Here is a 230,686-nt window from a genome sequence, read left to right as displayed (position 1 = left end):
TTCAGACCAAGTTCACGGTAACGCATTCCACTTGTATTAAAGAATTTTTTTAATGGTAATTCACTTTTTTCATGTAAATTACGTAAATCTTCTTTTGATGGTGGATTTTCAACAATATGAATCATCTCATATGCTACATCGTTTGCCTCAAACCATTTCTTTGCCTTTTGACATGTGCCACACTTTGGATATGAATAAAATGTTACTGTCATAAATTCACCTACTTTTTTACTAACCTTTACCTTTATCATATAGAAAACGTTTTATTATTTCAAACCATTATTCGCTAAACTTTTACTTATTTCGTGATAATTTTTAATAATCCTGCGAATTTTTCTTATTTTTCCGCCATTTGTTAAGAAAAAAATAAATATATAAATTTTTTTAGATTCTGCACCAAACATATATCTTAAACAAGCGTTTGATTAATTTCTTATTTTCCTTTGTTAGCCTTTGAACTACATGAGTTTCTTTCTACCGAACATACAGCTTAAACAAACGTTTGATTAATTCTCTATTTTTCTTTCTTAACCTTTGAGCTGCATCGGTTTCTTCCTACCGAACATACAGCTTAAACAAACGTTTGATTAACTCCCTATTTTTCTTTACTAACCCCTGGGCTGCATCGGTTTCTTCCTATAGTCACAAAACTTGGAAACAATTCACATGACAAAGGCGCACAGATAAAAGGAACTAACGATTTTGGCCGTAATAGTGAGAGAATTCCATGATGATTAAGAAATTACTACAAAGAAAAAGCCATGCATACACATGACTTTCATAGCATACTCACTTCTATATTCAATAGAAATTAAAGTGAATTATATTTCTTTACTTTTAAAGGAATATAATTCACATATAAATCTATAGCATAAGTAATAATCAAAATTACTTTTCCTTCATCAGTAAATTTCACTTACAGAAACTGTTCTGAAATTTTCCTTTTTCCCCATCTCTTTGGAAGCCATTCAACTCCTAAGAACATAATAATAATCCCTCTACTTATTAACTAGCTACTTTTCTTTTTTCCATGATATTTCAAATTCCCCACCATGTTCTTCTGTTATAATTTTAACTTTATATGTATCATCTTTAGACACTTTAATATTATTTTCGCCTTTTCCACTATTAACTTCCAGTATTGTATTATCATCTGAATCTAAAACATAAGCCTTTATGGTTCCTTGCTTAGTTTTATCATCAAAAGTAAATATCCAACTTTCACCTTTTTTTACATCCATATCTTGAGTTGCAAAACCTGTGAAACTTTTATACTTTCCATCTATACTATTTGAACCTCCATGAACCTTACCACCAACAATCGTTCCCTCTCTTGTAAAACAACCACTAAGAACCACCAAACATAGAACAAATAATAATGTATTTTTAATAGTTTTCAACATCATTCCCCCTTATTCTCACAATAAATACCCCCTATTTCCATTCAAAAAAACTATAGCATCTATAATATTATTTTAACTCTTCACGCAACTCCATTTACATATCCAGTAAAAATCACCTCTGATATATGTTCATGATTAAAAAACATATTATATTCGGTTGAAATATTTCCGATAGGATAATAACAAGCTACATAATCCCAAGTTTTCTTAGTTTTTGAATCTTCTTGTTTTCTATCATATATCATCAATGGTTGTTCCCATGTTTTAAATTTCACAGCTGAACCAATCGGAAGTAATGTATCTTTCTCTACTTTCTCCATTTTAATTCACCTCTTTATTTAATGAAAAATTTACCTATTTTATATAAAATTAAAAAACTAATAGGAACTGTAATTAAATATATCAATGAAAAGATTATTTTTCTTTTAAATTATATGTAACATCAAACATTGTAAAAATAATAGTACCAAAAAAACAAATAACAAAAAGAATTATTAAAATTTTTTTCAAACTTTCTAAAGTCATAAAAAATAATCCTTTTTATTTTATCTTTACTTCAACACCTGTACCCACAGGACTAGCTCCAGGCCCCCAAGGGAAATTTACTTTAAATCCACTTGAACTTACCTTAAAAGAACCACCCGTTTGTCCAAGTGAGGGTGAACCCCGATATGTAAATCATGATTTGTAAATGGTATAGGTATATCTATACCCACTTCATATTTTGCTAAAGAGGCCTCCTCCCCAAGTTCAAAACCATTTTTATCTATTTTATCAGCAACTTCTGTATTCCCCATACTTAAACTAGCTTCTACATAAAAAAATAAGAAGCCTCGTTTACAGGCTCCTTCATCATCGACTTAAGTAATCCGAAATGGTTTGAAATACTACTATATACATATTATGAATATTTCGATCGGAAACAGTATCATTATATAATCCCATACCCCAATATTGACCTTCAGGGTTCCCCATATTTACAAACCCTTGCGTATACGTCATCGTTTTATCCTTTGGGGTATTATCATAATCTAAATCCTTGTTAGTAAAAATTAAATACGGTCTATCTTGCAAACCAATAAAAAATACCGGCTTCTTTAACGATAAAAATAAGTCCGTATACTGCTCCTTTGATGCCTCTTTAAAGTATTCTTTCATAACGAAAAAACCATCAACTTTTGCTGATTTCTCCTGCATTTCTTCTAACTTTATACTTTCAAACTTTACATTCCTAAACGTATCTTTCGGCTTTTCTCCAACAACTCCAATTACGAGTGCTCTTCCGTTATATTCTAATTTTTCTCCTTCGTTATTCTTTGCACACCCAGCACCTACTAGGCATAACAATATAAAAACTAAAAAATATGATAAACGCTTCATTTAGCACCCTCCCCCTTCTTTTTAGTCAAGTGACAAAAACGTAAGGTTAATTCAAGAAAATGTAAGTAAAATCGATAGCCCAATTCACGTTTCTATATTATAATCAATTGAATTTACTTACATTACTAAACATAGGAGATCAACATGAAGAAATTTAAACTTTCATCTTTTCTTCCGTTAAGTTATATACTTCTACTCGTACTCGTAAGTCCCCTTTACGACGTATTAAATAAATCGACTGTTCACGCAGTAGACGTTACAACTGTAGTAGATGATTGGATTCCATTTGTAAAAGCATTTATTATTCCTTATTTACTTTGGTTTCCATACTTATACGGCGCACTTATTTATTACTGCTTCGCTGACCGAAAGCAATATTATGTCACTTTAAGTAGTGTTATTTTTGGAAAGCTTGCTTGTTTTTCTATTTATTATTTTTGGCAAACAACTGTACCGCGTCCGACTGTCGTTGGAACAGATGTATTTTCTGAACTAGTTCGCTATATTTATAGTATCGATCAACCGGTAAACTGTTTCCCTAGCATTCACGTTCTTACTACATTTGTAATTATGTTAGCTTCCTTTAAGCGTAGAGAACAACATGCTTTTGAATATTACATCCTTACTTTCTTCGGTACACTTATTATTTTATCAACGCTATTTACGAAGCAACATGCCTTTGTAGATGCCGTTTCTGGAATGACACTTGCAAGCATACTATACTTCGGCGTTCAGCTCTTATTAGCAAAAGAACCGATAAGAGTTCCAGTAAAACAAAATCATAAAATGTAACATAAAAAAGCAGACTGTGGCTTCTCAGTCTGCTTTTATCTATTATTAAGGAGATTTTCAATTTAAGATTGCGGTACAGTCATATCACCAGAATGAATACGACCTGCTTTTTTAAGAGCAATGTAAAGTATATAAGAAACAGCTACTGGAATGACGATATAAGTAATTACCATCGCCGGGAGAACTTCCCATCCTTCGCTGGAAATTAAATTAATTGGTGCGATAAGAGAACTTAATCCAAGACCTGCAATTTCTTTTCCTGCTTCCAGTTGGAAAATTAATGCGGATACCGGACCGACTATAGCACTGGCGACGACAGTTGGGACGAGAATCATTGGATTTTTAGTGATATTTGGCAACTGTACTTTCGGAGTACAAAGAGCTTGAGCTAATATGCCACCTAAATTGTTTTCTTTTGCTGAGATGACAGAGAATCCAATAAACTGAGCGACGCATCCGGCAAGAGCTGCACCACCTGCAACACCGTCTAAGCTGCGATCGCTAACGCAGCTGATGAAGCTGGAGAGATAAGTAATAGTCCCCAAACTACTGCAATGACGATAGAAGCGATAAACGGGCTACCAGCTGAGCTATCTTTAATGAACGCTCCAACTGCATTTAAAACAGGAGTAATATTATGAGATAACCAAATACCAACTAAACCAGAACCTAATATGGCCGCAAATGGAACGAGCATCATATCTAAAGCAGTTTTTCCGCTTAAACGTTTACCAATATATACAGCTAAAGTTGCTGTTAATAAAGCACCGATTGGCTCACCTGTTTTAATAATTAGACCAGCTTCAGTAATTGAAATGGATCCGGCACCAATCGCTCCGGCTACCATCGCCGAGAAGATTACAAGACCATTTGCACCGAGCATAAAAGCAATTCCAGCACCAATGGCTGGTGCCATAAGTGATTTTGCAACAACTCCGATTGTAATAAGCAACGGAATATCAACAATTCTTCCTATATTTTCGATTAGTAAACCAATTCCGAGGGATACGAAAATACCTTGTGCGATTCCAGCAGATGCTTTAAATACACGAGACATTATATATTCCTTCATTTGTTTCACCTTCTTCTATAAGTTAGTAACCAATTGTTTTCATATAATCACGTAAAATATCGTTTGATTTTGCGAATCGAGATTCTTCATCCTCTGTTAAATTGAGTTCTACAACTTCTCTTATACCGTCTCTAGTAATAATAGCTGGTACTCCTGTACAAATATCGTATTCACCGTACTCACCATCTAAAATGGCTGATACAGCAATGACACGATGATCATCATTAAAGATTGAGCTTGCAATATATGCTAGAGAATTTCCGATTCCGTAATAAGTAGTTCCTTTACGTTTATAAATTTCCCATCCGGCTTTTGCAGTCTTCTCAACGATTTCATCTAAATCTATTTCACCAAATCGTTCTTTTTGTTCTTCTAAAATTTGCAGAATTGGCTTTCCACCAACAGTTACATGAGACCAAGCAACCATTTGAGAATCACCATGTTCTCCTAATGAATACCCATGAATACTACGAGGGTCTACATGTAGCATTTCAGATAAAATTGTTCTTAAGCGAGAAGAATCTAGTGATGTACCAGTACCGATTACGCGATTTCTAGGTAATCCAGATAATTTCCAAACTTGATATGTAATAATATCAACTGGGTTCGATGCAAGTAAGAAAATACCATCAAATCCACTTTCCATTACGCCACCAACAACACTTTCCATAATCTTCGCACTCGCTCCTAAAGTATCTAAGCGACTTTGCCCTGGTTTTGGTGCTGGACCTGCTGTAATAATAACGATGTCCATATCTTTGCAGTCTTCATAGCTTCCTGCATATACTTTTGTTCTTGTATTTGTAAAGTTAATGCAATGTGATAAATCCATTGCTTCCCCAACTGCACGTTCATGATTTATATCAATTAATAATAGCTCTTCGCAAATCCCTTGATTTACAATGGAATACGCACAACTTGATCCAACTAATCCAGTACCGATAATTGCAATTTTTCTTGTATGTCTTTTCATAGCAATCTCTCCTAAGTGATCATATAATCTATTTCTTTTGTTCTTTACACTCTTAATTATAGAGGTTCTCACGATAGAAACCATGGATACTTTGTGAAATATTGAACAAAGTGTTTGTCCTTTTTGTGAATTGTTATATTCCATTTTCGTCATATTTGTTACAACTGGAAAAATATTTATTATGTATTTATTGACATACAAAAAAATAAAACGAGCGAATCTATTTTCGCCCGTTTTTTCATCCAATTATTCTGCACTTAACTGACTTTTTAATTGCTGCACGATCATCGGATTAGCAGGTGCTGCCGGTTTGTAATAACTCTTTTGCTTTGCGTACTCATACATATTACGTTGGCGCGCCTCATCTTGATTACGAATTTGGATTAACGTTTGATGTAACTGTTCATTATCAGACTGAGCAATATAATTTGCATAGCTTGTTAAACTTGCATTTAATCCTGCTAAATAATCATTTACCATATCTTTTTCATTCATCTTTCTCTTCCTCCTATCCTAGGAAAGTCATTAATTGCTGTTTCGTATTTCGTGCATCTTGCGCATCTTTTTGTAGCATTTGTTTCAGTTGTGGATCTGTACACGTCTGTGCATACTGCTCCAACTTGTTAATAATGGTAGCGTGTCCACCAATCAAATGACGTAAATTTTCTACTTCAAGCTCTGTTAAGTTTTGCATATAACATACCCGCCTTTCTTTGTTCATTCATCATTAGTATTTGGTTCTTTTTGGATTGTATTCATCAATTTTCCCCACATATAAACAAAATAAAAGATGAATAGCTAGGCCATTCATCTTTTATGCTAAATATTCATTCAATTTTATAAAGAAACAATCATACTTATACTCACAAGTAGGTTCCATACAATATGTAAAATGATGCTAGGTAAAATAGATTGTGTTTTCTTATATAACATAGCAAATACAATCCCCATAATCATTGCCGTAACCGGAAAACCACCATGAAGAATCCCAAAGATGAAGGAAGAAATAATGATACCAACTAGAAAACTATATTTCTTTTCAAAAAATCGATACAAAATACCTCTATATAAAATTTCTTCTTTAATTGGTGTAATTATAGCAACACTTAACACATATATAATACTTTGTAGACTATTTTGAAGTCCTAAGCTCCCTAATTGATCTCGTTGCTGCTCTGCACTTTCAAAGCTAAACAACTCTAACATTACATACTGAGTTAATGCAATGATGATAAAACCTATTAATAAATACAAGTAGGTTTTCCCATTTTTTAAAATAGATACATCCCATATGTTCTTAATAAAATGAAGCACTGGTTTATACGCAAATAAAACAATAGTAACAACAGCTGCATCAAATAGAAGTAAATAATATCCCTCTAAATTAGCACGTAATACCTCTTCTCCAAAAATTCCAAGGGCTAAAGCAAGGAATAATCCCCCTAAGAGTGAGAACCCTAGAATGCTTGCAATCGTTACAACTAGATTTTTATATGTTATGTTATCTACTTCTCTTTCTGCATTATACGCGTCTAATACTGTTTTTCTCATACTATTCCTCCATTTGTTTTCATTACCTTAACAAAAACCCTTTAATACAAATATATAGATAATATAACAAATTTTTCAAAAAGAATAATATGCAATTTTACATATCATGAAAGCTTTGTATTATATAGTTTTTGGAATTAGATTACTATAGAATAATTATTAGATGAAATTCCAAAAATTTCTTATCTATCCACCATAACCCTCGCATCATATAAATTTTATTAGTTAAAGGAGCAATGAACATGAAAACACATGACTTCCTTACAGAAATCCAGAAGGGCTCTGAGCCTAGTCCATATCAAGATCCTATTGCTTTTATTTTCGTTTGCCTTTCCGTAGCTATATACACATTTTTCAAACCTGCTAAATAATATCATGTAATGAGAAAAAGCCTACCGTTCTTTTCGAATCATATGCACTAAAAAACCTTAGAATCACTTCTAAGGTTTTTGTTTGCCTCGCTTCTTATTCACGTAATCCTTTAATAAACGTTTCCAATAATACATGTAAACTTATATCCAGATCTAACGGCAAACCAAATCCGCCTTGCTGTTCAATCGAAGCAAATCCATGACAAATACTTCTGAATCCGCGTGTCGCATGAAGTGCATTCTCTCCTTCTAAGCCATACTGTTGTAAAACTTGAAGACAAAGCTTTACAATTTCGTCACCTGCTTTTCTTACTTCTTCATCTCGTAAAAAAGTTGCTTCATATAGTCCAGGATGTTTTCGGACAAATGCTACATACGCTTCTCCTAATGCATGAATTGCTTCATCCATACGTTTATCCTCGGCCGCTTCTTCCAGTTTGTTATGCAGCTGTTTTATTCCGTAAATACCAAGATTTTTCCGTACATCTTGTAATCCTTTTACATGATTATATAGTGAGGGCGAACGTATCCCTAACCTTTGCGCTAATGAAGCTAACGTTACTTCTTGTATTCCATTTGTATCTGCAATTTCTGCAGCTGTTTCTACAATTTTCTGTAATGTAAGTCCGATTCTCGGTGACATAAATTACCCCTCTTTCTTACTTTCTATATTCCGCTTCGCTTCCTTAATAGAAAGCTCTATGACGGCCCCTGGATTCTTTATCATTTTTCCGTGCCCTGCCGCAAGCAAGGAAGGTTCATATTCGCTTAGCTTCTGTGCACTTTGTAATGATATTTCTTTGCTCCACGTTGCCATCGCTGGAAACGGAAACCAAAATTTCATTTGTCCCGAAACAGCCATACCTCCTCTTGTTTGAAATGCATCCCCAACAATAAGAGCTTTATTTCGTACATCAAGAAACGACATGGATCCTGGTGTATGTCCCGGTGTCATAATTGCAAGAAGCGATCCAACTCGGTCGCCATCTTCTAATAAAACATCAGGTACCGTTTTTACTTTTTTAGGTACACCGCCTTTTATCGGTATATTCGGTTCATCCTTTTGTAACGTCGTATCTCCTTCTAACAGCTTTGCGTCCCGCTTAGAAATATGGACTGGAACATGAGGAAGTACTTCCTTTAATGCATCTAATGCACCGATGTGATCATCATGCGCATGTGTTAATACAATCTTAGTAATTGGTTTCCCTATTTTCTCAGCCGCCTGTAAAATACCTTTTGCGCTATATGGCAAAGCCGCGTCAATTAAAGTTAAACTATCTTCTTCCTCTACAAAGTAACAATTTACAGGAAACGCTCTTGGCAAAAATGACAATTGATATAACGTTTTTTCATGTATCATCCTCATAGTCCCATCTCCCTTTTCACAAAAACTAATACCATTAGTTTTATGTCACTAAAAATTTCTTTTTTTCAAAAAAAAGAACAGTAGCCGTATAAACGACTACTGTTCTTTAAAGATATTAAACTGTGTAACGCTCATCTTCTAAAATTTTCGCAGCGATTTCACGTTTCTTCGGAATTACGTTAAGTGGTGTGTGGCGAGTTAATTTACGTAATGATGATAACATCATGCGCAGCATGTCGCCGTTTTCAACTGCGATAAGTGTTTCTTTCGCATCTGCTTCGATTTCGTTGAATGCTTCTTGGCAGAATACTTCAGTGTATAACACTTTTTGTTTATTCTTTTCAAGACCAGTTGTTTTAATTGCTTTTTCTGTACGAAGAACAGCTGACTCCATTGCGTATAGGTTGCTTACGATGTCAGCGATATTTACAAGAATTTCTTGCTCTTTATCTAATGCTTTACCGTATTTTTGAGCAGCTAATCCAGCTACCATTAAGCCGATTTTCTTCGCATTAGTTACTAAATACTTTTGAAGTGCTAATGGCTCATCGCCTACTTCTTCTGGCATCATCATCATTAACTCTTCTTGTAATTTTTGTGCTTTTTGAAGAAGTGGTAATTCACCTTTCATCGCTTTACGTAAGAACGTACCTGGTACGATTAGGCGGTTAATTTCGTTCGTTCCTTCGAAAATACGGTTAATACGAGAATCGCGGTACATTCTTTCAATCTCGTATTCTGCCATGAATCCGTAACCACCGTGAATTTGAACACCTTCATCTACTGTATAGTCTAATACTTCAGAACCGAATACTTTGTTTAAAGAGCACTCGATTGCATATTCAGCGATAGAAGCTGCTACTGCTTTACCGTCTTTTACTTCTTCTTCAGATAATGTGCTCATGCGGCTTTCGAATAAACCTACTGTACGATATACAGAACTTTCAGCTGCATATGTTTTTGCTGCCATATTCGCAAGTTTCTCTTGAATTAATGGGAAGCGAGCGATTGGTTGCTTGAACTGTTGACGTTGGTTTGCATATTGTGCTGAAATTTCTACTGCACGTTTTGCAGATCCAACTGTACCAACACCTAATTTATAACGACCGATATTTAAAATGTTGAATGCGATAATATGACCTTTACCGATTTCACCAAGTAGGTTTTCTTTCGGTACTAACGCATCTTCTAAAATTAACGTACGAGTTGAAGAACATTTAATACCCATTTTCTTCTCTTCAGGGCTTGTAGATACACCAGCGTATTCTTTCTCTACGATAAATGCTGAGAAATGCTCTCCATCAATTTTTGCATATACAACGAATACGTCAGCGAATGCAGAGTTTGTAATCCACTGTTTTTCACCGTTTAATACATAATGTGTACCTTCTGCATTTAAACGTGCAGTTGTTTTTGCGCCTAATGCGTCAGATCCTGAACCTGGCTCAGTTAATGCGTATGCAGCTAATTTTTCACCAGTTGCAAGTAATGGTAAATACTTTTTCTTTTGCTCTTCGTTACCGAATAATACGATTGGTAAAGATCCGATACCTACGTGAGCACCGTGAGTGATTGCAAAGCCGCCAGCGCGAGAGAATTTCTCTGCGATTAACGCTGAGCTTACTTTATCAAGACCAATCCCACCGTACTCTTCTGGTACGTCAGCGCCTAATAAACCAAGCTCCCCAGCTTCTTTTAAAAGACGAACTGAACGATCAAATTCATGTTGCTCTAAATATTCAAGCTCTGGAAGAACTTCATTTACGATAAAGTCCTCTGTCGTTTTTGCAATCATTTTATGCTCAGATGAAAAATCTTCTGGCGTAAACACTTGATCAATCGTAATCTCATCAACTAAAAAGCTACCGCCTTTAACCGCATTTCCTACTGTTTTTTCCATGAAAATTTCCTCCTTCATATTTTCATGAGCAGCTTCTCTCTTTTTGAAAGAAGCTGGCTCTCCCGTTTATTTTTTATAAACCTTTGTTGCTTCCATTCTTTGCTTTAGCGTCGTCTCGTTCTGAACAAGCCGCTTCCACTTTTTTATAGTAATTCAAATACTCCCGCTGCTCCCATTCCGCCGCCAATACACATTGTTACGATACCGAATTGTTCGTTGCGGCGTTTCATTTCGTGAATAAGAGATAGTGTTAGTTTTGCTCCTGTACAGCCAAGTGGATGTCCAAGTGCGATTGCACCACCGTTTACGTTTACTTTTTCTTCATCTAAACCAAGTTCACGAATAACTTGGATCGATTGAGAAGCAAATGCTTCGTTTAGTTCGAATAAGCCAATATCAGATAGCTCTAAGCCAGCTAGTTTTAACGCTTTTGGAATTGCAGCGATTGGGCCGATTCCCATTACTTCTGGTGGTACGCCAGCTACTGCAAATGAACGGAATTTCGCAAGTGGCTTCATGCCATCGCTCACTGCTTTTTCACGATCCATTAATAGTACAGATGCTGCACCGTCACTCATTTGTGAAGAGTTACCAGCTGTTACAGAACCGCGAACGTTAAATGCTGGACGTAATTTACCTAAAATGTCTAGCGTCGTCTCTGCTCTTACACCTTCATCTTGTGCGAAAATGATTGTTTCTTCTTGCAGTTTATTGTTTGAGCCAACCGAGCGTAACGTCACATCTACAGATACTGTTTCATCAGCAAAGTTTCCTGCCGCTAATGCTTTGGCAGCACGTTGATGACTTCTTACTGCAAATGCATCTTGCTCTTCACGAGAAATTCCATATTTCACAGCAACTTGCTCTGCTGTATGTCCCATACCCATATAATATTCCGGAGCCGCTTCTACAAGGCGACTATTCGGACGAACAACGTGTCCCATCATTGGAACTAAACTCATTGATTCCGCTCCGCCTGATAATACAGCTTCAGAGTGACCAAGCATAATGCGCTCTGCTCCGTAAGCGATACTTTGTAAACCAGAAGAACAGTAGCGGTTAATTGTAATAGCTGGAACATCGTAAGAAAGTCCTGCTAGTCCGCCGATATTACGAGCCATATTTAAACCTTGTTCTGCTTCTGGCATCGCACAACCGAAAATTAAATCATCGATTGGTCCTTCATAATTTGCACGCTTTAACGTTTCCTTTACTACTAACGCCCCTAGATCGTCAGGACGAACTGTTTTTAATGAACCCCTCTTTGCTTTTCCAATTGGTGTTCTTGCTCCCGCAACAATGACAGCTTCTCTCATGAACGATATCTCCCCTCGTTATTAGTTACGTAATGGCTTTCCTTTTACAAGCATGTGCTGCATTCTTGCTTGTGATTTCATCTCACTTACTAAGCTAATAAATGCTTCACGTTCTACATCTAATAAATACTGCTCATCAACTTCTGTTCCGTACGGCACTTTTCCGCCCGCAATGACGTATGCAAGTTTCTTCGCAATGTGAAGATCATGTTCAGAAATGTAACCTGATAAATGCATTGCTTCTGCACCAAGTACAAGAGTTGCATATCCTGTTTCACCAACAACTGGTATCTTTTTACGAATCGGTGCTTTATAGCCAGCTTCATATAAAGCAAGTGCTTTCTGTTTCGCATCATATAGTAAGTGATCACCATTCACACTAATACCGTCTTTATCGCCTAAGAAGTTGTTCGATACAGCTTCTTGTGCTGATGTAGAAACTTTCGCCATCGCTACAGATTCGAACACTTTATTCGCAACTTTTTGCAGATCAAACTCTACACCGTTTGGCATTTTATTTAAGTGTTTAATGTATAGCTCTTTATTACCGCCTCCGCCAGGGATTAAGCCAACACCAACTTCTACTAAGCCCATATACGTTTCACTAGAAGCTTGAATGCTAGCTGCTGGTAAGCAAACTTCTGTACCTCCGCCAAGCGTCATACCGTATGGTGCTGCTACAACTGGCTTAGAAGAGTACTTAATTTTCGTCATTGCATCTTGGAAGTTTTTCACAACCAACTCAATTTCAAAGTAATTGTCGTCTTGTGCTTCCATTAAGATCATTGCTAGGTTCGCACCAACACAGAAGTTCTTCGATTGGTTACCGATAACAAGACCTTTATAATTCTTTTCTACTTCATCAACAGCGTAGTTAATCATTTGCGTAATATCCATACCGATTGCATTGCTCTTCGAATGGAACTCTAAGCAAAGGATGCCGTCGCCTAAATCAATTAAGCTCGCTCCGCTATTTTTCTTTAATACACCATTTTTCGCTTTTAATTGCTTAAGAGAAATTGCTTTTTTATTACGCTCGATTAGCTTATATTCGCCATTATCGTAATAGTAGCTATCGCCGTTATCATGTTTATAGAAAGTAGTGAAACCTTTCTCTAACATTTCTTTCACCCAAGTAGGAACGACTACGCCGTTTTCTTCCATCTTTTGAACAGATTTTTCAACGCCGATTGCATCCCATACTTCAAACGGTCCTTGCTCCCAGCCGAAGCCCCACTTCATCGCTTGGTCAATTGCAACGATATCGTCAGCAATTTCTTTATGAAGTTTTGCAGAGTATAAAAGAGTTGGTGTAATGATGTTCCATAATAACTCTCCTGCGCGGTCTTTTGCGTATACAAGCGCTTTCAATTTATTCGCTAATCCTTTTTCTTGTTTACTTAACTCTACGGATGCAGCTTTTAATTTTTTACGCGCTTCATATTCCATCGTTTCAGGATTTAGTTCTAAAATTTCTTTTCCTTGTTTTAAGAAGAAGCCTTGACCTGTTTTGCTTCCAAGCCATTTTTTATCAAGCATGTCATGCATGAAAGCTGGTACTTTAAATACATCACGCTCTTCTTCTTGTACGTTTTCATATACGTTATTTGCAACGTGTACGAATGTATCTAAACCGACAACATCTAATGTACGGAACGTTGCACTCTTCGGACGACCAATTAATGGACCTGTTACAGAATCAACTTCCCCAATGCTGTAGCCGCGTTTTATCATCTCTTGAAGAGTTACTAATAAACCGTACGTACCGATGCGGTTTCCAATAAAGTTTGGTGTGTCTTTTGCGATAACAACGCCTTTTCCAAGAACGTCTTCGCCAAATAGTTTCATGAAGCTTAATACTTGTGGATCTGTTTCTTTCGTCGGTATTACCTCTAGAAGTTTTAAATATCGTGGTGGGTTAAAAAAGTGTGTGCCTAAGAAGTGTTTCTGGAAGTCGTCTGAACGACCTTCTGCCATTTTTTCAACTGAAATACCTGACGTATTCGAGCTTACAATAGAACCTGGTTTACGAACAGCGTCTACTTTTTCAAATAATTTCTTTTTAATATCTAAGTTTTCAACTACTACTTCAATAATCCAATCTACATCAGCTAGAAGCTCAAGATCATCTTCTAAGTTACCTGCTTCGATCAGTGCTAGATTTCCTTTCACTGTCAGAGGAGCTGGCTTTTGCTTCAATAGTTTCTGTACAGCCGTATTACTAAAACGATTTCTCACACTTTTATGTTCTAATGTAAGTCCCTTCGCTTCCTCTTCTTTCGTAAGCGCAGGTGGTACAATATCAAGCAATAATGTCGGAATACCAATATTAGCTAAGTGTGCCGCAATTCCCGAACCCATTACGCCTGAACCTAGAACAGCAGCCTTTTTAATTTGGAACATCCAATTCTCCCCCTATTCTTGAATGAATGCTCATTCAATTTTTCGACATAAGTCGCAATCAATGAGTGAGCCTCTACTAATAAATATATGATACTGTTTAAATTTTCGCAATATATTTATTGATAAAATTTTCTGAAATAAATATTTTTCTTTCATTTGGCTATGCTATACATGTGTATTTTCTTTGTTTAAATGCACTTTTCCTTTTTATAATCTGACGAAACTGGAGGAATATATATGGCAAAACTTAAGAAAAACCCTTCAAAGGCTGGAATTAGTGCAGCTAGTGTAACTGGAAACGCAGGTCCACATAATCAAGGTGTTGAAAAAGGACGCCAAGGTAATAACCAACAATATAAGAAGCATAATATGGGCGAAAAATAACGCTATATTTTTGGGCAGAGAACGTGGCATAATGATTAATGGCTGCTTTTTCTGCCCAATTTATTTGTACATATGGAAAACAAAAGAGGGAACGATGATGAAACGAACAATAGTTATGATTGTAATGATTGCTACACTATTTACAGGAATGATTTTCTTCTCTTATGCACAAAGGCAACAAGCTGTAAGAGCTGATCAACCTAATATTACTGGGCAATATGGAGTTACAATCGATGCAAAAACAGGTGAAATTTTGTATGGGAAACGCGAAGACGAACGTTCTTATCCGGCTAGTATAGCCAAAATGATGACAACCCTTCTTTTACTAGAGAATGTAAAAGAAGATGAAGAAATTACGGTTACAGAAAATGCAATTAAAACAGAAAGTCAAAGCAAGAAAATTAAACTTCGTGCTGGAGAAAAATTAAAGCGTGATGAGGCATTAAAACTTATGCTTATCATTAGTGCAGATCCAATAGCTGAATCAATTGCAGAACATATCGCAGGATCAAAAAATGAATTTGTGAAAATGATGAATGCTAGAGCAAAGGAACTTGGTACAAAGCATGCAACTTTCAAGAACGCAAGTGGTGCTGATGCAATTGGGAATAAAGTATCACCATATGACATTGCTATTATTACGAAAGAAGCATTAAAGTATCCAGTTGTTTTAGAATATATGAATTCAACACGTACAACTCTACATACTTCAGAACGCTCTCCAAACATCGCAAACTATGGACGAGAAGAACTATATGACGATCCATATGCGATTGGAAGTAAAAGCGGTCTATCAGCACTCGGCAAATATACAGTCGTAACAGTGGATGAAAAAGACGGTAAACGCGTCATTAACGTCGTATTATCTTCTACTCGCGCGCAACTATATCCTGATACGAAAAAAATGGCGCATTACGCATTTCAGCAATTAAAATAACCAAGGAGTATTTTCTCCTTGGTTATTTTTTAACCATACCTTTTAATACGAACGCAACGTTTGCTGGACGCTCTGCTAGACGACGCATGAAGTAGCCATACCAGTCGTTTCCATAAGGTACGTAAACACGCATTTTGTAACCTTCTTTTACTAGCTCAAGTTGACGCTCATTACGAATACCATATAACATTTGGAATTCAAATTGATCCCTTGGAATGTTGTGTTCTTCGGCAAGTTTTTTTGTATATTCAATAATCGCTTCGTCATGTGAAGCAATTGCAGTATAATTCCCATTTAATAAGTGCATTTTAATAATTTTTTTATAATTGTCATCTACATCTTTCTTGTCCGGGAACGCCACTTCTTCAGGTTCTTTATAAGCCCCTTTTACAAGACGTAAATTAGGATTATAAGCGTTTAAGTCTTCAATATCTTTTTCTGTACGATATAGGTAAGCTTGAATAACAGTACCAATATTATCGTATTCAGATTTTAATTGTTTAAAGATATCAATTGTTTTCCCGCAGCGTGTATAGTCTTCCATATCAATTGTAACGAACACACCATTTTCTTTTGCAGCTTCTAAAATACGGCGCATATTGTTCATTACGATTTCATCAGAGATATCTAATCCCATAGAAGTCATCTTTAAAGAAAGCTGCGAATCAAGACCTTCTCTTCCAATTGCACGGATCGCTTCAATCGATTGGTTAGCCATTTCATTTGCTTCCGCTTCATTATCAACGAATTCACCTAAATAATCGATTGTTACACAAAGTCCTTGCTTATTTAATGCCTGAATGGCAGCTGTCGCTAATTCAATCGTCTCCCCTGCGACGAAGCGACCTGCACCAAAGCGTAAACCGTACTTTTTAGCCAGTTTTGTTAGCGCTTTATTTTTAGATAAGAAAAGAAACGAATTTCGCATTAATTGTTCCATGTAATTCACCCCTATGACTGTAATTTATCTGTTTTTTACCCCTCTTCAAAATTATATCATTGTTTAAAATTATTGGATACAAATAATTATTTAGATAATTTATAAAATACTATAAAAACATTTAAAAACCTATATTCTCGCATGTAAATATGAAGGGAATATTTTTCGACATTTAGAAAAAACGGGTTTACTAGGGCAAAAATAGGCATACCGAAAATATTCGACATGCCTATAAAACCCTTAATATTCCATGTAAATTATATAAGGATATTAATAAAGAAAACTTGAGGTAACATTCACCTCAAGTTTTCTCACTGCTCATTTCGCTTCTCTTCATTCAGCCTTTTAATATCCGTAATTAACTGCACCATCTCTTCTTTCGCATCTGGATATGTCTCATTCCAATGCTTCACTAAAGCTGGCATCGTCTTCGCTATGTAAGAATAAAGTGCCCACTTCTGCACCTGCTCTTTTCTCTCTTCATCGCTCTCTCCAAGTAATAATTCCGTGTATTTCTCTAACAACCCGTCAAATTGTTCATTAAACTTTTCACTCATTTTATTTACCTCCTATATGAAAAAAGCAGCGAAAATCGCTGCTTTTTCTTATAATTTTGATCGAACAGAGTTTAATTTTTTCTCCATTGTGCTTACTTTATCACGACGATCATCAATACGAATTGTTGTTGCAACACGCTGTGCACCTTTCGTATAAGGCACTTCATGCATTTGTTGAATTACTTCTAGAATGACAGGAAGATCTCCTTCAATAATTGTATTCATCGGTGTTAATTGATACTTCACGCGATCCGCATTTTTCTCTAGCACCTTTTGTACTTCTGCTACATATTCACTAACACTTGGATTACCTGTTCCTACTGGAATAATCGATACATCAACAATTGCCATAGTAGTCTTCCTCCTATAATCGTTTCTTATATATCCATTGTCTATTTTACCGAAATCCTCATCATTTTACTAATATGTTACTCTTCCACTTTAAACTGCTCGACTAATCTTTCTAAATCTCTCATATGTTCTGTCAAACTTTCCATCGTGTGAGCTACCTTTTCTAAATGATTCACCTGTGATTCCGTTGCAGCATGTACCTCTTCGGAAACAGCTGCACTTTCTTGACTCGTACCAGCAATTGTGTGCATTACCGCTGTAATTTCTCCTTGCTCGTAACCTATGTTATGTACCTCTTCTACAATTTTTTCAACTGAAGTACTAATCGTATTTACAACTGACATAATTGTGCGGAACTCCATTTCTGCCTCTGTCGTCACTTTATTTTGCACATCTGCAATGTCTTTCAATTTACTTACAACTTCTACAACTCTTTTTACTTCTACTTGCACATCACCAATCATCGTTGTGATTTCTCCGGTAGCCTCTTTTGATTGTTCCGCTAATTTCCGAACCTCTTCAGCAACAACCGCAAATCCCTTACCTTGTTCACCTGCACGGGCAGCTTCAATCGAAGCATTTAAAGCAAGTAAATTTGTTTGATCCGAAATGCCTTTTATAAGCTCAACAACATTTTGAATCGATCCAACTCTTTGTTCTAACTTATCCGATGCTTCTTCTGTATGAACAACAATCGAAGATGATTGTCCCCTCGTACGGATTAAATTCCTCATTGTATTTAATCCTTGCTTAGATGCCTCTTCCGCTTTGCCAGCCACTCCTTTTATTTCACCAACGGAGCTATTCATTTGTTCCACTGACTCCGCCATATTCTCGAGCTGAGCTGAAACTTCATCCACACTATTCGCAAGAGTAGAAGCTCCTCCGCTCACATCATCCATCGCTCCTGAAACTTCTCTACTAGCCGCTACTGTTTCGTTCGTTAAATAATGTAAACTATTCGTTGATTGTTGCACCGTTGATACGCTGTTTTTAATTTTACTTACCATTTCATTCATTTGTTCAACCATATCATTAAAGTGCTTAGCCAACTCTCCAACTTCATCTTTACTTGTCACTTTCATTCGCAGCGTTAAATCGCCTTCTGCTACTTTTTGAACGTGATTCTTTAATAGTTGCAGTGGTCTTGCTAATCTTCTTGAGAACAAGTAGGAAGCTACGATTCCAACTAATAAACTAATACATGCCATTATAATAACTGTATTTCTCGTACTATTTAATAGCCCATCGATCGTTTCTTTCGGATAAAAGATTCCTATCGTCCATTTCATCGTATCAAATGATTGACTATAAACAACTACATCTTCACCTTTTATTGTAGTGACCGCATATTTTGTTACCTCTTTATTTAAACTCTTTATAAGTGGCTCTTTAGAAACATCTTTCCCTATCTTTTCTGGATAAACAAGAGCCATATTTTTATCATTTATAATAAACATTTCTCCGTCATTATTGTATTGAATATTGTGAAGCAACTTCTGAATCGTCCCAAGCGATACATCCATCGCAACAACGCCTAATACAGACCCATCTTGAGCTGTAATTGCTTTAGAAACACCTACACTTAACTTGCCTGTTGCAATTTCATAAGAAGGTTGTCCCCAATGGACCTTTTTTACATCAGCCTCTGAATCTTTATACCATGGTCTTGTCGTTGGATCGTATCCTTCTGGCACTTGCCCACCTTCAGCAAGATTGGCACTTAATGTTTTTTTATCTTTCGTACCAATATATAAATCTAAAATACCAGGATGATTCTTTTTATACTCCGCAAACTCTTTCGTTAAAAACGCTTCCTCTTCCGGAGTAACCCCACCTTGAAGCATATTACGAATCATCTCACTGTTCGCGTAATACCCCATATCTTCATCCGTTCTTTGAACAAATGTCGTAAGTTGCTCTGTCACAAGATCCATCGCATTTTGAGAATACTCGTCTAAGGAACGCACTTCCTTTTCTTTCTGTAATTGATACACAGCTGTACCCAATATTACGAACATCATAGAAATAAGTACCGAAAACACTACCGCAATTTTTAAACGTAAACTTCTTAACATTTTCCCCCAAGCATCCCCTTCGTATTAAATTAAAATCTTATTAATCATTATATTAAGTATAATAGATAAAATTAAAAAATTGAAATTAATTCTCACCTTAATACAATTAGAAAACGGACTACCACTTGTGCAAAAACAAATAGTTCATTATCCTTAAAATATAATCTCATTCGTTCGGAGGGAACTATGTTACAAAAATTCGGTTTCTCACAATATGAAAGCCAAGCTTATGAAGTTGTCGTATCAAGCAATGAACCATTAGATGCTACAACAATTGTGAAGCATTCAGGTGTTCCAAAAGCAAAAATATATGAAGTACTAGCACGCCTAATCGATAAAGGAATGGTAATGGATTCTGTTTCAGAAAAGAAAAAATTGTATACAGCATTACCACTAAAGCTAGCAATTGAAAAATTAACGACAGAATTCCAATCAAATATTAAAGAACTGGAAACAAATATATCAAAAAAATCATTTACAGATGACCGTGTGTGGAGCTTAAAAATGCAATCTTCTATTCGAGTTCAAAGTAAAGAACTCATTGAAAGTGCACAAGAATCAATCCGTATTTCAGCTTGGAATGATACTCTTTTAGAATATCTCCCTTTACTAGAACAAAAAGCAAAACAAGGTGTTCAAATTGAATCCCTTATTGTTGGAGAAGTAGAAACAGACTTAGAAAACATGCATTTTCTAATCCCAGCTGAAGAACCTAATGCATTAGAGCGCTACTTGCTACTCATCGTTGACGATCGTGAAATTTTATTTGCTGGCGTAGAACAAGAGTCATGGCAAGCGATGAAAACAATGTCACAACCTTTCGTAAAGTTCTTTACAGAATTTTTCTATCACGACGTTGCACTTGCAAAGATCACCCAGAAGCACCACGATCTCTTTATGGAAGATGAGGAAATTAAGAGTTTGTTAATGAAATTAAGATACTAATTAAATAATAAAAAGGAGTCTAGTTTTTCACTTAGACTCCTTTTTATTTTGTTCCTTTATCTCCATCAACAGCTCAATGATTTTCTCATTTTGCTCTACCTGTTTCTCAGAATTTTTATAGATGAAACGGACCCATCTAAGTGCAAGAATAATAAGAAACAAAGGGAGCATTGAAATTAGAAGACCAATAATTGAAAAATTCGTATACATATACCTCACCTCGCTATATACCCTTTTCTCCATTTACCTACTAAAACCTGCAATTTTTTACAAATAAAAAAGAACCTATCAAACGATAGATTCTTCTTTCACGAACTGAGTAGAGCGTCCTCTCGTAATCGAGAAAATCGCGCAAAGCAGTGCTAATATAATAAAGCCACCGCCTACCCAAGCATTATATATAACAGATGATTTTTCAATAACAACTCCGCCTACTGTTGAACCGAGTGCAATTCCTAAATGAAGCGCAGAGTTATTTAAACCTTGCTGAATACCAGCTGATTCCGGTGCAATTTCAATTAAATAATTTTGCTGTGCTGGTGAAATCGCCCAGCTCAGCATACTCCAAAGTCCCATCATAATGATGAAGAGCGGGAATGAGAATGTCATTAATGGCAACATGAAGATTGCACATGCAAATACGATAATAATCGAGATAATACTTTTCTTCGATCCCCATTTATCAGCAAGCCATCCACCGAATCCGCCGCCGATTACTGCTGCGATTCCGAAAATAAAGTAAAACACACTAATCCAGTTTGCTTCAACATGCATGACATCTTTTAAAAACGGTGTTAAATATGCATACAATGTTAAATGCCCCGTTAAAAACAAAAATGATGTTAACTGTGCACTTACAATTTTTTTATCTTTTAAAGTAGCAAGTTGTTCTTTTATTGATAATACCGATGTCGGTGGTACTTTCGTTAAGAACAATGAAATACAAGCTATTGCCATAACTGTTAATACAGAAATCAATACAAATGGTGCACGCCATCCGTATGCATTTCCGAGTACAAGACCAAGCGGTACTCCAAGTACAAGTGATCCACTAATTCCCATAAAAATGATTCCAATTGCACGCGCACGAAAATGCGGTTCTACTACACTAGACGCAAGTGTTACCGATAGTGCAATAATTAATGAACCACTCGCCGCACAAATAACCCTTGAGAACATTAGCATTCCATAATTCACACTAAATGCGGAAATAATATTTCCGATTAAGAAAATCGATAGTGCTCCAACATACAATGTTTTTCTTTCAAACTTCCCTGTCACAGCTAATAAAACTGGACCTGACAAAGCAAATACTACCGAAAATATTGTTATAAGCTGACCAGCTGCGCTAATAGATACTCCTAAATCATTGGCAACTAAATCGAGCGTTCCTCCTATAATTAACTCAACCGTTCCGACTACGAAAGCCGCGATAGCTAAAATATAAACACGAAAATTCAAGTCTTTCCCCACGCTTTCTATTTTGGTTACTACGACTATAGTAACCAAAATAGAAAGTGGACGCAAGTATAATTTTTTTACAGTAAAAAAGGTAGGCGTATTATACGCCTACCCTTCCATCATTCTGTTTCTTTCTTCTTATTTAAATACCAATACACCGGAAGTCCCGTAAAGACAATTCCAATTGATAAGAAACAACTTACCGGATCATTGATAATTGCACTACCAATTACAAAGAGCGAACCTAAAATCGCTATGATTGGTACGATTGGGAATAACGGCACACTATATGCACGCTCTTTATTCTTATTACGTTTTCTTAAAATGAAGACACCAATAAACGTCATTACATAGAAAATATAAATAATGAATACGGAAATCTCAGATAGCTTATTTGGATCACTAATAATCATTAAAATAATCCCTAAAATGATTTCAACAGTAATCGCATTTGCTGGTGTTTTAAATCTCGGACTTTCCTTTGCAATAAACTTAGAAAATGGAAGTTGTCCACGTTCCGCCATAGACATTGGAATACGTGGGAATGTTAAAATCTTTCCATTTAAACAGCCGAAAATAGAAACGATAATACCGATACTAATAATTTTCCCGCCATATTCTCCAAGTAACATACCCGCAGCTGTCGCTGTCGCATTTTCTCCAAGGTCTACAATTTTCGCTGCTGGTAATACATTTAATAACGCCAAGTTAATTAATACGTATGCAGCTGTTACAATTAAAATCCCAACTGTCATTGCTTTCGGTAATAACTTTGTTGGATTCTTCATTTCTCCGCCAATCGAAGCAAGTAAAATCCATCCGTCATAAGCAAATAACGTTGCTAAAATTGCCATACCGATACTTTGATTTTCTGATATCGGCACAACTACGTTAAAGATATCGCTATTCCCTTTCCAGAAACCTAACACGACAATTAATACAATCGGAATCATTTTCCCAATTGTCGTGATTGTTTGAACGATACCTCCGTATTTTGTTCCCATACTATTTACAAAGCCAAGGAACACAACTGTTCCGATTGCGATTGGTAAGTTCCATACTTTATCTAAATAGAAAAAATTAATCATTAAAGAACTAAAGTATAAACCTAATGTTCCGATAATAGCTGGTCCATAAACAATTGTTTGCATCCAGCCTGATAAATATCCCCAAAAACTTCCGTAAATCTCCTCTAAATACGTATACAACCCACCATTTTTCGGGATTTGCGCTCCAATTTCAGCTACTGTTAAACCACTCGCTAACGTCAACAGACCACCAATTACCCAAGCAAGAATGGCCATATTAGAACTCCCCGAGTAATCTAATACGCTCCCTGGTTTCATAAACACACCAGATCCAATAATCGTTCCTACTACGATAGAAAGTGCTACTGTTAAACCAATTTTGTTCTTCTCATCATGATGCATGCTGCGTATCCTCCTTCCAATCCTAGTGTGATGCAAAAATGAAATAAAAAAACACTCCTCCCTAAAAAAGGGACGAGTGTTGTATTCGTGGTTCCACCCTTGTTTCAATTCGTAAAGTAACATACTTCACCAATTTCTCAAGTCTAAATAACGGTTTTTGCCGGCAAGCAATTACTAGATGTTCGTTCACTGCTGCAGTTCAGAGGTGGTAATCCATTTTTCCGTATTAGGAAGCTCACAGCCAAAGGCTTCCCTCTCTGAGAATCGTAAAAAATTGATCGTGTCCTCATCATCACTTCTTGATGTCGAATTTTGTAGTTATTGTTCATTATATTGAATTGTTAGAAAAAATCAATATTTTTTTATATAACATAGGAAATATTTCTCTTCTTATATTATAACAGAAGATACAAAACTTCTCTAATTCCCTAAAAATGGTATAATTCATTTAGGAGGTGTACCAATAATGATCGCTGTCTTTTTTATCATCGCTACGTTTCTCTCTGTTCTATTCGCTATCATGTATCGAAACAAGTATCCTGGTTATAGCATTTTAGCGGTAGCTATTATACCAGCTGTTTCCTTCTACGTATTGGGTAAATATCAATATACGGAAGTGTTTATCGGTTTTGCAATCTTCTACTGCGTCTTCGGATACATACTAACAATAAAAAGAATTTCAATGCCTCATTAAAAGGGACCGATTTCTACTTATAGAAATCGGCCCTTGCACGTACCTTCCGGTTGCCCACACGAAAGATACGACTTCATTCAATTATTTATCTTCTTTTTTCATAAAAAACTTATGGTGCGGTAAATCAACATTCAATGCCTCTAATTGTTTCTTTTCATTGTCTAAAATCGCTTTTGCTTTTATTTTTGTTGCTTCATCTAATCCCGCAAAGATATCTTCACGCTTCTCTTTCTCTGGAAGTTTCACACCTAATTTTGTTAATTCTTCTTTTGCTTGCTCATGCGTTAATTTTCCAGATTTCTTTTGCTCTAAAATTGACTTTGCTTTCTCTTTTGCCTGTTCATCTAAGTTAGCAAACATGTCTCCATGTTTATCTTTCTCCGGCATTTTCACGCCTAGCTTTGTTAATTCCTCTTTTGCTTGCTCATGCGTTAATTTTCCAGATTTCTTTTGCTCTAAAATCGACTTCGCTTTCTCCTTCGCCTGTTCATCTAAGTTAGCAAACATGTCTCCACGCTTACCTTTCTCAGGCATTTTCACGCCTAACTTTGTTAATTCCTCTTTTGCTTGTTCATGTGTTAGTTTTCCAGATTTTTCTTGTTCTAAAATTGACTTCGCTTTTTCTTTCGCCTGTTCATCTAATCCTGCAAACATGTCTTTACGCTTCTCTTTCTCTGGAAGCTTTACACCTAGTTTCTCTAACTGTTTCTTTGTATCGTCCATAATTGTTTTTACTTTTTGTTTTGTAGCGTCATCCAAATCCTTTTTCGCCGTTTTTGCAGGCTGATCCACTGCTGGAGTATTCGTTGCCGCGAATGCCGGAATGCCGACTCCTCCAATGATTCCGAATGATAACGCACCTGCAATCGCTAAATACCCAACTGTTTTCTTCTTCATAGGAAATTTCCTCCTTCATATTTCTAATGCATGTACACTTTCGTATACAATGCCTATAGTAATGTCGGTTTCTTAACATTTCCTTAACGACTTAACAAAAAAACACCGCTCGTAATGAGCGGTGTTTCTCTATGCTTTTTGTAATTGTAACTCTTCACGTTCCATTATTTTTCTTAATACAATTGTTTGTGTCATTGTAAATAAGTTACCTGTTATCCAGTACAACACAAGTCCTGATGGCGCCGCAAACCCCATAAATAGAATCATTGCCGGCATCATAATTTGCTGCATCTTTAGCATCTGTACTTGTTCTCCAGGTGTAATATTCGATTGGAAAACTTTCATCTGAATAAATGTCGTTAACGCTGCAATAATCGGTAATATATGATATGGATCTGCATGTCCTAGGTTCACCCATAAAAACGAAGATGTGCGAATCTCTTCCGTTCTGCTAATCGCATAATACAAAGCAGAGAAAATCGGCATTTGTATTAATAATGGCCAGCAACCAGCAAGTGGATTCCAACCGCCTGATTTCATTAGTTCTGACATTTCTTTTTGATACTGCTTTTGTTTTTCAAGGTCTTTGCTTACATCACCGTACTTTTTCTTTAACTTCTGCAATTCAGGTTGCATTTTCTTCATTTTCGCTTGGCTGCGATATTGCGAAACAGCTAATGGAATCATTGCTGAACGAATAACGAGCGTCATAATAATGATAGCAATCCCAAAGCTAGCTCCAGGTATATGATGAGCGACAAATTGAATCATAAACGAGATTGGATATACAAAATAATGATCCCAAATCCCAGTACTATGTGCATCAATTGGGGCTGCATTACTGCAACCAGATAAAACAAAAACAAATAATAATGATAAACTAACGAGCACAGCTCGGTATGATTTTAACATGTTCATTCCTCCAATGTTTCGTAATTATTTAGCGAAACATTGGTGTATACGGACCGACCTCGTCATTCTCTTCACTTGATTCTTGTCTGCGTACAGAACGAATCATTCCATATTTATAAAAAATAGAAAATAGCGGTACATTTCCCGCACTATCTTCACATGTATCAACTAGCGCAAAAGCTCTTTGTCTACCGCTTGATGCTTGTTGACGCACAAAGCGAGAAACATTAGCAAGGAAGAAAACTTCTAATAAACAAAGTGCCGTCGTTACAAACGATATATATAGAATTGCATCCTGCAATAAAAATTCCATCGCTTCACATCCTTAATAAGGTCATTTTAGCACATTAGGCAAACATTCTCTATTTCCTTTTATTTTCAAAAAAAGTATTTTGCATATTTTCTCAAGAAAATAATAATTAAGAAACGTTGTATTCGCTTTCTTTAGTATATTCACACACATCAATGAATAGGCTTGATTTATTAGAAATTTATAAAATTTTTGCATTATAATAAAACTATTGCCAGTTTTTGAAAAAACCTTTATTCTCTTCTTGTAATCAAAAATGAATATGGAGATGAAACATACTATGGGTCAACTAGGAGACGCCGATTACGTTCCCGACACCGCCTTTTTATCCTTCCCAGCAGCTAAAACATTTCACTTAGAATTTATGATACAGTTGGTTGTTATTTTTATAGCTTCTATTTTGTATGCAATTTCTATGAATATGTTTTTTATCCCGCATAACATGATTAGCGGTGGATTCGCTGGTGTAGGGATGATTATCGGTTATTTAATGCACTACAATATCGGTGCACTTATCTTTTTACTAAACATTCCTCTTCTTATTTTAAGTCACTTTTACTTAGGCAAGAAGACAACCTTTTTAACAGCTTACTTTGTAGCTGTATCGTCGTTAGCGATGAACATTATCCCTGTACACCAGGTTTCAGACGATATTTTACTATCTTCTGTATTCGGTGGTGTAATCTGCGGAGCAGCTTCCGGAATCATATTCCGATTTGCTTCTTCAACAGGTGGCTTTGATGTTGTTGGATTGATTGTAGCGAAACATCGAGATATTTCAATTGGAGCAATCATCTTTGTATTCAACTTAGTCTTACTTGTTGCAGCAGGTTTTATTTTCGGATGGGATATTACACTTTATACGTTAATTAGCCGGTTTGTAGTCAGCAAAGTTATCGATGCTGTGCATACGAAACATATTAAATTAACGATAATGACAGTTACAGAAAAAGGTGAGGAAATAAAAAGCGCACTACTACATCACGGCATACGCGGGGTGACAATGGTAGACGCTGTCGGCGGCTATACAAACCATAAGAAAAAAATGATTTACACTGTCGTGACTCGCTATGAGTTAGGCGAAATGAAACGTATTATCCGTCAAGTGGATAACAAAGCATTTATGAACATTACTGAAACAGTTGAAATTGTCGGCCGTTTCAAACGCATATAAAAAAGGTTAATAAATTAAAGGGCATAACATATTAGTCATATATAATATGTTATGCCCTTTGTTATTCAACTCACGTACCTTTTAGCATAATAAAATCACTAAGTTTATTACTACAAATCGGAGGATAGCATCCCATATACAATACTATCTGTCCATTCATCTTTATTCCAAAAATCTTGTATGAAATGGGCTTCCTTTCTCATGCCTATTCGTTCACACAATTTTTGTGAAGCTGTATTACGTGCATCAAGATTAGCCTGTATACGATGTACATTAAATTCATTAAATAATTTCAATACCAAACTACTTACTGCTTCTGTCGCCAAACCTCTCCCAGCTACTTCATTTGAAAAACTATAACCAATCTCAACAGTGTCTTTCATATTTGTGTACCATACGGATAAATCACCAACTACTTTAGTTTTGTATATAACTGCCAAACTTAATATTGATTCTTTAGTAAGTACATTATTTGCTAACTTCTTATTAAATCTTTTCTGCATGTCTTCATGAGTCCACTTATTATGTAATAGGAACTTACATGTATCATCACTATTATAAATAACAAATACATCCTGTAAATCAGTACTCTTAAAAGGTCTAATTATTAATCTTTCTGTTGTGAACTCCAAGTTAGCTCTCCTCCCTTACATTCATACTATAAAACATTTTTTATAGTATTTAAGCCTCCTTCTTAGATCTCACCTTGATTACATATTTCATCATAATAAATTAAAATCCTTCTTCCACTAAACTGCACCGTTAATGGTATTTCCTTGCGCTTTTTATTTTTTACACTTATTACAAAATCAGATAATTCTATTATTATGTCTCTAAATGTGTTATAATGAAAGCAGACTCACAAAAAAAGAGTATATAGACTTGGAAGTTTCTCTTATTTTACAAGCAAAAAGAAACGAGCAGTCGGGTATATTTCAGACACCATACACGTAACGGTTTAAACAACCGATCATCTTAGTTACTCTTCAATGATCTTTTTATAAAAAGATACGTACAATTAAAACTCACTTCAATATACTATACCTACCTTTTTGACTTCCAAATCATCTTATTACATAAGGAGATGAACATATGAATCAATATATACGATATACAATAGCTGTCCTGTTTGCTATTATCGGCGGAACAATCTGCTTCTGGACAAACACACAGCTTGGAGAGAATATCATTTTTAATGGAATCGAAACACTTGTAAGCGCTTCAATTTTAGGCGGATACATTTACTTCCTCTTTAATCCAGAAGAAAATGCTCAAAAAACAATGTTATTAACAATGATCGGAATCGTTGGTGGATGTATTTCCTACTCAATGACAAACTATACATTACCACTTCAATTAAGCTCAGCTTTCTTCCACGGTCTATGGACTTGGTTCATTGCATTCTGCCTAGCAGACGTATTCAACCTATTACAAGACAATGAAGAAGATAGCGGTCGCCAAATTGAAAGTAACTCTTAAGCTGGAAGATACTCTTCCAGCTTTTTTATGTTGGTTTGCATATCCCCGCATCACGATAAAAAGAAGTTACCCTCACGGCAACTTCTTTTCCACATACCCCACTTCGTATTCACTAAAATATATCAACGATTTTTCAAATATATCGATCGTTTCTCCACTTATATCAACGATTTTTTCATTATATCAACGATTCGACGTAGGATATCGATTTACCGACATCCTTCGACACTCAAAACGCACAACATACCCTATCCCCCAAGCAACTTACTGCCGAACTCTACGATTAAAAAGATAATTAATAGGATCGCGAGTATCTTTAATGCTACATATGCCACTTTAAAAACAACATAAATGAGCAAGACTATCAAAATAATTGATAAAATTTCCATATTTACTTCCTCCAAGCTTTGCTCTTCTTATCTCATTTTACTCGCCCTAGGCTGTTTATGGAACGGCATAAGATGACATATAAAAAAGAGGATACCTCACCCATCGTAAGATACCCTCTCTTTCAGCTGCTTAAACCATTCTCTTTCTAATTGTAAATATCCCATTTCACTCTTCTCGGCGCTCTTTAATTCTTGATCAGCTTTCTTCATATAAGTACGGGACGCTTCCATATTGCCCTCTACATATTTAATAATTCCTTGTGTACGGTAATATCCACTTAGGTCCATTTTTGTAATAGCCTTTGCATGTTCCTTTGCTTCTTGCAACGAAAGACTATCCATCTGATAAAGAGCTTTATATAAAAGGTACCAACTATGAAAACTACTAACGAAAAACTTATTTTCTTTCGTTACAGGTAGTTGAACAATTCGTTCTATATACGGTATCGCTCTTTCCATTCCCTCTTGATCTGCACGAGCAAAAAAGACGAGCATAAGTCTACTCATTATCTCTCTTATCCCTTTATTCTCTTTTATTTTCTCCTCACTCAATTCTACTAATCTTTCATCCCAATCTTTCGGTCTTTTATAACTAAATAACTCACTCGATATTTGAATCTCATATAAGTGATTTCTAGCTCTTTCATCATCTTTAATTAAAATAAGAAATTGCATCCCATCACTCATAAGCATTCCTTTTATTGGCACAATTGTAACCGCAAAGATTGCAAAATGGAAAAAGGAAAAATATAAAAGATATTGATAATAACTCACCATGTATATGTAACCGGAAGTAATACCAAATAGTAAACTCGTAATCGGTCCACCTAAAGTGAGCCACGCCCACTTTTTCGAAAGATTCGGTGTCTCTATAGAAGGTGGTACTAGTGTTGCAACGCCTCCAAAGTACGCCCATAATTTATTTTCTCGAATACGTAATTTTCCCTTTTCTTTTTGAATAGTAATGGGTCCTACTGTCATAAATTTAAATGTTAAACCACCTATTACACCAAATACTACATGTCCTAGCTCATGAATGGCTAACACTAACAATGAAATTCCAACTATTGCCCATAGGTTCAAAATTACTTCTAATTTCCCAGTTCGGATTACTCCGTATAAAATGGACAGAATTAGCGCCACTGTCATTGAGCCAGCTGGCCTTCTTAAAATATCCACCTTTTTCTCCCCTTAATAAATCATTTTTCTCTGCATTTCGTACATGAACTTCCCGAGATGCAATATCCAAATAAATGAGATTAAACCAATTAACACAAAATCGATATCACTAGCAGCTGTATATATAACGGCAGCCCACCATACATATGCCAATATTGTATTCGTAAATTCATACGCTTTATATCCAGCCTCATGCACAATGTGCTTTAATCCTTCATCTGCATTTTTCGTCCACATTTTCATAGATTCCATATACGTTACACCTTGTTCAGGATATAGCTTGTTATAACGATTTTTTGTTATGAGTCCGATAATTACTACAGTAGTTAAACAAAGAATAGAAACTACTAAATTCCACACCGCAAATGAAACATTTGTATCCTGCAACAATGCACGTCTACATGTAATAACTGCATATACAAACCATGCCTGCGTAACTATATCACCTACACGTAAATATATACTTATAATGCCTAATTTCCTACCTTGTACGCTCTCTTCTTCATCGCGTGCCTCTGCTAACATACGTGTATTCTTCCAAGTATAGTACATCATTAAGATTCCAAAAATAGTACATATACCTATAAATGTATTAGATGATAATTTTCTCGGTTCATCCGAGAGTAAATTTAAAGCTATATAAGACGTTAAAAAGCCACCCATCATACTTACTGCTATTTTCCCCACAGAATCAAATTGTTTTTTTCGCTTACTCTTCATCGTCCTCTTCCTCCTCTACTAACGTAAATATTTCCTCCACTGGTACATTGAAAATTTGTGCGATTTTTAACGACAATACAATAGATGGTGCATAATCCCCACGTTCAATTAAACTAATCGTTTGCCGTGATGATCCAATCACTTTTCCTAAATCCCCTTGTGATAAACGATGCTTTGCTCGCAATTCCCTCACTCGATTTTGAAGCTTCATGTCTTCCCTCTTTTTCATTTATTTAATTAAAATTGTAAATAATATCCTTATTTTTGTCAATTATAATTGTCATTACGACTATAATAATTGACAAGATACTTATTTCTTATCCTGTATCAAATTCCTATAAAGAATGTAAAATGTACATTAAACATAGTCTTAACAATAAAATAAAAAAGGCAGTGCTTTTGCACTGCCTTCCTAAATTCTGACATAGAATGGATTTCATATTAGCTTGCGTTTTGTAGTAATACTCGTTTTAACTGCTTACGGAAACGAATACCTAACGTAACCGCTACAATCACAATAACTCCAAAAATGATTTTACCGATATGACCTTCTAGCACTCCAAAGATATCATGTAAGTTTCCACCTAACCAGTAACCACCGATTAAGAAGAATGATACCCAAAATAGAGCGCCTGAATAAATTGTAATGGCAAAACGACGGAATGGTAAATTAATAATTCCTGCAAAGTATCCTGTGAAATGACGTACACCAGGAATAAAGAAACCAATAAAAATTAAGAAGTACCCATACTTATCAAACCACATTCTCGTTAAGTCAATTTTTCTTTGTGTTAAAAATACGTATTTCCCATACTTTTGAATGAAAGGCATACCTAATTTATTTCCTAAAAAGTATTGAATCGTCATTCCTACACTTGTCCCAATAAAGGATAGAATGATTAAAATCGGTAAACTTAAATCACCCTTATGTGCTAAAAATCCCGCATATGCTAACGTTGGCTCTCCCGGAAACGGAAGTGCAATATATTCTAATAGCAAACCTACAAGTACAACATAGTACCCGTATTGCTGAAATAATTCATGAATCCATTCCATGTCATCTCTCCTTTCAATCACGTACAACTTCTTACTATTATTGTATAAAAAAATTGTCGAAATAACTATCACAATAGCTTACATTTTTATTACATTTTTGTAAGGGTCACACTAATGATTTCCGTTCTTTATTAAGTAGCTAAAAGCATTTTTTAAGTCGAAATAACAAAAAGACGCATTAATAATATGCAAATTTTATCCATTTTTTAACACTGAAAAACCTTTCTTATTTTGTTCTCAATAAAAAACCACCACAAACTCATGCTAACTTCATATTAGCTTCATATACGTATTGTAAGATTATATCGGAATTTGTTGAAAAATTTAACCAATATATGACTAAGCATTAATTTGAATAAATATAAGTCGTTTTTCGAAATTGAAAAAAGGGTGAATACGAAATGGAAGCATATAAAATGCACGATTTTATTAATACAAATGTTGAATCTCATCAAAATGAAACCGTTTTTAATTTACAAATATGTGAAACAAGTGAATTTGACGTAAGTTTAACAAAATCTACAACACTATCTTTTATCGTTTCAAAAAAGAATATTAAAATTGTCACGAAAAAATGGACTAACTCAAACCAAGAAAGCATGATTGGCAAAAGCTACATCATTCCAACGAAAGCTTTTCACTATTTCTTACCAATTATTTCTGAAAATGAAGATGAGCTAAATATTCAAGTTCAAAGTTTTGGACTACGTGGCGAGCTTTTATTAAACGAAAGATTACTTATTGATAAAAACAACAAACACAACAGCAAAATCACTACATTCTTTGAAACATTAGATGAAAATGTAAATAAAGCATTACGAGGATTACAACTTCATTGTATGTAAGACTATTACGATCGTAAAAGGAGAATAACAATGAAAAAATTATTATTAAGCGCACTATTATCATTAGGATTTTTAACTCTTCCATTCGCTAGCGCAGAGGCCGCTACAACGAAAGATCAATTAATCGTAGACACTCAGTTAAATAAAATGGATTATTATCAGGATGGAAAATTTATAAAAAGTTTTACTGTCGCTACTGGAAAAGCTGCAACGCCTACACCTAAAGGCACCTTTCAAATCGTAAATAAAATTAAAAACCGCCCTTATTATACAGGCAAAATTAAAGGCGGCGATCCACGTAATCCACTTGGTGACCGTTGGCTTGGATTAAATATGGCAGGAACTTACGGAACAACTTATGCGATTCACGGAACTAACAATAATCAAGCAATCGGCAAATGGACAACACTTGGTTGTATTCGTATGTATAATAATGATATACACTGGTTATTTGAGCGCGTTCAGCAGCAAGCTACTGTCACTGTAAAATAGCCTAAAAACAAGATTTATGTGTAGCCAAGAATTTTATGTCTTGGCTTATTTTATTTATTCATTTACAGTAGCAAAACAACTGTATTTACATATATAATAGGAATAGATTTGATTAGCTAATATCCAAACATTGATAAACGTAGATATTAAAATTATACAGTTATAATGTTTTATAAATTTTATAATACATACTATAATAGAACTACTGTAATTCTGAACTAATCAGTAACACTAAACTATTCCCCTTGCTACTTTTATTATTATTTTATAGCGGGGGCTTATTATATGTATAAACAATCTGAGTCACTCGAAAAATGATGAATTCGAATATTGCAGTAAAAAGCGTTATTTAGGAGGTGTTACTATGACGCATATACTGGTGATTGAAGACAACCCAGATATACAAGAACTTATTCGTGAATTTCTAATGGCACAAAACTTTACTGTTGATGTAGTTGGTGCTGGAACAGAAGGTATTCTTCTTTTCCAAAAAAATTCATACGATCTTGTCCTCCTCGATGTAATGTTACCAGATATAGATGGCTATAGTATTTGTAAAATTATGCGAGGACAATCTGATGTACCAATCATTATGTTAACTGGCTTACATAATGAAGAAAGTGAAATTAAAGGATTTGAGTTAGGTATTGATGACTATATTACGAAACCGTTCCATTACACCGTATTTATTAAGCGTGTAGAGGCTGTATTAAGAAGGGCAGCAACGAAGGAAGCAGAAGCTGCAACTATACTACAATTCCATGAATTGATGTTAAATTCTACAGCATATGCAGCTTATGTTCATGGTAATCAAATTGAGTTGACAACAAAAGAATTTGAAATTATTTATACTTTACTGCAAAATCGAGGAAAAGTATTATCAAGAAGTGATTTGTTGAATAAGGTATGGGGCTATGAACATTATGGTGATGTAAGAGTTATAGATACACATATTAAAAACTTAAGAAAAAAATTAGGAATTCCTTATATTAAAACGGTGAAAGGCATTGGCTACAAAATCGAATCGTAGCAAAGACAACATCACCAAAAATATTTTCATCAAAACCTTATTATTTTGTATTCTTTTATCACTTTGTCTTTATCAAATCATTTACTTTCTAGCTTCAAACTACGATAAAGAACGTTTTGTGAAAGAAAATGGAACGCCGACTACAGAACAGGCGGATTCAGATAAGCAAAACGATCAAAGTAAAACGAATCAAAATAAAGCTGTGTCAGAGGGAAACATTTCTAATTTCCAATCTTCTATTGTAGATTATAAATCTCTTTCTACAGCTATCAATCACCTTTTGCAGCCTAGCCAAACTGCAAAGGCAAAAGAACATACACAAAACCTTTCGGGGGAAAATAGCACTTCTAATCAGCTTACAGAAGCAGAAAAGAAAGCCGCTAATAATGATGCCTTACATACACAAAATGCAGCAAGTAAAACAAATGATACAAATGATAATCCAAAGTTAGCAGATGCGTTGCAGCAGTTAGCTCCACAGGTTGGCGCGACAATGCTTGCATTATCTCTACTCGGATCTTTAATGTACGCAAAACTAATTGCTAAACCTTTTCAATATATGAGCGATGCTTTAAAAGATATTATGAATCTTGATTTCTCAGATAAAAAGCTACTTAACAAAAATACAGATCAAACAGATTTTAATTTGTCAGTAGCTGCTTCACAAGTACCAAATATTGTGAAGAATTTACATGAAAGCAATCAAGATTTAAGAAATGAGCTCAAGAAAGAACAACAATTAGAACAATCTCGTAAAGAATTTATGTCTATGGTATCCCATGAATTAAAAACACCAATCGCAGCCGTCATGGGACAACTAGATGGCATGATTCACGGAATTGGAGCTTATAAAGATAGAGATAAGTATTTGAAACGTTCCTACGAGATGATGCAAGACATTAACATATTAACGGAAAAAATGTCGGAATTATCCAAAATACAAAACCCTCAATTTAAACCGAATTTAGAAGTCATTTCTTTATCTAATATTATTGAGGATGTTATGAAGAAAGTAGATTACTTTGTATCTGTAAAACAATTAAATGTACAATCTAATATTAAACACGACGTACAAATTTTAGCTGATCCTAAATTTATTCAAACTGCTATTTTTAACATTATTTCAAATGCAATTCATTATACAATTGACCATCAACACGTATATATAAAGCTTTATGAAAAACCAAACGGTTACGCATTAGAAGTATTGAATACAGGTTCACAAATTGATGAAGATAAACTTGCTCATTTATTTGAGCCTTTCTATCGCGCAAACCCTGATAAACACGGTTTAGTACAAGGTAGTGGTCTTGGATTATATATCGTGAAACAAATATTAGATAAACATCAGTTTCCTTACGGGATACAAAACACAGCTCAAGGTGTAAAATGCTCCATTGTATTCCCAAAAGCAATGTAACATTCACTATAATTACATACCCCAAACTCATACTTCATGTGTGAGTGGCGGAATTTTGTAGAGTGTCTTACTCTGTTTCGTTCGCCCGTTATCCTTATTTGGATAGCGGGCGTTTTTTATTACTTAAAAGGAGGATTTTTTATGGATAAGTTTAAATATTCATTGCTCGTTTTATTCGGTGCTTGCAGCTACGGCATACTTTCAACTATTTTCAAACTCGGATTCATAAATGGATTTTCAGCACATCAACTATTAGGGGGACAATATGTCTTCGGATGGATTGGACTATTTCTACTCGTTCTTTTCTTTTCACGTCATAAGGTAACAAAAAAACAATTCTTTTCATTACTAACCGTCGGAACAACAATGAGTATGACTGGGATTTTCTACGCTATTTCTGTAGAAGAACTACCCGCATCTATCGCTGTCGTCCTACTCTTTCAGTTCACTTGGATTGGTGTCATTATCGAAGCGATTGCAAATCGAACCTTTCCAAGCCGCGATAAGATCATATCTATCCTTATTTTATTTGCTGGTACATTGTTTGCAGGTGGTGTATTTGAAGGCCTCGGACAAAGTTTTTCTACGAAAGGGATTATCTTTGGACTATTAGCTGCAGTCTCTTTTTCATTCTATGTTTTTGCAAGCGGACGCGTTGCTACAGATGTTCCGCCTTATACGAAAAGCTTTCTCATGACAACAAGTGCGACTCTTATCGTATGTCTATTCTTCCCACCAACCTTTTTAACAGATGGTGCCCTGCAAGCCGGTCTATGGAAATATGCTTTCTTCCTCGGATTATTCGGCGTTGTTGTACCTGTCATTTGTTTTTCAATTGGCGTACCGAAAGTAGGAACCGGACTTGGTACAATACTAGGTGCAGCTGAATTACCAACTGCTATTATCGCTTCTATTACACTTGTACATGAAGTCGTAACATTCATGCAGTGGATTGGTATTATTTTTATATTGGTTGGGATTTTCACTCCTCAGCTGCTTACAGCTAGGAAAGAAAGGAAACACAATCGCGTGCATAGCGCTTGAAAAAATACAGAATTTATATAAAAGATATAACTGCAATTAAAATAAGTAAATTTATCTGGAGGTATAAATGACTATTTTAAGCATCGTATTTTTTGCTATTATGTGTATCTTCTTCCTAATAAGATATATGAAAGAAAAGAAATTTCACGATTTACTTCTCATTCCCGTTTGTATATATGCAGGAGCAGTGAAAACTCCTTTCGTAGAATACTTAAACTTTAATACTACATTTAAAATAACGTATGATATCGCAGCTATTATTCTTGTAATCCTTGCCGTACTTTTCTTTTTGAAAGATAAGAAAGAGAATCATACTGCATAACAAAAGACCTTTCATTTACTTGAAAGGTCTTTTTCTATATTTCACTTTACCGCTCCATATAGCTTCCCTACCTCATGCTCAATTTGTTTTACATCGATTCGCTCAAATAGTGGCTGCACGCTATCAATTCTACTTGGCAACGTATTTTGCGGTTCCCAATTTCGTTTAATAATCGACAATGTGCTTCTAACTCTTTCACTTGAAAATGGTAAAAACGGTTCAAGGAGATTTGCAAAATTAGCGATCAGATACACACAGTTATAAATCGTTTCTTCACACGAAACTGGATCATCTTCTCTTTGTTTCCAAGGCTGCTTTTCATCAAAATATTTATTTGCAAAACGTACTGCATCAAATATTGTCTCTAACGCCACCTTAAATTTAGTTTGCTCAATCGCCTCTCCTACATTTTTATATAATCCTTCTACTTTATCTTTCAGCTCTATATCAATAGTCCCCTTTGGTACAGTGCCATCATAATATTTTTCAATAAACTTTAATGTGCGGTTCACGAAGTTTCCATATGCTCCTAACAATTCACTATTATGACTGTAAATAAATTCACGCCATGAAAAATCAGTGTCACGATTTTCTGGTGCATTTACTGTTAAGAAGTAACGGATAGAATCTGGATCATAGCGTTCTAATATGTCAGGTACCCATACTGCCCAGTTTTTACTTGTAGATAATTTTCTTTTTTCAACTGTTAAATATTCATTCGAAACGATATGACGTGGGATTGCTTCTTCCCCTATTCCAAGTAATACCGCTGGCCAAATGACGGAGTGAAATGGAATATTATCCTTGCCGTGTACATAATATGTTTGCGCATCGCTATTCCAAAACTCTTGATCATCTTTTCCTGTTTCTTCAGCCCAATGTTTACTCGCTGAATAATATCCTGCCACTGCTTCAATCCATACGTGAATTTTTTTATCTTCATACCCTTTCACTGGAATTGATACCCCGATTGGTAAATCTCTTGATACAGCCCTATCTTGTAACCCTTCCTTTACGTATCTTTCCGTTAATTGAATTGCATTATCACGCCATGTTCCTTTTTCTTTTGCGATTTCTACAACTTTTTTAATTTGCTCCTGAAATGTATGCAATGCAAAATAGAAATGCTCTGTTTCCTCTACAGATGGCGTACTACCACATAACTTACATTTCTTTTCTAACAAATCAAGAGGATCTAAAATAGCAGAACAAGCATCGCATTGATCTCCTCTTGCTGCTTCATGGCAATATGGACATATTCCTTCAACATAACGATCCGGTAAAAACTGCGTACACGTTTCACAATACGCTTGTTCCACTGTTTTTTTATAAATATAGCCTTCTTCTAATAAACGTAAAAAAACTTTTTGAACAGTTTCATGATGATGCTCGCTATCGGTACGTGTATAGCAATCATACGTAAAACCGAGATCACGAAAACATCGCTGAAATTCTTCATGATACTTATTAGCAATTTCTTTTGCTGTCACACCTTCTTGTTTTGCTCTAATTGCAATCGGTGTTCCATTGCAGTCACTCCCTGAAACATACAGCACATTCTCACCTTTTGCCCTGTAATAACGCGCTAAAATATCTCCAGGTAATAAACTCGCAATATGGCCAAGGTGTAACGAACCATTTGCATACGGCCAAGCGCCTCCAATAAAAATACTCATCTTATATTCCTCCTTTAAAATATAAAAAGCCCCGCCCCTATCTTAAAAAAGATAAGGGCGGGGCTGTATAAACAGTCGCGGTACCACCTTATTTCGCCAATCACTCACATAATTAGCCTTAACAAGTACGGAGCTCTATGCTCTTATACTGTGGTTTTGATAACGAGTACCAACTCTCGTCGCCGCCTACTATTATCATTTGATAAGTTCAGGACGAAGCTCAAAGGCCATTGTTCAAATGAATATTCTTGCTTCTTCTCAGCTACCGAAGCTCTCTGGAAAGAATGTGTTCATCCTACTTTTCCTTTTCAACGCTTTTACGTATAACAAGTATTTTACGACTTAATCACAGAAAAATCAAACTTTTATCCAGAACGAAAAGGAAATCCCATCCTCCCGCCGAATACCTATACGTTCACAAAAGGAGTGATAACATTGAACCAAAAACAACTAAGCACTATAAATGAAAAAAGCTGGAATACAGCTGCTTATGAAGCTTGGACGAATCGCCACGGGGCACCAGCTGATTATGCGAAAAAAATCATGGAAGATCCCACACGCGAAGTAGCACATTATTTACCTTACATACAATCTCCAAAAGGAAAATGTATTATTAATTTACTCGGCTCAAAAGGAAATAAAGCTGTTGCTCTCGCCCTTTTAGGCTCTGACGTAACAGTTGTTGATATTTCAGCAAGTAATGCAAAATATGCAAATGAACTTGCTGCCGCCGCAGACGTCTCTATTCATTACATCGTTTCTGATGTACTAGATGTAAATCTCTCCAAATCATTTGATATCGTATTACTGGAGCTTGGTGTACTTCATTACTTTCTAGATTTAAAACCACTTTTCAAAAAAATTTCTCAACTACTAAAGCCAGGTGGGATACTTATCCTTCGCGATTACCATCCAATATACACAAAGCTATTAGGAGTAGACCATCCATCATTTCGAGCAAGTGGAAATTATTTCGATGAAGAATTAATTGAAGATGATGTTGCTTATAGCATCCTTCTTACAGAAGCACAGAAAGAATCGCTACCTAAAACAACCATCCGTCGCTGGACGCTAGGAGAAATCATTACAACACTTGCGGAAGAACGTTTTAAAATTGAAAAACTAGTTGAAGAACATGGATCTCATCAAAGATGGGTCTTCCCTTCTACTGCACCAGAAGGAATCGAAGAACGTATCCCTGGTCTATATACAATAATTGCGACAGCATGCAAAAAAGGATCCCTTCACGGATAGGATCCTTTTTGCATGCTCACGCATATAAGTTGAGGTTGGAGATTACCATAATTCTGTAGAATAGGACACAAGATATTTCAACATTTCGTCTCTGACTTACGTCGTCAAAAAGGGGTATGACCAACATAACGAAGAGTAATGTTTTTAGTTGATACTGATAATCGTTATCAACTAATTAGAAGTATACATGATGTCATTTCAAATTTCAATAGCATTTCTAATATTTATTTATGAATTTTATGATATGCAAATGTATATATTTTAAGAACTTTTTCTAATACCAATCTGACTCCTTCCATTATCTGCTATAATTTTTATTGAACAGATTAATAACTTCATAATAATGTTTTTATTAATTTCGTTCTAAATATCTATAAATCATAATAAATAGTTTAAATGAGGGTAGGGGTAACGATGAAATATGTTAGTATTCGAAAAAAACTACTGTTCACACTCTTAAGCATTTCTTCTTTATTTAGCATTGCTCTTATTGTTATTCTTTCATTCGCCATGAATCAAGCAAGTGAAATCGAAACGTTAAAAAATGATGTATCGAAAAGAGCGACGATTTTAAAAGAACGTGGCGATTGGTTCCAAGGACAAGTTGCTGGTTTACAAGAATATTTGCTATCACATGATCAAAAAGGATTAGATAAGTTCAACCGAGAAGGGAAAAAATTAGCTGATACTAGAGAGAAAGTAACAAGTGACAAAAAGCTCCCAGAAGGAATGAAAGAAGCCATTTTAATGGGAGGAAAATGGCGTAGCGTCATAGATAATGAGGTACTCCCTCTTGCGCGTGAAGGAAAATGGGACGAAGCATCTAGAATTGCTTTAGCACAAACAGATTATGTAAATGATCTTTTAGGTCGTTTTAATAAATATACAAATGAAGAAAATGAGAAACGTGACGCATTAATTGCTGATGTCGAGTCTTCTTCATCACTTATTCAATATATTATTTTCTTCTCACTCATTACATGTACATTAACGTCTATTTTATTAGCATGGTGGTTCTCTGGTAAACTCGTTAAACCAATTCGACAAATTGATGAGAAGTTAAAAGAATTAGCTTCTCAAGATGGAGATTTAACGGCTAGATTACACGTAACGAGTAAAGATGAAATTGGTGACATTGCAAATTCCTTTAATCAAATGCTCACTAACTTACAGCATATAATAAAACAAGTTCAACAAACATCAACAAGTGTAAAAGAAGCTTCCGAAAATGTATTTATCGAAACAACCGCTTCTATGGAAAATACCGCAAGGACCCAAGAAACTATGAATGCTCTTGAACACAATATTCGTTCACAAGTTTCTAGCATTGAAGAAAGTTCAACCGCAATGGATGACATGGCAACGAGTGTTCAGCGTATCGCTGAGTCCGCGTCTTCTGTTACTAGTTTAGCTGTCACAACTTCAGAAAAAGCAGATAATGGGAATAAAGTCATTGAGAAATCTATTACACAAATGCATACAATTAACGAAGCCGTTAACGCTACATCACAAGTAGTTGAGCGACTCATTACACATACAAATCATATCGATACTGCACTTCAATCTATTTCGAATATCGCCGAGCAAACAAATTTACTCGCTTTAAATGCTTCTATTGAAGCAGCTCGTGCTGGTGAACACGGCAAAGGATTCGCTGTTGTTGCCGATGAAGTTAGAAAACTTGCTGAACAATCTCAAATAGCCGCAACTGACATTAACCATTTACTGCATCAAATTCAAGCTGATACAAAAATAGCAAATGACATGATGACACAAGGTCAAGCAGAGGCTTCTGAAGGAATTACGGTTATTCGTACCGCCGGATCTTCATTCTCAGAAATTGTTAACCACATTAACAAAGTCTCTACGCAAATGCAAGAAATGTCTGCAACTGCTGAAGAGATGGCTGCAAGCTCTGAAGAAATGAATGCAGCTTTAAATAATATCGCTTCTATTTCAAACGAAGTTGCTGCAGAAACATCACAAACAGCACATTCGGCTGGTGATCAAGTAAACAAAATGAGTATCGTGGCTAACAAATCATCTGAAATGAAAACAATCGTACAAGAACTTGAAGTTCTCGTTTCTCATTTCAAAACAAACGCTTAAAGTGAAAATGACACGAACTCAAAGGTATAGGAAAGCAAGTTTTACAGTCTCTCTTTTTTCACTTTAAAATATCTCTTTCTATCTCTCATTCCGTCTGCTATAATTCCTAAAGGAAATAAGAAAGCTTTATTCCAACTGGAGTAAAGCTTTCTTTCAATTTTTTTACATTTATTAATTCTAATACTAAGATTTCACAAAGGAGGCTTTTTATCATATGAATTTTGTAAGTATCAGAAAAAAACTTATGTTCATGATGGGAACGATTTGCGCTTTATTCGGTATCGCCTTAGCATTTATTTTATTTTTTGCTATTGACCAATCTCGTAAAGCTGAAACATTACAAAAAGAAATTTCTCCACTGGCAACAGAATTAAAAGAGCGTGGAGACGCTTATCAAGTACAGCTCTCTGCTCTAAGAGGTTATTTACTACAACATGATCAAGTCGAATTAGACAAGTTTAATGAGATGAGTAAACGTCTTGAGGATTCAAAAGATAAACTTCTTTCTAATCCAAATGCTTCTTCGTCCGTAAAAAGCACAATGGAATTAGGGTCTACTTGGAGAAAGTTCGTTGAGGAAAAAGTATTCACTCTTGCAAAAGAACAAAAATGGGAAGAAGCTTTACAAGTAGCTTCTTCAGAGAACGGAACTGTCTATAAAGTAATTGGTGACTTCACAAATTACAGTAATGAACAAGCTAAATTACGTGAACAATCTATTGAAAAAATTGACCAATCTGCACTCTTAATCGAATATGTTATTTTCTTATCACTCGTTATTTGTATTGTCGCTGCAATTATTCTTGCATGGTGGTTCTCTGGTAAACTTGTGAAACCAATTCAACAAATTGACACGAAGCTAAAAGAATTAGCCTCTCAAGAAGGTGACTTAACGGCACGTCTACAAGTAAATAGCAACGATGAAATCGGTGCTATCGCAACATCATTTAATAAAATGTTAGAAAACCTACAACATATCATTAATCGTGTTCAAAAAACATCAGTGGAAGTACAAACTGCTTCTGAAAATATGCTAGAAAAAACGAATACATCACGTGAGGCGACAGTAAGAGTCCAAAGCTCGATGTCTAACTTAAATGCAAGTATTCAATCACAAACTTCTAGTATGGAAGAAAGTTCAACTGCAATGGACGATATGGCAGTAAGTGTTCAGCGTATTGCTGAATCTGCTTCATCTGTAGCGGAACTTGCTGTTGCCACATCTGAACATGCTAGCGATGGAAGTACCGTTATCCAAAAATCTGTTTCACAAATGACAACGATACACGAAGCTGTAAATGCTACGTCAGAAGTGGTTGAACGTCTAATCACTCATACGAAATATATTGATACTGCTGTACAATCTATTTCTAATATTGCTGAGCAAACAAACTTACTTGCTTTAAATGCTTCTATTGAGGCAGCTCGTGCTGGCGAGCAAGGAAAAGGATTTGCTGTCGTAGCTGACGAAGTTCGAAAACTTGCTGAACAATCTAAAACAGCTGCAACAGACATTAATCAATTACTACATCAAATTCAAAATGATACAGAGACTGCTAGCTCTATGATGTCTCAAGGCCGTTCTGAAGCATTTGAAGGCATTAATGTTATTCGTGAAGCTGGTACTTCTTTCTCAACAATTGTAGAACAAGTAAATAAAGTATCTACTCAAATGCAAGATATATCAGCAACTGCTGAAGAGATGGCTGCAAGTGCTGAAGAAATGAACGCTTCACTTAATAACATCGCTTCTATCTCGACTGAAGTATCCAGCGAAACTGCCGCAACGGCACAATCTGCTGAAAAAAAAGTTATCGTTATGAATGAAATGGCAGTAACTGCTGGAAAAATGAAACAAACAGTTGAAGAGTTAGATCAACTCGTATCTCATTTTAAAACAGAATAGATTTTCAAAAAAATATCCCTCTTTTAAAGAGGGATATTTTTTTGAGCTCATTTCCTGCACATTATGCTCATTTCCGTTATAATGAGAATCGATATCATTAAATTGTAGGAGGGGCTGCTTATGTCACAAGAAGCATTTGAAAATAAATTATTTGCCAATTTAGAAGCTGTTATTGACCCTGAACTAGGTGTTGATATCGTTAATCTTGGATTAGTGTATGATGTTACAGCAGATGAAAATAATAATACTGTCATTACGATGACGATGACTTCTATCGGTTGTCCAATGGCTGGGCAAATCGTATCAGACGTTAAAAAAGTATTATCAACGAACGTACCTGAAGTTAATGAAATAGAAGTAAATGTCGTTTGGAATCCACCGTGGTCGAAAGAACGTATGTCACGTATGGCGAAAATCGCATTAGGCATTCGCGACTAGCGGGATAAAGAAAAAAAACCTGACACTCTAGTCAGGTTTTTTTCTCTTATTATTTTACGCCTACTGCATCATAAGCTTTCGTTACAGCTTGTACAGCTTTAGAGTTTTTACCATATAAATCTTCAGCTGACTGAAGTGCAGCTTGGCGCATCATTTTAAAGTCAGAGTTTGCAGTTAAATATTTCGTAAGAGCACGGTAGTAAATTTTTTCAGTAGCTTCACGGCCCACTCCAGTTACTTTCACGCCGTAATGATCTCCGCCTTCAGATACTAAATAAGCAGCTTTATTATTAATACTACTGTTAATATGAACGCCGCCATTATCAGCTGTTCCAGTATAACGTTTATTATAGTGATCTGGGTAACCTTCACCTGGTTTTAATGGGTTTGGAATAGATGCTGGATCTTTCAATGAACGAAGTGCATCACCTGGTTTACCAGGTGTATAAATGTCAGCACCTAAATCCCAGCTCTTCTTCTCAACCATAACACCCATAATATCAGATAACGATTCATTTAACGCCCCTGACTCATTTTTGTAAACAAGGTTTGCTGTATGTTCAGTTACAGCATGCGTTAATTCGTGACCGATAACATCAAGTCCAGCAGATAATGGAATGAATGTTTTTCCATCGCCATCACCATACATCATTTGCACACCATTCCAAGCTGCGTTATTCCACGCTGTACCTACGTGAACAGTTGAAATAAGCTTCGCACCTTTATCATCGAAAGAGTTACGATTAAATGTCTTTTTGTAGTAATCATATACTTTTCCTGCATTTACATGCGCATCAACTGCAGCTTTATCTTCGAAGAACTTAGATTTACTTTCAACTTCTTCTCCTGTATATCCAAGCCATTGTGAGAATAAATTAAACCAGTTCTCGTCCATATTCTCTGCATCAAATGTATGGATACCTTGTCCTCGTTTACCATCAAACAAGTTGAATTGTCCTGTTTTCGTATCTTGAGCAATTTCAAATGATTGTCTAGCACCTAATACTCCGTAACCAAATCCAGTAATGTTATCTACAGCGTTATATTTCTCAATAACATTTCCATTCGTTGCATCAACAAAATAATGCCAATACCCTGGAGCTGGTTTTGAAATCGATGCCTTAACTAAGTATGCAAGGTAGTAATTACCGTCTTTTTCATATACAAATAAATCTTTTTTCACACCGTCATAACTCTTTACTTTGCCAATTTCTTTCTCAATATCTGCCTTTGCAATTGTTTCTGCTTGTTCCGCAGTAATGCTTGCAGCTGCAGGAATATTTTTATCATCTAAATTCGGAATAACTTGTCCGAAGAATGCTTTTACATTATTTTCTTTATCAAGTGTAACAGTTTGATCAGAACCGTACACAGGAATGTTATTATGTTTCTCAACTAGCTTCACATGTGTCGTATCAGATTCAGCGTCTTTTTCTTCCCCAACGATATTAAAATGCTTTTCAATATTTCCTGCTAATTTAAACATATCTTTCTTACTCTCTAAGTATTGAAAGACCGTCTCTTTTTTATCTAGTCCTTCCGGTGCTTTCCATTCTTCACCTATGTATGCAGGTGTTTTAAATTCTTGATGATATTGAATTTTTTGTTCTTCCGCTTTCGTTGTCGTTGCCCCAAACGCTCCAAATCCCCCGGCGATAACAGTTAACGCTAATGCTGATGAAATGACTTGCTTTTTCACTATAACATTCCCCATTCCCATAAAGATTTTTGACACTTTTATACAATTCTTATTTTTTCACCCGATACCTCTACCAAAAATTTGAGAAACATTTTTCAGATAATTCCAATCAAAAAAAGAGGACATCTATCGGATGTCCTCTTTTTTATAAACCTTTTATTGTTTTTTCAATTCAATTGCTAAATAGTGTGATTGCTCTTTCGCTTGAATGTGAATATCTTCTTCTACAGATTCTGCTGCATCCCGCATAACAAACGTCTCACCATTTATTACACTGCTTCCTTCAATTTGTACAAGGTACAATTGACGTCCTTCTTTCACTGGAAAATGAATTTCTTTTCCAGCCTCTAATGATAAAGAATATAAATTCGCATCTTGGTGAATTTGAATTGGTGCATTTCCTTCTACTGAAGATACCATATGGAACCATTCATTTTCACGCTTGCTCCAATCAAATTTAAACTCACCATAGTTTGGTTTATGATCCGCACGGTCTGGTAAAATCCAAATTTGTAATAAACGCAGCGTTTCATCGCCTAAATTATGCTCGCTATGAAATACACCCGTGCCAGCACTCATATATTGAACATGTCCACGCTCAATCGTTCCGCGATTTCCCATGCTGTCTTCATGTGTTAAAGCACCATCTACAACGTAAGAAATAATCTCCATATCACGGTGCGGATGCATATCAAAACCAGTTTGCGCCGCTACTAGATCATCATTAATAACACGTAACGCTCCGAAGTTCATGTTATTTGGATTGTAGTAATTGGCAAAAGAAAAATGAAAATGTGTATTTAACCAACCATGATTTGCTCTGCCCATATTTTTATGATCAACTTTTCTAAACATATCCTTCACCTCATACTATCTCGAATTCGAGATTTATTTTAAAATTTTTTCTTACTGTAACTTTTTTAATAGTGTTAATAACTGCTTTTGTTCCTCTATATTTAAATTATGAAACTTCTCTGCTTGGAACGTTTCTTGAGGTGGGACGATTTCCTCATATAAAGCTCTTCCCTTTTCTGTTAAAGAAATATATTTCGTGGTACCCTCTTGTTCACGCAAAATCCACTCAAGCTGCTCCATTTTATTTAAAAGCTGCGTTACATTTCCTTTCGTAACAAATAGCTTATTTCCAAGTTCTTGCTGCGTTAAACGATTATGTCCTCCAACTTGAGCTAACACATCAAACTGAGCGGCAGATATATTCCATTTTTTCAAATGCTGATTCGTCTCACGAATACTCTTATTATAAAAGCGTGACAAACGAAACCATAATAGTAGCCCTAGTCTATCTTCTGTTTTCATTTCATCACCTCGCTCGTTTCATATCATTAGTTTAGAACTAAACTTAATAAAAGTCAAATACTTATTTTTAATAAGTATAAAAGCACAGCGCTATTTCTCCACTATGCTTTACATTAACTTTCTACTCTTATATTCATCCAATTTCCTCTCCGCGAACTTCCTCGCATCTTTTTCAATCCACCGCTCTTCGTACCGTTCACTTCCCACATACAATATATCTCTCTTATGCTGCATCGCATGGCGGAATTCATGCAGTAGCGTTTTGAGAACTTGATCATACTCTTCCCACATACAAACGAAAATTAATTGCTTTTCTTTATGATAAAAACCACCTACTGGGAATAGGAACTCTTCTTCCTCTTCCCCTAATGATAGAAGCACATCATTTGCATCACACGTATCACAAAAAATAACGGGCGTTTTACATACTTCAATAAGAGAAAACAAATCCTCTCTCAACTTTTTGACATCCCAAGGAAGCTCCGAATCCAACACATACCAATTCTCTACCTGTTGATATACATTTTGAAACTGGAGTTCCATTTCTCTTTATTCCCCTTTCCAAGCACCCTTTTTCTATATGTATGCCACAATATGGTAAATATTAAACATATTCTTTCATCCTTGAAAAAATGCCAATAAAAAAGGAATCTACGTCGACATAGATTCCTTTTCTGTAATCACTTTTTTTTCATCATTTTTTTAAATACAAAATAACCAATTGCACAAACAATAGCAGCAAGTGCAAAGTATTTCACATATGGCCCCGCAACTTTATTAATACTTTCCCACTCTGTTCCTAATTTAAAACCTAAATATACAAACACAATTGACCACGGAATAACAGCTAATGTAGTTAGCGTAATAAACTTAGCATGTGACATTTTCGCAATACCCGCTGGTATCGAAATAGCATGACGCACAACCGGAATAAAACGTGCGGTAAAGATAACGCCAGTTCCATAACGATTAAACCAATCTTCAGCATAATCAATATGTTTCTTCTGGATTAAAATATATTTTCCATATCGCTCAAGAACAGGTCTTCCTCCATATCGACCAATCCAATAAATGAATAGTTGTGCAATTACACCACCAATTGTACCGAACGCAACAGCGCCCCAAAATGTAATGCTTCCTGTTGATACTAAATAACCTGCATAAGACAATACGATTTCACTTGGAATAACCTCTAGCATTAATCCAAGCATAATTCCCCAATAACCAAGTCCTTCTAAAAAAACTAAAACCGAATGAATCAACTCTCCTAACATCATGTACCTCTCTTTACTGTTTTCATTACAAAAATAAAAGTACAAGCAGGAAATATCTTGTACTTTTATTTTTTTCAATTTAGTTAGTCTTCGTATCCCACTTAAAGATTTTATTTAAGAATTTATATACATTCTTCGACTCTTTTGTCAAAAGTGGGCCTAAAATGGATAGTATAAGCACGTATAGTGCTGAGAATGGTTTCAGTACTGACATTAAACCACCGGCGATACCGATATTAGCCATAATGATGGAGAACTCTCCTCTTGAAACGATTGTTAATCCGATATTTGTTGATGCTTTATGAGATAATCCAGCTTGTCTTCCTGCGATCATTCCTGCTACAAAGTTACCGATTATCGTAAGAAGGACAGCGCCTAACGTTAACCATATCGCTCCGCCTAATGAGAACGGATCAATACTTAACCCGAAGCTGAAGAAGAAAATAGCTCCGAAAAAGTCTCTAAATGGAACAACAAGATGTTCAATTCGATCACTATGCTCTGTCTCAGAGAAAACTAATCCTAGAAGAAGTGCTCCAATTGCTTCTGCAACGTGAATTGTTTCTGAAAAACCAGCAATGAAGAATAACGAAGCAAATACTACAATAATAAAGATTTCATCTGAGCTAATGTTGAGCAATTTATTTAATAACGGCGTAGCCTTTCTAGCTACTATAAAGAATAGAAGCATATATCCTAAAGCAATTCCAATTGAAGTAAGGGCACCTAAGAAGGAAGCGTGATCTCCAAGTACTAAACCAGAAACAACTGATAGATATACAGCAAGGAATATATCTTCAAACATAATAATTCCTAAAATTAATTCGGTTTCATTATTACCAGTTCTTCTTAAGTCCACTAACACTTTAGCAACGATAGCGCTAGAAGAAATCGTAATAATACCCGCAATAATTAAGATTTCTAGTAATGGGAATCCCATTATAAATCCGTATAACAAACCAAGTGAAAAGTTAATTAAAATATAAATCGTTCCACCAATCGCAATAGAGCGTCCAGATTTAATTAGTTTTTTCATTGAAAATTCTAATCCTAGATAGAATAGAAGGAATAGAACCCCAATCCGTCCAAGGAAGGAAATTACACTTGCACTTTCAATAAATTTGAGATCGATAACACCTATCGTCGGTGCATGCGGTCCTACTAACATTCCAAGAACAATTAGAAAAGGAATTACTGAGAATTTAAATTTTCCAGCAATTACTGCTGCAATTGCCACTAAAACTAAAGCTGTACCAACTTCAAAAATTAACGTATCCATCTAATCAGTCCCCCTATTTGAAAGTAATTCATTAATAATTTTTTTAATTTCTTCTCTCTCACCTGAAACTACAAGCATATCTCCGTCTTCAATTACTGTTTCTGGTCCTGGATTAAATAGCTTCTTCATGTTCTTCTTCATAACTGCGATTATCGTTACGCTATATGTTTTTCTTATTTCAAGATCGCCAATTGTTTTTCCGATTGCTGGAGCTGTATTCTCCACTTTGAACCACTCAATCGCTAAACCTTCAAAAACCATCTCAACATTTTCTAACGCCCTAGGCTTATATACCATTCCACCTAATATTGCTGCGATTTGTCTTGCCTCTGAGTCACGTAGTGAAATACTTGAGATGCTTTCTTCATGGTCTGAATCAAAATGATACATTTCTCTACGTCCATCATCATGAATGACAATTACCATCTTTTCGTTACCTTTCGTAACGATTTGAAACTTATAACCAATACCCGGAAGTTCACTTTCTCTAATATTCATTTTTAGCTCCTCCATAACTTTTTTTATTTTAATTTTCTGTTTTTCTGTCTTTTATTCATCCAATCAATTTTAGAAATTCTAACCACTCAGGATATTTGTGATTTGGAAATCTTTTATTGTAATAATAAGTGGATCCTAAAAAGATACTTAAAGATGTAATGATAAAAAATATATTACTTCTCATTTTCAAACTCTCAAGGCTTACTTTCCATAAAGAATCTTCTTTCAAATTATCCCCACCTTCTCGCTTTAAATTTAGTTTTTTAAAATGTAAATAATTCTAAAAATATTACGATGTAACATAATCATAACACAAAAATGATTTAAGTAACATAATTTTTTAGAAAAATTGATTCTCGTATATTTTTTGCATATAATTTTCTTATTACGAAAAAAAGGAAGTGTATTATATGGTTGATATCTTTAGCAGATTCCTTGAGGTAACGAATAATATTTTATGGTCATATATTCTTATTGCAATGCTAATCGGCTTCGGTCTTTACTTCTCTTTTAAATTAAAATTTGTCCAAATTACTCATTTCAGTGAGATGGTCAGCTTAATTAGTAAAGGGTTTAATCGAAAAGAAAAAAAGAAAGATAGCATCTCTCCATTCCAAGCATTTTGCTTAAGTGCAGCAGCACGTATCGGTATTGGGAACTTAGCCGGTGTAGCATTAGCAATTTCAATGGGTGGACCTGGCGCAATATTTTGGATGTGGTTTATCGCGATTATCGGAGCAGCTACTAGTTTCGTAGAATGTACACTTGCGCAAATTTATAAAGTAAAAGATGGAAGTAGGTTCCGTGGTGGACCAGCATATTACATGGAAAAAGGGTTAAACAAACGCTGGATGGGCGTCTGGTTTTCACTTCTTATTACAGTTGCGTACGGATTAATTTTCAATTCAGTTCAAGCGAATACAGTAACAATAGCGTTTGAAAATGCTTTTGGACTAGAGCGAACGATCGTAGGAGCTCTATTAGCCTTATTAGTTGCAGTTATTATTTTTGGTGGTATTAAGAGCATTTCACGTATTACAGAAATGATTGTTCCGCCAATGGCAATCGTTTATATCGGCGTGGCTATTTTTGTCGTTATTAACAACTTCAGTATGTTACCAAGCATTTTCATGGAAATCTTTAACGGTGCATTCGGTTTAGACCAAGCCATCGCTGGTGGTGTTGGAGCAGCAATCAAGTTCGGTATTCAGCGCGGTTTATTCGCTACAGAAGCAGGAATGGGTAGTTCTCCTAATGCAGCCGCAACATCTGATGTATCTCACCCTGTAAAACAAGGGCTTGTTCAAGCATTAGGCGTTTTCGTAGATACATTCTTAGTATGTACATCAACAGCATTTATCGTATTATGTTCTGGACTTTACAAAGGATCAAATTTAGAAGGCATCGAATTAACACAAAACGCATTAAGTTCACAAATTGGACCGTGGGCAAGCACTTTCTTAGCGATTATTATTTTCCTATTCGCTTTCAGTTCACTTCTAGGAAACTACTATTATGGTGAAACAAATATCGCATTCATTAAAGAAAGCAAAACATGGTTAATGATTTATCGTGTTGCAGTTGTCGGAATGGTATTCTTCGGATCAATCGCTGCTCTTAAAACAGTTTGGAGTTTAGCTGATTTATTCATGGGACTAATGGTATTCACAAACTTAATTGCCATCTCATTCCTTAGCAAATTTGCTTACGCTGCATTAGTAGACTATTTGAAGCAAAAGAAACAAGGCAAAGATCCTGTCTTCGTTGCAAACTCTATCCCTGGCTTAAAGAATACAGAGTGCTGGGATGGACAGGATGTAGAAGAAAAACAAAAGGCTGTTTAACAAATAAAAGCACAAGCGGCTCGTTTAGAACAAGAGCCATATCTCAAACAAAGGCCCTATTACTTCATCGTAATAGGGCCTTTTATTTACAACAGTTCATAATTTGTTCAAATTAATTCCAGCAAAAGGATTGATTTATAGAGATTACTAGATTATAATAATTATAAATTAGTAATTGATATCACATAACAACTCAAAAGGAGATTGATCATAATGAACAAACAAGTAATCGAAGTATTAAACAAACAAGTAGCAGACTGGAGCGTTTTATTCACAAAACTTCACAACTTCCATTGGTACGTAAAAGGACCTCAATTCTTCACATTACACGAGAAATTCGAAGAACTTTACACAGAATCAGCTACTCACATCGACGAAATTGCAGAACGTATTTTAGCAATTGGTGGTAAACCAGTAGCAACAATGAAAGAATACCTAGAAATATCTTCTATTCAAGAAGCAGCTTACGGAGAAACTGCAGAAGGGATGGTCGAAGCAATCATGAAAGACTACCAAATGATGCTAGTCGAACTGAAAAAAGGCATGGAAATTGCTCAAGACTCTGACGATGAAATGACATCTGACCTACTACTAGGCATCTACACAGAACTAGAAAAACACGCTTGGATGCTACGTGCGTTCTTGAATCAATAATAGACTTTAAAGCGGAGGCGGCTCGTTCAGAACAGGAGGGTGTTGGAACTCCTGATTACGAGGCGCTTTTTGCCTCGAATGAAGGAGTGAAACAACCGACTGTTCTAGCCGCTGGAGCTGGATATCATTAAAAGCGGAAGCGGCTCGTTTAGAGTCGCTTTTTTATGTAATGGTCGCACTTAAAGGTACACGAAATTATATCAACGATTTTTCAAATATATCGATTATAACTCGCAATATATCAACGATTTTTTCATTATATCGATCATTACCCGCAATATATCAACGATTTTTTCATTATATCGATCATTACCCGCAATATATCAACGATTTTTTCATTATATCGATCATTACCCGCAATATATCAACGATTTTTTCATTATATCGATCATTACCCGCAATATATCAACGATTTTTTCATTATATCGATCATTACCCGCAATATATCAACGATTTGACAAAGGATATCAATTTGCCGACAAATCACGACAATATCAGCGCCCCTCTCCCCCTACTTTTATCAATATATTACAATCTCATCTATGTTAAAATATAGGAAACACCCTTTAGCTTTTCCAAATTCATCATTTACTACTTAAATGACGGGAGTGGTTCAGTTGAAAGACTACTTAATTAGAGCATTTTTTGCGTTAATAACAGTTGGGATTCTCTTACTTATAGCTAATATTTTCAATATACGTGTCGAGGTTAAGGACTATGCTTTCCTCGTTGTCGTAGCAATTGGTGGCGGCTGGGGTGGCTGGTACCTGTATAAAAAACAAAATAAAAATAACAATAAAGGCATTCCGAAATAATATGGAATGCCTTTATTCTATATTACATAATTAAACTTAAACCAATAATAAAAGCAGTCCCCAAAAAATATCATAAAAACCCATATTCTATGGTAAATAAAAAGAATTCATTTTGAATATAGAAACAGTCCAAAATCTTGCATAACAGAGGTATAACCCATTTGCCGCAACATTGTGGCTATATTCCCACGGTGATATGCTCCGTGGGTGACGACGTGTAGTATTGTTTCAGAAACCGTCGTATCTAGGTGCCCAGCATATGGATTATCAACCTCAACCACTTTTTCATAATCTTGTTGACTACTTAAAAGTACTTTATATCGTTTAGATAATTCATAAAAACTAGTTTTCATTTCCTCAATATTTTTTGTTTCCAGCTGCTCTTTCAATTGGTCTGTGTGTACCATTGCATCACTCATGCTTTTACCAGAAATAATCTCAAACCAGGCTAAATCTGTGAGGTATATGTGAGACATTACTTTTGCCACCGAAGAAAAACCACTCTTAACTTCCTTATGGAAAATGTCTTGCGGTAGTTCTTTTAAGCGATTTAAAATAACTTCATTTGCCCATAAGTGGTAGTTATACATTTTTAATACAGAACGCCCCATGCTCATCTCTCCTCCAATTTTCATTTTAATGATTAGATTATGATACATAGCTGATTAAAAATTTCCAAAGGATTACATCTATAAAATTTATTCTCATTTCGATTAAAAAAACCTCTACTAACTTCATAAAAACATTCGGTATCTTCCACAATCTGACCCTTTAACGGAACAATTATATGTCACTCAATAATTCCTTACTCACCCTTTATTCAGATGTTCTTTTTTAATTCATCAAAACATCCCTCCATCTACTTCCCCTCTTCAAACGCTTCCACATCTCACTATCAATATATTGAACCAAATTAAAAACACATGCTTTTTTAAAATAAACTTTCATGTGTTTCCAAAGACATCTATAAAAAACAAAGCAATCAAAATGATAAAGGCATTCCAAAGTAATATGGAATGCCTCTTTTATTGCCTTCTGTAATAAATAATGAAATTCAGACCACTAATACAACCAATCGCAATAAACATACAAAACGATTGTGGATCTCCAGCCAAATTATACTCATCAACAATAAAGCCAATCATAAAGAGTGTTATCGCCGAAACACCGATACACAATATCGAAATAAACCAAAGCGAAAATTCATTAATTAGCTCTTTCTTCTGTGTTGAAACGATTAACATAACAAGAATAGACGCTGCTAAAATACTTTTAAAAACAGGACGTAAATACACAAACTCCTCCATCAATTTCTCCTTTTCCAAAAAACATCATATCTCAACATTAACATATTTAACCAAATTAAAAACACATGCCATCTTAAATTAAAACGACATGTGTTTCCGTATTTGCTATGATAGTTGCTTCCACTTCGTTCCCAAAACAGGACGCTCATAATTTTGGATTGCATGAATTAGTTTATCTGTCGTCTCAGCTGAAACGATCAATTCTTTATTTGATGGATTCATAAATCCTTCTTCTGCTGCACGTTCAACCATTTGCAGAATTGGCCCGTAAAAACCTTTTATGTTTAATAAACCAACCGGCTTATTATGTATACCAATTTGTGACCAACATACAACTTCAAATAGTTCTTCAAACGTTCCGTATCCGCCTGGAAGCGCAATAAAAGCATCTGCAAGCTCTGCCATTTTCGCTTTACGTTCATGCATCGTCTCTACTTCAATTAATTCTGTTAATCCTGTATGCACAATTTCTCCTCGGAATAGACCGCGTGGCATAACACCTGTTACACGTCCACCTAAACGAAGAACTTCGTTTGCTACTTCTCCCATTAATCCAACGCATGAACCACCGTATACGAGCTCATACTCGTTCTCAACAAACATTTTACCTAACTGAATTGCCTGCTCTTTGAATTCTGGTCTCTCCCCTAAATTAGAACCTGCAAACACACAAATCTTTCTCATTCCTACACCCCGAAACTATATATTGTTATGATACAATTGACATTGTACAACATATTGAGGAGATGAGGAAGAAATGGATATCGTTGCATTTCAAAGATGGGTTGAGGAATTTTACGAAAAACGAAGCTGGTCACAGTATAATGCCTTTATTCGCTTAAATTTCTTAACCGAGGAAGTTGGGGAAGTTTCACGAGTCGTTCGTGCTATTGAAATCGGCCGCGATCGCCCTGATGAAGATGCGAAAACAGAAGAAGAGCTAAAACAAGAACTAAAAGAAGAACTTGGCGATGTACTATCTAACCTTATTATTCTTTCGCAAAAATATGATTTAGACTTACAAGACATTATGGACGCACACGTCACAAAGCTTTCGAAAAGGTTCGAAGTATCTAAATGAGAATATTATCAATTATGGTATAATATTCTTGTCACAATACTAAGGGGGATTTTATGTTATCAAAAAAATTGCACGACGCATTAAATGAACAAATGAACTTTGAATTTTACTCTGCCCATGCTTATATGGCAATGGCTGCTTACTGTACAGCTGAGAGCTATGATGGATTCGCTAACTTTTTCCTTGTACAAGCTGAAGAAGAACGTTTCCACGCAATGAAGCTTTACAACTATATTAATGACCGCGGAGAGCGCGCTATTATTACTGGATTTGATAATCCGAATAACGAATACGAATCTGTATTAAACGCTTTTGAAGTCGCACTTGAGCACGAGCGTGAAGTAACGAAACGTATTTACAACTTATCTGATATCGCTTGGGATGAGCGTGAACATGCAACAATTACATTCTTAAAATGGTTCGTTGACGAACAAGTTGAAGAAGAAGCTTCATTCGATAGCATCATCCAAAAACTAAAACGTATTACAAGCGATTCAAACGCACTGTTTATGCTAGATGCTGAATTAGAGAAACGTACATTTACGCCTCCAGCTGAGTAATATTTCAATCACCTTAATACATGTATTAAGGTGATTTTTTTGTTTGCTCTCTATCTTAAAATCACCTTAAATTTCCTCATATTTGACATAGTGCCAGATATAAAATGGTATTATTTTCAATATAAAAACGAATATACGAGGAGAGGAAAAATGAATCAACGTGTAGAAGCTGTTGATGCAATTCGTGGTTTCGCTTTGTTTGGCATTTTACTAGTCAATATGACATTAATTCAATTTGGGTTCTTCACCAGTGAAAAACCAACTTATCTATTTGGCGATCTTGATAAAGGTGCTAATTGGTTTATTCAATTTTTCGGCACACATAACTTTATATCCCTATTTTCTTTTCTATTTGGGCTTAGCATTATTTTGTTACAAAAAAGTATTATCGCAAAAGGAAAAAAATTCTTCCCCACATACATAAGACGTATTATCATTCTTTTACTACTCGGCTACATTCATGGCACTTTTGTTTGGGAGGGAGATATTTTATTTGCATACGGAATAATCGGGATTTTTTTAATGATATTCATCAATCGAAAACCGAAAACTTTGCTTATTTGGGCGATTATTCTACTCGCACTTATTACACTTATGTCTTATCAAACTGATCCATCTACAAATATAAATGATTTCGCACCTTATACTGAAAAAGAACATAAAGTCCATCAAACTGGAAGCTATATGGATCACGTCAACTTTAGATTGACTGAAAATCCTTTTGATTACATGGGAATTGACGGTGCATTCGGATTATTTTTCATATCAGTTTTCGCAATAATTTTTATGTCTCCACTGTTCCTACTCGGAATGTATGTAGGGAAAAAAGGCTGGCTATTTGAGGTCAGTAAACATATACCTGCTGTCAAAAAAATATGGTTTGCCACCGGTCTCTTCTCTTTTACAATTAAAATCTTAGCTATGTTCATAAAACACCCGGTTTTAATTATGTTACAAGATGGCCTTACACCAGTAACTATGACCTTCTTTTACGGAAGCACAATCATTTTATTATTCCATTACAAAAAAGCAACCCGTCTACTAACATACATGGCGAACATGGGGAAAATGTCCGTTAGTAATTACTTAGCGCAATCTATTATCGCAACAACCATTTTTTACGCATATGGATTTGGCTTATACGGGAAAATCGGCTATTTCTTCGGTATTCTTTTAACCATCGGAATTTATACGATTCAATTATTCGTTAGCACCTATTGGCTCCAGAAATATCGAATGGGGCCAGTGGAATATGTCTGGAGACTGGGAACATATTTAGAGAAACCACGTTTTAAAAGAGACTTGGATAAAGCAAGTTAAACAAAAAAGCAATGAGCCTACGCTCATTGCTTTTCTTAATTTATTAAAGCATAACCCCAACGATAATCGCTGATAATATACTTACTAACGTTGCACCGTATACAAGTTTTAAACCGAATGATGATACAACGTTTGCTTGTTTGCCATCGATACTCTTCGTTGCACCTGCGATAATTCCGATAGATGAGAAGTTCGCAAATGATACAAGGAAGATAGATAAAATACCTACTGTACGAGCTGATAAATCGCCAGCTACTTTTCCAAGGTCAAGCATTGCAACGAATTCGTTCGTTACTAATTTTGTTGCCATAATTTGTCCTGCTTGTAACATCTCTGATGTTGGAATACCCATTACGAATGCTAATGGTGAGAAGATATATCCTAAAATGCTTTGGAATGTGATTCCGAAAATTGAATCGAATACACCATTAATTGCTGTAATTAATGCCACGAAACCGATTAACATCGCCGCTACTGTTACAGCGATTGAGAAACCAAGCATAATATATTCGCCTAACATTTCAAAGAATGTTTGTTTCTTGTCTTCTTGTAATTCTAAAATATCGTCTTCTTCTTTTACTTCATATGGATTAATGATATGAACGATAATGAATCCACTGAATAAGTTTAATACAAGTGCTGTTACTACATATTTTGGATCAATCATTTTCATATAAGAACCGACAATTGACATCGATACTGTAGACATTGAAGATGCACAAAGTGTGTATAAACGATTTTTCGGTAATTTGCTTAGTTGATCTTTTACTGTAATGAATACTTCCCCTTGACCAACGATTGCAGCTGCTACCGCATTATATGATTCTAGTTTTCCTAAACCGTTAACTTTACTTAATAGGAAACCGACTGCACGAATGATAATCGGTAAAACTTTAATATGTTGCAGGATCCCGATTAATACTGCTAAGAAAATAATCGGTAATAATACTGTTAAGAAGAATGGTGCTTGTCCATCGTTTGCTAGACCACCAAATACGAAATTAACCCCAGCTTCCGCAAATTTTAAAATAGAACCAAATCCATCTGCGATCCCTTTTACTAATACAAATCCGACCTTTGTATTTAGTAAGAAATACGCAAGTACCAATTGAATAACAAGCATAAGTGCAATTGGTTTATATTTAATCTTCTTACGATCTGAACTGATAAGGAAACCTAGTACAAACACTACAAGTAAACCGACTAGAAACATTACTATTTTCATATGTGAATCCCCCACTTCTCCCACGAATTATTGGTCGTATAACGTATAACGAATGACGTCTGACCATTGTTGTTAAAAAAATTTAAAACCCCTAAAACTATTCAACTGTCATCTAAAATCAGTAAGCGTTTACATAAATTGCAATTTATAAAAGGTAGCTTCTTCTCTCCTACCATACTTGAAAGTCTGAAATTGATACCACCTACAAATCAAATTGTAAGCGTTATCTAGGTGAAATGCAATATAAATTTTAAAAGATTTTTATATGTTAATATATTCCTAATTAATTGGTTTTTTCATGCAAATTTACCATAAAAAAAGGATGGCCCTAGCTATGAGCTAGAGCCATCCTTTTTTTATAACATAACACCAACGATAATCGCTGATAGAATACTTACTAATGTCGCACCGTACACAAGGCGTAGACCGAATGATGATACAACATTTGATTGATTTTCATCGATACCTTTCGTTGCACCTGCAATAATTCCGATAGATGAGAAGTTCGCAAATGATACAAGGAATACAGAAAGAATACCAACTGTACGAGCCGATAAATCACCAGCTACTTTTCCAAGGTCAAGCATCGCAACAAACTCGTTTGATACTAATTTTGTTGCCATAATTTGTCCCGCTGTTACCATTTCTGCTTGCGGGATGCCCATTACGAATGCTAATGGTGAGAAAATATATCCTAAAATAGCTTGGAATGTAATACCGAACATTGTATCAAACAAGCTATTGATTGCTGTAATTAATGCTACGAAACCGAGTAACATAGCTGCTACTGTAATCGCAATCGTGAAACCAAGCATAATGTACTCGCTCAGCATTTCAAAGAATGATTGTTTTTTCTTATTTTCTAATTTCAGTGTATCTTCTTCTTCTGTAATATCGTACGGGTTAATAATATGAATGATAATGAAACCACTAAATAAATTTAATACAAGTGCTGTTACTACATATTTCGGTTCGATCATTTTCATATAAGAACCAACGATTGACATCGACACTGTCGACATAGAAGATGCACATAATGTATATAAACGATGTTTTGGGATTTTACTTAATTGATCTTTTACTGTAATAAATACTTCTGCTTGTCCAACAATGGCAGCTGCTACTGCGTTATATGATTCTAGTTTTCCTAGACCATTCACTTTACTTAACAACGTACCAATAGCACGAATAAATATCGGTAAAATTTTAAAGTGTTGCAGAATTCCGATTAAAACCGCAAAGAATACGATTGGTAATAACGCTGTTAAGAAGAATGAAACCTCTCCTTTATTAACAAGACCACCAAATACGAAAACGATTCCAGCTTCCGCATATCCAAGAAGTGCGCCAAATCCATCTGAAATTCCTTTTACTAAAATATAACCAACTTGCGTATTTAATAAGAAATAAGATAATGCTAGCTGAATAATAAGCATAATTGCGATTGGTTTATACTTAATCTTCTTTCGATCGGCACTTATAAGAAAACCGAGTACAAATACAACGAGTAATCCTACAAGGAACATAACAAACTTCATTAATAAAATCCTCCATTTAACTCTTCATTAACGTTGAACGTCTGACCATTCAAAACAAGAAATAATCCGAACTTTCCATTTCTCCTCCAAAATCTTCAATCGGATAGAAAAGATCATAAAACCTCTTATTTCAAAGGCATTTTCCATTCTAACATAAATCACAACTCATATCCGCACTTTTCTCAAAAAAATACATTTTATTATGAACCATTCATGAATGTTCGTCTTTTTCATTATAAAGCGAAACTTTAATGAGCAGGAGTTTCACTTCACACAAATAGCTGAACCAACAAAAAATGAGCATCAAGTTTCACTTGATGCTCACCTCATTATACTGCTTTTTCTTTATCAGCTACCGCTGGCTTATCCCAACACTCTGTATTGTTCAAACCTGGAATAGACTCCGCATAAAAGACTGGATCTTTCCCTTGTTTCTTTTGCTTAATATAATCTGATAACGCTGCGAAAGCGTACTTAGAAAGGAATACAATTGCTACTAAGTTAATAACAGCCATAATTCCCATAAATAAATCTGCTAAATCCCAAACGATTTGAATTGTCGCTACAGATCCTAGCATAACCATACCAAGTACAGCAATGCGGTATGCATTTAATAGCACTTTACTTCCATTTAAGAATTCAATATTTGTTTCACCATAGTAGTAGTTACCTACTAATGAACTGAATGCAAACAAGAAGATTGCAACTGCTACAAATATAGAAGCCCATGGACCGATATGTTGACTTAACGCCTGCTGCGTTAATTGAATTCCATTTAAATCAGCTGCATTATGCACGTCTGATAAAAGAATGATAAATGCTGTACAACTACAAATTAATAATGTATCTGTAAATACCCCTAAAGTTTGAATGAAACCTTGTTTAACTGGGTGCGTTACGTTTGCAGTCGCTGCTGCGTTTGGCGCACTACCCATACCTGCTTCATTTGAGAATAATCCACGTTTTACCCCTAATAAAATCGCAGCTCCTAATCCTCCGCCTACTACTTCTTTAATTCCGAAAGCATGTAAGAAAATTTCTTTAAATACATATGGAATTGCCGTAATGTTTGTTACAACAACGAATAATGCTACTGCTACATAAATAATTGCCATTACTGGAACAATCATTTCAACCGCGCGAGCAATTCGTTTTACTCCGCCGAAAATAATAACTGCAAGTAAACCAGCCATAACAAGACCTACTAATCTGCTATCTGTTTTAAATGCACCATCAAAGGCAGCTGCTACAGTATTAGACTGTACAGCGTTAAAAATCAATCCGAAACTTACTGTTATTAGAACAGAGAACACAACACCTAACCAGCGTTTCTTTAAACCCTTTTCCATATAATACGCTGGGCCCCCACGGAATGCATTCCCATCTTTTACTTTATAAATTTGCGCTAATGTGCTCTCTACAAATGCAGAAGCACCCCCAATTACCGCAATTAACCACATCCAAAATACTGCTCCTGGACCACCTGCTGAGATCGCAATAGCTACACCTGCTAAGTTACCAGTACCTACACGAGAAGCTGTACTCATACAAAACGCTTGGAATGATGATACGCCGCTCTTCTCTTTTTGCGCTTTTCTCGTTTTCGAGCTTGCTCCATCCCCAAGCAAACGAATCATTTCACCGAAGTAACGAACTTGGACAAATTTCACACGAAATGAAAAATAGAGCCCTAACCCAATTAACATCGCAATAATGACATATGACCAAAGGATATTATTTACATCCCCAATTACCCTAGCTAAAAAATCCATATTTGTATTGCCCCCTCTTCCTAACAATAAGAAAATTATATTCTAAAAACTTTAAGTAATCAAGAACTTTATGTAAGGTTTTATGACATTAGTATGTTAACTTTCTTAACATACGTGTTTTTTTTCATAAAAATATAGCTATTACATGCATTTATCCAATACTCAATCACTTATCCTCTTCAACCAGTCATACTTTTAAAACAGCACGTTCCCCAAAAATAACGAGAGGAACAAATAAAAAAAGTTATATTAATAACTACCTCTCACCCTTTTCATCATTTACTACAACAAAAAAGGCGAGCATCGAATTCACCTCGATGCTCGCCTTTTCATTTACACTGCTTTTTCTTTATCTGTTACCGCTGACTTATCCCAACACTCTGTATTCGTTAAACCAGGAATAGAATCTGCACTGAAGACTGGATCTTTCCCTTGTTTCTTTTGCCTTACATAGTCTGCTAATGCTGCATACGCAAATCGGCCAAGAAGTGTAATCGCAATTAAGTTCGTGATTACCATTAGACCCATAAATAAGTCTGCCATATTCCATACAACTTGAAGCGTCGCAACAGAACCGAATAATACCATTCCAACTACCGCAATACGGTAAATTGTTAACCACGTTTTGCTTTGCTTAATGAATTCAATATTTGTTTCACCATAATAGTAGTTTCCTAGAAGTGAACTAAATGCAAATAAGAAAATAATAATCGCTAAGAAACTGCTCGCCCATGGGCCAATTTGTGAACTTAATGCATTTTGTGTTAATTCAATACCTTCTAAATTCGTTGCTTTATACGCACCAGAACATAGTACGATAAATGCTGTTGATGTACACACTAAGAATGTATCTACTAATACTCCAATCGTTTGAATAAAACCTTGTTTTGCTGGATGCGTTACATCAGCTGTTGCTGCCGCGTTCGGCGCACTACCCATACCTGCTTCGTTCGCAAATAATCCGCGCTGAATACCATATTTCATCGCAGCACCGATACCGCCACCTACAGCTGAATCTAAACCGAATGCACCTTTAAAGATTTCCGTAAACACATCTGGTATTAAATAGAAGTTTTTAATGACAACAAAAACCGCTACTGCAATATAAATAAGCGCCATTGGTGGAACAATCATTTCCGACATACGTGCAATACTTTTTACACCACCAAAAATAATAACCCCAACTAATGCAGCTAATACAATACCAACAATATAACGCTCTAAGCCAAATGCATTTTCAAACGCTAATGTTACTGTATTTGCTTGTACTGAGTTGAAAATTAAACCGTAACTAATTGTAATCAGAATAGAGAACCAAATCCCCATCCAACGTTTATTTAAACCTTTTTCCATATAATAAGCAGGACCACCACGGAAGCCACTGCCATCTTTTATTTTATAAATTTGCGCAAGCGTACTTTCTACGAAACTTGAAGACGCACCGATAATCGCAATAACCCACATCCAAAATACAGCCCCAGGTCCTCCCATAGAAATAGCTAACGCTACACCAGCTAAGTTCCCGATACCAATACGAGCTGCAGAACTCATACAAAATGCTTGGAACGATGATACGCTGCCCTTTTTACGTGTCTTGCCAGTTAGTCCATCACTCATTAAACGAATCATTTCCCCTAAATGAGTAAGTTGTACGAATTTTAATTTAATAGAAAAATAAAGCCCTAAACCAATTAACATTGCAATAAGAATATATGACCAAAGAATCGTATTCGTTGATGAAACGAATTGTTCCAAAATATTCATACAATTAACCCCTCCTTTTCTCCATAAAACGAATTATATTTAAAAAACATTCAAAAATCAACATTTTTCGACAATTTGCAATTTCCAAATATTAGCCAAGCGCGAAGTAACAATATCTTTATGACTCTCCTCCCTCTAACTGTGCATACTAAAACAAAAAATAAATCTACAAACTACCCCATTGACAAAAACACCAACCTGTAACTATAATGATTACAACAGGTTGTAACAAACTTAATTACAATACATTCATTCACTTTCAGATATACAATTTAACAAAACACTTTGGAGGGATTTATTATGAAAATCGGAATTATCGGAGCAACTGGTAAAGCAGGAAGTCGTATTTTAAAAGAAGCATTAGATCGTGGACATGAAGTAACTGCAATCGTAAGAAACGCTGCAAAAATTACAGAAGAAAACGTAAAAGTTTTAGAAAAAGACGTATTTTCTCTTACATCTAACGACCTACAAGCATTCGACGTAGTTGTAAATGCATTTGGCGCTCCAGCAGGACAAGAACACCTTCACGTAGATGCAGGAAACGTACTAATTGAAGCTATGAAAGGTACACCTAATACAAAATTACTTGTAGTTGGTGGCGCTGGAAGCTTATTTGTAGACGAAGAGAAAACAACACGTGTATTTGAGACACCAGGTTTCCCAGGCGAATACCTTGCAACAGCTCAAAACCAAGGTAAAAACTTAGAAATCTTACAACAAACAAACGATATTACTTGGACATTCATCAGCCCTTCTGCACTATTTGCATTAGGAAAACGTACTGGTTCTTACAAAGCTGGCAAAGACAATCTTCTTGTGAACGCAAAAGGTGATAGCTACGTAAGTTACGAAGACTTCGCAGTTGCAGCACTTGATGAAATCGAAAACCCAAAACATGTAAACGAACGCTTCACAGTAGTTTCTGAAGCTGAATAATAAAAAAGCTCGTAAAACCATTATGTTTTACGAGCTTTTTCTTATTATTGCACTTGCTCTAATCCATTTTGAGTAATCTTAAAGAATATTTCTTGCCCCTTCATCGCATCCTCTTTTTTAACTAACTCATTCTTTTTGTACCAATTCAAACGACTCGGTTCCGCATGGTATACTTTCAGTACATCTCCATACTCAAATGCCGTTCCATTTACTTGCCCAGCAAAATTCTTTGAAGTCTCTTGTCCTTCTGCCGTTACATGCTTCTTCTCTTTTCCATTTTTATCATAAATCGTAAGTCCTATATACTGTTCATTTACAAAACGATAATGTATTTCATCATCGGTAAATGTCGCATGTAATTTCTTTTCTTCATTATTTAACGTAACGATTGAACGTGTTACATTAGCTACACCTTGATATACTATACTATCTCCATATGTTACTTCTAATGAAACTTCCGTCACTTTCTTATTTCCAAAGCGATCTTTCGTTTCTACTTTTACTTTTTGTTCACCAATTTTTGTTGTATTCGGTTTTTCTACAAAACCAATTACTTCTCCGTCTTTTACTTGAACAAAGTTTTTGGCATCTAATTTATCAGTGTTTGTTCCGATTACTACTTTTTGCGGTACAGTTGTTACTTCTTGCTTAGCTTCCATTCTTTCAAAGCCGTTTTCAGTAATTTTGAAGACTAGTTCCTTTATCTCTTTATTCTTTCCTTCTCCCGCATATACATCTTTTTTGTACCAGTGTAAGCGTGAAGATTCAGCATGATACACTTTCACCACATCTCCATATTCAAACGCTAGTCCGTTTATTTCCTTAGCAAAAGCTTCTGTACTCTCCAGCCCTTTTACCTCTATATTTTTCTTCTCTTTTCCCTCTCTGTTGTACAGAGTGAATGCAAAATACTTCTCATCTCCAAAATAATCATGAATCAAATTACTCGTATCCGTCGCACTCATTTTTTTCGCATCATGATGTAACGTTACAATTGATTTCATATCGTCACCACCATAGCTTAACCCATATACAAGTAAGCTATCTCCATATGTTACTTCCAGGAGAACTTCCGTCACTTGCTTATTTCCAAAGCGATCTTTCGTTTCCACTTTTACTTTTTGTTCACCGATTTTTGTCGTAATTGGTTTTTCTACAAATCCAATTACTTCTCCACCTTTTACTTGAACAAAATCTTTTGCATTTAATTTTTCAACTTCTGTCCCAATTACTACTTTTTGCGGTACTACGGTTACTTCTTGTTGAGCTTCCATTCTCTCGAAACCTTGCTCTGTCACTTTAAAGATCACTTCATGAACACCATACTGTGTATCCACTAGTTCATTATTTTTATATACTTTAAATCTATCAAACTCTTTTTGATATACTTTTACTATATCTCCATATTCAAACGTCATTTCGTTGAATTGTTCCGCAAATCCTTTTGTATTTTCAGATGCTTTTACTGATAGAGTTTTCTTCTCTTTTCCATCTTTATCGTATACAGTCATCGCCATATACTTCTCATCTGCAAATGAAGTATGCATTGGACCTTCTGAATCTGTTGTACTGAATTTCTTTTCTTCATGATTTAACGTGACAACCGATTTAATATTTGTTCCTCCATAACTTGTACCGAAGAACATAATACTATCACCGTAAATCACTTCTAATGGAACTTCTGTCACCTTTTTATTACCAAAGCGATCTTTCGTTTCCACTTTTACTTTTTGTTCACCAATTTTTGTCGTAATTGGTTTTTCTACAAATCCAATTACTTCTCCATCTTTCACTTGAACAAAATCTTTTGCTTCTAATTTTTCAACGTCAGTTCCAATAACTACTTTTTGTGGTACTGCTGTTACTTCTTGCAACATATCCATTTTCTCGAAACCTTTTTCTGTCACTTTAAAGAATAGTTCTTTTGTTCCTTTTTTCTCACCTTGACCAGTAAGAGTATTATTTTGATACCATTTCAAACGATCTGGTTCTGCATGGAATACTTTCACTACATCTCCATACTCAAACTGCGTACCATTCACTTGTTCTGCAAAGTTTTTTGAAGTTTCTTGTCCTTCTGCTGTTACACGTTTTTTCTCTTTTCCTTCTCCATCATATAACGTGATTCCCATGTATAGCTCTTTATTAAAATACTTATGAATCTGGCTATTCATATCAGTCACATGGAATTTCTTCTCATCATGCTTTAACGTTACCACTGAAGCAATATCATTGTTATATCCTGTATATGCAATGCTATCTCCATAAACCACTTCTAATGGTACTTCTGTTACTTGCTTATTTCCAAAACGATCTTTCGTTTCTACTTTGGCTGTTTGTTTTCCGATTTTCGTTGTAGTTGGCTTTTCTACAAAGCCAATTACCTCTCCGTCTTTCACTTCAACAAAGTTTTTCGCTTCTAGCTTTTCTACTTCTGTTCCGACTACTACTTTTTGTGGTGATGCTATTACTTCATGTAAACTATTTTTTAATTCAAATCCTTGTGGAGTGATTTTGAAAAACTTCTCTTTTTTATTTCTATTCTCTGTAGAATTTACCAATTTTCCGCTTTGATACCAACTAAAGCGATCTGGTTCCGCATGAAATACTTTCACAATATCTCCATATTGAAATTCAATCTCTTTCAATTGCTCAGCAATTTTTTCTGAACTTTCTTGCCCCTCTACAGAAATATTTCTCTTTTCATTACCTTCTTTATCGTATACTGTAACCTCTACATACTTTTCGTTTTCAAATCGATCATGAAGTGCATTAACACTGAAATCAACATCAATTTTCTTCTCATTATGAAGGAGCGTTATAACAGAATTCACTTCATCATCAAAACCTTTAACTACCATAGCATCCCCATAACGAGTATTGACTGGAACAGTTATTACATTCTTATTCCCTTTATTATCCTCAATTTCTACTAATACTTCCTGTTTTCCATCCTCTAATTTAGACCATATAATCTTACCTGTTACTTTTACATTTTCACCTAAATTTTGAACAAGTTTATTTGCTTGTTCTTCATCAAAATCCGTACCAAATAAAAGGTTTTGCACCTCACTTGATGGTTCACCGTATGGAATTGTGTAAGCTTCAACTTGCTTTTCACGAATATCATTACTATCTGTAGCTTTCCATATTTCTTTTTCTAATTTAGGTAAATTTAATTTTTCTATTTTTTCTCTAGTCTTATCACTTGGAGTTAATCCCCATTCTTTAAAGAATGGAACTAAATTTTGTCCTGCCACTTTTGATGTCATATAAACAAACATTTGCTTTTTCTCTTCATCAGAAGTAGGTACTTCCTCCTTAGGTAACATACGATAAGCTTGATGCAATCTCGGGTAAAAATGCTCTCCGTAAACTACATTTAATTGCCAAAACATTGTAAGAGGATCAAATTTATCAATTATTCTTTCTTCTATAGGTTTCTCTAAATACTCAAATGACTTTTTATAGTGCTCATCCATTTCTAATTCATTCCCTAATGCCTTTTGCACAATTAAAGAATAAATATTAACCGTTACTTCTCTCACCTTAGACCATTTCCACGGTTCTTGCTGATGTAAATGACCAACTTCATGCCACGGTCCCCATCCATCCTTCTCAAGTACCTCTATATCTAAAACTCTATTCATTGCAGTTGGAATATACCCTGTATGATAATGTTTCGCAAACATAAAGTCCCCTTTAGCAGGCTTCCGTTTTTCAACAAACTGAACATAATGAGTTGGAGATTTTGCAACTCCAGCACCGTCCTCATATAATCCTGCCGCTGCATTTTCCAAACGAATAATCTTATCATGCAATTTCATTAAATCTGTTGGATCCGTATTCTTCATATATTTCTGCACAGAATCGTAAGTAGTAGTAATTAAGCTTCTCTCACCTTTTAATTCAACTGCATAAGGGGCCTTATATTTTTTTAACATTTCATCCCAATCTTTTTTCGTATGCTTCCCTAAAATAAACAAAGGAATATGGCTACCACCATTCGTAACTGAAGCTGTTACTTCCCCTCCATTATTCATATTATAAAAATATAAAATACCGCCTCTTGGAGATGAGATAACGTTTTTCCCTGGTTTTAGATTAAATTCTTCTGGATCCTTTTCATCATAAGATCTCGTTCCTATGAAACCTTGGATAGACTGTGTTCCTTTTATATCAATTGTAATCTCTTCATTTGGCTCCGCATAAATTCCAGTCGGCTCATTGGTAGAAAATTTCCAAGTTCCTCTTAAGCGCTCATGTTCTGCATCTACACTACCTTTACCCGGCAACTGAAATACTTTCTGCTCAAATTTATTCTCTTTACTCTCTTCCAACTGCCCGCCCTTATTCTCTTCCAAAGGTGCGGCATATCCTTTCGATGCTTCGAAAGCTACTGGTGATAATAATGTAGATATACATATACCAGCTACTAATACCCTACTCGTCTTTTTCTTCGACATAATCTGTGTCCCCTGTTCCTTTATTTAGAGAAACTATCCTATATATCCATTTAATAAGAAATCCTATTATTTTTATAAAAACATTTAATGAATAGACTAACACCTCGCGCACCTGTATCAATTACTACCGCATTCCTCCCTATGTATTCGCTTTCTTACATTGTAAAATTTTTATGTAATATGCCCTCCTCACTTCTCTCTATTTGTGATGAGTTCTCTTCGTACATAAAAAGAGAATAGTAAAAGATACACTTTAGTATTGTCATCTATACATCTAAAAATAAAAATAGTAATAGAATCTTATATTTTCTTCATATATGACCATCTATAGGTAGTTTTTCCAACTGAATTGTACACGCTTTACACTTTGTTTGATAGCCTCTCCAATTAGAATAATGTTACAATTTTGTGAATAAAATCCGTTGATTGTAACGTTTAGATTTTGTTATATCTTATTATTTTAAAATACTTTTTAAAACGTTGAAATAGTGTTTCACTTGATTAATTATTATCTTGGTATATCTTTAAAGAATCCATATAGAAAAAGCATTGGCACACGCCAATGCTTTTTCATTATCTTTTTTGATTCGGTTTATGTGGCTCATTTGGAGTATACGGTTTATTTGGCGTCTGTGGCCCTTCTGGTTTCTTCCAACTTACCGCTAACTCTGGACTTGTTTTTTCTTCACTACGCTCAAGTAATACTACTGCATTTTGAATAGTCGGTGTACCTTTATGCGCAATTCCTTGTAGTTTCGTTAAATTTCCTGATACTTTAAAGCTAAATCCACCAGCTGGCGTTTGTTTCGGAATTAAAATGCGGAACTTCTCTCCTACATTAAATTCTGTTTTTGTTTCGCCTTTTTCATTTGCAAATTTCACGCCCGCTGGTGCACCTGTTGCTTGCACTTTATACGTTCCGCTTTTTGCATTTGTTTCTACCGTATATAAACCTGTTTCAAAGAAATCATTTTTTAATACTGCTTCTTGTTCTTCTGTAGGAGTTACACTCATCGTAATTTCTTGTAGCTCTTCGCTAGCGTTTGCTTTTGCAACGATATCTTTTGTTACTTTCTCTACATTTTTATTTCGGAAATCTAAATCATTAACATCAATTTGTTTTAACGCATTCCATACTGCAAGCTGCGTTGCGTAATGCGCCTCTCTCCAATCAGATACTCCTAATTCTTGTGGGCTCTTTTGTGGATATCCATTCAACAGTACACGGTACACATTAATATCCACTTTACCCATTTCTGGTAAATCTTGACCACTCGGAGATTTTAAATCTACATTTAAGCAAAATGCAATTTTTCCATCTGCCGTTTTAATAAGTTCTGTTCGAATTGGTTTCTTCTTTGACTTACTATAACTCCAATTCATTTCATACTTTGTATGATCCATAACTTCTGCGAATGCTTTTTGAAGTGGGAATAATACAAATAAGACACTTAAAAACATAGCTAAAAGTTTGAACGATTGCTTTATATTCATGTTTACAGCCCCTTAATAACAAACTTAATACTAAGTAGTATTTAATTAGAAAATATTTTTATGCAAAAAAAAGAGCGCATAAAAGCACTCTTTTTTCTTTCTTACTTTAATCTTAGAAATCGAAGTTATCAGGATCTGGACCAACGCGGTGATTTTGGTTTAACGCATCGATTTTTTCCATGTCTTCTTTTGTTAATTCAAAGTTAAATACATCAGCATTTGCAATAATACGGTGTTCTTTCGTTGATTTTGGAATTGTAATTACTCCGTTTTGAAGATCCCAACGTAAAATAACTTGAGCTGTTGTTTTACCGTGTTTCTCAGCAATCTCTTGTAATGTTTCGTTATCTAATAATTGACCTTGCATTAGTGGTGACCATGCTTCCATTTGAATACCTTGTTCTTTACAGAAAGCTTGTAGTTCTTTTTGTGTTAAACGAGGGTGGTATTCTACTTGGTTAATCATTGGTTTAATTTCTGCATCTTTCATTACATCTTGTAAGTGATGGATTTGGAAGTTACTTACACCAATTGCACGTACGCGCTTTTCTTTATAAAGTGTTTCTAGCGCTCTCCATGTATCTTTATATTTTCCTTCTGAAGGCCAGTGAACAAGATATAAATCTAAATAATCTAGTCCTAATTTTTTTAGACTCTCTTCGTATGCAGCGATTGTTGTTTCATATCCTTGATCTGCGTTCCATACTTTTGAAGTGATGAATAATTCTTCTCTTGAAATACCAGTCGCTTCAATACCTGCACGGATTCCTTCACCTACAGCTTTTTCATTTCCGTAAATTGCAGCTGTATCGATGCTACGGTATCCTGCTTTAATCGCTGATTTTACAGCTTCTACAAGTTCTGGTCCTTCTTCTACTTTAAATACACCTAAACCGAACCAAGGCATTTCTACACCATTATTTAATACTGTTTTACTTTGTAAGTTTTTCATTTTATTTTCTCTCCTTTTATTTTACTTGATCTCTTTTTTCTAATGTCATGCTCCATGCTGTTAAAATCACAGCACCTACTACCATAAGACCGCCTACCCAAGCAGTATGGATTAATCCTAACGAATTCGTTACAAGGCCACCTATATAAGAACCTAAAGCGATTCCTCCGTTAAATGCGGCAATATTAATTGCTGAAGCAACATCAACCGCACTTGGAACAAAGCGCTCTGCCAATATAACTACATATACTTGTAGCCCCGGAACATTCATAAATGCGAATAGTCCCATGAAAATAATTGTGATTAATCCAGCTACTTTAAATGGCGCTGTAAATGTTAAAACAAATAATATAATCGCTTGAATAAGGAACATGTAAAATAGCGCTCGGATCGGATTATGATTCGATAATTTTCCGCCGACCATATTCCCTATCGCAATGGCAATTCCATACACTAATAAAATGATGGTAACGGTACTTGCTTCAAATCCTGTTACTTCTTGTAATAGGGGTGATAAATAAGTAAATGTTACGAATGTACCACCGTATCCAAGTGCAGTAATAATGAAAACAAGTAACAGTCTTCCATTTTTAATTAGTTTAAATTGATCACGAAACGATACAGGTACACCATTTTTTAAATTAGATGGGACCAATATACTGTTTGCGATGAAAGCAATAATTCCAATTACAACAATCGCCATAAATGACGCTCTCCAGCCAAACTCTTGACCGATAAATGTTCCAATTGGCACACCAGTAATAGTCGCAACTGTTAATCCAGTAAACATAATCGCAATTGCGCTAGCACGTTTATTTTCTGGTACGATTGCAGCCGCAATTGTAGATCCTATCGACATAAACACACCGTGTGCAAATGCAGCTACAATCCTTGCGATAATTAATACAGTGAAGCTTGTTGCAACAGCCGCAATGCCATTACCAATAATGAAAATAACCATAATCCACATTAATAATGTCTTTCGCGACATACTAGCCGTTAACGCTGTTAAAACAGGAGCTCCTACTGCCGCTCCTAACGCATATAAGGAAACCGTTAAACCAGCTGTTGTAACCGACACATTTAAATCTTTTGAAATAGATGGTAGTAAACCGACACTAATAAACTCGGTCGTACCAATCCCAAATGCACTAATTGCTAGTGCTAATAAAGCAAACATACTTCTTCGACTCGTCTGAGCTTCCGAAGATGGTACTGTATATGAACTCAATTGAATTCCTCCTTATTACAAGAAATCCAATCATAATAGTGTGATAAAAAGGCCCTTTTATCTTCTAAAAAATATATTTCATACTTACAAATGCTATTATGAATGGTTTCATTCCTTTTTTGAAGAACGCACTTTAAAGTACGATAGGCACTAAAAAGTAACATAGTCACTTTTCGGTACCGTACTACTCATTTGCCTCTTACATGTGCTATTATGAAACATATTTAACATAATAAAAAGTACGTACTTTAAAGTGCTATAGGTACTAAAAAGTAACATTTGTATTATTAAACTTACTTTACTCAAAAAGGGAGGGTTTCATATGAAGAAATACAATATTCCTGTAGAGGCGACTTTAGAAGTTATCGGCGGCAAATGGAAAGTTGTTATTCTTTGTCACTTAACGAAAGGTACAAAGAGAACGAGTGAATTAAAACGCTCAATGCCTGGTATTACACAAAAAATGTTAACGCAGCAATTACGTGAATTAGAAGACGACGGTGTTATTCAAAGAAAAGTATACAACCAAGTCCCACCGAAAGTAGAATATTCTCTTACCGACTACGGTTGGTCTTTAGAATCCATTCTTGATTCTCTTTGTTCTTGGGGTGAATGCCATCTTGAAAAAGAAGGTAACACATCGATGCTAATTGCGGAAGGTGAATAATAGGAAAAAGGAAAAAACGAACATGAATTTGTTCGTTTTTTCCTTTTTTTCTATATATATATGTACATTTCTAACTGAAACAAAATATTTTATACGCTTTCATACCTTGTCAGCACTACGTTATACACTCAATATCAAATAATTAGGAATCATTTTTATGTTAACATAGGTGTATATAGTATATAATATAGGATATATATTATATACACTTTCCGGTAACGGAGCTTTTCCATTATGCGGACAAGCCATATATCGGACAGTTCATAAATAATAAGTAAGACGTTATGGTTTTAGATTTATGTTTGCAGCTTACTTGCTGTCATAAATTTAAAGGCATTTTATTGTGTTTTGTGAAACTTTGCATAAAGTTTCGTAAACGTTTACTATCTTACTTATAAAAAATAAGAGTATTGCTATCGTAAAGGAGAATTGGAGATGCCAGAAACTATGACTCAAACAAAGCCAGAACAAGAAACTGTACAAATTTCTGCTAGCCAAGGACAACTTGATGTACTTGATCAGTTGTTAAAACCTGAGGTACAAGAATCATTAACAACACTAGTAGAACAGCTTCCAAAATTAACTGAGCTTGTTAACATTTTAACTAAGTCTTATGACTTCGCTCAAACTGTTGCTACTGATGAAGTATTAAAAAGCGACACTGTTGGTGCAATTACAGAGCTTGTAGAACCTGTAAAAGATACAGTGAAAAGCATGGCTGCAACTGCAATCGAAGCGAAAGATCGTGCTGACGAAAGCAACGAAGTTATCGGCCTATTCGGTCTGTTAAAATTACTAAAAGATCCACAAGCACAAAAAATGTTCCGCTTTGTGAACGCATATCTTCAAATTAGTGCAGAACGTAACAATAAATAATTTAACTTATAACAACAATTAGTAAAGACGGGGGATATCATACTATGTCAAAACAAATTGTCATCTTAGGCGCTGGTTATGGCGGTCTTCTTGCCGCTTTAAACGTACGTAAATATTACAGCAAATCAGAAGCACAAGTTACAGTGATTAACCAATACCCAACACACCAAATCATCACTGAATTACACCGCCTTGCAGCTGGTAACGTGTCTGAGCAAGCAATTGCAATGCCACTTACAAAGCTTTTCAAAGGTAAAGATATCGATCTTAAAATTGCAACAGTTGAGTCATTCTCAGTTGATAGCAAAGAAATCAAACTAGCTGGCGGCACTACTTTATCTTACGATGCACTTGTAGTTGCTTTAGGAAGTAAAACTGCTTACTTCGGTATTCCAGGACTAGAAGAAAACAGCATGGTATTAAAATCTGCTGCTGATGCAAACAAAATCTACAAACACGTTGAAGACCGTATTCGTGAATACGCGAAAACGAAAAACGAAGCTGATGCTACAATCGTAATCGGTGGTGGCGGATTAACTGGCGTTGAGCTAGTTGGTGAGCTTGCTGACATTATGCCTAAACTTGCAAAAAGCCACGGCGTAAATCCAAAAGAAGTTAAACTTCTTCTTGTTGAAGCAGGTCCAAAAATCCTTCCAGTATTACCAGACCACTTAATCGAACGTGCAACTACTAGCCTAGAAGCACGCGGCGTTACATTCTTAACTGGTCTTCCTGTAACAAACGTTGCTGGCAATGAAATCGACTTAAAAGACGGTCAAAAACTTGTTGCTAACACATTCGTTTGGACAGGTGGCGTTCAAGGTAACCCATTAATCGGTGAATCAGGTCTTGAAGTTAACCGTGGACGTGCAACAGTTGATGCATACCTACAATCTACTTCTCACAAAGACGTATTCGTTGCTGGAGACAGCGCTGTTGTCTTCTCTCCAGACGGTCGTCCATACCCACCAACTGCACAAATCGCTTGGCAAATGGGTGAGTTAATTGGATACAACTTATACGCAGCACTAGAAGGCAAAGCATTCGAAGAGTTCGCACCTGTAAACTCTGGAACACTTGCTAGTCTAGGACGTAAAGATGCTGTTGCTACAATCGGAGCAAGCAATACTCCACTTAAAGGTCTACCAGCATCATTAATGAAAGAAGCAAGTAACGTTCGTTACTTATCACACATTAAAGGTCTATTCAGCTTAGCTTACTAATCTGAATATAAGCCCGAATCATGCCCTGCATGGTTCGGGCTATTTTTTATCCGTAATTTTCTCTAATTTATTTATTCGGCAAAAGAATAATATAACCCTTTTAATTATCTAAATTTACTGATTATTTTATGTCTAAATTGTGTATATGAAAAGAGTGAAAGCATCTTCTTTCCTTCCACTCTTCCACAAAAACTATTATCCCAATTTCACTAAGCTATAGTTCTTCTTTCCTTTACGGATAATAATAAATCTTCCATCAAACGAGTTTTCTACAGTAACATCTATACCCACATCTGTTACTTTCTCGCCATTCATAGATATAGCTCCATTATTAATATCCTCACGCGCTTGTCGTCTAGATGGTTCAATTCCTAAATCAACTAGCCACTCTACAATATTTTTCGTCTCTTTTGAAGACTGGAATGTCGGCATCTCTTTAAAGCCTTGTTCAATTTCATCAGCTGTTAACGATTTAATATCTCCGCTAAATAACGCTGCTGTAATTTTCTCAGCTTGTAATAACGCCTCTTCTCCATGAACGAATTTCGTCATTTCTTCTGCTAATACTTTTTGCGCTTCACGTTTATGAGGCTCTGTTTCTACCTTCGCTGCTAATTCATCAATACGCTCTTTCGTTAAGAACGTAAAGTATTTCAAGTATTTAATTACGTCACGGTCATCTGTATTTACCCAGAACTGGTAAAATTCAAACGGTGTCGTTTTTTCAGGATCAAGCCAAACCGCACCACCCGCTGATTTACCAAACTTCGTACCGTCCGATTTTAATAATAACGGAATCGTTAATCCGAATACTTTCGCCTCATGACCTTCTAACTTACGAATTAAATCTAAACCACTCGTAATATTTCCCCATTGGTCACTACCACCAATTTGAAGTTGAACATCCTCTTTCGTGTATAAATGATGGAAATCCATTGCTTGCAAAATTTGGTACGTGAATTCCGTGAAAGAAATACCTGTATCCAAACGGCTTGCTACAATATCCTTCGCTAACATGCTATTGATGCTAAAGTTTTTCCCGTAATCACGTAAAAACTCAATAATATTTATTTCATGTGTCCAATCATAGTTATTTACCATCTTCACTTCGCTATTTCCACCAAAATCAAATAGCTTTTTCATTTGTGCTGTTAACGCATCTACATTATGTTGAACCACTTCTAACGTTTGAAGTTGACGCTCTGATTGTCGTCCACTCGGATCACCAATTGTTCCTGTTGCCCCGCCAATTAAAATAACAGGATGATGACCAGCTAATTGGAATCTCTTCATCATCATAAACGGAATCAAATGTCCGATATGCATACTATCACCAGTCGGATCAACTCCGCAGTATAGTGAAATCTTTTTCTCTTCTACTAGCTTACGTAAGCCTTCTTCGTCAGTCTGCTGATTAACGGCGCCGCGCCATTCTAATTCATCAATAATATTCATCTTTTGTCATCCCCTTTATTTTTTAAAAACAAAAAAGCCCCTATGTCTACGATAGACATAGGGACGATTATTCACCGTGTTACCACCCAGTTTGCATAAATAGCATAGCTACTCATACCACTCTTAGCAATAATATCGATTGCTAGTCCGCTTAGCATTACCTAAGATACTCCAGAGTGTAATTCGCAAGTTTGTTTGTGCTAGGTTCCAGCAACCCCTAGCTCTCTCGTTAACAGTGACAAACTGCTACTGGGCTCTTTCAACGTATGTTATTTGTTAAATTATTAGCATTATATTGAATTGAAAACAAATTGTCAACAATATCCAAATATTATTTTTAAATAATTCATATCTTCATACGTATTTCGTTATTCCTTATCTTCTCCAATAATCCTTACTTCTCGCTCTAACTTCACGCCAAATTTCTCTTCAACTGTCTTTTGTACGAAGTGAATTAAATCGATGTAATCTTGTGCTGTTCCGTTATCAACATTCACCATAAATCCAGCGTGTTTTAAAGAAACTTCCACTCCACCAATTCGCTTACCTTGTAGTCCTGAGTCTTGAATTAACTTACCAGCAAAGTTATTTGGTGGACGCTTAAATACGCTACCACATGAAGGATATTCTAGAGGCTGTTTTGACTCACGTTTAAACGTTAAATCGTCCATTTTGGCTTTAATTTCTTCATGTACACCTTCTTCAAGTTCAAATCTCGCTTCAAGAATAATGTAATGGTTGTTAGCAAATACACTCTTACGATATCCAAATTCAAATGCTTCTTTCGTCAAAGTACGTAGTTCTCCATCACCTGTCATTACAACAGCTTCTGTTAACACAAAAGATACTTCACCACCGTAAGCACCAGCATTCATATATAACGCTCCGCCAACTGAACCTGGAATACCACAAGCAAACTCAAGACCCGTTAAGTTATGGTCTAAAGCAATACGTGATACGTCAATAATTGCTGCACCACACTGTGCTACAATCGTCGTTCCTGTTACAGTAACACCTGTAATATGAATTAAACTTACTGTAATCCCGCGAATTCCACCATCTTTAATAATGACATTCGATCCATTTCCTAAAAACGTAACTGGAATATTATATTCGTTCGCATATTTGATAACTTCTTGAATTTCATCATAATTTGTAGGCGCAACAAAAACATCTGCTTTTCCACCAACTTTAATATGCGTATGATTCTTTAACATTTCATCTTGTTTAACATGTCCTTCAGGCAATACCGTACTTAAATATTTATAAACCTCTTGCATATTCATTTTACGATTCCTCTATTTCTATATTCATTTTATCCCGTTATACGGGCCCATAATATCCCCACGTACATGAAAGAACCTAAAGTGGTGGATACAGTGTACCCAAAATCAATTCGAGACACCTATAAACCTCTTAATTTATAAGAGGTGCCACTCATATTAAAATATATATTGCATAATAAAGCAACCCAAATGGACTACTAAACTTGACATGTCATCAGAAAGACAACAATTTGTAAAATATGTGACTTTTTCAAAACACTATCCCTCAGTATCTTACTATACCATACAAAAAGAAAGTGGTATTTTTTTGTACTTTTTACTTTATTTACATCAATAAAAAAAGCACATCCGACAGAATGTGCTCTTTCTATACTCTTTATATTACTTTTCGTTCTCTTCTTTTTCTTTATCAAACCATAACAGCTCATCGTTATCAACTTCACCATTATAATTGATTAAAATTTCTTCTCCTGCTTTTATATCCTTATAAGCAAAGAAGTTAAACGTATGGTTCTCGAAGACAATATCATACGTTGCATTCGGTTTATATGAATGATTAAATAACATACCGTATCCTAAAAGGATTGCCGTATGATTGATCCCATACTCAAATGCGTAGTCAGCAAGTAACGTTTTCTCAATATGTTCATGCTGTTCATTTGGATAAGAGATAACTGGTGCTGCGTGTATCAACTCACCCTTTTTAATATCACGAGTTGCAAATACACCTCTATTAAATTCTCCATCACTAAGTTCAGAAGTCTTAACTTCGATCATATGCGTCACCTATATAATTCTTTCTTTGAAGTATTTTATTCCGCTATTTGCGGATAGCTTGATTAGTGAGGGCTAATAATCAGTATGTACTAGTCTCACTTTATCTCCTTAAGCTTGGCAGAAAACGCGCAGAAAAGCAATTAAATTCCTATCAAGTATTCATTTCAATGAAAAAAGAGCACATCATTTGTGCTCTTTCCAAGCAATATTACTTTTCTAAAATATCTTCTAACAACTTCACTTGCTCGCTAACAGTTTGTAACGTCTTCACTGACGTATCATTTCGATGTTTTTCTTCTTCCACACTCGCTAGCACTTCTTCTGTAGCTGTAGAAGTTTGCTGAATTACGTTAGAAGCATACGTAACATCCTTTACGATATTCGTCGTTTTAACGTGGAAACTTTCTTGATGAACAACAACCTCTCGCATTACTTCATTAATCGTATCAATAAACTTCCCTAAATCAGTTACGTTTGTTAAAACGCTTGCTAACATCTCGTTACATTCTTCTTGTACTCTTTCTGACTTCTCTACCTGCACTTCTACCTTACTTGCTTGATTACTAAACTCCTTCAAAATCCCTTGAATTCTTCCCGCAGAACGATTTGATTCTTCAGCAAGCTTTAACACTTCACTCGCTACAATAGCAAAACCTTTTCCATGCTCGCCTGCCCTCGCAGCTTCAATATTTGCATTTAAAGCTAGCAAACTCGTCTGACTTGAAATATTCGTTATTACATCTACAATTTCATTAATTTGTTTCGATTGCATCATTAAATCTCTAAATATAATTCCAGACTGTGAAACAACATCATTTAAACTTCTCATGTTAGTTTCAAAATTTCTTAGAGTATGTACACTACCTTTTGAAATTTCTAAGCTTTCATCCACACGAGCCGATGCAGTTCTTACTTGAGAGATGATTTGTTCAATATTTCCCTCCATATCATTCAATACTTCTACCGAACGATACATCATCTCTGATTGTGATTGCGTACCAACTGCCACCTCTTCAAAGGCAAAATTAATTTCACTCATCGATTCCATCGACGTGTTCATATTTTGTCTTAAATGATTGAAATTACTATCTAGTTTCACAACTGTTTCTTCAATAAGTCTTTGCGTCTCTTCTAACTCCTGAGCTTTTCTCATTACTTCTTGCTTCTCATCACTTAAACGAAGGAGCAGATTAGAACCGATTTTCGTGACGCCCCACATAGCGATTGTTACAATCGCTAACAAACTTGCGAAATTAGCAGCTTCAGATGAGGCTGTATAAGCAAAAAATTGCTCCGGCCAATAGCTACAAAGGATAAATGTGATCACAACAGCTACCCCGCCAAGAATTAAAATGAGGCGCTCACTTAAGTAAATAAGTGAAACAGCTAATGTAAAATAGACCATTTGAAATACAGCCGGGCTTTCATTAAAAGCTTGTACCATAATGTAAGACATTGTAAGCAACATAAATGTCATGATATATTTATACGCTGATTCCATACTTTTTATAAAAGTAAAAAGCGTTCCAAATACAACGACAGAAATACCACAAATCCAAAACGCTATTGCTCTCTCTGTAAAAATATATCCATAATACCCAATCGCGATTATCCCAAGGAAGAAACTACAAATCGTTATAAACAGTAATAAATGATTTTTCTGTGATTCTTTCTCAAGGTTAGAAAAACAAGTCCTCTTTAACCACTCCATATGAAGCCCCACCTTCTACTTATACATATCAATTACTTCAGTTTAAATACTGCACTCACTGGGTTATGATCGCTATTTTCAAACTTTAAATCTTTCCCTTGTACATTTACAATCTCTACATTCGGTGAAACGATAAAGCCATCAATAATAGTGACGAAATTTTCACCTTCTACATATTTCTTTACATCATCTCTCACAGTCATAACAGACGGATCTACAGCCCACTTAAAGCCACCATCCGTAAAGTCCTTCGGTAACTCTACTAACCACTCAGGGCGCTCTTTCACGAACTTCGGATCACTTAATTGAGCGTTCGAAACTAATTGATTCCAATCTCCGCCTATTATTACGTAATCACCATTTTCATAATGCTTGTTCATATATTCTTTTAAGTACTCTACTTGCTGTTTTCTAATTTTCCCGCCTTCATCATAAGCAGACAAATGTAAATTTACGAGTCTAACATGTTTCCCATTATTAACAGGAATTTTATATTCCACAATTGCTCGATCTAAATCAAACAAACGCTTTGGCCAAGGCTCCATTCCAGGAAGCTGGAACCTCTTCGCTTCTTGAACAGTGTATTTAGAAAACGTACTTAATCCAGCCTCCGCATAGCCCATTGGATTTGTTATTGGCACTGGAACCCATTTCGTATCGTAGTTCTTGCCAAATGATGAAACATAATCAGGTAATCCTTTTTTCAAAAATTCATGTTCATTTACATCAAATGAACGAAGTGACTTTATATCAACTTCTTGTAATAGCGCAAAATCACTATTCTCATTTTGTAAAAACGAAAGCATATTCTTTAAATTAGTTTCCGTTTGCTCTTTACTACTTGAACCAGATCCCTTTCCACCATCCATAAAGAAATCTTGATCCTTATCTAACCCAGCATATCCAATATTAAATGTTGTAACTTTAAATTCATTTCCAGTCGCTAATACGCGCTCCTTATTATTCTCCACCTTCAAGCTTGTAACATCAGCAGGCTGTTCTTTAGTAAGTGTCATATACGCTAGAAATCCTCCTACAATGCCCGCTACTACTAAAACACATATAAATACGATTTTAAAAAATTTCTTCAAATAAATGACTCCTTTTCACGTGAATTTATTTTTCTTTATTTTCAGTCAAATAAAATAAAACGACACACATAAGAAACATTTTATCATAATTAAAACCTTATATCACTATATTTAGTTGATAAGTAATCGATCCCATTTTAATTACTTAAAAAGCCTTCAGACATCAAAAAAAGAAACGTAACTACTCAGCTTAGTTAGGAAAAAAGCATGCCAAATACATGTTTTCAATTCGAAAACATGAAAAAGAAAATGCTCCAATAAGAGAAATCATCTATATCAAATAGAGGAATTCTCTTATGAAGTCGTGCTATTCCAAGGAACCGTTCCGGTTTCTATAACCTGGCCTATTGCTTGTAAGACAGATTGTTTTTGTTTTTTCATGGTACTCATAAAGCTTCGTATTTGACAAAAAGATTCTGCGCCTTCCTTACTTCGGAAAGTCCCAGACACTTTTTGTTTTACTTTCGTCATTCGAATATCCCGTTCCGCTTGATTGTTGTCAAATGGAATGTCTGGATGTTCTAAAAATGCTAGAATCCTGTCAGCATATTTGACGAAGCGATTCCATAAATTTTGAGCAGGCGTCTGCTTTCTTTGCTTTTTTAATTTTGCAGAAAGGACTGGTTGTTCTTTCAATATGGATTGATAGACGGTAAACAGATGCTGTTGCTTCGCTTTTGACAGGCTTCCTTTGTATTCTTTTTTTAACGTTAAAGCTTGCGTTAGAAATTCCTGCATCTGTTGTGCCCATTTTTGTCCCGTACTATCTATAATTCCTTGCAAATCTCGTAAGAGATGGGCATTACATAATACATGACGACAATCTATATACGCATCATACGATTTCCAGCCATCATGTATCGCAATTCCAGAAAAAGACGGTAAGATTTCTCCAGCATCCATTGCTTCTTTTCCGCGTTTTTGATGAATATGTTGCAATGTCACCTCCGGTGTACTGGCAGTATGTAACCATTGTGTTTTATTTTCTACTCGCATACCAGTTTCATCAAAATGGACAACAGGAGACTGAAGAATCTTTTCTTTTACGTCTTGAAGAAATGGATGCAATTGAGATGAAAAAGCATGGGTATGATTGACTAACGTTCCTTCGCTGATAGCATGCCCAAAACAATCTTGAAAGAATTCTTTTGTTCGCTTCAAAGAAAGACACTGATAATGCGTTAAATAGGGAATCAGTCTTTTTACATTTGGACCGTATTGAACAGGACGAGATACTGTAGAAGGAAACTGAGCTTCTTGGATGGCATGGCAATGTGGACATTCTTTCTGTTCTACTTTATGTTCTGTTACTTTTATCTGAATAGGTGGTAAATCATACACTTGGCGAATGCGGTATCCATTTACAGGCTCATGGTCCAAAGAAGTATGACAACAAGTACAATATGTAGGAGAATACGTAATTGTATGATCTGGAGTCGCTGTCAAACTAAGGGTATGTCCTTTGTGGCCCAACTGGCCACCAGTTTGACGATGCGATGATTTTCGTAAACTTTTTGTAACAGGCTTACGCAAACCATCTGTAGAAGGTGGCTTATGACTATTTTGGGAGTTTTTTTTAGAACGATTTTCTAATTCTTCTATACGTCCTTTTAAATCCTGTATTTGGTTTTCTAAATCATGAACGAAATCGCAAATAGCCTGTGGTCCCTTTTGAAAGACAGCTAGAATATCTTGTTTTTTCAACACAACGATCACCTCCTAGTCTGATATATCTAGTATTCACACAAAAAATACATATCAGACTAGTAAATGAAAAAAGCCTCCGTGAGGAAGCTGAGTAGTTACAAAGAAACGTTACACCCACCTCCTCACTGGAAATTAAACGGTATATTTAGTACACTATATGTAATAATCATAGGCGATGGAGTTCGCCATAAACGCTGCTTAGCTAATGACTCCTACCAGTATAGATACTGGTAGGAGTCTATTTTTTTGAGCAAGCTATTTAAAGAGGTGAGAAAATTGATTTATATTATCGTTGGCATTGCTGGTATATTAGGAGCTCTTTCTCGTTATTATTTAGGTCTAAATATCAACACATTTTGGCATCATTCATTTCCATTGGCAACATTACTCATTAACTTAATCGGTTGCTTCTTCTTAGCGTGGCTAACTACTTATATCGCTCGGCTAAACATCTTACCTTCAGAGGTTATCACAGGCATCGGGACTGGATTCATCGGTTCCTTTACGACTTTTTCAACATTTAGTGTAGAAACTGTGCAATTGATCAATCATTCTGAGTGGAGCATAGCCTTCTTATATGTATCATGTAGCATACTTGGTGGCCTCATTATGTCTGGCCTTGGCTATACACTTGGAGATTTCTTAATTAAGAAATCTCTTACGGAAGGTGATTACTCATGATAGAAGCCTTATTAGTCGCAACAGGAGGATTTTTCGGTGCGATTACACGATTTGCAATTAGCAATTGGTTTAAGAAAAGAAATAAAACACAATTTCCAATTGCTACATTCCTTATTAATATAACAGGGGCGTTTTTACTTGGATATATAATTGGCAACGGAGTCACTACAGGCTGGCAACTATTATTAGGTACTGGATTTATGGGCGCATTCACTACATTTTCTACGTTTAAATTAGAATCTGTTCAGCTTCTCAATCGTAAAAAACTATACATCTTCCTTTTATATTTAAGTGCTACTTACATAATTGGTATCCTCTTCGCATTCCTTGGGATGAAGCTAGGTGGAATATAAAAAAAGCGACTCTATTGAGTCGCTTTCTTTCATAAGAAATATGTCCCGCCATATGGAATGGAAAATAAACCAGCTGGATGTACATCATAATGTACAATTTGCATCGGAAGTTGTGAATACGGCATATACTGACTTTGCATCATTTGTGCAAAATATGCTTGTTGTTGCATTTGAATAGCTTGATTCATAGCATGAATTGTCCCCTGTGCCCCAGCCAGTGTAATAGCTGCTCCTACTTGTCTTCCATTATAAAAATGATGATTCATCATGATTCATCTCACTTATTCTTTTTCTTCCATATGGTATGTTTCTATTTCATAGTAAGTGTTTTGTCCCTATGGGTTGCCCCTATCTATTGCCCTTTTTTAGCTTGGAAGTAATAAATCCAAATAATAATACACCAATACCACTAAGGAACAATATATAACTTATCGGTACTAGGAAAAAGAAAGGTTCTTCAAGGAATCCATCCGCTCCTACTTTACTGTTTGAAGCATGTATAGTTAAAGAAATAATCGCTAAAATCATTAAAGAAATAGCTACTACGTATTTATTTTTTATCATATACTCTCCTTTAATTCTCACTGATTTCATTACCATCATAATACGCCTGAAATTATTAAAAATCAATAATTTTTTATTGTTTTACAATAAAAAATGTTTTTCACATCACAAAAAAGCTACAGATAATATTTTATCTATAGCTCTTCCAATCGGTTATTTTGTGCCAAAGTATGCCTTTTGGAACATACACATTCTTATTGCATTATGATAGTTACCATCAACGAAAAACTCATCGATAAGCTCACCTTCTATCATAAACCCAACTTTTTTATAAACATGTACTGCTTTTTCATTTTCCTTATCTACAACTAAATAAATCTTATGCATATTTAGTACGGAAAAAGCGTAATCCATTGCTAAACGCGTCGCATCCACTGCATAACCATATCCTTGATAATTCGGATCAATAATAATTTGGAATTCTGTTCTACGGTGAATATAATCGATTTCTACTAACTCAACTAATCCAACCATTTCATTGTCTTTCTCAACGATAAATCGGCGTTCACTTTGATCATGTATATGTTTATCATATAAGTCTTGCAGCTCCACAAATGCCTCATAAGGCTCTTCAAACCAATAAGACATAATATGTGCATTATTATTAAGTTCGTGTACAAACTTTAAATCTTCTCGCTCTAATGGACGTAACTTCAATTCCTGATTCATTCCTATAACCTCCAAGTAAAAGAAACCTCTTCACTTAATTTCTCAATTTTTTTCGATTTCAAACGCCCTAATTTCATTGTAAACTTTCAAGCAACTTGAAGGTCAAGATGAAAAAAGTAGTGCAAACTTACGTCTGCACTACTACTCTTTTCTCAAATCTCTCATATTCGATATGTATAAAGCAATAACTAAAACAAGAATTGCTCCTGCGTATAATAACGTCTCCATCGGTTCCTCATGAGACACAATAATTAATCGAATTAAAGCCGTAATTCCGATATAAATAAAATAACGTAACGGGAAATGATAATTCGATTTAAAATACTTAATAATTAATGCAATGAACTCGAAGTATAAGAAATAGACGATGATACTTTCAACCAATTTATAAGACGTATACTCTTTTGACGAAAAAATATACTGCACAAACGTGATCGTCTCATTCACTAAGAAAATTGATAACACAATGGATAATATAATTAAAGCTATATTTAATATCCATTGCAAAACACTAGCTATAACATGATCGATATTAAATGACTTCATTTTCTCTTTAGACTCCCCTTCGTATAAGTACTTATTTATTATAGCAAAATTACGATTGGAAAGAAGTTAAATCATATATTCGTCCTTTGTTGTTTCCAGTGTAGGGAAGATTTAGTGTGTGGAGAATTCTGTTTACAACCATACCCGACGAAACATTGAGAAACTCTTTCAAATTACCATTCGTACATGTCTTACTAATGAGCAATGCATAATCTCGTATAGCATCCACATGTGCCACTTTTGAAAAATCTTTACAACTTGTACAACGCCAACCCTTCTTAACTTTAACCATTGGAATAACTAAGCATTTCTCACATTGTACTCCATTTAGCAACTCCTCTTTTTCTATTTTATATTGCTCAAGTATATTTTGTTGAAGTGGAGAATGCTCCGCTATTATTTGATGAATGAGCCTATCTACATTATCTATAACTTTTCTCTTATATTTACTTTCAAACCACTTTATTTTATGAGGTAAATTGGCACTATGAATAATTGTATGAAGAAGATTATCATCTGAAAATTTTATAATGGTACGAGGCGAGCTAATAACAACGAGGGACTCAATTGGAAGACTAGAGGAAAATCCATGTGAGTTTAACCATTTCTTTAGTTGTATTTCTTGCCTTTTTATTTGTAAAACCGGATCTGGAAATCCCTCTGAATTTCCTTCTGTTATTCGGATAAGTTGATTAAACTTTGCATCAAACATTAATGTACCTGCTATATTTTTTATCTCAAGAAAAAGAAGAAACTTTGTGGAAAGGATAATAGTATCAATTTGAAAGTATTTATCATAATTACATAAGCGAACATCATGTAAAACACTATACTCTTTCTCAGAAATAAAACTAAGCGGATAATCAATCGCTTGCTCTCCTTTATACCCCGCCATGTGTTTTGCCAAGTTTTCTCCAATTAAATTTCGTTTCGGATGATGTACAGGTAACCTTCTAAGAAGTGCTTCTAACTGTCTTATATAAATCGGCATTTTTCTCTCTTTCACAATCACCTCAAACACCCCTTTACAAATATATCAACGATTTTTTCAATATATCTATCACAACTCACAATATATCAACGATTTTCTCAATATATCTATCACAACTCACAATATATCAACGATTTTTCCAATATATCGATTGGTCGACAATATCTGACACTACCTCACTCCAATCACTCACAGCATATCCTAGAAAAACATCTTCAGCAAAAACTTAAAATCGCATTTCCTCATAAAAAAACATAACCCGCTCCTCCAGCAAAGGTATGATTTTTAACCCTGCGATGCCACTCTATCTATAACCTTGCTGTGAATTCCACAAAATCCATTTGTACTTATACCAACTTTCACTTTTTTCACACTGAAACTATATCCGTTAAAATCGTTTCATACCGTTATTACTTCCGCATAGCTACAATTTATATAATAACGGTACAGTACAAATAACGTGCTGAATCACTAAGTATGGGGGAATAACGATGAACGAAGCGTTACTATTAGTAGACATACAAAATGATTACTTTGAAGGCGGCAATATGGAATTACATCAACCTGAAAAAGCCGCACAAAAAGCGAAAGAAGTTTTGAAAGTATTTCGCGAAAAACAGAAAACAGTTATTCACGTACAACATATCGCGAACAATGAAGGAGCTACTTTCTTCTTACCTGATACAGTAGGTGTTCAAATTCATGATGATGTACAACCGATTGTTAACGAAAGAGTCCTACAAAAACATCACCCCAACAGTTTTTTAAGAACAAATTTATTAGAAACATTAAAGACAGAAAAAATAGACCAACTAGTCATTTGCGGTATGATGACTCATGTATGTATTGATGCAACAGTACGCGCTGCCAGTGACTTCGGATTTCAATGTATTGTAATTGAAGATGCTTGTACAACAAAAGATTTAGAATTCCAAAGAAATCTAATCCCCGCAGTACACGCTCATCAATCGTTCATGAGTGCATTAGAGTTTGGTGATATTTATGCAACAGTCATGTCAGCAAACTGTTTTATAACCAAAAGCAAATAAAGAATTACAGTTCCATATGAAAAAAGAAAGGATAAGTATCTTATTCTTTCTTTTTTTCCATTGTCTTAATGACAGTATTTATACGATAATCACCATAATGTAAAACATCTGCAAGAGTCTCTTCTAATTGCTGATGCGAAGATGTGTGAAGAGTCATGACATAGCAACCATCGCCGCTTATACGATACATTTCAGTAATTACGTCCGTTTTTTCAAAAAAATTTTGAATTTGATTATGATAATGCGGTGCATGCAAAAATAGTGTAACAAAGGTCATAATAGATCCTTCTAGCTTAGCCCTGTCAATATTTATCGTATATTTTTGAATGACACCTGCCTCTTCTAATTTATTAATTCGCTTCCCAACAGCCTGACCAGTCAAATGTACTATCTCCCCAATTTCCTTCCAGTTCATTCTAGCGTTTCCTTGTAGTAATTGTATAATCTTAAAATCTGTTGAATCAAACATGGGCATCCCCTTCCTATACGAAACGAATTCTATAAAATCTTCATTTCTCCTACAGTTTTTCTCAAAAGTTTTGCACTACAATCGATTAGCTCTATTAGCAATTACATTATTGTTAGTGGCTTTCCTTCTTCTTTACAATGTATTTTTTGGATTACTCGTAGGTACTACAGCAAGCTAGCAATTTTTTATAAATATGAACAAATTTTAGGAATTAGTTTATCTTTTTTTAATGTTTTATTTAGAGGCAGTTTATAGTCGGGTATTAACATAAGAAACGTAGCAACTAAGTTCATATATGACGCACTGCTACTATAATCGCTAACCGTACTACTTGAAATCATAAAATAAGGAGACGATAAAACATGAACAAAAAAGCAAAAGCACTATCATCCGTATTGCTCGGATTCACATTAGCATTAACAGGGTGTGCTGGTACTAAAGCTGAAGAAAATCATGGGAAACAAAAACAAGAACAAGTTGCTAAAGAAACAAAAAAGGAAAATAAATTAACTAAAGGGCAAAAAATGGCTAATATTCTTAGCGAGACAAATTGGCAAGGTACACGAGTGTATGACAAAGATAAGAATGACTTAACAAAAGAGAATGCAAACTTCATTGGTCTTGCAAAATATGATGCGAAGTCAGGCAGATATGAATTTTTTGATGCTAAAACAGGTGCAAGTCGTGGCGATAAAGGAACCTTCTTTGTCACAAATGATGGGAAGAAGAGAATATTAATTTCAGAATCAATGAAGTATCAAGCTGTCGTTGACATGACAAAACTAAACAAAAATGTATTTACTTATAAACGAATGGGGAAAGACGCTAACGGTAAAGATGTAGAAGTTTTCGTTGAACATGTCCCATATAAAGAAAAAGAACTTTCTTTCACTGATCCGGACAAGCAGCTGAACACGACTACAGGAGATATTGTTAAAAACGTTGATGGAGATAAAATTTTGGGCGGTACCCTTTGGCACGGAACAAAGGTATTAGACGAAGCTGGTAACGATGTAACACAGTTTAATTCGAATTTTATAAGTTTAGCAAAATTTGATGACAAATCTAATAAATATGAGTTCTTCAATAGCGAAACAGGTCAAAGCCGCGGTGATTATGGCTACTTCGATGTTGTACACGAAAATAAAATAAGAGCCCATGTTTCAATTGGAAATAATAAATACGGTGCTGCTCTTGAGCTTACTGAACTAAATAAGAATAAATTTACGTATAAAAGAACTGGTAAAGACCAAACTGGTAAGGATATAACTATATTCGTTGAACATGAACCTTATAAAGGTGATATGAAACCACAATTTAGTTTTTAATTGATTTGATTAAAAATCTACTTTTTATATTCGAAACATGAATTAGTATACGCTGACCGTTTTGTTCAGCGTATACTATTTTTTACATTGAATAACCACTACAGCTCATCAATTACTTTCGTTAGCTTTTGAAGCGCTGATAAAAGGTTTGTTAACTCTTCAGGTGATAAACTTGCATAATATTTTTCAGAAACCTGTTGCATATATGCGTCCATTTCTTTTTTATATAACAAGCCTTTCTCACCTAATTCAACTGAAAATGCACGTTTATCTTCTGCATGTTGCCTTCTGAAAATATATCCTTCCGTTTCAAGTTTCACTAACTGCTGGCTAATGGCACTTTTCGTCACATTCATTTTTTCAGCTAACTCTTTAGGAGTGGATGATGGGTACCTAATAATTAATGTTAACAACGTATATTGCTGATTATTTAAATTAAAATTCGTATAAGATCTTTCTTTCGTTTCAAGTAATATCCATAGTTCTTCAAGTGTTTGATTGATTTCCTCAGCTATATTTTTATTTATCATACTTCTCTCTCTCACCTTTTCTTCTCCAATTTTTCGGGTTTAAATACTTTTTATATTTTGCCACCACTTCTTTTCCAACAAAGACAGCACCTATCAAAAATAGAATTTCTCCTATTACTATACACCCTGGAATGACAATGGTCTTTACCTGCGTCGAAAGTGAAGTAAATGGTATGATTAAAGCACTTCCCCAAAGTAGAACATATATGATTAGAAGTCCTATTCCAATTTTAAAAAGCAATGGCTTTTTTTGTTTATTTTCGTTTGAAATTATTTCTTTTTCCATTTCAAAACCCCCGAATACAATTTGATTTAGTTTACTTAACTAAACTATATATCAAGATTGATTTGATTGCAAGACTTTAAAATGTATTCACTAAAATTGCGTTTACTTGAATTCCAACCACATATTTTGAAAATAATTTTATTTGTATTCCCTATAAAAAAACACTTCTTCCGTGGAAAAAGTGTTTTTTTATACTTAATGACTAATACTAGCTGTTGGGTATAATGTTGTTCCTCCAATTGAAACTTTTATTTCATTTGTTAATGGAACGTTTTGTTCATTAATAATTGTTCTCCACCATTCCCATGCAAGACCTGTACATTCTCTTGCTACAATTTTTATATTTTTTGAATTCGGTGGAAGAGGGATAACTGTAGAGTAATGAGCCGTTTTGTCTTTTCCACTACCATCCCACGTTTTATGTGTTAGTACTTCGTTACCCTTTTGATCAAATGTGAATTCATCCCAAGATACATCAAATTGAGCAACGTAAGCACCGTAATGATCAAGTGTCATTTTAGCACTTGAATATTCTGTAGTTGTCGTCTCAATATAATCTGTATTGTTATGAACAGCAGCAGTTGCATTATCTTTTAAGAAAGTACTTGTATATGAAATTGGGTATGCTGGATTTTTAAGACTTAATTCAGCATTATCTTTAATAATATTTCGGATTTCATTGAAATCTTTAGTAACAACCTTGTTATGTTCTTTCGCATCTCCGCCTAATACTACAGCAGTAAAGGTACTTTCTTCAAAAATATCTTTATACTGTCCACTTGTTTCAACGCTGTTATTCTTAAGTAAGGCTTTAAAAGCAGCTTGTACATCTTTGCTCTTAGATGTTGTTTCTAATTTTACATAAATCGTTCTACCATAAGCTACATTTGAAACCATAACAGGTGGAGCCGAATTATTTACGCCTTTTCGAGTTAACTCGTCAAAAGTAACGCTATTATCAAAAAGGTCGGATGGATTGTTAGGTAGTTCAGCACTTACCGTATAAAATATTTGCTTATACGCCGCTACCATCACTTTTTTCTCTCCATTTGCAACCGCATTAAAATCAATATTTAGACTGTTATCAAGATATTTAGCGTTAACATTAAGAGCACTTGCAATTTGTGATTTACTATAAACCATAGATTCCGTATACTGCATTCTTGCAGGTAACGTATGTGTTGTAGAATACTTTTCATTCCAAGTAGATACTAAATCGTCTACTGCTCCAGCTACATTACCATATGTCGGATTTTGGACAGTGATTGTATTTTCTTTTCTCATGCCCGGTAAGTCTATACTAATATTCAAAGGCTTTCTCTTAGCCACTAATAAACTCGGTTGATTGTCTGCAAAAGCTTTATTAGCAAGTTGTACAGCTCCTGGATACGTGCGATTCACCACAGAATCAATAATTGAAATATCGACTGGTGACGTTGTAAGTGATTTTTTCTCGCGTTCCACTACTACAAATTTACCATTTGAATTGATACTTTCTTTCGGAACAAAACTTTCTACTTTATCACCATTTACAGCTAAAACCTCTTGATTATTATATTTAAGATTTGCTATACCAGTATCAATGCCACTAGCATTTTTGGTTACATCAGTTGCATTACTTGCTTGTGTTTCTGCGAAGGAAATAGATGAATAATTAATAGTGCATAGACTAACTAATAAACATGCAAGGAACTTTCTTCTTTTAGTGTTTTTCTTAATATTCAGAAAAATCACCCCGTTCTTTTTTTAGTAAAATATGATAATGATTGATAAATGATTGCTAACTAATAAATTTACATAAATGCTTTTAAAAGTTCTTGAATTAACGGGATTACGCCACCTACAAATTTTAAAACTGCCATTGCGATTTCCATATTATTTCCTCCTTTTTATTGCTACGAAAATGTGATTTATCTTTATGCCCTCATTATAGTGACCCCTTACACTTTTATCAATACACTCTGATATGCAATATTACATATACAAAAAACAAGCTGAATTCTTTTGAAAAATTATACAGAGATATTTTTTCGTTTGGTACATACTTGAAAAGGTGAAGCATTCTTTTGCATTTTATGAGTAATCACATAAAAAAAGCTGCTGCCTATAAAATATAGACAGCAACTTCAACTAGAGTAGCTTGCATAATCTACGCAAGACATTTTATAACTAATAAACTGCGATCGGCCCATAAGGACCATTAATAATTTCTATTTTTGTTTCAAAAATATCTGTCAAAAGTGTTGGGTCCATAACTTCTTCTACTGTTCCAAAAGCAGCAATTTGTCCATCTTTCATAGCACAAATTTTATCCGAGTATTTAGCTGCAAAATTTATGTCATGCATGACAGTCAAAATTGTTCGTCCAAATTCATTAGCTGCACGTCTCAAATGCTCCATCATTTGAACAGAACGAGCAACATCAAGGTTGTTCAGAGGTTCGTCCAAAAGTACATATTCCGTCTCTTGGCACAATACCATCGCTACATATGCCCTTTGTCTTTGACCACCAGAAAGCTCATCTAAATATCTATTCTCTAAACTAGTTAAATCTAAGAAATCGATATATTTAGAGATGATAGCCTCATCTTCTTTAGTCAATCTTCCCTTTGAATAAGGAAAGCGCCCAAATCCAACTAGTTGTCTCACAGTAAGCCTAGTTACAAAATGATTTTCTTGTCGCAATATAGTCAAAACTTTTGCTAAATCTTTTGATTTGGATTCAGAAACATCCATATTTGCTACCTGAATTTGGCCTTCATCCATATCTAAAAGTCTGCCAATCATCAAAAGTGTTGTTGACTTTCCAGCACCATTTGGTCCAATTAAAGAAGTAAAGCCTGCTTTTGGTATTTCAATATCCAAAGGTCCTATTTTTACCTTATCAGTATAGAACTTTTTAACATTATCGATTTTTATCATAAAGCCCTCTTCCTTAAAACTATAGTTAAGAATATGATTCCACCAAATAATTCAATAATAACTGAAACTACACCTTGAGCATGGAATACATGATACATTAAAAAGTATGCGCTCGTCATTATTAAAAATCCTATAGCAAAAGCCATCGGAAAAATATATCTATGATCATAAGTTGACGCTGCCTGATAACTCAAAGTTGCCACTAAAAAGCCGTAGAAAGTAAGTGGCCCAATTAGAGCTGTTGAAATGGACATTAAAATAGCTACTAATACAAGCGTATAAATTACACTAGGTTGGTATTTAACTCCAAAAGAAGTAGCAACATCTTTTCCTAGTGACAAAACATTCAAATTCTTAGAATGAGCAAAAATTAATACCGCTACAATTATGATCATAGGAATTACAATAGGAAAATATGCAGGATCTGCATGATTAACAGAACCAAATAATCTTGCTTGTAAAATATCAAATTCTGAAGGCGCAAGTAGTTTTCTCATGAAAGTTGACACAGAATTTAGCCCGGTACCAATAATAATTCCAACTAAAAGCATAAGTTGTAAATTCCCGTATTTACCGGAAAGTAACCATCCATAAAGTATTAAACTCATGAAGACCATAACAACAACTTGGAATAAAAATGAGCCAATTCCATTAAAATTTATTAACGCACTAGCACCAAAGAAGAATACTGTACTCGTTTGAATTGCTGAATAAAGTGATTCGAAACCTAAAAGTGAAGGAGTAATAATTTTATTATTCGTAATAGATTGGAAAGCAACTGTCGACAAGCTATGGCAAACCGCAGCAATAATCATTGCAACAATAGCTACTATCCTTCTCTTAACAACTGGGATAAAAGAAGGTGAATCTATCGGAACTGGATTGTTATACACTAAAAGGCCATATGAAGAAAGGAGACCTAAACCAATCAATGTTATCAGTAAAATCCAATAACGCCTTGCTTCCTTCTTAGAACGAAAAGCGCTAGCTGATCTACTTTCATTATGAAGGCTAGAATCGATTTCGACATTTTCTTTTTTTCTATATTCTAATGTGATCATCGTAGCCTCCTTGGTTTTCTTTGTCTCAATAAAATAGTAATAAACACGACTGCTCCCACTGTTGCAAGTATTAAAGAAACAGGTAATTCAAAAGGCTGTATAATTGTTCGAGAAATGATGTCACAGGCAGTTATTGATCCCATTCCGATCACACAAACCCAAGGTAAATTACTCCTAAGATCATCACCTCTAAACATTGAAACGATATTTGGCACAATTAATCCTAAGAAAGGTAAGTGTCCAATAACAGCTGCAACAATTCCAACTGCAACAGAGATAAGAGCAGTCCCAAAAAGAACAATTCTATTGTAATTAACTCCAAGACTTGTTGCGACATCTTCTCCTAGTCCAGCTAAAGTCAATCTATTAGCATACATAAAAATAAGAAAAGTAATGATAACAATCAGCCATAAATATTCATATCTTCCCACCTGAATGTTAGCAAATGAACCTACAAACCAAGTTTCAATACTTTGCGTCTTTTGAAAAAGGAGTCCTAAAAAAGTAGACACTGCAGAAATTACTGCTCCAAGCATCAATCCAATAATCGGAACAATTAAAGACGAACGAAGCTTAACTCTTCTTAAAAATAGAAAGAAAATCATAGTTCCTATAAAAGAAAAAATGATTGCACCAGTCATTCTTTGAACTAAAGTCGGGGCAGGAAATAATAAATATACAAAAAGCAGGCCTAAGCCTGACCATTCAATAGTCCCCGTTGTAGTAGGTTCAACAAAGCGATTCTGTGTAATGAGTTGCATTACGAGCCCTGCCATCGCCATCGCAGCTCCAGTAAGCATTAATGCAGCTGTTCTCGGAACACGAGTTATGAAAAACATCTCTGTCCCGTCCTCTTGTCCACGTATATCATAAACTCCAGTAAACAGTGATATAATCCCTAAAATTATAACAACTATAACTGCTATTATAAAAGGTTTTGTCCATATTTTATTTTGATTATAAAACTGGGGTTGAGAAATATTCTCAACCCTAGAAATCATATTTTTTGACACTGTTTCGTACCCCTTTACACTACTTAGCTAAAGTTTTTGCCATATTTCCAAATAACTCTATATAAGTTTGAATTGATTCATTTGTGTAAGTATCTTCTGGTGCATAAATAACTTGTTTTTTAGAAACAGCAGTTGTGTTTTGAAGAGCAGGTGATTTAGAAATAACATCCTTAGCAGGTGTTGACTTAGCTGCATCAGATGTTGCAGCATCACGATCTAATACGAAAATCCAATCAGGATTTGTTTGTGCAATAGCTTCAACAGAAACGTCATCACCTTTATGACCTGCAGTAGAATTTGAAACTTCTAACGCTGGAGTCCAACCGAAAATTTCATACATTGGTCCCCAAACGCGACCAGAATGTGGAGCAGCAAAACCAATATTACCACCAGTAACGATAACACTCATAACTTTATCTTTTCCGTTATAAGCAGATTTTGCTTTTTCAATAGATTTATCAAAATCAGCTACTAATTGTTTAGCTTCTTTATCTTTATTAAAGATTTTTCCTAAAGTAATTGTAGAATCTTTAAGTCCTTTTACTAAGTTTTCGCCAGGCTTAGTAGCTTTCTCAGAAACATCAAAATTAAGATCAATAACTGCTGCATTTGGTACTAATTTTTTGATTTCTTCGTAATGGTCAGCAAATCTTTGACCAACGATTACAAGGTCAGGGTTTGCCGCTGCAATAATTTCTAGATTTGGTTCACGGTGATTCCCAATATTTTGAACTTTTTCATCCTTTTTATATGCTGAATCAGCAGGCATGATATCCTTTGGAGCAGCCGCTAATTTAATTCCCCAATCAGATAAAGTTTCAAAAGTTCTGTTATCCAAAGCAACTACATTCTTTGGGTTTACAGGGACTTTAACAGTTCCATGAGCATCAGTGATTTCAACCGTTTTTGGCTTATCACTACCATTATCTTTATTATTAGCCTTCGAAGTTTCTTTACTTGAATCTGAGCAAGCTACTAACATTAAAGTGAAAACTGCTAGAATACTCACTAATTTTAAAAGCATAGATTTTTTCATATGTATACTCCTTATAGTGTGATTTATTTCGAAAATGATGACATCCATAGATTGAATTAGAAGGTAACTTTTATTCAATTGAATCGCTATTGATAATCATTTTCATTTGAACATCCTGTTAATTAGTATAGTCATTAATTCTGTGAAAATCTTGTGAATGGTGTGAATTCATAAAATCAGGCATAAAAAGTAATATGTGACGTCAGGCGTGTTGATTAACCATGATTTCCTCTACAAAACACGCTCATTAATAGCTAATATTTTCGTAATCCATTTTTTCACGTCTTTTAATACTTCTAAGAAACTATTTGATTATCATATTTAATAAAAAAATGAGTAAAACCGAATGAAATAATTTTACTCATTTTTTATTATCTTATTTTTATCAGTCAATCATTGAATAGCCTCTGCCATGTATCGTTTGAATATATCTGTCTTTCTTCTCGCACTTTAACTTTTTTCTTACATACCCAATATATAAGTCTACTACATTTGGATTTACTACTACGTTATATCCCCATACTTGATTCAAAAGCATTTCACGGCTCAATATTGTGTTTTTATTCTTGATTAAAAATACAAGTAAATCGTACTCTCGCTTAGTAAGCGACAGGTTTTCGCCACCTTTTTTCACAATATTGCTTGATGCATCAACAAAGAGATCTTTAAACTGAAAAAAGTTTATCTCCTTTTGCTGGTTACAATCACTTCTCCTTAAAATTGCTTGAACCCTTGCTACTAATTCTTCTTTCGCAAATGGTTTTCTGATATAATCATCTGCTCCTGCTTGTAACCCTGCTACGCAATCCTTGCTAGAAACATTGTCGGTCACAATAATGATCGGTGTCGTTTTAACTAATCGTATTTGTCTACAAATTTCTGGTCCGGATATACTTAATGAATCCCAATCCAATATGATAATATCCCAATCTTGTTCATATATTATATTTAAACCTTCGTTTTCATTGTGAAGTTTTAAAATGAAATAGCCTTCTTGCGTTAGACCGCTTACGATTTTCTTCGCTAAAGACCGTTCATTCTTAATTACTAAAACCTGCTTCACCGATGGTTCACCTCTACTTCAATATAACTTAGTTAGATAAAAAATTATCCCCAAAAAACAATTTAAGATTTATAAATTTAAAACTCCTAAATAATCCATTAAAACAGTTTATTAGGAGAACTCTATATAATCTTACAATAGGTATGGATAAAAACACAAAACATATAGAGATTTGAATAAAGTGAAATTTTAATAAAATCTCACCAATTGGGCGTTTACGGTCAGCTATAGTATCTATCTGCTTATCATCAATAACTAGTTCTTCATTTTCTGTTTCAGGGGTACCGCCCGATTCCCATCAACTTAAGCATTTTATAAAACCACAAAATGAAAAAACGGTATTCTTTCTATTACTTTAAATCTAGAAAACAAATCACTTCAATGTTTTCTGAATATTATGGGAGGATGTAAATACTGTGAACACTGTATATTTAGTGTTTAGTTGACCTTATAATAAAAAAAAGCGCGCTAAATTGAATTGAAAGGTGCAAAAACATGATTACAAATCAACAATTAGTAATAAACAATTTGGAAGAAAAATTAAAAGTATTTACTCATACAGTTAGTGGAAAACTTACAAAGGAAGAAGATTTCATCATAGCAAATACAGAAATTCCTACTGATACATTCAATGTTGTATTGCCGAAATCTCCAAATATCAAAAATGCAGTTAAGATTAGACATGGAATCGATAATTTTTCATATAAAAAATATCCCTTTAGTATTTGGATTGATGCTCAGTATTTAACTGAGGATTGGACAAAACTTATGCAAGAATATGACCTAAAAGAAGCGGAACGTAATGTAATGATGAAACTTGAAAATACTCTTAATGTTGATCAAAGAATTTCCCATCAACTTATGATTACTAATGTGAAAAATAATGAAGAACTTTTAAAATATATAGACGTATTCATGAGCTTATTTGAGGGTACACCAGAAAAAGATGCATTAGAAAGTTATTTTAATAAGTTTTCACAAGTAAAATTAGGTTCAGAAGTTCAAATGTTTATTGGATGCATAGATGACATGCCTGTAACTACTGGTTTATTAATAGAAAGCAAAGATAGTTATGGTATTTATGATGTGATGACAAAAGAAACATTTAGAGGTAAAGGAATTGGCAGTGAAATGTTTCAATTTCTTCTAAATCAAACAACAGATAAACAAAAACCAGTTGTATTACAGGCTTCAGATGATGGGAAAAATATCTATAAGCGATTTGGATTTATAGATGTCGGAGAAATGGTTGTATTTGAATAAAAGGTTTTCTTATTAAGCTATAGGGTAGAATTGTTGAGCAATATAGATAGGAAATGATCCAACTTTTTATAAAAGAATAAACCAATTGAAAATATTAAGGGCGTGTTTTGAACAAACTTTTTTCAAAACACGCTTTTTTCTTTTTGTTTGTTTATCAAGGTTATTTGCTTAACTTGAACAAACTTTATTCTAAAACAACATGAATTATTAATTAATATCACTTTGAAGAAGCATATCTTTACATAACAAAAAAGAAGCATAAACCTGCACATCATGCAAAGTTATGCTTCCTGTTATACAAAATAAAAAAACCACCAAATATGTATTGGTGGAGACGGTGGGAGTCGAACCCACGTCCAAAAATATCGGCACTTAAGCTTCTACGAGTGTAGTCGATATATTAGCATTTCGCGAACTCTTCGGCCTATCGACAGGCTTCCAAGTTGCTAGTCTGATTGTTCTCTTCCTTCGCCCTCAGACGGCGAACTCCGGCGTAGTCCACTTAGTTTGAGTCCCTTACCCTACCACATGGACGATGGAGGGAGGAACCTTTAGTGCAATTAAGCAGCTAAAGAAAGATTGTTTTGTTTGCCAATTATAGGCTTTGACGTTTTAACGAGGACGATCCCCTCGACTCGCAACCTAAGCTCGAACTATCCCTGTCGAATCCGTAACGTCCCCATGATAAAAATGGAGCATACGAAGAAAATATCGTGATAGCTACTAAGAGCTGTTTTTCAATGTGCAACAACCTTACATAAGTTATTATATCATACGCGCGCCGTTTTACAAATGTAAATATCTGTATTACATCTTTTGGCGATCACGGAACACGCGTGCAATTTCACGTTTTGCTTCTTTCTCTTTTAAATCGTGACGTTTATCGTATTGTTTCTTACCTTTTGCTAAACCAAGTGCCATTTTTGCAAATCCATTTTTCAAATAGATTCTAAGTGGAACTAATGCGTAACCTGTTTCTTTTGCAGCGCCCGCTAGCTTATCAATTTCTTTTTTATGAAGAAGTAATTTTCTCGTACGAAGTGGATCATGGTTGAAACGATTCCCTTGTTCGTATGTATTAATGTGCATATTATGAACCCATACTTCACCATTATGTACACGTGCAAACGCATCTTTCAAGTTCACGCGACCAGCGCGAATCGACTTAATTTCCGTTCCTTGAAGGACAAGCCCTGCTTCGTATGTTTCTTCGATGAAATAATCATGAAATGCTTTTTTATTCTGTGCAATAACCTTACCTGTACCCTTTGGCATATAACGTCCCTCCTCTATTTTTACTATTGTAACAAATGTAAACAAAAAGCGAAAGTGGCTCGCTCTCAAGCCACGAAGAAAAAAGAAAACGGCCCCGCTTTTCATCAAAGCGAAGCCACTCTTTTCTTACTTACGCTTTTTCTTTTTCTTCTTGAATCCTGGTACGTTTTCGAAAAATCCTTTTTTCTTCTTGCCGTTACCATCTTTTTTCCCTGGCTGACTTGCGGATGCGGATGTGGATGCGGATGTGGATGCAGATGCGGATCCTCTTCCTTTTCCTTTGCCACCACGGTCAAATTTTCTACCTGTGCCACGTTCACCGCCACGCTCATTACTGCGCTCGCTACGTCCACCGCGTTTCTTTCTGCCTGTTCTTGGCTGCTCGATAACGACTGGACGATCTTTGAACTTACGGCGAGGTGTGCCTTTCATACCAACGATTTCAAAGTCGATTGCACGCTCGTCTTTATTTACGTTAATAACGCGAATTGTAATTTCATCACCGATGCGGAATACGTTACCTGTACGTTCTCCGATCATTGCGAAATGTTTTTCGTCGTAACGATAGTAATCATCCGTTAAGTAGCTAACGTGTACAAGACCTTCAATCGTATTTGGAAGCTCTACAAACAGACCGAAGTTTGTTACAGAGCTAATCATACCGTCATACTCTTCACCGATCTTATCGACCATATACTCTGCTTTTTTCATTTCGTCTGTTTCACGCTCTGCTTCAACAGCACGGCGTTCCATATTAGAAGAGTGCTCTGCAATCTCTGGTAAGTTTTCACGCCATTTTGCTTGTGTTTCACTGTCGACTTTACCGTTAATGATGTATTCACGAATTAATCTATGAACAATCGTATCTGGGTAACGACGAATTGGCGATGTGAAATGCGTGTAGAACTCAGTTGATAAGCCGAAATGTCCTAAGCTCTCCGAATCGTAACGTGCTTGCTTCATAGAACGAAGCATAACCGTTGAAATAACTACTTCTTCTGGCTGTCCTTGAACCATTTCAAGAATTTGTTGCAGCGCACGAGGGTGCACTTCATTCGCACGTCCTTTTACCGCATATCCGAAGTTCGTTACAAACTCGAAGAAACGCTCAAGCTTATCTTCTTTCGGATCTTCATGGACACGGTACATAAACGGTACGTTCATCCAGTGGAAGTGCTCTGCTACTGTTTCGTTCGCAACAAGCATAAATTCTTCAATTAACTTCTCTGATACAGAACGATCGCGCATAACAACATCAGTCGGTTTTCCTTCTTCATCTACTAATACTTTCGCTTCTTTAAAGTCAAAGTCAATTGCACCACGGCGCATACGTTTTTCACGTAGAATTTGTGCCAATTGCCCCATCTCTTTAAACATCGGTACTAATGGCTCATAACGCTTAATTAACTCTTCGTCCTCATCTTCTAAAATGCTTCTTACGTCAGCATACGTCATACGCTCTGTCGTTTTAATCACACTTTGGAAAATCTCGTGTTTAACAACATCACCTAAGTTGTTGATTTCCATTTCACAAGATAAAGTCAGACGGTCTACTTTCGGATTTAATGAGCAAATACCGTTAGATAGACGATGTGGAATCATTGGAATTACACGGTCAACAAGATACACACTTGTCGCTCTTTCCGCTGCTTCTACATCAATTGGAGAACCTTCTTGAACGTAATGACTTACATCCGCAATGTGAACGCCTAGCTTGTAATTGCCGTTCTCAAGCTTCGTTACTGTAACAGCGTCATCTAAATCTTTCGCATCTGCACCATCAATCGTTACAATCATTTGATCACGTAAATCACGGCGATCTTTTAAATCTTCTTCTGAAATCGTTTCTGGTACACTGTTTGCATGCTCCATCACTTCTTCAGGGAATGCTAAAGGTAAATGATGTTTATGAATGACAGATAAAATATCTACTCCTGGATCATTTTTATGACCTAGAATTTGAATAACTTCACCTTCTGCACTTAAACGGTTTTCTGGGTAGCTCGTAATTTTCACAACTACCTTATGACCTTCTACAGCACCCATTGATGCACTTTTCAAGATAAAGATATCACTCGTCCAGCGCTTATTGTCAGGTATAACAAAGCCAAAGTTTTTCGATTCTGTATATGTACCAACAAGTTCTTTCGTTCCACGCTCTAAAATGCGTACAATTGAACCTTCTTGACGTGAACCGCTCGATTGAGAACTAAGTCGTGCTAATACTGTATCGCCATGAAGTGCACCGTTTAATTCTGTAGGAGGGATGAAAAGATCATCGTCTCCCGTTTTCTTCTCGTCTGGTACAACGAATGCAAAGCCACGTGCATGTCCAATTAACTTACCTCTTACTAAATTCATCTTTTCAGGAAGACCGTAACGGTTGCTACGTGTACGAATAACAAGTCCCTTCTCTTCCATCATTACAAGTGCCTTTACAAAATCTTTAAAGCCCTCAGAACCTTCAATTCCAAATGCCTCTTCTAACTCTTGTATCGTTAGCGGTTTATACGCTTCTTCTCTCATAAATAATAACAACTTATCAATATGTTCTTGTGTGATTTCTTCCAAGCAAAAATACCTCCTTTAAAACCTTATATTATTTAGTGTATCCGAAAGATAGGGGATGTATAAAGCGAAACTTCAATACTCCCCTTATGATTTTTACAGTTTTCACAAAAAATTCCTTATGAAAAAAAGAGGCAACTAGATCTTACCAATCTAGTTGCTCCAAGAAGTTATATACATCCTCATGTAGCTCGTCACGTTGTTTATCAAGTGTAATGACATGCGTAGAGTCTTCATACCATTTAATGTCTTTTAACGTAGATTCTACACCGTTATAAATAATGTTAGCACTATCTGTATTAATCATTTCGTCATGACGTGCTTGTACAACAAATGTTGGTGCATAAATCATATCCACATTGTTACGTACGTCAGCAATTAATTGTTGTAATGCTTTTAATGTATTCATCGGTGTCTTTTGGAATTCCAACATTTCTTGTTCAATTTGTTCTGGTGATTTTTGCTCACGTTTTTTATATTCGCGGGCATATGCCAATATACCTTGGTACATCGTTTCTTCGCTCTTAATATACATCGGTGCACACATTGGTACTACACCTAAAACCGGTACTGTATAACCTAATTTTAAAGAAAATACGCCGCCAAGTGACAATCCAACAACAGCAATTTTCTCAAAACCTTTATCTTTTAAAAGCTGATATGCCTCCGTTACATCTTGCCACCAATCTGTAGGGCCTGTATGAACAAGCTCTTCTGGTGGTACACCGTGCCCTTTATAAATTGGCGCATGACAAGTATAGCCTTTCTTTTCTAAGAAACGCCCTAACATACGTACATCAGCTGAGTTCCCTGTGAATCCATGTAGTAATAAAACAGCGCGGTCTCCACCCTCAAATGTAAATGGTTTCGGAGATGCTAATTTCATCATGTACTTCTCCTCTTTCTCTTCTGTAATCTAGTCGTATTCTTTCTATATCTAGTGTACCATATTTACATTTCTATAATCTAATTAGAAACATCTTTCAAATGGCAAAACAAAAAAGAAGAACCATTAGTACATCTTACTAACGCTTCTTCTTTCAATTCTATAAGTTTAAGTACGTAACAGCAATTGTTAATACAAAGAACAATACAGCTAAAACAATTGTAATACGGTTTAATACTGCTTCAATTCCACGTGCTTTTTGCTTACCAAATAATTGCTCTGCACCGCCTGAAATTGCACCTGAAAGGCCTGAGCTATTACTAGACTGCATAAGTACCATAACAATCATTAAAATCGATACAGTAATAAGTAAAACGGATAATAACGTATGCACTTGGCGTACCTCCTACAAAGATTCAGTTATTGTAACTGTAGCATAAATCCTATAGAAAAGCGAGAGCTATAGAGTTGCCCTCGCTTTTCTTCTATTACATAAACATCATTGCAAATAACGGTCCAAGTAAACATGTCAAAATTGCTGTTAATGTCATTGTTACCGATCCAATAACACCTTCATGCTCGTTATTTTTCATTGCTCTCATAACACCCATAATATGAGAAGCACATCCAAATCCGATACCTTTACCAACTGAGTTTGTAACACGGCTCCATTTTAATAAGAGAGGTCCTGTAATTGTTCCAGTAATACCTGCGATAACAACGAAAGCTGCTGTTAAGGAAGGTACACCACCAACTTGTTCAGAAACGCTCATCGCAACTGGCATTGTTACCGATTTTGGTAAAGACGATAAGATTAAGCTTTTATCTGTTCCCATAAGTGAAGCAATAGCAAAATCACTAGCGATTGCGACTGTTGTACCTACTAATACCCCGCCAGCAATCGGTACAACATATTTTTGCAGAACATGACGTTGTTTATAAAGAGGAATTGCAAATGCTACAACACCGGGTCCAAGTAGCTTTGCAATCCAGCCACCACCACTTTCCATATAATGTTGATATGGTATATCAAGCACGATAAATAGGAAAGCCATTAATCCTGTTGCTACAAGCATTGGAATGGTGAATGGTGTTGGAAATAATTTATAGATTTTTTTAGATAATTGATATAATAGCACCGTAAAAAGAACCCAACCGATTCCGATTAATATTTGGCTCATCGCGACTCTCTTTCCTTCCTATTCGCAAGATATTGTCCTGTATGTCCTGCGACAATAATAATTAAAAATGTACTCGCTACAACTGTAATGAAAAGAGAAATTCCTTTACTCATAAAAAAAGCACCGTAATTCATTAGGCCAAGCGTTGGCGGAATTAATAAAAACGGCATAATAGCAACGAGTGTTTCTGCTCCTAAATCGAACCATTTCACTGGAAGAACTTTTAGGCTAAGTAAAACAAGTAAGAGGAACATCCCTATCAAACTTCCTGGAATTGGAATGTTTAACATTTCTTGCACCCAAGTTCCAACCATATAAAACACGTAAAGAGCAGCAATTTGGACAAGAATCTTTGTAAATTTCATGTTCATCATCCCTCATGTTTATACGATCTTCTGTTAATATCTTTATCATAGTATAAATTGTAAAAAGCTGCAATTTATCAACTTGACAGCAAAAACAGCCTATGTTACACGCTTACAACCCTGATATGACTGCATTTTCAAACAAAAATTACGTCAAAAACCTTGACCTAATAAAAAAGTTTTTATTTTCTGAATTTATAAGACTGTTATTTCAATAAAATAATCTTTTTATCCTTAAACTTACATATATATAAAGTGAAACTTTAATCATTGAGGGTTTCCTCATCCCCATTGATCATTCCTCACCAAGCGGGTTTGTACGGGATAAACAAGATAGGTGGTGAACATATGCCCAAAAAAGTTCTCATTTTTTGTGATCCTGGGATTGATGATACGATGGCTCTCCTCTTAGCATTCTTTATCAATGAAATAGAAATCGTCGGTATCGTTGCTGATTATGGCAATGTTCCAAAAAAAATGGCCGTAGAAAATGCTCATTTTCTTACAAGCGAAGTAAAGGGTAGAAATATCAAAATCTTTGGTGGATCAGAACGTCCAATTACTGGTGCTCCTCCTGCTTTTTTTACAGATGTACACGGGAAACAAGGGCTCGGGCCAATTATTCCAAAGGTGAATGTAACTAACGAAGAAATGGAGAATTTTTTTGAAGTTATTCCTCTTATTGAACAGTATAAAGATGAATTAATTATTGTGAGCTTAGGAAGACTTACCTCCCTAGCAATTTTATTTATCGTATGTAAACAATTAATGGAGCAAGTTAAATCCTACTACGTAATGGGCGGTGCCTTTTTACATCCTGGTAATGTTACCCCTATTTCCGAAGCAAACTTTTATGGTGACCCTACTGCAGCTAATATAGTCCTTCAATCCGCAGCTAACATGTACATATACCCATTAAACGTCACCCAATATTCCATCATTACACCAGAAATGGCCGAATACATTGAGGCCAAAGGAAAAGCCCCACTTGTCAAACCGTTATTCGATCATTATTACTACGGATATTATAAAGACGCCCTACCACATTTAAAGGGCAGCCCCTTCCATGACACAATGCCAATACTCGCTTTACTTGATAACTCTATGTTTACCTATCACAAATCACCTATCGTTGTCATGACAGAATCTTATGCACAAGGGGCAAGCATTGGAGAATTTCGCTCTTTAGGAGAACCTAAACCATTTATTGATTGGCCGAGTCATCAAATAGCAATTGATTTTGATTATAACCGCTTCTTCAAACATTTCATGTCACTTATGACAGGTGAACAATTTTAACATAAAAAAACAGACCGTGATTTCTCACGGTCTGTCGTTTATTTTCTACAATTATCGTTTGATGTTATAGAAAGATTTGATACCATCGTAAACAGCGATTTCGCCTAGTTCGTCTTCGATGCGTAATAATTGGTTGTACTTAGCAATACGGTCAGTACGGCTCATAGAACCAGTTTTGATTTGGCCAGCGTTAGTTGCAACTGCGATGTCAGCGATTGTAGCATCTTCAGTTTCACCAGAACGGTGAGATACAACTGCTGTGTAACCAGCACGTTTAGCCATTTCGATAGCTTCGAAAGTCTCAGTTAAAGTACCGATTTGGTTAACTTTAATTAAGATTGAGTTAGAGATACCTTTTTCGATACCTTCAGCAAGTTTTTGAGTGTTAGTTACGAATAAATCGTCACCAACTAATTGTACTTTATCACCGATACGCTCAGTTAATAATTTGTGACCATCCCAGTCGTTTTCGTCTAAACCATCTTCGATAGAGATGATTGGGAAGTCTTTGCAAAGCTCTTCGTAGAAATCAACCATTTCTGCAGAAGTTAAGCCAGTACGGCCTTCGCCTGCAAGGTCATATTTACCAGTTTCTTTGTTGTAGAACTCAGAAGAAGCAACGTCCATTCCTAAGAATACGTTCTCGCCAGCTTTGTAACCAGCTTTTTCGATAGCTTCGATGATTACTTCTAGAGCTTCACGGTTAGAACCAAGGTTTGGAGCGAATCCACCTTCGTCACCTACTGCAGTGTTAAGACCTTTGTCATGTAATACAGCTTTAAGTGCATGGAATACTTCAGCACCCATACGGATTGATTCTTTGAATGTTGGAGCACCAACTGGTAAGATCATGAACTCTTGGAAGTCAACGTTGTTATCAGCGTGAGAACCACCGTTGATGATGTTCATCATTGGAGTTGGTAATTGTTTTGCATTGAATCCACCAAGGTAACGGTATAATGGAAGACCTACGAAGTCAGCTGCTGCGTGAGCTACTGCCATAGATACACCAAGGATAGCGTTAGCGCCTAGTTTACCTTTGTTTGGAGTGCCATCTAATTCGATCATAGCACGGTCGATACCAGCTTGGTCAGTTACATCGAAACCAGCGATTTCTGGAGCGATAATTTCGTTAACGTTGTTTACTGCGTTAACAACACCTTTACCAAGGTAACGAGATTTGTCACCGTCACGTAATTCTACTGCTTCGTGCTCACCAGTAGATGCACCACTTGGTACGATAGCGCGTCCGAAAGCGCCGCTTTCTGTGTAAACTTCTACTTCTACAGTTGGGTTACCACGAGAGTCAAGGACTTCGCGAGCATAAACATCAATAATTGTTGACATAATAAATTCTCTCCTTTTTATATAAGCAAATTATTTAATAATTGTTTTACCTGTCATTTCTTTCGGTTGTTCCACATTTAAAAGTGTAAGCATTGTTGGAGCGATATCTCCTAAAATACCACCTTCACGAAGCTCTACATCATTTTTTGTAACGATGAAAGGAACCGGGTTAGTTGTATGAGCTGTCATAGGACCGCCATCAGCAGTTAACTCCTGATCAGCATTACCATGGTCAGCAGTAATAAGTGCTACACCATCTTTTGCAAGAATTGCTTCTACAACTTTTCCTAAACATTCGTCAGTTGCTTCTACTGCTTTAATTGTTGGTTCCATCATCCCAGAATGGCCAACCATATCACAGTTCGCAAAGTTAAGAATGATAACATCATGTTTATCATTTTCGATTTCATTTACTAAAGCGTCCGTTACTTCGTAAATGCTCATTTCAGGTTTCAAGTCATACGTTGCAACCTTTGGTGAGTTAATTAAGATACGCTCTTCTCCTGGGAATTCAGCCTCACGACCACCGCTAAAGAAGAATGTAACGTGCGGATACTTTTCAGTTTCCGCGATGCGAAGTTGCTTTAATCCCGCTTGCGCAACAACTTCACCTAAAGTGTTATCAAGGTTCATTGGCTTGAATGCCACGTAACCATCTACAGTTTCACTGAAGTGTGTCATACATACGAATTCTGGAATGTGAGGTACTTTTTCACCACGATCGAACTCACGGAAGTCTTCGTTTGTAAATACACGAGCAATTTGAATTGCACGGTCTGGACGGAAGTTATAGAAGATAACTGCATCATCATCATTGATTGTTGCAACTGGCGTGTTATCTTCGTTAACAATTACAGACGGCAATACGAATTCATCATAGATACCGTTCGCATAAGAGTCTTCTACACACTCTTCTGCTGATTTATAAGTAGGGCCTTCACCATTCACCATAGCACTGTAACATTTTTCTACGCGATCCCAACGCTTGTCACGGTCCATAGAGTAATAACGACCAGAGATAGTCGCGAATTGTCCTACTCCTGTTTCTTTAATTACTTCATTCGTTGCATCGATATAACCTTTTGCTGTTTGTGGTCCAACATCGCGGCCGTCTAAGAATGCATGGATATAAACTTTCTCCACGCCTTCTTTTGCTGCTAAGCGAAGAAGAGCAAACATATGGTTCATGTGACTGTGCACACCACCGTCAGAAAGTAAACCGAATAAATGAAGTGCAGTACCTTTTTCTTTTACGCTTTTAATTGCATTTTGGAAAGTTTCGTTCTTATCGAACTCACCTTCACGAATTGCAACGTTAACGCGTGTTAAGCTTTGATATACTACGCGGCCAGCACCGATATTTAAGTGACCAACCTCAGAGTTACCCATTTGACCTTCTGGAAGACCTACCGCCTCACCACAAGCTGTAAGCGTTGTATGAGGGAATTTGTTCCAGTAACCATCAAAATTAGGTTTCTTAGCTTGTGCTACAGCATTCCCGTAAGTTTCTTCACGAAGTCCGAAACCGTCAAGAATGATTAAAGCTGTTGGCTTTCTCATTTTACCGCCCCCAGAAGACCTAAGAACGAAGCAGGCTCTAAGCTAGCACCGCCAACTAAAGCGCCGTCGATGTCAGATTGTGCCATATACTCTTTAATGTTTTCTGGTTTTACGCTACCGCCGTATTGGATACGAACAGCTTCTGCAGCTTCTGGAGAAACAGCTTCTGCAACAACTTTACGGATGTGCGCACATACTTCGTTTGCGTCTGCAGAAGAAGAAGATTTACCTGTACCGATAGCCCAGATTGGCTCATAAGCGATAACAGTTGCTTTAACTTGCTCTTCTGTTAAACCTGCAAGTGCTTTTGTCACTTGACCTGCTACTAGATCAAATGTTTTTCCGCTTTCGCGCTCTTCTAAAGTCTCACCACAACATACGATTGGTGTTAAACCATGTTCAAATGCTGCGATAGTCTTTTTGTTTACTGATTCGTCTGTTTCAGCAAACATTTCACGACGCTCAGAGTGGCCAAGTACTACATAGCCAACTTTTAAGTCGCTAAGTGCTACTGGGCTAATTTCGCCAGTGAATGCACCATTTTTTTCGAAGTGCATGTTTTGTGCACCTACTTGTAAGTCAGTTCCTTCAGTTGCTGCTACAAGGCGCTCTAAGAATAGAGCTGGAGAGCAAACTACTGCATCAACAGCTGAAGCTGCTGGGATTTGACCTTTAACTTCCTCTACGAAGCTAACTGCTTCAGATAGAGTTTTATTCATTTTCCAGTTACCTGCGATAATTGGTTTACGCATGCTTTGCACCGTCCTTTTTCTTTGGCTGCTACTTATTTGTCGTTAAGACAAACTACACCTGGAAGCTCTTTACCTTCCATGAATTCTAATGACGCACCGCCGCCAGTAGAAATGTGGCTCATTTTATCAGCCATACCGAATTTTTCAACAGCTGCTGCAGAGTCACCACCGCCGATAACAGAGTATGTATCTTCTGCATCTGCTAATGCTTGTCCTACTGCTTTTGTACCTTCTGCGAATGGAGTCATTTCGAATACACCCATTGGTCCATTCCATACAACAAGCTTAGAATTTTTAATTACATCTGCATAAATTTCACGTGTTTTAGGACCGATGTCCACGCCTTCCCAGTTAGAAGGGATAGAGTCGATACCAACGATTTTAGTTGTTGCAGTTTCAGAGAATTCCTCAGTGATTACAACATCAACTGGCATGTAGAAGTTTACGCCTTTTTCTTTTGCAAGTTGCATAAATTCTTTAGCTAGTTCAATCTTGTCGTCTTCACATAGAGATAGACCAATTTCATGACCTAAAGCTTTAACGAATGTGTAAGCAAGTCCGCCACCGATGATTAAGTTATCTACTTTGTCTAATAGATGACGAATTACACCGATTTTATCTTTTACTTTCGCACCACCGATGATAGCTGTAAATGGACGTTCTGGGTTAGAAAGTGCTTTACCAAGTACATCTAACTCTTTTTCCATTAATAGACCAGATACTGCTGGTAGGTAGTCTGCGATACCTGCTGTAGAAGCATGAGCACGGTGAGCTGCACCGAATGCATCGTTTACGAAGATGTCAGCAAGTGCTGCAAATTCTTTCGCAAGTTCTGCATCGTTCTTTTCTTCGCCCGCATAGAAACGTACGTTTTCAAGAACTAATACGTCGCCTTCGTTCATTGCTGCAACCATTTCTTGTGCAACTGGTCCGAATGCTTCGTCCGCTTTTTTAACATCTTTACCAAGAAGCTCGCCTAAACGTGCTGCTACTGGAGTAAGACGTAATTCTTCTACTGCTTGACCTTTTGGACGGCCTAAGTGGCTTGCTAAAATAACTTTCGCACCTTGCTCTACTAAATATTGAATTGTAGGAAGAGCTGCACGGATACGAGTTTCATCTGTAATTTTGCCTTCTTTCATAGGTACGTTGAAATCAACGCGGCAAAATACACGCTTACCTTTTAAATCTACGTCACGAATTGATTTTTTGTTCATTGGATTTCCCTCCGACTACTAGTTAGGATTGACAAAACCCATTCAAAAGCTTAACACATTTGCTTTTAAAACGAAAGAAGAGAGAGAGGGAACAAACCCTCTCCCTCGTTTTGTCATTGATAACTTATATAATTAAGAATTAAAGACCTTTTGAAGTCATGTAAGCTGCTAAGTCTACTACGCGGTTAGAGTAACCAGTTTCGTTATCGTACCAAGAAAGTACTTTAACCATGTTACCTTCCATTACCATTGTAGATAATGCATCGATTGTAGAAGAAGCTGTACATCCGTTATAGTCGATAGATACTAATGGCTCTTCGCTGTATCCAAGGATACCTTTTAATTCGCCTTCAGCTGCTGCTTTGAATGCTGCGTTTACATCTTCAACTGTTACTTCTTTGTCAAGTTCAACAACTAAGTCAACAAGAGAAACGTTAGCAGTTGGAACACGTACAGCGCCACCGTTTAATTTACCTTTAAGTTCTGGTAATACTAATGCTACAGCTTTAGCTGCACCAGTAGATGTTGGGATCATGTTTTCAGCTGCTGCACGAGCACGACGTAAATCTTTGTGTGGTAAGTCTAAGATTTGTTGGTCGTTAGTGTAAGAGTGAATTGTTGTCATCATTCCGCGTTTTACGCCGAATTTTTCGTTTAATACTTTAGCGAATGGAGCTAGACAGTTTGTAGTACAAGAAGCGTTAGATACTACGTTGTGGTTAGCTGCATCGTATTGTTCATGGTTAACACCCATAACTACAGTGATATCTTCGTCAGAAGCTGGAGCTGAGATGATAACTTTCTTAACTGATCCACCTAAGTGTTTTTCAGCGTCTGATTTTTTAGTGAAACGGCCAGTAGATTCTACTACTACTTCTACTCCGTAGTCGCTCCATGGTAATTGAGCTGGGTCACGCTCAGCGATAACTTTAATTTCTTTACCGTTAACAACGATGCTGTTTTCGTTAGCAGATACTTCTGCATTTAAAGTTCCGTGAACTGTGTCATATTTTAAAAGGTGAGCTAATGTTTTAGCATCTGTTAAGTCGTTGATTGCTACTACTTCTACCTCAGAGTTGTTAAGAGCTGCGCGGAATACGTTACGTCCGATACGTCCAAATCCATTAATACCAATTTTAGTCATTTGAATTTCCTCCTTGGGGGATTATATTAAAGGGTAAAACCCTTTGTTAACTGTTTTGCTGCACCTTCATCTGTAATTAGAATTGAAGTGTGCCCTTGCTTTATTACAGCCTGTATTGCTTTTGCCTTTGAAGAACCTCCAGCGACTGCAACAACGTGAGATACATTTTGTAAATCCTCTAGTTGCATACCCACTGTTCTTACTTTATGAACAACATTTCCTTCTTCATTAAAGTAGTAACCGAAAGCTTCGCCAACTGCTTCGCTTGCCTGAATCTTTAACCAATCTGCTTCTGAAGTACTTCTGCGACGTGCCATTGTTAACGCATCACCTATTCCATGAATGACGATATTGGAAGATCGAATCAACTCAAGAACTTCTTTCACGGAAGGCTCTGTCACAATAGACGCATATGCTTCGCTACTAACATGGTCTGGAACATACAATAAGCGATAATTACTCATCGTATTTTGCGCCATCTTGGCACAAATGGTATTGGCTTCTAATTCAACACCTTCTCCAATTCCACCACGTGCTGGGACAAATAGCATATGTAAATCTTTGCAATCAAGTTGCATCATGTCCGCAGCAGCAGCTAGCGTAGTTCCTCCAGCCACAGCAACGATATTATTCGCTGTCAGACGGTCTTTTATACAAGTCACACAAGCACGGCCCATCTCCAGTTTGACCCAAGGTGATTCATCACTATCACCAGGGACAACGAAAACTTCATCCAAGTCTAATGTTTCCTTAAGTTGCTTTTCTAAAACCTTTAACCCGGAAATTTCTTTCATAAAGTCTTCCAAAGCAAGAACTAAAGCTGTTCCTTCTTCTGTCAAAGTCATTCCAGAAGAAGCGACGTGAACTAAGTTTTGTTCTTTCAAAACTTGAACTTCACTTCGCAATACTCGTTCTGTCATACCGAGGCTTGCTGATAAGTTTCTTCTTCCAATCGGCTGCATGAGCCTAATGTATTGAAGAATTTGCATTCTCGTTTGCATAACAGGTAGCAGATCAGGTAATAATTTTTTTGTGTTCTGAATCCATGAGCGCATATCTTTTCTCCTCACTACATTGGTTCATTTTTCCTTCGTGGTCACTTTACGTCCCGTAGTGACATTTTGTGTCCCACATAGGTTAAAAAAATAATCCCTGCTACGTGTATTATTGTAACAGGAGATAGAAACTTATTCAACTCTTAACTGCATTCTTTATATAGTTTATTATGACACCTTTGTGAATGTTACCATATTCTACTTGTTTTCCGTCCATTTCTACAACCGGAATCATTAAGTGATATTTTTCTAAAAGGTCATTATCTTCATATATATCTATTTCCTCGATTTGAAAAGAATATTCACATTGTACTTCCTGTAAAACTTGTTTCGCCTTCACGCAAAGGCCACAATCTTTTTTAGTATACAGTACAACTTTCATCTTCTTCACCTATCCGATCGTTTTTCGTAATGACGAAGCTGGGATATGCATTTGTTCTCTATACTTCGCCACTGTTCTTCGAGAAATAACAATTTCATGCTCTTCTTCTAATAATTTTGAAATCTTTTGATCTGAAAGTGGCTTTTTCTTATCCTCTGCCCCAATTAGCGTTTGAATAAATTGTTTTACACGTTTTGTAGAAACTGCTTCATCTTCAGTCGTCGAAACGGCATTGCTAAAGAACGATTTCATCTCAAATAAACCGTGTGGTGTTTGCACATATTTATTTCGCGTCGCACGACTAATTGTTGATTCATGCACACTTAACTCTTCCGCTACCTCTTTTAAAGCGAGAGGTCTTAAATACTCTGGACCTTTCCAGAAGAAATCACGTTGTTTTTCCATAATAATATTCATCACTTGCAGCAGCGTCTGTTTTCTCTGCTTCAAACTGCGCATAATCCACTGCACATGCTGATACTTTTCTGATACGTAAGATGCTACTTCACTTTCACTATTATTAAGAAGCGCACTATATTCAGAATGAATTTCAATTCTTGGCATATTTCTCTCATTCATTTGTAAAACGAGGCGATCGCCATCTTTTTTCACCGCCATATCAGGCACAATATAAAGTGGTTTATCTGAAGAAAACGCAAGACCTGGTTTTGGTTGTAATGACGTTATACAATTTACCGCACTCTGTAATTCCTCATTACTACATTTCAACACTTGAACGAGCTTTCGCCAATCTTTCTTCACAAAATAAGCGAAATGATCTTCTACAACCTCTTCTGCTAATCCATTCCGTCTTTGTAAGCGCTTCAATTGCAAGGTTAAACATTCCTGAATATTACGCGCCCCTACCCCTGCTGGTTCCAGTGATTGGACAAGCTCTACAGATCGGTCGACTACATGAATATGCGCAGAAAGGAGCTCTGCTAACTCTTCATTCGTTTCTTGTAAATATCCATTTCCATCCATGTTCATAATAATGAAAGAAGCTACTTTTCGCTCTTCTTCATCTATTTTATAATACTGTATTTGATTTAATAAATGTTGCTGAATCGTTGTAGAATCCACACTGTAGATCTCCATCTGATTCTCGACTTGTTTGCTGGTACTTTTACTGTTGTTAGAGCTCTTTTTCTTCTCCCTCTCAAAACCACCTAACTCAATAAGGGGATTCTCTAACGATTGCTCATACAAAAACTCCGATAATTCTTGTACATTATACTGGAGCATTGTAATCGCTTGCCTTAACTCTTGTGTCATTGCCAAACGTAAGCTTTGTTCTTGTAAAAGACTTGCCTTCAAACTAATCTCCCCCTTGTTTCTATTGTACAATAAGTTTGGTAAAAGGAGAATGCTATCACAGACACCCATTCCAAAATATTATTAATTTATATGTATTAATGAGATTTACAACTTACAACCTAAATTTGAATAATATTGAAAGAAAATAATAAACTCAATTATTTGTTACCACATACTAATAGTAACCCTTAATTTTATATATAACAACATTAAATTTATCTCTGTTCAATTCCAAAATAAAAAGAGCAGTTTAGGTATAGTGACACTTCACTATGCCTAACTACTCTTTTACGATTCTTAATTAAGAAAGAAACCTCTTATTTAAAGCTAAGGAACTTTGATTCCTAATTACATAGGAATCATAGAGATAATCGTTCGATTCACTAGACGCTCCTTGAATTCCTCTCATCTCTTCCACAGACAACTCAACTATTTTTTTCACGCTTCTCTCGTTATTACTATCCATCATTTTTTGTTTTCTTTTCGAAAAAAATCCCATAATTTATTCCCCCCTGCAATTAATTATTTTTTAACAATTGAATGAATTTAAGGCTCTTACCACTTCTTAATACACCTTTCGGATAGACCTTCGCTGCAAACATAGCAATTAAGCTAATGCTAGCCAGTAATACAACCATAGATGTAATAATTTCTAAACTCCCAACGGATCCATTAGGAATACTTCCTGGATATCAAAACCAATCACTAAATGCATCTGAAATACAAATTAAAAAAGACGATATCACCCAAACTTATAAAGGAACACAACATTTTATTGATTCTCGTGACAAAATTATTTCTGTATACTTTCCCTTCCTACTCGCTTTTATTTGTTTAGGGTTATCTATTTTTCTTTATACAAAGAAGCCTTTGAACCGGGAAACATTCTTTTTGATCACGTTTCTATTCATGACTTCCTCAAGTCTTCTAATCGCAGTTGAATCTGGTAAAGGTGATTTTATCGCTCTCATTATTTTAAGTATTGTATTTCAAGGTACACCTATGTCTCTCATTTTATTGTTGAATGAATTATTCAAGAAAAAGCAACTATACGTTATTTCTGTGAGATTTCTAAAAATCGATATTACAATCGGCATTATTTTACTATTACTCTCTAATTTAACGATGTTCATTCCATTTCCAATAGTTAATACCGATGGATTAGAACTAATTTACCTTTCAATAAATATTATCTTTTGTATATATTTTTTAATCCGTGCCTATATCAAATATCACAGTACAGTACATAAACCATTTTTAAAATTAATGCTCACGATTCATTCCATTGCCTTCTTTCCGTTCGTTACACTCTATGCTCTTCCAGATGCAATATTCAGAACACCGATTCTCTCAGCAGATATTGGCGCTATGTTCCTAATCGCTCTACCAATCGGTTATTTTTATTTAGTAGCGACGAAGCAGATTTTTGATATAGAGTTTGTATTTGATCGTTTACGGTATTACGCATTTCTGTCACTAATTCCAACTCTATTAATTGCAATCATTACGAGCTGGAGCATTTATTACAAAGACAATTTTCTCTCTCGACTACTGCAAAGTTTTATTATTATTTTTCCGTTAAATATTCTATTTCTCATATTAAAAGAAAGATTAGATTTTACATTCCGTAATCACCTCTTTCGGACTAAAACAAACTTATACGTAAACATTGAACAGTTTACCGCACAGCTATCATCTATTATGAAAACAGAAGAGTTAGAGAAAAAATTCACTAATGAAATCGTTTCGATGTTGAAACCTTCTTTTATTCAATTTGTTCAATATGATATGAAAGACAACACATATACACTCTGTAACGGATATGGACAAACGAAAGATTTCACACTTTCTAAAAAGAAAAAATGGAGTATGGCAGCATTACTAATTAATGATTTATTAGAGGATGATGGATGCATTGGCATTTACTTATACTCTACTAAACATATAAAACACTACATCTGGATTGGAAGAAAAGTGAATAATATTAAATATAATACGCATGAAAAATCATGGTTCATCACTGTCACGACATACGTCCGTCTTATTTACGAAAACTTGTATACCATTAATGAAATTATTCATTCTCTAGAGCAGGAGAGTTTAGAATCCAAAACAAATTCTGCAAGCTTATCACGCCTACTCTTTCAAATTTCTGAACAAGAAAGGCGCCGACTCGCTTCAGATTTACACGACTCTGCATTACAAGATCAAATCGTATGGTACCGCAAACTAGATTCTTTACTAAAAAACAAATCCGTTCCACTAGAATTAAAAAATGAACTAAAAAAAATCCATTTCGGTATGCACGATGTAATACAACAAATTCGCGACACATGTAATGAATTGCGTCCATCACTTTTATCAGATGCTGGTTTAATTGGTGCATTAAGAGAATTGCTAGCCCAAACACAATTGCGTGTGCAGTTTCAAATTCAATTTGATCATGAATCAATTCAAGAACATCATTACGATTTTGACAAAATTTTATCTTTATATCGTATCATTCAAGAACTACTAACAAACGCAGATAAACATTCCGAGGCAACCATCGTATCGATTTTTTTATGGGAAGAGAATAACTGTATTTTCCTAGACTACCGAGACAACGGCAAAGGTTTTAATATAGACACTCCCTACTCTCCTAATCAGCATATGGGGCTTTCCGGTATAAAAGGAAGGCTTCAATCAATTGGTGGAGAAATACATATAGTATCCGAAGCTAAAAAAGGACTTCAAATAAACATTACAGTTCCGAGGTGGTAAATAATGATTCGAGTATTAATCGTAGATGATCATCAAATTGTAGGCGAAGGAACAAAGAACATGATTGAATTAGAAGAAGATATGCAAGCAGAATATATTTTAAATGAACAGGAAGCACTTATAAAAAGTGACGCTACACCTTTTGACGTATACCTCTTAGATATGAATATGCCCAATTGTAGTGGTATTGAACTCGCCCAGAAAATATTACATATTCAAACAGATGCAAAAATCATTTTATATACAGGTTTTGAATACGTATCCCAATTCAATTTATTAATAAACTCTGGTATCAGCGGCATTATTAGTAAATCAGCTTCTCAACAAGAGCTATTAATGGCAATTCGTGCAGCTGTAAACGGATATACTTTACTTCCTATTTCGTTATTACGTCAACTACGTACAGATGATATAACGACTCAACAACTTGAAAATAAAACCGCTCTTCTTACACAAAAAGAATTAGAAATCTTAGAATCCGTCTCTAAAGGAAGTAGCAATAAACAAATTGCTGATGAACTGTACATGAGTTCAAGAGCTGTAGAATACAACCTAACAAAAATCTTCAAAAAATTAAAAGTAGGATCACGCTCCGAAGCTTTAACAGAAGCAATGAGACAAGGCATTTTGAAAGTACACATATAAAATGAGACTTCCATCAGTTTGTTTTGTTTAACCCTCAAATAATGAGATAAATAAAAAAGTCCTAACCTACAAAACGTAAGTTAGGACTTTTTGACGCGCCCAGAGGGATTCGAACCCCCGGCAGACGTGGTACCGGAAACCACCGCTCTATCCGACTGAGCTATGGGCGCATGATTATAGAAAACACTTCATTTTCTTCTCATAATAATAGCAATAAAATCCATCTAAATCAATAAAAATATCCCCGTAATACCTTATGCATCTTAGCTAAAAGCATATAAAATCTATTCCACCCCTAAATTTTCCAATCATAAATTCACCCCAACTCACAAATTATAATCTTTGAATTGATATTCCAAAGGGGGCTTCATTCAATGACTGTAATTACAAAATTAAAGCAAACTGTTTCTGGATTAAAAAGTGCACAAGCTAGCTTAGAGGGATTCGCTCTTGATACGGATAACCAACAAGCTAAGCAACTTTTCCAAACAGCTGCGCAGCAAACACAAACGATTATCGATTCTTTAAACCCACGCGTTGAAGAAGTCCAACAAGAAGAACCACAATACTCACAGCAATAACGAATTAGTCTTGCTGTGAAATAGAAAAAGGATGATATGCAGTCATCCTTTTTCTATCACATTACATATTGCAATAGAAATGGAATGATAATTATGCGAAAACTCGGCCTCATAACCGCATTATTTGCACTTCTATTTAGCTCTTTTACCGGATGTGATAATAGTCCTTTAGATAAAAAAGTGAAAGAAGAAGCAAAACGAACGGAGAAAGAAAAAGGTCCAAAGTTAACAAAGACGAGTACGGAATCCTTTAATCAATCTATATCACAAGGAGCGAAGAAAAGAGCTCTCGCTATGGATGAAATTATAAAAAGCACAGCAGTGAATTCAAATTTAGATCTCTACATAGCAGTTACACCTGAGCATCACGAAAGGTTTGGATTAAAACCTCTTCGTAAAAAGCTTCAAAAGCAGCTAAGTGATGAGCATCCTACTTTCGATGTTCGTGTCAGTACAGATAAAAAAATCTTTATGTTACTCGAAAAACTCGAAAGAAAAATTAAGGAAAAAGAAGTATCTAAAGATGAAATTAATAAACAATTAAAATTTATTGGTAAAAAAATGGAGTCTAACACTTAACGCTTTTTAAAAGAAAAGGAAGGATTGCAATGGCTAGTAAAGATAAAAACTTAACCCCTGTACAACAGGAGTATAAAAAATTCGAACAAGAACGCGAACCGAAACGACCTGTCTTAAAAAATTGTATAAAAGCCTTTTTCGTCGGTGGTTTTATTTGCTTTATCGGACAACTCATTTCTACTTTTTACATCACATATTTTGATTTCACTGAACGCTCAGCAGGCAATCCAACAGTCGCAACTCTCATTTTCATCTCCATGTTACTAACTGGATTTGGTATATACGATCGTTTTGGACAGTTTGCCGGAGCAGGTACAGCTGTACCTGTTACTGGATTTGGTAACTCTGTTATTGCCGCATGTATTGAGCATCGAACGGAAGGATTTGTCCTTGGCGTTGGCGGCAATATGTTTAAACTAGCTGGTTCTGTTATTTTATTTGGTGTATTTTCCGCTTTCGTCATCGCACTTATTAAAACTATTCTCGTTCAATGGGGAGGGCTATAAATGTTACAAGGACACCGAACGTGGGTATTTGAAAACAAACCAGTCATTATCTCAACAGGGGTTGTCGGTGGACCATTTGAAGCAAAGGGGAACATCCCAGAAGACTTCGATATCCTTCATGAAGATTTATGGCTCGGACAAGATTCCTATGAAAAAGCACATAAAATTTTATTCGAAGAAGCTTGTAGTCGCGCTACTGAAAAAGCAGAGCTTCGTAAAGATGATATTCAATTCGTACTCGCAGGAGATTTAATTAATCAAATTACTCCAACAAGCTTTGCTTGCCGCACACTGGGCACTCCTTATCTCGGATTATTCGGGGCTTGCTCTACTTCTATGGAAGGTTTAGCACTTGGGGCAAGTATCGTAAATGCAAAAGGTGCAAAATATTTATTAACTGGAGCTTCAAGCCATAATACTGCTGTAGAAAAACAATTCCGCTACCCTACCGAATACGGTGGACAAAAGCCGCCTACTGCACAGTGGACAGTAACCGGAGCAGGAGCCGCTATTTTAAGCGATACTGGCCATGGTCCAAGAGTAACATCTGCAACGATTGGGCGAGTTGTTGATATGGGATTAACGGATCCGTTTAATATGGGAGGCGCAATGGCTCCAGCTGCAGTTGATACAATTGAAGCCCATTTACGTGAACGCCAAATTGATGCCTCTTACTACGATTTAATCGTAACAGGCGATCTCGGACATGTAGGACGCGAAATTGCTTATGACTTACTACATAAACACGGAACGAAAGTAACGAGCGAACAATTTCAAGATTGCGGAATTATCATTTACAGAGAAGGACAACCTGTCATAGCTGGTGCTAGCGGGCCTGGATGTTCCGCAACAGTCGTGTATGGTCATTTATTAAACCGAATGAAAAGAGGAGAGTTCAAAAAAATACTTGTCGTTGCGACAGGCGCTTTACTATCTCCACTTACATTCCAACAAGAAGAAACAATTCCATGTATCGCTCATGCCGTTTCGATTGAATTTGGAGGTGCAACGCAATGATTTTTTTCTGGGCTTTCGTCATTGGCGGACTCATATGTGTAATCGGCCAACTTATGTTTGATGTCGGCAAACTAACACCCGCTCATACAATGGCAACACTCGTTGTTGCTGGAGCTATATTAGATGGATTTAATTTGTATGAGCCATTAATTGATTTCGCTGGAGCCGGGGCAACTGTACCTATTACAAGCTTTGGTAATGCCCTCGTTCATGGCGCAATGGAAGAAGCTGCAAAACATGGCATCGTTGGTGTTATTACCGGCATGTTTAAAGTAACGAGCGCCGGTGTATCAGCAGCTATTATTTTCGGCTTCATTGGAGCATTGTTATTTAAACCGAAAGGATAAGAGGTGTTTATATGACTGTTATCGCTAGCGTAAAAACTTGCCTTGCTAGTGTAAAGGGCGCTCAAGCAAGTTTAAGCTCCCTTTCATTAAATTCACAAGACGAAGAATCAAAACGCGTATTTCATGAATGTATGTTAGAAATGGACAGCGTCATCGCTGATTTAAAGGATAGAATTTCAGTATTAGAACGTGAAGAACCTCAATATAAAGGGTTTTAAGTAGACTGGAGGAAACGACTATGTCTCACCTGCCGGAATGGACACTTGTCATTCTTCGCTCTGTATTCATATTAATTATTTTATTCGCTATTACGAAATGGTTAGGGAAAAGACAAATCTCTCAGCTTTCCTTTTTTGAATACATAGCCGGAATGACGATTGGTGACATCGCTGCCCAAGTATCTACAGGGCTCGATTCAAAATTTTTTCACGGTGTCTTTGCAATACTCATTTTCGCTGTGGTACCTTTTTTAACAGGAATCCTCTCTTTAAAGAACAAAACAGCTCGGGACTTCTTTGAAGGAAAATCTACCGTATTAATAAAAGACGGAAAGATACTCGAAGATAACTTAAAGAAAGAAAAATATACGAGTGACGAATTACTGGAACTTCTCCGTGGAAAAAGTGCGTTCAGCGTAGCTGAAGTCGAATTTGCTGTCTTAGAACCGAGCGGAGAATTAAATGTATTATTAAAGAAAGATTCTCAGCCACTTACAGCAAAAGACATCGGTTTAAAAGTACCGAATGAAAAAGAACCACAAACTGTTATTATGGATGGAAATGTACTAGATGAACCTCTTTCAGCAAGCGGACATAACCGTGCTTGGCTACATTCAGAATTAGAAAAACTCGGTGTTGTTATTGAAAATGTCTTCCTCGGTCAAGTGGATTCATACGGACAACTTACTATCGACATTTACAATGACAAACTCCAAATGCCTTCTCTTCAAAACAAACCTTTATTATTAGCATCTTTAAAAAAATGTCATGCTGATCTTGAACTATTTTCCCTAGAAACAAAGTCGAAATCAGCAAGCGAAATGTATAGTAAAAACGCGAAACAAATCGAAAAAATTTTAAATAAAGTAACCTATCTTTTAAAAGACTAATTATCGAAAGAACGCTTCAGTTAAAAGGCGTTCTTTTCTTTTTTCTCCAGTTTTCATAACGTTTAAATTTATGTAATTCGGTTATGATGTTGAAGATACATAAGCAGGGAATTTCGAAAACATAGCGAATATTTCATGGTACAACTACATATTTTTTTGATTTAAAGTGGTTTCGTTTGACCTTTATTGACCATAATTGTATTATAAGACTAAGAAAGCTTTATAAGGAGGAAATAACAGATGAATTTAATTCCTACAGTAATTGAACAAACAAATCGTGGAGAACGCGCTTACGATATTTACTCTCGACTATTAAAAGACCGCATCATTATGCTTGGTAGTGCAATTGATGACAACGTAGCTAACTCAATCGTTTCCCAGCTTTTATTCTTGGAATCTCAAGATCCAGAAAAAGATATTCACATCTACATCAACAGCCCTGGTGGTTCTATCACAGCGGGTATGGCAATCTATGATACAATGCAGTTTATTAAACCACAAGTATCAACAATCTGTATCGGTATGGCTGCATCTATGGGTGCATTCTTACTTGCAGCAGGTGAAAAAGGAAAACGTTATGCACTTCCAAACAGTGAAGTAATGATTCACCAACCACTTGGTGGAGCACAAGGTCAAGCGACTGAAATCGAAATCGCTGCAAAACGTATCCTATTCTTACGTGAAAAACTAAACCAAATTCTTGCTGACCGCACTGGTCAACCACTTGAAGTACTACAACGCGACACAGACCGCGACAACTTCATGACAGCTGAAAAAGCTTTAGAATACGGTTTAATCGATAAGATCTTTACAAATCGTTAATACTTAAAAGCGAAAGCGGCTCGTTTAGAATCGCAGGGCGATGGAGCCCCTGATTCCGAGGCGCTTTTTGCCTCGAATGAAGGGGCGAAACAACCGGAGATTCTAGCCGCTGGAGCTAGATATAACTAAAAGTGGAAGCGCCCTATAATTGGGCGCTTCTTTTATATATTGTTCCCCGCTCACATACCCCATCCAGTATCCCTCTAAATATATCAACGATTTTTCAATTATATCGAACAAAACTCAAATTATATCAACGATTTTTTTAATATATCAACGGTTCGACACAACATATCGATTTACCGACAATCTCCGACAAGGACAAACCAGCTAAATACCCCTCCCCGCTAATCCGCACAAACAACAAAACAAAAAAACTATCGCATATACGCGATAGCTCTTTATTGTACATATGCAGCTAATGCTTCTAAAGCCTCTTCTGCATCTGAACCTTCTGTTGTAATTGTTATCATGCTTCCAGTTCCAATTGCTAAGCTCATAATCCCCATTATGCTCTTTGCATTTACTGTCTTTCCATCTTTCTCAATAAAGATATCTGCATGAAAGCGATTTGCCTCTTGTACAAACAACGCAGCCGGACGTGCTTGTAAACCGTTTTTTAATGAAACCTGAACTCGTTTTTGAACCACAGCTCCATTTCCCCTTTAACCTCTTATTTTTTTGCTACCGTTTCCCCCGCGCGTAATTTCTCTGCAATTTCATCGATTTTACGCAAACGATGATTAATACCCGATTTACTAATTTTCCCCCCGGATACCATCTCACCTAACTCTTTCAATGTTACATCTTGATAATCTCTTCGTAGTTGCGCAATCTCTTGTAGTTTATCTGGCAATATATCAAGACCAACCGTCTCATCAATATAGCGGATATTTTCAATCTGCCTTAGCGCTGCACCAATTGTTTTATTTAAATTAGCTGTTTCGCAGTTCACTAAACGATTTACGGAATTACGCATATCACGTACGATTCGAATATCTTCAAACCTTAAAAGTGCATTATGAGCACCAATAATATTTAAAAATTCCGTAATTTTCTCCGCTTCTTTCAAATACGTAATGTACCCTTTTCTTCTTTCCAACGTCTTACTATTTAAATCAAATCCGTTCATCAGTTCACATATAGCATCATTATGTTCCTTATATAACGAAAAGATCTCTAAATGATAAGATGATGTTTCTGGGTTATTTACTGAACCACCTGCTAAAAATGCACCGCGTAAATACGATCGTTTACAACACTTCTTCTCAATCAATTCTTGTGATATATTTCGAATAAATGAAAAGTCATCTCGAACGATATGAAGATCGGCTAATATTTCGCGAGACTTTTCAACAAGCCTTACGATATATACATTATTTTTCTTCAATCGCATTTTTTTACGAACAAGTAATTCTACCGTCACATCATATCCTTTTTTCAAAAGCGTATAAATCCTTCTTGCAATTGCCGCATTTTCTGTTTGAATATCGATAGATAGACGACGGTTTGAAAAAGAAAGCGATCCATTCATTCGAAGTAACGCCGATAATTCTGCTTTCTCACAGCATTCTTTCACTTCAAGATTCGTCAGCTCTTTCTTTGTTTCTGATGCAAATGACACAGTCAACACCTCCTTATACGATTATTATGGAACAAAATTCTTGTCCTATATGAATGAGGAGCGCCACCTCAAACGAGGCAACGCACATTTATAACAATGAATATAAAATCGAAGCTAACTTTAACGTATCATGCCTTACAACACGATCATCATACTTCGCTAATCCCTCTTGAATAACATCAATATTATTTTCAGCAAAACGTTCTTCATCCACTACAACTGGTGTAGACATTTCTTCCTCATATAACTTACGTAATTCACAAGGAATCTCACGGTTATTTACAATTGCAGTATTAATAAATGGTTGCCCTAAATGATCGTGTAACGCCTGCACATGATCAAAAGCAGTATATCCCATCGTTTCACCCGCTTGTGTCATAACATTACATACATATACCTTCTTCGCCTTTGCGGCAAGAACAGCGTCCCCAATTTTGTTAACAACTAAGTTGGGTAATATACTCGTATACAAACTTCCTGGGCCGAAAACAAGTAAATCAGCTCGTTTAATCTCAGCCAACGTTTCATGCAATGGCTCTACATCTTCTGGAGTTAAAAAGACACGATTAATCTTCTTTCCGTAATAAGGAATCTTTGATTCACCTGTTACAATTTCCCCATCTTCAAGTTCCGCATGAAGTACCGCACTTTGATTCGCTGCTGGTAATACACGTCCTCTGACATTTAATACTTTACTTGTTTCCGTAATTGCATGGAAAAAGTCTCCTGTAATCGAGGTCATACCTGCCAACAATAGATTTCCTAACGCATGACCTTTCAGTCCGTCTCCTGTTGTGAAACGGTGCTGAAATAAAGCTTCCACCAGTGGCTCTACATCCGATAACGCAACAAGTACGTTACGGATGTCACCTGGAGGTGGAATTTCTAGCTCATCACGTAATCGACCCGAACTGCCACCATCATCAGCGATTGTAACAACTGCTGTAATATCAACAGGATATTGCTTTAATCCTCTTAATAAAACAGAGAGTCCAGTTCCGCCTCCCATGATGACAATTTTAGGCTTTCTCTCTTTTTTCATCCCTTAATGGCCCTTTCTCTTCTCCACATCACGATGAGATACATGAACACTATACTCTGGTTTCAAATGTTTCCCAAGGTATTCTGTAAGCGTAACAGAACGATGCTGTCCACCTGTACATCCAATTGCAATTACAAGTTGACTTTTGCCTTCTCTTTTATAATGAGGCAGCATGAAAGTAATCAGATCCGTCAACTTCTCTAAAAACTTATGTGTCTCATTAAATTTCAGTACATACGAAGAAACTTCTTCATCTAGTCCTGTTAATGGCTTCATATGTGGAATGTAATATGGATTTGGTAAAAAACGAACATCAAATACTAAATCTGCATCAATTGGAATACCGTACTTAAATCCAAATGACATAACATTTACACGAAATGCTTGCTCAGTTTCTGTTGAGAACAAGTGAACAATTTTTTCACGTAATTCTTTCGGTTTTAAATCCGATGTATCAAGCACAATATTTGCACGTGCCTTCATATCTGTTAATAAATTGCGCTCTGCTTCGATTCCCTTTAACGGCAAACCAGTTGGTGCAAGTGGATGCGAACGTCTCGTTTCTTTATAACGAGTTACAAGCGTACTATCTTTCGCATCTAAAAATAAAATATGAGGAATAATCCATGTACGTTCTGATAAATCATCAAGTGCTCCCCATAAATGCTCGAAAAACTCGCGGCCACGTAAATCAATACCAAGTGCCACTTTATTCATTTTCCCTTTTGAATCCGCCATAAGCTCAATAAACTTTGGCAATAACATCGGTGGTAAATTATCTACACAAAAATATCCTAAATCTTCAAAACTTTGTAAAGCTACTGTTTTTCCAGCTCCAGACATCCCTGTAATAATTACCATTTTTATATCATTATTCTCTGTCATCGTATCCTCTCCTTGACGGTTTAACTCGGATCTAATCGATATGAAAGCAACTCAAAATCTGGGGTATATACAAATGTACCGTAGATTATGCCATTTCCTTTAATTAAATAATCAATAATGTGATAATCTCCTGGCGCCATTGCTAAATCATCAATTTTATCAAATGTATGCCAACCAATGATGCCTTCTTCGCTCTCTAGTTTGTTTTCTCCTGCAAAATCTGTCGCTAAAAAGGAGAACATCATCCATTCAGAAACAACTTTATCACCTTCTTGGATGACAAAGGTGAAGACCCCCTTTAACGCTGGGTTTTTCAAATAAATACCTGTTTCTTCGCGATATTCGCGAACAACGGAATCTCTTACAGTCTCACCACGCTCCATTTTCCCGCCTGGTGCAACCCACCAATTTCGGCGAGGTTTTTGGAGTAAGAGTACTTCATTATCTCTAATTAACACACAGTTTGTCACTCTTTGCATGTTTCTTCACCTCAGCTACTTGCAGTAAAATTTCTCACTGCATACTTCTTTCATTATACTATCAAAAACAGTTTGCTACAACGAAGGAGCCAGTCCTCTTTCGCTAAGCATACGCTACTCAACAATTTTAAAAAAGCTTTCCATAACAAGCAATGTAAATGCTTAGACTTTTAATGAATAGCATGAAAAATCCCCTTAACGATTTTTATCGCCAAGGGGATTAAAGCCCTTATTTCTTACCGAAATAAGTAACAATCGCAAATCCTAAAATAAAGGTAATAATTGAACTTATAATTGAAAATCCACCAGTTGGAATACCAGGGAACACAATTACAATCGAACCGATAACTAGTCCAATAATTGCCGCAAATGTCATACTTTTATAACGATCTAATAAAAAACTAATGCCTTTACTACTTACAACAAATCCAACCATAACACCAGCACCGATAACCACGATTAAAGGTAAGTTAAGTGTAGTTAAAGCGTTAATTGCTGTTGGATACACACCAATAATTAATAAAATAAACGATCCACTAATCCCAGGAAGTAGCATAGCCATACTAGCCATCCATCCTGCGAAAAATAAACCAATTGCATTTAAAATTGTTAACGTCGTAATTGGATCTGCTGCCTTATCTGGTTTAAAGAAAGCTGTGATCGCAACAAGAATTGCTGCAACTATTAATAAAACAATGTGCTTACCTTTAAACGACGACTTTGCATCAGCTTCTCTCATTAACATCGGTAATATACTAATAATTAAACCGAGGAAGAAAAATTGAGTCGGTTCATAATGATTTGCAAGTAAATATTTAATAACATGACTTAACGTTAAAAACGCTGCTGCCACACCAGCTGCAAGTGGAATTAAAAACCCTAAATGTTTTTTCCATTCACGACTAAAGAATCCACTAATTGCCGCAAGCAATTGTTCATAAATCCCTAACACAACAGCGATTGTACCGCCGCTCACACCAGGAATTAAATCACTAACGCCCATACAAAATCCACGATATATATTACGCCATTCCATACTGAATAAATTCCTCATTTCTTATAGTGATTTTTTCCGTAAAGTCCAGTATATCAATAAGAAAGCTTATAATCCTTATATTTTTTGACAATACTTTGACATTTTCACACAAAAAAAGAAGAAAGCTCCTGTCGGTAGCTTTCTTCTCACAAGGTATGTTATCCCTTATTTTTCTGATACAGTTTTTAATTCCTCTAATAATTCTTCTACGTAATGTTGTGCACTTTGTGCTGCAATACTACCGTCACCTGTTGCAGTTACAATTTGACGAAGCATTTTTTCACGAACATCACCAGCTGCGAAAATACCAGGAATTTTCGTTTCCATACGTTCGTTCGTTTCAAGGTAACCATTTTCATTTGTAATACCTAGTTCAACAAATGGTTTTGATAATGGTAACATACCGATGTATACGAATACGCCGTCAGTCTTGACTTCTTTCTCTTCTCCACTGTTTACGTCTACAAGTGTTACACTTCCTACTTTACCACTTGCTTCGTTGATTTCTTTTATAGTGTGGTTCCAAATGAAATCTACTTTTTCGTTTTGGAAAGCACGGTCTTGTAAAATTTTCTGTGCACGAAGCGTGTCACGACGGTGAACGATCGTTACTTTTGATGCGAAGCGTGTTAAGAACACACCCTCTTCAACAGCAGAATCTCCACCGCCAATTACGATAAGTTCTTTTCCTTTAAAGAATGCCCCATCACATACTGCACAATATGATACACCACGGCCGCCAAGTTCTGTTTCACCCGGTACACCAATTTTTTTATACTCTGCACCGCTTGCAACGATAATTGCACGTGCTTTATATTCTTTTTTACCAGCAATAATTGTTTTGTATTCTTTACCATCGATGACTTCTTTCACATCACCGTATGCATATTCAGCACCAAATTTCTTCGCATGCTCGAACATTTTATTTGATAAGTCTGGTCCTAAAATAGACTCATAACCTGGGTAGTTTTCTACATCTTCCGTGTTTGCCATTTGGCCACCTGGAATACCACGCTCAAGCATTAATGTGCTTAAATTTGCACGAGATGTATATACTGCAGCTGTCATACCAGCTGGTCCTGCACCAATAATAACGACATCATAAATTTTTTCTTCTGACACACTATTCACTCCTATCCATTCCTACACAATTAAGTTACCCTCATTATACTGTTAGCATCATTTTTTTCCCAATGATTTGCTTATCTTATGTGTGCGTACGCTTAACAGCTTGCACATACTTTCGGACAGTCGCTACAGATACATTATATACATCTCCAAGCTCCGACTGTGTCATTTTATTTCCTTGTTCGCCGCGTACAATGTATTCAATCGCAGCTGACCAGCCGTACACATTTGTAAATATGTCTCCAGATGTATATAAACGTATGAACGTACAAAACCAAAAGTGTAAACACTCTTCAATTAATTCATCATCTTTTTTCGTATAATTGTATAAGGCATCCGCGATTCTCGCGCACTGCTCAAATTGTTGTAAATCAGCTGGAATACTCTTATGACTATTAAGTAAAAAGAAGTACTTTGCAAGTTGCGATACGATGGGAACACCGTTCTTCGCTTGCGTTATATCAAAGAAGAATCCAACCTTCTCCGGCGTTGACAATTCATTCATTAAATATAAAGCTAGCATTTGTTCTTCTAGCGTCGCACTTTGCTGAAATGATTTTCGTAATTCTTCAAATAACACGTTTTGTCCTTCATCTGCTAAATTCAGCGCATTCCACGGTTCTTTTCCCTTTTTATCAGGATGCAATTCCACGACATGTTGCCACATTTTTTCAGCTAGTTGCTGATCTTTCACCATATACGCAGAATATGCAAACCAATAATAAAAACTAACGTCTCCTTCGTATCCTTGACGCTTTAATAGTTTGAACCATTTATATGCATGCTCGAAATAACCAATTGTTGCAAGTGTAGTTCCCAGTTTCAAACGATGTTCAAATGAAATCGGATATACCGAAACTAGCTGTCCCGCTAACGCTTCTACTTGTTTATGCTCTCCAATTGAATATAGAAAAATAAGCGTATTACAAAGCGCATGTATATTACCAGGATTTTTCTCTAAAATCATTTCTGTTAACTTCAGTGCTTTGTCTACATTACCCGATTGAAAATGTGCAATGGCTAAATTATTATGACCTGACCAAAATTCCGGATAATCTTTCGTAACAATTTCTAATGTAGCAATTGCTTCTTCCAATTGTCCATTACGAATATAACGATTCGCTTCTTCCTGCATAACAATTAAATCATCTTCATCTTCAATCTCTTCCGCACCCATTGCTTCTTCTTCCATAATCTCAAGAAGTTCTAATGTATCTTCTACGAATTCCTTCTCTTTTGCAACTTCTAAATAACGATCCGCATATTTCTTCGCCTGTTGAAATAACCCCATATATGCATAATTATTTGCAATAAAATAATAGCACTGTTCAAGTTCTGGATTAGATCTAACTAACTTTAAGAAGATTTGGTTCGACTCTTGATATTCACCAGCCTCAGATAATACTGTTGCTAATTGACATAAAATAAACGGCTCCTTCTCACTTTGTGCCGCTCTTCGAAAATATTTAATTGCATCTTGCAATTTTTGCCCTTTGTAAGCTCTCATCCCTTTTTTATAAAAGAAGTCCGCTAATTGATTAAAAGAGATAACTTGTCCGTTCTCCTTATATATCCTTTGATTTTTCCCCATATATCCTCCAGTTTTTTGTTTTCTTCGCTCACACATTCTTCTATCTATAAGTATAAACGATTCCGTAAAAAACAAAACAGTATATTATACTCAATTATTTCCTTTTTATTCATAAAAAAAGAGGAGAAATGTTACATTTTCACCATGAACCTTCTCTTGCGGTCATTTGCTCTTTCGTATAAATAATACGCATTGGATTTCCACCTACGAAAGCACCGCTCGGTACATCTCTATGAACAAGTGTGCCAGCTGAGACAATCGCACCGTCTCCAATTTTCACACCTGGTAATATTGTTACATTCGCTCCAATCATCACTTCATTTCCAATGACGATTTCCCCAAGTCGATATTCACGAATTAAATATTCATGTGCTAAAAGCGTTGTGTTATAGCCAATAATCGAATTCTCTCCCACAGTTATCTTTTCCGGGAACATAATATCCGGCATTACCATAAGCGCAAATGATGTTTTCTTTCCTACTTTCATCCGTAAAAAAGTGCGGTACAACCAATTCTTCACAGATAAAACTGGCGTGTAACGCGCAATTTGGATAATAATAAAGTTTTTCATTACCTTCCAAAAAGACACTGTTTTATACACATTCCATAATGAATTTTCTCCTGAAACAGGATAGCGCGTTGTCCGTCGCACTTAGCTCGCTCCTCTACTAACTTACTTGGACCTTTATGAACGGTTCATATTAGACAAAATCGGTAGCAAATCGCTCATTTTATCTAGCATAAAGTCCGGCTTGTAAGCTTCTAAATACGCTCTACCTTTCAACGTCCATGAAACCGCAGCTGTTTTCGTCCCCGCATTTTGACCACCGACAATATCATGATGATTATCTCCAACCATCAATGCCTCTTCTGGTTTTGCATCTAATAATTCAAGCGCTTTTTGAAGTGGCTCTGGATGTGGTTTCACATGCTCTACATCATCAATTGTCACGACAACATCAAAAAATTCATCAAGCTTTGACAACTGTAATCCCATCTCAACGGTTTGTCTCGCTTTCGTTGTAACAATACCAACTTTATAACCTTGCTTCTTCAACTCTCGAACTGTTTCATATACAGTTTCATATTCTTCTACTAATTCATCATGATGATCATGGTTAAATTCGCGATAACTTGTAATCATCTCTTCAACCTTACTTTCATCAATCTTACTGAAAGTATCATGCAAAGATGGACCGATAAATGGCAACACATCTTCACGCTTATATTGATTTGGATAATACGTATTTAAAGTATGTAAAAAAGAAGAAATAATAAGTTCGTTTGTATTAATTAAAGTTCCATCTAAATCAAATAACACTGTATTTATTCTCATTGCCTTAGTCCTTTCGCCTTCCTGAATATGAAAGAAGCAGCATCTTATAATAAGATGCTACTTTTCTCTAATTTTCCGAATATCTTTTATCAGCTTGCCCCATTTTTCGTCTCACAATAATGAAAATAATAGAAATAACAACAAGTCCAATTGACATTACTTGTGCAATACGAAGTGGTCCTAGCATTAAACTATCTGTACGTAAGCCTTCTACGAAGAAGCGTCCTACTGAATACCAAATTAAATATGTGAAGAATAATTCCCCGCGGCGTAAATTCACTTTTCTTAATGCAAGTAGTAAAATTACACCTGCAAAATTCCATAATGATTCATATAAAAACGTCGGATGATAGTACACACCCTCAATATACATTTGATTAATAATGAAATCTGGTAAATGAAGACCTTCTAAAAACTGTCTCGTTACTTCATCACCATGCGCCTCTTGGTTCATAAAGTTTCCCCATCGGCCAATTGCTTGTCCTAGTAAAATACTTGGTGCAGCAATATCCGCCAACTTCCAGAATGAAACCCCGCGTCGCTTTGCAAAAAGAATCCCTGTTATAACCGCTCCGATTAAACCACCATGAATCGCCAAGCCACCTTGACGAATATTAATAATTTGACTCGGGTTTTGCGCGTAATATTCCCATTCAAAAATAACATAGTACATTCTCGCAAATAGAATAGCGATCGGTACTGCAATTAATACAAGGTCAACAAATGTATCTTTTGGAATACCTAGCCTTTCTCCCTCGCGAGTTGCTAGCCAAAGACCTAATAGCACACCTGTACCGATAATAATCCCGTACCAATAAACAGGAAACGGCCCAAGTTGGACAGCTACGCGGTCAAGCTGCGGTACAGAACCTAACAGCATATGTATGACCTCCCTCTCCAATGTTTACTCCTGATTCCCTAACTCAATCGCACTCATTAATCGTTCTGAGAACTGCTGTGCTGCATTGACTCCCATACGCTTTAAACGGAAGTTCATCGCTGCTACTTCAATAATAACAGCCAAGTTTCGACCAGGACGAACTGGAAGTGTAATCTTCGTAAGTTCTGTATCAATAATTTTCATCTTCTCTTCATCAAGACCTAAGCGATCATAGTTTTTCTTTTGATCCCAAATTTCAAGATTAATAACAAGTGTAATACGCTTGTAATTTCGCACTGCCCCTGCACCGAATAACGTCATAACGTTAATGATACCTAGACCACGAATTTCTAATAAATGCTCAATTAAATCTGGTGAGCTTCCTACTAATGTGTCTTCATCTTCTTGGCGAATTTCTACACTATCATCCGCAACAAGGCGGTGACCACGCTTCACAAGTTCAAGAGCTGTCTCACTTTTACCAACACCACTTTGACCTGTAATTAAAACACCAACACCGTAAATATCTACTAATACACCATGAACAGCAGTTGTTGGTGCTAGCTTACCTTCTAAATAATTAGTTAAACGACTTGATAATCTCGTTGTCGTTTGAGAAGAACGTAATAAAGGCATGCCTGATTCACGTGATGCTTGTAATAACTCATCTGGTACATCTTGATTACGAGTTATAATAATACATGGCGTCTCCTCGGTACAAAGCGCTTTCATTCTCTCTTGTTTTTGCTCTGTTGTTAACGTATCAAAGAACGTAAGCTCCGTTTTTCCAAGAAGCTGCACGCGATCAGCTGGATAATATGTAAAGAATCCTGCCATTTCAATTCCAGGTCGTGATAAATCACTTGTATCAATCGGACGATGAATTCCTTCCTCACCACTTATTAACTCCAATTGAAATTGTTCAATTAAATCTTTTGTCCTTACTTTTGGCATATGTATAAACCTCCACTCCGCTGCGGGTTCAGTCTCGTTTGATGTAAAATTCCATTCTACCGGATATTGTACCATTTTTTTCTGGAAACAAGAAATACGGTTTCTAATAAATAGAAAAAAACATTTCATACGAATAATGAAATGTTTTTCTTTTTGTCATTTTCTCTTTTTTTCATATAGAGGTTCCACAATTGCCTTCTCAATAATCATATTAAAAATTGAAATACAAATTGCCGCAACAATCGCTACACCAAATCCTGATATATTAAAAGCATCTCCTAATAATGAATCTGCTATTTTTAACGTAATCGCATTAATAACAATTAAGAAGAAGCCGAAAGTTACAACAGTAATTGGTAGCGTAATTAAAATTAAAAACGGCTTTACGAACACATTTAAAACCGCCAATATAATACTCGCAATAATTGCAGTTTGTATATTTGCTACGTAAAATGCATCTGGTGCAATCCCTTTTAAAAGCCCCGATACAGCGATTAACACAACGCTATTTACAAGAAGTGATACAATCCATCTCATTTCGTTACACATCCTTTTAAACATATATATTTCATCATACGCTAATAGATAATAAACGCAAGTATGATACAAACACTTATATCAACTTATTCTATCTTTCATGCTTGTATACCTACTAACACTTCCTCGCAAAATAAGGACCACACCACCTATGTTCATGAGTTTTTACAAAGGCCCAAGTGAAATCTTTATCTACGATATAGATATCACCTTTATACGCATCTTCTGTCTCACACAATATATCATCCATATGTAACAAACTCGCATCCTTTATTAACAGTACCTCATCACAGTGTTGGTAGAAAATGTAGCAATCCTTTTTCACTTCATTATGAAACGCGTTTTCCGCTTCTTTACCCTCTAAACACTTCTTTTTCTCATAACTAAATATGTGCCATAGATAACCACATGCATACCTATCTCCATGAAGAAAAATATCTTCTTTTTCTTTATCACTTAAATGATTTGCAAAGTGATCCTCCCAGCGCTTTCGAAAATATACACCCCAACTTTGAAATTCTCTTACCTTCATATTTTTCTTTCTTAACACCTCTAAAAACTCCATCTTCTCCCCCTATACAATAAAAACCGAGCGTCATTTCCACTCGGTTTTCATCAATAAACTTATTGCGATAACTCTACTTCTTTTATTTTCTCTTTCATTCTTGCTTTATCACGATTTAAAATCTCTTTTAAATACTTACCAGTGTACGAGCGCTCTTCTTTTACTACTTGCTCTGGCGTTCCCGAAGCGACGATTTGTCCACCTTTGTCCCCGCCTTCTGGTCCAAGATCAACAATATAATCAGCTGTTTTAATCACATCTAAATTATGTTCAATTACAAGTACCGTCTCACCACTCTCAACAAGACGTTGCAGCACTTCTAGAAGACGTGCAATATCATGCGCATGCAACCCAGTCGTTGGCTCATCTAAAATATATAACGTACGACCTGTAGAACGACGGTGTAATTCAGAAGCTAATTTCACACGCTGTGCTTCCCCACCAGATAATGTTGTTGCTGGTTGACCTAATTTCATATAACCAAGCCCAACATCTACAAGCGTTTGAAGTTTACGCTTAATTTTAGGAATATTGGCGAAGAATTCTACTCCATCTTCAATTGTCATCCCTAACACTTCAGAAATATTCTTATCTTTATATTTCACTTCTAACGTTTCACGATTATATCGTTTACCGTGACAAACTTCACACGGAACATACACATCTGGTAAGAAATGCATTTCGATTTTAATAATTCCATCACCACGGCACGCTTCACAACGGCCACCTTTTACGTTAAAGCTGAAACGTCCTTTTTGATATCCGCGCACTTTAGCTTCGTTCGTTTGTGCAAACACATCACGAATATCATCGAATACACCTGTGTACGTCGCTGGATTAGAACGTGGTGTACGACCAATTGGCGATTGATCAATATCAATTACTTTATCTAAATGTTCAAGACCTTTAATCTCTTTATGAGTACCTGGCTTCGCTTTCGCTTTATATAACTTTTGCGCTAACGATTTATATAGTACTTCATTAATCATCGTACTTTTACCTGATCCAGATACACCTGTTACCGCTACAAACGTACCGAGTGGGAATGACATTTTTGCATTCTTTAAGTTATTCTCTTTTGCGCCGACAATCTCCACTTTACGTCCGTCACCTTTACGTCTTTCAAGTGGAACTGGAATAAACTCTTTACCGCTTAAATATTTTCCTGTTAACGAATTATCATCTTGCATCACTTCAGCTGGTGTCCCTGCCGATACAACTTGCCCACCGTGAATACCTGCACCTGGTCCGATATCAAGTAAATAATCAGCAGCCATCATCGTATCTTCATCATGCTCAACAACGATTAATGTATTACCTAAATCGCGCATTTCTTGCAATGTACGAATAAGACGATCGTTATCGCGCTGGTGTAAACCAATTGAAGGCTCATCAAGAATATAAAGTACGCCAGTTAGACGAGAACCAATTTGCGTCGCTAAGCGAATACGCTGCGCCTCACCACCTGATAACGTACCAGCCGCACGACTTAGCGTTAAATAATCTAAACCAACGTTCACTAAGAATCCAACGCGCTCCTGAATTTCTCTTAAAATTAAATGAGCTATTTTTTGTTGCTTCTCCGTTAGCTCTACATTCGAGAAAAATTCTTGTACTTCTTGAACTGAATACTTCGTTACGTCAGCAATCGTTTTATCACCAACAAAAACAGCTAAGCTTTCAGGCTTTAAGCGGCCGCCTTTACACTTCGGACAAGCTTGTTCTGCCATATACTTTTCCATTTGCTCACGAATGTAATCAGAACTCGTTTCACGATAACGACGTTCAATGTTTGGAATAACACCTTCAAATAAAATCTCATTTTCCTTTACTTGACCGAATTCATTTACATAGCGGAAATAAACCTTCTCTTCCCCGCTTCCGTACAACACTTTATCAAATAAATCTTTCGGTATATCTTTCACAGGCATATCCATATCAACGCCGTAGTGATTACATACAGATTGTAAAAGTTGTGGATAGTATTGTGAACTTGTCGGCTCCCAAGGTGCAATCGCATGTTCATTTAATGATAAATCCCAGTTCGGGATAACAAGCTCTAAATCTACCTCTAGCTTTGAACCAAGTCCATCACAAGAAGGACATGCTCCAAACGGACTGTTGAATGAGAACATACGCGGCTCTAATTCTCCGATTGAAAAACCACAATGCGGACAAGCATGATGTTCACTAAATAGAAGTTCCTCTTCTCCCATTACATCGATTAACACTCGGCCTCCGCCAAGCTTTAATGCACTTTCAAGTGAATCAGCAAGACGGCTTGCGATTCCTTCTTTTACAACAATACGGTCAATTACAACTTCAATAGAATGCTTCTTATTTTTATCTAACGTAATCTCTTCAGACACATCAAGCATTTCACCATCAACACGTACACGAACATATCCTTGCTTCTTAATATCTTCAAGTACTTTCACATGTGCACCTTTACGCCCAGAAACGATAGGAGCTAACACTTGTAATTTCGTACGTTCAGGATATTCAAGAACACGGTCTACCATCTGCTCTACTGTTTGTGATGTAATTTCAATCCCATGATTTGGACAAATTGGCGTACCAATTCGCGCAAATAATAAACGTAAATAATCATAAATCTCCGTTACCGTTCCGACAGTTGAACGTGGATTACGACTCGTCGTTTTTTGATCGATTGAAATCGCTGGTGACAATCCTTCAATCGTATCTACATCCGGCTTATCCATTTGTCCTAAAAACTGGCGCGCATACGCAGATAACGATTCTACGTATCTGCGCTGCCCTTCTGCATAAATCGTATCAAATGCTAATGATGATTTCCCCGAACCAGACAATCCCGTTACAACGACAAGCTGATTTCTCGGAATGGTTACATCAATATTTTTTAAGTTATGTGCTCTAGCACCTTTTACAACGATAAAATCCTTGCTCTTACTCACTCTTTTCACCCTTCCGCTTTTAATTCTAATAGTAAATCTCTTAGTTCAGCTGCACGCTCGAAGTCTAACGCTTTTGCTGCTTCTTTCATCTCTGCTTCCATCTTCGCAATTGTCTTTTCACGCTCTTTTTTCGTCATTTTCTTAGCAGGAGTTGCTTCGTATGTTTCTGTCTCTTCAGCAGTTGTCGTTGCACGGATTACATCACGTACGCCTTTTTGAATCGTTTTCGGCGTAATACCATGCTCTTTATTGTAGGCTTCTTGTATAGTACGACGACGCTGCGTTTCTTCAATTGCAATTCCCATGGATCTTGTTATACGATCTGCGTACATAATAACGCGGCCGTTTTCATTACGCGCGGCACGACCAATTGTTTGAATTAATGAGCGCTCTGAACGTAAGAACCCTTCCTTATCAGCATCTAAAATCGCTACAAGTGATACTTCTGGAATATCTAATCCTTCTCGTAATAAGTTAATACCGACCAGTACATCAAACTTACCGAGGCGAAGATCGCGGATAATTTCAATACGTTCTAACGTTTTAATTTCAGAGTGAAGATAGTTCACTTTAATTCCTACATCTTTTAAGTAGTCCGTTAAATCCTCTGACATTTTCTTCGTTAAAGTCGTAATTAATACACGTTCATTTTTTGCAATACGATCTTGAATCTCTCCTAATAAATCGTCAATTTGCCCTTCAATAGGTCGTATATCGATTGGTGGATCTAAAAGCCCTGTTGGACGAATAATTTGTTCTATTACTTCTGGTGACTGCTCTAACTCGTACGGTCCTGGAGTCGCCGAAACGTAAATAACTTGATTTGTTTTCTCCTCAAACTCATCAAACATGAGCGGTCTATTATCTAAAGCTGATGGCAGACGGAATCCATGATCCACAAGTACTTGCTTACGTGCTTGGTCCCCGTTATACATCGCTCTTACTTGTGGCACTGATACGTGCGACTCATCCATAACAATTAAGAAATCTTCCGGGAAATAGTCCAATAACGTATACGGTGTTGCACCCGCTGGACGAAGTGTTAAATGACGGGAATAGTTTTCAATACCTGAACAAAAGCCCATCTCGCGCATCATTTCTAAATCATAACGTGTACGTTGCTCTATACGCTGTGCTTCTAGCAACTTACCGTTATCATTTAATTCCTTTAAACGCTCTTCTAATTCTTTTTCGATATTTTCAATAGCGACCTTCATTTTCTCTTCACGTGTAACGAAGTGAGATGCTGGGAAGATTGCTACATGATCACGTTCTGCCAATACTTCACCTGTTAACGCATTTACTTCACGAATACGATCAATTTCATCGCCGAAAAATTCAATCCGAATACAATGCTCATCAAGTGATGCTGGGAAGATTTCAACTACATCTCCGCGCACACGGAATGTACCACGCTTGAAATCAATATCATTACGTCCATACTGTACATCAACAAGTTCACGAAGCAATTGATTGCGGTCCTTCTCCATACCAACTCGAAGTGACACAACTAACTCGCGGTATTCTTCAGGAGAACCTAAACCATATATACACGATACACTCGCAACGATAATTACATCGTCCCGTTCAAATAATGCAGACGTTGCCGAGTGACGCAATTTATCAATTTCATCATTAATCTGCGCGTCCTTTTCAATAAACGTATCTGTTTGTGGTACATACGCTTCTGGCTGATAATAATCGTAGTAACTAACAAAATATTCAACTGCATTATTCGGGAAAAAGTCTTTTAGCTCACTATATAACTGTCCTGCTAATGTTTTATTGTGAGCCATGACAAGTGTTGGCTTTTGCACTTCTTTAATGACATTTGAAATCGTAAATGTCTTACCCGTTCCTGTCGCTCCAAGCAACACTTGCTTTTTCTTTCCACTATTAATTCCCTCTACAAGCTTCTCTATAGCTACCGGCTGATCACCTTGCGGGGAATACGCTGATATAATTTCAAATTGATGTTCCAAGTATAATCCGACCTCCTCATAAAAATCTGTATTATTATTTTACCACGAATGCCTATAAAAAACCTAAAAAAACGAACAGATATTCGGTAAAGTTTTCGACAATATACACATAGAAAAAGGAAGGAGTAAATACTTCCTTCCTCTACTAATTCTATTTTTGAGGTACATATACTAAGTCATATCCATTGCGCCCAGCTTCATTCATACAATCTATTAACCGATAAGTACTTTCTAATTCACGCTGCTCTTTAACAATCCTTTTACAGCTATCTTTATGTAACCCTTTATGGTCACCAGCAAACTTGTCTTGTCTACTATCTAACACATAAAGTATATCTTTCCCGCTATGCTCTAACGTTTGAAAAACCGGGTCACCTTCAAGGGTATACTGTACAATTCTTATTTTATCAACTTCCCTTTGTTCGACATTCAAAACGAAATTTTCAAATTTATCTAGATTGGAAATCCTGGTTCCCTTTACAATGACATCGTTCTTCTTATCAATTGTAGTGTTAGATGGTGAGCATGCTACTAAACTAAAGAGAAATAGACATATAAAGCTGGTTCTTTTTTCTATTGTCATCCTCTCCTATAAAAATTATTTGTATACCCAAAAGCTACTTTCAACTATGAAAGTAGCTTTTCTTTTCCTTTCTCCTTCTTCGGAAAAACCACATATGAAAATGAAATCGCTGTATCAACTAAAAATATAATTGCCCACACTTGGCTCACGCGACTTGCAGCTTTATTTAAAACGATTCCCGATTCTAACCAATTACCCCATTGTTCAAATGGAATAAATCCATACGCGAAGAAAAAGAATATGTGCACACCAACGAATAAAACAAGATGTAATACCCAATTTTTTATTTCCTGCTTTGCATAGGCCATACCTGTTAATTCTACCTGTTCTTCAATAATAGGCGCCGTTTCATTACGCCATTTCGCAACTAGCTTTTGCGCAAATATATCAAGCTTCTTCAAATCCTTTTTCCCGTAGAAAACTGCATACAGTAAAATAATTACAGTAATGATTTGAAAATTAGAGAACTTTCCTGTTTGATAATAGTCCACTGCCCCTAATGTTAAAATAAACACTTCATTTACGAGGAGTACAATCCCCATAATAAAGCTCGCCTTCTTCAAACGGAATCCGTAACGGAGTAAAAAGAAACCGATAGCCGATAACCAAAATACAATCTCTGCTCCAATTAAAAAATACCAACGATATTCTGCGAGTATGCTCATTTATCCTTCTCCCTTTCATCATAAATACGAAAAGCTTCATCCATATATAATAAAAACTCTTCTTCAATTGGATACATGCTCATTTTCTGTGAATCTTCCTTTGATTTTCTAACCTCCCATAACTTATCTAAAAACGCTTCGTCACCATTAGCCATTTCTAAACACTTCTGCATTAATCTCTTCATTACCCTTTGTACCTCATCATTAGCGGCTTCTTTACCCTCTTTCATAAAAATACGTAATTGCTTTAATAAATCTACCCATTCTAAAACATTCGGATCTTCCTCACTCATATTTGGCAAATTATGAAGCAACTTTTGTTCTTCCTTTGAAAATACTTCATTTTGAAATATTTCACGTATACGAGGAGACTGTTTTGAAAGCTGAATAAGTTCAAACATAACTTTCCAATCAAGTTCTCCCTCTACATCTACCGAATAAACAACCGCTTGTAAAACACGCTCCATTCGATTGAACTTCTTTTGCTCTTCTTGTACAAATCGAAGTTGGTTTTCAAGTGATTTTTTCAAATCCAGCTCACCTTTTACTAACATATTCGCAACTTCTTTTAATGAAAATCCCATTTCTTTTAAAAATAAAATTTGTTGCAAACGAATAACGTCAGCTTCACTATATAACCGATGCCCACCCTCTGTTTTTCCGCTCGGCTTTAATAAATCTATTTGATCATAATAACGTAGTGTACGTACTGTAACCCCTGTTTCTCTCGTCAATTCTTGTATTGAAATCACTACCATCACCTCTTCCCTTTCATTATAAAAGATGACGTTACGTAACTTTCAAGCGTTTTGTAAAAAAAATACAAAAAGCTGTTTATACAAAGTGTATAAACAGCTTTTATGGAAATAACCCCTTTTGTATGGCGCGCCCACAAAATAAAATAAGTGCTCCAACAACAACACTCGTTGCCGTTTTATGATAATGGGCTAATAATAATAAATAATACGATAAACCTACAGTACCAATCATAATACAAATACTCGGCACTGGATTACGAGAAAAGTTTTGCATTCCCCAAAGAAGCGAAAATATAGCTGTAGCGACACATAACACCGGTAATCCCATCCCAGTTCCCCTTTTTCTATCTATTATTCTTTGTTGCTAACACGCTCGTTGATGCCGTACTAATTAATAAACCAAAACCAATCCTTATATATTTAAACGTTTAATCTAATTGAAATCTCTCAAGCTTATCATTTATTTTCTTTCCCCTTACTCCAGCGTAAATATTTCCTCCACCTTCAATCCAAAATATTTGGCGATTTTTAAGGATAGCTCTAGACTCGGGTTATAATGATGGTTTTCAATCGCCACAATTGTCTGCCGCGTCACCTGCATCGCCTTTGCCATTTCAACTTGCGTTATATGATTTTGCTTTCTTAACTCTTTTATTTTATTTTTCACACCCATAGGATCCACCTTCAAAAGTAAAGATATCTTTACTTAAATTATAAATATTTTCCAGTTATAATTAAAGATATCTTTACAAATTTTAGAAAAACATTTCACTGCATATCTTCTCTAACAAAGTACAAGAGTAATTCAATTTATATCAGCGCAACTTAAAATATATCGGCGATTTTGCAAATATATCAGCGCAACTCCATTTATATCGGCGATTTCCCAAATATATCGACATCAGTAGCACCATAAGCATAAGAAAGAAGCTGCCCCAAAATATCTTTTGGAACAGCTTCTTCGTCCTACTTATATAAATCCTAATCCCCATACAAGAACGTATCCAAGAACCGATAAGCAAACCGAGCCAATCAGCCCTGCCACGAATGCTTTACTTCCTAATTTACGGAAAGTTTTAAACTCTACATTTAAACCGAGCCCTGCCATCGCCATTGCGATTAGCATATAAGCAATGACAACAATGTATCCCGCAACAACTTCTGGAATAATCCCAAGCGAATGCACTGCACTCATTGCTAAAAACCCGAAGATGAACCAAGGAATTGGAAGGTCGCGCCATGATCTTTTTTCCTCGCTACCTTCACTCTTACCAAACCATAATCCGATTAAAATCGCTACTGGTACAAGCATTGCAACGCGCGTTAGTTTCACGATAACTGCGATATCTACAGCCGTGCTTCCTCCTGGCGCCGCAGCCGCAATTACGTGAGCAATTTCATGCAGTGTCGCCCCTGAGAACACTCCATATCCGTATGGAGATAGGCCAAGCACTGGATATAATAACGTATAAATAAGCGTAAATATTGTACCTAAAATTGCAATAATCGCCGCTCCAACTGCTGTTTCGTCATCTTTTGCTTTCACTTGCGGTGCAATTGCCACGACCGCGGCCGCGCCGCAAATTGCCGTACCGCATGCTGTTAAAATCCCAAGTTTCTTTTCTACTTTAAATACTTTCGTTAGTCCGTATACAACAAAAATAGTAAATGTAATAACAACCGCCGCGATGACCAATACTTTCGGCCCCGCCTTCGCAATATCAACAAGATTTAATCGCATTCCAAGTAAGATGATCCCAAAGCGCAGTAACTTCTTACTCGCAAAGTTCGTTCCTGTAATCGCATCATGAGGAACTCCAATTGCAGCGCGCCAAACCATCCCAATTAGAATAGCAATTACTAATTGTCCCATAATATTTAAAAATGGAAGCTCTGCTAAATATTTCGCGGCAATTGCGATTAATAATGTAATCCCAATTCCTTGCGAAAATCCAAAACGCTTCTTCTTTTGTATAACAAGTGTTTGTTCCATTTTGAACCACTCCAATAATCGTATTGGAACATGCATGTTCTTTCTACTTACATTATAAGAGAGTTTCTATAATAAGTTTAATACCAATACCAAATCTCTATCATCAGAAATACTTATGATAAGATGATAGAAAAAGAAAGGAGCCCATTATATGAACGTAGACATTTTAAAAATTTTTGTTACTGTCGTTGAACAGAAACACTTCTCTCGTGCAGCGGAATTATTAAATCTTTCACAGCCTGGCGTAAGTATGCATATACGCAACTTAGAAAACGAATTTGGAACTACACTCATTCAGCGATCTCCGAAACATGTCCAAGTCACGGAAGCTGGAAATATATTATATATACATGCAAAGCAAATGCTCTCTCTTTACGAAGATGCTAAGCAAGAGATTAATGAACTACATAACGTTGTAACAGGAACACTTCGCATCGGTGCTAGTTTTACAATTGGCGAATACTTACTTCCAAAAATACTCGCTAACTATGCGAATGAAAATCCACGCGTCGAAGTGCATACCTTTATCTCAAATACAGAAGAAGTTTTGCAAAGTCTTCGCTCTAATCAAATTGATATCGGCTTAGTGGAAGGGCAAGTCGTATACGCTGATGTTAACGTTGAAACATTTATGCAAGATGAAATGAAGCTCGTCGTTCCGCCAAATCATCCATTGCTCCGCACAAAGGAAATAAATGAAAGCACACTCCAAGACCAAGTATGGGTATTAAGAGAAAGTGGTTCTGGTACACGTGCTTATAGCGATCGATTTATTCATCAACACCATTTAAAAATGAAGCGATTCTTTACATTTAGCAGTATTCAAAGTGTGAAGGAAGCCGTCGCCGCCGGTCTTGGCATCGCTATACTTTCTGATTGGACTGTACGGAAAGAGCTACTAGCAAAAGAACTATTCCACGTCGAAGTTCCAAATGAACAACTAATCCGTCCGTTCTCTATCGTTCGCGGCAAATATTTCATTCCATCTAAAGCCATTCAAGTGTTCTTAAATTATGTAAATTCTTTTGCGAAAAAACAGAGTTGACCTTCACATTAGTGTGAAGGTTTACAATACATGTAAAAGGAGTGAAACACATTGCGAATTGGAGAATTATCAAAAGAAACTGGCGTTAGTGAAAGATCACTAAGACATTACGAAGAAAAGGGATTACTCCCTTCTAAGCGCCTCGCAAATGGCTACCGTGATTTTGATGAAAGTGCCGTCGAAAAAGTGGAGCTTATTCAAATGTACTTACAAATTGGCTTAAATTTAGAAGAGACAGCAAGGATGCTGCGCTGCCTTGAAATTGAACCGCACCTGTACGACAATCCGTGCAGCAGTATCCTTACGCTTTACGAAGATAAACTCAATGAAGTAACAAAGCAAATCACATTACTTTCCAACATCCAAACGAATTTGCAAAAACACGTTTCACTCCTAAAACAAGCAAAAGAAAAGGGATGATTACATGTTTGTTATACATGGCAGTTCAAGACAAAACGGAAATACGGAAGCTTTAACACATATGATGATTGATGGAATTGAAACAGAACAAATTTATTTACGTGATCACACAGTCTATCCTATTACAGATAAGCGTCATGATGCAGAAGGATTCCAACCTGTAAATGATGACTACGAGCAGTTAACCAAACGCATGTTAGAGCACGACACAATTATCTTTGCTACACCATTATATTGGTACGGAATGAGTGGACATATGAAAAACTTTGTTGATCGCTGGTCACAAAGCTTGCGCGATACATCTCTTCATTTCAAAGAGAAAATGAAAGATAAAAAGATGTATGTTGTCATCGTTGGCGGAGACAATCCAAAACTGAAGGCATTGCCGCTTATTGCTCAGTTTCAATACATCTTCGATTTTGTTGGTTCATCATTTGAAGGATATATCATTGGGGATGCGAATGGATTAGATGAAATCAAAAACGATGCTGAGGCGCTGGCAAAAGCACAAATTTATAATAGCGAATTCAAAAATAGCAAATAGAAATAAGTTTGACAAACTATTTAGACTTAGCAACGCAAGAAGAATTAGAAACCATGTTACAAGAATATCCTGGCACAATACTTTTCATTAGCCATGACCGTGCCTTTATTCGCTCTGTTGCAGACCATATTCTACAAGTAGATGAGAGTGAACCAAGAGTATTCCACGGTAATTACGAGCAATACACAAAAAGAACAACCGGGAATTCTGTAAACGTTACTGAACAAGAATTATTAAGGTTACAAACAAAATTAACTGAAGTCATCAGCCGGATTTCTATACCCAATCATCACGATGACATCACATCTCTCAACCAAGAATACGAAACATTATTAGTTCAAATACGGAAATGTAAAGAAGCGCTCTAATGTCTTCCCTATATATCGACGGGACCTTCCGCATTTCCCAAGAAATATTGAAACTTCGACATATAAAGTAAAAAGCCATGCATCAGCACGGCTTTTTACTTTATCCCGCATTAACGGGCAGTAAGACTCCCACCTCAAAATTCGGTTAAGACAAAGAAGATAGATGGGAGACCAACTGCCCGTAAATGCCCGATTGGTTCAACTAATAATCAGTGGGGAACAAAAACTCCCACTGATTAAAGTTTCACTTTATATACGAACAGCAGTCCCGCTCACAGCAACCATTAGCATCCCTTCGCGAACTACTTCGTAGTCCACGTCAATACCAACAATGGCATTCGCATTTTTTTGTCTTGCGAAAGTTTTCATCTCTTCCATTGCAATGTCGCGCGCTTCTTTTAATTTACTTTCATAAGCACCCGCACGACCGCCGACAACGTCACGGACAGAAGCGAAGAGGTCACGAACGATATTCGCGCCCATAATCGCTTCTCCATTGACGATATCGATATACTCAATAATTTCTTTTCCTTGAATTGTAGACGTTGTTGTTACAATCATACTTTATAGCCTCCCATATGAGATTTTTACCTACTTATGGTGCACTAATTCAGTACAAATTATATTTACGAACTAAACTGAGCTTCGTATAACCTACTGTATCCTCCGCCACGCTCAATTAATTCATCATGTGAACCTTGTTCTGCAATACCGTCTTTATTTACAACGACGATTCGATCTGCATTTTTAATCGTTGCAAGTCTGTGAGCGATAACTAACGTTGTACGACCAGCTGCTAATTCAGCAAGTGATTTTTGAATTGCAAGTTCCGTCTCAGTATCTAGTGCGGAAGTAGCTTCATCTAGTATTAAAATTGGCGGGTTTTTCAAGAACATACGAGCAATTGCTAGACGCTGCTTCTGTCCACCAGAAAGTTTTACACCACGCTCACCGATAACAGTATCTAAACCGTCTGGTTGTGAGTAAATTAAGTCTTCTAACTGCGCACGTTTTACTGCCTGCCAAATTTCAGCTTCTGACGCCTTTAAGTTCCCGTAAGCAATATTTTCACGAATTGTTCCTGAGAATAAGAACACATCTTGCTGCACAATTCCAATTTGCTTACGAAGTGAAGATAATGTCATATCTTTCGTATCAATACCATCAATTTGAATTGATCCAGATGATTGCTCATAAAAACGTGGTAATAGGCTACATAACGTCGTTTTCCCTGCTCCTGATGGTCCAACGAACGCAACCGTTTCACCTGCATGTATGTTCAAACTAATATCATTTAAAATCGGTTCTTTATTTTCATATCCGAACGTAATGTTGTTATATTGAATATCACCATGTACCTGTTTAACTTCCATTGCATCTTTAGAGTCTACAATGTCAGGCTCTGTTTCAAGAAGCTCTACATACCTTTTAAAACCAGCGATTCCTTTCGGATAGCTTTCGATTACCGCGTTAATTTTTTCAATTGGACGGAAGAAAATATTCGTTAATAGAACGAATCCGATAAATCCACCGTATGTTAATTCTCCTTGCAGAACAAACCATGTACCGCATATTAATACGAAGAGCGTTACGAGACGCATGAGCATATAACTAATCGATGAATTTAAAGCCATAATTTTATACGCCATTAATTTCGTTGTACGGAAACGAGCGTTGTTCACAGCGAATTGCTCTTTCTCAAACTTTTCATTTCCGAATGCTTGTACAACGCGAATACCACCAACGTTGTTCTCAATACATGCATTGAAATCAGCAACGTCTGAGAATAAACGTCTAAATGTACCTGTCATTTTTTTATTGAAGTAAAGTGCTAACCATAATAGGAATGGAATGACGAAGAACGTTAATAACGCTAACTTCCAGTTGATCATCATCATAAATGAGAATGCCCCAACTAAAGTCATTACGGCGATAAATAAATCTTCTGGTCCATGGTGAGCAATTTCCCCAATTTCCATTAAATCGTTTGTAAGGCGCGAAATTAAATGACCTGTTTTATTATTATCAAAAAATCTGAATGATAGCTTTTGAATATGATCAAATAATTTCTGCCTCATATCTGTTTCAATATTAACACCAAGCATATGTCCCCAATATGTAACGACATATTGTAAGCCTGCATTTAACATATAAACTGCGAGTAAACCGAAACAAGCCCATAAAATAAGCGTCCAGTTTTGCCCTGGCAATAACTTATCAATAAATTGATTTACGATAAGCGGGAAGCCGAGTTCTAATAATCCTGCGACAACCGCACAAGAAAAGTCGAGTATAAATAAACCTTTATACGGTTTATAGTACGAGAAAAATTTACGCAGCATATCTTACCTCCATTTTCCAAAATTAAAAAGACTCCCTAAATGATAACCATTATCAAATAATTATTCAAGTTATCCGTCTATGAAACTGAAAATAAGCTTTGCGATAGCTGTCGTTTTTGGCCGGAAAGTCGATATATTCGAATAATCGCCGATATATTTCGAGTTACGCTGATATATTTGCAAAATCGCCGATATAAATTTCATTTACTAACTACCCTCCCCCAAAAAAACAAAAAAAGGTACCACCACAAGGTGATACCATTCCTTCTATTACATCGCTTCTGAATCCCACTCATGCTCCTGTTCAACGAATACAATACCTAATTCGTGATGTCCACCAGCATATAATGCAGTTTGTGCAAGACGAAGCTCACCATTTGTATCTAATACTTCTAATTTACAAAATGCTCCTGTCGTCTTCGTTTGAAGCGCATCATAAAATTCCTCGGCGCTTTTTGGAATGACTCCATTTACTTTCGTAATAATTTCTCCAGGCAGTAATTTCAGCTCTGCTCCAATTGTATTTGGAATTGTATCTAGTACAATGAGCCCATCATTGCGTGCAGCAAAATACGCTGGTCTTGTTTCATCGGCAATTTTCTCTTGCATCGAAATTGTGAAACGCCCAAGCATCGCGACTCCCATCGCGATAATTGCAAGTACGTGCCACCAGTAACTTGCGATTCCTAAAACGAGCACAAGTCCTGCTAATCCATAAACACGTCTTCCTGTAAATAATAAAGCTTCCGTCGGCTCATAACTTTTAATCTTTCTCATAAATCCAATTAAAAATGGAACGAGGAATAGAGAATATGTATTTGAACCTATTGAAACGACAGGCCACCATGAAATAAACTGCGTTACCGCATCACCCGGTACAAGAATAAAAATAGGAACGATCCATAAACGCTTTGATTCGTGTAAACCAATCTTTAATCCACGCTTCCCCTTCCTAATCTTCGGTGTAGAGTATCCTACCGCGTTTTTAGAAATCAATAAGCCTTCTACAATAAGCATAACGCCTAGCAAAATAGCAAGGGATACGATGGTATTCTCTTCACCTTCTCGAAGCTGTAAGAAGGAAACTGGTAGCTTAGAAGATAATAGAACACATACAATCGCAATGCTAAATGTATAAGCTGCCGATAAATATCGATACATAGCCGTTAATCCAAATAGTAATGTCCAAATTAAAATAGCCCATAAGCTTGCTTTAGAAACAACAAGTCCAAGCCCAATCGTAATAATAGATACTACTAATCCGTATCCAATCCCTGCAAATAGAGAGGTTCGCAGTTCAAACCAAATATCATAAACTTTAAAAGAAAAATCTTTTCGTTCTCTTAACATACGTAAGTATCCAACGAAGATACTACTTATTACAAATATATAGACAGCAGGGTGTAAGAAAAAACGTCCAACTGCCCGCATTATTTCAAAAATCCACGCCTCCACGAACTCATTCACCACCATTTATATCATTCTTTCTTTTTATATTATCACAACTAAACAAACGTTTGTTTAACACAAAAAAATACAGGCAGCAAACTGCCTGTATTTCTTCTTATTTTGCCATTAACTTTAATGCTGACTGTAATTGTAAATCATTTTCTCCAGAACGGATTTTTTCGATAATTTTAGTTTGAATCGCTTCAGCTGTCTTTTTATCAAGCTGTCCTGTCGCTTCCATCTCATTCGCATTTTGGAATGCTTTCAGCGCCGATTCTGTCTCTTTACTAAAGTATCCATCTTCACGACCTGGTACATACCCTAAGCTCTTAAGCATTTCTTGAGCATGTTTTACTTGTACATCATTTGAATTGTATGAAAGTGTTTTTTCAATTTGAATTGGTGTCGCATGATAATAATTTGGTTGCTTCACTTCTACTGTTGGTGCGATTCCTTTTTTATGAATCCAGTTCCCATCCGGTGTTAACCATTTAAACATTGTTAATTTAATGTTGCTGCCGTCTTTAAATGGAACAGCTTGCTGGACAGTACCTTTACCAAATGTTTTTTCACCAATTAAATCGTATCCTTCTCCTTCTTTCAGCGCACCCGCTAAAATCTCTGAAGCAGAAGCACTTCCATTATCAATTAATACTGAAATTGGATATGGTTTTCTCTCTTTCAGTTCCGTAGAGAATTTCTTCTTCTCACCATTTCGCTGCTCTACTTGTAGCATTGGCTTTTTATTCGTCATAATTTCCCCTAGTATATCTTCTACACTATTTAAATAGCCACCAGGATTACCACGCACGTCAATAACTAAGCCTTTTATATTTTTCTTCTCTAACTCTTTTAACTGATCCTTAAATTCCTTCGCTGTATTCTCAGCAAAAGAAGTGATTTGCATATAACCGATATCTTTTCCACTCTCTTGCTTCACAGAACTAAACACTGTAAAGATTGGAATCTTTTCACGCTTAATTTTAAATACAATCGGATCAGTTACTCCCGCACGTTTAATTTCAATTGCGACAGTCGTTCCCTTTTTACCACGAATTTTTAATACCGCTTCTTCACGTGATAAGTCTTTCACACTGTTTCCATCTACAGATAAAATTTGGTCATTCGGTTTAATTCCTATCTTTTCTGCTGGTGAACCTTTAATTGGCGATACGATAATAAGCTTATCGTCCGTCTTGTTCACCTCAGCCCCAATCCCCTCTAATTCAGGATCAAGCGATTCACTAAACTGTTTGGCTGTTTCTTTATCCATATACGTGGAATAAGGGTCCTTCAGCGTAGACAACATACCTTGTATTGCACCTTCAACTAACTTTTCATCTTTCACGTCTTCCACATAACGTGAATCAATTAGTGCATACGCCTCATTAATTTTTGCCAAATTCCCTTGCGCAGTGCTAGCATTCCCACTCGAAATTGTTTGCGTTACTTCTGCTGGGGTAACCCCAAATACAGACATGCCTGCAAACATTCCGCCAGCACCAATTAAAAATGCAACAACCATTCCAATAATTGCAACTCTACGTTTCAATGCGGAATTCCCCTTTCCAAAACACACAGGTGGTGTAGCAAAAGGCATCACACAGTGTGTGATGCCTTTACCTATTTCTACTATATGATAAGCTTGTACGAATTATGTTTGCAACTTTTTATACTTTTAAGAAGCGACGAATTGACATTACACTTCCCCACATACCGATTAAAGCACCGATTAACACTAGTAAACCAGCTAATTGGAATACGAAAGGACTGTATGGTAGAAGCTCGAAAATTGTTCCGCCAAGTTTTTCGTTAAACACACCTTGCAACGAATTATACGTAACTAGAATTAGGCCAATTGGAATAATTGATCCTAATACTCCTAAGAATAATCCCTCTAGCAAGAATGGCCAACGAATAAACCAGTTTGTTGCACCAACGAGTTTCATAATTTCAATTTCTGTACTACGAGCATAAATTGTAATTTTAATTGTATTAGAGATTAAGAACATCGCTGTGAATAAAAGACCAGCAATTAACGCAATCCCAATGTTACGACCAGTTTTTACAGTATCAAATAATCGTTCAACTTGCCCTTTTCCGTACTGAACATTACTGACAAACTGCATTTTTTCAACTTTCTTCGCGATTGTCGCTGTATCTGTTGGTTCTTTTGCTTTTACAACGAATACGTTTTTAAGTGGGTTATCTTGTTCAAATAACTCAAACGTTTTTCCACTATCACCTAAGCTTTTAATTAAACGTTTTAACTCTTCTTCTTTAGAAGAATATTTAATAGAATCTACTTTTGCAATCTTACTCATATCTTCTTCTAATTTCTTTTGATCAGCTTCTTTTGCAGCTGGATCAATGTGTACACGAATCTCTACATCTTGCTCTACTTTCGTCGCAAAATGGTTCATATTCATAATCGCTGTTAAAAAGACACCTACAAGTAATAATGTAACTGTTACTGCACTAACAGAAGCAAACGTCATCCATCCGTTACGTGATAGATTCTTTACACCTTCTCGCAAATGTCGACTAAGGGTCTTAGCCTTCATATCCGTATCCTCCCTCAATCTCGTCTCGAACAATTTTTCCGCCTTCAATCGCGATTACACGATGACGGATTGTATTTACGATATCTGCATTATGCGTCGCCATAACGATCGTTGTGCCGCGCTCATTAATGCGAGTAAAAATCTTCATAATATCAAGAGCTGTTTCAATATCTAAGTTACCTGTTGGCTCATCGGCAATTACAACCTTTGGTCTATTTACAATTGCTCTTGCAATAGCCACACGTTGTTGCTCCCCGCCCGAAAGTTCACTTGGGATTGCATCTGCACGATCTTCAAGACCTACAAGACCTAAAACTTCTGTTACGCGCTCACGAATTGCATCTGGTTCTTCTTCAATTACTTCTAAAGCAAACGCAACATTCTCATATACCGTTAATTTAGGTAGCAATTTAAAATCTTGGAAAATTACGCCTAATTGACGACGGAAATATGGAACATCTCTTTCTGCCAATGTTTCAATAACAAGTCCATTTACATTAATTGATCCTGTAGATGGCTTCTCTTCACGATACATCATTTTAATAAATGTAGATTTTCCGGCTCCACTCGGTCCAACTACGTATACGAACTCACCTTGTTTAATGTTAACTGTGAGACCAGCAATGGCTTTCATACCATTCGGGTACTCCTTATAAACATTCGTCATTTTTATCATTATTTATCACCCAATACTTAATGATTTTTTTCGAAATACTTTTCTGTACATCTGAAAATAAAAGACACCCTTTATTTTCGCCTGGTCTTTCTTGTTGAAGGCAGTTTACTTACGCTTTTTCATAAGCAATACTACTCTATGTAATATATTTCAGCAAAATTCTACAAAACCCATTGTAACATCAAACGGTTTCCAATTTGGATACATTTTTGTTACAGTTATGTTACATCCCAGAAAAAGGAAAACGAGTTGACTATATTATCAACTCGTCCATTTCACCTTTTTTATTTATGTTCAGCTAACCATTCAGATACTTTTTTCGCATCTTCACCTTGAATAAGTCCTGGCGACATTGAACCGCGGCCTTTTTTAATAATCTCTTCGATATCTGCAGCGTCGTACTTACCGCCTACTTTTCTTAAATCAGGTCCAGTTGCCCCTGATAAATCTGTCGCGTGACATCCAGCACAACTTCTTTGGAAAATTTGTTCTGCGCTGTCTGTGCTTGCAGACTGTTTCGAAGACTTACTCTCTTCTTTATTTCCGCATGCTCCTAAAGTAAAAACAACCGATGTCCCTAGCGCAATAGCCAACAATTTCTTTTTCAATTCTATCGCTCCCCATTGTTGATATTCTTTTTATTCTTAACACACTCATTTTCATTATAAGCATTATCTTTATATAGAAAAACCAAGGTGTATTTCATATTCCTCAAAAATACAGTGAGAACCTTGATAAAATAAAGCTTTCATAAGTTGTTTCAATTCTGTGAACAACTTAAAGAACTTCTATAAAGAATCCTTTTTAAAAGGAAAATTAGAAAAGTTCTTTATAAATCTTTCCCCTATTACCGCTCTATTTTACTATTCTCTACTTTTTACAAAACAATATACAGCATTGTAATCTACATATAATCCCATCAAAAAGAGAAGTTGTCGTTTCCAACTTCTCTTCCTCTTTACTTCATCTATAAAAATAAAATCAAATTCTTTCTATCCTCTATATCCTCAGCATGTGCCAACAATTTTGTTGGCTTTTTTTCGCTTATTAGATGCGAGAACGTAAGTAAGCATCAATAAATGGATCAATCTCTCCATCCATAACTGCTTGTACGTTACCAACCTCCGTATTTGTACGGTGGTCTTTTACAAGAGAATACGGGTGGAATACGTAAGAACGGATTTGGCTACCCCATCCGATTTCTTTTTGTTCCCCACGGATTTCATCTAATTGTGCCTGTTGCTCTTCTAGTTTCTTTTGATATAATTTCGCTTTTAACATCTTCATCGCATGCTCACGGTTTTTAATTTGTGAACGCTCTGACTGACACGTTACAACTGTATTTGTCGGTGTATGTGTAATACGAACTGCTGAATCTGTCGTATTTACGTGCTGTCCACCCGCTCCACTTGCGCGGTACGTATCAATTTTTAAATCTTCTGTACGTACTTCGATTTCAACTTCATCATTGAACTCTGGTACAACTTCACAAGATACAAACGATGTATGACGACGACCTGAAGAATCGAATGGTGAAATACGTACAAGACGATGTACACCTTTCTCTGCTTTTAAGTAACCGTAAGCGTTATGACCTTTAATTAATAAAGTTACACTCTTAATACCAGCTTCATCACCTGGTAAATAGTCAACCGTTTCTACTTTAAAACCACGTTTTTCAGCCCAACGTGTATACATACGTAATAACATAGAACCCCAGTCTTGTGACTCAGTTCCACCTGCACCTGGATGTAATTCTAAAATCGCATTATTTTTATCATAAGGATCACTTAATAGTAACTGAAGCTCATACTCATTCATTTCTTGAATTAAGCCTTTTACTTCTGATTCTAATTCCTCATGTAAATCTTCATCATATTCTTCTTTTAAAAGCTCATGCGTTACTTCTAAATTTTCGAACGTCTCATCTAACTGACGGAAACTTCCAACCATATCTTTTAACGCATTCGCTTCATTAATTACAACTTGTGCGCCTTGTTGGTCATCCCAAAATCCTGCGCCCATCATTTTTTCTTCTAATTCTGCAATTTGGTTCTCCTTAGTAGGGAGGTCAAAGAGACCCCCTAAAAGCCGCTAATCGCTTAGCCATTTTCTCTAATTCCTGTCTAATTTCTACTAATTCCATTTCCTTCACCTCTATGTAATTGCTGTTACTTTCGTATGAAAACAAGGGAAACTCTCTCCACTTATTACGGAGAGAGTTTAATTCTTCTTAATTATACATTTTTGATATAAAAGTTTGCAAAGCAGCCAAAGCTACCGCCCTATATTACTGAACAATACCACAGCAGTTTTTATATTTTTTACCGCTACCACATTTACATAAATCGTTGCGGCCCACTTGGTCACCTTTTACAACTGGCTTTTTCTTCGCTTCTTCGCCATCGCTAGATGGATGAACAGCTTCACCTTGAACAACTTCTTGACGTTCTAAGTTTTGTTCAATTTCAGCTTTCATAATGTAACGAGAAATTTCCTCTTCAATAGAAGCAACCATTGACTCGAACATCGCGAATCCTTCCATTTGGTACTCACGAAGTGGATCAATTTGACCGTAAGCACGTAAATGAATACCTTCACGAAGGTGATCCATCGCATCAATATGCTCTGTCCATTTCGTATCTACAACGCGGAATACAACAACCTTCTCAAACTCACGCATTTGCTCTTCTGGCATAAGCTTTTCTTTGTCATTGTAACGCTCTATTAATTTCGCGATGATCGGTTCGCTCATTTCCTCAGGAGCAAGGCGACGTAATTCTTCTTCTTTTATGTCTCCTTCTTGAAGAAGGTTTGTATTTAAGTAGTCAACAAGACCTTTAATGTTCCAATCCTCTTCAATTTCCTCTTGTGTATGAAGCGCAACAGCACGTTCTACTGTAGATTTCATCATACCTTCAATAATGCCACGTAAGTTTTCCGATTCCATTACTTCTTGACGTTGCTTATAAATAACTTCACGTTGCTGACGAAGTACATCATCGTATTGTAATAACTGCTTACGTGCATCATAGTTATTTCCTTCAACACGTTTTTGTGCAGACTCTACCGCACGAGAAACCATTTTACTTTCAATTGGCTGAGAATCATCCATACCAAGACGATCCATCATTGCTTTCATATTATCTGAACCAAATCGGCGCATTAATTCATCTTCCATTGATAAGTAGAACTGCGTCACACCAGGGTCCCCTTGACGACCAGCACGACCACGTAACTGATTATCAATACGACGGCTTTCATGACGTTCTGTACCGATAACTGCTAGACCGAAGATTTTCACATCGTCTCCAAGCTTGATATCTGTACCACGACCAGCCATATTCGTTGCGATCGTTACAGCACCTTTCATACCAGCTTCTGCAATGATATCTGCTTCACGCGCATGGTTTTTCGCATTTAAAATGTTATGACGTACACCTTTACGCGTTAACATTTTTGAAATAAGCTCTGAAGTTTCAATTGCAACTGTACCTACAAGAATAGGTTGCCCTTGTTTATGACGATTCACAATATCCTCAACAACTGCATTGAACTTACCTTCCATTGATTTAAAGATTAAATCGGCACGATCATCACGAATAATCGGTTTGTTTGTTGGAATTACGATAACATTCATATTGTAAATACTACGGAATTCTTCTTCTTCCGTTTTCGCTGTACCAGTCATACCAGATAACTTTTCATACATACGGAAATAGTTCTGGAACGTAATTGTTGCAAGCGTCATACTTTCATTTTGAATTTCTACACCTTCTTTTGCTTCAATCGCTTGGTGCAAACCTTCGCTATAGCGACGACCTTTCATAAGACGACCAGTGAATTGGTCTACAATTACGATTTCGCCCTCTTGTACAACATAATCTGTATCACGATGCATAACAACGTGTGCACGAAGCGCCTGATTAATATGGTGAAGAAGTGCTACATGTTTTAAATCGAATAAGTTTTCAATATGGAAAGCTTTCTCTGCTTTCGTAATACCATCTTCTGTTAACATTACATTTTTCGTTTTCACATCAAATGAATACTCTTTTTCATTTTCTAACGTACGAACGAATGCATTTGCAAACATGTATAGCTCTGTTGATTTTTGAGCTTGTCCCGAAATAATAAGCGGCGTACGCGCTTCATCGACTAAAATAGAATCGACTTCATCGATAATAGCAAAGTGAAGTGGACGTTGAACGCACTGCTCTTTATATAAAACCATGTTGTCACGTAAGTAATCGAATCCAAGCTCATTATTTGTGCTATACGTAATATCAGCAGCATAAGCCTCTTGTTTCTCTTCGCGTGACATACTATTTAAGTTAATTCCTACCGTTAAGCCAAGGAACTCATGAAGTTGTCCCATTTCGTTCGCATCACGTTGTGCTAAGTATTCATTGACTGTAACAACGTGAACACCTTTTCCTGTTAAAGCATTTAAATATACAGGTAATGTAGATGTTAACGTTTTACCTTCACCCGTTTTCATCTCAGAAATATTCCCTTCATGTAAGGCAATACCCCCCATTAACTGTACGCCATATGGACGCATTCCAAGAACACGAGTTGCCGCTTCGCGAACAACTGCAAAAGCTTCAGGTAGTAGATCATCTACTGTTTCACCTTTTGTTAGACGTTCTTTAAATTCAAGCGTCTTTCCTTTTAATTGTTCATCAGTTAGTGGCTTAATAGATGACTCTAATGCATCAATTTGCTCAACTGTCTTTTGCATACGTTTAATTTGGCGTTGGTTTACATCAAACACCTTTTTTAAAATACCGATCATAGGAAATACGCTCCTCTTTTTATTAAAATAAAACTTCCGATTGTTTTTCTTTTTCTCTATTACAATCAGTCGTTATAAAAATCAAATGTATGTTATGCCAATTTTTCTCCTAATTAAAAAAACTAAAATGTATATACCTAATGATAATTGTAACACTTGTCTTATAACTATGACAACAATCGGCCGAATGTCTCGTGCTAAATTAAGAAAAGTTTTTTAAAAATCTATTTTCAGCAAAAAAAGCGCAGCCATTTCGGCTGCGCTTTTGAATTATTATTTAGTTTCGATTAAACCGTATTTCCCATCTTTACGGCCATATACAACATTAGTTTCATTTGTATCAGCATTTGTGAAGACGAAGAAATTATGTCCTAGCATATCCATTTGTAGGATCGCTTCTTCAACGTCCATCGGTTTTAAATCGAATCGTTTTGTACGTACAAGTTCTAATTCATCCTCTTCTACCGCATCCAGAACAGCTACTGCTTCTGGAAGGATAAAGTTCGTTTTCATAGAACCTTTCTCACGTAACTTACGATTTACCTTTGTTTTATGTTTACGAATTTGTCGCTCAAGTTTATCAACTACTAAATCGATAGCAGCGTACATATCGCTATTAGTTTCTTCTGCACGAAGTAATAAATCAGTAAATGGTATTGTTACCTCGACACGTTGCTTGTCAGAGTATACTTTTAAATTAACTTTAATCTCTGGGAATGTATCAAAATAACGCTCTAACTTACTTAGTTTTTTCTCTACATATTCCTTTAATGCTGGAGTTACTTCAATATTTTCACCACGAATGTTGAATTTCATAGATGAATTCCTCCTTTCAAGCCTATGTACTATAATTTCGACACTGGCTTAAAAACTCCTTCTAACTTTTTTAAAAAAATTAGTGGAATTGCGATTTTTTTATCGTTTTTTGTTGAAATGAAAAGATGCATCGTTTCTATCTTTATTTTATCCTATTAACATCGTGAATAACGAATATAACTGTGGACAATTCGTTACAGAAAAGAAACAACTTTTTGACAACTTACCCTATAACAAAAAACCCCTTGCGAAAAACAAGAGGTTCTACTACATATATATAACGTTGCCACAAACGCAGCTTTCTCTTCCCAAAACAATATCCCCTACAGTTTCACAACATTAGCTGCTTGTGGTCCACGTGCTCCATCTACAATGTCAAACTCTACTTGTTGCCCTTCTTCTAATGACTTATACCCATCTTGTTGAATAGCAGAAAAATGGACAAATACATCGTCACCATCTTCACGCTCAATAAACCCAAATCCCTTTTCTGCATTGAACCATTTCACTCTTCCTTGCATGTTCATTCCATTCCCTTCACTCTAAAAATCAGGGCATTCGCCCCATATTTTGACTATAACGAATGACAACATATGAAGTCAAAGAAGACTTATCGCCTTTTTATTATCCCTTTCGACACTGCCATATTAACTTCTACAAAGTGTCAAACTAGATACTTCCCTTGCCCCTCTTTCATATAACAAACTTCCGATTTGCCTAACTGTAATTCCAGTCGTATACACATCATCAACGAGTAAAATATGTTGCCCAGAAAACATCTCTTCTCCCTGAAAATAAAAAGGATTGCTTCCTGACACCCTTTCTTTACGTGTCTTCTTACTTTGCTTTTCTGTTTCCCTTCTTCTTAATGATGGATAAGAAATTTTGACAGGTAAACAAGTTGCTAATAACTCAGCTTGATTAAAACCACGTTCAACTTCCCTTTCCTTACTAAGCGGAACAGCGATAACGGTTGAAACATTAGCAAAATACTTTTGAAATAAACTTCGAAAAGGACGATAAAAAATGCGCACTAACTCTGCATCCCCCCGAAACTTAAACTGCGCTACTATTTCTTTCATCTCATCATCATACATATATAACGAACGGTTTTTAAAAGAACGATACTCCGCCTCTTTCATCCACCTTAGACAATCTATACAAATTCCGTCTTCTTGAAATGAGGCAGGAACATATTCTAAAGGCCGCCCACACTCCATGCAAATTTCTCCTATAATATAGGAAAGTTTCTGCTCACATCTATCACATATATATTTTCTATGACACTTTACAAAAAAATTGTACCAACTAACCGTTTCTACAAAACACTCATCACAAAGTAAACAATGCATTAATCGATCAATCCTTGTTCTTTCGCATTTTTATTCATACCTTGAATATGTTTTTTCGCGTGCACCATCGCCTCTGTCTTACCATAGTGAAAATAAACGACCTCTCCATACGGTGCTTCAAAGCTCCGCCCTGCTCGGCCCGCAATTTGTACGAGTGCACTTTCTGAGAATATTTCTTCTTCCGCCCCTAAAACCGCTACTTGCAAATTTTTTACTGTTACGCCTCGCTCTAAAATTGTCGTTGTAACTAATAATGGGATTTCTCCTTTTCTGAAAGCCGCTACTTTTTCTTTTCTACCCGGATCTTCTGCATGTACACCTTCAATTCGCTTGTTTAATGACTTTAACAACAGGCTTATCTCTTCTATATATCGCACATGGGGGACAAATAAAAAAATAGGATATTTTTTATTTAAGTACGTTTGTAACCACTGTAGTAAAACTCGAGGAATTCTTTTATGAATGAGGCTTTTTTTCCAATTCCCGCACCAACAAAATAAAGGAACTGGCAAAGGATGACGGTGATATCGTCCAGAAACAATAACACCTTTTTGTTCACCTCTTCTAAATTTTTGCTTCCACGTTTCATCTGGAGTCGCAGTTAAATAAATACGCGCCGCTCTTTCTTTCATCGCTTGTTTTACCGCGTACTGTAACATTTGATCTGCACAATATGGAAAAGCATCTATCTCATCTACAACCATGACATGAAACGCCCTATAATAACGCAATAATTGATGCGTGGTTGCAACGACTAGTACTGCATCTTTTTCTTTATCCACACTCCCTCCATATAAAGCCGCTACCTTTATATATGGAAATACTTCTTGTAATCTCGGTGCTAATTCCAGAACAACATCCGTTCTCGGCGTTGCGATACAAACTCTTTCTCCTTTTTGAAGCGCTTCGTTAATACCGTAAAACAACATCTCTGTTTTCCCAGCCCCGCATACAGCCCAAATAAAAAATGATTCTTTTCGCTTAATAGCCTCTATAACTCCTTGCGCCGCCAAATTCTGACCAGTAGACAACGTTCCGCTCCACCGTAACAAGTTTAAATTCTTTTCTCTCTTTCTTTCAGCAATCCCGCGAACAAGTACAGCACATTCACTTACCCTCCCCATCGTTATACACTTCCGGCAATATGTGCACACTTTACTGCATCTTTTACATAAAAACGACGCAAATAGCCGCTGTTCTATATTTCCACAGCGCTGACATACATATTTAGAAGCCTTCTTTTTTACACCTTGTACACACACGACCTCTCCCTTCTTTTTCAAATCATTTAATTCCCTCTGTAAATCTGAAGAAAGTTCGTCTAATAGCAACTGTTTCCCCGCTAGCATCGACAATCACCTCCAGCACTACTATAAACCCTTCTTCAAATCCCGTAAAAACTCAAAAAAGTCGATAACCTACTTATAAAATAGTAAGCTATCGACTTTATACACGTTTTTTATTCTTTTATAAATCCTAGAATCGACCGTAACCTAAGAAATGTTTTTGGTTATATGAGCTGTTGATATCACCGTATGCAATTCCTTTATCACTAGCATGAATCATTTGGCCATTACCAACGTAAATACCGATGTGAGATGGACCTGCTTTATAAGTACCTTGGAAGAATACTAAGTCTCCTGGTTGTGGGCTACCTACTTTAGAAACTGAGTTCCAGTAACCTGCAACGTCTTGACGACCTACACCAAAAATGTAAGAAATGAATCCACTACAATCAAAACCACCGTTTGATGGAGATGCACTTCCCCAAACATATGGTAAACCTAAGTAGCTTTGCGCTTTACCAATTACGCCACCCACATTTGGAGCTGGCTTTTTCTCTTCTTGTTTAGGTGCTTCTTTCTTAGGCTCTTCTTTTTTTGGTTCCTCTTTTTTAGGTTCTTCTTTTTTAGGCTCTTCTTTTTGAGCTTGTCCACCATTGTTTGCTGGCGCAGCTTGCTCTGCAGGTGCTTGTGCTGGCTGAGCTTGCGCAGCTTTAGCAGCTTGCTCTGCTTGTTTTTGAGCAGCAGCTTCTTGTGCAGCTTTTGCTTGTGCTTCTTCTTCTGCAATGCGTTGTAATTGTAACGCTTGTTTCTCAAGCTCTTTCAATTGACCTTCCGTACTTGTCATTGAAGTTACAACTGTATCCATTTTACCGCTTAAATCGTTTACCGCTGTTGCTTTTTTCTCTTTTTCAGCGTCAAGTTCCTTCTTAGCAGTTTCAATTTGAGCTTGTGCTTCTTTTAATTCTTTTTGTTTCTCTTTTACCGTTGCAACATCTTTTTTCACACTAGCTTGATCTTCTTGCTGTGTTTTCATGATATCTTCATCAGACTCAAGAATTTTAGAAACAGAAGTTAAACGATCAACTAAATCTGCAACGTTTTTAGAGTTTACAAGAACTTCTGTTACAACGTTCGTATTTGGCTGTTCTTGAAGTGCAACTAAACGCTTTCTTAATAACTCTTCACGTTTTGCAATCTTCGTTTGTAATTCTGCAATATCTTTATTTTTCTTTTCAATTAATTGCTCAGTATCAGAAACTTTTTTCGTTGTTTCATCAAGCTTTGCAGCATTCTCTTGAACAGACTTATCTAAACCTTGAATTGTTTTGTTTAAGTCATTCATTTGTTTTTGTAATTCATCACGTTCTTGTTGTTGTTTATGTAAAGTGTCATTTTGTGTATTAATTTGTGATTTCACGTCAGAAATTTTATCTTCTGCAAATACATTTGGTGTTAGCCCTGAAAACATTAACCCTGCAACTAATGCGCAAGATGCCATTTTTAGCTTTTTCATTTTATTTTTTACACCGCTTTCTTTTTTCTTTTTCCGTATATAACCTATAAAATTTATACCATAATTCGGGATTTTTTTTGCTAATGTTACGTTTTTGTAAAACAAATGTAATATTATATGTAGCTCTAGCGCAAAATTCGTATACTTTTGTATATATGTGTAGAAATTTATATACTTTTCTCACTTCTGTAAACAAAGAAAAAACGTAAGGAATCCCTTACGTTTTATTAAATATACGAATACAAATGAAATTTTACTTCATCCATTTCTCCGCCCAATTTTGGACCTCATCCATAACACTTTCTAACGCTTTTCCCTTGTCAGTTAAGCCATACTCGATTCGAACTGGTACTTCTGGATAGACATTACGAACTACAATGCCCTCGCTTTCCAATTCCTTCAAACGCTCTGACAACATACGATCGCTCATATTTGGGATAATATCCGCGATTTCTCTAAAACGTTTCGACTCTTCAAGCAAAGATTTAATAATTAAGCCAGTCCACTTCTTACTAAGCAGAGTAAAAGCTGACTCAAACTTTGGACATAAACAAGAATTATGCTCCATATGTTTCACCTCTCTTCTATTATAATATAGTTTCTTGTAAAAAGTAAGTTATAAAACTTTCCTCATTATTTTATTTTACGTACATTTTACCATTTCCAAATATTAACTTGTCAACTAAACGTAACATACCCGTAAAAAAACCCTCTTAAAAAGAGAGCTTTTTATATCTTTATTACTTCGTATACCATCCAAGACCTAATGCACCTTCACCTAAGTGCGTACCAATTACAGCTCCAAAATAACCTGTACGAATTGTGACGTGAGGATATTTTGCTTCTAATTCTTTCTTCCATTCATTCGCTTCCTCTTCACGTTGCGCATGAATGATAACTGCTTCCATAGGTACACCTTTACTTGCTTGCTCATCAAAAATTTCAATGATACGTTTTAATGCTTTTTTACGTGTACGAATCTTTTCAAACGGAATAATGATTTTATCTCTAAAATATAAAACTGGCTTCACTTGTAACAGACTGCCGATGAAAGCTTGCGCGCTATTTAATCGACCACCACGTTGTAAATGATGTAAATCATCAACTACAAAATAGGCGTCCATCGTTTTCTTCATTTCATCAAAACGAGCAATAATCTCTTTTGGACTCTTTCCTTCACTTGCTAACCTTGCACCTTCACGCACATAAAATCCTTGTACTTCACAACTAATTTCAGAGTCATACGTGTATACATCAATACCCTCTACCATCTGTCCAGCTGTCGTTGATGTTTGATATGTACCACTAATTCCACTTGATAGGTGAATACTAATAACTGCATCATAATCTTTAGCTAGTTCTTCATATAGCTCAACAAACTTTCCGATTGCTGGTTGAGAAGTTTTTGGAAGTTCCTCTTGTTCACGTACTTTCACATAAAAATCATCTGCTGAAATTTCAGCTTCTTCTTGATAAGATTCTGTTCCAAACACAACGTTTAATGGAATCATATATATATTGAGTTCATCACGGATTTGCTTCGGTATATATGCTGTACTATCAGTAACAATAGCTATTTTCATTTTCGTACCTGCCTTATAAAAAGTTTTATTTCCTAATTTTACACGAAAACTACAAATGGTGCATCCATACAGGGAAATGCCGGTTGAAATTATACTCACCATCTCGACAAATTACAACAAAAAGATAAAATACTCACCAAAAACTTCAGCCTATTTAGAAAAAATGTTTGAATATAAAAAGGCTCGCTTTTAAAATGGAAAGTACTAGTCATTTTGATAGATAGGGGCGTATACAAGTGCTATTACAATATTTAACAATCAAAGACTACGGCGAACACGAAATCGTCATTCAAAAATCAAGATTTATTTGTTATATTAGCCGAGCAACGACTGAGGAAGAGGCTCAAGAATTTATACAAAAAATAAAAAAACAGCATTGGAATGCAACACATAATTGTTCCGCTTATTTAATTGGCGAACAAGATCATATTCAAAAAGCAAATGATGACGGCGAGCCTAGCGGTACAGCTGGCGTACCAATGCTAGAAGTACTAAAAAAACGTGGGCTAAAAGATACCGTCGTTGTCGTAACACGCTATTTTGGTGGCATTAAACTTGGCGCAGGTGGATTAATTCGTGCATATGGAAAGTGTACAAGCGAAGGCATTAATCATGTCGGTGTTGTCCAGCGAAAACTAATGCGTGTGATGCAAACCGAGATTGATTACACATTACTTGGCAAAGTAGAAAATGAATTACGTAATTCAAAATATGCCATTAAAGATATACATTATCTAGAAAATGTCACATTTGATACTTATGTAGAAGAAGACGGCAAACAAGCATTTACAAATTGGATGATTGAATTAACAAACGGGAAATGTACAATTACAGAAGGAGATATGTTGTACTTAGAACAAGATGTTATCTAAGCATAACTCTTTTATCACCTTCAAAGATTAATGTAGTGAATTACTTCCCTACAAATGAACTAACGAACTAAGGAGATTATATATGGAAGAACGTTATTATCATCTCCAAAATAGCAGAATAAAAAAGAAGCGAAGAAGGAAACTTTTCTTCTTCCTTATTTTCGCATTTTTATTTGGCAGCATAGGAGTTTATGTGTTAAATTCTTACTCTTCTCTTATGGGGATGTATAGTGGTTTTACTCGTGAAAAATCGGATTTAAGAAACAAAGATGTAGAAATTACAAAGGAACCTTTTACAATTCTCATTATGGGTATAGAAGATTATGCAACAGACGGTCAAAATGGTCGTACAGACTCATTAATGTTTGCAACAGTCAATCCGAAAACTCAAAAGATTTCACTTATGAGTATCCCTCGTGATTCTCGAGTTAAAATTGTTGGTAAAAATAAGGAAGACAAAATTAACGCTGCCCATGCTTACGGCGGAGAAGAAATGGCAATCAAAACTGTCGAAGGCTTTCTAAAAGTTCCTGTAGACCATTATCTTAAAATTGATTTCCAAGGCTTTAAAGGTATCGTTGATGCTGTCGGCGGCGTTACGGTTGACGTACCCTTCGATTTCTGGGAGCGCTCTGACGTAGATTACTACAAAAAAATTCAATTTAAGCAAGGACAGCAAAACTTAAACGGTGAAGAAGCACTTGCTTACGTCCGTATGCGAAAGCAAGATCCAAATGGCGATTATGGTCGAGCTGCTAGACAAAGACAATTACTAGCCGCTGTTGCCCAAAAGCTAAACTCCACCTCTACTGTATTTAAAATTAAAGATTTAACAGCTGTCGTTGGAAAATATATAAAAACCGACATTCCTATTTCAGACGGACTTGCTCTTTACAATAAACTTTCTGGATTTGATCCTTCTACAATGCAAACGTTAAAGCTTGAAGGCGAAGACAAAAAGATAGGCGGTATTTATTACTTCCTTCCAGATCCAATCAGTGTAGAAACGGTGCGTAACGAAATTGAAAAAGAATTAGGGGAAAAAGCAAAAAATCCAACTACAAAAAACAACTCAAATCCTGATTCAAATTCAAGTTCTAATTCTAACGAACAAGCAAAAAAAGAAACAAACCAAAATAAAACACCAACTGATCCGCCACCTTCTACAAATGCTCATGCAGAGTGGATTATGCGCAATCAGCCGTAACAAAAAGGCCCAATCTATCCGATTGGGCCTTTTTTATTTACTTATTAAAGTGTTGTAAAATTGCTTCTACAATGCGCTCTGATGCACGACCATCACCGTAAGGGTTAGATGCTTTCGCCATCTTATCATGAGCTTCTTTATCTGATAACAACTCATCTGCAAGACCAAAGATTGTCTCTTCGTCTGTTCCTGCTAATTTCAGCGTACCTGCTTCAATACCTTCAGGGCGCTCTGTTGTATCACGAAGAACAAGAACTGGTACCCCAAGTGATGGAGCTTCTTCTTGTACACCACCAGAATCCGTTAACATTAAGTATGAACGAGCTGCAACATTGTGGAAATCAATTACATCTAGCGGCTCAATTAAATGAATACGATTATGTTCACCTAAAATTTCATTTGCTATTTCACGAACAACAGGGTTCATATGAACAGGGTACACAACTTGTACATCTTCATGCTTATCAACAAGACGCTTAATTGCACGGAACATATTACGCATAGGTTCACCTAAGTTTTCACGACGGTGAGCTGTCATAAGTACAAGACGATCATTTCCAAGTTTCTCTAGTACAGGATGACTATATGTTTCTTTTACAGTCGTTTGCAACGCGTCAATCGCTGTATTTCCTGTGATGAAAATACGTGACTCATCTTTATTTTCCTTCTGTAAGTTCGTTGCTGATTTTGCTGTTGGTGAGAAATGAAGATCCGCCATTACACCTGTTAATTGACGATTCATCTCTTCTGGGTATGGAGAATACTTATCCCACGTACGAAGGCCCGCCTCAACATGACCTACTGGAATTTGATTATAAAAAGCAGCTAAGCTTGCAATAAATGTTGTTGTTGTATCACCATGTACAAGTACAATATCCGGCTTCGCTTCTTTCATTACTTTATCCAAACCTTCTAAACCGCGTGTTGTAACATCAATTAAAGTTTGGCGGTCTTTCATGATATTTAAATCGAAATCTGGCGTAATTCCAAAGATATTTAATACTTGATCTAACATTTGGCGATGCTGTGCTGTTACAGTCACAATCGATTCAATTTTTTCTGGGTGTTTTTGCAACTCTAATACAAGAGGTGCCATTTTAATTGCTTCTGGACGTGTCCCGAAAATTGTCATTACTTTTAAACGTTCAGTCATGTGATTGCCTCTTTTCTTTCACTATTTACAACTTCTATTATGACATATAAAAATATGGATGAGTACATCCCTTTTTAACGCATAACAGAAACATGTCTATTACAAATACTTTTTCTTCCCACCGAGTAATAATCTATCTTTTGTTTCTTAACATCTTCATCAGTATAACAATTTCTCCCATCAAATAAAATAGGCTCCCTCATAAGTTGTACGTACTTTTCTAACGGATAAGTTTGAATATCTTCCCATTCTGTTACGATAAAAACCGCACTCGTATCTCTAATCGATTCATCTATACATCTACTATATTGTATAGCATCTCCAAATATATTTTTCACATATTGAATTGCTTTTGGGTCGTAAAGAACAGTATCTGCACCTATATTAATTAATGCTTCTATTATAATAAGAGATGATGCCTCTCTAATATCATCCGTATTCGGTTTAAAGGATGCGCCAAGAACTGCAATCCGCTTTTTATTCATGTTCATAACTTTTTTCGCTTTTTCAATCAATAGCAGCTGTTGCTTATTATTTACTTCAATAACCGCTTTTAACAAACGAAAATCATGAGCAACATTTCCCGCAATTTGCACCAGTGCTTTCGTATCTTTCGGGAAACATGATCCCCCATATCCAATGCCCGCATTTAAAAAAGATGCACCAATTCTCTTATCCATTCCCATCCCTTTGGCAACATCCAATACATTTGCGCCTATCTTCTCACATATATTTGAAATTTCATTAATGAAACTAATCTTTGTAGCTAAAAAGGCATTCGATGCGTATTTAATCATCTCTGCACTTTTAATATCTGTAACATACGTTTCTAAGCATAATTGGCTATACAAACTCTCTACTCTTCTTGCTACTTCCTCACTATCCGCTCCAATTACAATACGATCTCCATGAAAGAAATCATAAATACCTGAACCTTCACGCAAAAACTCTGGATTCGATACGATATGTACTGTATGCCTCCCTTTTAAATTCCCCTCAATCCATTCCTTCATTACATCATTTGTACCTACTGGAACTGTACTTTTCGTAACAACAATAATATCGTTCTTCGCATATAATCCAATATCTTTACAAGCACTCTGAATATACGTTAAATCCGCCGTCCCATCTAATAAAGATGGTGTTCCAACTGCAATAAATATAAACTCTACATCATCAAATGCCTCTTCTTTATTTGATGTAAAAGTTAAAGCATTATTCTCATATGCATAATTTATTAATTCATGTAATCTAACCTCATAAATAGGTAAATCCCCTTGTTTTATCCGTTCAATTTTTTCATCATCTATATCAAAACATGTAACTGAATGCCCCAACTTTGCCAATCCTACTCCTGTAATCAATCCAACATATCCAGTACCTATTATCGTAATTTTCATTTCCTTTTCGCACAGGAATTTACAATAGAAAAGATATGAAATACAGAATTCTCCCTGTGCTTCCCCCTCTCACATTAAAAATGAGAAAACCCTTTTCCTTCTTCATTATATGAATTACTTCCCTCATTCTTTTTAAAGTTTTTGTAAAATTAAATGCACTATAATATAAAGTGAAACTTTAATCAGTGGGGCTTTTACGGGCAGTTGATCCCCACCTAACTTCTTTGCTTCGCTGAATTTTGAGGAGGGGGTCTTACTGCCCGTTAATGCGGGATAAAGTGAAACTTTAATTAGTAGGAATGGGGCTCCTAGTTGACGCTAGATAAATTCCCACATTTTAACATGAAACTTACTCATTTCTACGTGTAACACTTATAATACTGAACTAAAAGTATTCACTATCGAAGAAAAAAAGGAAATGTCATATTCCAAAGTCCAGTACGATTAACCTTCTCATATGATGCAACATTCTATATACAATTGTCATATATTCTATCCGCTTCCATTAACCGTAAAGAGAAAAAAAGATTGAATTCTAATCTTTTTGTGATACCATATGTTATGAGCCTGTAAATAAACATCATAATTTTCAGATAAATATATTTTCAAAAAAAAAAATTACGTTAGAATATAAAGGGTGGGGTATTAATGGACTCACAAGTGATTTATGCCATTTTGGCATCTTTCATCACTGTACTCGTCGTTACTCCTTTAGTTATTAAATTAGCTTTTAAAATAGGAGCGACAGATAAGCCAAACGCACGTAAAGTGCACCAAAAGATTATGCCACGTCTTGGCGGGTTAGCAATATTTATTGGTGTAGCTGTAGGATTTGTTGTCGGCGGCTTATATGAGCAAAGAATGTTATCGATAACACTAGGTGCGATTATCATTGTAATCATCGGAATTTTAGATGATATGTACGAGTTATCTGCGAAAGTAAAATTCGGTGGACAACTGTTAGTTGCCATTATGATTGTAAAAAGTGGATTATTAGTGCAAGTATTATATATCCCATTCCTTGGGGATACTGAACTTGGATGGCTTGCTTATCCAATTACAGTATTTTGGCTTGTAGGTATTACGAATGCAATCAACTTAATTGACGGCTTAGATGGATTATCTGCTGGTATTTCATCTATCGTACTTGCAACGCTAGCATATATGGCCTTCACTAGCCCATGGGGTACTGGAACAGCTATTATCTTGCCACTCGCATTAATTATATTAGCAAGTACAATTGGATTTTTATTCTTCAACTTCCATCCAGCAAAAATTTTCATGGGAGATACAGGAGCACTATTTTTAGGATACTGTATTTCTGTTATATCGTTACTTGGATTATACAAAAGTGTAACGTTATTCAGTTTTATCGTTCCAATTATCATTTTAGGTGTACCTATATTTGATACGATATTTGCAATCATCCGTCGTATCGTAAATAAAAAACCTATTTCAGCACCAGATAAATCGCATTTACATCACCGCTTACTTGCAATGGGATTCTCTCATCGTAAAACGGTACTAATTATATACGCATTCGGTATTTTCTTTAGTGTAAATGCCATTATTTTCACTAGTGCAACGTTATGGTTATCCATTATTCTTCTTTTCGCTTTGATTTTCTTCACAGAAATCATTGCTGAAATAATCGGGCTTGTACATGAACGTTACAAACCACTTATTTCCTTTTATAAAAAAGTGAAAAAACGCGAAGACTAATTGTAGTATAGCCTTTACCATTATGAAATATTCAAATAGCATCCTTTAGGATGCTATTTTTTATTCCTTATTTTATATTTCCAAAATATAGATTGTTTGAGAGTTCCTCTATTGGAGAAAGATATACATAATAAGAAAAGTATCAAGTTTTTTTTACATCTTGATTGTCAAACTGAGGGTGAATGTTATGATTAAGCGAGTATTTCAATGTATTATTTTATTCTTAACAATTACTACGTACGCATCATCTAATACTGAAGCAACAACCGTTATTCCTGCTGAACATCATCCAAATACTGAAACAACTTCTCCTACACAAAAAATTGCGTACTTAACATTTGATGACGGTCCAAACAAATATACTACACAAATTTTAAACATCTTAAAAGAAAAGAACGGAAAAGCAACTTTCTTTGTTATTGGCGGAAAAGTGCCGCATTACAGAAAAACGATGCAACGATTAATTAAAGAAGGACATTATATCGGGCTCCATAGCATGTCACATGATGTAAAACGCCTTTACACTGGTGACCCTTCCACTTTAATTGCAGAAATGGAACAAACACAAAGCATTGTCCAGCAAGTTACGAAATTAAATACACATCTCGTTCGCGTTCCATATGGTAGTATGCCTTACTTAAAAAAGAATTACCGTGACGCACTTGTATCAGCCCAGTATAAAATGTGGGATTGGACGATCGATACTTATGACTGGAAAAGCTATGATAATCCTTCTGCCATACTCGAAAGAGTGCGTAATCAAAGTGATGAACAAGTCGAAGTTATTTTAATGCATGATTCGAGTGTGACCGTACAAATACTGCCAAAAGTAATTGATTATTTACAGTCACAAGGATACAAACTTCTTCCCTATAATCCATCTTCTCATCTCGAGGTAAATTTTTGGAAAGACACAAGATTGTAACAGCTTTAGTACTTCTAGACTAAAGCTGTTTTATTTTTCTCTTCCCACCCTTCCCATTTTTGTGTAAACTTTTAAATAGTGATGAAGTTTCGAGGTGAATGGAAATGAAACGAATAGATCTCATTTTTAATGCAATACAAGAAGGAAATTATACAGAAGGTGTAACCGCATCAGAACTCGCTACATTTCTACAACTAGATCGCGCCAATGTAAGTAGCGACTTAAACAAACTTGTAAAAGATAAACGGTTATTAAAAACAAATACGCGACCTGTTCGTTTTTACATAGAAACGAACACTTCGTTGGAAACGCATTCAAAAGACATAACTTCATTAGATACATTTGCAATTGAAAATACGAGCCTTAAAATCGCAATTGAAAAAGCGAAAGCTTCTATTCTCTACCCTCCAAACGGTATGCATACTTTACTACTGGGAGAAACAGGGGTCGGAAAGTCTATGTTTGCTTCTTTAATGCACGAATATGCAATTGAAGTTGAACAGCTTCCCAAAAATGCACCATTTATCGTCTTTAACTGTGCTGATTACGCAAACAATCCACAACTACTACTTGGACAGTTATTTGGGATTAAAAAAGGAGCTTACACAGGAGCAAGTGATCAAAAAGGGTTAATTGAAAAAGCACATGAAGGAATTCTTTTCTTAGATGAAGTACATCGCCTACCTCCAGAGGGACAAGAAATGCTTTTCACCTTTATTGACCGCGGAGTGTACCGCCGCCTTGGAGAAACAGAGAACGAACGTAAAGCACAAGTATTAATCATTACTGCAACAACAGAAGAACCAAATTCCTTTTTATTAAAAACATTTACAAGACGTATACCGATGACTGTTACGCTGCCACCACTTCGTGAGCGTACACATAAAGAGCGCTTTGCTTTACTACAGCTATTTTTCACAAATGAAGCAATTCGTCTGCGAAAAGACATTCACGTTAGCCCAAATGCAATGCGTGCTTTCGTCTTTTACAATTGTCCCAATAACATTGGTCAATTAAAAACAGATGTTCAAATTGCCTGTGCGAAAGCCTATTCTGATTTGGTCACAAAGAAACGTGATTCTGTCTATGTTTCAAGTACAGATTTACCTTGGTATATGAAAGAAGGGTTGTTCATTGAAAGGAAGAGCCGTCACTTATACCAAATACCAAATGAAACATTTGTATTTACAGGTGAGGAAGGTTGGAGTAATCATAAAACAGAAGATGAAAAACGCTCTTCTATTTACGATTATATTGACTATAAATACGAAGAACTTCAAGCACGTGGTATTGAAGAGGAAGAATTAGAATTACTAATAGAAAATGATGTTCAAAGCTTTTTCGTACAATATTTTAACCAAATATCAAAAAAAACAAGCCATGAAAATGTTTTTAAAATTGTGGATCGTAATATCGTTTCCGTATGTGAAAAAATAGCGGAACTTGCTGAAAAGCATTTATCTAAGACGTTTGATGAAAAAGTATTTCTCGCTTTAAGTTTACATGTACAGACAACTCTACAACGTTTACAAAGCGGAAAACAAATACATCACCCACAATTAAATCAAATTCGTACGAAATATAAAGAAGCTTTTTCCGTAGCCATGCAATGCATTCAACTACTGGAGGAAGAATTACAAATAACAATGCCTATTGATGAAGCTGGCTTTTTAACAATGTTCTTCGTTGTTGATCCAATTCCTGCCTCACAAACAGAAGTAAAAGTATTAATATTAGCACACGGTAATGGCATCGCAACTGAAATGGCACACGTTGCAAACGAACTTCTCGGCATTGAGGAAGTAACCGGTATTGATATGCCGTTACACGAATCACCGAAAGATTTCTTGGAACGTGTGAAAGTGTATATGAAAACACTACAAAATGTAAATGGGCTTCTCTTACTTGTCGATATGGGGTCACTTGCTTATATCGGTGACATATTAGAAACGGAGTTCAAAATCCCTGTACGTGTTCTCTCGATGACGAGCACACCACATGCACTAGAAGCAGCTCGAAAAGCTCAGCTCGGTTATTCATTAGATGCGCTGTATGAAACAGTAAAAAATTTAACACCATTTTACTTAAACGTACAAGAAGAAAAGAAAAAACCTCTCTCTCCAATGAAATCTGTTATTTTAACAGCTTGTTTAACTGGTGAAGGAAGTGCTTTAGCTATTCAAAAAATGTTAGAGAACTATTTACGATTTGATAAAGACTTAATTGAAATTATTCCGATTAGTATCGTCCATGAAAAAGATTTAACGAAAATGATCGAGAACATAAAAAAAGAGCGTAACATCATTTGTATCGTCACGAATTTCGATGTGCAAGTGCCGTGCTTAACATATCATTTCCAAGACATCGTAAACTACACAGCGATTCAGCCCATTCAAGAATTAATTACGTATGAAGAAACATATGCAAAAATGGCGGATATTCTTGAACAACAAATGCAACGTAACGATGGGGCATTACTGATTAAAACAATTCGTTACGCATTAAATACAATCCAAGAATTAATTTCCTTACAGCTAACTCCTGATAGCTTAATGGGTGTTATTCTGCATATGAGCTGTATGGTTGACCGTCTCCAAAAAGGAGAAAGCCTTCTTCCTCATCCTGATAAGGAGAAAAGGAGACAAGATGAATACTGGATGTATATGAAAGTAAAAAAAGCATTGCAACCAATTGAAAATACATTTGAAATACAAATACCAGATGACGAAGTATTTTACGTTATGGACTTCTTTATTAAAAATCAACCTGTGAAAAATTAATCGAGGCAGTTTTTAAAAATATCGACCGTAACGCGAGTTATATCAGCGATTATTGAAATATATCGGCGCAACTCAGATTATATCAGCGTTTTTCAAAATATATCGATTTACCGACAATAATCGCTAAAACTAGCACCTTATATAATGAGAAAAGGCTGTTCCAACATATGGACAGCCTTTTCCTCTACTTCTTTACTTTTCTAACTCGCCCTCTTATTTCTCCTCTTTTTTGTGATTTCGTATGAACATTAACATATACATTTGCTTGAATAATTTCTTGAAGTAAATGTACAAATGATTTCCCTTGTAAAGGTCCCTCAAAATCCTCCACATTCACTACACCAGTAATACTTCCCTCGTTCAAGCTAATCCCTTGCTCCAGTGGACCATACAAATATAAAACAACAGGACCAATTTGAGTAGACTTCCCTAAATGAATTTGACACGATGTAACCTTTTCTATATTTTTTAGTATTACTCTGTAATGCAATTTCGTTAAATCATCACTAAAAATAAACTCTGCTACCCCAAAAGCTTCTGTATTTACAGGAGGCACTTCCCTCTTACCTGTTAACCTGGCAAAGAAATGTGTTGTCATAAGGCATTCTCCTTATATAAATTTCCCAGCACTACTTCTACTACTTTATGGTTTAGACATAATCATTTATGACTTTTTCAATTTTAATTACAAAGAAAAGATTCACAAAATCTTTACATTAGATTTGTTCCTTTTGCTTTACCACTTCTTGTATAATGCACATAGCAAAAACATTCTAGGAGGTTATTTTGAAAAAAAACAAACACACCTTTCACACATTATTAGAGATTTTTCTCGTCTCATTTAAATTAGGACTTACTTCATTCGGCGGTCCTGTCGCTCATCTCGGCTATTTTCACCACGAATACGTGCAAAAAAGAAAATGGATGGATGAACGAAGCTATGGAGATTTAGTAGCGCTATGTCAATTCCTTCCTGGTCCTGCCAGCAGTCAAGTCGGTATGGGGGTTGGATTATTACGGGGCGGGCTTTTAGGAGCTATTATTTCATGGATTGGATTCACTTTACCGTCTGTCCTTGTTTTAGTTTTCTTCGCCTCATTCCTTAATCAGTTCGATCTTGGGAGTGCTGGCTGGATTCATGGACTAAAACTTGTAGCAGTCGCTATTGTCGCTCACGCCATATGGGGAATGGCGCAAAAGTTAACTCCAGATCGCAACCGTGCGACGATTGCGATTGTAACTGCCGCAATCGCCTTATTATGGCCAAGTAGCTGGACGCAAGTGATCCTCATTATAATATGTGGCTTTATCGGCTGGTTTTTATATCGCAACCAACCAATTAGCCAATCTCAGCATATAAAAGTACCTATTTCAAAAAAGATAGCAGTTTCTTGTCTCGTCTTATTCTTTGGACTCTTACTACTGCTACCAATATTAAGACCGTTCTCTTATTACATCGCTTTATTTGATAGTTTCTATCGCTCTGGCGCACTTGTATTTGGAGGAGGACACGTCGTGCTACCCCTTCTTGAAGGTGAGTTCGTACAAAACGGAATGATGACGAAAGAACAGTTCCTAGCTGGATACGGATTAACACAAGCAGTACCAGGACCACTATTTACATTCGCCTCGTATATAGGAGCAGTGTTAAACGGGACGCTTGGGGCAATACTCGCAACAATTGCGATTTTCCTCCCTGCTTTCTTACTCGTTATTGGTGTTTTACCATTTTGGAACAGTGTGAGAAAAATATCATTCATACAAGGCGCACTACTTGGTGTTAACGCCGCAGTTGTTGGTATTTTAATTGCCGCTTTTTACTATCCCATTTGGACGAGTACAATTATAAATGCTTCAGATTTCGTTTTCGCTTCGCTTCTTTTTTGCTTACTAGCTTTTTGGAAAACACCACCTTGGGTTATCGTTATACTCGGAGCCTTTGGCGGATATATTCTGTCCATTTTATAAATAGAAAAAACGACGGCATGATGTAGCCGTCGTTTTTTCTATTAAAACTTCACAAGTTCTATTCCTTCTGGCAACTCACTCTCTGTTAAAATACGCAATTCCTTCACACGATCCATTACGTAAGAAGAACGCTTTACAAGCTCTGGATCAATATAAGCTGGATGAACCATAATTTCTACCGTTTGTTCACCTTGTACTCTTTCTTTTAACTTCACAAAGTAATCTTCCGTCACACCATCCGCATAAAAGTCACTGTAAAACACATCAGAAAATGGATGCACCGCTCTATCTTCCTCACAACGACGAATCGGAACATTATATTTAGCCGCTAATCTCTCAAGAACATCATGTAAAATCGGTAAACCATGCACATGATGATGACTATCTAAATGAGTTGGTGTTAATCCGTAAGATAGGAATTTCTCAATTTGAGCAGTCCACTCCCTCTCAACTTCTTCTGGATTTATATTCCCTTCCCTTACAACACTTTGTTTATGAAACAACCCGTTTGCCCCTACGAGTGACGGTACATCCTTTAACAGTGGTTCTCCTGCTGTTAATACGAGATGTACGCCTACTCCGAGTAGGTTGTACTCTTTCGCTAAGCGTACCGCATGCTCTGTTCCTGGCATATTCATCATCATCGTCGTTGAATTTACAAGTCCATTTATATGCCCATCAATAATGCCGTAATTTGTACCCTCTGTAAGACCGAAATCATCTGCATTTACAATTAACTTAATCATCATAATACCTCCTAATAGAATAAAAAAAGCGGGCTAAATAGCGCCGCTTTTACTTCTCTACCTTTTTAAAGAACTGTGGAAGATACTCTTTATGTGCTTCCAACATTTCATCTAAAATTTGTTTTGCAACTTTATCTGATGGTACAAGTGGATTGATTGTCATAGCAAGCAGCGCCTTATGATAATCCCCTGTAACAGCAGCTTCAATTGTTGTGCGCTCGAATGATTTAATTTGTTGTACTAAACCGCGAACTGGTACTGGAAGATCTCCCACTGCAATTGGTTTTGGACCTTCTTTCGTAATAATACAGTTCACTTCAACAGCAGAATCATGTGGTAAGCTTGCAATTGTTCCGTTGTTTCGTGTATTAACAGGCTGGATATCACCTTTATTATTGTAAATAGACGTAATTAGGCTACATGCTGCATCACTATAATAAGCTCCGCCACGTTTTTCTAATTGTGGTGGTTTAATATCTAAGTTCGGGTCTTTATATAACTCAAATAAATCATTTTCTAATTGTTTTACTACTTCTGCACGTGTACCTTTTTCAACAGAAGCTTCTTTCTCTTCTTCTAACATTTCACGTGTTTTGTAGTAGTAACGATGGTATGGACATGGAATTGCACGAAGTCCGCGAATAAAGTCTGGTTCCCAGTTAAGCGCTGCGATATTTTCCATCGTAATTTGCTTTTCTGGATCTGTTACAAGCTCTAGCACGCGGTCCATTACACTTACGCCATCTAAATATACGTCTAGTCCGTATACCATGTGATTTAAACCTGCAAAATCAACGTGGACACGACTTGCATCTACTTCCAGTAATCTTGCAAGACCCATGCGAATTCCGATTGGAACGTTACATAGACCGACTACTCTTTGAATATTTGTATAACGAAGAACAGCTTCTGTTACCATACCTGCTGGGTTCGCAAAGTTAATTAACCATGCATTCGGACAGAGCTCCTCCATATCTTTACAAATATCTAAAATAACAGGAATCGTTCTCAACGCTTTGAATAGACCACCAGGACCATTCGTTTCCTGACCGATTACATCATATTTTAACGGGATTGCTTCATCTTTTGCACGTGCTTCTAATAAACCAACGCGAAGTTGTGTTGTTACGAAGTCAGCATCTTTTAATGCCTCACGGCGATCAAGTGTTAAATGTACCTCGATTGGTAAACCTGATTTTTTCACCATACGTTTCGCTAAGTTACCAACGATTTCTAACTTTTCTTTTCCTGCCTCGATATCTACTAACCAAATTTCACGAACAGGCAGTTCATCATAACGCTTAATAAATCCTTCAATTAACTCTGGTGTATAACTAGATCCACCGCCGATTGTAGCAATTTTAATTCCAGTCATGCTTTATTCCCCTTTCGCTTCAAGCTTTTTATAAAGATCGATAAACTCTGCTGCTAATTCTTTCACTGTAATCGCATTCATTAAATGATCTTGTGCGTGAATTAAAAGAACACTAATCTCTGTTTTTTCTCCTCTTGCTTCTGATTGTATGAGCTCTGTTTGGAAATGATGCGCTTCATTAATCGCTTCTTTTGCCTTTACCATCGCTTCATCTGCTTCTACCATTTTCCCCTGTTTGGCAAATTGAAGTGCCTCCATCGCAAAGCTTCGTGCGTTACCACTATTTAAAATTAATTGGAATGGAATTTGTTCTGCTGTAGTCATCATAATTACCGCCCTCTCTATAAGGTTCAACCGATTAAAATACCCCTTCAGTTTGAACATGTCTATTAAAGTATGAATTTATTAATGATAGTTTAGTGTTCATATAGATGTTTTTCATCTTTTTGAACATGATATAAAGGTGATTGTTCTCACAGACACCGTTGTCTGTGAGAACAATCTCTATGTTACATAGGTACAGAGTTGTTGTTTCCTTGCGCTGCTTCTTTTTCAGTACGAACAACTGAACGGTCACATAATACAACGAATGGATAATAGATTACCATCGCAATTACAAAGTTGAATAACTGTAGAATTGCACCTGAAAGATGTCCACCTGTTACAAGATAACCACTAATAATTGGTGGTGTTGCCCATGGGATCATCGCAACTGTTTTTGGTACCCAGCCAATAGATATAGCTGTATAAGAAGTGATTACTAATACAATTGGTGTTATGATAAACGGTAAGAATAAAACTGGATTTAAAATAATTGGTGTACCAAATATTACCGGTTCATTAATATTGAATGCACCTGGTCCAATCGATAAGCGAGATACACCGCGTAATTGTGCACTTTTTGCTACAAGTAATACAACTACCAAGAATGCTAATGTTGCACCAGAACCACCAAGATATACGAAAGTATCAAAGAATGGTTTTGTAATAATGTTTGGAACATCAAATGCAGATGTGCCACCTTGGAATAACTTCATATTTTTCTCTAATGCTGGTAAGTATAACGGCTCAATAATACCACCAACGATATTTGGGCCATGTAAACCGAAGAACCAAAGAAGATGAACAAGGAGTACAATGACAATTGCACTTGGTAATGTCCCTGCTAAACTTTGCAGTGGTGATTGAATCGTATTAAAGATAAATTCATGAACACTTGTACCAGCTAATTTCACTGCTAATTGAATACCTGCAACTACTGTTAAGATAACAAATGCTGGAACTATAGCTGCGAACGATCTTAAAACTGCTGGTGGTACTCCATCAGGCATTTTAAATGTAATGTTTCTTTGTACAAAGAAACGGAATACTTCAGTAACAAGGAGGGCCACAATAATTGCTACGAATAACCCTTGTGCACCTGTCCAAGCTAAGTTCAGTCCGCCTTCTTTCGGTGTTGTTGGCGTAAGAATAATTAACGCACCAAATGAAATAATACCTGCTGACAAACCATCAACGCCGTAAGATTTTGCTAAGTTATAACTTGTTGTAAATGCTATGATTAGTGCTAGAATCGCGAAAGAACCAGTCCACATTCCACCGCCAACTTGTTTCCACGTTTCACCAAACAAACCTTTCATGAAATCTTGGAAAGCTTCAGACGGAAAACCATTAATTAGTGATGCCAGTGCACCAACTAAAATAAGTGGCATAACTGCAATAAATCCATCACGGATCGCAGCTAAGTGACGTTGCGATCCGATTTTACCAGCGACAGGAACAATATACTTCTCCATGAATGCAATAAACTTTTGCATTTCGCTTCCCCCCTAATTATTTTTTAAGTGTTAATGCGTGATCTAAAACTGCTTCCCCATTCATCATGCCGTAGTGCATTGGATTGATAACGTCGATTCCAACGTTTCTCTCGTCAGCAAGCGTTTTCATTGAAGAGAGCATGTAACGAACTTGTGGTCCTAGTAATAATACATCTGCTTGATCGATATTCGTTTTTACTGCATCCCCAGATACAGCCCAAATCTTGCCTTCTAAACCGCGAGCTTTTGCAGCCGCTTCCATTTTTGTAACTAGTAAACTTGTAGACATCCCTGCTGAGCAACATAATAAAATATTCATTTGAAAATCCCCCTTGTGTAGTATAAAAAATTTATGTTTATTTATTTTTCTTTACGCTATTTATTAATGCAATTAGCGTGCCAACTTTTTAAAACCACTAAAATCAGTGCTTTTTCGAGCATTTTCTTTGTGTGTTAACGCTTTCAATTAGTGTGTCGTCCAAAAAACACACAGTGTGTTATAAAACAACACGCTTTTAACACATAACTGTATGAAAATAGATTAGTGTTTAGTTGTCTAGTTATGTTTAATATGAAAAAACACTAAAAAAATTTTTTTATCGTAGAAATCTAGTAAAAAACAACATTTTCTTGAGCTCAGTCTTCTATCTATTCTATTGTCCAAGCACACTCTACTAAATTACATAAAATAGAGTAAAATAACACAATTCGAAAGGGGATTCCTATGCCAAAACATAGAAAACAAAGCAAAATAAAGATTTATAGAATAACAAGCTATAAAAAGGACAAGCGTTCTGAATTAGACTCTGACAAATTTGAACTAGAACAGCAGGACAAGCATGATACACAAGACAAACAAGATAAACAGGACAAACAGAATGAGCAAGATAAGCAAGTACAATCGGAAAATGTAATTATAGTACCTACAGATTCACACAGCTTAGATGTGTGGGATGAAATTTCTCTAAAAGAAATACAAGCTGGTGAACATACGAACCTATTTGAAGAAAAAAGTAATTATCAAAATATTAATTTAGTACAAGTAAACGATGTTCGCTTATACTTGGACAAGCAACTACAATTTAGTTCCGTTGATGAGCAAATTTATCATGAAGCACTTGTACATCCAATTATGTCAAAAGTAATTGATCCAAAACATGTTCTCATATTAGGTGGTGGCGATGGTCTTGCCTTACGAGAAGTTTTGAAATATGAAACTGTGCTACATGTAGACCTTGTTGATTTAGACGAGGCGATGATTAATATGGCACGTAATGTTCCAGAAATAGTATCTTTAAACAAAAATGCTTTTTTTGATAATCGAGTGAACGTGCACGTATGCGATGCAAAAGAATTTCTAAATTCACCTTCATCTTTATACGATGTAATCATTATTGATTTTCCAGACCCAGCGACAGAGTTGTTAAGTACTTTATATACAAGCGAACTATTTGCTCGTATAGCTACATTCTTAACAGAAGATGGTGCTTTCGTCTGTCAATCTAATTCACCTGCTGATGCACCTCTAGTATATTGGAGTATCGGTAATACAATTGAACACGCTGGATTAACTGTGAAGAGTTATCATACGATAGTTCCTTCTTTCGGAACTGACTGGGGATTTCATCTTGCTACTAATTCTGCACATATACTCGATCAAATTGAACAATTATATGTAGTACCAAATCCTCGAACATTGCCTTCTCTTCTTTTTCCTTTATTCCAATTTAAAGAAGAACATCTAGAACAACGTAACCTCGCTCTCTTAAATTCAGAATCAAATCTTATCTTACATCAATGCTACAAACAGGAAATGAAGTTTTGACGATATTAATAGTAAGGAGTGCTGCCCTATGGAATACTCTACCTTTGGCAAGCATATAATAGTGGATTTATGGGGAGTGGATTTTTCCCTATTAGATGATATTCACTTTTTAGAATACCATTTAGTTAACGCTGCAGATTGCTCTGGTGCCCATGTTTTAAACGTAAGTAAAAAAGAGTTCCAGCCATATGGTGTTACTGTATTAGTGTTATTATCAGAAAGTCATCTTTCCATTCACACTTACCCGGAACAAAATTTTGCAGCTATTGACTGTTATACTTGCGGTACAACCGTTGAACCACAAATAACGATTGATTATATCGTAAATATATTAAAACCGGAACGGGTGCATATAAAAAGATTAATTCGTGGTATAGGAGAAATTGTTACTGCCGATTAATTATAACTCTTACTCATCTGAAAAAAGGAGGATTGTAAATACCATCAGTGGGATGAACATTCCACTGATGGTACAGGCACATACATAAAATGAAATTTTAATTACTGGGAGTTTTACTGCCCGTTAATTCGAGATAAAAAAACCTTGCATAAGCAAGGTTCATTCATCCACCGACATCTTCCTATATAACTCTACAAACTCACTCGCTAATTCTTTCACCGTAATTGCATTCATTAAATGGTCTTGTGCGTGTACCATTAAAAGAGTAACTTCGGTCTTTTCACCACCAGCTTCTTTCTGGATAAGCTCCGTTTGTACACGGTGCGCCTCTTTTAATTCCTCTAGTGCTTCTTGTAATTTAGCTTCAGCTTCTGTAAACTCCCCACGCTTCGCACAATCAATTGCTTCCATTGAACAACTTCTCGCGTTTCCCCCATGCAAGATTAAATGAAAAGCTTTCGTCTCTATCGTATCCATTTTAGTTCTTTACTCCCCCTTTTCTTCCGCCAGTTTTTGTTTATCCCATATTTTTAAGAACGGTAAATAAATGAAGAATGCTAGCGCAAAGTTAACAAGTTGCAAAATAACACCTGAAATTTTCCCGCCCGATCCTAAATATCCACTAAAAAGAATAGGTGTCGTCCAAGGTACAGCGGCCCCACTCGGACGTGCGACCCATCCCCATTCCATTGCAAAGTAAGAAACAATTGTTAACACAACTGGAACTAATATAAATGGAATTAGTAAAAGTGGGTTCATTACAATCGGCATACCAAAAGTTACCATCTCATTAATATTAAATATACCAGGTGCAATTGACAATCTCCCTAAACTTTTTAATTGTTGACTTCGTGCAAATAGTAACATTCCGACAACTAGAGCAAGCGTTGCACCAGAACCGCCCATATAAATCCATAAGTCAAAAAACTGTGCCGTAATTGTATTTGGTACATCTTGCCCAGCTTGAAAAGCAACTCGATTTTGATCCATTAACGACAACCAAACGGGGCTCATTACACCACCAACAATAGTAGCACCATGAATTCCACACGACCAAAGAACATGAACGAGAATAACTGCTATTATTGCGCCCCAAAGACTAGCACCAAGTACACTAAGTGGTTCCTGTAAAATTTGTCCTACGATATTATGGATACTGCCAAAAGAAGTATTTTCTATAATTAAGCGTAAAATCCAAATAACTGTTACAACAATAAATCCTGGAACAAGTGCGGCAAATGAACGCGTGACAGCTGGTGGAACTGTCTCTGGCATCTTTATAATTATCTTTTTTTGTACAATAAACCGATAAAGTTCAGTAGATATAAGTGCAATAATCATTGCTACAAATAACCCTTGGCTTCCCATTAATGCTGCTGGGATAGCGCCTTCTACAAGTACACTCTCTTTTGTACTTGGTATAATATATGCAACTTGAAATGGAGTCGCAAGTAAAAACGTCACAAGCGACAATGCCCCGGATGCTAAAGCATCCACTTTATAATACTCTCCAAGCCTGTAAGCGATTCCAAAAACAGCTATTAAAGCCATTATATTAAAAGTTGCACTAACTGGATACCCTAAAGCTCTCTGCCAATTCTCACCAAACAAACCTGCCATAAACTCGTTATATCCCGGTATCGGCAGTGCACTAATAATAAGGAAAAACGATCCAATAATTAAGAAAGGCATCGTTAAAATAATTCCATCTCGAATTGCTTGCAAATGCCTCTGTTCTGCAACCTTCCCTGCTACGGGCATCACGTACTTCTCTAAAAACCGTATCATTTATCCCACTCTCCTCATGGTTTCATTGACAAAGCTGCTTGCAAGATAGCTTCTCCATTACAAAGTCCGTAATGAACGGATTGAATGACATCAACAGGTATCCCTTTATCCTTACATAATTCTTTCATTTTCGGTAATAAATAACGTACTTGCGGTCCAAGTAAAAGGACATCAGCTTTATCAATATGACTATTCACTTCAGAACCTGATACTGCCCAGATTTTTACTTCTATCCCTCTTGCCTCTGCTGCTTTCTCCATCTTTGTAACAATCAAACTGGAAGACATTCCCGCTGCACAGCAAAGCAAAATATTCATTCCGCTTCCCTCCCCCTTTTTCTAAACCTAAGTTATAGTGCATCCCTTGCCACCACTAGGTTACAAATATATATGTCTAGATTTCCTGCTGTATGCCGAGCTTAAAAACAAAAATTTCTTGGTTTTCACGCTATTCCATTTATCCGTATTCTCCTAGTAAAGAGGACTCTAACTCGCTATAATGATTCAGTATGATTTTTTAAATTGATAGGAGGATATATTTATGAAGGCATATCGCTTTCCGCTTATTTTATTATCTTCTATCCTAATTGGTGGTTTCATTGGTTATTTCATGGGTGCCGATGCAGTTGCTTTAAAGCCGCTTGGTGACATTTTCTTAAACTTAATGTTTACGATTGTTGTACCTCTAGTGTTCTTTAGCATCGCATCGTCTATTGCTAATATGGATGGATTAAAACGTTTCGGTAAAATTATGTCTAGTATGGCTGGGACTTTCTTATTTACAAGTATTTTGGCTGCTATTTTTATGATTATTGTCGTGAAAGTATTCCCGCCAGCACAAGGTGTTGTACTAGAACTAACACAACCTGACAAAGCCGGCAAAGCTGTTAGTGTTGCAGATCAAATCGTCGGTATTTTAACAGTATCTGACTTCTCGAAGTTACTATCTCGTGAAAATATGTTAGCTCTTATTTTCTTCTCTATCTTAATGGGGATTGCAACTTCAGCAGTTGGCGAAAAAGGAAAACCATTCGCTACATTCCTACAAGCTGGTGCAGAGATTTCAATGAAGGTTGTATCTTTCATTATGTACTACGCTCCAATCGGACTTGCTGCTTACTTCGCAGCATTAGTTGGTGAATTCGGACCACAACTTCTTGGAACTTACTTCCGAGCAGCAATGGTATACTATCCAGCTTCTCTAATTTATTTCTTTGTATTCTTCACATTCTATGCATACCTTGCAGGTCGCAAGCAAGGTGTACAAGTATTTTGGAAGAACATGGTCTCTCCTACAGTTACATCACTTGCAACTTGTAGTAGTGCCGCAAGTATTCCAGCGAACTTAGAAGCAACGAAGAAAATGGGTATTTCTTCAGACGTTCGCGAAACAGTTGTCCTTCTTGGTTCTACACTTCATAAAGACGGCTCTGTTTTAGGTGGCGTATTAAAAATTGCTTTCTTATTCGGTATTTTCAACATGGAATTCGAAGGACCGAAAACATTAGCAATCGCACTTGTTGTTTCTCTATTAGTAGGAACAGTAATGGGTGCTATTCCAGGCGGCGGTATGATCGGTGAAATGTTAATCGTATCTCTATACGGTTTCCCGCCAGAAGCACTGCCAATTATCGCAGCAATTAGTACAATCATTGATCCACCTGCAACGATGTTAAACGTAACAGCAGATAACGCTTGTGCGGTAATGACAGCTCGCCTTGTAGAAGGTAAGAATTGGATCAAAAACAAATTTGCTTAATAGAAAGAGGATGCTCGTTTAGAGCCTCCTCTTTCTTTCGTTATTTGTTGATAAGTTGATAGCTCCTCTCGCCACAAATTTGTTAAAATCTTCACAAATATTCCACATCCATTATCCATTCTCCGTACTATAATCATGTATGGAAAAGGAGATGAACACGATGACACAAAGCGCACCTGAATTTAAAGTTTTGCAAAGCATTGCATTTCTCGCTGTCGTTTTGCAAAGTTCCTTATTATATACAATGAATCAAGGAAATGTCTTACTTGAGCAATCCCTCATTATGGGCATGCTATTTAATCTTGCAAAATTCTCAGCACCAGCATTCATATTTATCGTTGGATTTCACTTAATTCGTCACTATACAAAGCAATTAGTATATAAAGAATATATTTCTGAAAAAGCGACACACTTACTCATTCCTTATTTCTTTTGGTCTATTCTTTACTTATTAACAACAAACGATCTTATTACATTACAAGGCGGAATAAAAAGTTTATTACTCGGAACAGCCGCGCCCCATCTTTGGTACGTTATTATGATGTTCCAAATTCACTTATTGTTCCCTTTACTATGCACACTTTTTTATTGGTTTCAAAAACGAACAGAAAATAAAAAAGACATATATAAATATATGACCTTTTTCGCTTGCCTATATTTTCTATTAATGTGGTTCTCTTCTCACTATATTTTTAATGGAGAAAAATTAACAAGTTCAACAATTTTACATTATACAGATCGATCATTTCTATTCTACTCATTCTATTTCGTTATGGGTGGCATTGCCGCTGTAGCACTAAAAACTTGGCGTCTATTCGTCATGAAACATATCCCGCTTATAACAATATTATTTTTCATCTTATTTTTATTCATCAATTATGAGTTGTTTAGTTTTTACGGAGCAAACTCTATTCATTTAACTGTTTCTACCTATTTAAAACCATCTATGTTTTTATATATCGTATGCGAAATTATCATACTGTATGTGTTATCTATTATGATAGTACAGCGTCGTGGTTTCTTATATAAAACGTTACGTTTCATTGGAAATTACACGTATGGTGCTTATTTAGCTCACTTATTCTTCTTGCAACTATGCACAAATTTTCTTTCTTTATTCACACTGCAAGAAAATACTATATTATATAGCCTATTACTATTTGTGTTAACGGCTATTATCTCTATTTCAACAATGGTCATTTGTAGCACAATACCATTTCATACTTGGATTACAGGTCCTTCTCCTACAACAAAGATGAAATGAACGAAGGTTGTATTCCGAAAAAATCATAAAAAACTATTCAAGCCATATATTTGATATAATGATACGCATATAAAAAGAAAGCGAGAGACACCTATGATTAATCAAGTTGGACAAATTATGCTATATGTAAATAACCAAGACGAAACAGTACAATTTTGGACAGAAAAAGTAGGGTTCCAAATCATTGCGGAAGAGAATAACGGAAACGGATTCCGCTGGATTGAAATTGCACCGGCGAAAGAAGCAGGAACAAGCATCGTCCTTCACGATAAAGCGTTAATCGCGAAGATGCAACCTGAACTAAACCTTAATACACCTTCACTTATGTTCTTCTCAAATGACTTAGACCGTCTATATAAAGATCTTTCTGAGAAAAATGTCACAGTTGGACAGGTTGTAGATTTACCTACTGGTAGAGCATTCAACTTTGCTGATAATGAAAATAATTACTTTGCAGTAATGGAACGTAAATAAAAAAGAAGCTATCCGAAAAAATCGGATAGCTTCTTTCATTTTAAGAAACTTGTTCTGCATTCGTTTCTCTATGCTGTATATGGCTCGTGATCCAAGCAATTCCACCGGCAACAACGAGATAACATAACAATATTAAAATTTGCATTTGTAATTGCGACCAATCTCCTAAAGAAATAACATCTTGTAATCCTCTAAGAGAATGAGACATTGGGAGAAACTGTCCAATTTTGCTAAGAACAGCTATGTTTAATTCTCCTGGGAAAGTACCTCCGCTCGTCGCTAATTGCAGGACAAGAAGCGTTACCGCTAAGAATTTTCCAACAAGACCAAATACTGTTACTAACATAAGAATAAATGTCATGAACGTAAAGGAAATAACAATACTTGATAAAACAAAAAGTGGCACACTTGCAACTTCTAATTTCATAACTCCTAGCACAACTACATCTACGAGTAGCGCTTGAATGAGTCCAATTAAATATACCAATCCTAGTTTATTAATAAAATGTACCGTTCCGCTTACCTTCATGTTTTGTCTGCGGCCAAGAGGTAAAATATTCGATGCCATAATTCCGCCAACATAAAATGCAAGTGATAAGAAATATGGTGCAATGCCTGAACCGTAGTTAGGAACGTCAGAAACTGTTGACTTCACTAACTGAACTGGCTCTGAGAACATCGTATTGCGTGCATCATCATTACGAACATCCGCTATCTTCTCTGCGCCCTCTCCTAATTTCGTAGAAAGTTCTTTCGCACCATCATCAAGTTTAACAAGTCCATTTGTTAATTTACTAGCACCGTTATTCAGCTCTGTTCCACCACTCGCAAGCTGATTTACACCTTCTTGCAATGATGTAAAGCCATTTCCCCACTTCATAAATCCATCAGCCAAATTCGATGCACCATCTGCTATCTTTTGCGTTCCAGCAGTAGCTTCATTTAACTTAACTCCGAATGTATTTATGCCTTCTTCAATCTTATGTTGACCGTCAGTAAGCTTCTTCGCACCTTGTGTCAATTGTTGTTGGCTATTATTTAAAGTACTTGTTGCTTTAGCTAGTCCATTAGACGTAGCAACGATTTTTTGAAAGGCGGGATCTTGCTGCACTTCTGGATGATTTTTCACGTACTCTTCTAATTGTTGTTTTATACTATTAGCTGCACCATCCACTTTTACTTGCCCTTCAGCAAGCTTCTCACTTCCGCTCACCCATTCATTTGTACCGGCACTTAATTCACTAACTCCTGATTGTAACGTTTTTTCACCTTGTGCTAATAACTCCATACCACTATGAAGTGATGTCGCTCCTTGACTCAGCTTATTTGCTCCCCCGGTTAAAGCAGATTGACTGGATGCAAGCTTGTCACTTCCTTCTTTCAATTTCGATGTCCCATTACTTAAACGATCAATACCATCCGCAAGCTGATTCGCTCCATTTTTTGCATCGGTCGTTCCTTCATGTAACTTCCCAGCACCATTACTTGCATCACTCAATCCTTGTGCCAAATCTTGAAACTTTGAAAAGACACCTTCTGTATAAGATTTCGTAATACTGTTTGAGATTTTTGTTTTCATATTTTCAACAGCTGTCGTTCCAATTTGAGCTGCTACAAAGTTTTTACCTGGATTTACTTTGTACTGCAACTTTGCCGGCTCTGGTTTCTCATCCATAAGTGTACTTACCTTTTTAGAGAAATTCTCTGGAATCGTAACAACCATATAATATTTATCTTCTTTTAACCCTTCATCTGCATTTTTTTCTGATACGAAATGAAAAGCCAGTTCCTTATTCTCTTTTAAATTTTTAACAAAATCGTCTCCTGCATGAATTGTTTTTTCATCCATCACAGCACCCTTATCTAAGTTCACAACTGCAACGGGTAATTTATCTAATCTTCCGTACGGATCCCAATATCCAGCTAAAAAGAATCCTGAATAAATTAACGGAACGATTAATAAAAAAATTAAAGCGATACGTCCATGTTTATGGTGCCACATCGCTTTCCAATCTTTAAATATTAGTTGAATTCCCTTCATGAAACATACTCCTCTTCTAATTTAACACCCTTCGAATGGTTTAACAGATTTACTATACACGTCACTTTCCATACTGTATAATACATCTTTAATTATCAATTCATTCCTTTTGGTCTATAGAAAGGAGATTCGAAATGGAACTGCTCCAGTTAAAATACTTTCAGACAGTCGCACGACTAGAACATATGACAAAGGCAGCTGAAGAATTGCATATCGCGCAACCTTCACTCAGCAAAACAATCGCTAGACTCGAAAAGGATTTAGGCGTTCCTTTATTTGATCGCCAAGGTCGACAGATTACTTTAAATTCTTTCGGAAAAGTATTTTTAAAACGAGTAGAGCGTATTTTTCATGAATTAAGTGAAGGGGAACGAGAAATTAAAGATTTAGCCGAATTACAACAAAGCTCTATTACACTGGCCGTTTCTATTCCGAGAATATTACCAGAACTACTTGGCTCTTTTTTAATAGAACATCCTAACGTTCGATTCCAACAATTTCTTGCATCTACTCCTTCTATGAAACGACAACTAGATAATATAGAAATTGACTTTTGTATCTCCTCTGTGCCAATTGAAGGTGAGGAAATTATTTGGGAACCACTTATTACAGAAGAAATTTTCTTAGTCGTCCCTTCAGGCCACCGTTTATCCGGCCGAGAAAATATCCACCTGCATGAAGTAAAAGACGAACCCTTTATTAGTATGAACACTGGCTATGGATTTCGGCACTTAACGGATGAATTTTGTAAAGAAGCTGGTTTCACTCCGCATATTGCTTTTGAAGTAGATGAACCGACCGTGATTAGCGACCTCATTAAGCAAGGTCTCGGCATCGCTTTTGTTCCAAGTTTAACTTTATTAAAAAACTCTACTTTAGCATCAAGCAAGTTGCGTATTATTGAACCCACTTGTCAGCGAACCATCGGATTAAGTTGGTCAAAAAAACGTTACTTATCGAAAACTGCTCAGAAATTTCGTGAATTCGTTATTGACTACTTCTCTAATATTAGGACGTAAAATTATATGAACAAATAAAAGGTGCCACCCTCATATGGTGGCACCTTTTATTGTTCACTCTTTTTTAATTCTATTTCAGCTAAAAGTGGTAGTACGTTATCAAAAATATGCGTATTATTATTTTCACCTGTTACATATCCACCGTAATATCTACTAAATACATTGTCATTTCGGAATGTGGCCATATGATCATACAATTCCTTCGCAAACTTTGTATCACCTGTTTGTAGTACGTACAAAATCGTTAGTCCGTAAGCGGCTGGCGATTCATAATTCACAGTTTGTTTTCCCGTTTCTAAATTGTAACGACCGTATAGCTTTCCATCCTTTTGGAACTTCTTCTTTATAAATTCCAAATAAGCAGCTGATGAAAGACCTCCTAAACTCCGATGATATGCAACGTATGATTGGTCAATAAGATTCACTTCTTTATCGTACGTAAATGTACCATCTTCTTTATACTCTTTTGGGAATGCCCAGCCATGCCTTGGATAATCAGCTAAAAATTGAACGACTTCCTGATATTGCTGAGCAGAAACTTTGCCGTACTTCTTCATATAGGAGAATGCACGCGGATTTATGTATGATGTTGTTACATAATTATTTTGTTTCCCTGCATCTGCATCATAATAATCAACATAATAATTATCTTTTTTATTATAACGAAGTACAGCATCACTTAATTGATCGGCAAGGTTTTTATAACGCTCTTCCTTATACATTTCATAAGCACGATATAATTGTTCTATAATACGAAGATCATCTATAAGTGCATTTGTAGCTGACTGCCTCTCTCCCTTTTCAGAGAGTTTCCATAAAACGATATGATTCTTATATATGAAATTATCTTGAATAACCTTTACTTGCTCATCAAATAACGCCTGATCATCTTTATCAAGTGTATACTGTAACCATAATCCCGCCGATTCTGATAATGCTTCACGTCCCTTAGCTTCACCCGTACCTGCCTTAGTATCTACTAAACGATACGTGGCAAGTGTTCCATTGTCATTCACCATATGTCTTAAAATAAAATTTTCTGTACGGTTTCCTTGTAAAGCTGACCAAAATACAATTCCACCTAAAGCGATTAAGAAGATAACTCCAATCCCTATATATAAACGTTTCCGCAATCTTTTCACCTCCCTAGTAAGGCTAACCTTAATTTTATCAGAACATACATAAATTTAAAAAAGACAATCTATTAGATTGTCTCCCGCATTTTTATCCCTCACAAACCTCTTTAGAAGGTTTATATAGCGATTGTACAAGTCGATCATATTCACGACGCGTAATTTCTTTATTATATAGCTTCAATAATAAATCTCTATGCTCTTTTGAAAATGCCATCTTTTTAATGACTTCAGGATACATAAAACACCCTCTCCATTTCACATAAACTTCTTGATTCCGAAAAACAGAACTTATGTTCGCATAAAAGATTATAAAAGATTCCTGAGCAAAAAACAAACAAAACATGACCAACCATTTATTTCTTTCTATTCAAAATATTACAACATTATATTATCATATTCACTTTTTAAATACATATATATTTTTGGTAGTTTTTTTGAATAAATCTTCCAATTCAATCAGAAAATAATGGCAAAAAAGAAGAGGAGTTTACATATGGATACGGTAACATTAGCAAGAGCATTTTTTGGTTCTTCATTAGCATTCCACATTATCTTTGCAACACTTGGCGTCGGACTTTCATTGATGATTTTTATAAGCGAAATACTCTATCACTGGAAGAAAGACTCCGACTATGCCATTATGGCGAAAAGATGGACAAAGGCGTTTGCTATTCTTCTCGGTGTAGCAATTCCAACTGGAACAATTGTTGGTGTGCAAATCTCACTTCTTTGGCCTGGTTTTGCCAAAATTGTTGGGCAAGTTATTTCTGTTCCCTTCCAAATTGAGATTTTCGCCTTCTTTTTGGAGGCTTTATTCATGTCGATTTACGTATATGCAGCTGATAAACTTCCTCCATTTATGAGATTAATCTCGCTATTTTTCGTCATGCTTGGTGCCACGGCATCCGCCGTACTCATTACATCAGCAAATACATGGATGAATACACCAGCAGGCTTTTCAATGAATCCAGATGGATCTGTTTTTAACGTTGATCCGTGGAAAGCTTTCTTTAATCCGAGTTTTGGCACAAGTGCATTCCATGTTGTTATTACGGCTTATGCAACTGGTGCGGCTGTCATTGCTTCTATCGCTGGATTTAAATTATTGAAGAAAAATTTAAGTACACGTGAAATTACTTATCATAAAAAAGGGCTACTATTAGGGCTTGTCGTTACATTTATTACAGGCGCTACGATGTGGCTTTCAGGACATGAATCAGCGATTGCCTTACATAAACACTCACCTGAAAAACTTGCATCTGCTGAAGCTTTATTTGAAACGACATCACACGCACCGCTATCCATTGGCGGAGTTGTGGATCCTAATACACTTGAACTAAACTACGCACTTGAAATTCCAAACATGCTTAGCTTATTAGTGGGACTAGACCCTAGCACTGTCGTAAAAGGTTTAAAGGAATTCCCACAAGAAACATGGCCACCATTTTATACACATACACTATTCAACTTAATGGTTGGCACTGCTGCGTTTACCTTTGCAGTTGCAGCAATTGCGCTCTTATATTGGTACTTCGTTTACCGAAAAAAGGGAACAGAACTACCGAAGTGGCTACTTTGGGGGGCTGCTGCATGCGGACCAATTATGATGCTCGGTATTGAATTCGGCTGGATTTTCAGTTGTAGCGGTCGTCAACCATGGACAATTTATGGTATGCAACGTACCGTCGATGCATCTACACGCGCTGATTTCGTCGGTCCTTTATTTGTTTTGTTCATCATTTTATATATTGGACTCGCTATTTTAACAGTCTTTGTTCTACGTACATTCTTTAGAAGACATCCATTAAAGAATGATTTACAACACCAAGGAGGCGATTCTCATGCATGAGGAAAGTATTGCAATCATCATCTTATGGGCCCTTATTTTCGTATACAGTATACTAGGGTCCATCGATTTTGGTGCTGGTTTTTGGGGCATGGTATACGCAAAACATCCAACGCTCGCTGCCAAACTTGCGAATCGGTACTTATCACCCACTTGGGAAGTAACAAATACGTTTCTCGTCTTCGTCGTTGTCGCATTTCTCGGCTTCTTTCCGAAAGCGGCCTTTACCCTTGCGACAGTAATGTTCGTACCAGTTATGTTAATTTTAGTGCTCGTTGCAGTACGTAGTACATTTATGGTGTTTGCTTACTCCTTGCCGAAATATCAGTACCTTCTTCGGGTTATTTCAGGTATTACTGGTCTCTTAATTCCAGCACTATTAATTACCGTTTTACCCGTTACAGAGGGAGCCTATATTACAATGTCTGAAGGAAAAGAAGTACTCTTGTATGGAAAACTTCTTTCTAGCCCGGTTATCTATTGCTATATGCTCTTCGGAATAACGTCTGAACTATTTCTATCCTCTCTCTTTCTTGCTGATTTTGCGAGAGAACAAAGTTCAGAAGATACGTATAGAATTTATAGAAGAAATGCCATCATCCTTGGTCCTGCAACGCTCGTTACGGCGATCATCGCCCTCGTTGTAATGGATCCTGAAACACATTGGCTTATGCAAGGATTAATAAAGCAATTCCCGTGGTTTACAGTTTCTATTGTTTTATTCGTTATCGGATACTCGTCCCTTTGGTGGACAAACAAAAAGTACAATACACTAGGATATCCTCGCATTGCCGTTTTAGCTGTCGTCGCTCAATATGCATTTGCAAGCTACGCTTACGGCGTCGCGCATTTACCTTATATTATTTATCCTGACGTAACTGTATTTACAAGCTTTACAACGACAGAAACGTTCTATGCACTGCTCATTCTATACGCAATTGGGATTGCAATTTTATTACCAGGATTTATTTTCTTCTGGAATTTATTCTTGAAGGATCGTACTTTTTTGAAGGAAAAATAATATAGTCTTGGGGTCTGTTCCAAAAGGCATTTTGGGATGGGCTCCTTTTGTCATGTTTTGTCGATAAGTCGATATATTTTAAAAATCGCTGATATATTTTCAGTTGCGCCGATATATTTCAATGATCGCTGATATATTTTGAGTTACGCCGATATATTTCAATAATCGCTGATATATTTTCAGTTACACCTATATAAATCTCATTTACTACCTTACTGCCCAATCAATTTATAGACTCCTATCACAATAGTTATTTCACTACTAATGACACTTGTCCTTTAGCATGAAAAACACATATTCGCTTCATCTCGTTATACGTCTAGTTCTTCTTATTTTTTGCTGAATATACTACCAATATAACCTTGAGACAAGCTACATCTATTCAAGGGAAAATAGAAAGGTAGGCAAAATATGAGCATTGAAATATGGATTACTATTATTGTATTCTTCTTAACGATGATTGTTATCTTTTGGCGGCCTCGAGGTTTAAATGAAGCGTGGCCAGCAGCAATCGGAGCTGGTATCATCATAATTACTGGACTTGTATCAAAACCAGACGTCATGGATATTATAAGTAAAATTGGCGGTGCTTCCATAACAATATTAGCGACCATCGTCATGGCAGTTATATTAGAAAGCTTCGGCTTTTTCCATTGGTCCGCAGCGAAACTAGCAAATCTAGCAAAGGGTTCTGGACGCCGCTTATACTGGTATATTCAATTATTATGTTTTCTCATGACTCTTTTATTCAATAACGACGGTAGTATTTTAATTACAACTCCAATTTTAATTCTTCTTCTAAAAAATCTTCAATTAAAACCTCATCAGCAAATTCCTTATTTATTAAGTGGTGCTTTAATCGCTACGGCATCTAGTGCACCAATTGGTGTAAGTAATATCGTAAATTTAATCGCATTAAATATCGTTAATATGACTCTTTATATGCATACTGCTATGATGTTTGTACCTGCAACATTAGGCTTATTATTTATGTCATGGCTCATGTATACAGTTTTGAAGAAAAAACTTCCGAAAAAATTACCTGTTTCTTCATATGATATTGAAGAAATTTTCTTCACGAAAAACTTCCATCCACTAAAAGGAAATAATTCTGTTGATACGAAACAAAAACGGACAAGATTCATGTTAAAAGTATTAGGTTTCGTCTTCCTTATGCGCTGTCTTCTATTCGTTGCATCCTTCTTATCCATCCCAATTGAAATCGTTGCAGTACTTGGTTCACTCGTTCTTCTCATTTGGAGATGGTACTACTTACGAACAAATCCTGTCGACATTTTGAAAAAGACACCGTGGCACATTTTAATTTTCGCCTTCTCTATGTACGTCATTATTTACGGACTCCACAACGCAGGATTAACAGCTGCACTTGTACAATGGCTCGAGCCAATTGTGAATCAGCATCTACTCTATGCTAGCTTTGCAATGGGTGGACTTGTATCCATCCTCTCTAACGTCTTCAATAACCATCCTGCCCTTATGATTGGTACAATTACATTAACAGAAATGGGACTAGATCCAGTCACATTAAAAACAATCTATCTTGCAAACATCATTGGTAGTGACATCGGTTCACTATTACTACCAATTGGTACACTAGCTTCACTCATTTGGATGTATATTCTGAAACAAAACAAAATTAAAGTAAAATGGAAAGACTATTTAAGTGTATCCCTTATCGTTATCCCGCTCACAACAGTCGTCACACTATTCCTCTTATTCTACTGGGTACATCTCTTCTTCGCCTTATAAAGTGAAACTTTAATCAGTGGGGGTTTTGTTCATCCCCCACTGATTATTAGCCTTCACCAATCGGGCTTTTACGGGCAGCCCGACCCCGACCTAACTTCTTTGCTTCCGCTGAATTTTGAGGTGGGGGTCTTACTGCCCACAAATAGCGGGATAAACAACAGAAGCCCCATTTGCTACCGTCTTAGCAAATGGGGCTTCTTCTATAATAAAGTTAGGTACTACAGTGTGATCAATCAAGTAAAGAGGTGTAACATGTTATTGATATAAATGACTACCAGCTTCTTTAAATTCTTCTGCTTTCTCTTTCATTCCTTTTTCAATTGCTTCTGTCGTTTCTAAATCATTTTCTTTTGCATATTCACGGATATCATGTGAAATTCTCATACTACAAAACTTCGGTCCACACATTGAACAGAAGTGAGCTGTCTTTGCCCCTTCTGCAGGCAACGTTTCATCATGATATTCCATCGCACGTTCAGGATCTAAAGATAAATTAAATTGATCGCGCCAACGAAATTCGAAACGTGCTTTTGAAAGTGCATCATCACGCTGATGAGCCGTTTTATGTCCTTTTGCAAGATCAGCCGCATGCGCTGCAATTTTGTACGTAATAACACCCGTGCGTACATCATCTTTATTCGGTAAACCTAAATGTTCTTTCGGCGTTACATAACAAAGCATCGCTGTTCCAAACCAGCCAATCATCGCAGCTCCAATCGCCGATGTAATATGGTCATAACCGGGTGCAATATCTGTCGTTAGCGGCCCAAGTGTGTAAAACGGCGCGCCCTGACAAATATCAAGCTCTTTCTCCATATTCTCTTTAATTAAGTGCATCGGTACGTGTCCAGGTCCTTCGATCATAACTTGCACATCATGTTTCCAAGCAATTTTGGTTAATTCACCAAGTGTTTCAAGCTCAGAAAACTGTGCTTCGTCATTTGCATCTGCAATAGACCCTGGACGTAATCCATCTCCAAGAGAGAACGAAACATCGTACTGCTTCATAATTTCACAAATCTCTTCAAAATGAGTATATAGGAAGTTTTCTTTATGATGGAATAAACACCACTGCGCCATAATCGAACCACCGCGCGAAACGATACCTGTCGTACGCTTTGCCGTGATTGGAATGTAGCGAAGTAATACGCCAGCGTGAATCGTAAAGTAATCAACGCCTTGCTCCGCCTGCTCAATTAACGTATCACGATATACTTCCCACGTTAAATCTTCTGCAATTCCGTTTACTTTTTCCAGCGCTTGATAGATCGGTACAGTTCCAACTGGTACAGGCGCATTACGAATAATCCACTCACGCGTCGTATGAATGTTTTTACCTGTAGATAAATCCATAATCGTATCTGCACCCCAGCGCGTTGCCCACGTCATCTTCTCTACTTCTTCTGCAATAGAAGAAGATACAGCAGAGTTTCCGATATTTGCATTTACCTTCACGTGGAAATTACGCCCGATAATCATCGGTTCTGCTTCCGGATGATTAATATTCGCTGGTAAAATAGCACGCCCTTCCGCAATTTCCTTACGAACAAACTCAGGCTCTACTCCTTCACGAATTGCAACGTATTCCATCTCAGACGTAATAATGCCATTACGCGCATAATGCATTTGCGTAACATTTGCACCTTGCTTCGCTCTAAGCGGCTGGCGATCCATTTGTGGGAAAACAGGTGTATGTTTCGAAGCCACTTTCACACCATCATCCTCTGGTTTCACCTCGCGCCCTTCATATGCCTCTACATCCCCGCGCTCCATGATCCAAGAATGACGCGGCGTTGGAATTCCCTTTTCCAGCTCCACTTTATACGCCGGATCCGTATAAGGACCACTCGTATCATACACACGGACTGGAGGATTTGGGATGCCGTTCGTTTCGCTTTGTTCAATCTCACGCATCGGCACTTTCATGCCTGCGCGTGGTCCATCCACATATACTTTCTTACTCCCTGGTAAACTCGATTTCAATTCAATTTGCTCAGCTGAAACAGATTGTTTCATAATTTTTGTTGCCCCCCTGTTCGTGACAAGGACGAGATATGGCCAGCGCATGCCAAAATAAAAAGAGCCAGGTCCATAAAAAAATAAGGACCTGGCTCATAAAAGACATCATTATGTAAAGCCGTTAACTTCCCTACGCTGGTACGAGCCAGATCAGGTCCAAAGGGTTAAGAAGATCACGCGCTTCTCTCTCAGCCTACGCATACGTTAGGCACCCCTAGTTTATCACTGATTTAATTTTCAATACTTTCCCATCATACACGATAATCTGAAAAATGCAAAGGTTATTTCTTTTTCTCTTTATGGAATCATCCACGTTAAATAATATGCTTGAACATACGTCATAATACCAACAATAATTACGAAGAACACCCTATTGTAAAAATAGTTTATGACTTAACATGGGAGTTTAAAAACATCTTCACCACAAAGAGTGTTGAGAATTTCGACCATTGTATTGAGAAAATGAAAAATACTAATATACAAGAGTTTAAGAGCTTTACGAATGGATTAGCCCGGGATATTGAAGCTGTCAGAAATGCGGTAACTTATGAGAATAATAATGGTCTTGCCGAAGGGAGCATAAACAAGTTAAAGCTTATTAAAAGAATCATGTATGGTCGATGTAAATTCTCCACATTGCGGACAAAGATTCTACTTTTGGAGAGAATGAGACTTTTCAACTAACTTCGGGAAGAACCATTTTTTACTTGCCAAATACATTCATCAGTCCCGTTTGACAAAGAGCCTTTGTCTCTGCTGCATTTCGCTACAACTGCTACTGTTACCTGCCATACAATCTTCAATAGAGATAGGTAACAATTTACTATACAAGGAACAAAATTGACCTGCTCCTCCATTTAGTGATTTAACTATCTTTATTATTCAGAGCTAAAAATCAAAGAGAAAGCTCTTACATTTATTGTAACATTATTTCCTTAATATGTTAATTTTTTGTTGTCTTGTTAGTTAAAGGGGTACTTAGTACAAAAAATAACCGTAGATAGTAGCACGAACACTGTTCTTGTTATAATTAATTTTTTTCAGAACGTCTATAATCCTCTTTTAAAAAATATATGTAAATATAATAAAAAACGAATGATTAATAGAAATATTCTACACCACTCGTTTTTTATCGGACTTCTTTTTACTGTACTTTTATTTTCTTTATGAGTTATTAGAAAAATAATTGTCTATATAAGTCTTTATCTTTTCAAAATTCTTTTCCATAAATAAGATTGCTGGTACTTCAATTATTGGAAGATTATTTTCATTATCAAAAGCTGGACACGGTTTGGGAACTACCAAATAGTCAACTGAGTTTTTATCCCTAATATAATTAATTGAAACATCATAATACTTAGAAAAATATTCCTTCAAATCATCCTGATTCCTTAAAAATGGTAGAGAAAATATTGAACCATAATTTATACCAGCGTCGACAATTAATACAAAACATATTTTTTTCATGATACACCCTCCTCGTATAATAAGTTTTAAGTTAATAACTGTTCCTTGAAAATTAAATAGTTTTTATCTTCAAGAGCTACATCAAAAAAATGATGTATGGGTAAAATTTAGTCTTGGATACTGGGGGATTTACCCAGATAATGGAAGTATAGAAATGGACCCATCGGGAATATGCTTACTCCTCCTGTAGTTCGACCACGTTAAAAGACTGTGACCCAGACCAAAATGCACTGCATACGCACAAGCTGTATCGGTTTCCTTCACTTACCTCTCATAGTGGGGAGGGCAGCTTAGATGAAGGCAATCATTGAATACTCATACGCGAGGTTGTGGCTATGTTTTGGACTCTAGGAAGATCCCACAGTATCCAAGCTCATTCCAAATACTATTCAAAGAAAGGAGGTCCTTTCTTTGAGATTATTCGTAGCTATTGATGTAAGCTCTGAAAAACTTGATGTATGTTTTCTTGACAGTCATGACACTGTTTTGAAAGAAATTTGTCTTTCAAACGATGTGAATGGTGCCAACGCCATTAAGGAGGATGTTTTCCATTTTCACCAGTTGTACAACTATAAAAAAATTGTCATTGGCATGGAATCTACTTCCGTCTATAGTTTCCATCCTTCCATGTTCCTAACGGAAGATAAGGATTTGAGGGCTTTAGACGTGGAAGTGGTCGTACAAAATCCAAAAGCCATCCATCGGTATAAAAAACTCTTTGAAGAAGATAAGACCGATAAAATAGATGCTTTCCGTATTGCCGATTTTTTACGAATCGGACGGTATAATAAGTTTCTTATCAAGGAGGAAAAATACGTTGCCCTTCAACGTTTAACACGATCTAGATATCAACTCGTTCACCAGCAAACAGAATGTAAGCAACACTTTCTGAAGAACCTTTACTACAAATGTAATACGTTATCGAAAGAGTTAAATACCTCTGTTTTTGGTGCGACGATGATGGAAATACTCTCAGATTCCCTTTCGTTGGATGAAATCGCAGAAATGGATCTAGAAGCACTCGCTACTCTTCTTCAGAAAAAGGGGAAAGGACGCTTTAGCGACCCGGAAGATTTAGCGAAAACCATCAAGAAAGCCATACGTGACTCCTACCGACTAGGTAAGGTCGTTCAAGACTCTGTGGACGTTGTATTAGCCACTTATGCACGATTGATTCAAACATTGAAAAAACAAATCAAAGAGATAGAAAAAGCATTACTGCTTTATTCTAAGCCATTCCAGAAGCGAGATATTTAACAAGTGTTCCAGGCATTGGAGTCGTATACGCCGCGGGAATCATTGCGGAAGTTGGACAAATTGAACGCTTTGAGAACGAAGCACAATTGGCCAAATACACCGGTCTTTACTAGAAAAAATCGCAATCTGGAAACTTTGAATCGGAACGAACACCCATGACACGAACGGGAAACCAGTATCTTCGTTATTACATGGTTGAAGCTGCCAACTCTGTACAACTTCGTGAAGCTACTTACCGTGCTTATTATTTAAAGAAATATGATGAAATTCCGAAATACAAACATAAAAGAGCCCTTGTCTAAAGCCGTAACTAGATTCGCTAAATTGTTTTTCAAATATTGAACCCAGCACTTGACTGATTGCTTGTTGAACAACCCTATCCACTACTGTCGGTATTCCCAATTTGCGCATCTTCCATAAAAAGAGCCAGGTCCATAAAAAAATAAGGACCTGGCTCATAAAGACATCATTATGTAAAGCCGTTAACTTCCCTACGCTGGTACGAGCCAGATTAGGTCCAAAGGGTTAAGAAGTTCACGCGCTTCTCTCTCAGCCTACGCATACGTTAGGCACCCCTAGTTTATCACTGATTTAATTTTCAATACTTTTCCATCATACACTATAATCTGGAAAATTCAAAATTTATTTCTTTTGTTGTTTATGGAATCATCCACGTTAAATAATAAGCCTGAACATAAGTCATAATCCCTACAATTATTACGAAGAACAAACTATGCTTCACTGTAAAACGGAACAAATCCGATTCTTTTCCAGCAAGACCAACTGCTGCACAAGCAATCGCAATCGACTGCGGAGAAATCATTTTACCTGTTACACCGCCTGTTGTATTTGCTGCAACAAGAAGCACTTCAGATACGCCGACTTGCTGCGCTGTAATGGCTTGTAAATTCGAGAACAGTGCATTCGCAGACGTATCAGACCCTGTTAAGAATACGCCAATCCAGCCTAAGAAAGGCGAGAAGAACGGGAATAGTCCGCCAGTTCCTGCTAGTGCTAACGCTAACGTAGAAGATAGACCAGAATAGTTTGCGATAAATGCAAACCCTAGTACGAATCCGATTGATAGAATTGGCATTTTTAATTCACTTAACGTTTCTTTAAATGTCACTACTGCATCTTTTACATTCATTTTCAAAATAAACATGGAAATGATACAAGCAATTAAAATCGCCGTTCCGGTTGCTGATAATACATCAAACTTCAGAATTGCCTCGTAAGGCGTTGGTTTATTTACAATCGGCTCTGCTTTCATTACTAGATTATGCAGACCTGGAATTTCAAACTTAAATACAAGACTTGCTAAAGCCCCTCCTGGAGCGAATAATGCCTTAAAGAAACTTTGGCTCCAAATGACTACCATAACCGTTAATACGATAAATGGAGACCATGCTTTTACTACTTTTCCAAACGTTAATTTCGGCATCGATGCTGCTGTCGTTGTTGCTGCTACTTCACTATTTACTTGCCCGGATTGATAAGTTTCTTTCGGCTGCCAAACTTTTAAGAACAGCGCTAAACTAATTAAACTTACAAGTGCCGATGTAATATCCGGAAGTTCCGGCCCTAAAAATGTCGCTGTAATGAACTGCGTAATCGCAAATGAACTACCCGCTACAAGTAACGCAGGCCACGTTTGTCTTATCCCTTTAAATCCATCCATTAAAAATACGATAAAGAATGGAACAAATAATGATAGGAACGGTAATTGATGCCCAGCCATTTGTCCAATTTTATGTGGATCAATACCTGTTACTTGTCCAGCAACTGTAATCGGAATTCCCATCGCTCCGAACGCCACTGGTGCAGTATTTGCAATTAAACAAAGACCTGCTGCGTATAAAGGATTTAACCCAAGACCCGCAAGAAGCGCTGCTGTAATCGCTACTGGTGCCCCAAATCCTGCCGCTCCTTCTAAAAATGCTCCAAATGAAAATCCAATTAAAATAACGAGTAGACGATGATCGTTCGTAATCGATAATACCGATGCACGAATCACATCGAATTGACCTGTTTTCACAGAAATTTTATATAAAAATACCGACATAATGATAATCCAAGCAATTGGCCATAATCCGTATAAGAAACCATATCCGGTCGCTGCCATTGCCATCGTGAACGGCATTTTATAAGCGAATAACGCTACTAAAACTGTAAGTACAACTGTAATAAATCCTGCCACATACCCTTTCATGCGGAAAACTGCTAAAGCTAAGAAAAAAAAGATAATCGGAATAAGTGCGACCGCTGCCGAAATCCAAATGTTTCCGAATGGATCATAAACTTGTGTCCATGTGTTCATTGTTCTCTCCCCCTAAAGAATCCCCTTTTGAATAGAATAACCTCATCAATAGACTATCAGGTCATCATACCTTTAAGTCTAAAATAAAAAAACGTTTAAGAAAACGTTTTCAACAACTTTCATTTATACTGTACCATAACAATTTCTATTAAAAAAGATTTTTTTGAAAATTTTATTATTTAACAGAAAATCTTACAAAATCGTCACGTTCTTGTAATGTTCATCGATAGGAAGTTTGCCAAAATTATTGCATAATAATAGTATAACAACAGAAATTATTTATGAGGTGATATATATGAACGGAAATAAAATATTAGCTGCGTTATCATACTTTAGTGTACTATTTGCCCCTATCTTATTCCCTATTATCGTTTGGATTGTAGGAGACGCTGAAACAAAACCACATGCAAAACGTGCTCTATGGACACACATCATTCCAAGTATCGCTACATTCATTGGCGTAACTATTTTAGGAATTATGGGTCTTGGATCTAATCAACCAGATGTAACACTTGGAATTGGATCAATGATTGTCTTAGCTATTTGCGGAATCATCAGCTTATACTACTTCATCTGGAACATTGTAAAAGGAATTAAAGTGCTGAAAGCTTAATTTTAAACAAACATTTGTTTAAAAAGGGCCCCTTGCAAATTGCAAGGGGCCCTTTTCCTAATTCGTTCACTTTATCTTCTGCGTTTCTTCTTTTTTCTCATCATTTTCTTTCGGCGCGTATTCACTTTATCCGCTATAATGTGGAGCGTACTTGCCACAACAATTCCCATTAAGAACGTTACAATTTCAACCTCATGTTTCTTCGCAATTTCTATTAAATTACCATCCAGTGCGATTACATTTAATAGAAATAAAAATGGAGAAAAGACGATTAACATGTACGCAATACGAATCACATCACCAAGTATAATCGTATGCGTAAAGAAAGATCGATGCGGCATTACTTTTTTATAAGGATACCAAAATATACGTAAGAAACCCCATTTGTTATAAGCATTACTGTACGTATCTAAATCCGGTGTTAAAAATGAAGTACCTACTAAAAAACCAATTGCAAAAGTTAATAAAAAATCAAAATTTGTTAATCCATACGAAAAGAGCAAAAACAAAACAACCGGAAGGGATATTAAGTTTATTTTCGTATGCGTTCTTCCTGATGGCATAATGCACTTCCTCGCTTACGTTCGTCCTGTCACCTCATGACAGATTTCACCTATTGACCTAATTTCTGATCGATAAATGTTGTGTCTATATCCGAACCAAACCATTCTGCCAACTTCACTCGTGCCTTATCTTTCACATCTTCATTAACGTATAACGACACCTGTATTAGTGCGGCCGTTAACGCCCCTAAATCATCCGTATAGCCAATTCCAGCAATGAAATCTGGAATCGCATCAATCGGTGCAATAAAATAAGCAAGTGCTCCAATTACAATAATTTTCACTCGTTTTGGAACATCGGGTCTTTGCAAAACGTAAAACAGTAATAAACTTGCATAAATGACCGACTGCCCTGCTTGCTTTGCAACATGTTTTACTTTCTTCCAAAACGCTTCAACTGAAAATTTTTGTTTCATGTAAAAAGCCTCCCTATTTTTAAAAAGAAATAAGCTACAATATGTTATCAGTAAAAGTTCATGGAAATTACACAAAACCTATCAATGAACTTTTATTGTAACAAACAAACTAAGAAAGAACAAGTGTTCGTTAATTTTCACACGATTTCCTTCATATAATAGATTTCTAGATAACCCTTACCCATCTTCGTTTCTTATTTCTCAACAAAGAAAATTTTCACTTCTACTTAACATTCTGCTCTACCTTTGTTATATTTTCTAGTTGACGGACATATAAACGAATGTTAAAGTTTTCTCTGGTAGTGACAAATCTTATACAAAAAATGTAAAATGTTATAGTGTTTCTCAGAAATGAATTTTGTTGTATAATACAGAAATGACGTTATGCTTATGAGCAACAAAAGAAACCAAAAGGGTATGCATAGTTATAGTCGTATATGGGTGAATATAGAACCTTTAATTATGGCCAAGAAAACTATGTATTTTTTATTTTAGCATTTTTCGCTCCAAAATCGACCAAGCCTGATAGAGAAAGGGTGGAAATGAATGAAAGAAACCTTGAAATCACAATTTCAAAATGTGCGTTTCACTGTATTCGTAGCTTTAGCCTTATGGCTGAAAACTTACCTTATTACACGCACAAGCTTTGACTTAAAACTTGAATCTTTCATGCAAGAATTCATTTTATTCCTTAGCCCATTAGCAGCATCATTACTGCTTGTTGGTCTTGCATTATTTGCAAAAGGGAAAAAACGTAACTATATAGCACTTGGAATTAATTTTGTCTTAACAATCGTTCTTGTTGGTAACGTAATGTTCTACGGATTCTACAATGACTTCGTTACATTACCGGTGCTAGGACAAACATCTAACTTCGGAAGTTTAGGTTCTAGTGTGAAAGAATTATTTAACTACAAAATTATCCTTGCATTTGCAGACATTATCATTTTCTTCGTTCTATTGAAGAAAATGAAGAACTTTGCACCTACAGAGCGTGTAGCACGCCCGATGCGTTCTCTATACTTCGTATCAACAGTTGCTATTTTCTTCGCAAACTTAGGACTTGCAGAAGCTGAACGCCCAGAACTATTAACACGTTCATTCGACCGCGTTATGCTTGTTAAAAACTTAGGATTATATGTACACCAAGTATACGATCTTGGCTTACAAGCAAAATCAAGTTCACAAAAAGCGTTCGCTGACGGTAGTAAATTACAAGAAACAGAAAACTACGTAAAAACAACACAAAGTAAACCAGATCCAAATATGTTCGGTACTGCAAAAGGGAAAAACGTAATTGTTGTCTCTCTTGAGTCATTACAAACATTCTTAATTGGTGCAACAGTTAACGGACAAGAAGTTACACCATTCTTAAACCAATTTACGAAAGAAAGTTATTACTTTGATAACTTCTTCCATCAAACTGGACAAGGTAAAACATCTGATGCTGAATTCCTAGTAGATACTTCGTTATATCCACTAGACCGCGGTGCTGTATTCTTCACACACGGTAATAATGAATATACAGCAACTCCAGAAATTTTACGTCAGCAAGGGTATCACACGTCGGTATTCCACGCAAACAACGCAACATTCTGGAACCGTAACATTATGTACCCAGCACTTGGTTATGATCGTTACTACAACGAGCTTGACTACAAGATTACGCCAGAAACAAAATTAAACTGGGGATTAAAAGATATCGAGTACTTTGATCAATCTATTGATATGTTAAAACAAGTGAAGCAACCATTCTATACTCGCTTCCTTACTTTAACGAATCATTACCCATTCACTTACGATGACAGTACAAAATTAATCGACGAATACAATTCTGGTGATGGAGTATTTGACCGTTACATGGTAACTGCTCGTTACTTAGACGAAGCAATGAAACACTTTATTGAGCGTCTAAAAGCAGAAGGTATTTACGACAACTCAGTAATCGTATTCTACGGTGACCACTACGGTATTTCTGAAAACCATAACCGTGCAATGGCACAGTTCTTAGGAAAAGAAGAAATCACTGCATTTGACCATATGAACTTACAAAAAACACCGATGTTTATTCACGTTCCGGGTCAAAAAGAAGGTAAAACAATTTCGAAACCAACTGGTGAAATTGACATTAAACCAACTATTCTAAACTTACTTGGTGTAGATTCTACAAATGACGTTCGATTCGGTCATGATGTATTCTCACCTGATAATAAAGGATTTGTTGTTCTTCGTGACGGTAGCTTCGTTACAGATAAATACATGTACACAAACAGTACATTCTACGATCGTGCTACTGGCGAAGTTGTACAATTACCGAAAGAAGAATCTCAACCACTAATTGATCGCGCCCAAAATGAATTGAACATGTCTGATAAAATCATTGAAGGTGACTTACTTCGCTTCTCTGAAAGTAATAAGATCAAAACTGGTGAAGTAAAAACAGTTATTAAAGAAGAAAAGAAGAGTGCTGAGTAATCTCAGCCTCTTTTTTTATTTTCTTCCATACAACTACTTATATTCATTAACTTTAAAATTACATAACCTTTACCAAATATTCACATAGTGTTAATGAAGAATCTCTATAATAAAATATGTAAACAAGGTTCTACATATTTCTTATCTCTCATCTTTCGTAAGATCCCTTAAAGAAGTGTGTAAATCTCTTGTTTCTACTTTCTTATAATTGTCTTTCAACATGTTTTGTTTCCATACACAAAACATTCAACGAGACAATGTCCCTATGAAAGATAGCTACCCTCCTTGTGCAGCATTCCATAAGAATGTTGCTTTTTTTTATTTAAAAGCAGGATTCTCATTCTTATTTTCGAATTTGTATATACAAAATGCTGTAAAGTGAAACTTTAATCAGCCCTCACCAATCGGGCATTTGCGGGCATATGTAGAGAATTACTTACATAAAAATTACTATAGTGATTCTTATCTCGCATGAATGAAAGTTTCACGTTACTTACGTACTTACGAAAGGATGGGACGGAAATTGGCATACGAAAAATTTGTACTTTGGAATGATGAAGTTATTGATACAACAAAACAACAAACGTACATAGAACTTGAAGAAAGAGGTTTGCAGTTCGGAGATGGTGTCTACGAGGTTATTCGCCTATATAAAGGGAACTTTCACTTATTAGATCCGCACATAACGAGATTATATCGATCCATGGAAGAAATAGAATTATCGCTCCCTTTCTCAAAAGCTGAACTCATCACTTTACTTTACAAATTAATTGAAAGAAACCATTTCCACGAAGATGGCACAATTTATTTGCAAGTATCTCGCGGTGTACAAGCTCGCACACATATATTTTCATATGACAACCCTCCGACAATTTATGCCTATATTACAAAAAAAGAAAGACCAGCGTTATGGATCGAATATGGTATACGCGCTATATCAGAACCGGATACTCGATGGTTACGCTGTGACATTAAATCATTAAATTTATTACCAAACGTACTAGCTGCTACGAAAGCTGAACGGAAAGGCTGTAAAGAGGCACTTCTCGTAAGGAATGGTATTGTAACGGAAGGAAGTCATTCCAACTTCTTTTTAATTAAAAACGGAACCCTTTACACACATCCAGCCAATCACCTTATTTTAAATGGCATTATTCGTCAATATGTCCTTTCTTTAGCGAATACTCTTCACATACCTGTACAGGAAGAACTTTTCAGCGTTCGTGACGTTTATCAAGCAGATGAATGCTTTTTCACAGGCACAACGATTGAAATTTTACCAATGACCCACCTCGATGGAACCGCGATTCAAGATGGGCAAGTTGGACCTATCACCAAAAAACTGCAAAAATCTTTTAATAAAATCTTGTTACAATCCAATATGTCATCTTCTTAAACACGAATAATTTCTGTCCTTTCATATTCAATATATGCATTTAAATGGAAATCAAGGTGTAAATTTATGCCTTGATTTTTTCTTGTAATCTTTTTGTCATATTCAGATTCCCACATAAGCCTTGACAGTAATCGACATGCTCTTTAGAATTTTTAACAGTTGGTAAATATTTCTTCACTACATTACAGACAGAAAGGAATCGACAAATTATGAAAAAGTATCTTGCCGGTCTTGCGGCAGTGTCTGTAGCAGGAGGAGCAGCACCTACACTTGATAGTGTTCAAGCTGCACCTGAACAAAATACACAAAAAGCTGCTACAACTGTCCAAGCTTCTGCGTCAAACAACTCATCTTATACGGTAAACGCGAGCGTCTTACATGTTCGTGCGGGATCAAGCACTTCTCACGACATCATCTCACGCGTTTATAACGGTCAATCATTAAACGTGATTGGCGAAGAAAATGGTTGGTTCAAAATTAACATTAACGGAAAAACAGGCTTTGTTAGTGGCGAATTTGTATCAAAAAGTGGAGCAGCAAACAACAATGTAAGCACAGGTGGAAACAATAAAGTTACTGCTGATGTATTACGTGTACGTACAGCTCCTAACACTTCTAGTTCTGTTTCTGGACGTGTATATGAAGGACAAACATTAAACGTAATTGGACAAGAAAATGGTTGGGTGAAAATTAACCATAATGGACAAGTAGGTTATGTAAGTGGCGAATTCGTATCTGGCGTTTCTTCTAATGCGGGTTCTTCAAACAACAATACGAATAATAACAACCAAGAAGTAAAACCAGCAAGCGGAAACTATACAGTAAATGTATCTTCCCTTCGCGTTCGTACAGGTCCTAGTACTTCTCACACAACTGTAGGTTCTGTCAAAAAAGGACAAGTAGTACAAGTTGTCGGCGAAGTTCAAGATTGGTTCAAAATCAATTACGCAGGACAAACTGCTTATATAAGCAAAGACTACGTAACAAAAGGCGGTTCTAACGAAAACGTTACAGAAGGCAACAAACAAGAGCAAAACAATAATAATGGAACTATTCAAACTGGTGGTTCTTACGTAGTTAACGCTACATCTTTACGTGTTCGTACAGGCCCTGCCGCTTACCATAGTGTAATTGGTGGCGTTTTAAACGGTACAACATTAAACGTAGTTGGATCTGAAAACGGTTGGTTTAAAGTAAATTACCAAGGAAAAACAGGCTTTGTTAGTAGCGAATTTGTAAAATTCGTTAAAGGTGGCACTACTACTCCTGAGCAACCAAAACAACCTGAAAAACCTAACCAAGGTGCAATTGGCGACTATTACATTAATGCTTCTGCACTAAATGTACGTAGCGGCGAAGGTACAAATTATAGAATCATAGGCGCACTTCCACAAGGTCAGAAGGTTCAAGTAATCTCTGAAAACTCTGGATGGAGCAAAATTAACTACAACGGTCAAAATGGTTATATCGGAACACGTTACCTATCTAAAACACCAGTTGGAGGCGCAGTAGATAATAAGCCTAACAATAACCAAAATAACAATCAAAACAATAACAACAACAATAATTCTACCACGTATTTAAGAAATTTGGTCATAACATTAGCCGTCAAAGTGTTGCGGGATATTGGAGTAGCCTACCACAAACTTCAAATCCACAACCAGGTGACTTAATTTATTTCCAAAATACTTATAAATCAGGTCCTTCTCACATGGGTATTTACCTTGGGGGCGGATCATTTATCCAAGCTGGAGATAAGGGTGTAGCAATCGCTTCATTAAGTAACTCTTATTGGAAGAGCCACTTCTTAGGATACACGAAAGCACCTTAATTAATAGTTTCCAAGCCTTCTAGTTTACTAGAAGGCTTTTTGCTATGAGTTCAACATATTACTCCCTTTGTCCTACCTTCCCTCTACAAAAATAATGTATCCATTCTTCCATTTCATACACTTTATTCTGCAAAAATAATCCATAACGTTATCATAATGTATATATTTTCATAAAAAACATAACCTATTTCATGTCTATTTATTTTATATGTGTTTTTTTGAAGAATTTTCTTTTTATTTAAACTTTTCATTAGACGTTTGACCTCCGATGTCCATTATGATAAGTTACTTAAGATGTTATATTCGTAAACGTATAGACAACTGGTTTATACACTGTTTTTACTATGAGGAAGGAGCATACACTGCATGAATCTTTTATGGGGAATTGGCGGCGTGATTGGAGTATTAGCAATTGCTTTCTTACTATCTTCCAACCGCAAAGCTATTAATTGGCGCACAATTTTAATTGCGCTAGCATTACAAATGTCATTTTCATTTATCGTATTACGATGGGATGCTGGTAAAGCAGGTTTAAAACACGCTGCTGACGGTGTTCAAGGATTAATTAATTTTTCTTACGAGGGAATTAAGTTCGTTGCTGGGGATTTAGTCAACGCAAAAGGACCTTGGGGATTTGTATTCTTTATTCAAGCACTACTTCCAATCGTATTTATTAGTTCATTAGTAGCAATCTTATATCATTTCGGTATTATGCAGAAATTTGTTAGCGTCGTTGGTGGTGCATTAAGTAAACTTCTGGGAACTTCTAAAGCAGAAAGCTTAAACTCAGTAACGACTGTATTTTTAGGACAAACTGAAGCTCCAATCTTAATTAAACCTTACTTAGCACGCTTAACAAATAGTGAATTCTTCACTATTATGGTAAGCGGTATGACAGCTGTTGCTGGATCAGTTCTTGTCGGCTATGCAGCAATGGGTATTCCGTTAGAGCACTTATTAGCAGCTGCAATTATGGCCGCTCCATCAAGCTTATTAATTGCGAAACTAATCATGCCAGAGACAGAAAAAGTAGATAATAACGTTGAACTTTCTACAGAACGTGAAGATGCAAACGTTATCGATGCAGCTGCACGTGGTGCATCTGAAGGTATGCAACTTGTTATTAACGTAGCAGCAATGTTAATGGCTTTCATCGCATTAATCGCTTTATTAAATGGTCTATTAGGATTAGTTGGGTCTTTATTCCATATTAAACTTAGCCTTGATTTAATCTTCGGCTACTTATTATCACCATTTGCAATCTTAATCGGTGTTTCTCCAGGTGAAGCTGTACAAGCAGCAAGCTTTATCGGTCAAAAACTTGCAATCAACGAATTCGTTGCATACGCAAACTTAGGACCACACATGGCAGAGTTCTCTGACAAAACAAATCTAATTTTAACATTCGCAATCTGTGGATTCGCAAACTTCTCTTCTATCGCAATTCAGTTAGGTGTAACAGGAACGCTAGCTCCTACTCGCCGTAAACAAATTGCACAATTAGGGATTAAAGCAGTTATCGCTGGTACATTAGCGAACTTCTTAAACGCAGCAGTTGCAGGTATGATGTTCCTATAAACTTATATAGAGTCTTCTCTTTCTCCAAGAGAAGACTTTTTTCATGCAATCCAAGCGTATTATATATATCTATCAAGCACCTTATCCCAAATATAAGAACATTATGATACAATAATGTTTAGATCTTTTTATTTTTCTGATGAAAATAGAAATACTACTTGTTGTTGCCCTTCAAAAGAATTTAAAGACATAGTCAATTTCTTAATAATTGCACATACTACAAGTATCTATGGATGAAATAGCTTTAAGGAGGAAAGTTTTGTGAAAGATAAGTTCTATAAAATCCTCTCTATGTGGATTCTACAAATTGTATTTTATTTTACTACTGTACATGTGACGAATTATGAGCATGCGCTCATTTTTACAATAATATACGTAATCGTAAATGTACTATTCTTATTTTTAGCTGACAAAACAGCATTTATTTTCTTCATACTAGGAACCATTATTTCCGTATTTTATTTATTTTATGAAGCATGGCTTCATTTATGGAGTACATCAGTTCAATGGCAATATATGATTACCCACTTCCTGATGGCAGCTAACTTCTTCATTGTATACATAACAACTCACCTATTGAAAAAAGTGATTCATGAAAATAAAACTTTAACTGAGCGTGTGAGAACGTTGGAACAATATATTGGAGAATCAAAATTACTAACAAGACAAGAATTCGAGAGACGCCAAGCGTTATTAACGACTGCAATGAATCGTCGTAATGAAACAGGCTTTATTGTTTACTTTGATTTCACTTCCTTTAGTAAATATACGAAGGAAAGTGTTATGGACCGTGTAGCTTCCTTATTAGTTGAAACCGTAAGGAATGATTTTGACCTTGCTGCTGAATATGATAATAATACACTAGTTATTTTATTACAAAACACAAATGAAGCTGGTGCTGACATTGTAATGAACCGCCTAAAGCCAAAAATGGAGCAATGGCTTGCAGCTGAAGCAATCCGAGATATAAAAATTTCACGCGAGCAAATTGGAAACAAAGGACAGACATTGTTATGATGACTCTCGTTATACTTCTTTTATTTCTTCTTTTTTGCGTACTCGTTTTTTGGATTAGTATCACATTTTCAATTAAATATGTTCTTATTTTTACGGCCTTTCTATTCTCTGGCTTACTCGTTTACTACTCTTTCTTAACAATTGCGGGCTTAATTCACCGAAATAGTAAACGAAAAGATCGTACATTAGAACATTATCCGAGCGTCGATATTTTCATCCCTGCTCATAATGAAGGGGTCGTTATTAAAGATACTTTAGAGGCAATGGCGAAGATTGAATATCCAGGAAAGCTAACCATTTATTTATTAAATGATAACTCTCAAGATGAAACACCTGAAATCGGCGATGATTTTGACAAAGCTTATGCCCACATTCGTCACATTCGTGTTCCACCCGGTGAACCGAAGGGTAAATCACGTGTACTAAACTACGGCCTTAGTATTTCAGATGGTGAATACTTCTGTGTTTACGATGCAGATAACCAGCCTGAACCACACGCACTGCGAATGCTTGTAGAGCACGCTGAAACAACTGAAGATGCTGTTGGGGCTGTTGGACATGTTCGTACAGTTAATGAAAAGCGAAACTGGCTGACGCGAATGATTTCGCTGGAATTTCAAATCTTCCAGCTCCTTATGCAATCTGGACGCTGGTTACTATTCCAAACAGGTTCACTGACAGGAACAAATATGCTTCTTCGTCGCTCCGCACTAGAAGAGCTTGGTGGCTATGACCCTTACGCAATTGCAGAAGATGCTGAATTAACATTACGAATTACACAAAAAGGTTATCTCTTACCAATCGTCCCAGAATCAGTTACTTGGGAACAAGAACCAGAGCATTTAAAAATTCTTATTAAACAACGTACACGTTGGCTCCAAGGGAATTTATACATTTTAGAAAAAATGTTCTCGTCATTAAGTTTCTTTAAAGGAAAACTTCTCGTCCATTCCTTACAACAAGTTCTAGTGTATGTTGTATTTTGGCTATTCCTAATCATTTCGAACGTTTGGTTTGTAATTGGGCTGCTCGGGATATTCCAAATTCAATATAGCATTCCGCTACTATTTATGTGGTATGTCGCATATATTACATATGTTTCTCAATTATTTAGTGCCCAGAGTGTCGAGCGAACCTTTACACCGACTAATATTTTTATTAGCGTTATTATGTACTTTACGTACGCACAGCTCTTTACGTACTTATTTATTCGTAGCTTAATCTTATACTTACGTGCAAAGAGCAAGAAACAAGTCATTGGCTGGGATAAGACAGTTCGATTCAAAAAAGATAAATAATAACAATAAGCACAGAGCGCCGTATGCTCTGTGCTTATTTATTGCCGTATAAATTATATATCAGACAATACCCCTTAGCTGAAAGTAATTTCACGTCCATCCCCCAACGAACGATCGACCTTCATTTATATACGAAAAAGTGATTGCTATTTTTGTAGAACCAATTGCTTCTCTTGCTGTTCTTTGCGCGTTTCAGTCTTAGGTTCCGTGCTTTCTTGGACACTACGATGTGCCACACGTTTCAAACAAATATGCTTCCACTTTCTTTCGTAACGTTTCATTATTCTAGATGTCCCCCTTGAATGCGCTTTAAAACTATTTGAAATCGCTTACAGGAAATAATATAGCACATATATATAAACGTGACAACACATTTCCGACATATTTTTGACAAAAATACGAATAGAATTCGTAAGGTATCGAATATTGTCGAAACCTATCGTTTTTTCTTCGTATAAAAGGCATACTACTTATATGGTAAAGTATTTTATTTCCCCTACCCGCATTTCAAATTCCTTCTATATAAAGTGAAACTTTCATTAGCCATCACCAATCGGGCTTTTACAAGCAGCTCGATTTATTTGCTTTTGCTGAATTTTGAGGTGGGGTTCTTACTGCTCAGCAAATAGAGGGATAAAAAAGAGCTGATATGAAATCAGCTCTTTTCCTTCTATTATTAATGACGCTTCATACGTCCTTCTTTTTGTAACTCTTTAAATAATGCTGCCATCATAAAGAAAATAACAAAGACGAATGGGAATGCTGCAATGATAGCTGCCGTTTGTAAGGCTTCTAATCCGCCAATATATAATAGCGTAGAAGCTATCGCGGCTAGAACGATACCCCAAATCATTTTAATACGATTTGGTGGGTTTAAACTACCATGTGTCGTTAACATCCCTAAAACGAATGTTGCAGAGTCTGCAGATGTAATAAAGAATGTTGCAATAAGTAAAATACCTAAAACCGATAAAGCTGATCCAAAGCTGCCCATCTGATCGAACATAGCGAATAATCCTACTTCTGTTCCCATTTCTTTCACTTTGTCGAAGATATGTGCATCACCAAACAGCTCCATATGAATACCAGTACCGCCGAACACAGAGAACCAAAGTGCACCAATTACGGTCGGCACAAGTAACACACCGATAACAAACTCACGAATCGTACGACCTCGTGAAACACGAGCAATAAACGTACCTACGAATGGTGACCATGCAATCCACCATGCCCAATAGAAAATTGTCCACGATTGAATCCATTGGTTTCCACCTTCGTCTAATGGACTTAAACGGAAGCTCATGCTTGGTAATTCCTGAATATAAGAACCGATTGTTGAAGTGAAGTAATTCATAATAAAGTTTGTTGGACCCGCAAATAATACAATGATCATAAGTGCGAACGCAAAAATAATATTCGTATTACTTAAATATTTAATTCCTTTATCAAGACCTGTTTGCGCAGATAACATAAATAATACTGTTACGATTGCAATAATAACTAACTGAGTCGTTAATGAGTTCGGGATAGATGTTAAATAACTAACACCACCTGCAATTTGTTTTGCACCGAGACCTAATGATGTTGCAACACCAAACACAGTTGCGAAAACAGCTAACACATCAAATGAATGAGCAATACGCCCGTGTTCCCCGCCCTTAAATAACGGACCTACTGTCGCACTAATCGTACTTGCTTTTCCTTTTCTAAAGGTAAAGTAAGCAATACATAACGCTACAAACGCATATAGTCCCCAAGGATGTAATCCCCAATGGAAAAATGAAAAACGCAGTGCAAGGCGCGCACTTTCCTCAGTTGCACTATCTCCAAACGGAGGTGCGTATAAATGGTTTAATGGTTCGGCAACGCCCCAGAAAACTAAGCCAATACCCATACCAGCACTAAATAACATAGCAAACCATGTCATATAACTATAATCAGGTTCGTCATCATCTTTACCTAAACGAATAGAACCGTATTTCGAAACAATTAAAAAGATAGATACACCTAAAATAATAGAAACGGAAATAATATAAAACCATCCAAACTTACTAACTAATGCAGTTTGAATTGCGGTTGTTACATTTCCTAAGCTACCTTTTCCAATAATAGATTCGGGAATAATCCCCCAAATTGTAAATGCAATACATAATGTTAATGAAACGATGAATGTTTTTGTCAGTTTCCTCATCAAATCCCCCTTCGTAGGTTTCGTTTTTGTAAATAACATAAATTCCGATATGTAAAATCGGATAGAAAACTATAATTTTGCGGTGATTTTCTTACTTTCACCTTCACCAATTCGAATTCTTATGGACAGCCTTACCTTTCGTATAACCTTTTCACTCTGCAAGAGCTACAAGTTAGAAATACTGCTGTCAAATTGTGTGAGAAAAACGCGGATAGGAATGTATTTTCCTAAAAAAGGATGTGTTACATATGTAAAAAAGGGCAAAGTTCTTCCTTGCAACCCTTTCGTTTTGTAACAATTATGCGGTTTTTTTGCTAGTATATAGCACGTGTTTATAGCTTCACAAACAAAATGTTTATGTTTATATAACTATATTACCCATAAAACGGTAAAATACTCAAGGAATGTAATCGTTTAGTAAACATCATGTAACATTCCTGTAACATTCTTATTTACGTCGAAAAAAACATGTTGTATTAAATATTTTGAATATAACTAGAAACCTATGAGTCATATAGAATGAAAAACGCTTTCCTATATTTTTTGTTATATTACAGGATGTTAACGACTTATTACGAATGGTTTGTAATTGTGTGTTTTCCCCAAATCCGAAAAAATCTGTTGCTATAATGAGGACACGAAAACAAACGCAATGGAGGCTATCATGAAAAAATTAATTGGTATAGCAACAGCAGCAGTTTTTGGTCTTGGGATTTTCACATCATCTGCTAATGCAGAAACTGTTGTAACAACAGACGTACTAAACGTACGCGAAAACCCTACTACGGAATCAAAAGTTGTCGGTAAATTACTAAACGGTAATAAGATAGATGTTCAAAATACAGAGAACGGATGGTCAAAAGTTACTTTAGACGGTAAAGACGCATTCGTAAGTGCAGAGTTCACAAAAAGCATCTACTACGTAACAGCTAACGTATTAAACGTACGTGCTGAAGCGAACACAAACTCAGAAATTCTTGGAAAGTTGAAGAAAGACGATGTAATCGAAACAACGAACCAAGTACAAAATGAGTGGTTACAATTTGAATATAACGGGAAAACAGCTTATGTTCATGTTCCTTTCTTAACAGGTACAGCACCTGTAATTGAGAAACAAGAAACGACTGTTCCTGCTAAAGCTGAAGCACCAGCTAAGGCTCAAGCACCTGCAGCACAAGTAAAACCAGCTGCTAAGCCTGCTGTGAAAGCTGCTGAAACTAGCACACCATCTGGTGGTCGTGAGTTAACAGTTGTAGCTACAGCATATACAGCTCACCCGAGCGAAAACGGTGGCACATATGGCGGCCGTGTATTAACTGCAATGGGTCATGATTTAACTGCGAATCCAAACATGAAAATGATCGCTGTTGACCCGAAAGTAATCCCATTAGGATCTAAAGTATGGGTAGAAGGTTACGGAGAAGCTATCGCTGGAGATACTGGTGGTGCAATTAAAGGTAACCGTATCGACATCTTACTTGGATCAGATAGCGCTGCTCAAAAATGGGGACGCAAAACTGTTAAAGTGAAAATTTTAAAATAACCAATGACTGCTAAATTACAAGCCGGTTCTCTTTATTGAGAGCTGGCTTTTATTTATTTATAATACATATAAGGAGGCTATGCCCATGAATGTACAAGCAAAAGTAGACTGGATTGGTACGCCAAAGCCGTACATATATAAAGATGAAGTAACATATAACGCTACTTCTATTGATTTCTCACTCGCTGGCGATGATAATCGCTATAAGTTAATTGTGCTCAAGTCTGAAAACAATACACATTACAAAATTGTGCAATATGGAATAAAACCAGGCTCTCAAAAACCATTTCCTATCGACATTCCATTTGAACAAAATATGTTGCCAATTATAGAGCAAATATTACATGATCCGTATGTACAAGCGATATTAAAAGAAACGCACTCATAATTGAAAAAAAGATATCACCTCGCCGGATTTTTCGGCTAAGTGATATCTTTTTTATTTTCCCTTCATGAACAAAGTTTAAGAAAAATATATCAACGATTTTCCGAATATATCTATCATAAATCGCAATATATCAACGATTTTTCAATTATATCTATCATAACTTACGATATATCAACGGTTTGACACGAAATATCGATTTAGCTACAAAAAAGAGGCTGTTCAAATATTGAACAGCCTCTTTCATATTAACGAGTTGGACCAGATACATCTTCTGATTTCAACGTATTATTTGCACCAAGAGAATGATACAGCATCTTTCCATTTCCATTCACAGTTACAATATGTTCGTTATTAAAACTTTTGAACTTCACAGATCCATCACCGTAACGAATGTGATACTCTTCATATGTCGTTACTTTATATTTCGTATCACTTTGACGCTCTACATTACGAACTTCCATCGTTAATAAGTCTTCTGTAATTCCTTTTTTGTGTAAATACTGTATATAATCACGGTCTTCCTTATACGATTTCCCGCTCTTATCATAATTATTTTCAATTAAACTAAAATCATTTAATGAAATTGCACGTACGTTATCATAAATATGATTTTTTACAAATTCGCCCACTGCTGAATTTGATGTTTCTTTCGGGAATTTTAAGTAATACGTGCTTTGGTCTCCAATTTTAATACTTTCAGATTTCATCACACCAAAATCAGTAGTTTTCTCTAAATGTACTTCTACTGTTTCATCTGTGGATACAGGACCAAGCTTATAACTTCCATAACTTAATTTTCCACGTTTTTTCCCGTTCACAAATACAGTTGCATCACTTTCATCAGAAGAAATGCTTACATACTTGCCTTCAAGCGATAAATCAATTTTCACTTTCTCGCTCTGCTCATCCGCTAAATCTACTTCTTTCTCTGTTTCTAATTCAGTAAGTTCTGTCTTCGCCGTTGCCTTTACAACATATGTACCTGGGAAGTATGGCCCCAACTCTTTCGAATTTTTATCACTAGAAAGCTCTGTTTCTTTTTTGTCATTCACATATATTTCTGCATTCTTTGCAGTTGTACTTACGCTCATATAATAAGATTTCATGCTGAACTTATACTTTGGATATAAGAACCACTCTTTTCCCTCTTCTACTATTTCCCCGTCTTTAAATGCAGGTTTATCTTTTGTTAACTTTTGATCTACTGTCTCTTTTTGTAAATAAGATAACAATTGTTTGTTGTAAGAAGGATTCTCTTTTAAATAACGCATGTACGCTTTAATATCCTCTGTCTTAATCTTTAAGCTTGAATCATTTGCTTTCACAAACTCATCAATTGCGTTAATATCTTTCTTTTGGAATGCTTCAATCATTACATTTACTTGCTTTTCTTTTGAAAACTTATATGCTCCAAATTTATATGCCCCAAATAATAAAATAACAATAATAGCTAAACCAATGATTAAAAATACATTTTTCTTACTTTTCACTGGTTTTGTCTCGCTTTGTAATTCTGTATATGAAGCAGCAGTGTTATCAACGATTACTTCTACTTTACTCCCACACTCAGGACAAAAGTTCAAATGGTCTGCAACGTTCTTTTTACATGTTCCACAAAACTTCAACGTGCTCTCCTCCTATTTTTTAGCTAATTTCATTCCAGCAAATGCTGCTACATATGTCACAATCAAGCTAAATAAAGTTAAATATATAAATGAATTTTGCATAGATAATACCGTTCCACTTGTTCCAAATAAACCTGTTACAGTTCCTGAAACATTAATTTGGAACTTAGAAATCATATTCATTACAATCATCATAATTGTGTAAGAACCACTGCATACCGCTAATGTAATATATATATTGGCAGTCGGTAATTTAGCTAACTTTCTTCCCGCTCTAAACATAAAGAACAATGGAATAATAAGCAGTAATAAACCATAATGGAATACGTTATTCACTTTATCAAATTCTGCAAGGCTTTCCTCATTTGCTCCTTTTGAAATCAATATCTCTCTGAGCTCTACGCCATTTACAGAGACGCCTGATATAAATGAAAACGATAGTGTGCTCTCATATGCTTTTGATTTCTTACCAATTCCAGTAAATTCCTTACTAAGTGCTGGACTTGATACTTCTAACGGCGCAAAATGAGCCATACTCCATAATTGAGGTGTTAACTCTAATGCTAATAATGTACTTTCAGATTTTAAAGTTGTTATTTCTTTTAATGGTTCAATACCATCTTCCTTACTTACTAACGCCATAATACAAACCGCTACTGCTGTTACTAAAAGTCCTTTTATCATAGCTGAAACACCGTAATAAACAGACGCTCCATATGGCATTAACTCTTGAAATGCTGCTGCCATATTGTTTTTGCTTGTATGAGCAATAAATCCTAATAAGGTAAATAATGTCCCACATACAAAACCACTCAATAAACTCTTAATCGCTGAATAGCCAACCGTAATCTTACCTGCTTCTGAGAATGGAATTGCAAAAGATTGTGATGCTATAAAACTTATAATGAATAAAAAGACGCCATAAATAATACCAACTGTTGATGCCATAAAAATTTGATCTTTAATCGTTTTCGCAACATGCTGCTTCCCTAACCAAATTCCTGTACCAGCGAAAATAATAAATGGAATGATTAATAGTAATGTAAATGGAGTATGCCAAGATAAAGAAAATATCAATCCACTATCGTCGTTAGCTGTAAAACCAAGTAAATGATAACTTAACATCGTAGAAGTTGCACTCGAATAAAAATTCGGCAACATTTCTAATTCTTTCGCAAATTTGCTAAACATCTCACTTAACATAGAAGCAAATAATAAACTACCAATCCAACCAGCAATTAACATGAGAATACTTGCAACAGCCCCACCAATAAAACCTTTTTGTAAAACGGCTTTATCTGCTTTAAATTCAACTTTAGGAGCACCATCCATTGTAGGCAATTTTACAGATTGTTCTTTTTTCTTCGCAACAAATAAAGAATACCCACACTTTTGACAATATAAATTTTTTTGAGCATTTTCATTGCCACAACCTTTGCAGTATTTTGCAGTATCTTTTTCTAATGTTATTGCATCTATAGCCCCTGCAATCTCCATACTACCTTCATTTGGGCAATAATTTACTTCTTCACCATGTTGTTTTCCACATGTGCGACAATACATTTAATTCACTCCCCACTTTGCTTAATTCCACAAACTGGACAGTAAGTAGAGTTTTTATCGATATGCTCATTACATGAAATACAATTTACCGTTTCACCTTCATTTTCTACTGCTAACATCGGGTTAGGCTTTCCACACGAACCACAAAACTTATCATTTATTGATAAAGGTCCACCACATTCACATGTAGCTTTTTCACCTTGTTGTTTTTGCAATTCAACAATGCGTTTTCTTGCTTGATAAATAGCTACATCAAATTCTTGAACTGGAGCAATCATTTCTTTTAAGCTCGCTTCATTTACTCCATTTCCTCTTAATTGAACGTACACTTGCTGTCCAACCTCTAATAGAACCTCTGCTTTTTTCTGCATTTGCACTTGCATTCCCTTTTTCAATTGAGCAATTTCTTGTGCAACTTGCAACTTCATTTTCCCTTGTTCTATTCCTTCTTGTAACTTATTCATTCCACTACCTAACTTCGTCTGTAAATCTGACAAATTATTTCTCCTCCTATACGTATATATTCATATATAAAATTAACATTTTATATATTACCATGATTTTCAAGTTATGTAATCCAAATTTCATTTTTTCTGTTTTGAGCATTTTTTGTTTATAATGGTAAAGGAAAGAAATATGTGTACGGAGGAATATTATGCTGCAACACTCAATTACGAAAGATGAAATTATGATGATTGCGAATGAGTTCGTTCAAGGACTAGATCCACAGCAAACAGCTGATCAGGAACATGTCGCTACAGCTCGGCACCTATATCGTAGTGGTGTTGTCTACAATGTTGACTTTGATGGTTATACACTATCAGGAACTGTAGATGCGGAAGGCAACGTATATAGCGTTCATATTCCGATTCGTAACGTCGCTGAAAGTTATTGTGATTGCTTCGCACCAACACAATGTGAGCATATGCTTGCTGTATTACTATCTGCAGCGTCTAGTTTCGGGCAAGTAGGAGATGTATTAACTTTATTTAAAAATAATACGAAACCTTCCCTTCCTCCTATTCGAACTGCAAGACAAGTATTGCAATCATCAGCTTTTGAAGAAACCGATTATAAAAGTTGGCAATCGTATTTTGAAAAAGAATATGAATCATTTAAAAAAGAACAAGCTCGGCTTACTTATAAACAAATGTATTTTCTTATGAGTATCTTTACAGATTTCTATACGAAACTTGAGCGGAAAGCTCCGCGTGTCATTGCGATACATGAATTATTCAGGTTACACGCAGCACTTTACTGCTTTCAAAAGTTATTAGAAGAAATTCAGGCATTCGACGCAAACAAAACGTATTCTTATCACCAACCTGTTAATGTCATTCGCCTATTTGTAGACAAAGTGGAATCCATCGTTCGGGACTTACAATCAGAAGCGATTCCTTCAGAGTCTGAAATAATTTTACAAGAAACAGCTCGTCTCGTTCATGAAGTATTCTTCTCTACCGACACTTATACGCAAGAGCGATTTTTCATTTATCGTCACATATGGAGTGAACTTTTAAACAATAAAGAGAAAATACAAGAAGAAGAAAAACGAATCGATACGAAAATCAATCCACTATCCAAAGCGTTAGCGTCTTCCCATCTTCTCTTTTTGAATGACGAAGATCTACTAGCAATGGACTTACTAAAAAAACAGCCTGCTTCTGTTGTGAGTCTATACTTCTATTGGTTAGAAGAACTATTAAGTGCCATGCAGTGGGATCGTGCGAAAAATTGGCTTTCCTTTACGTATAAACAAGTAAAGAAAACAATCCAAGATCACGAAAATACGATTTTCATAAAAGATGTCGTTCGGCTATTTGTAATCATGTATGAAACATATGCAACACATACAAATGAACAAGCTGGTTTCGAAATGATCTTACAAGAACTATTACCGTATAGTTTCACAAACTATGAACAGTACGTACTCGCGAAAAAACAGTATCGCACATGGGCAGAGCTTCATCTCCTATATGGATTTGAAGCAATTGAACTGTTGAAAGAACCACTGAAAGATATTGAAAAAGAAGCGCCAGAAGCGGCACTTCCTCTTTACCATCTTGCTGCTGTAGAAGCAATTGAAGAACGAAATCGCAAATCATATAAACGCGCAGTTCGTTACTTAAAGAAATTACGTACATTATATAAACGATTAAAACGCACCGATGAATGGGATGCTTTCATTATTCACATCGCCAATCTCCATTCACGTCTGCGTGCACTACAAGAGGAATTACGGAAAGGAAAATTAATCGATGATCAATCAAACTGAAGTAACAATTAGGCTCCAGCATGTTAGTCAAGGTTGGTTCCTTTGGGGAGAAGATGACAGCGGTACTCCATTATCCGTAACAAGTTGGAAACGAAATGCATTCACATGGCACTCCACTTCTTTCTACGGTACGTTTCTAAAAGAAGCAACCTTCGAAGGAAAACAAGGTGTTATGCTAACAAACGCACAAGCATTTGAATACATTGCAAACAAACCGATGAATTCATTTGCACATATGCAAATAAACGGACCTATTACAGCCCTTACGAAAGATGCAAATGAATTATGGGATGCCTTTACGAGTGGTAGCTTCGTACCAGATATGAATCATTGGTCCAAACAACCATCTTGGAAAGTTCAAAATACAGCAATTGAAGATGAGACATTAGCATCTCTTTTCTCAGCAGCAGTTAATGAAAGCATATTACAAGATAATCGCTCAAATGACGGCTGGGAAGATGCCAAAAGACTATATGAACATTACGACTTTACGAAAAGACAATTGGAAACAGCACTACATGAAGAAGATTGGCTTCGAAAAATTGGTTATATTGAAGATGATCTTCCGTTTACAATCGGACTAAGACTGCAAGAACCACAAGAAGAATTTGAAATGTGGAAGCTTGAAACAATTGTGACACCAAAGCGCGGGGCGCATCGCATATATGTATATGAAAACATCGATTCCTTACCGAAAAGATGGCACGATTACGAAGAACGGATTACAGAGACACAAGAAGGTTTTAGTAAGCTCATACCGTGGTTAAAAGAAGGAGATACGTTCCGAAATGAGCTCTTTGAAACCGAAGCGTGGAACTTCTTAACAGAAGCAAGCAATGAATTACTTGCAGCCGGCATTACAATTTTACTACCATCATGGTGGCAAAATTTAAAAGCAACAAAACCGAAATTACGTGTCCAGTTGAAGCAAAATACAGCACAAACACAATCGTTCTTCGGTATGAATACGCTCGTTAATTTTGACTGGCGCATTTCGACGAACGGCATTGATTTATCGGAAAGCGAATTTTTCGAACTCGTTGAACAAAACAAACGTCTATTTAATATAAACGGTCAATGGATGCGACTAGATCCAGCCTTTATCGAAGAGGTAAGGAAACTCATGAACCGTGCCGATAAATACGGACTAGAGATGAAAGATGTCCTGCAGCAACATTTATCAAATACGGCTGAAACGGAAATTGTAGAAGATAATAGTCCGTTTACTGATATTGAAATCGAACTAGATGGATATTATGAAGAACTCTTCCAGAAGCTGCTTCATATTGGAGATATTCCAAAAGTAGATGTCCCTACTTCACTAAACGCAACACTTCGTCCGTATCAACAACACGGTATTGAATGGTTATTATATTTACGAAAGCTTGGATTTGGAGCATTGCTAGCTGACGATATGGGACTCGGGAAAAGTATTCAAACAATCTCTTACTTACTATATATAAAAGAAAATAATCTCAAAACAGGCCCTGCATTAATCGTAGCGCCGACATCTGTTCTTGGAAATTGGCAAAAAGAATTTGAGCGTTTCGCACCGAATTTACGTGTTCAATTACATTACGGAAGTAATAGAGATAAGGGCAATTCTTTTGAAGATTCCCTTCAATCAGCAGATGTTGTATTAACATCTTATGCATTGGCTCAACTCGATGAGGAAGAGCTAACTTCATTATGCTGGGATGCTGTTATTTTGGATGAAGCACAAAATATTAAGAACCCACATACGAAACAGTCGAAAGCAGTACGAAACTTGCAAGCAAATCACAAAATCGCTTTAACTGGTACGCCGATGGAAAATCGCCTCGCTGAACTTTGGTCCATTTTCGACTTTATTAATCATGGATATCTCGGAAGCTTAGGGCAATTCCAGCGCCGCTTCGTCACACCGATTGAAAAAGATCGTGATGAAGGAAAAATCCAGCAAGTTCAACGGTTTATCTCACCATTTTTACTGCGCCGAACGAAGAAAGATCAAACAGTCGCATTAAATTTACCAGATAAACAAGAACAAAAAGCTTACTGTCCTCTTACTGGTGAACAAGCTTCCTTATATGAACAACTTGTTCAAGATACACTGCAAAATGTCGAAGGATTAAGCGGAATTGAAAGACGTGGCTTTATATTACTTATGCTGAACAAGCTAAAACAAATTTGTAATCATCCTGCTCTTTATTTAAAAGAAGAAGAGCCACAAAATGTCGTTGAACGCTCCATGAAAACAAAAATATTAATGGAGCTCATCGAAAATATAAAAGATCAAAATGAAAGTTGCCTCATCTTCACTCAATACATCGGCATGGGGAACATGCTAAAACGTGTGCTAGAAGAAAAATTCGGCCAGCGTGTCCTCTTCTTAAACGGTAGTGTACCAAAAAAAGATCGCGACAAGATGATTGAGGAGTTCCAAAACGGAACGTATGACATTTTTATCTTATCCTTAAAAGCTGGCGGAACAGGATTAAACTTAACCGCTGCCAACCATGTCATTCACTACGATCGTTGGTGGAATCCAGCTGTGGAAAATCAAGCAACAGACCGCGCATATCGCATTGGTCAAAAACGATTTGTTCATGTTCACAAACTCATTACAACAGGAACATTAGAAGAAAAAATTGATGAAATGCTAGAAAGAAAACAATCTCTAAACAATGCGGTCATCACAAGCGATAGTTGGATGACTGAACTATCAACAGACGAACTAAAAGAATTACTTGGTGTATAAAGTGAAACTTTAATCAGTGGGGGTTTTGTTCATCCCCCACTGATTATTAGTTGAACCAATCGGGTCTTTACGGGGAGTTTTACTACCCGCAAAAAAAGCGCTAATCTCGAAATGAGATTAGCGCTTTTTTCTATTCCAAAACCAATTACTTATTATAATCCCGGTTAATCCGCCGCACGTATCAAGCAATGAATCTTGCCACATTGGTGTACGGTCCCCCGTATACCATTGATGGATTTCATCAAATGTTGCATAACCTGCAACGAAAAAAAGGGCATATATAAAACATCTTTTCCTCGAATGACCTGATCGATGAAAAGCGTAATAAATCAATGAACCTAGCATAAAGAACACCATAAAATGAGCACCTTTACGAAGGAAAAACTCAATAAATCCGCCTACACCTTTATTCGCAATACTAACAGGGGTTCCTCCACCATAATCGATAGATACCCATGAAAAATGCTCTTTCACAAATTCAACATTTACATATTGTTCAATATCTGAACGCATATCCTGCTTTTTATATGGTTGTGCCGAAGAATAGAAAATCAGCCCCATCCATAGTAATACAGGAATCCAAAATAACCATTTACGATTCATTATCCAGAATTCTCCTCTCTTAATCTTTTAAGGGTACCAAAAAAAAGAAAAAATTTCACGCCAAAACATGACATTTGTACCCTATTTATAAAGTGAAAGACCAACTATGAGAAGTCAAGGGGAGTTTTTTATATAAATAGGGGGTGTTTT

The 230,686-nt window shown here is 36.2% G+C and carries 220 protein-coding genes, 1 tRNA gene, 1 other RNA gene, 7 pseudogenes, 3 riboswitches and 3 other annotated features (1 of these 235 cut by a window edge); of the genes and pseudogenes, 77 read left to right on the top strand and 152 right to left on the bottom strand.

All coding sequences use genetic code 11. The features are described from left to right. From CQ064_RS13540 to CQ064_RS13515, 6 genes and pseudogenes are all read right to left on the bottom strand, one after another. Positions 1–212, bottom strand: the 5' portion of a protein-coding gene (locus CQ064_RS13540; RefSeq protein ID WP_000218968.1) for an arsenate reductase family protein. It extends 154 nt beyond the left edge of the window; the window shows 212 of its 366 coding nt (coding positions 1–212); its start codon is at positions 210–212; the stop codon falls past the left edge of the window. A gap of 801 nt (positions 213–1,013) precedes the next feature. Beyond that, on the bottom strand, positions 1,014–1,403 hold the full coding sequence (locus CQ064_RS13535) for a hypothetical protein (protein WP_000920743.1): 390 nt from the start codon (positions 1,401–1,403) through the stop codon (positions 1,014–1,016). Between the two features lie 80 nt (positions 1,404–1,483). Continuing rightward, on the bottom strand, positions 1,484–1,723 hold the full coding sequence (locus tag CQ064_RS13530) for a DUF4176 domain-containing protein (protein ID WP_003272334.1): 240 nt from the start codon (positions 1,721–1,723) through the stop codon (positions 1,484–1,486). A 14-nt stretch (positions 1,724–1,737) separates the two neighbouring features. After that, positions 1,738–1,928, bottom strand: a pseudogene (locus CQ064_RS34305) (hypothetical protein). A gap of 15 nt (positions 1,929–1,943) precedes the next feature. Beyond that, positions 1,944–2,200: pseudogene (locus tag CQ064_RS13520) on the bottom strand (hypothetical protein). A gap of 55 nt (positions 2,201–2,255) precedes the next feature. Further along, positions 2,256–2,783 (bottom strand): hypothetical protein, encoded by a 528-nt coding sequence (locus tag CQ064_RS13515; RefSeq protein WP_000826910.1) that lies wholly within the window; start codon positions 2,781–2,783, stop codon positions 2,256–2,258. 144 nt (positions 2,784–2,927) lie between these two features. On the opposite strand from CQ064_RS13515, the gene CQ064_RS13510 reads away from it, so the two are divergent. After that, positions 2,928–3,575, top strand: coding sequence for a phosphatase PAP2 family protein (locus CQ064_RS13510; RefSeq protein WP_000713776.1), 648 nt, complete (start codon positions 2,928–2,930; stop codon positions 3,573–3,575). Between the two features lie 62 nt (positions 3,576–3,637). Here CQ064_RS13510 and CQ064_RS13505 read toward each other — a convergent pair. The 10 genes and pseudogenes from CQ064_RS13505 to CQ064_RS13460 form a co-directional block, all read right to left on the bottom strand. Beyond that, positions 3,638–4,647: pseudogene (locus CQ064_RS13505) on the bottom strand (PTS sugar transporter subunit IIC). A gap of 22 nt (positions 4,648–4,669) precedes the next feature. After that, positions 4,670–5,620, bottom strand: a complete 951-nt coding sequence (locus CQ064_RS13500; protein WP_000820660.1) for an L-lactate dehydrogenase — start codon at positions 5,618–5,620, stop codon at positions 4,670–4,672. Between the two features lie 246 nt (positions 5,621–5,866). After that, positions 5,867–6,115: a spore coat protein gene (locus CQ064_RS13495; protein ID WP_001002981.1), complete on the bottom strand. Its 249-nt coding sequence runs from the start codon at positions 6,113–6,115 to the stop codon at positions 5,867–5,869. A gap of 13 nt (positions 6,116–6,128) precedes the next feature. Then, positions 6,129–6,314, bottom strand: coding sequence for a hypothetical protein (locus CQ064_RS13490; RefSeq protein WP_001180555.1), 186 nt, complete (start codon positions 6,312–6,314; stop codon positions 6,129–6,131). Positions 6,315–6,457: 143 nt separating this feature from the next. Beyond that, positions 6,458–7,171, bottom strand: coding sequence for a CPBP family intramembrane glutamic endopeptidase (locus CQ064_RS13485; RefSeq protein ID WP_001232991.1), 714 nt, complete (start codon positions 7,169–7,171; stop codon positions 6,458–6,460). 465 nt (positions 7,172–7,636) lie between these two features. Further along, positions 7,637–8,185: a TetR/AcrR family transcriptional regulator gene (locus CQ064_RS13480; protein WP_000074936.1), complete on the bottom strand. Its 549-nt coding sequence runs from the start codon at positions 8,183–8,185 to the stop codon at positions 7,637–7,639. 3 nt (positions 8,186–8,188) lie between these two features. Then, positions 8,189–8,911, bottom strand: a complete 723-nt coding sequence (locus CQ064_RS13475) for an MBL fold metallo-hydrolase (protein WP_001242327.1) — start codon at positions 8,909–8,911, stop codon at positions 8,189–8,191. A gap of 115 nt (positions 8,912–9,026) precedes the next feature. Then, on the bottom strand, positions 9,027–10,811 hold the full coding sequence (locus CQ064_RS13470; RefSeq protein WP_000416293.1) for an acyl-CoA dehydrogenase family protein: 1,785 nt from the start codon (positions 10,809–10,811) through the stop codon (positions 9,027–9,029). A 143-nt stretch (positions 10,812–10,954) separates the two neighbouring features. Beyond that, positions 10,955–12,127, bottom strand: a complete 1,173-nt coding sequence (locus CQ064_RS13465) for an acetyl-CoA C-acetyltransferase (protein WP_001206331.1) — start codon at positions 12,125–12,127, stop codon at positions 10,955–10,957. Positions 12,128–12,148: 21 nt separating this feature from the next. Beyond that, a complete protein-coding gene (locus CQ064_RS13460; protein ID WP_000486359.1) occupies positions 12,149–14,530 on the bottom strand; it encodes a 3-hydroxyacyl-CoA dehydrogenase/enoyl-CoA hydratase family protein in 2,382 nt (793 codons plus the stop codon). Positions 14,531–14,767: 237 nt separating this feature from the next. Here CQ064_RS13460 and CQ064_RS13455 point away from each other — a divergent pair, with 237 nt between their 5' ends. After that, complete coding sequence (locus tag CQ064_RS13455) at positions 14,768–14,914, top strand: YuzL family protein (RefSeq protein ID WP_001096346.1); 147 nt, start codon at positions 14,768–14,770, stop codon at positions 14,912–14,914. Between the two features lie 97 nt (positions 14,915–15,011). Beyond that, a complete protein-coding gene (locus CQ064_RS13450; protein ID WP_000831465.1) occupies positions 15,012–15,851 on the top strand; it encodes a D-alanyl-D-alanine carboxypeptidase family protein in 840 nt (279 codons plus the stop codon). A gap of 22 nt (positions 15,852–15,873) precedes the next feature. On the opposite strand, the gene CQ064_RS13445 is transcribed toward CQ064_RS13450, so the two are convergent. The 5 genes and pseudogenes from CQ064_RS13445 to CQ064_RS34505 form a co-directional block, all read right to left on the bottom strand. After that, positions 15,874–16,791 carry a proline dehydrogenase family protein gene (locus tag CQ064_RS13445; protein WP_000436780.1) on the bottom strand — a complete coding sequence of 306 codons (918 nt, stop codon included), beginning with the start codon at positions 16,789–16,791 and terminating at the stop codon, positions 15,874–15,876. A 311-nt stretch (positions 16,792–17,102) separates the two neighbouring features. Continuing rightward, complete coding sequence (locus CQ064_RS13440; RefSeq protein ID WP_001290585.1) at positions 17,103–17,348, bottom strand: YusU family protein; 246 nt, start codon at positions 17,346–17,348, stop codon at positions 17,103–17,105. Between the two features lie 48 nt (positions 17,349–17,396). Continuing rightward, positions 17,397–17,699, bottom strand: a complete 303-nt coding sequence (locus CQ064_RS13435) for an MTH1187 family thiamine-binding protein (protein WP_001018860.1) — start codon at positions 17,697–17,699, stop codon at positions 17,397–17,399. A gap of 77 nt (positions 17,700–17,776) precedes the next feature. Beyond that, on the bottom strand, positions 17,777–18,601 hold the full coding sequence (locus CQ064_RS34510; protein WP_404978270.1) for a methyl-accepting chemotaxis protein: 825 nt from the start codon (positions 18,599–18,601) through the stop codon (positions 17,777–17,779). A 123-nt stretch (positions 18,602–18,724) separates the two neighbouring features. Then, positions 18,725–19,720, bottom strand: a pseudogene (locus CQ064_RS34505) (cache domain-containing protein); the annotation flags it as partial. Positions 19,721–19,963: 243 nt separating this feature from the next. Between CQ064_RS34505 and CQ064_RS13425 the strand changes: the two are divergent. Then, a complete protein-coding gene (locus CQ064_RS13425) occupies positions 19,964–20,722 on the top strand; it encodes a TrmB family transcriptional regulator (RefSeq protein WP_000939481.1) in 759 nt (252 codons plus the stop codon). A gap of 27 nt (positions 20,723–20,749) precedes the next feature. Here the strand turns inward: CQ064_RS13425 and CQ064_RS13420 are convergent, their stop codons facing one another. The 3 genes from CQ064_RS13420 to CQ064_RS13410 all read right to left on the bottom strand — a co-directional run bounded on the left by CQ064_RS13420 (position 20,750) and on the right by CQ064_RS13410 (position 23,613). Continuing rightward, positions 20,750–20,932 (bottom strand): hypothetical protein, encoded by a 183-nt coding sequence (locus tag CQ064_RS13420; protein WP_000288474.1) that lies wholly within the window; start codon positions 20,930–20,932, stop codon positions 20,750–20,752. Between the two features lie 78 nt (positions 20,933–21,010). Beyond that, positions 21,011–22,249 carry an MFS transporter gene (locus CQ064_RS13415; protein ID WP_105559664.1) on the bottom strand — a complete coding sequence of 413 codons (1,239 nt, stop codon included), beginning with the start codon at positions 22,247–22,249 and terminating at the stop codon, positions 21,011–21,013. Between the two features lie 53 nt (positions 22,250–22,302). Further along, complete coding sequence (locus CQ064_RS13410) at positions 22,303–23,613, bottom strand: APC family permease (RefSeq protein ID WP_000546307.1); 1,311 nt, start codon at positions 23,611–23,613, stop codon at positions 22,303–22,305. A 65-nt stretch (positions 23,614–23,678) separates the two neighbouring features. Further along, positions 23,679–23,915, bottom strand: a binding site (T-box leader). A 164-nt stretch (positions 23,916–24,079) separates the two neighbouring features. On the opposite strand from CQ064_RS13410, the gene CQ064_RS13405 reads away from it, so the two are divergent. Beyond that, on the top strand, positions 24,080–24,307 hold the full coding sequence (locus CQ064_RS13405; protein WP_000562249.1) for a hypothetical protein: 228 nt from the start codon (positions 24,080–24,082) through the stop codon (positions 24,305–24,307). A gap of 81 nt (positions 24,308–24,388) precedes the next feature. Here CQ064_RS13405 and CQ064_RS13400 read toward each other — a convergent pair whose 3' ends face one another. The 3 genes from CQ064_RS13400 to CQ064_RS13390 all read right to left on the bottom strand — a co-directional run bounded on the left by CQ064_RS13400 (position 24,389) and on the right by CQ064_RS13390 (position 26,429). After that, entirely contained in the window at positions 24,389–25,204 is an 816-nt protein-coding gene (locus CQ064_RS13400; protein WP_000730854.1) for a hypothetical protein, read from the bottom strand. A 129-nt stretch (positions 25,205–25,333) separates the two neighbouring features. Beyond that, the gene (gene yidC, locus CQ064_RS13395) at positions 25,334–26,116 is read right to left on the bottom strand and encodes a membrane protein insertase YidC (RefSeq protein WP_000920524.1); all 783 of its coding nucleotides are present in this window, start codon (positions 26,114–26,116) and stop codon (positions 25,334–25,336) included. A gap of 28 nt (positions 26,117–26,144) precedes the next feature. Continuing rightward, complete coding sequence (locus CQ064_RS13390) at positions 26,145–26,429, bottom strand: hypothetical protein (protein WP_000394930.1); 285 nt, start codon at positions 26,427–26,429, stop codon at positions 26,145–26,147. Positions 26,430–26,706: 277 nt separating this feature from the next. Between CQ064_RS13390 and CQ064_RS13385 the strand changes: the two genes are divergently transcribed. Continuing rightward, complete coding sequence (locus CQ064_RS13385; protein ID WP_000530043.1) at positions 26,707–27,600, top strand: YitT family protein; 894 nt, start codon at positions 26,707–26,709, stop codon at positions 27,598–27,600. 110 nt (positions 27,601–27,710) lie between these two features. Here the strand turns inward: CQ064_RS13385 and CQ064_RS13380 are convergent, their stop codons facing one another. After that, complete coding sequence (locus CQ064_RS13380; protein ID WP_000397315.1) at positions 27,711–28,232, bottom strand: GNAT family N-acetyltransferase; 522 nt, start codon at positions 28,230–28,232, stop codon at positions 27,711–27,713. 460 nt (positions 28,233–28,692) lie between these two features. Between CQ064_RS13380 and CQ064_RS13375 the strand changes: the two genes are divergently transcribed. Continuing rightward, the gene (locus tag CQ064_RS13375) at positions 28,693–29,079 is read left to right on the top strand and encodes a DUF3938 domain-containing protein (RefSeq protein WP_001077773.1); all 387 of its coding nucleotides are present in this window, start codon (positions 28,693–28,695) and stop codon (positions 29,077–29,079) included. A 248-nt stretch (positions 29,080–29,327) separates the two neighbouring features. On the opposite strand, the gene CQ064_RS13365 is transcribed toward CQ064_RS13375, so the two are convergent. From CQ064_RS13365 to CQ064_RS13345, 5 genes are all read right to left on the bottom strand, one after another. Then, positions 29,328–29,468, bottom strand: coding sequence for a DUF3985 family protein (locus tag CQ064_RS13365; protein ID WP_000404758.1), 141 nt, complete (start codon positions 29,466–29,468; stop codon positions 29,328–29,330). 96 nt (positions 29,469–29,564) lie between these two features. After that, positions 29,565–30,617 (bottom strand): zinc metalloprotease, encoded by a 1,053-nt coding sequence (locus CQ064_RS13360; RefSeq protein WP_002083694.1) that lies wholly within the window; start codon positions 30,615–30,617, stop codon positions 29,565–29,567. Positions 30,618–30,659: 42 nt separating this feature from the next. After that, on the bottom strand, positions 30,660–31,367 hold the full coding sequence (locus CQ064_RS13355) for a DUF3169 family protein (RefSeq protein WP_000837722.1): 708 nt from the start codon (positions 31,365–31,367) through the stop codon (positions 30,660–30,662). Beyond that, entirely contained in the window at positions 31,357–31,578 is a 222-nt protein-coding gene (locus CQ064_RS13350) for a helix-turn-helix transcriptional regulator (RefSeq protein ID WP_000776172.1), read from the bottom strand. The genes CQ064_RS13355 and CQ064_RS13350 overlap by 11 nt, the downstream gene beginning before the upstream one ends. Positions 31,579–31,808: 230 nt before the next feature. Beyond that, positions 31,809–32,423, bottom strand: a complete 615-nt coding sequence (locus CQ064_RS13345; RefSeq protein WP_000454754.1) for a DedA family protein — start codon at positions 32,421–32,423, stop codon at positions 31,809–31,811. A gap of 401 nt (positions 32,424–32,824) precedes the next feature. Here CQ064_RS13345 and CQ064_RS13340 point away from each other — a divergent pair, with 401 nt between their 5' ends. From CQ064_RS13340 to CQ064_RS13315, 6 genes are all read left to right on the top strand, one after another. Further along, a complete protein-coding gene (locus tag CQ064_RS13340; RefSeq protein ID WP_000388771.1) occupies positions 32,825–33,268 on the top strand; it encodes a DUF3978 family protein in 444 nt (147 codons plus the stop codon). 30 nt (positions 33,269–33,298) lie between these two features. Further along, positions 33,299–33,760: a L,D-transpeptidase gene (locus tag CQ064_RS13335; protein ID WP_000735058.1), complete on the top strand. Its 462-nt coding sequence runs from the start codon at positions 33,299–33,301 to the stop codon at positions 33,758–33,760. 364 nt (positions 33,761–34,124) lie between these two features. Next, on the top strand, positions 34,125–34,790 hold the full coding sequence (locus tag CQ064_RS13330; protein WP_000148833.1) for a response regulator transcription factor: 666 nt from the start codon (positions 34,125–34,127) through the stop codon (positions 34,788–34,790). Then, positions 34,768–36,210 carry a sensor histidine kinase gene (locus CQ064_RS13325; RefSeq protein ID WP_000201967.1) on the top strand — a complete coding sequence of 481 codons (1,443 nt, stop codon included), beginning with the start codon at positions 34,768–34,770 and terminating at the stop codon, positions 36,208–36,210. Before CQ064_RS13330 ends, CQ064_RS13325 begins: the two co-directional genes overlap by 23 nt. A 141-nt stretch (positions 36,211–36,351) precedes the next feature. Then, entirely contained in the window at positions 36,352–37,254 is a 903-nt protein-coding gene (locus CQ064_RS13320) for an EamA family transporter (protein ID WP_000357148.1), read from the top strand. Between the two features lie 67 nt (positions 37,255–37,321). Continuing rightward, positions 37,322–37,576: a hypothetical protein gene (locus tag CQ064_RS13315; protein ID WP_000154128.1), complete on the top strand. Its 255-nt coding sequence runs from the start codon at positions 37,322–37,324 to the stop codon at positions 37,574–37,576. 41 nt (positions 37,577–37,617) lie between these two features. Here CQ064_RS13315 and metG read toward each other — a convergent pair whose 3' ends face one another. Further along, positions 37,618–39,252, bottom strand: coding sequence for a methionine--tRNA ligase (gene metG / locus CQ064_RS13310; protein ID WP_000021584.1), 1,635 nt, complete (start codon positions 39,250–39,252; stop codon positions 37,618–37,620). Between the two features lie 50 nt (positions 39,253–39,302). Next, positions 39,303–39,573, bottom strand: a binding site (T-box leader). Positions 39,574–39,687: 114 nt separating this feature from the next. Between metG and CQ064_RS13305 the strand changes: the two genes are divergently transcribed. The 4 genes from CQ064_RS13305 to CQ064_RS13290 all read left to right on the top strand — a co-directional run bounded on the left by CQ064_RS13305 (position 39,688) and on the right by CQ064_RS13290 (position 44,959). Beyond that, positions 39,688–40,506 carry a class I SAM-dependent methyltransferase gene (locus CQ064_RS13305; protein ID WP_001072247.1) on the top strand — a complete coding sequence of 273 codons (819 nt, stop codon included), beginning with the start codon at positions 39,688–39,690 and terminating at the stop codon, positions 40,504–40,506. Between the two features lie 414 nt (positions 40,507–40,920). After that, on the top strand, positions 40,921–42,615 hold the full coding sequence (locus CQ064_RS13300; RefSeq protein ID WP_000878450.1) for a methyl-accepting chemotaxis protein: 1,695 nt from the start codon (positions 40,921–40,923) through the stop codon (positions 42,613–42,615). A gap of 214 nt (positions 42,616–42,829) precedes the next feature. After that, positions 42,830–44,521 carry a methyl-accepting chemotaxis protein gene (locus tag CQ064_RS13295; RefSeq protein ID WP_001012193.1) on the top strand — a complete coding sequence of 564 codons (1,692 nt, stop codon included), beginning with the start codon at positions 42,830–42,832 and terminating at the stop codon, positions 44,519–44,521. Between the two features lie 120 nt (positions 44,522–44,641). Further along, entirely contained in the window at positions 44,642–44,959 is a 318-nt protein-coding gene (locus tag CQ064_RS13290) for a metal-sulfur cluster assembly factor (protein ID WP_000076419.1), read from the top strand. A gap of 49 nt (positions 44,960–45,008) precedes the next feature. On the opposite strand, the gene nprB is transcribed toward CQ064_RS13290, so the two are convergent. The 7 genes from nprB to CQ064_RS13255 all read right to left on the bottom strand — a co-directional run bounded on the left by nprB (position 45,009) and on the right by CQ064_RS13255 (position 51,026). Then, a complete protein-coding gene (gene nprB, locus CQ064_RS13285; protein ID WP_000745122.1) occupies positions 45,009–46,658 on the bottom strand; it encodes a neutral protease NprB in 1,650 nt (549 codons plus the stop codon). Positions 46,659–46,814: 156 nt separating this feature from the next. Beyond that, complete coding sequence (locus CQ064_RS13280; RefSeq protein ID WP_000488929.1) at positions 46,815–47,513, bottom strand: pirin family protein; 699 nt, start codon at positions 47,511–47,513, stop codon at positions 46,815–46,817. Positions 47,514–47,564: 51 nt separating this feature from the next. After that, positions 47,565–47,975: a MarR family winged helix-turn-helix transcriptional regulator gene (locus CQ064_RS13275; RefSeq protein ID WP_000845467.1), complete on the bottom strand. Its 411-nt coding sequence runs from the start codon at positions 47,973–47,975 to the stop codon at positions 47,565–47,567. Positions 47,976–48,083: 108 nt separating this feature from the next. After that, positions 48,084–48,518: a DUF3920 family protein gene (locus CQ064_RS13270; RefSeq protein ID WP_000422800.1), complete on the bottom strand. Its 435-nt coding sequence runs from the start codon at positions 48,516–48,518 to the stop codon at positions 48,084–48,086. Positions 48,519–48,655: 137 nt separating this feature from the next. After that, a complete protein-coding gene (gene uptA, locus CQ064_RS13265; protein ID WP_000900213.1) occupies positions 48,656–49,249 on the bottom strand; it encodes an undecaprenyl phosphate transporter UptA in 594 nt (197 codons plus the stop codon). A 79-nt stretch (positions 49,250–49,328) separates the two neighbouring features. Next, positions 49,329–50,528, bottom strand: coding sequence for a cation:proton antiporter (locus tag CQ064_RS13260; RefSeq protein ID WP_000380223.1), 1,200 nt, complete (start codon positions 50,526–50,528; stop codon positions 49,329–49,331). Further along, entirely contained in the window at positions 50,529–51,026 is a 498-nt protein-coding gene (locus tag CQ064_RS13255) for a cation:proton antiporter regulatory subunit (protein WP_001026074.1), read from the bottom strand. It abuts the gene before it with no gap. Between the two features lie 410 nt (positions 51,027–51,436). Between CQ064_RS13255 and CQ064_RS13245 the strand changes: the two genes are divergently transcribed. From CQ064_RS13245 to CQ064_RS13235, 4 genes are all read left to right on the top strand, one after another. Then, on the top strand, positions 51,437–52,870 hold the full coding sequence (locus CQ064_RS13245) for an alanine/glycine:cation symporter family protein (protein WP_000227594.1): 1,434 nt from the start codon (positions 51,437–51,439) through the stop codon (positions 52,868–52,870). A 213-nt stretch (positions 52,871–53,083) separates the two neighbouring features. Continuing rightward, positions 53,084–53,524, top strand: a complete 441-nt coding sequence (locus CQ064_RS13240; protein ID WP_001041891.1) for a Dps family protein — start codon at positions 53,084–53,086, stop codon at positions 53,522–53,524. Continuing rightward, complete coding sequence (locus tag CQ064_RS33610; RefSeq protein ID WP_015406518.1) at positions 53,494–53,655, top strand: hypothetical protein; 162 nt, start codon at positions 53,494–53,496, stop codon at positions 53,653–53,655. The genes CQ064_RS13240 and CQ064_RS33610 overlap by 31 nt, the downstream gene beginning before the upstream one ends. Positions 53,656–54,141: 486 nt before the next feature. Beyond that, a complete protein-coding gene (locus tag CQ064_RS13235) occupies positions 54,142–54,339 on the top strand; it encodes a hypothetical protein (protein ID WP_000656311.1) in 198 nt (65 codons plus the stop codon). A gap of 107 nt (positions 54,340–54,446) precedes the next feature. Here CQ064_RS13235 and CQ064_RS13230 read toward each other — a convergent pair whose 3' ends face one another. From CQ064_RS13230 to CQ064_RS13220, 3 genes are all read right to left on the bottom strand, one after another. Next, the gene (locus CQ064_RS13230) at positions 54,447–54,950 is read right to left on the bottom strand and encodes a DinB family protein (protein WP_000533785.1); all 504 of its coding nucleotides are present in this window, start codon (positions 54,948–54,950) and stop codon (positions 54,447–54,449) included. 414 nt (positions 54,951–55,364) lie between these two features. After that, positions 55,365–55,646 carry a hypothetical protein gene (locus CQ064_RS13225; protein WP_000390916.1) on the bottom strand — a complete coding sequence of 94 codons (282 nt, stop codon included), beginning with the start codon at positions 55,644–55,646 and terminating at the stop codon, positions 55,365–55,367. A gap of 105 nt (positions 55,647–55,751) precedes the next feature. Beyond that, a complete protein-coding gene (locus tag CQ064_RS13220) occupies positions 55,752–56,330 on the bottom strand; it encodes an LOG family protein (RefSeq protein WP_001225757.1) in 579 nt (192 codons plus the stop codon). A 73-nt stretch (positions 56,331–56,403) separates the two neighbouring features. On the opposite strand from CQ064_RS13220, the gene CQ064_RS13215 reads away from it, so the two are divergent. From CQ064_RS13215 to CQ064_RS13205, 3 genes are all read left to right on the top strand, one after another. Further along, a complete protein-coding gene (locus CQ064_RS13215; protein WP_000355749.1) occupies positions 56,404–56,727 on the top strand; it encodes a MazG nucleotide pyrophosphohydrolase domain-containing protein in 324 nt (107 codons plus the stop codon). A 53-nt stretch (positions 56,728–56,780) separates the two neighbouring features. Beyond that, positions 56,781–57,287 (top strand): ferritin, encoded by a 507-nt coding sequence (locus CQ064_RS13210; RefSeq protein ID WP_000949403.1) that lies wholly within the window; start codon positions 56,781–56,783, stop codon positions 57,285–57,287. A gap of 150 nt (positions 57,288–57,437) precedes the next feature. Continuing rightward, a complete protein-coding gene (locus tag CQ064_RS13205) occupies positions 57,438–58,607 on the top strand; it encodes a DUF418 domain-containing protein (protein WP_001076347.1) in 1,170 nt (389 codons plus the stop codon). 43 nt (positions 58,608–58,650) lie between these two features. On the opposite strand, the gene CQ064_RS13200 is transcribed toward CQ064_RS13205, so the two are convergent. The 4 genes from CQ064_RS13200 to CQ064_RS13185 all read right to left on the bottom strand — a co-directional run bounded on the left by CQ064_RS13200 (position 58,651) and on the right by CQ064_RS13185 (position 64,906). Continuing rightward, the gene (locus CQ064_RS13200) at positions 58,651–59,832 is read right to left on the bottom strand and encodes a NupC/NupG family nucleoside CNT transporter (RefSeq protein WP_000706853.1); all 1,182 of its coding nucleotides are present in this window, start codon (positions 59,830–59,832) and stop codon (positions 58,651–58,653) included. A 356-nt stretch (positions 59,833–60,188) separates the two neighbouring features. Continuing rightward, the gene (locus CQ064_RS13195) at positions 60,189–61,370 is read right to left on the bottom strand and encodes a NupC/NupG family nucleoside CNT transporter (protein ID WP_000673841.1); all 1,182 of its coding nucleotides are present in this window, start codon (positions 61,368–61,370) and stop codon (positions 60,189–60,191) included. 329 nt (positions 61,371–61,699) lie between these two features. Next, the gene (locus CQ064_RS13190; RefSeq protein WP_000346409.1) at positions 61,700–63,142 is read right to left on the bottom strand and encodes an alanine/glycine:cation symporter family protein; all 1,443 of its coding nucleotides are present in this window, start codon (positions 63,140–63,142) and stop codon (positions 61,700–61,702) included. A gap of 333 nt (positions 63,143–63,475) precedes the next feature. Then, positions 63,476–64,906, bottom strand: a complete 1,431-nt coding sequence (locus CQ064_RS13185) for an alanine/glycine:cation symporter family protein (protein ID WP_001022953.1) — start codon at positions 64,904–64,906, stop codon at positions 63,476–63,478. 300 nt (positions 64,907–65,206) lie between these two features. On the opposite strand from CQ064_RS13185, the gene CQ064_RS13180 reads away from it, so the two are divergent. Beyond that, positions 65,207–65,845, top strand: coding sequence for an NAD(P)-dependent oxidoreductase (locus CQ064_RS13180; RefSeq protein ID WP_000689909.1), 639 nt, complete (start codon positions 65,207–65,209; stop codon positions 65,843–65,845). 44 nt (positions 65,846–65,889) lie between these two features. Here the strand turns inward: CQ064_RS13180 and CQ064_RS13175 are convergent, their stop codons facing one another. From CQ064_RS13175 to CQ064_RS13155, 4 genes are all read right to left on the bottom strand, one after another. Continuing rightward, complete coding sequence (locus CQ064_RS13175; RefSeq protein ID WP_000038391.1) at positions 65,890–70,311, bottom strand: putative mucin/carbohydrate-binding domain-containing protein; 4,422 nt, start codon at positions 70,309–70,311, stop codon at positions 65,890–65,892. A gap of 573 nt (positions 70,312–70,884) precedes the next feature. Further along, entirely contained in the window at positions 70,885–71,805 is a 921-nt protein-coding gene (locus CQ064_RS13165) for a thioester domain-containing protein (protein ID WP_001022535.1), read from the bottom strand. A 112-nt stretch (positions 71,806–71,917) separates the two neighbouring features. After that, a complete protein-coding gene (locus CQ064_RS13160; protein ID WP_000793561.1) occupies positions 71,918–72,757 on the bottom strand; it encodes an aldo/keto reductase in 840 nt (279 codons plus the stop codon). Positions 72,758–72,773: 16 nt separating this feature from the next. Next, positions 72,774–73,937 (bottom strand): MFS transporter, encoded by a 1,164-nt coding sequence (locus CQ064_RS13155; protein ID WP_003272282.1) that lies wholly within the window; start codon positions 73,935–73,937, stop codon positions 72,774–72,776. Between the two features lie 373 nt (positions 73,938–74,310). Here CQ064_RS13155 and CQ064_RS13150 point away from each other — a divergent pair, with 373 nt between their 5' ends. The 3 genes from CQ064_RS13150 (at position 74,311) to CQ064_RS13140 (ending at position 76,754) form a co-directional block, all read left to right on the top strand. Beyond that, a complete protein-coding gene (locus CQ064_RS13150; RefSeq protein ID WP_000760481.1) occupies positions 74,311–74,655 on the top strand; it encodes a winged helix-turn-helix transcriptional regulator in 345 nt (114 codons plus the stop codon). 435 nt (positions 74,656–75,090) lie between these two features. Next, on the top strand, positions 75,091–75,531 hold the full coding sequence (locus CQ064_RS13145; RefSeq protein ID WP_001115309.1) for a DUF1641 domain-containing protein: 441 nt from the start codon (positions 75,091–75,093) through the stop codon (positions 75,529–75,531). 44 nt (positions 75,532–75,575) lie between these two features. Beyond that, complete coding sequence (locus tag CQ064_RS13140; protein ID WP_000043199.1) at positions 75,576–76,754, top strand: NAD(P)/FAD-dependent oxidoreductase; 1,179 nt, start codon at positions 75,576–75,578, stop codon at positions 76,752–76,754. A 195-nt stretch (positions 76,755–76,949) separates the two neighbouring features. Here the strand turns inward: CQ064_RS13140 and tyrS are convergent, their stop codons facing one another. From tyrS to tnpC, 6 genes are all read right to left on the bottom strand, one after another. After that, positions 76,950–78,209: a tyrosine--tRNA ligase gene (gene tyrS, locus CQ064_RS13135; RefSeq protein WP_001021094.1), complete on the bottom strand. Its 1,260-nt coding sequence runs from the start codon at positions 78,207–78,209 to the stop codon at positions 76,950–76,952. A 56-nt stretch (positions 78,210–78,265) separates the two neighbouring features. Continuing rightward, positions 78,266–78,481 (bottom strand) — a binding site (T-box leader). Between the two features lie 96 nt (positions 78,482–78,577). Continuing rightward, positions 78,578–79,495 (bottom strand): UDP-N-acetylmuramate dehydrogenase, encoded by a 918-nt coding sequence (gene murB / locus CQ064_RS13130; protein WP_001057105.1) that lies wholly within the window; start codon positions 79,493–79,495, stop codon positions 78,578–78,580. A 381-nt stretch (positions 79,496–79,876) separates the two neighbouring features. Then, positions 79,877–80,272 (bottom strand): SET domain-containing protein, encoded by a 396-nt coding sequence (locus CQ064_RS13120; protein WP_000573647.1) that lies wholly within the window; start codon positions 80,270–80,272, stop codon positions 79,877–79,879. A 208-nt stretch (positions 80,273–80,480) separates the two neighbouring features. Then, positions 80,481–81,983 carry a DUF4077 domain-containing protein gene (locus CQ064_RS13115; protein ID WP_000455088.1) on the bottom strand — a complete coding sequence of 501 codons (1,503 nt, stop codon included), beginning with the start codon at positions 81,981–81,983 and terminating at the stop codon, positions 80,481–80,483. 32 nt (positions 81,984–82,015) lie between these two features. Continuing rightward, positions 82,016–83,074 (bottom strand): endonuclease/exonuclease/phosphatase family protein, encoded by a 1,059-nt coding sequence (locus tag CQ064_RS13110; RefSeq protein ID WP_000713105.1) that lies wholly within the window; start codon positions 83,072–83,074, stop codon positions 82,016–82,018. A gap of 294 nt (positions 83,075–83,368) precedes the next feature. Continuing rightward, the gene (gene tnpC / locus CQ064_RS13105; RefSeq protein ID WP_003272278.1) at positions 83,369–84,790 is read right to left on the bottom strand and encodes an IS66 family transposase; all 1,422 of its coding nucleotides are present in this window, start codon (positions 84,788–84,790) and stop codon (positions 83,369–83,371) included. 153 nt (positions 84,791–84,943) lie between these two features. After that, a riboswitch (Fluoride riboswitch) is annotated at positions 84,944–85,003 on the top strand. Positions 85,004–85,057: 54 nt separating this feature from the next. Between tnpC and crcB (CQ064_RS13095) the strand changes: the two genes are divergently transcribed. Beyond that, complete coding sequence (gene crcB, locus CQ064_RS13095) at positions 85,058–85,462, top strand: fluoride efflux transporter CrcB (RefSeq protein WP_000639312.1); 405 nt, start codon at positions 85,058–85,060, stop codon at positions 85,460–85,462. Beyond that, positions 85,459–85,815, top strand: a complete 357-nt coding sequence (crcB, locus tag CQ064_RS13090; RefSeq protein WP_000568581.1) for a fluoride efflux transporter CrcB — start codon at positions 85,459–85,461, stop codon at positions 85,813–85,815. Before crcB (CQ064_RS13095) ends, crcB (CQ064_RS13090) begins: the two co-directional genes overlap by 4 nt. 29 nt (positions 85,816–85,844) lie before the next feature. Here crcB (CQ064_RS13090) and CQ064_RS13085 read toward each other — a convergent pair whose 3' ends face one another. The 5 genes from CQ064_RS13085 to CQ064_RS13065 all read right to left on the bottom strand — a co-directional run bounded on the left by CQ064_RS13085 (position 85,845) and on the right by CQ064_RS13065 (position 88,600). Continuing rightward, the gene (locus tag CQ064_RS13085) at positions 85,845–86,084 is read right to left on the bottom strand and encodes a DUF3947 family protein (RefSeq protein ID WP_000980930.1); all 240 of its coding nucleotides are present in this window, start codon (positions 86,082–86,084) and stop codon (positions 85,845–85,847) included. A 79-nt stretch (positions 86,085–86,163) separates the two neighbouring features. Further along, positions 86,164–86,415 carry a DUF3955 domain-containing protein gene (locus tag CQ064_RS13080; protein WP_000245181.1) on the bottom strand — a complete coding sequence of 84 codons (252 nt, stop codon included), beginning with the start codon at positions 86,413–86,415 and terminating at the stop codon, positions 86,164–86,166. A 117-nt stretch (positions 86,416–86,532) separates the two neighbouring features. Continuing rightward, positions 86,533–87,048, bottom strand: a complete 516-nt coding sequence (speG, locus tag CQ064_RS13075) for a spermidine N1-acetyltransferase (RefSeq protein WP_001071090.1) — start codon at positions 87,046–87,048, stop codon at positions 86,533–86,535. 141 nt (positions 87,049–87,189) lie between these two features. Further along, positions 87,190–87,594: a phosphate-starvation-inducible protein PsiE gene (gene psiE, locus CQ064_RS13070; protein ID WP_000834709.1), complete on the bottom strand. Its 405-nt coding sequence runs from the start codon at positions 87,592–87,594 to the stop codon at positions 87,190–87,192. A gap of 49 nt (positions 87,595–87,643) precedes the next feature. Then, complete coding sequence (locus CQ064_RS13065; protein ID WP_015055209.1) at positions 87,644–88,600, bottom strand: nuclease-related domain-containing protein; 957 nt, start codon at positions 88,598–88,600, stop codon at positions 87,644–87,646. A 476-nt stretch (positions 88,601–89,076) separates the two neighbouring features. Here CQ064_RS13065 and CQ064_RS13060 point away from each other — a divergent pair, with 476 nt between their 5' ends. After that, positions 89,077–89,634, top strand: a complete 558-nt coding sequence (locus CQ064_RS13060) for a cysteine hydrolase family protein (RefSeq protein ID WP_001001091.1) — start codon at positions 89,077–89,079, stop codon at positions 89,632–89,634. Positions 89,635–89,674: 40 nt separating this feature from the next. Here the strand turns inward: CQ064_RS13060 and CQ064_RS13055 are convergent, their stop codons facing one another. Then, positions 89,675–90,103, bottom strand: coding sequence for an Lrp/AsnC family transcriptional regulator (locus CQ064_RS13055; RefSeq protein WP_000460485.1), 429 nt, complete (start codon positions 90,101–90,103; stop codon positions 89,675–89,677). A gap of 362 nt (positions 90,104–90,465) precedes the next feature. Here CQ064_RS13055 and CQ064_RS13050 point away from each other — a divergent pair, with 362 nt between their 5' ends. Beyond that, complete coding sequence (locus tag CQ064_RS13050) at positions 90,466–91,431, top strand: DUF4822 domain-containing protein (protein ID WP_001034144.1); 966 nt, start codon at positions 90,466–90,468, stop codon at positions 91,429–91,431. Between the two features lie 98 nt (positions 91,432–91,529). Here CQ064_RS13050 and CQ064_RS13045 read toward each other — a convergent pair whose 3' ends face one another. The 8 genes from CQ064_RS13045 to CQ064_RS13005 form a co-directional block, all read right to left on the bottom strand. Then, a complete protein-coding gene (locus tag CQ064_RS13045) occupies positions 91,530–91,961 on the bottom strand; it encodes a MarR family winged helix-turn-helix transcriptional regulator (RefSeq protein ID WP_000608841.1) in 432 nt (143 codons plus the stop codon). Beyond that, complete coding sequence (locus CQ064_RS13040; RefSeq protein WP_000409981.1) at positions 91,951–92,247, bottom strand: transporter suffix domain-containing protein; 297 nt, start codon at positions 92,245–92,247, stop codon at positions 91,951–91,953. The genes CQ064_RS13045 and CQ064_RS13040 overlap by 11 nt, the downstream gene beginning before the upstream one ends. 195 nt (positions 92,248–92,442) lie before the next feature. Then, positions 92,443–93,981 (bottom strand): anthrolysin O/cereolysin O family cholesterol-dependent cytolysin Alo, encoded by a 1,539-nt coding sequence (alo, locus tag CQ064_RS13035; RefSeq protein ID WP_000576726.1) that lies wholly within the window; start codon positions 93,979–93,981, stop codon positions 92,443–92,445. 435 nt (positions 93,982–94,416) lie between these two features. Beyond that, the gene (locus CQ064_RS13025) at positions 94,417–95,169 is read right to left on the bottom strand and encodes an iron ABC transporter ATP-binding protein (RefSeq protein ID WP_000590061.1); all 753 of its coding nucleotides are present in this window, start codon (positions 95,167–95,169) and stop codon (positions 94,417–94,419) included. After that, the gene (locus CQ064_RS13020) at positions 95,166–96,230 is read right to left on the bottom strand and encodes an iron chelate uptake ABC transporter family permease subunit (protein ID WP_000631247.1); all 1,065 of its coding nucleotides are present in this window, start codon (positions 96,228–96,230) and stop codon (positions 95,166–95,168) included. Before CQ064_RS13020 ends, CQ064_RS13025 begins: the two co-directional genes overlap by 4 nt. Next, positions 96,227–97,243 carry an ABC transporter permease gene (locus CQ064_RS13015; RefSeq protein WP_000042077.1) on the bottom strand — a complete coding sequence of 339 codons (1,017 nt, stop codon included), beginning with the start codon at positions 97,241–97,243 and terminating at the stop codon, positions 96,227–96,229. The genes CQ064_RS13020 and CQ064_RS13015 overlap by 4 nt, the downstream gene beginning before the upstream one ends. A 19-nt stretch (positions 97,244–97,262) precedes the next feature. Then, on the bottom strand, positions 97,263–98,279 hold the full coding sequence (locus CQ064_RS13010) for a siderophore ABC transporter substrate-binding protein (protein WP_000749445.1): 1,017 nt from the start codon (positions 98,277–98,279) through the stop codon (positions 97,263–97,265). Between the two features lie 385 nt (positions 98,280–98,664). Continuing rightward, on the bottom strand, positions 98,665–99,342 hold the full coding sequence (locus CQ064_RS13005) for a response regulator transcription factor (RefSeq protein ID WP_000815803.1): 678 nt from the start codon (positions 99,340–99,342) through the stop codon (positions 98,665–98,667). Positions 99,343–99,837: 495 nt separating this feature from the next. Between CQ064_RS13005 and CQ064_RS13000 the strand changes: the two genes are divergently transcribed. Next, on the top strand, positions 99,838–100,605 hold the full coding sequence (locus CQ064_RS13000; RefSeq protein WP_000632238.1) for a GNAT family N-acetyltransferase: 768 nt from the start codon (positions 99,838–99,840) through the stop codon (positions 100,603–100,605). 326 nt (positions 100,606–100,931) lie between these two features. Here CQ064_RS13000 and ssrA read toward each other — a convergent pair. The 7 genes from ssrA to CQ064_RS12965 form a co-directional block, all read right to left on the bottom strand. Continuing rightward, positions 100,932–101,286: a transfer-messenger RNA gene (gene ssrA, locus CQ064_RS12995) on the bottom strand. Between the two features lie 126 nt (positions 101,287–101,412). After that, positions 101,413–101,880, bottom strand: a complete 468-nt coding sequence (gene smpB / locus CQ064_RS12990; protein WP_001123920.1) for an SsrA-binding protein — start codon at positions 101,878–101,880, stop codon at positions 101,413–101,415. A gap of 126 nt (positions 101,881–102,006) precedes the next feature. Beyond that, positions 102,007–104,451, bottom strand: coding sequence for a ribonuclease R (gene rnr, locus CQ064_RS12985; protein ID WP_000391340.1), 2,445 nt, complete (start codon positions 104,449–104,451; stop codon positions 102,007–102,009). Between the two features lie 142 nt (positions 104,452–104,593). After that, entirely contained in the window at positions 104,594–105,334 is a 741-nt protein-coding gene (estA, locus tag CQ064_RS12980) for a carboxylesterase (protein WP_000761986.1), read from the bottom strand. 160 nt (positions 105,335–105,494) lie between these two features. Further along, positions 105,495–105,728: a preprotein translocase subunit SecG gene (gene secG, locus CQ064_RS12975; RefSeq protein ID WP_000557266.1), complete on the bottom strand. Its 234-nt coding sequence runs from the start codon at positions 105,726–105,728 to the stop codon at positions 105,495–105,497. 94 nt (positions 105,729–105,822) lie between these two features. Next, positions 105,823–106,515 (bottom strand): LrgB family protein, encoded by a 693-nt coding sequence (locus CQ064_RS12970; protein WP_000078304.1) that lies wholly within the window; start codon positions 106,513–106,515, stop codon positions 105,823–105,825. Beyond that, the gene (locus CQ064_RS12965; protein ID WP_000673222.1) at positions 106,512–106,880 is read right to left on the bottom strand and encodes a CidA/LrgA family holin-like protein; all 369 of its coding nucleotides are present in this window, start codon (positions 106,878–106,880) and stop codon (positions 106,512–106,514) included. The genes CQ064_RS12970 and CQ064_RS12965 overlap by 4 nt, the downstream gene beginning before the upstream one ends. A gap of 348 nt (positions 106,881–107,228) precedes the next feature. Between CQ064_RS12965 and CQ064_RS12960 the strand changes: the two genes are divergently transcribed. After that, entirely contained in the window at positions 107,229–108,179 is a 951-nt protein-coding gene (locus tag CQ064_RS12960; protein ID WP_001125071.1) for a nucleoside hydrolase, read from the top strand. Positions 108,180–108,230: 51 nt separating this feature from the next. On the opposite strand, the gene eno is transcribed toward CQ064_RS12960, so the two are convergent. From eno to CQ064_RS12915, 9 genes are all read right to left on the bottom strand, one after another. Next, entirely contained in the window at positions 108,231–109,526 is a 1,296-nt protein-coding gene (gene eno, locus CQ064_RS12955; RefSeq protein WP_000103951.1) for a phosphopyruvate hydratase, read from the bottom strand. A gap of 30 nt (positions 109,527–109,556) precedes the next feature. After that, positions 109,557–111,086, bottom strand: coding sequence for a 2,3-bisphosphoglycerate-independent phosphoglycerate mutase (gene gpmI, locus CQ064_RS12950; RefSeq protein WP_001231158.1), 1,530 nt, complete (start codon positions 111,084–111,086; stop codon positions 109,557–109,559). Further along, positions 111,083–111,838, bottom strand: a complete 756-nt coding sequence (gene tpiA, locus CQ064_RS12945) for a triose-phosphate isomerase (protein WP_001231038.1) — start codon at positions 111,836–111,838, stop codon at positions 111,083–111,085. Before tpiA ends, gpmI begins: the two co-directional genes overlap by 4 nt. Positions 111,839–111,870: 32 nt before the next feature. Continuing rightward, positions 111,871–113,055, bottom strand: coding sequence for a phosphoglycerate kinase (locus CQ064_RS12940; protein WP_001036331.1), 1,185 nt, complete (start codon positions 113,053–113,055; stop codon positions 111,871–111,873). Positions 113,056–113,194: 139 nt separating this feature from the next. Further along, positions 113,195–114,199: a type I glyceraldehyde-3-phosphate dehydrogenase gene (gene gap, locus CQ064_RS12935; protein ID WP_000161234.1), complete on the bottom strand. Its 1,005-nt coding sequence runs from the start codon at positions 114,197–114,199 to the stop codon at positions 113,195–113,197. A gap of 26 nt (positions 114,200–114,225) precedes the next feature. After that, on the bottom strand, positions 114,226–115,254 hold the full coding sequence (gene cggR, locus CQ064_RS12930) for a gapA transcriptional regulator CggR (protein ID WP_001258185.1): 1,029 nt from the start codon (positions 115,252–115,254) through the stop codon (positions 114,226–114,228). 136 nt (positions 115,255–115,390) lie between these two features. Further along, positions 115,391–115,636 carry a glutaredoxin family protein gene (locus CQ064_RS12925; protein ID WP_000869730.1) on the bottom strand — a complete coding sequence of 82 codons (246 nt, stop codon included), beginning with the start codon at positions 115,634–115,636 and terminating at the stop codon, positions 115,391–115,393. Positions 115,637–115,645: 9 nt separating this feature from the next. Continuing rightward, entirely contained in the window at positions 115,646–116,953 is a 1,308-nt protein-coding gene (rpoN, locus tag CQ064_RS12920; protein ID WP_000647953.1) for an RNA polymerase factor sigma-54, read from the bottom strand. Between the two features lie 301 nt (positions 116,954–117,254). Further along, positions 117,255–117,452, bottom strand: a complete 198-nt coding sequence (locus tag CQ064_RS12915; protein ID WP_000505575.1) for a hypothetical protein — start codon at positions 117,450–117,452, stop codon at positions 117,255–117,257. A gap of 116 nt (positions 117,453–117,568) precedes the next feature. On the opposite strand from CQ064_RS12915, the gene CQ064_RS12905 reads away from it, so the two are divergent. Both CQ064_RS12905 and CQ064_RS12900 read left to right on the top strand, forming a co-directional pair. Further along, complete coding sequence (locus CQ064_RS12905; protein ID WP_000881368.1) at positions 117,569–119,716, top strand: sensor histidine kinase; 2,148 nt, start codon at positions 117,569–117,571, stop codon at positions 119,714–119,716. Positions 119,717–119,719: 3 nt separating this feature from the next. Continuing rightward, positions 119,720–120,361, top strand: a complete 642-nt coding sequence (locus CQ064_RS12900) for a response regulator (protein WP_000621763.1) — start codon at positions 119,720–119,722, stop codon at positions 120,359–120,361. Between the two features lie 94 nt (positions 120,362–120,455). Here the strand turns inward: CQ064_RS12900 and CQ064_RS12895 are convergent. Further along, a tRNA-Arg gene (locus CQ064_RS12895) sits at positions 120,456–120,531 on the bottom strand. A 204-nt stretch (positions 120,532–120,735) separates the two neighbouring features. Between CQ064_RS12895 and CQ064_RS12890 the strand changes: the two genes are divergently transcribed. The 8 genes from CQ064_RS12890 (at position 120,736) to clpP (ending at position 125,321) form a co-directional block, all read left to right on the top strand. After that, positions 120,736–120,942, top strand: a complete 207-nt coding sequence (locus CQ064_RS12890) for a DUF1657 domain-containing protein (RefSeq protein WP_000216166.1) — start codon at positions 120,736–120,738, stop codon at positions 120,940–120,942. Between the two features lie 93 nt (positions 120,943–121,035). Continuing rightward, positions 121,036–121,521 (top strand): YhcN/YlaJ family sporulation lipoprotein, encoded by a 486-nt coding sequence (locus tag CQ064_RS12885; protein WP_001228545.1) that lies wholly within the window; start codon positions 121,036–121,038, stop codon positions 121,519–121,521. Between the two features lie 29 nt (positions 121,522–121,550). After that, complete coding sequence (gene spoVAC, locus CQ064_RS12880; RefSeq protein ID WP_000146953.1) at positions 121,551–122,027, top strand: stage V sporulation protein AC; 477 nt, start codon at positions 121,551–121,553, stop codon at positions 122,025–122,027. Then, positions 122,028–123,044, top strand: coding sequence for a stage V sporulation protein AD (gene spoVAD, locus CQ064_RS12875; RefSeq protein ID WP_000938972.1), 1,017 nt, complete (start codon positions 122,028–122,030; stop codon positions 123,042–123,044). Next, positions 123,041–123,391, top strand: coding sequence for a stage V sporulation protein AE (gene spoVAE, locus CQ064_RS12870; protein ID WP_000575919.1), 351 nt, complete (start codon positions 123,041–123,043; stop codon positions 123,389–123,391). The genes spoVAD and spoVAE overlap by 4 nt, the downstream gene beginning before the upstream one ends. An 11-nt stretch (positions 123,392–123,402) precedes the next feature. Next, positions 123,403–123,609, top strand: a complete 207-nt coding sequence (locus tag CQ064_RS12865; RefSeq protein WP_000215897.1) for a DUF1657 domain-containing protein — start codon at positions 123,403–123,405, stop codon at positions 123,607–123,609. 20 nt (positions 123,610–123,629) lie between these two features. Then, entirely contained in the window at positions 123,630–124,499 is an 870-nt protein-coding gene (locus CQ064_RS12860) for a DUF421 domain-containing protein (RefSeq protein WP_000018923.1), read from the top strand. Between the two features lie 240 nt (positions 124,500–124,739). Beyond that, positions 124,740–125,321 carry an ATP-dependent Clp endopeptidase proteolytic subunit ClpP gene (gene clpP / locus CQ064_RS12855; protein ID WP_001049162.1) on the top strand — a complete coding sequence of 194 codons (582 nt, stop codon included), beginning with the start codon at positions 124,740–124,742 and terminating at the stop codon, positions 125,319–125,321. A gap of 401 nt (positions 125,322–125,722) precedes the next feature. On the opposite strand, the gene CQ064_RS12850 is transcribed toward clpP, so the two are convergent. The 22 genes from CQ064_RS12850 to CQ064_RS12745 form a co-directional block, all read right to left on the bottom strand. Further along, positions 125,723–125,971 (bottom strand): HPr family phosphocarrier protein, encoded by a 249-nt coding sequence (locus CQ064_RS12850; protein ID WP_000250307.1) that lies wholly within the window; start codon positions 125,969–125,971, stop codon positions 125,723–125,725. 23 nt (positions 125,972–125,994) lie between these two features. After that, entirely contained in the window at positions 125,995–126,945 is a 951-nt protein-coding gene (gene whiA / locus CQ064_RS12845) for a DNA-binding protein WhiA (RefSeq protein ID WP_000006566.1), read from the bottom strand. A gap of 88 nt (positions 126,946–127,033) precedes the next feature. After that, positions 127,034–127,987 carry a gluconeogenesis factor YvcK family protein gene (locus CQ064_RS12840; RefSeq protein ID WP_000712187.1) on the bottom strand — a complete coding sequence of 318 codons (954 nt, stop codon included), beginning with the start codon at positions 127,985–127,987 and terminating at the stop codon, positions 127,034–127,036. 3 nt (positions 127,988–127,990) lie between these two features. Then, positions 127,991–128,872, bottom strand: a complete 882-nt coding sequence (gene rapZ, locus CQ064_RS12835) for an RNase adapter RapZ (protein WP_000138459.1) — start codon at positions 128,870–128,872, stop codon at positions 127,991–127,993. Positions 128,873–128,892: 20 nt separating this feature from the next. After that, positions 128,893–129,351 (bottom strand): NUDIX hydrolase, encoded by a 459-nt coding sequence (locus CQ064_RS12830; RefSeq protein ID WP_001190080.1) that lies wholly within the window; start codon positions 129,349–129,351, stop codon positions 128,893–128,895. 229 nt (positions 129,352–129,580) lie between these two features. Then, positions 129,581–130,387 (bottom strand): DUF368 domain-containing protein, encoded by an 807-nt coding sequence (locus CQ064_RS12825; RefSeq protein WP_000455196.1) that lies wholly within the window; start codon positions 130,385–130,387, stop codon positions 129,581–129,583. 165 nt (positions 130,388–130,552) lie between these two features. Continuing rightward, positions 130,553–131,509, bottom strand: coding sequence for a thioredoxin-disulfide reductase (gene trxB, locus CQ064_RS12820; protein ID WP_001288078.1), 957 nt, complete (start codon positions 131,507–131,509; stop codon positions 130,553–130,555). 85 nt (positions 131,510–131,594) lie between these two features. Further along, complete coding sequence (locus CQ064_RS12815) at positions 131,595–133,106, bottom strand: tetratricopeptide repeat protein (RefSeq protein ID WP_000517723.1); 1,512 nt, start codon at positions 133,104–133,106, stop codon at positions 131,595–131,597. 139 nt (positions 133,107–133,245) lie between these two features. Further along, positions 133,246–133,758 (bottom strand): acyltransferase, encoded by a 513-nt coding sequence (locus tag CQ064_RS12810; RefSeq protein ID WP_001255077.1) that lies wholly within the window; start codon positions 133,756–133,758, stop codon positions 133,246–133,248. A 33-nt stretch (positions 133,759–133,791) separates the two neighbouring features. Continuing rightward, positions 133,792–134,442, bottom strand: coding sequence for a pyrophosphatase PpaX (gene ppaX / locus CQ064_RS12805; RefSeq protein WP_001222403.1), 651 nt, complete (start codon positions 134,440–134,442; stop codon positions 133,792–133,794). A gap of 67 nt (positions 134,443–134,509) precedes the next feature. Beyond that, positions 134,510–135,322: a prolipoprotein diacylglyceryl transferase gene (gene lgt, locus CQ064_RS12800; protein WP_000924240.1), complete on the bottom strand. Its 813-nt coding sequence runs from the start codon at positions 135,320–135,322 to the stop codon at positions 134,510–134,512. 24 nt (positions 135,323–135,346) lie between these two features. After that, positions 135,347–136,276 (bottom strand): HPr(Ser) kinase/phosphatase, encoded by a 930-nt coding sequence (gene hprK, locus CQ064_RS12795; protein WP_001127251.1) that lies wholly within the window; start codon positions 136,274–136,276, stop codon positions 135,347–135,349. A 156-nt stretch (positions 136,277–136,432) separates the two neighbouring features. Beyond that, on the bottom strand, positions 136,433–136,813 hold the full coding sequence (locus CQ064_RS12790; RefSeq protein WP_001267308.1) for a phage holin family protein: 381 nt from the start codon (positions 136,811–136,813) through the stop codon (positions 136,433–136,435). 115 nt (positions 136,814–136,928) lie between these two features. Beyond that, the gene (locus CQ064_RS12785) at positions 136,929–137,378 is read right to left on the bottom strand and encodes a DUF4275 family protein (protein WP_000394744.1); all 450 of its coding nucleotides are present in this window, start codon (positions 137,376–137,378) and stop codon (positions 136,929–136,931) included. 59 nt (positions 137,379–137,437) lie between these two features. Then, a complete protein-coding gene (uvrA, locus tag CQ064_RS12780) occupies positions 137,438–140,314 on the bottom strand; it encodes an excinuclease ABC subunit UvrA (RefSeq protein WP_000045587.1) in 2,877 nt (958 codons plus the stop codon). 5 nt (positions 140,315–140,319) lie between these two features. Beyond that, positions 140,320–142,296: an excinuclease ABC subunit B gene (gene uvrB, locus CQ064_RS12775; protein WP_000400989.1), complete on the bottom strand. Its 1,977-nt coding sequence runs from the start codon at positions 142,294–142,296 to the stop codon at positions 140,320–140,322. Positions 142,297–142,447: 151 nt separating this feature from the next. Beyond that, complete coding sequence (locus CQ064_RS12770) at positions 142,448–142,879, bottom strand: DUF4362 domain-containing protein (RefSeq protein WP_000151277.1); 432 nt, start codon at positions 142,877–142,879, stop codon at positions 142,448–142,450. A 44-nt stretch (positions 142,880–142,923) separates the two neighbouring features. After that, a complete protein-coding gene (locus CQ064_RS12765; RefSeq protein ID WP_000025201.1) occupies positions 142,924–143,544 on the bottom strand; it encodes a hypothetical protein in 621 nt (206 codons plus the stop codon). Then, the gene (locus CQ064_RS12760; protein WP_000260341.1) at positions 143,541–144,302 is read right to left on the bottom strand and encodes a MerR family transcriptional regulator; all 762 of its coding nucleotides are present in this window, start codon (positions 144,300–144,302) and stop codon (positions 143,541–143,543) included. The genes CQ064_RS12765 and CQ064_RS12760 overlap by 4 nt, the downstream gene beginning before the upstream one ends. A 100-nt stretch (positions 144,303–144,402) precedes the next feature. Further along, positions 144,403–144,630, bottom strand: coding sequence for a hypothetical protein (locus CQ064_RS12755; RefSeq protein WP_000524139.1), 228 nt, complete (start codon positions 144,628–144,630; stop codon positions 144,403–144,405). Positions 144,631–144,777: 147 nt separating this feature from the next. Further along, the gene (locus CQ064_RS12750; protein ID WP_000538362.1) at positions 144,778–144,975 is read right to left on the bottom strand and encodes a helix-turn-helix transcriptional regulator; all 198 of its coding nucleotides are present in this window, start codon (positions 144,973–144,975) and stop codon (positions 144,778–144,780) included. Positions 144,976–145,272: 297 nt separating this feature from the next. Then, positions 145,273–146,295: a YeiH family protein gene (locus tag CQ064_RS12745; protein ID WP_000438436.1), complete on the bottom strand. Its 1,023-nt coding sequence runs from the start codon at positions 146,293–146,295 to the stop codon at positions 145,273–145,275. A gap of 151 nt (positions 146,296–146,446) precedes the next feature. Here CQ064_RS12745 and CQ064_RS12740 point away from each other — a divergent pair, with 151 nt between their 5' ends. From CQ064_RS12740 to CQ064_RS12725, 4 genes are read left to right on the top strand one after another with little or no spacing between them, the layout of a single operon-like run. Beyond that, positions 146,447–147,340, top strand: coding sequence for a LysR family transcriptional regulator (locus CQ064_RS12740; RefSeq protein ID WP_001100008.1), 894 nt, complete (start codon positions 146,447–146,449; stop codon positions 147,338–147,340). A 51-nt stretch (positions 147,341–147,391) separates the two neighbouring features. Further along, the gene (locus CQ064_RS12735; RefSeq protein WP_001219212.1) at positions 147,392–147,760 is read left to right on the top strand and encodes a MerR family transcriptional regulator; all 369 of its coding nucleotides are present in this window, start codon (positions 147,392–147,394) and stop codon (positions 147,758–147,760) included. Between the two features lie 4 nt (positions 147,761–147,764). Next, entirely contained in the window at positions 147,765–148,304 is a 540-nt protein-coding gene (locus CQ064_RS12730; protein WP_000497599.1) for a flavodoxin family protein, read from the top strand. A gap of 8 nt (positions 148,305–148,312) precedes the next feature. Continuing rightward, on the top strand, positions 148,313–148,672 hold the full coding sequence (locus CQ064_RS12725; RefSeq protein ID WP_003272240.1) for a hypothetical protein: 360 nt from the start codon (positions 148,313–148,315) through the stop codon (positions 148,670–148,672). A 249-nt stretch (positions 148,673–148,921) separates the two neighbouring features. Here the strand turns inward: CQ064_RS12725 and CQ064_RS12720 are convergent, their stop codons facing one another. The 16 genes from CQ064_RS12720 to CQ064_RS12635 all read right to left on the bottom strand — a co-directional run bounded on the left by CQ064_RS12720 (position 148,922) and on the right by CQ064_RS12635 (position 167,051). Then, the gene (locus tag CQ064_RS12720; protein ID WP_000637523.1) at positions 148,922–149,233 is read right to left on the bottom strand and encodes a heavy metal-binding domain-containing protein; all 312 of its coding nucleotides are present in this window, start codon (positions 149,231–149,233) and stop codon (positions 148,922–148,924) included. A gap of 65 nt (positions 149,234–149,298) precedes the next feature. After that, the gene (locus tag CQ064_RS12715) at positions 149,299–151,014 is read right to left on the bottom strand and encodes an ABC transporter ATP-binding protein (protein WP_000944629.1); all 1,716 of its coding nucleotides are present in this window, start codon (positions 151,012–151,014) and stop codon (positions 149,299–149,301) included. 270 nt (positions 151,015–151,284) lie between these two features. After that, positions 151,285–152,487: a PDZ domain-containing protein gene (locus tag CQ064_RS12710; protein ID WP_000261251.1), complete on the bottom strand. Its 1,203-nt coding sequence runs from the start codon at positions 152,485–152,487 to the stop codon at positions 151,285–151,287. A gap of 91 nt (positions 152,488–152,578) precedes the next feature. Beyond that, positions 152,579–154,015 (bottom strand): S41 family peptidase, encoded by a 1,437-nt coding sequence (locus tag CQ064_RS12705; RefSeq protein WP_000830318.1) that lies wholly within the window; start codon positions 154,013–154,015, stop codon positions 152,579–152,581. A 118-nt stretch (positions 154,016–154,133) separates the two neighbouring features. Continuing rightward, the gene (ftsX, locus tag CQ064_RS12700; protein ID WP_000645028.1) at positions 154,134–155,027 is read right to left on the bottom strand and encodes a permease-like cell division protein FtsX; all 894 of its coding nucleotides are present in this window, start codon (positions 155,025–155,027) and stop codon (positions 154,134–154,136) included. Further along, positions 155,017–155,703, bottom strand: coding sequence for a cell division ATP-binding protein FtsE (gene ftsE, locus CQ064_RS12695; protein ID WP_000594326.1), 687 nt, complete (start codon positions 155,701–155,703; stop codon positions 155,017–155,019). The genes ftsX and ftsE overlap by 11 nt, the downstream gene beginning before the upstream one ends. A gap of 284 nt (positions 155,704–155,987) precedes the next feature. Then, positions 155,988–156,311, bottom strand: a complete 324-nt coding sequence (gene cccB / locus CQ064_RS12690) for a cytochrome c551 (RefSeq protein ID WP_000727975.1) — start codon at positions 156,309–156,311, stop codon at positions 155,988–155,990. Positions 156,312–156,750: 439 nt separating this feature from the next. After that, positions 156,751–157,849, bottom strand: a protein-coding gene (gene prfB, locus CQ064_RS12680; RefSeq protein ID WP_096001455.1) for a peptide chain release factor 2 whose coding sequence is annotated in 2 segments (ribosomal slippage) — positions 156,751–157,776 and positions 157,778–157,849 — 1,098 coding nt in all. Because the reading frame shifts where the segments join, the coding sequence is not laid out codon by codon here. A 144-nt stretch (positions 157,850–157,993) separates the two neighbouring features. After that, positions 157,994–160,501, bottom strand: a complete 2,508-nt coding sequence (gene secA, locus CQ064_RS12675) for a preprotein translocase subunit SecA (protein WP_000579372.1) — start codon at positions 160,499–160,501, stop codon at positions 157,994–157,996. Positions 160,502–160,774: 273 nt separating this feature from the next. Further along, entirely contained in the window at positions 160,775–161,317 is a 543-nt protein-coding gene (gene hpf, locus CQ064_RS12670) for a ribosome hibernation-promoting factor, HPF/YfiA family (protein ID WP_000671189.1), read from the bottom strand. 323 nt (positions 161,318–161,640) lie between these two features. Continuing rightward, on the bottom strand, positions 161,641–161,838 hold the full coding sequence (gene cspC / locus CQ064_RS12665) for a cold shock protein CspC (RefSeq protein WP_001990088.1): 198 nt from the start codon (positions 161,836–161,838) through the stop codon (positions 161,641–161,643). Positions 161,839–161,964: 126 nt separating this feature from the next. After that, positions 161,965–162,669: a ComFC family protein gene (locus tag CQ064_RS12660; protein WP_021036092.1), complete on the bottom strand. Its 705-nt coding sequence runs from the start codon at positions 162,667–162,669 to the stop codon at positions 161,965–161,967. Next, positions 162,669–164,018: an ATP-dependent helicase ComFA gene (comFA, locus tag CQ064_RS12655; RefSeq protein ID WP_000879411.1), complete on the bottom strand. Its 1,350-nt coding sequence runs from the start codon at positions 164,016–164,018 to the stop codon at positions 162,669–162,671. The genes CQ064_RS12660 and comFA overlap by 1 nt, the downstream gene beginning before the upstream one ends. A gap of 127 nt (positions 164,019–164,145) precedes the next feature. Further along, positions 164,146–165,573 carry a C40 family peptidase gene (locus CQ064_RS12650; protein WP_000499486.1) on the bottom strand — a complete coding sequence of 476 codons (1,428 nt, stop codon included), beginning with the start codon at positions 165,571–165,573 and terminating at the stop codon, positions 164,146–164,148. A gap of 148 nt (positions 165,574–165,721) precedes the next feature. Next, positions 165,722–166,036, bottom strand: coding sequence for a winged helix-turn-helix transcriptional regulator (locus CQ064_RS12645; RefSeq protein WP_000400857.1), 315 nt, complete (start codon positions 166,034–166,036; stop codon positions 165,722–165,724). A 172-nt stretch (positions 166,037–166,208) separates the two neighbouring features. After that, positions 166,209–167,051, bottom strand: a complete 843-nt coding sequence (locus CQ064_RS12635) for a DegV family protein (protein WP_000684727.1) — start codon at positions 167,049–167,051, stop codon at positions 166,209–166,211. Positions 167,052–167,287: 236 nt separating this feature from the next. Between CQ064_RS12635 and CQ064_RS12630 the strand changes: the two genes are divergently transcribed. Continuing rightward, entirely contained in the window at positions 167,288–167,923 is a 636-nt protein-coding gene (locus CQ064_RS12630) for a YigZ family protein (RefSeq protein WP_000926670.1), read from the top strand. 82 nt (positions 167,924–168,005) lie between these two features. Continuing rightward, positions 168,006–169,130, top strand: coding sequence for an LCP family protein (locus CQ064_RS12625; RefSeq protein WP_000392800.1), 1,125 nt, complete (start codon positions 168,006–168,008; stop codon positions 169,128–169,130). Positions 169,131–169,167: 37 nt separating this feature from the next. Here the strand turns inward: CQ064_RS12625 and wecB are convergent, their stop codons facing one another. Next, entirely contained in the window at positions 169,168–170,283 is a 1,116-nt protein-coding gene (gene wecB / locus CQ064_RS12620) for a non-hydrolyzing UDP-N-acetylglucosamine 2-epimerase (RefSeq protein WP_000140121.1), read from the bottom strand. Between the two features lie 74 nt (positions 170,284–170,357). Further along, positions 170,358–171,683 carry a UDP-glucose dehydrogenase family protein gene (locus CQ064_RS12615; protein WP_000704752.1) on the bottom strand — a complete coding sequence of 442 codons (1,326 nt, stop codon included), beginning with the start codon at positions 171,681–171,683 and terminating at the stop codon, positions 170,358–170,360. 648 nt (positions 171,684–172,331) lie between these two features. On the opposite strand from CQ064_RS12615, the gene CQ064_RS12610 reads away from it, so the two are divergent. The 3 genes from CQ064_RS12610 to CQ064_RS12600 all read left to right on the top strand — a co-directional run bounded on the left by CQ064_RS12610 (position 172,332) and on the right by CQ064_RS12600 (position 177,110). Beyond that, positions 172,332–173,405, top strand: a complete 1,074-nt coding sequence (locus tag CQ064_RS12610; RefSeq protein ID WP_000378306.1) for a glycosyltransferase family 4 protein — start codon at positions 172,332–172,334, stop codon at positions 173,403–173,405. A 187-nt stretch (positions 173,406–173,592) separates the two neighbouring features. Further along, positions 173,593–174,330: a polysaccharide deacetylase family protein gene (locus tag CQ064_RS12605; RefSeq protein ID WP_000597153.1), complete on the top strand. Its 738-nt coding sequence runs from the start codon at positions 173,593–173,595 to the stop codon at positions 174,328–174,330. Between the two features lie 104 nt (positions 174,331–174,434). Then, positions 174,435–177,110, top strand: coding sequence for a sigma-54-dependent transcriptional regulator (locus CQ064_RS12600; RefSeq protein ID WP_000820949.1), 2,676 nt, complete (start codon positions 174,435–174,437; stop codon positions 177,108–177,110). Positions 177,111–177,294: 184 nt separating this feature from the next. On the opposite strand, the gene exsM is transcribed toward CQ064_RS12600, so the two are convergent. Further along, a complete protein-coding gene (exsM, locus tag CQ064_RS12595) occupies positions 177,295–177,708 on the bottom strand; it encodes an exosporium regulatory protein ExsM (protein WP_000207046.1) in 414 nt (137 codons plus the stop codon). 188 nt (positions 177,709–177,896) lie between these two features. On the opposite strand from exsM, the gene CQ064_RS12590 reads away from it, so the two are divergent. Then, the gene (locus tag CQ064_RS12590) at positions 177,897–179,078 is read left to right on the top strand and encodes a chromate transporter (protein WP_000739654.1); all 1,182 of its coding nucleotides are present in this window, start codon (positions 177,897–177,899) and stop codon (positions 179,076–179,078) included. Between the two features lie 41 nt (positions 179,079–179,119). Here the strand turns inward: CQ064_RS12590 and chbG are convergent, their stop codons facing one another. The 5 genes from chbG to CQ064_RS12565 all read right to left on the bottom strand — a co-directional run bounded on the left by chbG (position 179,120) and on the right by CQ064_RS12565 (position 183,335). Beyond that, positions 179,120–179,824 carry a chitin disaccharide deacetylase gene (gene chbG, locus CQ064_RS12585; protein ID WP_000593494.1) on the bottom strand — a complete coding sequence of 235 codons (705 nt, stop codon included), beginning with the start codon at positions 179,822–179,824 and terminating at the stop codon, positions 179,120–179,122. Positions 179,825–179,873: 49 nt separating this feature from the next. Next, positions 179,874–181,199, bottom strand: a complete 1,326-nt coding sequence (celF, locus tag CQ064_RS12580) for a 6-phospho-beta-glucosidase (protein WP_000145762.1) — start codon at positions 181,197–181,199, stop codon at positions 179,874–179,876. Between the two features lie 3 nt (positions 181,200–181,202). Beyond that, positions 181,203–181,526, bottom strand: a complete 324-nt coding sequence (locus CQ064_RS12575; RefSeq protein ID WP_000989057.1) for a PTS lactose/cellobiose transporter subunit IIA — start codon at positions 181,524–181,526, stop codon at positions 181,203–181,205. A 182-nt stretch (positions 181,527–181,708) separates the two neighbouring features. After that, the gene (gene celB / locus CQ064_RS12570) at positions 181,709–183,016 is read right to left on the bottom strand and encodes a PTS cellobiose transporter subunit IIC (RefSeq protein ID WP_001168820.1); all 1,308 of its coding nucleotides are present in this window, start codon (positions 183,014–183,016) and stop codon (positions 181,709–181,711) included. Between the two features lie 16 nt (positions 183,017–183,032). Next, entirely contained in the window at positions 183,033–183,335 is a 303-nt protein-coding gene (locus CQ064_RS12565; protein WP_001023569.1) for a PTS sugar transporter subunit IIB, read from the bottom strand. A 405-nt stretch (positions 183,336–183,740) separates the two neighbouring features. Here CQ064_RS12565 and CQ064_RS12560 point away from each other — a divergent pair, with 405 nt between their 5' ends. Together CQ064_RS12560 and speD are read left to right on the top strand one after the other, a co-directional pair. Further along, positions 183,741–184,841: a polyamine aminopropyltransferase gene (locus tag CQ064_RS12560; protein ID WP_001123967.1), complete on the top strand. Its 1,101-nt coding sequence runs from the start codon at positions 183,741–183,743 to the stop codon at positions 184,839–184,841. A gap of 28 nt (positions 184,842–184,869) precedes the next feature. After that, positions 184,870–185,241: an adenosylmethionine decarboxylase gene (speD, locus tag CQ064_RS12555; RefSeq protein WP_000456815.1), complete on the top strand. Its 372-nt coding sequence runs from the start codon at positions 184,870–184,872 to the stop codon at positions 185,239–185,241. A gap of 159 nt (positions 185,242–185,400) precedes the next feature. Here the strand turns inward: speD and CQ064_RS12550 are convergent, their stop codons facing one another. From CQ064_RS12550 to CQ064_RS12540, 3 genes are read right to left on the bottom strand one after another with little or no spacing between them, the layout of a single operon-like run. After that, entirely contained in the window at positions 185,401–185,718 is a 318-nt protein-coding gene (locus CQ064_RS12550) for a PTS sugar transporter subunit IIA (RefSeq protein WP_000379645.1), read from the bottom strand. A gap of 9 nt (positions 185,719–185,727) precedes the next feature. Continuing rightward, complete coding sequence (gene celB, locus CQ064_RS12545) at positions 185,728–187,029, bottom strand: PTS cellobiose transporter subunit IIC (protein ID WP_000617789.1); 1,302 nt, start codon at positions 187,027–187,029, stop codon at positions 185,728–185,730. A 14-nt stretch (positions 187,030–187,043) separates the two neighbouring features. Continuing rightward, positions 187,044–187,346 carry a PTS sugar transporter subunit IIB gene (locus CQ064_RS12540; protein WP_001023543.1) on the bottom strand — a complete coding sequence of 101 codons (303 nt, stop codon included), beginning with the start codon at positions 187,344–187,346 and terminating at the stop codon, positions 187,044–187,046. A 223-nt stretch (positions 187,347–187,569) separates the two neighbouring features. On the opposite strand from CQ064_RS12540, the gene CQ064_RS12535 reads away from it, so the two are divergent. From CQ064_RS12535 to CQ064_RS12525, 3 genes are all read left to right on the top strand, one after another. Further along, complete coding sequence (locus CQ064_RS12535; protein ID WP_000649376.1) at positions 187,570–188,787, top strand: dicarboxylate/amino acid:cation symporter; 1,218 nt, start codon at positions 187,570–187,572, stop codon at positions 188,785–188,787. Positions 188,788–188,947: 160 nt separating this feature from the next. Then, positions 188,948–190,051, top strand: coding sequence for an acyltransferase (locus CQ064_RS12530; RefSeq protein WP_000194335.1), 1,104 nt, complete (start codon positions 188,948–188,950; stop codon positions 190,049–190,051). Positions 190,052–190,144: 93 nt separating this feature from the next. Further along, entirely contained in the window at positions 190,145–190,525 is a 381-nt protein-coding gene (locus CQ064_RS12525; protein ID WP_000610162.1) for a VOC family protein, read from the top strand. A 40-nt stretch (positions 190,526–190,565) separates the two neighbouring features. Here CQ064_RS12525 and CQ064_RS12520 read toward each other — a convergent pair whose 3' ends face one another. Beyond that, entirely contained in the window at positions 190,566–192,566 is a 2,001-nt protein-coding gene (locus CQ064_RS12520) for a YhgE/Pip domain-containing protein (protein ID WP_000676355.1), read from the bottom strand. A 134-nt stretch (positions 192,567–192,700) separates the two neighbouring features. Between CQ064_RS12520 and CQ064_RS12515 the strand changes: the two genes are divergently transcribed. Beyond that, positions 192,701–193,585: a LysR family transcriptional regulator gene (locus tag CQ064_RS12515; protein WP_000421921.1), complete on the top strand. Its 885-nt coding sequence runs from the start codon at positions 192,701–192,703 to the stop codon at positions 193,583–193,585. A gap of 47 nt (positions 193,586–193,632) precedes the next feature. Here CQ064_RS12515 and CQ064_RS12510 read toward each other — a convergent pair whose 3' ends face one another. Next, complete coding sequence (locus tag CQ064_RS12510) at positions 193,633–194,718, bottom strand: hypothetical protein (protein WP_001231666.1); 1,086 nt, start codon at positions 194,716–194,718, stop codon at positions 193,633–193,635. A gap of 91 nt (positions 194,719–194,809) precedes the next feature. Beyond that, positions 194,810–194,959 (bottom strand): hypothetical protein, encoded by a 150-nt coding sequence (locus CQ064_RS33605; protein WP_000283179.1) that lies wholly within the window; start codon positions 194,957–194,959, stop codon positions 194,810–194,812. 255 nt (positions 194,960–195,214) lie between these two features. On the opposite strand from CQ064_RS33605, the gene cydA reads away from it, so the two are divergent. The 3 genes from cydA to CQ064_RS12495 all read left to right on the top strand — a co-directional run bounded on the left by cydA (position 195,215) and on the right by CQ064_RS12495 (position 199,358). Further along, positions 195,215–196,570, top strand: coding sequence for a cytochrome ubiquinol oxidase subunit I (cydA, locus tag CQ064_RS12505; RefSeq protein ID WP_000381989.1), 1,356 nt, complete (start codon positions 195,215–195,217; stop codon positions 196,568–196,570). Then, positions 196,563–197,588, top strand: coding sequence for a cytochrome d ubiquinol oxidase subunit II (locus CQ064_RS12500; RefSeq protein ID WP_000544183.1), 1,026 nt, complete (start codon positions 196,563–196,565; stop codon positions 197,586–197,588). Before cydA ends, CQ064_RS12500 begins: the two co-directional genes overlap by 8 nt. Before the next feature lie 411 nt (positions 197,589–197,999). Beyond that, a complete protein-coding gene (locus CQ064_RS12495; protein WP_000021123.1) occupies positions 198,000–199,358 on the top strand; it encodes an arsenic transporter in 1,359 nt (452 codons plus the stop codon). Positions 199,359–199,613: 255 nt separating this feature from the next. Here CQ064_RS12495 and thiC read toward each other — a convergent pair whose 3' ends face one another. Both thiC and CQ064_RS34420 read right to left on the bottom strand, forming a co-directional pair. Next, a complete protein-coding gene (gene thiC, locus CQ064_RS12490; protein WP_000814450.1) occupies positions 199,614–201,374 on the bottom strand; it encodes a phosphomethylpyrimidine synthase ThiC in 1,761 nt (586 codons plus the stop codon). 113 nt (positions 201,375–201,487) lie between these two features. Further along, a riboswitch (TPP riboswitch) is annotated at positions 201,488–201,603 on the bottom strand. Between the two features lie 71 nt (positions 201,604–201,674). After that, positions 201,675–201,746 (bottom strand): annotated as a pseudogene (locus CQ064_RS34420) (L-lactate permease); the annotation flags it as partial. A gap of 3 nt (positions 201,747–201,749) precedes the next feature. Here CQ064_RS34420 and CQ064_RS12485 point away from each other — a divergent pair. Continuing rightward, a complete protein-coding gene (locus CQ064_RS12485; protein WP_372584603.1) occupies positions 201,750–202,061 on the top strand; it encodes a transposase in 312 nt (103 codons plus the stop codon). Between the two features lie 480 nt (positions 202,062–202,541). Here CQ064_RS12485 and CQ064_RS12480 read toward each other — a convergent pair whose 3' ends face one another. Continuing rightward, on the bottom strand, positions 202,542–202,844 hold the full coding sequence (locus tag CQ064_RS12480) for a hypothetical protein (protein WP_000717611.1): 303 nt from the start codon (positions 202,842–202,844) through the stop codon (positions 202,542–202,544). Positions 202,845–203,255: 411 nt separating this feature from the next. On the opposite strand from CQ064_RS12480, the gene CQ064_RS12475 reads away from it, so the two are divergent. Further along, positions 203,256–204,101: an IS110 family transposase gene (locus CQ064_RS12475; RefSeq protein ID WP_003272200.1), complete on the top strand. Its 846-nt coding sequence runs from the start codon at positions 203,256–203,258 to the stop codon at positions 204,099–204,101. Further along, positions 204,080–204,403 (top strand): annotated as a pseudogene (locus CQ064_RS34415) (transposase). The gene CQ064_RS12475 and the pseudogene CQ064_RS34415 overlap by 22 nt, the downstream one beginning before the upstream one ends. A 169-nt stretch (positions 204,404–204,572) precedes the next feature. Beyond that, a riboswitch (TPP riboswitch) is annotated at positions 204,573–204,688 on the bottom strand. A gap of 71 nt (positions 204,689–204,759) precedes the next feature. Here CQ064_RS34415 and lldP read toward each other — a convergent pair. Beyond that, complete coding sequence (gene lldP, locus CQ064_RS12465; protein ID WP_001099343.1) at positions 204,760–206,421, bottom strand: L-lactate permease; 1,662 nt, start codon at positions 206,419–206,421, stop codon at positions 204,760–204,762. Between the two features lie 295 nt (positions 206,422–206,716). On the opposite strand from lldP, the gene CQ064_RS12460 reads away from it, so the two are divergent. Further along, the gene (locus tag CQ064_RS12460; protein ID WP_001014101.1) at positions 206,717–207,034 is read left to right on the top strand and encodes a magnetosome magnetite crystal formation protein family; all 318 of its coding nucleotides are present in this window, start codon (positions 206,717–206,719) and stop codon (positions 207,032–207,034) included. Positions 207,035–207,105: 71 nt separating this feature from the next. Here CQ064_RS12460 and CQ064_RS12455 read toward each other — a convergent pair whose 3' ends face one another. Next, on the bottom strand, positions 207,106–207,597 hold the full coding sequence (locus tag CQ064_RS12455) for a metal-binding protein (RefSeq protein WP_001139059.1): 492 nt from the start codon (positions 207,595–207,597) through the stop codon (positions 207,106–207,108). A gap of 50 nt (positions 207,598–207,647) precedes the next feature. Beyond that, positions 207,648–208,013, bottom strand: coding sequence for a YkvA family protein (locus CQ064_RS12450; protein ID WP_000810369.1), 366 nt, complete (start codon positions 208,011–208,013; stop codon positions 207,648–207,650). A 546-nt stretch (positions 208,014–208,559) separates the two neighbouring features. Between CQ064_RS12450 and CQ064_RS12440 the strand changes: the two genes are divergently transcribed. From CQ064_RS12440 to CQ064_RS12410, 6 genes and pseudogenes are all read left to right on the top strand, one after another. After that, positions 208,560–210,488, top strand: coding sequence for an LTA synthase family protein (locus tag CQ064_RS12440; RefSeq protein ID WP_000665350.1), 1,929 nt, complete (start codon positions 208,560–208,562; stop codon positions 210,486–210,488). Positions 210,489–210,999: 511 nt separating this feature from the next. Continuing rightward, positions 211,000–211,884: a D-amino-acid transaminase gene (locus tag CQ064_RS12430; RefSeq protein WP_075717958.1), complete on the top strand. Its 885-nt coding sequence runs from the start codon at positions 211,000–211,002 to the stop codon at positions 211,882–211,884. Positions 211,885–212,093: 209 nt separating this feature from the next. Then, a pseudogene (locus tag CQ064_RS12425) lies at positions 212,094–213,715 on the top strand (C40 family peptidase). A gap of 366 nt (positions 213,716–214,081) precedes the next feature. Further along, on the top strand, positions 214,082–215,293 hold the full coding sequence (locus CQ064_RS12420) for a NupC/NupG family nucleoside CNT transporter (RefSeq protein WP_001051018.1): 1,212 nt from the start codon (positions 214,082–214,084) through the stop codon (positions 215,291–215,293). A gap of 261 nt (positions 215,294–215,554) precedes the next feature. After that, a complete protein-coding gene (locus CQ064_RS12415; protein ID WP_000653228.1) occupies positions 215,555–216,310 on the top strand; it encodes a nucleotidyl cyclase domain-containing protein in 756 nt (251 codons plus the stop codon). Next, positions 216,307–217,608 carry a glycosyltransferase family 2 protein gene (locus CQ064_RS12410; protein WP_000988751.1) on the top strand — a complete coding sequence of 434 codons (1,302 nt, stop codon included), beginning with the start codon at positions 216,307–216,309 and terminating at the stop codon, positions 217,606–217,608. The genes CQ064_RS12415 and CQ064_RS12410 overlap by 4 nt, the downstream gene beginning before the upstream one ends. 676 nt (positions 217,609–218,284) lie before the next feature. Here the strand turns inward: CQ064_RS12410 and opuD are convergent. Then, the gene (gene opuD, locus CQ064_RS12400) at positions 218,285–219,799 is read right to left on the bottom strand and encodes a glycine betaine transporter OpuD (RefSeq protein ID WP_001229103.1); all 1,515 of its coding nucleotides are present in this window, start codon (positions 219,797–219,799) and stop codon (positions 218,285–218,287) included. Positions 219,800–220,463: 664 nt separating this feature from the next. Between opuD and CQ064_RS12390 the strand changes: the two genes are divergently transcribed. Next, positions 220,464–221,342, top strand: coding sequence for a cell wall-binding protein EntA (locus tag CQ064_RS12390; RefSeq protein ID WP_000733344.1), 879 nt, complete (start codon positions 220,464–220,466; stop codon positions 221,340–221,342). Positions 221,343–221,427: 85 nt separating this feature from the next. Then, positions 221,428–221,730: a DUF3910 family protein gene (locus tag CQ064_RS12385; protein ID WP_001102539.1), complete on the top strand. Its 303-nt coding sequence runs from the start codon at positions 221,428–221,430 to the stop codon at positions 221,728–221,730. A gap of 245 nt (positions 221,731–221,975) precedes the next feature. On the opposite strand, the gene CQ064_RS12380 is transcribed toward CQ064_RS12385, so the two are convergent. Genes CQ064_RS12380 through CQ064_RS12370 form a run of 3 tightly spaced genes read right to left on the bottom strand, consistent with a single transcriptional unit; the run spans position 221,976 to position 225,415 of the window. Then, the gene (locus CQ064_RS12380; protein ID WP_000666893.1) at positions 221,976–223,355 is read right to left on the bottom strand and encodes a zinc ribbon domain-containing protein; all 1,380 of its coding nucleotides are present in this window, start codon (positions 223,353–223,355) and stop codon (positions 221,976–221,978) included. A 12-nt stretch (positions 223,356–223,367) separates the two neighbouring features. Continuing rightward, positions 223,368–224,918, bottom strand: a complete 1,551-nt coding sequence (locus CQ064_RS12375) for a zinc ribbon domain-containing protein (RefSeq protein ID WP_000271636.1) — start codon at positions 224,916–224,918, stop codon at positions 223,368–223,370. A gap of 5 nt (positions 224,919–224,923) precedes the next feature. Further along, a complete protein-coding gene (locus tag CQ064_RS12370; protein ID WP_001281749.1) occupies positions 224,924–225,415 on the bottom strand; it encodes a zinc ribbon domain-containing protein in 492 nt (163 codons plus the stop codon). 158 nt (positions 225,416–225,573) lie between these two features. Here CQ064_RS12370 and CQ064_RS12365 point away from each other — a divergent pair, with 158 nt between their 5' ends. Together CQ064_RS12365 and CQ064_RS12360 are read left to right on the top strand one after the other, a co-directional pair. After that, on the top strand, positions 225,574–227,193 hold the full coding sequence (locus CQ064_RS12365; protein WP_000939149.1) for an SWIM zinc finger family protein: 1,620 nt from the start codon (positions 225,574–225,576) through the stop codon (positions 227,191–227,193). After that, positions 227,177–229,933 (top strand): DEAD/DEAH box helicase, encoded by a 2,757-nt coding sequence (locus tag CQ064_RS12360; protein ID WP_000610124.1) that lies wholly within the window; start codon positions 227,177–227,179, stop codon positions 229,931–229,933. The genes CQ064_RS12365 and CQ064_RS12360 overlap by 17 nt, the downstream gene beginning before the upstream one ends. Positions 229,934–230,050: 117 nt before the next feature. Here CQ064_RS12360 and CQ064_RS12355 read toward each other — a convergent pair whose 3' ends face one another. Then, entirely contained in the window at positions 230,051–230,536 is a 486-nt protein-coding gene (locus tag CQ064_RS12355; protein ID WP_001080706.1) for a VanZ family protein, read from the bottom strand. Between the last annotated feature and the right edge of the window lie 150 nt (positions 230,537–230,686).

The organism is Bacillus sp. MYb78 (assembly GCF_002975115.1).
GTDB lineage: Bacteria > Bacillota > Bacilli > Bacillales > Bacillaceae_G > Bacillus_A > Bacillus_A cereus.
This window is presented reverse-complemented; position numbering and strand designations above follow the sequence as displayed.

What these genes read in the sequence shown, in the direction of transcription:
- CQ064_RS13455 (WP_001096346.1), top strand. Translation starts at nt 14,768, where the DNA reads ATGGCAAAACTTAAGAAAAACCCTTCAAAGGCTGGAATTAGTGCAGCT.
- CQ064_RS13440 (WP_001290585.1), bottom strand. Translation starts at nt 17,348, where the DNA reads ATGAGTGAAAAGTTTAATGAACAATTTGACGGGTTGTTAGAGAAATAC.
- CQ064_RS13350 (WP_000776172.1), bottom strand. Translation starts at nt 31,578, where the DNA reads ATGAAGCTTCAAAATCGAGTGAGGGAATTGCGAGCAAAGCATCGTTTA.
- CQ064_RS13425 (WP_000939481.1), top strand. Translation starts at nt 19,964, where the DNA reads ATGTTACAAAAATTCGGTTTCTCACAATATGAAAGCCAAGCTTATGAA.
- CQ064_RS12430 (WP_075717958.1), top strand. Translation starts at nt 211,000, where the DNA reads ATGGGACGGAAATTGGCATACGAAAAATTTGTACTTTGGAATGATGAA.
- spoVAC (WP_000146953.1), top strand. Translation starts at nt 121,551, where the DNA reads ATGGCTAGTAAAGATAAAAACTTAACCCCTGTACAACAGGAGTATAAA.
- CQ064_RS13385 (WP_000530043.1), top strand. Translation starts at nt 26,707, where the DNA reads ATGGGTCAACTAGGAGACGCCGATTACGTTCCCGACACCGCCTTTTTA.
- CQ064_RS13150 (WP_000760481.1), top strand. Translation starts at nt 74,311, where the DNA reads ATGAAGAAATACAATATTCCTGTAGAGGCGACTTTAGAAGTTATCGGC.
- celF (WP_000145762.1), bottom strand. Translation starts at nt 181,199, where the DNA reads ATGACTGGAATTAAAATTGCTACAATCGGCGGTGGATCTAGTTATACA.
- CQ064_RS13025 (WP_000590061.1), bottom strand. Translation starts at nt 95,169, where the DNA reads ATGATAAAAATCGATAATGTTAAAAAGTTCTATACTGATAAGGTAAAA.
- CQ064_RS12745 (WP_000438436.1), bottom strand. Translation starts at nt 146,295, where the DNA reads ATGGAACAAACACTTGTTATACAAAAGAAGAAGCGTTTTGGATTTTCG.
- CQ064_RS13020 (WP_000631247.1), bottom strand. Translation starts at nt 96,230, where the DNA reads ATGATCACATTAGAATATAGAAAAAAAGAAAATGTCGAAATCGATTCT.
- crcB (WP_000568581.1), top strand. Translation starts at nt 85,459, where the DNA reads ATGATAGAAGCCTTATTAGTCGCAACAGGAGGATTTTTCGGTGCGATT.
- CQ064_RS13515 (WP_000826910.1), bottom strand. Translation starts at nt 2,783, where the DNA reads ATGAAGCGTTTATCATATTTTTTAGTTTTTATATTGTTATGCCTAGTA.
- speD (WP_000456815.1), top strand. Translation starts at nt 184,870, where the DNA reads ATGGAATACTCTACCTTTGGCAAGCATATAATAGTGGATTTATGGGGA.
- CQ064_RS13420 (WP_000288474.1), bottom strand. Translation starts at nt 20,932, where the DNA reads ATGTATACGAATTTTTCAATTATTGGTCTTCTAATTTCAATGCTCCCT.
- CQ064_RS12860 (WP_000018923.1), top strand. Translation starts at nt 123,630, where the DNA reads ATGTCTCACCTGCCGGAATGGACACTTGTCATTCTTCGCTCTGTATTC.
- spoVAD (WP_000938972.1), top strand. Translation starts at nt 122,028, where the DNA reads ATGTTACAAGGACACCGAACGTGGGTATTTGAAAACAAACCAGTCATT.
- CQ064_RS13500 (WP_000820660.1), bottom strand. Translation starts at nt 5,620, where the DNA reads ATGAAAAGACATACAAGAAAAATTGCAATTATCGGTACTGGATTAGTT.
- CQ064_RS12815 (WP_000517723.1), bottom strand. Translation starts at nt 133,106, where the DNA reads ATGGGGAAAAATCAAAGGATATATAAGGAGAACGGACAAGTTATCTCT.
- CQ064_RS13245 (WP_000227594.1), top strand. Translation starts at nt 51,437, where the DNA reads ATGGTTGATATCTTTAGCAGATTCCTTGAGGTAACGAATAATATTTTA.
- CQ064_RS13485 (WP_001232991.1), bottom strand. Translation starts at nt 7,171, where the DNA reads ATGAGAAAAACAGTATTAGACGCGTATAATGCAGAAAGAGAAGTAGAT.
- gpmI (WP_001231158.1), bottom strand. Translation starts at nt 111,086, where the DNA reads ATGAGAAAGCCAACAGCTTTAATCATTCTTGACGGTTTCGGACTTCGT.
- CQ064_RS12730 (WP_000497599.1), top strand. Translation starts at nt 147,765, where the DNA reads ATGTTTGTTATACATGGCAGTTCAAGACAAAACGGAAATACGGAAGCT.
- eno (WP_000103951.1), bottom strand. Translation starts at nt 109,526, where the DNA reads ATGTCAACAATTATTGATGTTTATGCTCGCGAAGTCCTTGACTCTCGT.
- CQ064_RS13510 (WP_000713776.1), top strand. Translation starts at nt 2,928, where the DNA reads ATGAAGAAATTTAAACTTTCATCTTTTCTTCCGTTAAGTTATATACTT.
- CQ064_RS12560 (WP_001123967.1), top strand. Translation starts at nt 183,741, where the DNA reads ATGCCAAAACATAGAAAACAAAGCAAAATAAAGATTTATAGAATAACA.
- CQ064_RS13390 (WP_000394930.1), bottom strand. Translation starts at nt 26,429, where the DNA reads ATGGAATTTTTATTGCAGGATGCAATTCTATATATATCGTTTGTAACG.
- CQ064_RS12750 (WP_000538362.1), bottom strand. Translation starts at nt 144,975, where the DNA reads ATGGGTGTGAAAAATAAAATAAAAGAGTTAAGAAAGCAAAATCATATA.
- CQ064_RS33605 (WP_000283179.1), bottom strand. Translation starts at nt 194,959, where the DNA reads ATGTATCCTGAAGTCATTAAAAAGATGGCATTTTCAAAAGAGCATAGA.
- CQ064_RS12915 (WP_000505575.1), bottom strand. Translation starts at nt 117,452, where the DNA reads ATGGGATTTTTTTCGAAAAGAAAACAAAAAATGATGGATAGTAATAAC.
- CQ064_RS13120 (WP_000573647.1), bottom strand. Translation starts at nt 80,272, where the DNA reads ATGATCGAAGTTAAGACTTCTGAACTTAGTGATGGAGAATTTAATAGA.
- CQ064_RS13240 (WP_001041891.1), top strand. Translation starts at nt 53,084, where the DNA reads ATGAACAAACAAGTAATCGAAGTATTAAACAAACAAGTAGCAGACTGG.
- tpiA (WP_001231038.1), bottom strand. Translation starts at nt 111,838, where the DNA reads ATGCGTAAACCAATTATCGCAGGTAACTGGAAAATGAATAAAACTCTA.
- CQ064_RS12625 (WP_000392800.1), top strand. Translation starts at nt 168,006, where the DNA reads ATGGAAGAACGTTATTATCATCTCCAAAATAGCAGAATAAAAAAGAAG.
- CQ064_RS13530 (WP_003272334.1), bottom strand. Translation starts at nt 1,723, where the DNA reads ATGGAGAAAGTAGAGAAAGATACATTACTTCCGATTGGTTCAGCTGTG.
- CQ064_RS13365 (WP_000404758.1), bottom strand. Translation starts at nt 29,468, where the DNA reads ATGGAAATTTTATCAATTATTTTGATAGTCTTGCTCATTTATGTTGTT.
- CQ064_RS12840 (WP_000712187.1), bottom strand. Translation starts at nt 127,987, where the DNA reads ATGAAAAAAGAGAGAAAGCCTAAAATTGTCATCATGGGAGGCGGAACT.
- CQ064_RS12565 (WP_001023569.1), bottom strand. Translation starts at nt 183,335, where the DNA reads ATGAATATTTTATTATGTTGCTCAGCAGGGATGTCTACAAGTTTACTA.
- CQ064_RS12825 (WP_000455196.1), bottom strand. Translation starts at nt 130,387, where the DNA reads ATGGAATGGCGTAATATATATCGTGGATTTTGTATGGGCGTTAGTGAT.
- CQ064_RS13140 (WP_000043199.1), top strand. Translation starts at nt 75,576, where the DNA reads ATGTCAAAACAAATTGTCATCTTAGGCGCTGGTTATGGCGGTCTTCTT.
- CQ064_RS12760 (WP_000260341.1), bottom strand. Translation starts at nt 144,302, where the DNA reads ATGGTAGTGATTTCAATACAAGAATTGACGAGAGAAACAGGGGTTACA.
- CQ064_RS13010 (WP_000749445.1), bottom strand. Translation starts at nt 98,279, where the DNA reads ATGAAAAAATCTATGCTTTTAAAATTAGTGAGTATTCTAGCAGTTTTC.
- CQ064_RS12375 (WP_000271636.1), bottom strand. Translation starts at nt 224,918, where the DNA reads ATGTATTGTCGCACATGTGGAAAACAACATGGTGAAGAAGTAAATTAT.
- exsM (WP_000207046.1), bottom strand. Translation starts at nt 177,708, where the DNA reads ATGACAACACATTTCTTTGCCAGGTTAACAGGTAAGAGGGAAGTGCCT.
- CQ064_RS12455 (WP_001139059.1), bottom strand. Translation starts at nt 207,597, where the DNA reads ATGCCATCAGGAAGAACGCATACGAAAATAAACTTAATATCCCTTCCG.
- thiC (WP_000814450.1), bottom strand. Translation starts at nt 201,374, where the DNA reads ATGAAACAATCTGTTTCAGCTGAGCAAATTGAATTGAAATCGAGTTTA.
- CQ064_RS13040 (WP_000409981.1), bottom strand. Translation starts at nt 92,247, where the DNA reads ATGGAAAAAGAAATAATTTCAAACGAAAATAAACAAAAAAAGCCATTG.
- wecB (WP_000140121.1), bottom strand. Translation starts at nt 170,283, where the DNA reads ATGACTGAACGTTTAAAAGTAATGACAATTTTCGGGACACGTCCAGAA.
- CQ064_RS13270 (WP_000422800.1), bottom strand. Translation starts at nt 48,518, where the DNA reads ATGGAACTCCAGTTTCAAAATGTATATCAACAGGTAGAGAATTGGTAT.
- CQ064_RS12645 (WP_000400857.1), bottom strand. Translation starts at nt 166,036, where the DNA reads ATGGAGCATAATTCTTGTTTATGTCCAAAGTTTGAGTCAGCTTTTACT.
- CQ064_RS12785 (WP_000394744.1), bottom strand. Translation starts at nt 137,378, where the DNA reads ATGGAGTTTTTAGAGGTGTTAAGAAAGAAAAATATGAAGGTAAGAGAA.
- CQ064_RS12525 (WP_000610162.1), top strand. Translation starts at nt 190,145, where the DNA reads ATGATTAATCAAGTTGGACAAATTATGCTATATGTAAATAACCAAGAC.
- CQ064_RS12770 (WP_000151277.1), bottom strand. Translation starts at nt 142,879, where the DNA reads ATGACAATAGAAAAAAGAACCAGCTTTATATGTCTATTTCTCTTTAGT.
- CQ064_RS13295 (WP_001012193.1), top strand. Translation starts at nt 42,830, where the DNA reads ATGAATTTTGTAAGTATCAGAAAAAAACTTATGTTCATGATGGGAACG.
- psiE (WP_000834709.1), bottom strand. Translation starts at nt 87,594, where the DNA reads ATGAAGTCATTTAATATCGATCATGTTATAGCTAGTGTTTTGCAATGG.
- lgt (WP_000924240.1), bottom strand. Translation starts at nt 135,322, where the DNA reads ATGCTGTTAGGTTCTGTACCGCAGCTTGACCGCGTAGCTGTCCAACTT.
- rapZ (WP_000138459.1), bottom strand. Translation starts at nt 128,872, where the DNA reads ATGACAGAGAATAATGATATAAAAATGGTAATTATTACAGGGATGTCT.
- tyrS (WP_001021094.1), bottom strand. Translation starts at nt 78,209, where the DNA reads ATGAATATTATTGATGAATTAGAATGGCGCGGCGCCGTTAATCAGCAG.
- CQ064_RS13300 (WP_000878450.1), top strand. Translation starts at nt 40,921, where the DNA reads ATGAAATATGTTAGTATTCGAAAAAAACTACTGTTCACACTCTTAAGC.
- celB (WP_000617789.1), bottom strand. Translation starts at nt 187,029, where the DNA reads ATGATACGGTTTTTAGAGAAGTACGTGATGCCCGTAGCAGGGAAGGTT.
- CQ064_RS13160 (WP_000793561.1), bottom strand. Translation starts at nt 72,757, where the DNA reads ATGAAAAACTTACAAAGTAAAACAGTATTAAATAATGGTGTAGAAATG.
- CQ064_RS12495 (WP_000021123.1), top strand. Translation starts at nt 198,000, where the DNA reads ATGAGCATTGAAATATGGATTACTATTATTGTATTCTTCTTAACGATG.
- CQ064_RS13345 (WP_000454754.1), bottom strand. Translation starts at nt 32,423, where the DNA reads ATGGAATGGATTCATGAATTATTTCAGCAATACGGGTACTATGTTGTA.
- CQ064_RS13000 (WP_000632238.1), top strand. Translation starts at nt 99,838, where the DNA reads ATGATTACAAATCAACAATTAGTAATAAACAATTTGGAAGAAAAATTA.
- cggR (WP_001258185.1), bottom strand. Translation starts at nt 115,254, where the DNA reads ATGCGCTCATGGATTCAGAACACAAAAAAATTATTACCTGATCTGCTA.
- hpf (WP_000671189.1), bottom strand. Translation starts at nt 161,317, where the DNA reads ATGAAATTCAACATTCGTGGTGAAAATATTGAAGTAACTCCAGCATTA.
- CQ064_RS13205 (WP_001076347.1), top strand. Translation starts at nt 57,438, where the DNA reads ATGAATCAACGTGTAGAAGCTGTTGATGCAATTCGTGGTTTCGCTTTG.
- CQ064_RS12420 (WP_001051018.1), top strand. Translation starts at nt 214,082, where the DNA reads ATGAATCTTTTATGGGGAATTGGCGGCGTGATTGGAGTATTAGCAATT.
- CQ064_RS13200 (WP_000706853.1), bottom strand. Translation starts at nt 59,832, where the DNA reads ATGAAAATAGTAATGTTTCTAGTCGGTTTACTTGTAGTGTTTGTACTA.
- CQ064_RS12790 (WP_001267308.1), bottom strand. Translation starts at nt 136,813, where the DNA reads ATGAGATGGATTGTATCACTTCTTGTAAATAGCGTTGTGTTAATCGCT.
- CQ064_RS13460 (WP_000486359.1), bottom strand. Translation starts at nt 14,530, where the DNA reads ATGTTCCAAATTAAAAAGGCTGCTGTTCTAGGTTCAGGCGTAATGGGT.
- murB (WP_001057105.1), bottom strand. Translation starts at nt 79,495, where the DNA reads ATGAATATGCAAGAGGTTTATAAATATTTAAGTACGGTATTGCCTGAA.
- CQ064_RS13050 (WP_001034144.1), top strand. Translation starts at nt 90,466, where the DNA reads ATGAACAAAAAAGCAAAAGCACTATCATCCGTATTGCTCGGATTCACA.
- yidC (WP_000920524.1), bottom strand. Translation starts at nt 26,116, where the DNA reads ATGTTAAAATCATACCGAGCTGTGCTCGTTAGTTTATCATTATTATTT.
- CQ064_RS13340 (WP_000388771.1), top strand. Translation starts at nt 32,825, where the DNA reads ATGGAAGCATATAAAATGCACGATTTTATTAATACAAATGTTGAATCT.
- CQ064_RS12605 (WP_000597153.1), top strand. Translation starts at nt 173,593, where the DNA reads ATGATTAAGCGAGTATTTCAATGTATTATTTTATTCTTAACAATTACT.
- CQ064_RS13355 (WP_000837722.1), bottom strand. Translation starts at nt 31,367, where the DNA reads ATGAAGAGTAAGCGAAAAAAACAATTTGATTCTGTGGGGAAAATAGCA.
- CQ064_RS12385 (WP_001102539.1), top strand. Translation starts at nt 221,428, where the DNA reads ATGAATGTACAAGCAAAAGTAGACTGGATTGGTACGCCAAAGCCGTAC.
- CQ064_RS13535 (WP_000920743.1), bottom strand. Translation starts at nt 1,403, where the DNA reads ATGTTGAAAACTATTAAAAATACATTATTATTTGTTCTATGTTTGGTG.
- CQ064_RS12480 (WP_000717611.1), bottom strand. Translation starts at nt 202,844, where the DNA reads ATGAAAAAAATATGTTTTGTATTAATTGTCGACGCTGGTATAAATTAT.
- CQ064_RS12600 (WP_000820949.1), top strand. Translation starts at nt 174,435, where the DNA reads ATGAAACGAATAGATCTCATTTTTAATGCAATACAAGAAGGAAATTAT.
- CQ064_RS13185 (WP_001022953.1), bottom strand. Translation starts at nt 64,906, where the DNA reads ATGAATATTTTGGAACAATTCGTTTCATCAACGAATACGATTCTTTGG.
- CQ064_RS13465 (WP_001206331.1), bottom strand. Translation starts at nt 12,127, where the DNA reads ATGAGAGAAGCTGTCATTGTTGCGGGAGCAAGAACACCAATTGGAAAA.
- CQ064_RS13190 (WP_000346409.1), bottom strand. Translation starts at nt 63,142, where the DNA reads ATGGATTTTTTAGCTAGGGTAATTGGGGATGTAAATAATATCCTTTGG.
- CQ064_RS12905 (WP_000881368.1), top strand. Translation starts at nt 117,569, where the DNA reads ATGCTAGCCAGTAATACAACCATAGATGTAATAATTTCTAAACTCCCA.
- CQ064_RS12440 (WP_000665350.1), top strand. Translation starts at nt 208,560, where the DNA reads ATGAAAGAAACCTTGAAATCACAATTTCAAAATGTGCGTTTCACTGTA.
- CQ064_RS13220 (WP_001225757.1), bottom strand. Translation starts at nt 56,330, where the DNA reads ATGAGAAAGATTTGTGTGTTTGCAGGTTCTAATTTAGGGGAGAGACCA.
- CQ064_RS12885 (WP_001228545.1), top strand. Translation starts at nt 121,036, where the DNA reads ATGCGAAAACTCGGCCTCATAACCGCATTATTTGCACTTCTATTTAGC.
- CQ064_RS13165 (WP_001022535.1), bottom strand. Translation starts at nt 71,805, where the DNA reads ATGAATATAAAGCAATCGTTCAAACTTTTAGCTATGTTTTTAAGTGTC.
- spoVAE (WP_000575919.1), top strand. Translation starts at nt 123,041, where the DNA reads ATGATTTTTTTCTGGGCTTTCGTCATTGGCGGACTCATATGTGTAATC.
- estA (WP_000761986.1), bottom strand. Translation starts at nt 105,334, where the DNA reads ATGAAATTAGCATCTCCGAAACCATTTACATTTGAGGGTGGAGACCGC.
- CQ064_RS12900 (WP_000621763.1), top strand. Translation starts at nt 119,720, where the DNA reads ATGATTCGAGTATTAATCGTAGATGATCATCAAATTGTAGGCGAAGGA.
- CQ064_RS13475 (WP_001242327.1), bottom strand. Translation starts at nt 8,911, where the DNA reads ATGAGGATGATACATGAAAAAACGTTATATCAATTGTCATTTTTGCCA.
- ftsE (WP_000594326.1), bottom strand. Translation starts at nt 155,703, where the DNA reads ATGATAAAAATGACGAATGTTTATAAGGAGTACCCGAATGGTATGAAA.
- CQ064_RS13255 (WP_001026074.1), bottom strand. Translation starts at nt 51,026, where the DNA reads ATGAATATTAGAGAAAGTGAACTTCCGGGTATTGGTTATAAGTTTCAA.
- CQ064_RS12360 (WP_000610124.1), top strand. Translation starts at nt 227,177, where the DNA reads ATGATCAATCAAACTGAAGTAACAATTAGGCTCCAGCATGTTAGTCAA.
- ftsX (WP_000645028.1), bottom strand. Translation starts at nt 155,027, where the DNA reads ATGAAGGCTAAGACCCTTAGTCGACATTTGCGAGAAGGTGTAAAGAAT.
- CQ064_RS12390 (WP_000733344.1), top strand. Translation starts at nt 220,464, where the DNA reads ATGAAAAAATTAATTGGTATAGCAACAGCAGCAGTTTTTGGTCTTGGG.
- CQ064_RS13335 (WP_000735058.1), top strand. Translation starts at nt 33,299, where the DNA reads ATGAAAAAATTATTATTAAGCGCACTATTATCATTAGGATTTTTAACT.
- CQ064_RS13360 (WP_002083694.1), bottom strand. Translation starts at nt 30,617, where the DNA reads ATGACAGTGGCGCTAATTCTGTCCATTTTATACGGAGTAATCCGAACT.
- metG (WP_000021584.1), bottom strand. Translation starts at nt 39,252, where the DNA reads ATGAGTATTTTTATTGGAGGCGCTTGGCCGTATGCAAATGGTTCGTTA.
- ppaX (WP_001222403.1), bottom strand. Translation starts at nt 134,442, where the DNA reads ATGAGAATAAATACAGTGTTATTTGATTTAGATGGAACTTTAATTAAT.
- CQ064_RS12660 (WP_021036092.1), bottom strand. Translation starts at nt 162,669, where the DNA reads ATGCATTGTTTACTTTGTGATGAGTGTTTTGTAGAAACGGTTAGTTGG.
- CQ064_RS12530 (WP_000194335.1), top strand. Translation starts at nt 188,948, where the DNA reads ATGACACAAAGCGCACCTGAATTTAAAGTTTTGCAAAGCATTGCATTT.
- CQ064_RS13490 (WP_001180555.1), bottom strand. Translation starts at nt 6,314, where the DNA reads ATGCAAAACTTAACAGAGCTTGAAGTAGAAAATTTACGTCATTTGATT.
- CQ064_RS13055 (WP_000460485.1), bottom strand. Translation starts at nt 90,103, where the DNA reads ATGTTTGATTCAACAGATTTTAAGATTATACAATTACTACAAGGAAAC.
- CQ064_RS13195 (WP_000673841.1), bottom strand. Translation starts at nt 61,370, where the DNA reads ATGAAGTTTGTTATGTTCCTTGTAGGATTACTCGTTGTATTTGTACTC.
- CQ064_RS12635 (WP_000684727.1), bottom strand. Translation starts at nt 167,051, where the DNA reads ATGAAAATAGCTATTGTTACTGATAGTACAGCATATATACCGAAGCAA.
- CQ064_RS13155 (WP_003272282.1), bottom strand. Translation starts at nt 73,937, where the DNA reads ATGTTTGCTTTATTAGCACTAGCAATTAGTGCATTTGGGATTGGTACG.
- opuD (WP_001229103.1), bottom strand. Translation starts at nt 219,799, where the DNA reads ATGAGGAAACTGACAAAAACATTCATCGTTTCATTAACATTATGTATT.
- CQ064_RS13375 (WP_001077773.1), top strand. Translation starts at nt 28,693, where the DNA reads ATGAATCAATATATACGATATACAATAGCTGTCCTGTTTGCTATTATC.
- CQ064_RS12755 (WP_000524139.1), bottom strand. Translation starts at nt 144,630, where the DNA reads ATGGGATTACCGGTGTTATGTGTCGCTACAGCTATATTTTCGCTTCTT.
- CQ064_RS12575 (WP_000989057.1), bottom strand. Translation starts at nt 181,526, where the DNA reads ATGATGACTACAGCAGAACAAATTCCATTCCAATTAATTTTAAATAGT.
- lldP (WP_001099343.1), bottom strand. Translation starts at nt 206,421, where the DNA reads ATGAACACATGGACACAAGTTTATGATCCATTCGGAAACATTTGGATT.
- CQ064_RS12710 (WP_000261251.1), bottom strand. Translation starts at nt 152,487, where the DNA reads ATGGTGGTGAATGAGTTCGTGGAGGCGTGGATTTTTGAAATAATGCGG.
- CQ064_RS12355 (WP_001080706.1), bottom strand. Translation starts at nt 230,536, where the DNA reads ATGAATCGTAAATGGTTATTTTGGATTCCTGTATTACTATGGATGGGG.
- hprK (WP_001127251.1), bottom strand. Translation starts at nt 136,276, where the DNA reads ATGCCAAAAGTAAGGACAAAAGATTTAATTGAACAATTTCAATTGGAG.
- CQ064_RS12410 (WP_000988751.1), top strand. Translation starts at nt 216,307, where the DNA reads ATGATGACTCTCGTTATACTTCTTTTATTTCTTCTTTTTTGCGTACTC.
- CQ064_RS12765 (WP_000025201.1), bottom strand. Translation starts at nt 143,544, where the DNA reads ATGAGCATACTCGCAGAATATCGTTGGTATTTTTTAATTGGAGCAGAG.
- CQ064_RS13080 (WP_000245181.1), bottom strand. Translation starts at nt 86,415, where the DNA reads ATGGTAATGAAATCAGTGAGAATTAAAGGAGAGTATATGATAAAAAAT.
- CQ064_RS13495 (WP_001002981.1), bottom strand. Translation starts at nt 6,115, where the DNA reads ATGAATGAAAAAGATATGGTAAATGATTATTTAGCAGGATTAAATGCA.
- CQ064_RS13085 (WP_000980930.1), bottom strand. Translation starts at nt 86,084, where the DNA reads ATGATGAATCATCATTTTTATAATGGAAGACAAGTAGGAGCAGCTATT.
- CQ064_RS13410 (WP_000546307.1), bottom strand. Translation starts at nt 23,613, where the DNA reads ATGCATCATGATGAGAAGAACAAAATTGGTTTAACAGTAGCACTTTCT.
- uptA (WP_000900213.1), bottom strand. Translation starts at nt 49,249, where the DNA reads ATGTTAGGAGAGTTGATTCATTCGGTTTTAGTTTTTTTAGAAGGACTT.
- CQ064_RS12830 (WP_001190080.1), bottom strand. Translation starts at nt 129,351, where the DNA reads ATGCAAAGAGTGACAAACTGTGTGTTAATTAGAGATAATGAAGTACTC.
- CQ064_RS13400 (WP_000730854.1), bottom strand. Translation starts at nt 25,204, where the DNA reads ATGAAGAAGAAAACAGTTGGGTATTTAGCGATTGCAGGTGCGTTATCA.
- CQ064_RS13210 (WP_000949403.1), top strand. Translation starts at nt 56,781, where the DNA reads ATGTTATCAAAAAAATTGCACGACGCATTAAATGAACAAATGAACTTT.
- CQ064_RS13175 (WP_000038391.1), bottom strand. Translation starts at nt 70,311, where the DNA reads ATGTCGAAGAAAAAGACGAGTAGGGTATTAGTAGCTGGTATATGTATA.
- CQ064_RS12615 (WP_000704752.1), bottom strand. Translation starts at nt 171,683, where the DNA reads ATGAAAATTACGATAATAGGTACTGGATATGTTGGATTGATTACAGGA.
- comFA (WP_000879411.1), bottom strand. Translation starts at nt 164,018, where the DNA reads ATGCTAGCGGGGAAACAGTTGCTATTAGACGAACTTTCTTCAGATTTA.
- CQ064_RS13225 (WP_000390916.1), bottom strand. Translation starts at nt 55,646, where the DNA reads ATGGAGGAGTTTGTGTATTTACGTCCTGTTTTTAAAAGTATTTTAGCA.
- CQ064_RS13435 (WP_001018860.1), bottom strand. Translation starts at nt 17,699, where the DNA reads ATGGCAATTGTTGATGTATCGATTATTCCAGTAGGAACAGGTAATCCA.
- cspC (WP_001990088.1), bottom strand. Translation starts at nt 161,838, where the DNA reads ATGCAAGGAAGAGTGAAATGGTTCAATGCAGAAAAGGGATTTGGGTTT.
- CQ064_RS13450 (WP_000831465.1), top strand. Translation starts at nt 15,012, where the DNA reads ATGAAACGAACAATAGTTATGATTGTAATGATTGCTACACTATTTACA.
- CQ064_RS13215 (WP_000355749.1), top strand. Translation starts at nt 56,404, where the DNA reads ATGGATATCGTTGCATTTCAAAGATGGGTTGAGGAATTTTACGAAAAA.
- chbG (WP_000593494.1), bottom strand. Translation starts at nt 179,824, where the DNA reads ATGATTAAGTTAATTGTAAATGCAGATGATTTCGGTCTTACAGAGGGT.
- CQ064_RS12535 (WP_000649376.1), top strand. Translation starts at nt 187,570, where the DNA reads ATGAAGGCATATCGCTTTCCGCTTATTTTATTATCTTCTATCCTAATT.
- CQ064_RS12740 (WP_001100008.1), top strand. Translation starts at nt 146,447, where the DNA reads ATGAACGTAGACATTTTAAAAATTTTTGTTACTGTCGTTGAACAGAAA.
- CQ064_RS12460 (WP_001014101.1), top strand. Translation starts at nt 206,717, where the DNA reads ATGAACGGAAATAAAATATTAGCTGCGTTATCATACTTTAGTGTACTA.
- CQ064_RS12970 (WP_000078304.1), bottom strand. Translation starts at nt 106,515, where the DNA reads ATGAGCCAAATATTAATCGGAATCGGTTGGGTTCTTTTTACGGTGCTA.
- CQ064_RS13060 (WP_001001091.1), top strand. Translation starts at nt 89,077, where the DNA reads ATGAACGAAGCGTTACTATTAGTAGACATACAAAATGATTACTTTGAA.
- CQ064_RS34510 (WP_404978270.1), bottom strand. Translation starts at nt 18,601, where the DNA reads ATGGATGATGTGAGCGGAGGAGCTTCTACTCTTGCGAATAGTGTGGAT.
- CQ064_RS13230 (WP_000533785.1), bottom strand. Translation starts at nt 54,950, where the DNA reads ATGGGGCGTTCTGTATTAAAAATGTATAACTACCACTTATGGGCAAAT.
- secA (WP_000579372.1), bottom strand. Translation starts at nt 160,501, where the DNA reads ATGATCGGTATTTTAAAAAAGGTGTTTGATGTAAACCAACGCCAAATT.
- CQ064_RS12550 (WP_000379645.1), bottom strand. Translation starts at nt 185,718, where the DNA reads ATGGATACGATAGAGACGAAAGCTTTTCATTTAATCTTGCATGGGGGA.
- CQ064_RS13480 (WP_000074936.1), bottom strand. Translation starts at nt 8,185, where the DNA reads ATGTCACCGAGAATCGGACTTACATTACAGAAAATTGTAGAAACAGCT.
- CQ064_RS12965 (WP_000673222.1), bottom strand. Translation starts at nt 106,880, where the DNA reads ATGAAATTTACAAAGATTCTTGTCCAAATTGCTGCTCTTTACGTGTTT.
- CQ064_RS12925 (WP_000869730.1), bottom strand. Translation starts at nt 115,636, where the DNA reads ATGAAAGTTGTACTGTATACTAAAAAAGATTGTGGCCTTTGCGTGAAG.
- CQ064_RS13330 (WP_000148833.1), top strand. Translation starts at nt 34,125, where the DNA reads ATGACGCATATACTGGTGATTGAAGACAACCCAGATATACAAGAACTT.
- clpP (WP_001049162.1), top strand. Translation starts at nt 124,740, where the DNA reads ATGAATTTAATTCCTACAGTAATTGAACAAACAAATCGTGGAGAACGC.
- CQ064_RS12540 (WP_001023543.1), bottom strand. Translation starts at nt 187,346, where the DNA reads ATGAATATTTTGCTTTGCTGTGCAGCGGGAATGTCTTCCAGTTTGATT.
- CQ064_RS12520 (WP_000676355.1), bottom strand. Translation starts at nt 192,566, where the DNA reads ATGAAGGGAATTCAACTAATATTTAAAGATTGGAAAGCGATGTGGCAC.
- CQ064_RS12960 (WP_001125071.1), top strand. Translation starts at nt 107,229, where the DNA reads ATGCCCAAAAAAGTTCTCATTTTTTGTGATCCTGGGATTGATGATACG.
- CQ064_RS12715 (WP_000944629.1), bottom strand. Translation starts at nt 151,014, where the DNA reads ATGCTGCGTAAATTTTTCTCGTACTATAAACCGTATAAAGGTTTATTT.
- celB (WP_001168820.1), bottom strand. Translation starts at nt 183,016, where the DNA reads ATGCAAAAGTTTATTGCATTCATGGAGAAGTATATTGTTCCTGTCGCT.
- CQ064_RS12610 (WP_000378306.1), top strand. Translation starts at nt 172,332, where the DNA reads ATGGACTCACAAGTGATTTATGCCATTTTGGCATCTTTCATCACTGTA.
- CQ064_RS13115 (WP_000455088.1), bottom strand. Translation starts at nt 81,983, where the DNA reads ATGGAGTGGTTAAAGAGGACTTGTTTTTCTAACCTTGAGAAAGAATCA.
- CQ064_RS12940 (WP_001036331.1), bottom strand. Translation starts at nt 113,055, where the DNA reads ATGAACAAAAAATCAATTCGTGACGTAGATTTAAAAGGTAAGCGTGTA.
- CQ064_RS13280 (WP_000488929.1), bottom strand. Translation starts at nt 47,513, where the DNA reads ATGTTTAGAAAAGTTGATCATAAAAATATGGGCAGAGCAAATCATGGT.
- speG (WP_001071090.1), bottom strand. Translation starts at nt 87,048, where the DNA reads ATGAATCAGGAATTGAAGTTACGTCCATTAGAGCGAGAAGATTTAAAG.
- CQ064_RS12365 (WP_000939149.1), top strand. Translation starts at nt 225,574, where the DNA reads ATGCTGCAACACTCAATTACGAAAGATGAAATTATGATGATTGCGAAT.
- CQ064_RS13275 (WP_000845467.1), bottom strand. Translation starts at nt 47,975, where the DNA reads ATGAAAACAGAAGATAGACTAGGGCTACTATTATGGTTTCGTTTGTCA.
- CQ064_RS13145 (WP_001115309.1), top strand. Translation starts at nt 75,091, where the DNA reads ATGCCAGAAACTATGACTCAAACAAAGCCAGAACAAGAAACTGTACAA.
- CQ064_RS13045 (WP_000608841.1), bottom strand. Translation starts at nt 91,961, where the DNA reads ATGATAAATAAAAATATAGCTGAGGAAATCAATCAAACACTTGAAGAA.
- CQ064_RS13260 (WP_000380223.1), bottom strand. Translation starts at nt 50,528, where the DNA reads ATGGATACGTTAATTTTTGAAGTTGGTACAGCTTTAGTTTTAGTGGCA.
- CQ064_RS13180 (WP_000689909.1), top strand. Translation starts at nt 65,207, where the DNA reads ATGAAAATCGGAATTATCGGAGCAACTGGTAAAGCAGGAAGTCGTATT.
- CQ064_RS12890 (WP_000216166.1), top strand. Translation starts at nt 120,736, where the DNA reads ATGACTGTAATTACAAAATTAAAGCAAACTGTTTCTGGATTAAAAAGT.
- CQ064_RS12450 (WP_000810369.1), bottom strand. Translation starts at nt 208,013, where the DNA reads ATGAAACAAAAATTTTCAGTTGAAGCGTTTTGGAAGAAAGTAAAACAT.
- gap (WP_000161234.1), bottom strand. Translation starts at nt 114,199, where the DNA reads ATGACTAAAATTGGTATTAATGGATTTGGACGTATCGGACGTAACGTA.
- CQ064_RS13405 (WP_000562249.1), top strand. Translation starts at nt 24,080, where the DNA reads ATGATCGCTGTCTTTTTTATCATCGCTACGTTTCTCTCTGTTCTATTC.
- CQ064_RS13290 (WP_000076419.1), top strand. Translation starts at nt 44,642, where the DNA reads ATGTCACAAGAAGCATTTGAAAATAAATTATTTGCCAATTTAGAAGCT.
- CQ064_RS13315 (WP_000154128.1), top strand. Translation starts at nt 37,322, where the DNA reads ATGACTATTTTAAGCATCGTATTTTTTGCTATTATGTGTATCTTCTTC.
- CQ064_RS12500 (WP_000544183.1), top strand. Translation starts at nt 196,563, where the DNA reads ATGCATGAGGAAAGTATTGCAATCATCATCTTATGGGCCCTTATTTTC.
- smpB (WP_001123920.1), bottom strand. Translation starts at nt 101,880, where the DNA reads ATGCCAAAGGGTACAGGTAAGGTTATTGCACAGAATAAAAAAGCATTT.
- CQ064_RS13470 (WP_000416293.1), bottom strand. Translation starts at nt 10,811, where the DNA reads ATGGAAAAAACAGTAGGAAATGCGGTTAAAGGCGGTAGCTTTTTAGTT.
- CQ064_RS13445 (WP_000436780.1), bottom strand. Translation starts at nt 16,791, where the DNA reads ATGGAACAATTAATGCGAAATTCGTTTCTTTTCTTATCTAAAAATAAA.
- CQ064_RS12515 (WP_000421921.1), top strand. Translation starts at nt 192,701, where the DNA reads ATGGAACTGCTCCAGTTAAAATACTTTCAGACAGTCGCACGACTAGAA.
- CQ064_RS13320 (WP_000357148.1), top strand. Translation starts at nt 36,352, where the DNA reads ATGGATAAGTTTAAATATTCATTGCTCGTTTTATTCGGTGCTTGCAGC.
- CQ064_RS12720 (WP_000637523.1), bottom strand. Translation starts at nt 149,233, where the DNA reads ATGATTGTAACAACAACGTCTACAATTCAAGGAAAAGAAATTATTGAG.
- CQ064_RS12865 (WP_000215897.1), top strand. Translation starts at nt 123,403, where the DNA reads ATGACTGTTATCGCTAGCGTAAAAACTTGCCTTGCTAGTGTAAAGGGC.
- cydA (WP_000381989.1), top strand. Translation starts at nt 195,215, where the DNA reads ATGGATACGGTAACATTAGCAAGAGCATTTTTTGGTTCTTCATTAGCA.